The sequence below is a fragment of the Streptosporangium becharense genome (assembly GCF_014204985.1).
Classification (GTDB): Bacteria; Actinomycetota; Actinomycetes; order Streptosporangiales; family Streptosporangiaceae; genus Streptosporangium; species Streptosporangium becharense.
The window spans coordinates 4,985,273-5,215,958 of the sequence record NZ_JACHMP010000001.1 but is presented as its reverse complement, the minus strand read 5'-3'; the positions used below and the strand labels follow the sequence as shown (position 1 = coordinate 5,215,958).

Here is a 230,686-nt window from a genome sequence, read left to right as displayed (position 1 = left end):
TTCAACGACCCCGTGCTGCTCGGCGCCTACCCCGACCTGTCGGCGTACGGGGTCGGCGTCGACTGCGTCCGCGACGGGGACATGGAACTGATCGGCGCCCGCCTCGACGGCCTCGGGATCAACTACTACAACCCCACCCGCATCGCCGCACCCAGCGGGGACGGTCTTCCCTTCGAGGACGCCGGTATCACCGGCTACCCCACCACCGCCTTCGGCTGGCCCGTCGTACCGGACGGCCTGCGCGAGCTCCTCGTGGGCCTCAAGGAGCGTTACGGCGACACCCTGCCACCGGTCTACGTCACCGAGAACGGCTGTTCCCAGCCCGACGAGCCCGGCGCCGACGGGACGGTCGACGACCAGGCCAGGATCGCCTTCCTCGACGGCCACATCGAAGCCGTCGAGCGGGCACGGGCCGAGGGCGTGGACGTGCGGGGCTACTACGTCTGGTCCCTGCTGGACAACTTCGAGTGGGCCGAGGGCTACAGCCAGCGCTTCGGCCTCGTGCACGTCGACTTCACCACCGGGAAGCGCACCCCGAAGGAGTCGTACCACTGGCTGCGCCGGCGCATCTCGGGGAACTGACCCGGCGGCTGAGGTCTCAGCCGTTGAAGGTGTCCGGGTGAGGCCCGGTACGGGTACCCGTGTCGAGGGCGGCGACAGCCTTGAGGTCGTCCTCGGTGAGGGAGAAGTCGAAGACGTCGAGGTTCTCCCTGATCCGGGACGGGGTGGCCGACTTGGGGATCACGACGTTCCCCAGATCGAGGTGCCAGCGCAGCACGACCTGCGCCGGGGTCTTGCCGTACCGCTCGGCGAGGGAGACGAGCACCGGGTCGTCGAGCACGTCTCCCTTGGCCAGCGGGCTCCACGCCTCGGTGACGATGCCGTGCCGGGCGTGGAACTCCCGCAGCTCGGCCTGCTGGAGGTTGGGGTGGAGCTCGATCTGGTTGACCGCCGGGACGACGCCGCCCTCCTCGATGAGGCGCGTCAGGTGGGCGGGCTGGAAGTTCGACACGCCGATGGCGCGGACGCGGCCGTCGGCGAGGAGCTTCTCCAGCGCCTTCCAGGTGTCGGCGTACAGATCCCTGCCCGGCGCGGGCCAGTGGATGAGGTAGAGGTCGAGCCGCTCCAGGCCCAGCTTCTCCATGCTCTCGTCGAACGCGGCGAGGGTGGAGTCGTATCCCTGGTCGCTGTTCCACACCTTGGTGGTGACGAACACCTCCTCACGCGGCAGACCTGAGGCGGCCAGCGCCTGGCCCACCTCCCGCTCGTTGCCGTAGATCTTGGCGGTGTCGATGCTGCGGTATCCGGCCTCCAGCGCGGTGGTCACCACCTGGACGGTCTCCTCCGGCGGCACCTGGAACACGCCGAAGCCGAGCTGCGGGATGGACACCCCGTTGTTCAAAGTCGTCATCTGTGGTCATCTCCTGGGACGGCCGCCGACAGCGCGTACGCCACCGGCGACCCATTAAATACCGGCGTATGCCTTATTTATGGACGTCCGTTATTTGAGCATGTGGTGGGGAAGCGCCAAGGACGGCACGCTCCACCGGAGGTCCGCAGGACCACGGCGCCGGTGCTCCCCGGTCGTCTCCCTGCCCGCTTCCCCCGGCCGTACTCCGGAAGACGGACGTCGGCTTCGACGTGGAAAACTCGTTGCGCCGCGACGAGACGGTCCGTACCGTCCGGTTTCATGAGTGCTTTCTTCGCAGCGACGACCTTCGGCTATGTGATCCGTCCCCGCAGCCGCCAGGCTCTGGCCGCCTAGGGACGCATCACCCTCCTCCACCCCGATGCGTCGCCGACGCGGGCGCCCAGGGCCTCCGAGACCTCTTTCACCTCGGACCCGAAAGGGCGACGGCTGTGGCGCATTCCTTCGCGCACGAAAACCATTCGCACACCCGCGAACCGGCCGCGAACCGGAACGGTCGCGGTGACCGCGACCCGGACTGTGCACGGGACCGGGACCGGGCCCCTGACCACGATCGGGGCCGGGGCCGGGCCCGCGACCGGGCCCGCGACCACGGTCAGGACCGAGACCGGGACCGGGCCCGTAACCGGGGTCAGGACCGCGACCGGGCCCGGCGGACTCTCTCGCAGAACTTCCTCACCGATCCACAGGTCGCCCACCGGGTGGCCGCGGCGGCGGGGACACACGAGCTGGTCCTGGAACCGGGTGCGGGAGAGGGCATCCTCACCCGTGCCCTCGCCGAGCTCGGCACCCGGGTGGTGGCCTACGAGATCGATCCGCGGTACGCGGGCAGGCTGGCCGCGCGCACACGCGGCGACGACCGGATCAAGGTGATCACGGGCGACTTCCTGGCCGCGCGAGTTCCGCGTGAACCGTTCGCGGTCGCCGGGAACATCCCGTACTCGGTCACCTCCGGGATCGTCGGCTGGTGCCTGCGTGCCCGGGGGCTCACCTCGGCGACGCTGGTCACCCAGCTGGAGTACGCGCGCAAGCGCTCCGGTGACTTCGGCCGCTGGAGCAGGCTGACCGTGCTGAGCTGGCCCGGTTATTCGTGGGAGCTGGCCGGTCGTGTCGGCCGGGAGAGCTTCCGGCCGGTACCGTCGGTCGACTCGGCGATCCTGCGGATCGTGTCACGGCCCGCCCCGCTGCTGCCCGGCAGGCGGCTCGCGGCCTGGCGCGAATTCGTCGAGTACGGCTTCCTCGGCCTCGGCGGCTCGTTGCACGCCTCGCTGCGCCTGCGCTACCCGGCCCGCCGGGTCGACGCCGCGTTCGCCGCGACCGGGCTGGACCGCGACACGGTGGTGGCGTTCGTCCACCCCGACCGGTGGCTCACGCTCTTCGAGCGGCTCCACTGAGGCGATGTCCGGGGCCCCGGTGACCGGTGTCCGGTGTCCGGGGCCCTGGGAGCGTCAGGCCCACTCGGCCGCCGGGGCTCCGGCGACCGGTCGGCGTCCCGGCGACCGGTCGGCGTCCCGGACACCGCCCTCAGGTCAGCCGGTCGGACCACAGGCACCGCCCTCAGGTCAGCCGGTCGGACCACAGGCACCGCCCTCAGGTCAGCCGGTCGGACCACAGGCACCGCCCTTGGGTCAGCCGGTCGGACCACAGGCACCGCCCTTGGGTCAGCCGGTCGGACCACAGGCACCGCCCTCAGGTCAGCCGGTCATGAGCCGAGGCACCGCCCGCGGATCAGTTCGCGAGGTCCTCGTCCCTGACGCTCTTGACCCGGCAGTGCGAGAGCGTGTCCCGCTTCGGCTGGTAGACGCAGATCTTGAGGTCGATCTTCTTGACCTGGCCCCTGGTCTCGAACAGGAAACCCTTGTACCCGGAGGAGGCGCAGGACCAGCGGACCGGCGACCAGGACGGCCCGCCCTTCTGGTAGTGGAACCTGGCACGGACCCAGGCGCAGTGACCGGGGTGACGGTCGCGGTCGTAGATCCTGCCGTACGCGGTGAAGTCACTCTCGTTGAAACCGGTGACCCACAGATGCGCCTTGGCATACCCGGAATGCCCGGAACCGGTCCTGACGGTGCCCAGGTCATAGTCACTCCGAGCCGCCGGGCTCGCCGCACTCGCCGGGCTCGCCGCACTCGCCGGGCTCGCCGCACTTGCGGCGTTCGCCGTAACCGCCGCGGCGGGCAGCGTCAGTACGAGTGCCGTGGTCAGCAACGCTCCTTGGGCGGTCCTGCGCATCGTCTGTCCCCTTCGCCGATCCGGTGAGTCACTGCCAGTAAAGAAGAGACCGCTTGGAAGCTTCTTGTGAACCGCTGCCGTGACCCGTCCCCCGCACCCGTGACCCGGTACGTCTGGTCACGCTTCTATCGACGCTTCGGGGGCCGGAGCATGCACCAAGTGCGCGGGCCGCCGTCCGGAAGCTCCACCTCGGCCGTCACCTCGAAGCCGTGCCGAGCGTAGAAGTCCACGTTCCGCCGGTCGGAGGTCTCCAGGTACGCCGGGTGACCGCCACGGTCGGCCTCCTCCAGCCCCGGCCGCAGCACGGCGGAGCCCAGCCCGAGCCCCTGCCGTTCCCGGCGCACGCCGATGGAGGCGAGGACCCGGCACGGCTCGGCCGGGCGGTGACCGGCGAGGATCTCCTCGGCGGACATGGCCGCCGAGATGCGGTCGCCGTACAGTTCGGCCAGTTCCGGGGCGGTGAACACCTCGGGCGGCACCACCGTGTCCGGTCGCGTCCAGATCGCCACGGCCGAGACGTCGTCGGTCACCCAGACCTCACCGTAGGGCAGGCCGACCCTCTCGGTGAAGAACGTCTGCAGGGCACGGAGCCGCCCCAAGTGATCGTCTTCGGCGACCGTCCACCGGGTCCAGGCGTAGTCGGCGAAGGCGTCGGTTAGCGTGTCGGCGATCGCGGGCAGGTCGGCGACGACAGCCGAACGGACAGATGGTGCAAGATCTGACATAAGTCGTGACGTTACTGAGCACCCAGTGGCACTACAAACCATTTCCGAGGGTTGTGGCGTCCCCCGAACCCCGAAGCGATCGGCCTGGACGCCGAACCCCGAAGCGGTCGGCCCCCGGACGCCGAACCCCGGAGCGGCCCAGGGCTCGCCGACGAACTCCGGACCGGCTGCGCGACGGCTGTGGTGAGGCGGCTCCCATCGACGACAGGACCCACGACCCGGCGCCCCAGTGATCTGCAAGCCGGTCCGCAGCGCGGGCGTCTAACCTTGCCGTCGCCTCCCGCGTCCGAAGCGGCACGACGAGGCCGAAGCCGATCACGCGACGACGAGGGGAAAGACCTCCATGGGATCCGGAGACGGCCAGAGGGTCGCCGAGGCGCGCATCGACAGGTGCCTGCGGGACGGATCGACCACGCTCGACCTGTCCTCGCTCGACCTGAGGGAGGTACCCGCCTCGCTCGGCGATCTCACCCACCTGCTCAGGCTCGACCTGCGGGAAAACTGCCTGAGCGACGTCCCCGGCTCGTTGCGGGGCCTCACCGCCCTCACCGAACTCGACCTGAGCGAGAACTTCCTGGAGACCGTGTCCGACACCCTGGGAGACCTCGTCAGCCTCAGCGTGCTCGACCTGAGTGAGAACGGTCTGCGCGAGGTGCCCGGCTCGCTGGGGAACCTCACCGGCCTCACCGACCTCGACCTGAGCCAGAACTACCTCAGCGCCGTGCCCGCCCCGCTGAGGAACCTCACCGCTCTCACCAGACTCAACCTGTCCTTGCTCGGCGCGCAGGCACCCGACTTCTTCCCCGTGCTCGAACTGACGACGTTGCCCGAATGGCTGGGCGACCTCACCGGCCTCACCGAACTGAACCTGTGGTTCAACCGGCTGACGCACCTCCCCGAGACACTGGGGAACCTCACCGGCCTCAAGAAGCTCGTCCTGTCTCAGAACCGGCTGACCGCCCTGCCCGAATCGTTCGGCGACCTCACCGCGCTCACCGAACTCCACCTGGGCGGCAACCGGCTGACCGCTCTGCCCGAATCGTTCGGTGACCTCACCGCGCTCACCGAACTCGACCTGTGCTTCAACCAGCTCACCACCCTTCCCGAGACGCTGGGGAACCTCACCGCGCTCACGAGACTCAGCCTGAACGGAAACCAGCTCGCCGCCCTGCCCGACTCCTTCGGCAATCTCACCGCACTCACCGAACTCGGTCTGGGTGAAAACCGACTGACCGTCCTGCCTGACTCACTCGGCAACCTCACCGGCCTCACCACGTTCACCGCGTACGAGAACCGGCTCACCACCGTCCCGGAATGGCTGGGGAATCTCACCGGTCTCACGCTGCTGAATCTGGACCGCAACCAGCTGACCACCCTGCCCGGAACGCTGGGCGACCTCACCGGCCTCACCATGCTCTGCCTGGCACGGAACCGGCTGACCGCCCTGCCTGAGACACTGGGCGGCCTCACCGCGCTCACCGAGCTCGACCTGTCGGGGAACCGGCTCGCCACGCTGCCGGAAACGCTGGGCGACCTCACCGCGCTCACCGAACTCAGCCTGGAGGACAACCGGCTGACCACCCTGCCCGAAGCGCTCGGGGATCTTCCCGCCCTCACCTGGATCGGCCTGCGCGGCAACCCGTTGACCGTCCTGCCCGAACGGCTGAGGAGGTTCAACCCGCCCACCGAGCCCGACTCCGACGGCCACTGACCGGCCGTTCCGGCTCTCCGCTTACCGGGTGCGCCGCCCGACGTCCCGCTTACCGCCTGCCGGAGGCGGTCAGGCCGGGTCGCGGGGCGAGGGGCCGGTGAGGCGGCGCTCGCCGCGGGTGGTGACCACGTACACCTGCCAGTTGTAGTAGGCGTAGTAGCTGTCGATCTCCCGCTTGATCCGGCGCGCGTGCAGCAGCACCGCGTCGACGTACGCCCATGAGTGGTTGTAGGCGTACAGCGCACGCCGGTAGTCGCGCGGCGCCCCCGACGCACGCAGGTAGTTGGCCGCGGCGAGCAGGGCGTCCCGGGTGTCGTGGACGTCACCGCCCATCCCGTACGCCGCCCACGTGCCCGGCATGAACTGCATGGGCCCCTTGGCACCGGTGTGGCTGGGTGAGCGCACACGGCCGAACTTGGTCTCGACGAACATCACCGCCGCCAGCACCTCCCACTCGACGCCGAAGCGGCGCTCGGCGTGCCGGAAGTGGCGCAGCAGAGCGTCGGCGGGCTCGGGCTCCTCGACGCGGAACTTCGCCGGCTTGCTGACGGGGTGAACCAGGGACAGCAGCTTCCGGATGGCCGTCACGTCGTCCTTCGCCGGCCCGGCCAGCGCCTTCGGCAGCCTGGTGTAGACGCGGGAGGCTGTCTGCGGGTTCCGGGCGAGATAGCGGTAGATGCGCTGCTGGTGCAGGGCCAGCAGCACCACCGGCTCCGGGGGCTGCCCGGTGGCGGCGTCCCCGTCGCCCGTCCAGTCTCCGATGGCGCTTCGCAGCCGCTCGGCGGTGTCGCTCAGGGAGCGGGCCAGTCCGGCGGGATCCTTGGGGATCACCGCGTTGGGGGCGGGCAGGGCCGGGGGCCGGGGAGCGGGTTCGAGCGTGGGCGGCGTCATCGGCGGTGTCGCCGACCCTGCCGGAGCGGGCTGGGCCGAAGTGGACTGGGCCGGAGCCGGCCGGGTCGGTGTCTGACCGGTGGCGGCCGTGGAGGCGACGCCCTGCGAGCCGGCGCACCCGGAGAGCGCGACGGTCAGGCCGACGAGCGACGCGACCAGCGACCCTCCGCGCGACCGGCCGGTGCGCGCGACCGGCGACCCGCCATCCGGGGCGTCCACCGGCACAACCGGCTCCCGCGCGGCCGACTCCCGCCCAACCGACTCCGGCGCGGTCGATTCCGGCGCGGCCGGCTCCCGCACAGCCCGTTCCCGCGCGGCCGGCTTCCGCCCAACCGACTCCGGCGCGGCCGACTCCCGCACAACCGACTCCAGCGCGGCCGGCTTCCGTGCGGCCGTCATCCACCTGCTCGGCTGGTGGCCGCGACCTGCCCGTACGTCCTCTGCGTGCCGATCCCTCATCCGCCCCAACGTACCCGAGCGGTGACCACCCGGGCCGTTTTCCCGAGGCGACGCGGCGAGAGATCGGCTCGCGGTACCGGGGCGAAACCCGACCGACCGGTCACCAGGCCAGCGGCAGGCGCTCCACCCCCTGAACGGGGGCGTTGGTCCGGAACGGGATCTCCTCCAGCGGAACCGCGGTACGCAGACCGGGGAAGCGCCGCAGCAGCGCCGGGAAGGCGATGCGCATCTCCAGGCGGGCCAGTTGCTGGCCCAGGCACTGGTGCGGGCCGAAGCCGAAGCCCACGTGTGGGCTGGGCCTGCGGGTGACGTCGAACCGGCCGGGATCCGCGGTCAGCGCCTCGTCACGGTTGGCCGAGGGCAGAGCGCAGACCACCACCTCGCCGGCCTTGACCTCCTGCCCGCCCACGACCGTGTCCACCACGGCCCGCCGGGGCAGGGAGGCGTGCGCCACGGTCAGGTAGCGCATCAACTCCTCCACCGCGGAGCCGGCCACCTCGGGGTCGTCGCGCACCAGGGCGGCCTGCTCGGGGTGCTGCAGGAGCAACAGGGCGCCCAGCCCCAGCATGCTGGCCGATGTCTCGTGCCCTCCCACGAGCATCGTGGCGCCGATCCCGCCCAGTTCCTCGTCGGACAGCTCGTCCCCGTGCTCGCGCACCAGCCTGCCCAGCACGTTGTCCCCGGGAGCGGTGCGGTTCCGCCGGACCAACCCGGTGATGTAGCCGTGCATCTCGATCTGGGCGGCGAGCTGTTCCTGGAGGGGGAGAGAATAATCGATCAACGTGTTGGTCTGGCGCTGGAAGTCGGCGCGGTCGTCGTAGGGCACGCCGAGCAGTTCGCAGATCACCAGCGAGGGAACCGGAAGCGCGAACGACTGGATGAGATCGGTGGGTGGTCCGCTGCGCTCCATGTCGTCGAGGCAGCCCTCGATGATCTCCTCGATGCGGGGCCGCATCTCCTGGACGCGCTTGAGGGTGAAGTCGCCGCTGAGGAAGCGCCGCAGCCGGGTGTGCTCCGGCGGGTCGTAGAAGTTCGGGTTGCCCACGAGGTAGTCCGGCCGTGCGACATCCGGGTTCAGGATGTTGCTGAAACGGTCGCTGTCCCCCATCACCTCCCGGACGTCGGCGTACCGGGTGACCAGCCAGACCGGCATCTCACCCGCCAACAGCAGCGGCATGTCGACGCGGACGACGGGCTCCTCCGCACGCAGCCGGGCGAACTCCGCGGCGGGGCCGAACGGGCACTTCCCGTCACCCCTTCGCAGCGGCAGCGGGACGGGCGGTGTCTCGGTCATGGAAACCTCCAGGTGGGCACAGCGCGAATCAAACGAGACCGCATGCTTTTCCGACCCCACCCTTCGGCTCGGCGGATCCCGAAAAGCCGTTCACCTGTTGGTCGAATTCTTCTCGACCATGGTTTACGAAGGCCTTTCCGAACTGATTGACCCGAGCGTCCGGGGAGGAACAGGGAAATCATGACAACGACCCTTGAAAGTCACTTGGACTCGCTTGTAGTCACTCGTTTTCTCTCACCCGGTCCGGCGCGTCGTCCGGCAGAGGAACACATCGGCGACCGACGGGTTCGCCGGACCCGGCACGCGACGTGCCCAAGACGGGTACGTGGCACACCCAGGGCGGGTACGCGCCATGCCCGGGGCGGGTACGCGCCATGCCCGGGGCGGGTACGCGGCGCACCTGGGGTGGGTACGGCGTACCGGGTGCCGTGCGCGACGCGCGGGTGTGCTCGGGGACGACGCGTGGAGCGTCAGATACGACGTACCGGACGTCGGGTATGTCGTACCCGACGTCCGGTACGTCGTACCCGACGTCCGGTATGACGCGCGGGACGCCCCAGACCCCCGTTCACTCCGCCGTCTCCTCCAGATGGATCGCGGCGACCGGGCACATCACGACGGCCTCGAGCACGACGTCACGCCGCTCGTCCGAGGGTGTCCCGTCGAGCACCACCACGACACCGTCCTCGCCCCGCTGGTCGAACACCCCTGGCGCGGCCACGACGCACTGGCCGCCGCCGACGCATCTGGCCTCGTCGGCGACGATCCTCAGAGCCACGAGGTCCTTCTCTCACGTGTCGGGGTTGATCAGATCTTCGTGCACCGCGGCCGATCTTCCCGTACGCGACCGATCAGTCTTCCCGTACGCGAACGATCAGGTCTTCCCCTACCGGGACGGCCGGTTCGCGTCGGTCACCAGGCCAGCGGCAGGCGCTCCACCCCGTGGACGGGGAGGTTACGGCGGAACGGGATCTCCTCCAGCGGCACCGCCGACCGCAGGCCGGGGAAGCGCCGCAGCAACGCCGGGAAGGCGATGCGCATCTCCAGGCGGGCCAGTTGCTGGCCCAGGCACTGGTGCGGGCCGAAGCCGAAGCCCACCTGCGGCGTGGGCCTGCGGGTGACGTCGAACCGGTCGGGGTCCGGGGTCAGCGCCTCGTCGCGGTTGGCCGACTGCAGAGCACAGACCAGGACCTCACCGGCCTTGACCGCCTGCCCGCCCACGACCGTGTCCACCACGGCCCGCCGGGGCAGGGAGGCGCTGGCGACGCTGAGGTAGCGCATCAGCTCCTCCACGGCGGAGCCGGCCACCTCGGGGTCGTCGCGCACCAGGGCGGCCTGCTCGGGGTGCTGCAGGAGCAGCAGGGTGCCCAGCGCGAGCATGTGGGTCGAGGTCTCGTGCCCTCCCACGAGCAGGGTGGCGCCGATCCCGCCCAGCTCCTGGTCGGACAGCTCGTCACCGTGCTCGCGCACCACCCTGCCCAGCACGTTGTCCCCGGGAGCGGTGCGGTTCCGTGCGGCCAGCTCCATGATGTAGCCGTGCATCTCCGCCTGGGCGGCGAGCTGTTCCTGGAGGGGCCGGGAGTAGTCGAGCAGGGTGGCGGTGCGGCGCTGGAAGTCGGCGCGGTCGTCGTAGGGCACGCCGAGCAGCTCGCAGATCACCAGCGAGGGAACCGGAAGCGCGAACGACTGGACGAGGTCGGCCGGCGGCCCGCTGCGCTCCATGTCGTCGAGGCAGCCCTCGATGATCTCCTCGATGCGGGGCCGCATCTCCTGGACGCGCTTGAGGGTGAACTCACCACCGAGGAAGCGCCGCAGCCGGGTGTGCTCCGGCGGGTCGTAGAAGTTCGGGTTGCCGACGACGTAGTCCGGAAGGGCGACATCCGGGTTCAGGATGTTGCTGAAACGGTCGCTGTCCCCCATCACCTCCCGGACGTCGGCGTACCGGGTGACCAGCCAGACCGGCATCTCACCCGCCAGCGGCAACGGCGCGTCGACCCGGACGACGGGCTCCTCCGCACGCAGCCGGGCGAACTCCGCGGCGGGGCCGAACGGGCACTTCCCGTCACCTCTCCGGATCGACAGCGGAACGAGCTGCGTCTCACTCACAGGAATCTCCAAACGGATGTGGACCACCGGGCAGAACCGCGCGCCTTCCGCCCCGCCCCTCGGCTCTGGGGCACGCCGCTCAAGCCGTCTTCCGGCAGCCGCGATCTCCCAGGCCGGAGCGCGGAACGCTTCACGGGACCGTTCCGTCCGACCGGCGGGAAGGCACGAGACACATCATGACGACGGCTCTTCGGATTTACTTGTGGTCACTGTGGCCGCTTGTGAACGCGCGCTCCTCGGCTGCTCAGCCATGAGCGGCACGGGCAGCACCGAGGCCGCCGACGAGATCACCGCAGGTCGGAGAGCCGACCGCTCAGAACATCGAGATCTGATCTGTCATGGCGGCCGACCCGCGGTGGTTGTCCGGCAGTTCTGCCGCCTCGCGCTCACGACGTTCACCGGTTCTCGGCGTTCTACACCTCCTCTCGTGCTCGGGTGCCCTGGCCTCATGGCTCCGGGTGATCTTCGAAGTCACCCGGAGCCTCCCGGAGCCGCTGTCGGCATCCGCGTCAGCAGGATCACTTGACGGGACCCGTGCGGGAGAGGCTCGCGCCTGTCGCCGACGCGCCGCTTGTCGCTCACGCTGAACGTGGCGACGTTCCGGCCCCCGCGAGATTCCCGGGCTATTCGTGAACCGTGACCCTGTGGGCGATCCCCGCTGAGCTGAGCACGCCGTTGCCGGGCCACCTGACGAGGTATGTGTACTGGCCGCTCTCGGTGGGTTCGTCGACGAAGGTGAACGACCCGTCACCGGCGGCGGACACCATCGGAAGCACGGTTTCATCGGTGCCACTCCCAGTGGAGACAGTGCGCACCACCGCGAGAACGGCATTCGGCGGGGGAGCATGGCCGGCGATGCTCAGTGCACCACTGAACTGGAGTTGTCCGCCGACGGTCCCCGACGCAGGCCCGGACAGGGTGAGCGACGACTTGCGCCTGTTCACGATGACGGTCGCCGAGGCAGCGCTCCATCGAGAGTCCGGTCCGCCGTCCCAGACCACCCTGTATACGAATGTCTCGCCCACGGGTGGGGTGTCGGTGACAGTGAACGTACCGTCCGCCGCGGTTGTCACGCCGGCGAGCGTCGTCAGGCGGGGGTTGGTGCCGTGCAGAAGCCTGCGGGTCACCGTAAGCGGCTGCGCACCCGGAGCCGACCCGTTGGCCGGCACGAGTTTGCCGGTCATGGTGAACGGTTCGAGGACAGTCGTCGAGGTCGGAGCCGTCAGGGTCATCGTGGACGGCGGAAGGGTGACGCCGTGCAGTCGCCACAGATGGAACCGCCCGGTGGAGAACTGCTTCAGCACGCCGAAAACGTCGGTACCCGAGAGGACGAGGCTCCCTGGAACCAGGTCACCGGCCAGGCTGTTGTTCGTGTAGGTCTTCGCCGCCGTAGCCGTCTCGTACAACACGACACTCGTCCCTCCGCCCCGCCCGCCCGCGATGTGGACACCGTCCGAGCTGATCGCGACAGCGCGGGAAAAGTCGTCTGCCGTGTTCACACCGTAAGAACGGACCCTGGTCAGGCTCGTGGTGTCCCAGCCGTCGTACTGAGAACCGCCGAACACCGGGATGGCCATCGAGCCGTCCGGCGTGATGGCGAGGTCGTCCAGGAAGCTGTGGTTGTGCGTATGACCGTCGATTTCGCCACGCGGGACGGCGGGGGTGACGCTCACGTCATACACCATCAGGTCGGCCGAACTGATATCCGTTTCACCGATCACCAGTGTGCCTCCAGCGGCGGCGACCAACGGGGCGCTGTGCGTGCTGGCGCTGCCCGCGACCGGTTCCGGCGTCGGTGCCGTCGCCGACAGGTCGAGGCTGAGGACACCGCCGTTCAGCATGAAGCGGCAGCCGTATCCGACCCACAGTCGGTCACCGGACAACGACAGGTTGGATGGGCACGGATACGCGGCCACGTCGATCCGCCGGACGATGGTGAGGGCGGCGGTGTCGATCTCCGCCACCTCGTTCGAACCGCTCAGCGCCGCGTACAGGCGGGTGCCGTTCGGCGTCACAGCAAGGCCCACCGCGCCGGACACGCCGGTGATGGCGCCTTTGGGAGTGCCCTGGGCATCCGCGACGACGATCCGGTCGTCCGCGGCGACGAAGACCTTGCCACCACCTACGGCCACATCACCGGCACTCGTGACGCCCTCGAGGTACGTCGTGGAGTCGGCAGCCGAGGCCACGGGCGCCAGAGTGACGAGAAGGCCGGCCGCCATGACCAGCGTGCTACCGAGTGCAACCAGCCGGCGCGCCAACCGGGCGACCGGGGGCCCGGCGGCGCAAAGGCGTTCGGAGGGTGATGGGCACATACGTACTCCGCTTGAGAGGGGGACGAGAGAGAGTCAAAAGCCCCCTGATCAAGCCAGAGAAAAGCATATCCAGTCAAGATCGACGATCGGTGACCGAAAAGAACGCCGAGCCGGCGTCCCGCACACCAAAAGCGCCTTCCACCTGGGAGAACGATGCACAGACGGAGAGTCGCCAAAAATTTCTACATATCACCATCGGTTATCTCCGCAGCTGACACAGGCACACTCGACACCGAAACGTTACAGAATTGCCGACGCGATTATGGGCCGCCGCGGCCATGGGGGCGAATCAAAGGAACGGCTGCGGTATTCACGCTCGACAATATTGGTCATGCCCCGGGCATCACCGTCCTTGCGATCCCGCAAGACGGGATCCTGCACGGGGTCCGTAAGTCGGCCTGCCTTTCCGAAGCAGAGATACTGCGACGAACGGGGCCGGATGAAAGCAGTTTTCCATCGAAGGCGCTCCCGTCCGATCACGGTCATGGGAAAGTCGTTCTGATCGACTCACACCTCCGCGTCGTTCCTCGGGGCCGTGAGGGTCCGGCCTGCGGAAATCGCGTCCCGCAGGTTTTCCGCCAGAGTGATTCCGAGCGCATCCACGTTTTCGGTGAGGTTCCGGAGACCCTGGGCATCGTCGGTTCGGGCCAGAAGGTCACGATACCTGTCGTTGCTTTTCAACAGCTCATGAGCCTGAAGCGCCGCACCGGCCTTCTGAACACGGCGGGCGTACTCCTCATGTTCGAGAACCTGATCGGTGACCGCCGCCGTCGAACGACTCAGGGCTTCCTGTTGGGGAGCGAGGACCACTGCCAGTTCGGGTGTCATCACCTCGCTCATCGCCTCGACCTGTTCCGCCCGCAGTGCCTCCTGAGCACGAAGAAGACGGGCGATGTCCCAGAGTCTTTCCGGAAGGACGACATCGTTGACCATGTAGTCGAGCAACCCCAGACGGTTCACCCTGGACGCGGACACACTTTTGATCGCCTGCCGCGCACGACGGACCAGATCCGAGGTGTCGTCGTCCAGATCCGCCGGAAGTACGTAGCAGTCTCCGTAGCGAGATCGCAGTTGTTCGGCGAGGCCGGGACGCCCGGCGTTGACGAAGAAACCGCCGGCGACAATCGCCAGGAAGGACGCAGACGCCGAAAAGGGCGAGTTGAGCTTGATGGCCATGCCGGCCATGAACAATCCGGCCACTCCCGTAACGGCTCCACCGACGGTGTAGAAACGTCTTCTCCGCGCGGAGGGCTCGGAGGAGGCGTACAGAAGGAAGGGCATGACGACGATTTTCCGCCGATATGGTTCCGGAACAGCCGGGTCTACGATCGGTTCATCGAGCCGATCATTCATGTACGGCTCACTCCTCGGCGGGCGGCAGACATGTCGAGCCCGACATAGGATCAACCGGCACAAAGGGCGACTGCAGATCGCCTCCTGTCTCACACCATCCGAACGGCCACCGCGCCGAGCCCGGCCACGACGCCGCGCCACAGGTTCGGAGATCTTCGGTGAGCCTCGCGACGATGGGACACCCACCTCGGCGATAGTTGCGCGTCGCCCTTCGCCCCGTATCGTCCCCACCAGTGATCCCGGCTGTGTGAGGAAGGATCGGCGTGACCGACGATGTGGTGCGACGCGTTTTCCAGTCAGTCGATTCGTTCGACCCCGGCGAGTTCGTGCGGTTGCTGGCCGAGGACGCCACGCTGGTGTTCGGCAATGCCGAGCCCATGGCGGGACGTGAGGCCATCGCCGCCGGGTTGCGGGCGTTCTTCTCCACCATCGCCGGCCTGCGGCACCGGATCGTCAGGAGCTGGCAGGTGGACGCCGACATCATCGCCGAGACCGAGGTGACCTACCGGCGGCTCGACGGCAGGGACGCCGGCGTCGTAGCCGTATCGATCTGGCGCACCCGCGACGACGGCCTGATCACGGACTACCGCATATTCGTCGACCTCGCCCCCGTCTACACGGTCCAGGGCTCCAGCGAGGGCGTCTGACCCGGACCCCTTTGAGGGGTCATCCCGCGCCTGCCGAGATCGGCCACCATGTCGCTCGGAGGTGAGCGGGCCGGCCCGCAGAGCCGTCAAAGCCCAGGATCGAAAGCCCGCCATCATCTGATCCGTAGCCAGTTCGAGATCGTCCACGGGCGTCCACAGATGTCAGAAAGACCCGCTCACAGACGCCTCACGCTTGATCGCTTTCTATGGATGTCCACTCGCGCAGGGACGGTGTCAGCACTTCCGTTAGCACGATCACGTGCAGTGCAACGGCTCTGTCGTACCTGATCGCTACTCTTCCGCGCATGGCAGCCCCCGAGGTCATCCCCATCAGCTACGAACCCGACTACCACACCGACACCATCGGCCACTGGGAGGGCGGACAGTTCCTCGGCTCCGTCGTCGCCGCCTTCCCGGAGGGTTACACGCACACCGACGACTGGCGGGCACACAAACGCTGGTACGCCGTCCTGCACACCTTCGACGCCGCCGGTCACCACTCCGGCTCCCGCATCGAGCGCACCGGGGCCGACGACAACTACCGGGCTGCCGTCGACGCGGCGCAGGAGCGGCTGAAGCAGTGGCTCAACGCACTTCCCGGCCCCCGCTACGGCGACATCGCCATCCGGCCCTTCCGCCACGAGGTCGACGGTGTGCTGTTCGGCCTCGTCATCGAGGCCTTCGAGGGCGACGAACACGCCGAACTCTGCCCGGACGACCTCGGCTTCTACGAACCCTGGGACGGCTCCTACGACACCTGACCGCCTGATCCGCGGAGTCTTGCCGTAGTCGGCGGTTGCCGGGGACCGGTGGCGTGTGATCGTGCAAGCAGCGTCGCCGAACATCGCTCGCTTGACGCTTCCGAGACCGTACGGTCACGCATAAGATCGGCCGGGACGCCATGATCAGGAGGGCTCCGGTTGACGAGCACGAGGGTACGTCCTCATGTCGCCCGCGTCCTGGAGCGCACCCGCGCCGTGCTGCTCCCCTTCGACGGCACGCTCTGCGACCTCTTCGCCGGCGTGGACACCGCCGCGATCGCCGAGAGGATCCGGGCCCGGTTCTTCGCCCGGGGACACCGGATGTCGCTCCTGACCTCCATCGTGACCGACCCGCTGGAGATGCTGGCGTATGCCTACCACGTCAGCTGGGCCTACGGCACCGAAGCCGAGGAAATCGTCCGGGACGCGGAGATCGCAGCGGCCAGGACAGCCGTACCCACACCGGGGGCACACGAGGTGCTGTTGGCCTGCCAGGCCGGTGGCAGAGCTGTCGCCGTGGTGGGAGACACCTGCTCCGCCGCCATGGCGGCCCACCTCGACACGCATGATCTGCGGCACCTGGCAGGGCCGGTCATCGGACGCGAACAGCGGTGGCCTTCCTCAAAGGAGCCGGCCGGTGTGGCCCTCGTCCGGCAGGCGGTGAAGGCGCTGGGCACGAAACCGTCCGACTGCGCGCTGGTCAGCCTGTCCCCTCAGGGCATGTTCGTGGCGGCGGACGCCGGCACCCGGGCGATCGGCGTGGTCAGCCAGCACACCAAGCGCAAGCACCTCGCCGCCATCGGCGACTCGGTCGTCGTCTCCTCCCTACCCCAGTTGGCCGGAGCACTCACGGCCGTTCCTCCCGCAGAGACCTTCGGCGCACCGACCAAGCGGGCCCCGCAATAGTGCTCCTCGCGGGTCCTGGCGCATCGTTCATCACCGGCCAGCCCCTCCACGTCGCCGGCGACCGGCTCCCGCACCGCACCGGCCCGGAGTTCGCCGACCCGGCACGTGGCGACTACCTCGTCGAGGAGGTGCCGCTCACACCCGCGGGTATCACCCGGATCGATCTCAAACCCGAGCCGGTCGCCCAGCTACTGATCAAGCACGCCTCACACCTGTTCCAGCTTCCTGATCTGAGGCAGACGCAGCGATCGGCCTGATGCCGGCAACCACAGGAGCGGCCCCAGCCTCCGGCGAGGACCGCGTGAGGCAGGCCGTCGAGGAGGCGTGGGCGACGGGCCGATGTGCCCCGGATGTGCCCCGGGAACCGCTCGTGACGGGATCACCGCAGGTCAGCGACCTACCGGCTCAGAACATCGAGATGTGCACGTGGTCGATGTGGTTGGCGGTGTTGCCGCCCCGGTCGGACATCAGCCGCCAGCCGGCGCCGGTGCGCACGTCGTAGTACTTCTGCTGCCAGATGATGTACATGACGCCGAGGCGGTTGCTGTTGTCGATGGCCCACTGGGCGAGGCGGTTGCCGCGCTCCAGGGCTTCGGCGGTGGGGACGCGGCCACCGGTGCTCATCATGAAGTCGCAGGCCCGGCCGCTGCCGTGGTCGCCGGGGTCGCCGGGACGCAGGCAGCCGTAACCGTAGGGCATGGGGAAGTTCTGCAGCACCAGGTTGCGCATGGTGACGGTGCGGGGGGTCAGGCCGCCGCTGCCGCTGGGGGTCTGGAAGCCGTACTTGGCCAGGAGTTTCTCGATGCGGACGCGCTGGCGCTTGAGGTCGGCGATGTCCTGCTTGAGCTTGACGATCTTGGCGTCGGCGGTCTCCTCGGCGGTCTTGGCCCGTTTGACGAGGTCCTTGATCCGGTCGAGCTGGACGGCGCGCTGGCTGGCCAGGTAGGACATGGTGGCGGCCTGGCTGAGGGCGATGGCGCCGTCGCCCTGGAAGCCGAGCAGGCCGCCGTTGTCGAGCGGGCCGCTCATGTAGGAGGTCTGGGCGAAGCGGACGATCTCCTTCTCCGCCTCGGTCAGGGCCCGCTTGAGGCCCTTGGCGTTGGTCGTGGCCTTGCTGGCCTGGACCCGGGTCTCCTCCAGGCTCTGCACCTGGCCGCGGTATCTCTCGTTGAGCTTCTTGGCCTCGAGGGTCAGCTTCTTCAGCTCGGCCTCGGGGTCGGGTCTGGCGGCGACCAGGGGGGCGGCACCGGCGACGGCCGGGGACAGGAGCAGCCCGGCGACCACGGCGAGCAGCATCGCCGAGCGGGCCGGTCTCACGCTTCGCTCACCTCCAGAGCCCCCTCGTGGACGGAGCGAAACTATAGGAGACGATCTTGGGGTCCGCCACCGGAACGAAGGAACTCACATCCCGTTGACGAACTGTCTGGCCATTTGGAGCTGTTTATCCGCATAACGGAGGTTGTGTCACATCAGCAACTCCGGCCAATCCTTGCACAAGCCATTACCCGAACACCTCCCGGACCGGCTCCCGCGGGCCTTGTCATCACAGGCAGAACATGATTCGGTTCCAATCGGCGGGAAGGGTTGTGGCCCCCTCCCCCGCGCACGACACTTGTCCAAGCAAGCATTCGTTCAAACTGTGACTCTGGCCCGCCCAGCAGGAGGCAACACATCATGCGCCAGCACGACACGCTCTTCATCGGGGGCGACTGGGTGGCCCCCGCGGGTACCGGCACCATCGACGTCGTCTCCCCCCACACCGAGGAGATCGTCGGCCGGGTCCCCGACGGCACGGCCGCCGACATGGACCGGGCGGTGGCAGCCGCCCGCCAGGCGTTCGACCACGGGCCGTGGCCCCGGATGACGATGGCGGAGCGCGCCGCGGTCGTCGGCAGGCTGGCTGAGATCTACGCGAGCCGCCAGGAGGAGATGGCCGAGCTCATCACGCTGGAGATGGGCTGCCCGATCACCTTCTCCCAGATGGCGCAGGCCCCCCAGCCGCTGGGCATGCTCCAGTACTACGCCGGGCTCGGCGCGACGTTCCCCGTCGAGGAGGAGCGGCCGGGCACCTTCGGGCCGGTGATCGTCCGCCGCGAGCCGGTCGGCGTGGTCGCCGCGGTGGTGCCGTGGAACGTCCCGCAGTTCGTCATCATGATCAAGCTGGCCCCCGCCCTCGTCGCGGGCTGCACGCTGGTGGTCAAGCCCGCCCCCGAGACCCCGCTCGACGCGTACCTGCTGGCCGAGATGGTCAAGGAGGCGGGCATCCCGGACGGCGTCGTCAACATCGTCGCCGCCGGACGCGAGGCGGGCGAGCACCTGGTCTCCCACCCGGACGTGGACAAGGTCGCCTTCACCGGCTCCACCGCCGCCGGACGCCGCATCGCGGCGATCTGCGGCGAGCAGCTCAAGCGTTGCACCCTGGAACTCGGCGGCAAGTCCGCCGCGATCATCCTGGACGACTGCGACCTGTCCTCCGCGATGGGATTCCTGTCGATCGCCTCGCTGATGAACAACGGCCAGGCGTGCATCGCCCAGACCCGCATCCTGGCCTCCCGCAACCGCTACGACGAGGTCGTGGACGCGGTCGCGGGGATGGTCCGCGGCATGCCGGTCGGCGACCCGTCCGACCCCGCCACGGGCATCGGCCCGCTGGTCGCCAGGCGGCAGCAGGAGCGGGTGGAGGGCTATATCAGGATCGGCATCGACGAGGGTGCCAAGCCCGTCGTCGGCGGCCTGGAGCGTCCCCACGACCGCGGCTGGTACGTCGCCCCGACCGTCTTCGCCGGGGCGACCAACGAGATGCGCATCGCCCGGGAGGAGATCTTCGGCCCGGTGCTGACGGTGATCCCGTACGAGGACGAGGAGGACGCGGTCCGGATCGCCAACGACAGCGACTACGGCCTGGCCGGAACGGTGTGGACCGCCGACACCGAGCGCGGCCTGGAGGTGGCCCGCCGGGTGCGCACCGGCACCTACGGCGTCAACCTCTTCATGGTCGAGAACAGCTCGCCCTTCGGCGGCTACAAGAGCAGCGGCATCGGCCGGGAACTGGGCCCCGAGGGGCTGGCGGCCTACCTGGAGTACAAGTCGATCGCCCGCCTGGGCTGAGAGCCACCCCGCGAGCCACCCCGCCACGCCCGCCCGACCGCGGACCGGCGCCACGCCCGCCCCGGAACCGGACCGGCGCCGCACCCGGGCCGAGCCGGATTCCGGTCCGCCCCGGAACCGGACCGGCGCCGCCCCCGGCTCCGAGCCGGATTCCGGCCCGGAGCCGGGCCGCACCCGCCCCGGCTCCGGGCCGGGCGGCCCAGCGCGCCCCCGCGACGCTGGGTACCGCCCGGCCACCTGAGTATGTCCCACGTGAACCAGCGTGCGGTGGTTCACGCCCTATGGACTTCTCCCGACGGATTCGACCCGTCATATGGAGGTAGACGAGCGTTATCCGTGATTGGTTCGGGAAACGACGGCAAGAGTTTGCCGGGCGATCTCGAACTCCTCATCCGTGCGGATCACCGCGACCTTGACGGCCGATCCGTCGGCGGAGACGAGCCGTTCGTTGCGCGCGTTGCGGCCCGGGTCGAGGCGGATGCCGAGGGTCTCCAGCCCGGCCAGCGCCCGCTCCCTGACCGGCGCGGAGTTCTCCCCGACTCCCCCGGTGAAGGCGATGACGTCGACCTTGCCGAGGACCGCGTAGTAGGCGCCGACGTACTTGCGGAGCCGGTGGCAGTAGACCGACAGGGCCAGCTCGGCGTCCGGGTCTCCGGCGTCCGCCCGCGCCGTCACGGCGCGCATGTCGTTGTCGCCGCACAGGCCCAGCATGCCGCTGCGGCGGTTGAGCAGCGCGTCGATCTCGTCCGTGGACATCCCGCCCGCACGGCCGAGGTGGAAGATCACCGCCGGGTCGAGATCGCCGCTGCGGGTGCCCATGACGAGCCCCTCCAGCGGGGTCATGCCCATGGAGGTCTCGACGCACCGACCGGCGGAGACCGCGGAGGCGCTGGCGCCGTTGCCGAGGTGCAGGACGATCACATTGGCCTCCGGCCCGCCCGCGAGCCGGGCCGCCTCGCGCGAGACGTAGGCGTGGGAGGTGCCGTGGAAGCCGTAGCGCCGCACGCCCAGCCGCGCGGCCACCTCGCGGTCGATCGCGTACGTGGCCGCGGCCTCCGGGATGGTGGCGTGGAAGGCGGTGTCGAAGACGGCGACCTGCGGCAGGCCGGGACGGAGCCGCCGGACGACCTCGATGCCCGCCAGGTTCGCCGGGTTGTGCAGGGGGGCGAGCGGGATGAGCTCCTCGATCCGCCCGACCACCTCGTCCGTGATCAGCGTGGGCCGGGTGAAGGTCGTGCCGCCGTGCACCACCCGGTGCCCGATCGCGGTCAGCTCCGGCGAGTCGAGGCCGAGGCCCGCCTCGTCGAGCCGGGCGGCCACGACCTCCAGCGCCGCCTTGTGGTCGGGCACCGGGGAGCCGGGCTCACCGATCCGCTCGACCAGGCCGGACGCCGACCGCCGCACGGTCTCCGCGGCGAACTGCTCATCACCCGACAGAAGCTGATATTTCACGGAAGAGGAGCCGGAGTTCAGCACCAGGACGCGGTTCACCCGTCTCCCCCCGCCGGTCTCGCCCTCCGGCCGCCGCGCCTGCGCGCTCCACTCGTTCACGGGGCGACCTCCTGGGCCTGGATGGCGGTGATGGCGACGGTGCTGACGATGTCGGTGACCAGCGCGCCGCGCGACAGGTCGTTGACCGGGCGGCGCAGCCCCTGCAGCACCGGCCCGACCGCGACGGCCCCGGCCGAGCGCTGCACGGCCTTGTAGGTGTTGTTGCCGGTGTTGAGATCCGGGAAGATCAGCACCGTGGCGCGGCCGGCGACCTGCGAGCCGGGCAGCTTGGCGGCGGCGACCCGGGGGTCGACCGCGGCGTCGTACTGGATCGGCCCCTCCACCAGCAGGTCCGGCGCCCGCTCGGCGACCAGGGCGGTGGCCGCGCGGACCTTGTCGACGTCGGCGCCGCTGCCGGACTCGCCGGTGGAGTAGGAGAGCATCGCGACGCGCGGCTCGACCCCGAACCGCTTCGCGGTGCGGGCCGAGGAGATCGCGATGTCGGCGAGCTGCTCGGCGTCCGGGACCGGGTTGACCGCGCAGTCGCCGTAGACGAGCACCCGGTCGGACAGGCACATGAAGAACACCGACGAGACGATCGAGGTGTCCGGGACCGTCTTGATGATCTGGAAGGCGGGCAGGATCGTGGCGGCCGTGGTGTGGGCGGCCCCGGAGACCATGCCGTGCACGAGCCCGCGGTGGAGCATCATCGTGCCGAAGAAGTTGACGTCGGTGACGACGTCCATGGCCCGCTCCATCGTCATGCCCTTGTGTGCCCGCAGCCCGGCGTACTCCTGGGCGAAGGACTCCCGCAGCGGCGAGACGAGCGGGTCGACGACGGTCACCTCCCCCAGGTCCAGTCCGAGGTCGCCGATCCGCCGCCGGATGACCTCCTCGCGGCCCAGCAGGGTGAGGTCGACGATGCCGCGGCGCAGCAGGACGTCGGCGGCGCGCAGGATGCGGTCCTCCTCACCCTCCGGCAGGACGATGTGCCGCAGGGACGCCCGTGCCCGCTCCAGGAGGGTGTGCTCGAACATCATCGGGGTGACCCGCTCGGAGCGGGCCAGCTCGATGCGGTCGGCCAGGCCCTCGGTGTCGACGTGGGTCTCGAAGTGCCCCAGGGCCGTCTCGATCTTGCGGGGGTTGTCGGGGGTGAGCCGTCCCTCCAGCCCCGCGAGGGTCGTGGCCACGGTGAAGCTGTCCGCCTCGGCCGTCAGCACCGGGACGCCCGGGGCCAGCCGGGCCGTGAGCGCCCGCACCGCGTCGGGGGGCTCCTCCCCCACCGTCATCACCACCCCCGACGGCCGGGCCGTCCCGGCGGCCTCGGCGGCGAGCGAGACCAGCAGCAGGTCCGACCGGTCACCCGGGGTGATCACCAGTGCCCCGTCCACCAGGTGCTCCAGGAACACCGGGAGCGTCGCCCCGCCGAAGACGAACCCGAGCACGTCGCGGCGGAGGCCGTCCTCGTCGCCCTGGAGCAGCTCGGCGTCCACGGCCTGCATCACCTGGCCGACGGTCGGCGCCGACAGCGAGGGGTTCTCCGGGATCGCGTAGCAGGGCACCGGCAGGTCGCACTCGATGGCCACCTCCCCCGGCACCCGGTTGGCGATCACCGCGAGCACCGTGCAGCCCAGGTCGGAGAAGACCTGGTAGCCGGTCCGCATCTCGGTGACGATCTCCTCGGCGCTGTCGCCGTGCGCACCCACCACCACGATCACCGGGGCGCCGAACTCGGCGGCGAGGCGGGCGTTGAACGCCAGCTCACGCGGCAGGTCGTCGGTGTCGAAGGAACTGCCCAGCACCAGCAGCGCGTCGCACTCGCGCTCCAGGGTGTGGAAGCGGGCGACCAGCCGGGAGATCAGCTCCTCGGCGCCCAGCTCGGCGTAGATCTCCGCGGCGTCCTCGGCGCTGACCCCGGTGGCCGAGGCGGCGGGGCGGTATCTGGCCTTGAGGAGTTCGAGCGTGCGGTCCTCCCCGGCGCCGGTGATCGGCCGGAACACGCCCGTCCGGTCCACCCGCCGGGTGAGCAGTTCCATCAGCCCCAGCTCGACTATCTGCCTGCCATCACCGCGCCCGAGACCGGCCACGTAGATGCTCCGCATGCGCAACTGCCCTTCCCGCCCCCGACGCGCCGCCGCCGTGCCGATCACCTCGTCGTGATCGCCGTCGTCGCGTCCCTGTCGTCAACAGTCCCTGTCGTCAACAGGAGTAAACACCTTCGGGGTGTCAGGCGTGGGAGCGGATCCACCGTCCGATGCGGCGGATCAGCTCCGGTGTCGCCGCCGACTCCGCGTGGCCGTACCCGGGCTCGACCCACAGCTCCTTCGGCTCGGCCGCGGCGCCGTGGATCTGGTACGCGTGGTCGAGCGGGAAGAACGTGTCCGCGTCGCCGTGCACGACCAGCAGCGGCGTCGGCGAGATCCGAGCGGCGGCCTCGTACGGCGCCATCGGCACCGGGTCCCACGCGTCCTTCCCGATGCGCGTCCGCTTCGCCAGGCGGGCGGCCAGCCGCCCGACCGGCCGCTCGATCGCCCAGTGCACCCGGCGCATCGGCCGGGTCCCCCGGTAGTACCAGCGGGCGGGGGCGCTCACCGCCGCCACCGCGTCCACCCCGCCCAGCAGCCCGGCGTGCCGCAGGGCCACCGCCCCGCCCATCGAGAAGCCGACGACCGCCACCCTGGGATAGCCGACCGACCGCGCGTGCCGCACCGCGGCGTCCAGATCGAGGATCTCCAGGTCACCGACGGTCGACTCGCCCCCGGAACGGCCGTGGCCGCGGAAGTCGAAGGAGACCACCCCGCCGAATCCGCCGAGCACGTGGGTGATCCGGCGGGTGGGACGCTCCCTGAGCGAGCCGGTGAACCCGTGGGCCAGGACGATCCCGAGGTCCGCCGCCCCGCGCGGCGGAGTGTGCGCGGCGTCGATCCGCACCCCGTCGCCGGTGTTGAGCATGACGGGGAACGACGGCGCGAAAGGCGTGCGACCGGGCTGAGGCATGCCCCAGAGCTTAGGGACCGCCACGGTTCTACTGCGCGCATCAACTAAAATGGGGGGGCCGCACGTCCGCGGCCAGCCTCCACGATCACAGAGTGAGACTCCATCATGCCTCTGAACAGCCGCGATGACCTGCGGAACATCGCGATCATCGCGCACGTCGACCACGGCAAGACCACTCTCGTGGATGCCATGCTCTGGCAGTCCGGCGCCTTCCGCGCCAACCAGGACGTCGACGACCGTGTCATGGACTCCAACGACCTCGAGCGCGAGAAGGGCATCACCATTCTCGCGAAGAACACCGCGGTCAAGCACGGCGGCATGACGCTCAACATCATCGACACCCCCGGCCACGCCGACTTCGGCGGCGAGGTCGAGCGCGGCCTGTCGATGGTCGACGGCGTCGTGCTGCTGGTCGACGCCTCCGAGGGCCCGCTCCCGCAGACCCGGTTCGTGCTGCGCAAGGCGTTCGCCGCCAAGATGCCGGTCATCCTGTGCATCAACAAGGTCGACCGCCCCGACGCCCGGATCAAGGAGGTCGTGGACGAGGTCTACGAGCTCTTCATGGATCTCGACGCCACCGAGGAGCAGATCGACTTCCCGATCGTCTACGCCTCGGCCAAGGCCGGTCGCGCCTCGCTGAACCGCCCCGACGACGGCGGGATGCCCGACTCCGACGACCTGGAGCCGCTCTTCCAGGTCATCAAGGAGACGATCCCGGCCCCGACCTACGACCCGTCGGCCCCGCTCCAGGCGCACGTCACCAACCTCGACGCCTCCTCCTACCTGGGCCGGATCGCGCTGTGCCGCGTCCACCAGGGCACGATCTCCAAGGGCCAGCAGGTCGCCTGGTGCCGCACCGACGGCAGCATCCAGAAGGTGAAGATCACCGAGCTGCTGATGACCGAGGCGCTGGAGCGCAAGCCCGCCGAGTCGGCCGGCCCCGGCGACATCATCGCGATCGCCGGAATCCCCGACATCATGATCGGTGAGACGCTGGCCGACCCCGACGACCCGCGTCCGCTGCCGCTGATCACCGTCGACGAGCCCGCCATCTCGATGGTCATCGGTACCAACACCTCGCCGCTGGTCGGCAAGGTCAAGGGTGCCAAGGTCACCGCCCGCATGGTCAAGGACCGCCTCGACAAGGAGCTCATCGGCAACGTGTCGCTGCGCGTCCTGCCGACCGAGCGTCCCGACGCCTGGGAGGTGCAGGGCCGCGGCGAGCTCGCGCTGGCCATCCTGGTCGAGCAGATGCGCCGGGAGGGCTACGAGCTGACCGTCGGCAAGCCGCAGGTCGTCACCAAGACGATCGACGGAAAGCTGCACGAGCCGGTCGAGCGGCTGACCGTCGACTGCCCGGAGGAGTATCTCGGGGCGGTCACCCAGCTCCTGGCCGTCCGCAAGGGCCGCATGGAGCACATGACCAACCACGGCACCGGCTGGATCCGGATGGAGTTCGTGGTCCCGGCCCGCGGCCTGATCGGCTTCCGTACCGAGTTCCTGACCGAGACCCGCGGCACCGGCCTGGTGCACCACGTGTTCGAGTCGTACGAGCCCTGGTTCGGCGAGCTGCGCACCCGCAACAACGGCTCCCTGGTCGCCGACCGCTCCGGCCCGGTGACCGCCTTCGCCATGCTCAACCTGCAGGAGCGCGGCGTGCTGTTCGTCTCGCCGGGCACCGAGGTGTACGAAGGCATGATCGTCGGTGAGAACTCCCGCTCCGACGACATGGACGTGAACATCACCAAGGAGAAGAAGCTCACCAACATGCGCTCCTCCACCGCGGACGAGACCGAGAAGGTCATCCCGCCGCGGCTGCTCTCCCTGGAGCAGGCGCTGGAGTTCATCCGCGAGGACGAGTGCGTGGAGATCACGCCCGAGACGGTGCGCATCCGCAAGGTCGTCCTCGACGCCGCGACCCGGGGCCGCAGCGCGGCCCGCGCCAAGCGCGGCAGCTGACACCCGTCCGGCCCGGTCCTCACCACGGACCGGGCCGATCCGCCCGCCGTCGCGGGCGGCCTCCGACGGCAGGGCGCCGGTTCCGCTCACGGAACCGGCGCCTTTCGCGTCGAACCGCCTTCGTTCCCTCCCGGCGCCGGTCCGCACGACTTCTTCCTCTCCCCCGGCACCGGTCCGCACGACCTCCTCACCCGGTGCGGTCCCACGGTCACCCCGGGTGCCCGCCCCGCACGACGCCTCCGCATACTCGGAAGGGAGGGGGACCGCACGGGTTTCCCGGCACCGCGGAAGGGCGCCACGAGGCTACGGGGGATTCTCATGATGCTTCGCACAACCCGTCTGGGGCTGGTCGTCGCGCTGGGCGTGCTCGGTACGGGGCTGGCCGGCGGCCCGGTCGTCGCCGCCGAACCGGCTCCGGGCCGTCCCGGACCGGCGAGCCCGACCGGGACACCGCAGCCGCCCGGGACACCGGGCACCACCGGGACACCCGGGCCGGCGAGCCCGACCGGATCACCCGGGCAGCCGGGGACGACGGCGAGCCCGACCGGATCACCGTCCCCGACCGGCGCTCCCGGGGCGTCGGGGCGCCGGGCCCGCGCGGAGATCAAGGACGCGGACGGCCGGGACGTCGGCAGGCTGCGGGTGCGGGACCTGCCCGGGGAGGGGGACAGGACGCGGGTCACGGTCGTCGTCAGGGGTCTTCCCCCCGGCTACCACGGCTTCCACATCCACGCCAAGGGAGTCTGCGACCCCCGGTCGACCGACCCGAAGACCGGTAGCCCCTTCTTCAGCGCGGGCGACCACTTCAGCCTCCGTCCGGGCGACCATCCCGACCACTCCGGGGACCTGCCCGACCTCCTGGTCAACGAGAACGGGGTCGGGCGGCTCGTCGCCGTGACCGACCGGTTCACGGTGGAACAGCTCCTCGACGGTGACGGCAGCGCCGTCGTGATCCACGCCCTGCCGGACAACCAGGCCAACGTCCCCGAGCGCTACCGCGGCGACGGCCCCGACGAGACCACCCGGCGGACCGGCGACTCCGGCGGCCGCATCGCCTGTGGTGTGATCACCGTGCGCTGACCCGGCCCGGAGCCCCGCTACCGGAGCCCGCCCGCTCCGTCGCCGGCGTCCTCGGCGGGCGGGGACGGCGGGAGCGCCGCGCCGAGCTGCCGCCGGCTGCGGACGCCCAGCTTGCCGTAGGCCCGGCCCAGCAGGTTGGTCACCGTCCGCACCGACACGCCGAGGTGCGCCGCGATGGCGGGGCTGCTGAGCCCCGCCGCCGCCAGCTCGCACACCTCCCGCTCCCGGCTGGTCAGCGGCGAGGAGGCCCGGGAGGAGGGCGAGGACGGCGCCGCGTGCGGGAGCCAGGGCGGGCGGAAGCCGTCACACTCTCCGGCGAGGTCGTCGAGACGCCGCCGCGCCGTACGGCCGCCGCCCGGCGCCGCGGCCGCGCTCTCCAGGGCCAGTCCCGGGTAGCCGAGCTCGGCGAACCGGTCGGCGACCCCGCGCAGCGCCGTGCCGTCCCGTGCGGCCAGCGCCTCGGCGTGGTCGGCGAAGAGCTCGAACAGCGGGCTGTCGCAGGCTCCCGCGGCCTCCCGCAGACGGGCGGCGGCCCTGGGCGACGGGCGGAGCCGGACGTGATAGTAGGCGCACTCGACCCCGGTGGTGAGCCGCGACTCGTGCAGGTAACGGTCGGCCAGCCGGTCGGCGAGGTCCGCGGCGTGAGCCGGCCTGCCGGAGTGGGCGAGCAGCCGGATCCGGCTGAACTCCAGCCGGTCGCGCAACCCGAGATCGCCGGGGATCAATGCGCGGAGCTGGTCCAGTTCCCGGTACGCCTCCTCCGCCTGCCCGAGGGTGGCCAGACACACGGCGTACTCACAGCCGATGAAGACCCGCATCGGGAACGGCGTGTGCTCGTCGACCAGTGCCCACGCCTCGCGCAGCGGCGCGAGCGCCCGCTTCGGCCGGCCCGCCCACATCAGGCAGTGGCCCCGCACGTGCCCGACCATGGCGACCTCGGACGGCTCCGCGCGGCGCACCGAATCCTCGTAGTAGGTCTCGACGAGGGCGAGCGCCGCACGGATCCTGCCCGCCAGCACGAGCGCGTGCACGTGGCAGGCGGCGGTCGAGCCCCGCATGGCGGGCCAGCGCGTCGGCAACTCCAGCAGGCCCCGGTCGAACGCCTCGGCGGCCTGGGCGGGCCTGCCGCGGAAGGTGAGCTGGTAGGCCCGAAGCGCCGTGGCGGCATCGGCGACCAGGGGGTTCAGCGGTTCGGGAGAGGGCCAGGGTCCGGTCCCGGCACCCCGGGCGTCCGGCGGGGCGGTCCTGGTGAAGAGCGCCAGGCCCAGCTCGGCCACGCCCAGGTCGGCGGAGCGCTCCGTACCCGAGGAGCGTGCCCGCGCCACCGCCTCGTGCGCGTCGGCGAGCCGGCTGAGCCCCCAGAACAGGTTCAGCGAACGCAATGCGATCATCTCGGCGCTGTCTCCGCCGTGCCCGGCGAGCACGCGTTCGCCGTCCGCCGCCCGCCCCTGAGCGATCAGCGCCTGACCGCGCAGGAGCTCGCCCGGCAGGCCGGGGACGTGCTGGGCGAGGTTCTCGGCGAGCCCGGGATCACCGGAGGCGAGCGCGCGCCGCCCCGCGGCCACCGCCTGCGACGGCGGCACGTCGAAACCGGCCTCCAGCCGCCACAGCACCGCCGCCGGATCGTCCGCGCCGGGAACGCCCGTCTCCGCGGCGGCGGCCACCAGCTCCCGGTGCCTCAGCCGGCGGCGCAGGGGACCGATCCCGGCGAGCAGGGCCTGCCGGTGGAACGGGTGGGACATGGTGACCTCATCCGTTCCCCCGCCGGAGACGCGGGCGACGACGGCCCGCCGCCACAGCTCGGCGGCGGTCTCCGCCCCGGCCAGGTGCTCGAACGTCGACACCGGCAGTGAGCCCGTCAGCGCGACGTACTCCAGCGTCTTCGACTCCGGCTCGCCGAACGTGGCGAGGTCGGCGGCGACCAGCTCGTGCAGACTGGGGTGCCCACCGGGTGAACCGCGCCAGGACCAGACCCCGCGTCCCCGCGAAAGCTCCCCGGTGTCGAGCCCGAGGCCGACGACACGCCGCAGCAGCAGCGGGTTGCCGCGGGTGATCCGCCACAGCACGTCGGCGGTGAGCCCGTCGACCGGCCCGCCCAGGACGTGGGTGAGCAGCCCGAGGACCGTCGCGCGCGGCAGGTTCACCAGCGGCAGCACGGTCAACGGCCCCCGGCCGCACACCAGGGCCAGGGCTCCGTCGGGGCGAGCGCCGCTGCGCGCGGTGAGCAGCAGCCTGGCACCCATGGTCCTGACCAGGTCGCCCACGGCGGTCGCCGACGAGGCGTCGAGCTGGTCGGCGTCATCGATGCCGATGAGGACCCGCCCCGCCGCAGCGCCGTAGGGGCCCCCGCCCGGGGCGTCCTGCCCGCCGACGACGTGCAGACCGGCGATCCCCACCCCGGGGATCTCCCGGGTGGCCTCGGTCGCGGCTCCGCGGACGATCAGGGCCCCCGCCTCGGCGCACCGGTCGAGGACGAGATCCGCGAGGCTGGTCTTGCCCACGCCGGGCTCGCCGGTGAGGAGCACTCCCGACCCTCCGGGCGACGCCAGGGCCGACAGGATCGCGTCCGTCTCCTTCTCCCGGCCGGTCACGGGCCACTCCGCGACGTCTCCCCCGCCGACGACGACCCCGGTGTCCTCGATCATGATTTCCGGTCGGTCGAGCGCGCGCCTGTCGCCGCCCGCCCGGTTCCCCCGCGGCTCGGTCCTCCCGCGCCGGTCCATGCCCTTTTCCATAGCTCGGTCATCGTCCCGTACCCACCGTTTCCGGCGCTTGCGAGTTGATTATTTATGTTCGTCGCCGTTTTCGGAGGGCAGAGCGAGGGCCAGGTGAACTTCCGGAGGCGAAGAAAGGGGCCGTGTGCTCCTGTACGGCGACGCGCAGGGGGCGGGCTCTCCGGCGCGAGACGGTGACACGCACGGAACAGGGTCTCCGGCGCGGGACGGCGACACACAACCGGCGCGGGACGGCGACGCACAAGAAGAGGGACCTCCCGCGCGGGACGGTGACGAACCGTGGATCGTGCGTCCCACCTGGCCGTTCGTCGGGCGGACGGCCGAGGTCGAGGCCGCCGTGGCCGGGATCGGGCGGTACGGCGAACCGGGCGTGCTGCTCGTCGGCGAGGCGGGCGTCGGCAAGTCGCGGATGCTGGAGTCGGCCGCGCTCCGCTGCCGCGACGAGGGCATGCACGTGGTGGTGACCGCCGGGGCCGAGGCGTCGAACGGGCTGCCGTTCGCGGCGATGGCGGCCCTGCTGCCCGAGCGGGGGCACCGGGACGACCCGGCGAACGTCTTCGCCGCCGCGGCCGGCACGCTGCGGGAGGCCGCCGGCGACCGTACCTGCGTCCTGGTCGTCGACGACGTGCACCACCTCGACGACGCGTCCGCCGCCCTGGTCCAGCATCTGGCCGCCACCACGGGGGCTCGCGTCCTCGCCGCGGCCCGGACCGGGTCCACCGGCGCGCCGGCCGTCGTGGCGCTGCTGCGCCGGCCGTTCGTGCGGGTGTCGGCGGTGGAGGGGCTGAACCGCGCGACGGTCGGCGCTCTGCTCGTCTCGGTGCTGGGTGGGCCGGTCGACGGTCTGACCGTCGACCGGCTGTGGCGCGTCACCCGGGGCAACCCGCTGTTCCTGCGGCATCTCGTGGAGGCGTGCCGGGCCTCCGGGACCCTGCGCCGGGCCGGCGACGTGTGGCGGTGGAAGGGGCAGATACCGGTCCAGCACCGGCTGAGCGACCTGGTGGCGAGCCTCCTGGGCGGGCTCACCGCTGAGGAGGCCCACGCGCTGTCGTACGTGGCGCACGCCGAACCGGTTCCGCTCGACGTGATCGAAACGCTCGTCGACGCGTCCGTGCTGGTGGAGCTCGAACAACGCTCGCTGATCACGGTCGAGCGGGTCCACCGTGACCTCGTGGTCCGGATGGGACACCCGCTGTACGGGGAGTCCGTCCGGGCCCGGTCCGGCGCGGAACGTCGCCGGGACGTCCACCGGGCGCTCGCCCGCGCGGTGACGCACGGCGACACGGCGGATCACGCGCGGCTGCGCGCGGTGACGTGGCGGCTGGCCGCGGGCGACCCGGTGCCCGGCGACCAGGTGGTGGGTGCCGCCCGCGACGCCCTGACGCGCTGCGACGCCCCGCTGGCCGAGCGGCTGGCCCGCCACGCCGGCACCGCCGCGGGCGCCGGCGTGCTGGCACGGGCCCTGGTGGCCCAGGACAAGGCCGGTGAGGCGGAGGAGTTGCTGAGCCGGTGCGCGGCCGGGGACGGGACGGAGCCGCCGGACGAGCTCGCCCGGCTCGCGGCGCTGCGTGCCCTCAACCTGTGCTGGAACCTGCGGCGCCCGGCCGAGGCCGCGGAGGTCGTCCGGAGCGCCCGCGTCTCGGGTCCTCCCGGCGGTGGGGCCGCCGCCGAGCTGGCCGTGGCCGAGCTGGCGCTGGCCGCCTTCGGCGACGGGTCGGCGGACCTCTCCTCCGCCGACCTGTCCTGCCTGTCCGCCGGGGTACGGGACGACGTGATCGCGAGCGTCTGCGACCCGCTCCGCGCCTACCTGGACGTCTACCTCGGCCGGCCCGCGCGGGTGGCCGACGCCTACGCGGCGGGACGGCTGGGCGGCCCGCGGGTGTGGAGCGCGATGGGGGCCGCCGCGGCGGCCTGTCACGTGGAGGCCCTCGCGCTGACGGGCCGGCTCGACGAGGCGTTCGCCGTGGCCCGCTCCGGCTACCGGACGGCCGTCGAACGGGAGGCGTCGGCCGAGGCGTCGCTGCTCGCCTTCGGGGTGGGCGTCTGCGAGATGTGGGCGGGGCGTCCGGGCCGGGCACTGCCCCGCCTGCAGGAGGCCCGCGCGCTCCTCGACGACCACGCCCCCTTCCCGATCCAGGTCTACGTCTTCAGCGAGCACGCGGTCTGCCTGGCCGCCGTGGGCCGGTTCGCGGAGAGCCGCCGGGTGCTGGAGGAGATCGGCCGCCGGCTGCCCGCCGCGTCGAACCTGCGCGGGCACCTGACCCTGGCGGAGGTCCGCGTCGACGCCCAGATCGAGGGGAGGCGGGTGAAGGCCGCCGAGGCCGGCGCCTCGCTGGGCGAGCACTACCGGTCCACGGGGTGGTACACCAAGGCGGTGGAGGCGTTCTACCACTCGGTGCGGCTGCGTCCCTCCCGTGTCGTCGCGGAGGCCCTGCACGAGGTGGCCGGCCGGTGCGACAGCGAACTGTTCGCCCTGTTCGACCGGCACGCCCAGGCCGTCGTCGGCGGGGACGTCGACGGCCTGCTCACCGTGGCGGACGCCCTGGAGGCACGGGGATACCACTCCCTGGCCTGGGAGGCCGTGTCGTCGGCGGCCGGTGTCGCCGACGGGCGGGGGGACGACCGGCTGGCGGCCCGGCTGCGGATACGGGTCCGTGACCTGGCACCGCTGTGCGAGGGGTACCGGCCGCCGTGGACGGCGAACACCGGCCCGCAGGCGGCGCTGAGCGAGCGTGAGCGCGAGACGTGCGAGCTCGCGGCCGGCGGCCTGACCAACGACGCCATCGCCGAACGCCTGTGCCTGTCCAGGCGGACCGTCGCGAACCATCTGCAGCGGGCGTACGGCAAGCTCGGTGTCCGCAGCCGGGACGACCTGCCCCGGGCGCTGGGGCTGGAGCGGCCGGTACCGCCGGTGGGCCTGGCCTGGCTCGCGGGGAACCCGCCCCCGGAACGCGACCGGCGGACCTGGGCGGCCGGCGTCCGTCCCCCGCTCGGCGCGTACCCGGTGTTGAGCGGGCCGCCGGCCGGTCTGTGAGCCGCCTGCCCAGGGGGACGCGGGAGACTCGGACCGTCGGCCGCCGGGGCACGTCCGGCGAGCCGCGTCAGCCCAGGGGTGCGGGAGACTCGGCGTCGGGCACCAGCAGGCTCGGCCGGCCTCCGCCGTCGGCCGGGACGGCCCAGACGTCGGCGTGCCGCGTGTCCCGGGCCACGCCGTACATCACCGTGCGGTCGTCGAGCCAGGCCGGCTGGTCGTCGATGCCGCGTGTCTCGGCCAGCGGCGTCTCGGCCATGGTCGCCAGGTCCAGCACGGCCGGTCGCCACGTCCCGTCGGGGCGGGGTTTCTTGTACGCCAGCCGGGTGCCGTCCGGTGACAGCGAGGGGCACTCGACGCCCTCCCGGAGCGTCCGCACCCGCCGCGCCGCGAAGTCGCCCTCCACGAGGTACTCCCGGCCGCGGGTCGACATGGTCGCGTAGAAGCGGTTGTCGTCGGCGGCGAACGTGACCCCCCAGAAGTTCACGTCGGTCGCCTCGTACGGGCGGCCGTCGAGGGTGACGGCGAAGGTCTCCAGGGTGCCCGCCACGTCCCCGGTGCGGGTGTCGAGGATGCCCGCGCGGGTGGAGAAGGCGCCGGCGGCGGCGTAGGAGTCGCCCTGGACGAACACGGTCCACGCCACCATCCGCCCGCTCGCCGACACCCTGGCCCGGCTGGGCACCCCGGCGAACGGGCTGGACCAGGTCTGCCGCAGGCTCCGGTCGAACAGCACGGTCTCGTACGAGCCCGGCGCGTCGGCCTGCTCACGCAGGCAGATTCCGGTGCCGCCCGCCGCGTAGGCGCGAACGCAGGACAGTGGCAGGACCTCCCGGCCGCGTGGACCCGCGATGACGAGCCTGCCGTACTCCGCGCCGTCGGCGGTGCTGCGCGCCAGCACACCGGACCAGAGCGGCGAGCGGGCGGACGGGGAGGCGGGCGGGGCCGCGGACAGCGTCGCCGCCGACCGCGCGTCCCCGGACAGCCGCGCGAACCCGACCGCCACCCCCGCCAGCACGACGGCGGCCACGACCGCGATCACCACCCTGCCCCTCATCGCAGCCACCGCCCGCACAGCGGGAGCGCCAGCGCCGCCCCGGCGGCGGCGGCCCAGCAGGCCGCGGCCGGCCCCCACACCTGCCAGGCGGCACCGAAGGCCAGTGACGAGACCAGGTAGGCCAGCGCCTGCCCGGTCTGCACGACCGCCATCCCGCTGGTCCGCCACCGTTCGGGCACGACCGGCCCGGTACACGCCATCAGCACTCCGTCCGTCGCGGCGTAGAACGCCCCGTAGAGCAGCAGGATCAGCGGGATGGAGCCGCCGCCCGTCGCCAGCAGCACGTACACGCCCAGCAGCGCCGCGCACCCCGCCGCCACCGTCGTGCCGCGGCCGATCCGGTCGGCGAGCCAGCCCAGCGGCGTCGCCAGCAGCAGGTAGGCCAGGTTCGTGCCCACCGCCAGCAGGGGGAACCACATGATCGACAGGTCCTCTCGGCGCTGCAGGAGCAGGTAGACGAACCCGTCGCCGATCGTGACCAGGCCGAGCAGGACGGCGGCCAGCCACACCCGCCGGAACTCCGCGGTAGCGAGCAGCCGCCACGGCGGGCTCCACGCCCGCGGCTCCACCCGCACGGCCGGTTCGCGCCGGTCCCGCACGAACAGCACCAGCAGCAGCACCCCGAGCGCCGCGGCGCAGAAACTCGCCACGAAAACCGCCGGGAACGCCTGACCCGAGCCCGCCAGCGCCAGCACCCCGAGCGCGGCGAGCGGCCCGAGGAAGGCACCCACCCCGTCCATCGTGCGGTGCACCCCGAAGGCCCGCCCCAGCATGGGCTCCGGAACCGACATGGTGATCAGCGCGTCACGCGGCGGGGTACGCAGCCCCTTGCCGACCCGGTCCGCCGCGAGGGCACCACCGATCCCGGCGACGGACGGGCCCGCGGCGAGCAGACCGAGCTTGGCCAGGGCCGACAGCCCGTACCCGAAGCCCGCGACCGCCTTGCGCAGGCGCCATCTGTCGGCCGCGTACCCGCCTCCCAGCCGGAACAGCGCGGTCATCCCGGCGTGAAGCCCGTCGATCATGCCGTACTGGACCGTGGTGAGGTGCAGCCCCAGCACCAGATAGGCGGGCAGGATCGCGGTGACCATCTCGGCGGACACGTCGGTCACCAGGCTGACCAGGCCCAGGGCGAGCACGTTGCCCGAGAGCAGACGGCGGACCGGGCCGTCCGTCCGCGCCACCGGCGCGAGCCTGGCGGTCGACAGGTACACGGGGATTCCTTTTCAGTCGTTCAGTTGCACGCGACCGGAGCGCCGCTGTCGAGGACCGCGCCGTCGTCCTGCACGAACTGCCAGGAGTAGCTGTTCGCGGCCAGGGTCAGCTTGAGGACGCCGTGCTTCTGCAGGAACTTCTCGCTGTTGGCCCGCATCGTGCCGGCGGGCTTCGTCGACGCCCCTCCGGTGCCGACGACGAACTCCCGGATCCCGGACGAGGATTTCTGGGCGTCCGGGTTCTGCTTGGCGAACCGCTCGTAGTGGTGGTCGTGGCCGCCGAGCACGAGATCCGCGCGCGCGTCGTACAACGCGTCCCAGAACGGCCTCATGTTGGGGAAGTTGCCGTGCGCGGAGCCGGAGCTGAACATCGGCCGGTGCCAGAAGGCCAGCACACACGGCTTGGTGTTGCGGCTCAGGTCGTCCTTGAGCCAGGTGACCTGCGTGCTGCCCGCGCTGCGGCTCGTCTCGGAGTTGAGCGAGATGATGTGCCAGTCGCCCAGGTCGAAGCTGTACCAGCTCTTCGCCGGGGAGCCGGCCGCCGAGCCGAAGTATTCGAAGTAGCCCGCCGCGCCGTCGCCGAGCCCGTACTCGTGGTTGCCCGGCGTCGGTTTCGTCTTCGCCTTGAACCGGCCCCAGGTCGGGTCGTAGTGCTTGCTGTACTCCTCGTAGGTGCCGTTCTCGTACTGGTTGTCGCCCAGGGCCAGCACGACGGCGGGGTCGATGGCGAGGACCCGGTCGGAGGTGCGCCGGTGCGCGCACTTCTCCCCCTCGCAGGTGGTGGCGATGTCGCCGGCCGCCACGACGACGTGTTCACCGCCCTGGCTCGCGTCGGGCCCGAGCGCGGCGGTCTCGCTGATGCTCGCCCAGGAGCCCTCCTGGCTCTGCCAGAAGGAGATCCGCACGTAACGGGCGGTCACCGGGGCGGCGTACGGGTAACTCTCGAACCCCGCGGTGCTCCCGGAGCTGCGGCCGGCCCAGACCTTGGTGTAGGTCGTGTCGTCCGGCGAGGTGTAGATGTTGAAGTCGTTCCACCGTTTGTCGCCGCGGTGCCAGGCGATCTTCAGACCGCACATGGTGCGCGCCTGTCCCAGATCGAGGATCAGGTGCGCGCCGAGCCCCTCCCCGGACCACCGGGTGGTCGGGTCGCCGTCGGCCGCCTGCTGCGGCGGGTTGACGTCCTCCCAGGTGCTCGCGGTCACCCCGGAGAGCGGCTGGGCGGTGGTGCACCCGGGGATGGACGGGACGACCGTCGAGGGGACGTCGCCGGCCCGCAGGCCCGTCCCCTGACCGGTCGCGTGAGCGGCGCCCCGGACGGCGCGATCGTCGGCCTGCGCGGCGCCTCCGGCACCGAGCGTCGCCAGCAGCATGAAGGCGCAGAGCGCCGCCCACACCGGTTTCGTTCGTGGCATACGTGATCTCCCTGTCGGCAGTGCGAGGTCCGGAGGGCCGGGTGCGGTATCCGGAAGGGCCGGCGCGTCCTCCGGAGAGTCGGGTGCGAGGTCCAGAAGGTCCGGCGCGTCGTCCGGCACGTGGGTGACGCGCCGGACGACCAGGTGACGCAGGGTCAGCGGCCGCCGAAGACGGCGGCCTCGGCGATGCTGGCCCAGCCGTTGCCCGCGGAGCTGTTCCACCAGGCGATGCGGACGTACCGGGCCTGGCGCTGCGGGAAGCGGTACGGTTCCGCGTTCGGGGTCGTGCCCGAGCTGCGGCCCTCCGCCGCCTTGGTGTAGGTCACGCCGTCCGGTGAGGTGTAGACGGTGTAGTCGTTCCACCGCCGGTCGCCCTGGTGCCAGGCGACGTCCACCCGGCACACCGGACGCGGTGCTCCCAGGTCGAGCACGAGGTACGCGCCGTACCCGCTGCCCGACCAGCGCGTCGCCAGGTCACCGTCCACCGCGTTCGACGGCGGGTTGATCTCCTCCCACGTGCTGGCGGTCACCCCGGCGGGGGTGAACCTCGTCGCGCAGGGATCGGTCTGGCCGGTGGGGTCGATCTCCCGGACGCTGAGCCTGGCCACGTCGACCTCGGTGGCGCCGTCCCAGCGGAACGCGGCCTTCGGACCACCCCAGATGATCCTCTCGTCGCGGGTACCGCCGCAGGGGTTGGCCGTGTCGACGGACCACCCGCCGGTGTCGTCCCGGCTCGTGACCCGGACCCAGGTGCCGTCGCCGGACCGGTCGAGGTAGGTCTCCACCCGCACACCGCCGGGGATGTCGTAGATGACGACCTTGAAGCCGACCATCCTGCCTTTGACGGACGCGCCACCTCCGACGTAGGCGCCCTTCGCGTAGCCGTAGCCGCCCCTGTGGTAGACCTCCTTCTCGATCTTCACGGCGCCGTCGGAGTAGCGGAGGTCGCCCTTGTAGGCGGTTCCCCAGCACGCCTGGGGGGTCTGGCCCGTGCCGGTGTGCCGGCCGCCGCGGGCGTACCAGGTGAAGGCGTCCCCATCATCCCCGGCGACATAGCGGACATATCCACTTATCTCCACGTTCCGCCAGTCGTTCCGGTCGTGCATGTAGCCCTTGTCACGCAGCTCGGGTTGACGCCAGAGCAGGGACTTCTCGTGCTCGTCCTCGTCGTAGGTGGTCGTGGAGACGCCGAGCCGGGTCTTGACGTCCTTCACCGTGAAGGTGCCGTCCCCGTTGGGCGTCAGCTCCGTCCCGTCCAGGCGGGGGTCGGCCGAGGGGTCGGCCGGCAGGTGCCAGACCTGCCCGCCGGCCCTGGTGGGGTAGATCATGGCCACACCGTCGACCGGGTCGGTCCCGGCCGTCGGCACAGCTTCCTGAACGGCCTGCGGGGCCCGGGCCGTCGCCGGTGCCCGGACCCCGGCCTGCGACTGGGCCGGAGCCGAGGCCGGGGCCGGGGGATCGGGGATGAAGCCGGTGACCGACATGACGCCGGTCACGGCCAGTGCGGTCGCCAGGGGGGTGGCGCCGGGTCGTCGCATCGAAGGTCACCTCTTCGCAAACGGCTGCTCGGTCAGGGGCGTCGACGGCTCAGGAGCCGAGCACGGCCGCCTCGGTGATGCTCGCCCAGTCGTTCTGCGGGTTCTGCCAGAAGGCGATCTTGACGTATCGGGCGTCGCGCGGGCCGTCCTTGAACAGCTCCTGCTCGGGTGCGGTCGTCCCGCCCGAGCTGCGGCCCTCCCAGGCCTTGGTGTAGGTCACGTTGTCCGGTGAGGTGTAGACGGTGTAGTCGTTCCACCGCTTGTCACCGAGGTGCCAGGCCACCTTCGTACCGCAGAGGCGGTGCGTCGATCCCAGGTCCAGGATCAGCGCGGCGCCGAAGCCCTGACCCGACCAACGGGTGGCCAGGTCGCCGTCGACGGCCCGCGCCGGCGGGTTGACGTCCTCGTGGGTGGTCGCGGAGGCGCCCTTCACCGGAAGGGTCGCCGCGCAGGCCGGGCCACCCGACCGGGCGGGGTCCACGTCGGCGCGGGTGGCCCGCTGGTCGCCCAGCCGCAGCGCGTCGTAGAACATCACCCGCTGATCGGTGTCGGAGGGCTTGTCAGCTCTGTTCCAGTCCCACTTGTAGATGCCGAACTTGAAGTACGGCGAGCGCGGCCCTCCATCGTGCGTACGGCCCGTCCGGTTCAGGACCTCCTGCCCGTTCCGCCACACCCGGAGCAGACCCTCACCATCGGTGCGCCACTTGACGTGGAAGACCCAGTCGGTCCACGTGCCGGTGGCGTACTGGCCGAGGTCGATGATCTCCCTCCGGAAGTCGATCTTCCATTTGCCCTCGTCGGTGAGGAGCGCCAGCGGCGGCGAGCCGCCGGGGCAGCCCGAGTCGCACTGGTGCCACTGGCTCACGATCTCGGAGGAGACGTCGTGTTTCCAGCTTGAGGGCAGGTTGATGCTGAAGCCGTACCACCGCTCGGCGTTGACCGGCTGCTCGTCGCGCTGGGTGATCTCGGCGCGCTTGCTGCCGGAGTGGATCGGGTCGGTGCGGTTGAGCTGGAACCGCGCCGCGTGGGACCCGTCCCGTACCGGGCTGGTGACCACGGAGGCGCCGTGGGAGGCCACCCAGTGCTTGTTCAAGCCCGTCGGCGCCTTCTCCGGCATGGTGCGGTCGCCCGCGTTCTCCCAGTCGAGGGTCCTGAGGACACCCGCCGGATCGGCGTTCGCCGACTGGGCGGGCAGCGCCGAAGCCCCCAGCGCCATCGCCAGCGTCGCCACGGTCAGCGCCGCGGTTCTCTTCCAGATCACTGTCATCAGCTCCAAGTGGCGCACCCGGCCCCGCCGCTCCGGCGCGGGCCGCGTACAGGCCGGTGTTCGTTGCCGACAGCGTCCTGGAACTGACAATGACCGTCATGAGTAAGTGATACTCATTCATACCTTCTCCGCCCCGCCCCGGGCCGGTTCCGCAGCGGGCGGCATTTCAGCACGTCACGGCGTGGTGACGGAGGGAGACGGCACCGCCTGAGGTAAGAACCTGTGCGGGCCGCCTCTCGTCACGGGAGAGGCGCCCCGATTCGCACTCGGGGGGATCTCTCATGCTTGGCAAGACCTGTCTCGTCCTGGCCGTCGTGTCCGGCACGGTCATGACCGGAACCGGAACCGCCGCGACGGCCGAGGTGGCTCAGACGACCGGGGTCACCGGAGCAACCGGGGTCGCCGCGGTCACCGGGGTCGCCGGAGGTGCCGGGGTCGCCGGAGCGGCCGGCGCGGCGGGGGTGGCCCGCTGGCCCTGGCCGGCGGCCGACGCCGTCATCAGGAACGCGGCCGGCCGGGAGGTCGGCGTGCTGCGCGTGGAGCACCAGCTGTACAACAGGTCGCGGGTCACGGTCAGGGTGAAGGGCCTGCGGCCGGGCTACCACGGCTTCCACATCCACGCCAAGGGAGTCTGCGACCCCGCATCGGTCGACCCGGTCACCGGCAGCCCCTTCTTCAGCGCGGGCCCGCACTTCACCCTTCGCTCCGCCGTGCACGGCGACCACTCGGGTGACCTGCCCAACCTGCTCGTCGCCGCGGACGGCACCGGCGAGGCCGTCGTCGTGACCGACCGGTTCCGGGTCGGGCAGCTCTTCGACCGCGACGGCAGCTCCGTCGTGATCCACGCCCTGCCGGACAACCACGCCAACATCCCCGACCGCTACACCCACCAGCCCGACTCCACCGGCACCAGGGGCCCGGACGCCGAGACCCGCAAGGCAGGCGACTCCGGCGGACGCGTCGCCTGCGGGGTGATCATCAGGCGCCAGGAGTCCGGGCCCGTTCCCCGGCCCGGCCGGTGAAACTCCCCGGCGAGGTGTAAGTGTCCCAGCGCCTAAGTGGACATCCGGCGATCCGTGCCAAAGGTATGGGTTGGCGATGACAAGCCGGGATAAGTCTCTCCAAGAAGAACAAACGATTCACAAGGGCGATGGGCCATCCTGACGACGATCAGTCGATTCAGTGTTACGGACCGCAAAAAGCCCAAAGGGATGGATATCGCTCATACAGCGCACCTGCGCCGGTGCTGTGCGGGAGCGGAGACGCCCCACTGCACCGCAGTGAGGCCGAGTCGTCGCCCCACATCGCAGCTCTGAGAAAGACGCGAACGCCCAAACGGAGATCTGTCGGACCTCGTGAAGGGCGTGCTCCCACCCCTCGTCACACCGGATCGGCCAGCCATGGCACCCCCTTCTTCCAACGGGGCATGCCGCATCCTCCCTGTTTCCCACGCCGCCCTCCGTGCGCGGCCTCAGTTTCGGAGATTTCCCCTTGTCCTGGTTATTCAGTCGCGCCTCCGCGCGGCGGATAGCGATTCCCGCACTCGTCGCGGTGCTCGGCTCTCTCGCCCTGCCCGCGTCCGCGATCGCCGCACCCACACCACCCCCGTCCCCATCCCCGTCCCCCAAGATCGCGGAGGAACCCGACGGGCTCAAGCTCACCCACCTCGGCGCCCTCAACACCTCCGACGGCCATCTCGGAAAGATCAACAGCAAAGGCCAGGTCGCCGGCTACGTCCAGAATCCGGAGACCGGCAAGGCCAACGCCGTGCTGTTCTCCGCCGGGTCCACCGTGAACATCCACGCGGCCCTCGGCAACCCGGACCGGGGAAGCCAGGCCGTGGAGGTCAACGACGACGGCACGGTGATCGGCCGCGTCGCCTCCCAGGGTGGAGTGCCCTATGCCGACACCTTCGTCTACAAGGACGGCAAGACGACCCGACTGGGCCTGCTCTACGGCAGCGGGATCAACAATCGGGGGCAGATCACGGGCTACGAATGGATCCGTGATCCCGACGGTTCCATCCTGAATCTCGCGGCGTTCGCCGGCCAGGACATAGAGGCATACTCGCTGAACGAGTCCGGTGAGGTCGTCGGCATGGCCGACATGGACCCCGAGAAGGACGTCGACAAGTTCCGTGCCTTCCGTACCGAGCCGGGCAAGCCTCTCAACCCCATTAAGGACAGGCTGAACTTCGTCGGCGAGACCATCGCCACCGATGTCAACGACAACGGCCAGGTGGCCGGCGCCGGGACGGACGCGAACGACGTTCACCGTCCCCTCATCTGGGATGAGGGCGGCGATGCCACAGTGATGAAGACTCCGGCCGATCGTGGCGGCACAGTGAACGCGATCAACAACGCCGGTGTCGGCGTCGGGATGATGAAGGCCGCCGACGACGCGCCGCGGGCCGCGCTGTATCAGAACGGCCAGGGAATCGACCTGACCGACCTGGTGCGGGCCGCGGGCTACGACGTGACCCTCAGGCACGCCACGGGTATCAACGACCGCGGCCAGATCGCCGTGGTCGGGCGGTGGGGCAAGCAGACGACGTGGGACCACGCCTTCCTGCTCGACCTGGGCGTCCGGCCCGTCATCGGTTCGCTCACCATCGAGACCCAGAGGTACCCCTCCACGGAGTGGAACCCCGTGCCGGACGGCGCGGGCAGCACGGTCGAGGGCAACAAGGTCCGCGTCGTCGCTCAGGTCACCAACCCCAGCGACTTCCTCATGCAGGCGGAGGTCGGGCTGGTCGACGACATCACCGGCCGAAGCCTCATCAGCGGACGGCAGGTGGTGGAGCTGGAGCCGCACAAGACCGTCACGGTGCGCGAGGAATGGGACACCAACGGGTGGGCCTGGGAGAGGGGCCCCAAACCGCAGTCGGACCGTACGGTGAGCGCGAAGCTCTACCACGGCGGCAGGCTCGTGGACAGCGCGATCGAGCCCATCGTCGTTCTGCCGAAGCCGGTGGTGGCGGTGCACGGCTGGCGCAGCGACGCGGAGGACTCCTGGGGCACCTACAACGAGATGATGAAGAGGCTGGGCCATCCGCAGGGCCACGTGTGGGCGGTCGGTGACGACCAGGCGGAGGGCCGGATGGACACCGGCGAACCATGGAACCCGCTCGATGAGACCTACAGCATCCGGCAGAACGCCGACGAGCTGGCGATCTACGTTGAAGACGTGCGCAAGAAGACGGGCGCCTTCCACGTCAACATGGTGGCCCATTCGATGGGCGGCCTGATCGCTCGGCAGTACATCCAGACGCAGATGCCGATGACGACCGGCGTCAGGCCGGCGGTGAGTCGCCTGATCGGGCTGGGCATACCGAACGGGGGCAGCCCGTGCGCGGACAGGATCGTGGAAGAGGCGATCACGAAAGAGCTCACTCCCTGGTACCCGTCGGTCATCGAGCTCACCACGGATTACCTGGACGGTGACGACGAGCAGCCGAGGTCGGGGTTCAACGACAGGATCACGAACCTGAAGCACGTGCTGGCCTCCAACCTCGTCGGCACCGATCTGCCGGTTATCTGCACCTCGGAAAAGTACCCGCTCCCGTCCTTGGGCGACGGTGTCGTTCCGTGGTGGAGCGCGCTGAACCTCCTTCTCACTCCCGGGTGGGACGACCACCATCCGCTCCCGTATGCGTGGCACTCGTCCATGACGTCCTCGGAGAACGTCTTCAAGGAGTACGTCCTGCCGCGGCTGGCGTATTCCGTGCCCTTCTCCAACGGGACGAACGGGGAGCTGACCGCGACGGGCGAGAAGGGCACGGCGCCGACCGGCGCGGCCGCTCCCACCGATGAGGGGGCGGAGCAGAACGTTTCGTTGTCGACGTTCGACGGGCCGACGGCGACGGTGGAGCCGGGGCAGACGGCAAAGGTGCCGCTGCAGGTGCCGCAGGGGCTGGCGTTCGGTGTCACCGGTGTGCTGCTGCCCGAGACGGTGGGGTTGGCGCTGCGGGATCCGTCGGGGAAGGTGACCACCTCCTACGCGGCGGGCAGTGACGCGGCCAAGCAGCTGTTCCAGGGGTTGAGCGTCACCGGTCAGCAGGCGGGTGCGTGGACGCTGGAGATCACCAACACGGCCGCGCAGGCGGTGAAGGCCGATCTGGCCGCGTGGGTCACCGGCAACCCGGTGAAGGTGGCGGCCAAGGCCGAGGTGGCACAGGACGGCCGGGTGACGGTGACGGCCACGGTCACCGACGACGGTCAGCCGGTCACCGGGGTGCCGGTGAAGGCGTGGCTGGTCGGGATCGAGTCCAAGCCGGACCGCGTCGCCATGACGCTGAACGATGACGGCAACAGCGGGGACGGCGCCGCCGGCGACGGTGTCTACGGCGCGCGCACCGAGGCGCTGCCTGGTGACCGGTACTACGTCGTGGTCAAGACGGAGACGGCCAAGGGGCTGCGGACCGACCGCGAGCTCGTGGCCAAGCCGGACACCCGTGAGTTCGAGCTGACGCTGTCGGCCGGGCCGGGCGGGTCGGTGTCGGCGTCGCCGGCGCAGGAGAAGTACCGGGCCGGGACCGAGGTGACGCTGACCGCGACCCCCGAGGCCGGACGCATCCTGATCGGATGGGTGATCGACGGCCAGGAGCGGGGTCCGGGTGCGCTGACCGTCGTCATGGACGGCCCGCACACGGTGCAGGCCAGGTTCGGCTCCTACACGGTGACCGAGCTTGGCGCGTTGCCCGGCTACACCGCCGATCAGACCGAGCCGGTCGCGCTGAACGACCACGGTCAGGTCGCCGCCACGGTGGGAAGGGGCGATGACCGGCGGGCCGTGCGCTGGCAGGACGGTGTGTTCACCGACCTGGGCGGCCTGTCGTGCGAGGGGTCGGGCAAGGCCCGCTGCCCGTCGGGCGCCACGGACATCAACGAGGCCGGCGACGTGGCCGGCTGGGCCGAGAAGTGGCAGAACGACGTGCTGCGCGAGCACGCGGTGGTCTACCGCGGCGGGTCGGTCACGGACCTGCATTCCAGCGACGACGCGTCGACGTCCAGTGCCGCGGTGGGCCTGAACGACACCGGTCAGGTGCTCGGCCGTATCGGCAAGTGGGACGGCAGCGACGGCTACCACTGGATATGGAACGGCAGGGAGTTCCGGCGGCTGCCCGACACCCCGCTATACACCAGCAGCGTCGGGGGCGGCCGGATCAACGACCGGGGGATGGCCGCCGGTGCCTATGTCAAGGAGCAGGACCCTTCCGGTAAAGCCACCGGGTGGGGCCCGGCCGTTCACCACGACGGGGTGACCACGCCGCTGGAGATCCCCAAGTGCACGCGCGAGGGCGGCGTCGCCCATGACGTCAACGCCGGCGGCCTGGCGGTCGGCGAGGCGATGTGCGACACCGACGGGAAGCTCACCACGCATGCCTACACCTGGCAGGACGGCCGGCGCACCGACCTGGGTGAGGGCAGGGCGTACGCCGTCAACGACCACGGCCTGGTGGCCGGTTTCACCGGTCAGCAGAACGACACGCCGGTCGTGTGGCTGCAGGAGCGGCGCTACAACCTGCAGGACCTGCTTCCCCTGCCCGCGTGCGCCGAGGGGGCGGTGCCCTGCATGCGCCTGATCTCGGTGGCGGACGTCAACTCCTCGGGCCAGATCCTGGCGCGCGGTTTCATCAAGGACGGGACCGGCTCACAGGGGGAGCGGGCTTACCTGCTGACCCCGTCCGCCCCGCGGGCGGATCTGGAGGTCACGCACAAGGTCTCCTCGGCCGAGTTCGGCCCGGGCGCGAGCGTCACGTGGACCAGCACCGTGACCAACAAGGGTCCCGACACCGCGACCGGCGTCCAGCTGGACATGGTCGTTCCCGCGTTCTCGGGGGGAGTGTGTGAGACCTCGCGGGGTCTGTGCACCCCGTTCAAGAGCGGCGGCGGGTTCCGCAACACGGTCAAGGTCCTGGAGCCGGGCGGGAGCGCCACCGTCACGGTGACCGCCACCATCCCCGCCGGCGCCGGCGACGGTGTCGAGGTCAAGACCTCGGCGACGGCGCACACCCTGGACGTGACCGACCCCGCCAGAGGCAACAACAGGGCCGAGGCCACCGCCACCGTCCGGCACGCGCTGAACCGCACCGCGATCACCTTCGATCCCGTCCGGGTGGGCACGAGCAGCGCCTACCCGACGGAGGTGAAGCTGACCAACCGGAGCAGCGACCCCATGAAGATCACCGCCATCAAGACCGAGGGCCCCTTCACGCAGACCAACGACTGCCCCGCCGCCGGCGCGACGCTCGAGGCGGGCAAGACGTGCCTGATGTGGGTGAGCTTCGCCCCGACCCAGGTGGGAGCGGCCAGCGGGAAGCTCACCGTCACCACCGGCGGGGACCAGCCGTCGTATGTGACGACCCTGACCGGCCAGGGGAAGGAATCCAACGCCGTCCCGCAGGTCGACACTCCCGCGGGCCCGTTGACGGGCGTGGTGGGACAGCCGTTCACGCTGACCGTGCCGTTCAGCGACGGCGACCCGGCCGACACCCACACCGCCGAGGTCTGGTGGGGGGTGGAATTGGGTGACTTCGAGCCCACCAGCAAGGTCGAGGTGACGCCGAAGGCCGAAGGCGGCGGCGGCACCGTCACCGTGACCGGGACGTTCAGGGCCCCCTCCGAGGGGGTCGCCGCGGTGATGGTCACCGACAGCAAGGGCGACACCGGCTACAGCGACGGCATCCGCTACGTCATCGCGGCCGCCCCGGCCGCCAACACCGCCCCGGTGGCGGCCGCGGGCACCGACGTGGAGCTGACGGTGAACGAGAAGCTCCAGCGGGTGGTGCCGGTGTCCGACCCCGGCTCCGCGTCCTGGACGGCGAGCGTGGACTACGGCGACGGCACCGGCCCGGTGGCGGTCACTGCCCAGGGTGCGCAGATCACTCTGGAGCACCGGTGGGCGAGCGCGGGCAGGTATCCGGTCGTGGTGACGGTACGCGACAACGGCGGCCTGCAGACCTCGGTGGTCTTCACCGCCACCGTCGTCACCGGGCAGACGCCGAACCAGGCGCCCGAGGTGACGCTGTCGGGACCCGGGAAGGTCACCGAGGGCACCGCCTGGAAGGCGTCCGGGTCGCTGAGCGACCCCGGGTCGAAGGCGTGGACGGCGACCGTCGATTACGGCGACGGCACCGGCCCCCGGGTGCTGCCCGTGGACGGCACGCGGCTGAAGCTGGAGCACGTGTTCACCGACGACGGTGAGCGCACGGTCACGGTGACGGTCACCGACGACAGGGGCGCCACCGGCACCGCTCGGCTGAAGGTCAAGGCCGCCGGTGCCGCCCCCGAGGTGAAGCTGGAGGAGCCGGCCGCCGACACCGTCGCCGCGGTGGGCGTCCCGGTCACGCTGAAGGCGTCCTTCACCGATCCGGGCACCGCCGACACCCACACGGGCACCTGGACCGTCGACGGCCACAAGGTCGCCGGTGCCCTGGCCGGGCACGAGGGCAAGGGGAGCACCATCGGCACGCACACCTTCACCAAGCCCGGGCGTTACCCGGTCACGGTGACGGTGACCGACGACGACGGCGCCTCCACCACCACCAAGAAGGCCCACGTGCTCGTCCTGGCCAGGGCCGGGTCGCTGAGCGGTGAGGGCCAGGTGGCGTCACCGGCGGGTTCGTGCCGGCTGAGCGCGGCCTGCGAGGCGGCGGGCAAGGCGGCCTTCGCCGTCACCGCCGGCTACCCGTCGCAGGGCGGCGCGCCCACCGGTGAGCTGCGCTACGACGCCCCCGGGTTCACGCTGCGGCACACCGCCTACACGGTGCTCGCCGCGGCGGACGGCACGGCGGTGCTGCGCGGCACCGGCCGGGTCAACGACACCACCGAGGTCACCTTCGAGATCACGGCGTCGGATCCGCACACCGACCGGTTCCGGTTGAGGGCGTGGGGCAAGGACGGCGGGCTGGTCTACGACAACCAGCGCACCGGCCCGGCACCGTCCGTGACCGGCACCGTCCGCGTCAGCGGCCGTAACTAGAAAGTTCGCGGGCTCCCGTCCGGCCGGACGGGAGCCCGCGGACTTCCGGCCCGCCGGGAGCCGATTCGGCTCCCGGCGGGCCGTTGCCGTCTGCCCGCGACACGGCGACACGCCTTTACCCGCGGCCCCGATGCCGATCGGACAGCTGCCCTCACGGTCGGGTTCCTGGTCACGACGGCGGCGAGGGTCCTCACGCCATCGCGCACGAAAAGTCGCGCCGGCTCACGGTTGCGGCCTCCTTGGTGCGACTTTTCGTGCGGATGCTCGTCACCCGCCTGCCGCCCCGGAGCCGTCGTGGTCGACCCCGGGGATTTACGCACGCGGTTCGCTCACCACCCGGGCCACGCGGCTTGTACCCTCCCGGCGCGATCGCCGAAAGAGCCCCTGCCGCTTCAAGCCCATTTCGTCGCACGGCAGAAGGTCGCCGTTCCCGCGTCGAGACGTGAGAGGTCAGGCATTCACCCCGTTGCTCAGCAGGCTGTGAAAGAGACCTTGGACGAGCCCGCCAGCGTCCCCCACTGGCCTGACTGACCGCACCCGGACCAGCTCTGCCCGACAAGCTGCTGCCCGTCGTAGTAGCTGATGACGGTGAGGTTGGCGCCACCCGGCGGAGGAAGGGGAATGGCGTGGGCGGGAGCCGAGCCGAAGGCCAGCACACCGGTGGTCAGCGCCGCCGCGGCAATTACCCGCTTGATTCTCATGAAGATTTCTCCGATCAGCTGGTTTTCAGGCAGAGCGAACGCCGAGGCTATTTGCGTGAACCTGGCGTCACGATGTCCGCCTTCGGTGAACGCTGCCGGCAGCAGTCGGTGTTTGCTATGCATCGACAAGTTTATGGAACCGGCTTGTAGGTCACTTGGAAGGAAATGTGGGCCGCTGCAACGCACCTTGACCGAGTCTTGAAGCTCGTCGGGCGGCAGTCGCCTGCCCACGGACCCGCGCAGCCTCATAACAGGAGGCGGTGGTACATCTGGGTGCGCCATTCGACCAGCAGGACGGTGGCGTCGTCATCGAGGTGGTCCTGCTGGTGCTCCAGGAGGGTCTGGATCAGGCGGCGCAGCGTCTCGGGGGGCGGCACGCCGTCGGCCTCGCGGCGGACGACGAAGTCGACGAAGCGCTCCAGGCCGAACTCCTGCCCGGCGGGGTTCTTGGCCTCGATGATGCCGTCGGTGTAGAACAGCAACCGGTCGCCGGGTTCCAGCTGGTAGTGGGACGGCTCGGTGAACGCGCCCATCCCGAACCCCATCGGCGGGTCGGCGGGCGCCTCCAGCATGGCCACCAGTCGTCCGCCGCGCAGCACCAGCGGCGGGTGATGCCCCCGGTTGACCCAGCTCAGCAGGCCGGTCCGGGTGTCGAGATCGGCCAGGACGCCGGTGGCGAAGCGGTCGCCGCCGAACTGCTCGGCGATCGCCGCGTCGATCACCTCGCTCCTGGCCAGCAGGCCGGCACCCTGGCGGCGGCTGTTGCGGCAGGCGCCCATCGCGATGGTGGCGGTCAGCCCGGCGGCGGTGTCGTGTCCCATGGCGTCGAAGATCGACAGATGCAGGGTGTCACCGGCCACCGCGTAGTCGAAGGCGTCTCCACCGACCAGGTAGGCCGGTTCCAGCGCGGCGCTGACCATCACCCGCTCGGTGGCGAAGGTGCGCATGGGCAGCAGCGTCCACAGCACCTCGGCGGACAGCTGCATCGGCTGGGTGCGCACCAGCCGGGCGTAGGTGTCGCTGGCGGCGCGTTTGCTGGTGATCAGCAGCGCGGTCAGCGAGGCCAGCTGGGCGGCCCGCCACCGGATGACCTCGTCACCGCCGGACACGTTCACCCCGAGCGCGCCGACGCGTTCGGTGCCGTCCAGCAGCGGCATCCACAACCGCCGCGGATCCTGCTCGGTGAGAAGCCGCGTGGAGGTGTCCTCGGGGTGGTGGGAAGGGTCCGCGAGCCGGGTCTGGATGATCTCCATGGAGCGGAAGGCCCTTCCGGCCAGGGTGGTGTCGATGCGGATGCGCTTCAGCGGCTCGCCGTCGGCGTCGTACTGGCCGGGCAGCGGCACCAGGAACTGGTGTTGCAGGTCGGCCACGTACAACGTCGGCTGGGAGAAGCCGATCAGGCCGGCGTATCCGGCGACCAGGCCCGGCAGGTCCTCCACGGTGGCCAGGTGATGGGCGGCGACCAGCCCGCCCAGTGTCTGCTCGCCGTCACCGTGCATCGGCCCGTCCAGCGTCTGCTCGCCGTCGTCGCGCAACGGCCCGTCCCCCGTCGTCTCCACCACCGGTGCGCCTGGAAACCGGCGAGGACCATCGCGCCGCGCCGCGCCGCGCGGGTCCGGTGCGAGGGGCGGAGACGGTGCGCCGACGGGCCGGGCGGTCGACGGCCGCCCCGGGGGGCGTCGTCGTGACCGCGCAGGCACCATGCGTCTGAGGGGAAGGTTCGAGGTCGGGCATGTGGTCGCCTTTCGTCCTCCCACTCTCCCGCCACCCGAGGCGCGGATAGTCATCTTCTATGGGCATATGTCTGCTTCAGGGATGAAAAGTAGTTAGTTCTTGACGTCCGGGGGCTGCCGACGGGGCCCCGACCGGCCCGCCCCGGGCCGACCGGGACCGACCGGGACGCGTCAGACCGGCCCGGACAGGCCGGCCGGGACAGACCGGACCAGTCAGGACGGGGGGGACGCCGGGCTGGGGAGCCCGATTCCGCTCCGGAACGGGTTATCCGGTCATCAGGGGGAACGGGACCCGTTGTCGGTGTCCGGGCAGCAGGGAAGAACAGATGGGGGCCACCGTCCGGCACGACGTGGGAGAGATCCCACCCGGCCGGGGCCCGCGGTGGGACGGCCCCCCGCGTGGGACACCGGCCGGGAACCCGACCGCGAGGACAAGGAAAACGTCATGGACACTTCCAGCACCAAGCCGCTGGCCGTGGTGACCGGTGCCTCCAGCGGCATCGGCTACGAGCTGGCCCGCCAGTTCGCCGAGCACGGCTTCGACCTCGTCATCGCCGCCGAGGACAAGGACCTCATCCCGGCCGCCCGTTCACTGGAGGACCTCGGTGCGACGGTCTCCAGCGTGCGCGTCGACCTCGCCCACCGCGACGGGGTCGAGGAGTTCCACACCCGCATCATGGCGTCCGGCCGCCCGGTGAACGCGGTCGCGATCAACGCGGGTGTCGGCGTCGGCGGTGACTTCGCCCGCGACACCGACCTGGACGACGAGCTGAGGCTCATCAAGCTGAACGTCGTCTCCTCGGTGCACCTGGCCAAGCTCGTGCTGCCGGACATGGTCCGGCGCGGCCGGGGCCGTCTGCTGTTCACCTCCTCCGTCGCCGGCACCATGCCGGGACCGTTCCACGCGGTGTACGCCGCGTCCAAGGCGTTCCTGTACTCCTTCTCCGAGGCGATCAGGGAGGAGCTCAAGGACACCGGGGTAACCGTCACCGCCCTGCTGCCCGGTCCCACCGACACCGACTTCTTCCGGCGCGCCGACATGGAGGACACCAAGGTGGGCTCCGGCCGGAAGGACGATCCCGCCGAGGTCGCCCGCCAGGGCTTCGAGGCGCTGATGTCCGGGGACGACCACGTCGTGGCCGGGTCGAAGAAGAACGTGCTGCAGAGCGTCGCCGGCAAGATCATGCCGGAGACCGCCAAGGCGCGGGCGATGCGGAGCATGGCCGAGCCCGGCGGCGCGGAGCCTGGCGACGGGGAGTCCGGCGGGGAGTCCGATCGGGAGTGACGGACCCGCCGGTGAGTGACGGAACCGTCGGCGGGCAGCCCTTGGTCCGGCGGCAGGCGGACGGGCCGGGTGAACGGCCGGACGCTAGTCCGACGGCAGGTGGACGGTCAGCCACTCGACGAGCGGGGTGAGGTCGCGCCAGACCGTGCGGACACGGTCGAGGACCTCGGGGGTGTGCACCCACGGCTCGGGCTCGAAGCGACATCCGGCGTGCAGGGAACGGTGCCGAAGCAGGTCGAGGCGGGGGTGATCCTCCGGGACACCCCTGGGGCGGGTCTTGAGGCGGTCGCCCTCGACGGTGTAACCGGCCGCGCGGACCTCGGCCACGATCTTCTCCAGCGGGACGCCGCTGATCTCCTCGTCGACCGCCGCGCGGTAGCGGGCCAGCCGGTCGCCCTGCGCGGCGTACAGGCCCGCGCCGACGTGGATCCCGGCGGCGTCGAGTTGCACGTAGTAGCCGACGGCCTCGGCGGTGGCGGCGTAGGCGCCCTGGTGGGTCTTGTAGGGGGACTTGTCCCTGGCGAAGCGCACGTCGCGGTGCGGCCGGAACAGGTGCACCGGCCCGAACTCGCCGGCCAGTTCCTCCCCCAGCGCGGCCATGGGGTCCTTCACGGCACGGTCGTAGACGTCACGGTGGCGTGCCCAGTAGGTCTTGGAGTTGTCGGCCTCAAGACCCTCGTAGAAGAGGAACGCCTCGTCGGGGAAACCGCTGAAGCTCATGGCCCCATCGTGCCACCGGTTTCGGGCGTCCGCCGTCTCCGCGCCACCTGCCGGCCGCGTCGTAGTACCTTCGTCCCGGCCGGAGCCGTCCGCCCCCGTACATCTCCGACAGCGTCACGAACGTGTAGCCCCTGGTGGTGAGCCGTCTCAGCAGCCGGGGCACGGCCCAGACGGTGGAGGGGTGGATGTCGTGCAGCAGGACGACGGCGCCGGGCCGGATGCCGGTGGCGCGCCGGACCACGGCCGAGGCCCGGCGGTCACGCCAGTCGAGCGTGTCGACGTTCCACAGGACCTGCGCGAGCCCCTGGCGCCGGCTCTCGGCGGCGACCCGGTGGCCGGTGGCGCCGTAGGGCGGGCGGACGAGGGCCATCCTGACCCCGGTCGCGTGCTCGACGGCGAGCTGGGTGCGCCGGAGCTGCCGGCGGATCCCGGGTTTGGGCAAGTCGGAGAGGATCGGGTGGTCCCACGAGTGGTTTCCCAGCTCGTGGCCGTCGGCCACCATCCGGCGCACGGTGCCGGTGCCGTCCCCGGCCACTCGCCGGCCCAGCACGAAGAAGGTCGCCCTGGCCCGGTGCCTGGCGAGCACGTCGAGCAGGGGACGGGTGTAGGGTCCGGGGCCGTCGTCGAAGGTCAACGCCACGCACTTGACCCTGCGGCAGTCCGTCCGGCGGACCGGAGGCGGGACGGGCAGGGGGCCGCCCGGCCGGGACGACCATCCGGCGCCGGCCTCCCCGGGGCCCGCACCCGGATGACGGCGATCCGTGCCCGTGGAGCGGTCCGCCTTCGACGGACGGTCCCCCTGCGCAGGGCGGTCCGCCGGGGAGAGCGGGGCGGCGCATCCGGCGGCCACCAGCAGTGACACCACCACAACGATCCACAACCGCATGCCCACCCCCGGCCGGCGGTGCGAGGACGGCGGGCAGCGCCCCCGTCGCGCACCCGCAAGATCATGGCCGGTCCTCTGCCAAGGATGGGACATCGGCCACCGGTTCCGGGCAACCGACACGCCACCCGGACGGCGCGTCCCACACGGCTGCCGGCGGACCGGGGCAGGGGGCCGGGAGGGGACCGCCGGCGGTTGGAGCCGGGAAGCGGGAGGCGCCCGTCAGCGGTCGGAGCCGGGAAGCGACTGTTCCGGCGGGCCGGAAACGTGCCCGCCGCCCGCGACGGCCGCGGATCACGGCAGGCAGGAGCCGGACCGGCCGGGTGGGATCAGGCGACCTGCGACTGCCTGGGCACGGACAGGCCGGACTCGCCGCGGGCGTAACCGGCCTCCTCGCGGGCGTAGTCGGCGAGCATGGTGCGCAGCTGGCGCCGGCCGCGGTGCAGGCGGGACATGACGGTGCCGATGGGGGTGCCCATCCGCTCGGCGATCTCCTTGTATGCGAAGCCCTCCACGTCCGCCAGGTAGACGGCCACGCGGAAGTCCTCGGGGAGGGCACGCAGGGCGTTCATCACCGCGCTGTCGGGCAGCTGCTCCAGGGCCTCGGTCTCGGCGGACTTCAGGCCGCTGGACGTGTGGGACTCGGCGGCGGCGAGCTGCCAGTCCTCGATCTCCTCGGTGGCCGAGAGCTTCGGCGAGCGCTGCTTCTTGCGGTAGTCGTTGATGAAGTTGTTGGTCAGGATGCGGTGGAGCCACGCCTTGAGGTTCGTGCCCTCGCGGAACTGGTGGTAGGAGGTGAACGCCTTGGTCACGGTCTCCTGGACCAGGTCCTCGGCGTCGGCGGAGTTACGGGTCAGACGCATCGCGGACGCGTAGAGCTGACTCGTCACCGGCACGACGTCGCGCTCGAACCAGTCTTGACGCTGCTCATCCGTCATCGTGATCATTTGATCCCCCTCGTGCTCATCCCCCCACTGCCACCCGTTACGGGCGCAATGCACCCTTCCCGGCGGCGTACCACATGATCGCAGTCACCCCGTAAGGGTGTCGTTAAGACCTCTAGCTGCTCAGGGGATTCTTCGATGGCTGTGTCATGGGCGGTTGCGACACGCTCCACAGCCGAACAAGTCTCGATATCGTAACACTGTTTGACTGGATTGCCATGACTTGTGGCTATAATCACATAGCCCCTGGTAGTACTAGCTTTAGGGGCATGAACCATGTGGACAGGCATGACCCCGAGACCCGCCGCTGGGTGACCGAAGCCATCCGGCGCGTCGAGGCCGACGCTCACAGAAGCTGCGACACGCATCTCCATGTCTTCCCGCTTCCCACCCGTTGGGGGCTAAACCTTTACCTGAAAGACGAGTCGGTCCACCCCACCGGTTCACTCAAGCACCGCCTGGCCCGCTCGCTCTTCCTGTACGGCCTCGCCGGCGGCTGGATCGGCCCCTCCACCACGGTCGTGGAGGCCTCCAGCGGCTCGACCGCGGTGAGCGAGGCGTACTTCGCCCGGCTGATCGGCCTGCCCTTCATCGCGGTGATGCCCGCCTCGACCTCGCCCGAGAAGATCTCGCTGATCGAGTTCTACGGCGGCAAGTGCCACCTCGTGGACGACCCGGGAGCGATCTACGAGGAGTCCCGGCGGCTCGCCGCGGAGACCGGCGGCCACTTCATGGACCAGTTCACCTACGCCGAGCGGGCCACCGACTGGCGGGGCAACAACAACATCGCCGAGAGCATCTTCACCCAAATGCAGCTGGAACCCCACCCCGAGCCCTCCTGGATCGTGGTCGGCGCGGGCACCGGCGGCACCTCCTCCACCATCGGCCGATACATCCGCTACCGCCGCCACCTCACCCGGCTGGCCGTGGTCGACCCGGAGGGTTCGGCCTTCTACCCCTCCTGGTGCTCCGGCGACGACACCGTCACCGCCCCGGGCTCCCGCATCGAGGGCATCGGCCGGCCACGGGTCGAACCGTCCTTCATGCCCGCCGTGATCGACCGCATGATCCAGGTGCCCGACGCCCGCTCCATCGCGGCCATGCGCTGGGTCCGCGAGGTCACCGGCCGCGACGTGGGCGGCTCCACCGGCACCAACGTGGCGGCGGCCGTGGACATCCTGCGGGAGATGCGCGCCGCGGGTGAGCGCGGCAGCGTCGTCACGCTGATCTGCGACGGCGGCGAACGCTACCGGGGCAGCTACGACGACGACGCCTGGCTGGCCGAGCGCGGCCTGGACATCACCCCCCATCTGGACGACCTGCGGGCCTTCCTGTCCGAGGGATGAGCAGGAAGCGTGCCCCGGCCGCGCGTTCCACGGCGGCCCGGCTGTAGAACAGCGGGAAGTACTCCCCCCGCTGCCAGCGCGGCGCCAGGTCGCGGTAGTGCGGGCTGCGCGGGTCACCCGACTGGCCTGGCGCGTTGACGGCGATCGACCGGTCCCAGTCGCCGACGTCGAGCACCATCTTGAAGGTGGGACCCGACAGCGGGACGTAACCACCGGGCAGGTAGTTGGACGCCTCCACGGTGTGCCAGGAACCGCCCCGTGGGAAGGGGCCGACGTCCTGGCCGGTCGGGTGGGCGAACGTGACCTGCTGGACGTCCCCCCACCGCCAGCCGGCGGGGTCCGGGCCGAGCCGGGCGCTCAGCTCGTCGTAGGCGGCGGCGAGCGAGGTGCGGACGATCCGGTCCCGCACGGCCGCTCCCCCGGCGCCGAACCACCGCTGCGGGTCCTCCATCGCCGAGAGCAGCAGCAGCGGGTCGTGGACGAGGATCTGCCGGGCCACCTCCCCGGGCAGCACCTCACGGGCGAAGGCCGGTTGCAGGTGGCCGGTGAACCACGTCTCGAACAGGGCCGCCCTCGGTGAGTCCGCCGCGGTGACCCCGTCGTATGTGCGGAGCAGGTCGAGTGCCCGCGCCGCGGACGGCTCGGTGGCCTCGATCCCGGCGAGCAGCCGCACCAGCCGCCGGGCCGGGATGGAGACCTTGTCGCTCTGCAGCGCCGCCGAGTCGGCGGGCGAGGTCCGGGGCCGGGAGGTGAGCGCCTCGACGATGCGCTCGTGCCGGTACGGCGACGCCCAGGAGTCGAAGCCGACCTTCAGCGGGTGGTCCTCGGGCATGTTGAACTCGTTGGCGGAGGCGACGATCCCACTCGCGGGGTTGTACGAACGGGGCAGCCCGGCCCCGTCGTGGAAGCCGTCCCACTCGTAGCGGCCGTCACCCGGCACCGGAAGCAGCCCGTCGTAGCCGGTCCGCCGGGGCATCATGCCACCGGGGACCCAGCCGATGCCGCCCCGGACGTCGGCGTAGATCTGGTTCTCCGGCGGGCCGCCCCAGGTGCGCATCGCCGCGGTGAACTCGCCCCAGGTGCGCGCGCGCATGTATTTCATGCTGCCGAAGTACGGGGTCGTGCCCGGCTCCAGCCAGGTCGTGCGGAGCGCGTAGGCGAGGTTCCGCTCCCGATCGACCTTGATCACCGGACCGTGCCGGGTGAACGACAGCTCGACGGGCCGCGACGGCCCGCCGGCCACCGGCACGTCCTCGGTGACGGTGCGGAAACGCTCCCAGCCCCGGCCGTACCGGTAGCGTCCGGGGTCACCGGGGTCGAGCCGGTAGACGTAGAGGTCCTCCTGGTCGACGCCGAAGATGGTCAGCCCGAACGCCACCGTGCCGTTGTGCCCGATGGAGATCCCGGGCAGCGCGGGCTCCCCCGCCCCGATGACGTCGAGGCCGGGTGCCGAAAGGTGGGTGACGTACCGCAGCGAGGGGGCCTTCATCACCCGGTGCGGGTCGCCGGCCAGGATCGGGCGTCCCGTGGTCGTGCGCGACGGGGCGACGGCCCAGGCGTTGCTGCCCTCGGTGAGGGCGGGACCGGGCGGGTCGGCCGTGACCTGGATCCGGCCGTCGCGGAAGGCGACGCTCTGGGTGCCGAGGTGGTAGGTCCTCAGCACGTCCGGCGGCAGCGCGCACGGGTCGAGCCCGTCGGGCACCGTGGTCCGCCACTCGGGCTGGAGCCTGCGCATGAGCGGGTCCATGCCGATGCCGCCCGCGCAGACGGCACGGGCCCGGTCGACCTCCGAGGTGAGGTTCACCGCCAGGCTGTGACTGCGGATCCGCACCACGTCCTCGGGGGCCCAGCGCGCGGGGGCGTACCCCAGCTCGCGGAACTCCGGTGGTGTCGCCCGCGGGTCGCGCGCCAGCCAGTCGACGTAGGCGTTGATCCCCTCGGCGAACCGTGTCGCGGCCTCCTTCGCGCCGGGCCCGTAGCTCTCCCACTCCCGTTCCATGTCGCCGCGGTAGAGGAAGAGCCTGGCCGCCCGGTCCTGTTCCAGGTAGGCGGGGCCGAGCACCTCGGACAGGAGCCCGAGGCCGCGGCGGCGTCCCAGGTCGATCTGGAACAGCCGGTCCCGGGCGGCGTTGAACCCCTGCGCCAGGTACAGGTCGGCGGTGCTCTCGGCGTAGATGTGCGGCACGCCCCACCGGTCCACCACCATCCGGACCGGCTTGCGGAGGCCCGCCACCGGCAGGACCGCGGTCTGCGGTGCCCCGGCGCGCGGCGCCTCCCCCGGCTCCGGCGACCCGGTACGCGGCGCCGCCCCCGCGCTCACCGGTCCTGCCGTGTCCGCAATCGCCTGCGGTAGCAGGACGGCGCCCACCGCGCCGCAGACGACCAGCAGTGTGGCCGCCCTCCTCCGTCGCCGCATGTCACTCCTTCCGCCGGATGCCCTCACCGCGACTGTGACGCGGCGATCGGCGTCCGTCAGCCCTTGCCCACCCCCCTGGTGACCCCTTCCGGTTCTCCCGCGGCGGACGGTGTTGACGAAAGTCAACGGCTGCCGGCGACGATCGGTGATCGTTCCCACTCCCCGGTGGGTCTACGGTCGGAGATGACAGACAAGGAACCGATCGATGACCGAAGAGTGGATGAAGAGTGAACGAAGCGCTGAACATCGATGACGTCCCCGACGTGAGCGCCGAGTGGTACCGCGACGTCACGGAGTTCGCCCATGACACGCCGTCCTGGTCACATGGGCTGGCGGAGCTCGGCACGGAGGCCGTCATCGTGCTGTTCGCGGCCCTGCTGGTGTGGGCGTGGTGGCGGGCCAGGGGGCAGAGCGGGCGGGCGATGGCGGCGGCGGTCGTCGGGCCCGTGGCCGTGGTGGCCGTCTACCTCTTCAGCGAGACGCTCAAGAACATCGTCCAGGAGGAGCGGCCCTGCCGCGCGGTGCCGGGTGTCACCGCCCTCGCCCCGTGCCCCGAGTACGGGGACTGGTCCTTCCCCAGCAACCACTCCGTGCTCGCCGCGGGGGCGGCGGCCGTACTCGCCCTGGCCTGGCGCAGGGCCATGATCCCGCTGGTCGTGCTGGCCGCGCTGGCCGCCTTCTCCCGGGTCTACCTCGGCGTCCACTACCCGCACGACGTCGCGGCGGGTTTCCTGCTGGGCGTGGTCGTGACACCGGTGCTGGTGCTGCTGCTGGCACCCCCGCTCGCGCCACTGGTGGACCGCCTGCGCGGCCAGTCCCTGGGACGCGCGCTGCTGGGCGGCGCCGGAACGGTCAACCCCGACGCGGGCTGGGATCGGGACCCGCGAGCCCGGCCTCATGGGCGCTGACCGCCGCCTGCACCCGGTCGCGTACGTCCAGGCGGCCCAGGATCGTGCTGACGTAGGTCTTGACGCCGCCCTCGGCCGGGTGGGGACGCCGGGCGATCTCCGCGTTGGAGAGCCCGGCGCCCACCCGGTGACCGGGTCCCGGCGGGTCAGGCCGCCTTGGCCGGGTCGACCTCGAAGATCTTGGCCACGTCGTCCAGGATGGCGTGGGCACCCTGGAGGCCGACGGCGCTGATCCAGGTGGTGTCGGAGACCTCGTGCTTGGTGCCCTTGAGCTTGCCCCACAGCGGGTTGGCCTCGAACTTCTCCTTGACCGGGGCCACCGCCGGGTCCAGGTAGGCGGTGACGAAGATGTGGTCGGCGTCGAGCTGCGCGATGTTCTCCTGGCTGATCGGCACCATGATCGTGTCAGTGACGGTCGGCTGGTCCTTGGGACGCGGGAAACCGGCGTCCTTCAGCACCAGGCCGACGTAGGAGTTCTCCACGTACAGGCGGACGGTCGGCTCGCCGGCGAACCGGACGACGGAGATCGTGGGCAGCTCGCCGTCCTTGGCCTTGATGGACTCGCCGATCTTGGCGGCGCGTTCCTGGTAGGCGGTGATCCGCTGCTCGGCCAGGTCCTCCTTGCCCAGGGCCTTGCCCATGAGCCTGAGGTTCTCCTTCCACAGGCCGCCGGTGGTCTCGCTGAACACCGTCGGCGCGATCTGGGACAGCTTGTCGTACAGGGCCTCGTGACGGACCTTGGCCGAGACGATCAGGTCGGGCTTGAGCGCGACGATCCGCTCCAGGCTGGGCTGCTCCAGCGTGCCGACCGAGGTGGCCTGCTTGGCCTGGTCGAGGACCGGCGCCAGGTAGTCGGGGAGCTTCTCCTCGATCGCCCGGTAGGTGGTGTAGCCGACGACCTCGGTGTCCAGCGTCAGCACCGCGTCGACGAAGCTCTGGTCGAGGGCCACGACCCGCTTGGGCTGGGCGGGGATCTCGGTCTCCCCCATGGCGTGCTTGACCGTGCGGGGGTAGGCGGTGCCGGCCGCCCCCGGAGCCGCGGACGCGCCGGTCGATCCGGCGGGTTCCGCGGTGGTTCCCGAGGTGCTCGACCCGCAGGCCGCGAGCCCGACGGACAGCACGGCTCCCACCGCGCCCAGGGTGAGGGAACGCCACGCTCTCATCTGATGAAACTCCTCGGTAAAGATAAGGACGACCTTATTTAGGTTATCCATACCTAAGCTGGCATACTCGTACCGGATCAGGCAAATATCGGGAGGTCGGGTGCTCAACACGGCGGCCATGGCACGGCCCGCCCCCTCCGGGGCCGTCCGGGCGGTCCACCGCCGGCGGCTGCTCGTCCTCGGCGGCCTCTGCGCGGCGCTGGCCGTCGCGACCGTGCTGAGTATCACGGTGGGTGCGAAGCCCGTCCCGCTCGGCGACGTCTGGCACGCCCTCACCGGGCCGACCGGCACCGAGAACGACATCGTCGTCCGCTCGCTGCGCCTGCCCCGGACCGCCATCGGCGTGCTGGCCGGGGTGGCGCTCGGCGTCGCCGGTGCCCTCATGCAGGGCCACACCCGCAACCCGCTCGCCGACCCGGGCCTGCTCGGTGTCACCCACGGCGCGGCGTTCGCGATGGTCTTCAGCGTCATGGTGCTCGGTGTGGGCAGCCTGTACGGCTACATCTGGTTCGGTCTGGCCGGTGCCCTGGTCGCCAGCGTGGGCGTGTTCGCCCTCGGCATGGCCGGCGGTGGCGGCGGGCCCACCCCGGTGACGCTGGCCCTGGCCGGCACCGCCGTCAGCTCCCTGCTGTACGCGCTCACCTCGGCGCTGGTCCTCATGAACGAGCAGGCCATGGACGTCTTCCGGTTCTGGCAGGCGGGGTCGATCGCGGCCCGGGGCGGGGACGTCGCCTGGCAGGTGCTCCCCTTCATCGCCGTGGGCCTGGTCCTGGCGCTGGTCAACGCACCCGGCCTGAACACGCTCTCGCTGGGCGAGGACGTCGCCCGTGCCCTCGGCCAGAACATCACGCTGACCCGGACCGTGGGCGTCACCGCGATCACGCTGCTCAGCGGCGCCTCGGTGGCGGCCTGCGGCGCGCTGGCCTTCCTCGGCCTGATCGTCCCGCACCTGACCCGTCCGCTGTCGGGCCCCGACCACCGCTGGCTGCTGCCGTACTCGGGCCTGGCCGGCGCCGTCGCGCTGCTGCTGGCCGACGTGATCGGCCGGGTCGTCGCCCGTCCCGGCGAACTGGAGGTCGGTGTCGTGCTCGCCCTCGTCGGCGCGCCGTTCTTCGTCGCGCTGGTCCGGCGCAGGAAGCCGGTGCGGCTGTGAGCCCCGTGGGCGGCGCCGGTACGGTGCCGGAGACCGGCGCGCGGGAGACCGGTGCGACAGCGCGGCCCGACGGCCTCCCGCTGCGGGCCGGACCGGTCTCGTGGCTGCTCCGGCTGCGCTCCGCCGTGGTCGCCGCGGTCCTGCTGGCCGGCACGGTGCTGCTGATGGCGCTCACCATGCGCCTGGGCGACATCCCGATGAGCGTGGCGCAGGTCTTCGGGGCGGTCGTCGGCGACGGCCCGGACCACTTCGTCGTCATGGAGTTGCGGCTCCCCCGGGCGCTGACCGGCGCCCTGGTCGGCGCGGCGCTCGCCCTGTCCGGCGCGATCACCCAGGCCGTCGCCCGCAACCCGCTGGCCAGCCCGGACATCCTCGGTGTCACCACCGGGGCCAGCGTGACCGTGGTCGCGGTCATCGTCGCGGCCGGGAGCACTTGGGGTGGGGCCAGCGGCGCTCTCGCGCAGGTGGGCGTCCCCGTCGCCGCCCTGGGCGGCGGCCTGGCCGGCGCGCTGGCGGTGTACCTGCTGTCCTGGCGCCGCGGCCTGGACGGCTACCGGCTGGTCCTGGTCGGCATCGGGGTCTCGGCCGTGTGCACCAACGTCAAGTACTGGCTGCTGACCATCGGCGACGTCAACGACTCCAGCCGGGCCATGGTCTGGATCAGCGGCTCGCTGAACGGCCGCGGCTGGGAGCACGTCGTCCCGGTGGGGCTGGCGCTCGCCCTGCTCATCCCGCTCACTCTGCTCGGCACCCGCTCGCTCGGCGCGCTGCGTTTCAGCGACGAGACCGTGACCGGCCTGGGGGTGCGGATGAACCTCGCCCGCGGCCTGATGCTCCTGGCCGCCGTCCTGCTCGCCGCGACCGCGACGGCCTCGGCGGGGCCGATCACGTTCGTCGCGCTCGCCGCACCGCAGATCGCACTGCGCCTGGCGGGGACGGCGCAGCCGCCGCTGCTCGTCTCGGCGCTCGTGGGCGCCGCCCTGACCACCGCCGCCGACCTCGTCGCCCGGACCGCGTTCAACCCCGTCGAACTGCCCGTCGGCGTGGTCACCGCCGTCCTCGGCGCCCCCTATCTGATCTACCTCCTCATCCGTGTACGCAGGAAGGCACGTTCGTGAGACTGCAAGCCGTTGACGTCAGACTCGGGTACGGCGACCGCCTCATCGTCGACGGCCTCGACCTCGGGATCGAGGCCGGCACGGTGACCACGATCATCGGTCCGAACGGGTGCGGCAAGTCCACCCTGCTCCGGGCCCTGGGACGGCTGCTCAAGCCGTCGGGCGGCGAGGTGCTGCTGGACGGCAAACGCATCGACAGGATGCCCACCAAGGAGGTGGCCAAGGTCTTGGGCGTGCTGCCGCAGGCACCGACGGCGCCGGAGGGGCTGACCGTGGCCGACCTGGTCGCCAGGGGACGGCACCCGCACCAGACCTGGTACCGGCAGTGGTCGTCCGACGACGAGTCGGCGGTCGGCGAGGCCCTCTCGATGACCGGTCTGCTCGACCTGGGCGATCGCCCCCTGGACGAGTTGTCCGGCGGGCAGCGCCAGCGGGCGTGGATCTCCATGGCCCTGGCTCAGGGCACCGACCTGCTGCTGCTCGACGAGCCGACGACCTTCCTCGACCTGGCCCACCAGATCGAGGTGCTGGAGCTGGTCCGCCGGCTCCACGGCGAGCTGGGCCGCACCGTGGTGATGGTCCTGCACGACCTGAACCTCGCCGCCCGCTACACCGACCGTCTGGTGGCGATGCGCGCGGGAAGGGTGGTGGCCGCGGGGCCCCCGTCCGAGGTCCTCACCGAGGCCCTGCTGGCGGAGGTCTTCGAGCTGGACGCCAAGGTCATCGAGGACCCGGTGGCGGGCACCCCGCTGGTCGTCCCCATCGGCACCCGGGGGCACGCCCCGCACTGACCCGCCCGTCCCGGCCCGGCCCGCACGCCCCGGCTCACACTGACCCGCACGCCCCGGCCAGGCCCGCCCCGCACGCCTCGCGCTGACCCCGGCCCCGCCTGCGCCGCGCGTCCTGCGCCGGCCCCGGCCCGCGCCGCCCGATTCGGCGGGCGGCGCGGGGACGAGATGGGCCGACGGGCCGACGCAGGGCCGCTCAGTCTCCGAGGAGCGCGTCGACGAAGACCTCGGGGTCGAACGGGGCCAGGTCGTCCGGGCCCTCACCGAGGCCGACGAGCTTGACCGGGACGCCCAGCTCCCGCTGGACCGAGATGATGATGCCACCCTTGGCGGTGCCGTCGAGCTTGGTCAGCGCGATACCGGTGATGTTGACGACCTCGGCGAACACCTGGGCCTGGCGCATGCCGTTCTGGCCCGTGGTGGCGTCGAGCACGAGCAGGACCTCGTCGACCGTGGCCCGCTTCTCGACGACGCGCTTGACCTTGCCGAGCTCATCCATCAGGCCGGTCTTGGTGTGCAGCCGCCCCGCGGTGTCGATGATCACCACGTCGGCCTTCTCCTCCGTGCCCTCGGCGACGGCGTCGAAGGCGACCGAGGCGGGGTCGCCGCCCTCGGGGCCCCGCACGACCTGCGCTCCGACCCGGTCTCCCCACGTCTGGAGCTGGTCGGCGGCGGCGGCGCGGAAGGTGTCGGCCGCGCCGAGCACCACCTTGTTCCCGTCGCCGATGAGGACGCGGGCCAGCTTGCCGGTGGTGGTGGTCTTGCCGGTGCCGTTGACACCGACCACGAGGACCACCGCCGGACGCTCGCCGTGCGGCTTGACGTGCAGGGTCCGGTCCATGTCGGCGCCGATCTGGGTGAGCAGTTCCTCCTTGAGGAGCGCGCGCGCCTCCTCGGGGGTCCGGCTGCCCAGCACCTTGACCCGGGTGCGCAGTTCCTCGACCATCGCCCTGGTCGGCCCGACGCCCACGTCGGCGGTGATCAGGGTCTCCTCGATCTCGTCCCAGGTCTCGTCGTCGAGACGGTCACGGGAGAGCAGCTCCAGGAGCCCCCGGCCGAGGGTGCTCTGCGACCGGGCCAGCCGGGCACGCAGCCGCACCATCCGGCCCGCGGACGGCGGCGGAACCTCGACCTCCGGGACGACCACCGCCGGTTCGACCGGCCGGGCCGGAGGCGGGACGGTGGTCGTCGCCTCGTCGTCCCGGACCGCGCCCCGGGACGGCGTCTGCCCCTGCTCGGGGAGCGTCGGCGTCTTGGGCGGCGCCACCGGCGGCGGCGCGCTCTTGCCACCCCCCCTGAACAGCAGGAACATGCCGCCCACCGTCAGCAGGGCGATGGCGGCGATGATCACGATTATGCCGAGATAGGCTTCCACAAGACCACAGTTTTCCAGACGGCCCGGGATGCTCCGACACCCTGGGGTCAGACCGCCTCGTGTTCGCGCAGTCGCTGGCTGATCACCTGGCTCACGCCGTCGCCCCGCATCGACACCCCGTAGAGGGCGTCGGCGATCTCCATCGTGCGCTTCTGGTGGGTGATGACGATGAGCTGCGAGGTCTCCCGCAGTTCCTCGAAGAGGGTCAGCAGGCGCTGGGTGTTGGTGTCGTCGAGCGCGGCCTCGACCTCGTCCATCACGTAGAACGGCGACGGCCGCGCCTTGAAGATGGCGACCAGGAACGCCACGGCGGTCAGCGACCGCTCGCCACCGGACAGCAGCGACAGCCGCTTGACCTTCTTGCCGGGTGGCCGGGCCTCGACCTCGACGCCGGTGGTGAGCATGTCCTCCGGATCGGTGAGCAGCAGCCTGCCCTCACCGCCGGGGAAGACCCGCGAGAAGATCGTCTCGAACTCGCGGGCCACGTCCTGGAAGGCGGCGCCGAAGACCTGCTCGACCCGATCGTCGACCTCCTTGACCACCAGCAGCAGGTCGCGGCGGGTCTTCTTGAGGTCCTCCAGCTGCGAGGTGAGGAACGCGTGCCGCTCCTCCAGCGCCGCGAACTCCTCCAGCGCGAGCGGGTTGACCTTGCCGAGCTGCGCCATCTGGCGGTCGGCCGCCCTGGCCCGTTTCAGCTGCTCCTCGCGGTCGTAGGGCACCGGCTCGCCGTCGCCCACGAGGACCGGCTGGTCCGGGCCGTACTCGGCGACGAGGGTCGCCGGCTCGACGCCGTACTCCTCGACCGCGCGCGCCTCCAGTTGCTCCAGGCGCAGCCGCTGCTCGGTACGGGCCACCTCACTGCCGTGTGCCCGGTTGACCAGCTTGTCCAGCTCGCCGGAGAGCTCACGGACGCGGAGCCGGACGGCCCTGAGCGAGGCGTCGATCTGCCCGCGTGCCCGCTCGGCCTCGTCGCGTTCCCCGGCCGCGGCGGACAGCGAGGTCTCCAGCACGCGCAGCGCCCGTTCGGCGCCCCGGACGACGGCCTGCGCGGTACGGGCCTGCCGACGCCGGCGCTCCCGCAGCTCGGCGGCCCTGGCCCGCTCCTCGCGCTCCCGCTCGGCCGCGCGCAGCAGTTCCTCGACCCTGCCCGCGATGCCCTTGACCCGCTCCTCGGCCGTCCGCACCGCCAGCCGCGCCTCCATCTCGGTCTGCCGGGCCACCGCGCAGATCTCGGCGAGCTCGTCCCGGATCTCGGTGGTGGGCTCGCCGTCCGGCTCCTCGGCGCCGACGGCGGCGGCCAGCCGCTCCTCCAGCTCGGCCAGCCCAGCCGCCTCGCGGTCACGCGCCTCCTGCGCGGCCCGCACGCCCCCGGCCAGACGCTCGCACTCGCCACGGGCGGCCTCGGCGGCGGCGCCGAGCTGTGCCAGGCGCCTGGCCGCCGCGGCGGTCCGCTGGTCCGCGTCGCGCTGCCTGGCCCTGACCTGGTCCAGCGCCGCCTGTGCCGCGTTGACCCCGGCCTGGGCGGTCTGCACACCCGTCTGCGCCTCGGCCACCCGGGCCTGGGCGGCCTCGACGGCGAACTGAGCCTCCCCCTCGGCCTCGGCGGCCTCCTCCAGTGCCACGGCGGTGCCCTCGGCGGCGACCCGGGCGGCGGCGAGGTCGGCGGACGCCTCGTCCAGCGCGGCCCGCACCTGAAGGGCGGAGGTGCCGCCGGCCGAGCCGCCCTGCGCGGCGTGGGTGCCGAGCAGGTCACCGTCGCGGGTGACGGCCCGCAGCCCGGGGTACTGCTCGACGGCCTTGCGCGCGGTGCCCAGGTCGTCGACGACCAGCACCCCGGCCAGCAGGTGGGCGAGGGTGGACCGCAGCTCGGCGGGGACGGTGACCAGGTCGGCCGCCCACTCGGCGCCGGCCACGGGCACCGGGCCGGTCTCGGGGCCGTCCCCGCCCGTGGCGATGACCATGCCGGCCCGGCCTCCGCCGGTGCTCCTGAGGAACTCGACGGCGTCGGCCGCGCTCCGCAGCGACTCGACGGCCACGGCCTCGGCCGCGGCGCCGAGCACCGCGGCGACGGCCACCTCGGCGCCGGGCCGCACCGAGAGCATGGTCGCCACCGGGCCGATCACCCCGGCCAGGTCGGCGGCGAGTAGGGCCGCGCCACCATCAGCACCCCTGGCCAGGCTCAGCTCCAGCGCCTCGTACCTGGCCTCCAGCGCCGCCACCTGGCGCTGCGCCTCCTGGTCGGCCCCGCGCGCGGCGGACAGGGCGGCCCGCGCCGCGCCGAGCGCGGCGTTCGGGCCGGAGACGGCCGCCTTGGCCTCCTCGACCCGGGCCCTGGCGTCGTCGACGGCCTGCCGGGCCTGCTCCACCGTCTCCAGGGCGATCTCCAGCTCCTCGGCGAGGGCGGGGTCGGCGGCGGGCTCGGCCAGTTCCTGGCTGTCGTGCTCGGCCTGGGCGGTCGCGGCGCGCTGCCCGGCCTCCTCCAGTGAGCGCCGCAGCCGCCCGATCTCCTCCTCGGCGGCCGTCACCCGGCTGCGTACGGCACCGACCTGGCCCCGGAGCCTGGCCAGCCCTTCGCGCCGGTCGGCCACGGCCCTGGCCTCGGCGGCCAGCCGCCGCTCCTCGGCGGCGAGTGCGGCCTCGGTCTCGGCGCGTCCGGCCACCGCGGCGGCGAGCGTCTCCTGTTCCCGGGCCAGCAGCTCGGCCAGGACCCGTTCCTGCTCGCGGACCTCCTCCGCCTCCCGCTCGAACTCCTCCGGGTCACGACCGCGGCGTTCCACCGCGGTGTCGGTGGCGTGCCGGTGCCGCTCGGCGGCGAGCCCGGCCAGGCCGCGCAGCCGCTCACGCAGCGACGACAGGCGGAAGAAGGTCTCCTGGGCGGCGGCCAGGCGGGGCTGGGCCTCGGCCTCGGCGGCCTCCAGCTCGGCCTCCGCCACCTGGCTCTGCTCCAGCTCGGCCTCCACCGCGGCGCGACGGGTGAGGACGGCCGCCTCGTCGGCCATCTCGCGCTCCAGGGTGGTGCGCAGGGTCAGCACGTCGTCGGCGAGCAGCCGGAGCCGGGCGTCGCGCAGGTCGGCCTGGATGACGGCGGCCCTGCGGGCGATCTCCGCCTGGCGGCCCAGCGGCTTGAGCTGGCGGCGCAGCTCGGTGGTGAGGTCCTGGACCCGGTTCATGTTGGCCTGCATGGCGTCGAGCTTCCGCAGCGCCTTCTCCTTGCGCTTGCGGTGCTTCAGGACGCCCGCGGCCTCCTCGATGAACGCCCGGCGCTCCTCGGGGCCGGCGTGCAGCACCTGGTCGAGCTGACCCTGCCCGACGATGACGTGCATCTCCCGGCCGATGCCGGAGTCGGACAGCAGCTCCTGGATGTCGAGCAGGCGGCAGGTGTCGCCGTTGATGGCGTACTCGCTCTGACCGGCCCGGAACATCAGACGGCTGATCGTGACCTCGGTGTAGTCGATCGGGAGCATGCCGTCGGAGTTGTCGATGGTCAAGGTGACCTCGGCCCGGCCCAGCGGGGCCCGCGAGGACGTCCCGGCGAAGATGACGTCCTCCATCTTGCCGCCGCGCAGCGACTTGGCGCTGTGCTCGCCCATCACCCACGCCAGGGCGTCGACCACGTTGGACTTGCCCGAACCGTTGGGGCCGACGACCGCGGTGATGCCCGGTTCGAAGCGGAGTGTGGTGGCCGAGGCGAAAGACTTGAACCCGCGCAGGGTGAGGGTCTTGAGATACAACGGAAAACCCCCATCCCCCGGTGTCCGCGCGCCGCGATCCCGGCGCCGCCGAACGTGGCGCGCCTGGTCAACCGGCGGCTCTGTTCACCGGGGAAGACTACCGTCCTTCACCGGTGCCCGCCGGTACACGGCCGGGATGCCCTCCGTGGATGCGGAACACGCTGAGAACACGGTGGGAACGGGGTTCGCGGACGCGGAACGCGACCGGAAAGGGGGGACGGCAGGAGGCGTCAGGAACGCGACCGGAAAAGGGGAACGGCAGGGGGGCGAGGAACGCGACGCGGGCGGATGCTCACCCGGCAGCAGGCCTTCCTCGCACGTCATGTGCGACAACGTCCGATATGACAAGGGACGCCCCGATGAGGCGTCCCTGGACAGTTGTTGCAGCCCCGGCCTCTAGGTGAGGGCCGGCTCGCGATCCTGCAGACCGAACGCCTCGTCGCGGACACTCGCCGCGAGCTCGTCGTTCTGGGCCTGGAGCCGGATGAGCTCCCCCTCCAGATCACGGATGCGCTGCTGGAGGCGACGCATTTCCGAGACCATCCGAGGGTCGGGACCGCCGACGTGGCCGAGTAGAGCCTTCGCCATGGTAAAGGGTCCTCCACGCTGAGTGACCAGACTGGTTCGCGCACTTCTTGCCGCGGGAGGGGTGCGCGTGGTTCTTATCAAGAGTCGCACCGGTGAAGGAGACGGTCAAGCTGAACGCTCCAGGTGGATGCACCAGTGGGCACTCTCGACGTCTAAATATACCTTATTTTGGGTGGTTTGTGGAAGTGGTCAGCGCTCCACAAAACCATGCACACTACCTTTGGCGTCGCTCCAGCGTTCGACGACGCCGTCCACCCTGCCGGGCGTGTCCCCACCCCGCAGGAGGGCCAGCAGCCGGGTGCACGACGCCCGCGGGCCCTCCGCGACGACCTCGACCCGTCCGTCGGTGGTGTTGCGGGCCCAGCCCACCAGACCGAGCTCCAGCGCCCGCGCTCGTGTCCACCAGCGGAAGCCCACCCCCTGCACCCGCCCCCGGACCCAGGCCGTCAGCCGCACATCCGTCGCATCCGTCACCTCTGCCTCGTCCGTCACGAGCTCGTCCTCCTCGGGCGGGGCTGGCAGCGGGGACAACTGTAGGAGGAACGGTTCATGAACGACTCCCGGACGATCGGGGTGCCGCAGCGCGGGCACGGCTCGTCACGCCTGCCGTACACCGCCAGGGAGCGGTCGAAGTAACCGCTCTCACCGTTGACGTTCACATACAGGCTGTCGAAGGACGTGCCGCCCTCGGCCAGCGCGGCGGACATCACCTCGCGGGCCCCGCCCAGCAGCCCGGCGATCTGCGGCCCGGTCAACGCCCCGGTGGGCCGGGAGCCGTGCAGCCCGGCCCGCCACAGCGCCTCGTCGGCGTAGATGTTGCCGACCCCACTGACCAGCGACTGGTCCAGCAGCGCCCGTTTGACCTCCGTCCGCCTCGCGCGCAGGCGGCGGGCGAAGGCTCCTTCGTCGAAGTGCTCCTCGAACGGGTCGGCCGCGATGTGCGCGATCGGCTCGGGCACCGCCCGGCCCGCCGCGTGGACCATGGACGTCACCAGCACGTGGCCGAACGTCCGCTGGTCGACGAAGCGCAGCTCGGGGCCGCCGTCGGTGAAGGCGATCCGCACGCGCAGATGTTTCTCGGGTGCCGTCCCGGGCTCCACCACCAGCAGCTGGCCGCTCATCCCGAGGTGGGCCAGGATCGCGTCGGAGCCGTCCAGCGGCAGCCAGAGATATTTGCCCCTGCGCTCGGCCGTGCCGATCGCGCGGCCCTTCAGCCTGGCGGTGAACTCCTCGGCCCCGGGGACGTGCCGCCGGATCGCCCGGGGGTGGAGCACCTCGGCGCGGGCGACGACCCGGCCGGAGACCCAGCGCTCCAGGCCGCGCCGTACGACCTCGACCTCGGGCAGCTCGGGCATGCACCCCTCCCCGTGAGCGTCGGCTTCTAGGGTGCCAGCTCGGCCTCGCGCCGTTCGCGGTCTTGGCGGATCCGGTTCCAGGCCGCCTCCGCGGCCTGCTGCTCGGCTTCCTTCTTCGAGCGGCCGGAACCCGCGCCGTACTGCTCCCCGCCGACGCGGACCGCCGCGGTGAAGGACTTGGCGTGGTCGGGGCCGCTCTCCGCGACGTGGTACTCGGGCACGCCGAGCGACTCGGACGCGGTGAGCTCCTGGAGCGAGGTCTTCCAGTCGAGCCCGGCCCCCAGCGAGGCCGACCGCGTGATGAGCCCGTCGAAGAGCAGGTGGACCACCCGGAACGCCTCGTCCAGGCCCTTGTCGACGTAGACGGCGCCGATGAGCGCCTCAAGGGTGTCGGCCAGGATCGAGGACTTGTCACGCCCGCCGGTGCCCTCCTCGCCCCTGCCGAGCCGCAGGAAGCGGCCCAGGCCCAGCGTGCGGGCCACGTCGGCCAGGGCCCGCATGTTGACCACCGCCGCCCTGAGCTTGGCCAGCTGCCCCTCGGGCAGGTCGGGGTGGTTGCGGTAGAGGGTGTCGGTGACGACGAGCCCCAGCACCGAGTCGCCGAGGAACTCCAGGCGCTCGTTGGTGGGCAGCCCGCCGTTCTCGTACGCGTAGGAACGATGGGTCAGCGCCCGCTCCAGGATGGCGGAGTCGATCCGCACCGACAGGAGGCGCTCAAGCTCACTCTGGACTGCCTCGACGGCGATCGGCTTCATGCTCGTGGCCACGGCTTCTCCTCGCACGCTCTCTCATGGAATGCGCGATGGCGAAGGTGGGGTATGACAAATGCCCGAAGACGTGGTGGGCGCCGGGAGGGTACGCGTTCTACCGCGAACCCCGGCGTCCACCACAGCCGCGGGCGGACCGCCATCGCATAGGGGGGTGAAGACGGTGACGCCGGCCGGAGCCGGGCAGGGGCCCGGCCGGCATCCGTCGGTCAGAGTGCGATCAGGCGGAGGGCTCGATCACCTGACGGCGGTTGTAGGTGCCGCAGGTCGGGCACGCCACGTGCGGACGCTTCGGCGAGCGGCACTGGGGGCAGCTCACGAGCGAAACCGCGGCGGCCTTCCACTGCGACCTGCGGGAGCGAGTGTTGCTCCGCGACATCTTGCGCTTGGGGACAGCCACGTCAGCTCTCCTGATCGTTGTTATGTTCCGGAACCAGATCTTGCAGCTTGGCCCAGCGAGGATCGACCGCCTCGTGCGTGTGGCCAGGCTCGGCGTCGGCCAGCCTGATCCCGCATTCCACGCAGAGCCCGGAGCAGTCTTCACTGCAGACCGGGCTCAACGGCAGTGTGAGCACCACCGCGTCGCGGAAGACGGGTTCGAGGTCGAGGAGTTCACCGTCGAGAAGCGAGTCACCCTCGGCAGCATCCTCTGCCGAGTAGAAGAACAGCTCCTGGAAGTCGACCTCGCTGTGCGAGGTGACCGGTTCCAGGCAGCGTGCGCACTCCCCCCGCAGCGGGGAGCGCGCAGTGCCCGTGACGAGCACACCCTCCATGACAGCCTCAAGCCGGATGTCCAGCTCGACTTCGGCGTCCTTGGGGACGCCGATCATGTCGACGCCGATGTCCGCCGGTGCCGGAAGAGCGAGATGCATCTGCCGCATGGACCCCGGTCGCCGCCCCAGATCATGGGTGGAGATCACCCACGGGGCTCGAGGGTTCAGGCTGGGCTGGTTCATTCCGCTCTCATTAGGCATGGCGCGTCACCGCCGTCGTGCAAGGCCGAAATAAGAGAATACCAGGGACTAACCCCTGAGCCGTTCGACGAGGAGCTCCTGCACGAGATCCGGGACCAGCCCGGCTACGTTGCCACCATACTTGACGATCTCCTTGATGCGGCTGGACGACAGGAACGAGACCTCGGGGCCGGTCGCCATGAACAGGGTCTCCACCCCCGACATCCGGTAGTTGAGCTGGGCCATCTGGAGTTCGTAGTCGAAGTCGCTGACGGCGCGCAGGCCCTTGACGATCGCGGGGATCTCCTGCTGCCTGCAGTAGTCGACCAGCAGGCCGTGGAACTTGTCGACGCGGACGTTGCCGTACTCCTTGGTCACCGTCTGGAGCATCTGGATGCGCTCCTCGACCGTGAACAGGCTCTTCTTCTCGATGTTGATCAGTACGGCCACGACGACCTCGTCATACTGCCGGGAGGCCCGGCCGATGATGTCGAGATGACCGTTGGTGACGGGATCGAACGACCCCGGGCAGACAACACGACGCAAGGCGAACCCCCTGCTCTATGGATTCCCGGCGGCGCGACCGTACCAAACGGACGCTTCGCCGTAACGACGGACCCTCTCCTCTTCGTATCCGGCCGGCCAGACCAGGTCCTCACCCCTGCTCTCGCGCTCCACCACGACCAGTGCGTCCTGCGCCAGCCAGCCGTGGTCGCGCAGCCGCTCCAGCACGGCCTCCACCTCCTTGCCCGCCAGCACGTACGGCGGGTCGGCGAAGACCAGGTCGTACGGCTCGGCGGCCCCCCGGGCGAGCAGCCGCTCCACCCGGTCGGCCGCGAGCTCGGCACCGGGCAGGTCCAGTGCGGCGATGTTCTGCCTGATCGTCCGGATCGCCTTGGGATCCGACTCGACGAGCAGGGCGTGCGCCGCCCCCCGGGAGAGTGCCTCCAGCCCGAGCGCACCCGAGCCCGCGTACAGGTCGAGCACCCTGGCACCCTCCAGCGGGCCGATCAGCGACCCCACCGTGGAGAACATCCCCTCTCTGGCCCGGTCGCTCGTGGGACGGGTGCCCCGCCCCGGCGGGACGGCCAGCCGCCGCCCCCCTGCGCTTCCCGCGATGACTCGGCTCACCCGGCCATCCTCTCAGTGCCGGGGACGGGCACGGCGTCCCGCGGTTGCCTCCGCGGGCGGGGACCGGAGACGGCGGACGAGCCGGCGCGCAGCGCCACGTGTCGCGACGGATCACATAACCCCAGGTCAAAAGGGTCCTGGCAGGTGATCTAGGTCAAGAGTGGGCAAGGAGCGGCGAGGAAAGCGCAAGGGTCGTTCCGCCGGATGCCGACGCCTTGCATGATGAGTCCTGCGGCCTTCAAGACCCAGGGGGAGGCCGACCGGCGTGATCGTGAGCCCTTCCGCACGCCGGTGCTCTCGGCACCTGACCCGAGAGTGGGCCCAAGCGGGGACGGCATTCGGGGGGAGGCCGTCCCCGCAATTGGGCTTTCCGGACGACCGGCTCTCACGCCCTCTCCGGCCCGCCTTCCCGACGACCGGCTCTCACGCCTTCTCCAGATACTCCGCGCGCTCGTCGGCGAGAAGCCTGTCGATCTCCATGCGCAGGACGGGGTGGGCGGACAGGTCGGGGTCGGCCTCGAGCATGGCCTCGGCGTCGAGCCGGGCGGCCTGGATGACCTCCTCGTCACGCAGGAGCCTGAGCATCTTCAGCGACGACCTGCGACCCGACTGGGCCACCCCCAGCACGTCGCCCTCCCTGCGCTGCTCCAGGTCCACCCGGGAGAGCTCGAAGCCGTCCAGCGTCGCCGCCACCGCGTCGAGCCTGGCCCTGGCGGGCGTGCCGCCCGGGGAGTCGGTCACCAGCAGGCACAGGCCGGGCAGCCCGCCCCGGCCGACCCGGCCGCGGAGCTGGTGGAGCTGGGAGACGCCGAACCGGTCGGCGTCCATGATGACCATGACCGAGGAGTTGGGGACGTCGACGCCGACCTCGATGACCGTGGTGGCCACCAGGACGTCGACCTCCCCGCGCGCGAAGGCCCTCATCACCGCGTCCTTCTCCTCGGGCGGGAGCTTGCCGTGGAGCACCGCCGTGCGCAGCCCCCGCAGCGGGCCCTGCGCCAGGGTCTCGGCGACGTCGAGGACGGCCAGCGGCGGCCTGCGCTCGTCGTCGGCCTTCGCCAGGTCGCCCTCGTCGCCCTCCAGGTCACCGATGCGCGGGCAGACGACGTAGGACTGCCGGCCGAGCTCGACCTCCTCCCGTACGCGGCTCCAGGCCCGGTCGAGGAAGTGCGGTTTCTCCGCCGCGGGGACCACGTGCGTGGTGATCGGGGCACGCCCGGCGGGAAGCTGGGAGAGCGTGGAGACCGTCAGGTCGCCGAAGACCGTCATGGCGACCGTGCGGGGGATGGGGGTGGCGGTCATGACGAGCACGTGCGGCCGGCCGCCCCCGGCCTTCTCGCGGAGCGCGTCGCGCTGCTCGACGCCGAAGCGGTGCTGCTCGTCCACCACGACCATGCCCAGGTCGGCGAACTGCACGCGCTCCTGCAGGACCGCGTGGGTGCCGACGACGATGCCCGCCGTGCCCGAGGCGGCGTCGAGCATCGCCGAGCGGCGGGCCGCCGCACCCAGCGAGCCGGTGAGCAGGGCGACCGAGGTGCCGCCGAACATGCCGCCGGTGGCCAGGTCGCCGAGCATGGCCGAGATCGACCGGTGGTGCTGCTGGGCGAGCACCTCGGTGGGCGCCAGCAGCACCGCCTGCCCCCCGGCGTCGACCACCTGGAGCATGGCGCGCAGCGCCACGACGGTCTTGCCCGCGCCGACCTCGCCCTGGAGGAGCCGGTGCATGGGGTGGGCGAGAGCCAGGTCGGCCGCGATCTCCTCCCCCACCGCGCGCTGTCCTTCGGTGAGCTCGAACGGCAGCCGGGCGTCGAAGTCGGCCAGCAGCCCGTCGCCGCGCGCCGGGCGAGGGGTGGCGGGCCAGGAGGAGGCGGCCATCCGGCGTTGCAGCAGGACCGCCTGGAGCAGGAACGCCTCGTCGAACCTGAGGCGCTTGCGGGCCCTGGTCACGTCGGCGTGGTCGCGCGGCCGGTGGATCGCCTGGAGCGCCTCGGCCAGGCCCGGCAACCCACGCCGGACGCGGAGCTCGGCGGGCAGCGGGTCGTCCAGCTCGCCCATCGTGTCGAGGACGACGCCCAGTGCCCTTCGGATGGCCCAGGGGGTCACGTCCTTGCCCGCCGGGTAGATCGGCACGAGCGCGGCGGCGAACTCCTCAGCCCCGGTCTCGCTCTCCTCGATCATCTCGAACTCGGGGTGGGAGAGCTGCCACTTGCGCTTCTCGCCCTGGCCGAACGCGCTGACCTTGCCGGCGAACATGCCCCGGCGGCCCGGCCGCAGCCGGGTCTCGGCGATGTGGGACGCCTTCCCGAAGAACGACAGGTAGATCTTGCTGCGGCGGGCGTCGGCGACCTCGACCTCCAGCCAGGTGCCGCTCTTGTTGCGCATCGGCCTGCGCATGACCCTGGTGACCTCGCCCACCACCGTGACGTGCTCGTCGACCTGAAGGTCGTCGAGATCGGTCAGCTCGCCCCGCTCGGCGTAGCGCCGCGGGTAGTGCCGCAGCAGGTCACCGACGGTGCGCAGGTCGAGAACGCTCTCCAACAGCTTGGCGGTCTTGGGATCCAGCGCCTTCGCCAGCGGCTCGTCGAAGCTCGTCACGGCACGTTTCTACCGTGCCCGGACGACAGAATTCACCCCGGCCGGGCACGGTGCGCCGCTCGTACGCCGGGCCTGCGCGTCAGCCGGGGCCGGACCGATGTGCGGGGCGAGGCCGGGCCGGCGCGTCAGTCGACGCCGATGAGGAGCGGGTAACCACCCTGCCCGCCCGCGTACACGACCACCTCGATGTCCGGGCGGGTCCCGGCGAGATGGTCGCGTACGGCCCCGGCCAGGCCGGCGGGGGCGTCGGCGCCCTCCAGAACGGTGACCAGCTCGCTGCTGGACGACACCATGCGGTCCACGACCTCCAGCGTGGTGGCGGTGAGGTCCGCGCCGATCAGGGCGGCGTCCCCGTCGACCACGCCGAGGACGTCACCGGGCCGGGTCAGGCCCGCGCTCGTCATGACCTCCCGGTCGGCCACCCAGACGTGCCCGTGGCGGGTGTGCGCGGCCGCCTCGGTCATGGCCACCACGTCGTCGTCGAAGCGGCGCAGCGGGTCGTGCACCGCCAGCGCCGACAGGCCCTGCACCGAGGCCCTGGTCGGCAGGACGCTGACCATCCGCCCCTCCTCCCGGGCGATCTCCGCGGCGGCCGCCGCGACCTCGCGCGTCCCGCTGTCGTTGGGCAGGACCACGACCTCGTCGCCCGCCTCGCGGATCGCGGCGAGCACCTCCGCCTGCGATGGGCTGGAACCGGGCTCCCGGCGGACCACCACGGCCCCCGACTCCTCGAAGACCGCGGCCAGGGCGGGCCCGGCCGCCACGGCGACCACGCCGCGTCCCCGGGCGGCGGGGTGGGTCCGGCCCGAGCCGACCAGGTAGGTCACCTTGATCCGGTGGGGCCGCCCCGCCCGCATGGCGGCCTCGATCGCCGCGCCGGCGTCGTCGACGTGCACATGCACGTTCCACAGGCCGTCGCCGCCCACGACCACGAGCGAGTCGCCGAGCGCGTCGAGCTCCTCGCGCAGCACGGCGACCGCCGCCGCGTCGGCGTCCAGGAGATACATCACCTCGTAACCCGGTTCCTGCGCCGCCTCCGGGGCGACGCGGCGGGCCGGGGCGGGGATGTCCACCCGTCCGGTGTAGGCGTCGGTGACGACGGCCGCGAGGGTCTCCAGGACTATCACCAGGCCGGCGGCCCCCGCGTCCACGACCCCGTTGCGGGCCAGCACGTCGAGCTGCCCCGGGGTCCGGCGGAGCGCGGCGTGCGCCTCGTCCGCCGCCCGCCGGGCGACCGCGGCGAGATCGCCGGGCAGGTCGCGCACCGCGGCGGCCACGGCGGTCAGGACGCTCAGGATCGTGCCCTCCACCGGCCTGGCGACCGCGTCCCGCGCCAGCTCCGCGGCCCTGACCAGGCCCCGTGCCAGATCCGCGCCGCCGCCCGCGGCCTCACCCAGCACCTCGGCGAGGCCGCGCAGGGCCTGGCTGGCGATCACACCGGAGTTGCCGTGGGCACCCAGCAGCGCTCCCCGGGCCAGGGCCCGCCAGGTGTCGGCCGCGGTGGCGTCACCCGGCAGCCCGTCCAGCGCGTCCGCGGCGGAGAGCATGGTCAGGTGCAGGTTGGTGCCGGTGTCGCCGTCGGGCACCGGGAAGACGTTGAGCGCGTCGATCTCCTCACGGGTCTTCCCCAGCGTCTCCGCGGCCAGATGCGACCATCTCCGGACCGCGGCCGGGTCGAGAACCTGCAGCATGCCGCCTCCTGCTCACGGTCGTGCGTCCGGCGCGCTCCCGGCCCGGCTCCGGGGCCCGCCGGACCCGGTCCGCGCCGTCGGGACACCGCTCCCGGCGTGACCCGCCACCCCGCCACCCGGGATGCGCTACGGTTGCATCCGGAGATTATCCCCGTTCGACCGGTCACAGCGGCTCGCGTTCGCGTGCACGGCTGGACATCGGATATCCTCGTCTGGCCAGCCGGTTGCCCCGGCATGCCCGATGACCGCCCGCCTGAGCGGCGGATCGAGCCTATCGACTGATCTAAGGAGCGAACCGTGGCTTCCGTCTGCGACGTTTGCGCTAAGAAGCCGACTTTCGGCAACAACGTCTCCCACTCGCACCGCCGCACCCGCCGCCGCTGGAACCCGAACATCCAGCACGTGCGCGCAGTGGTGAACGGCACGCCGAAGCGGCTGAACGTGTGCACCTCCTGCATCAAGGCGGGCAAGGTCACCCGCTAGTCACACTTCCGCGAAAGCCCGCCGCGCCTCACGGGGCACGGCGGGCTTTCGCGCGTCCCGGGGCCTTTCCACCCACCCCGGGACGCCCGTCGCGCAGCCCGGAGAGCCGGACCGGCCACAGGCATCAGGGCCGGCCCCCGGGGCGGGGTCAGCGCGGCCGCAGGCGCCAGGCGTGGTCCACCGGGCCGATGCCCGCCCCGAGCGGGAAGCCTCCGGCGATCGCGCCGGTGACGTACGCCTTCGCCTTCTCCACCGCCGCGGGGACCTCCTCACCGAGGGCCAGGTGGGAGGCGACGGCCGAAGCCAGGGTGCAGCCGGTGCCGTGGGTGTGCCGGTTGTCGTGACGCTCGGCGGTGAAGCGGAACTCCCGTGTGCCGTCGGTCAGCAGGTCGACCGGGTCGCCGGGCAGGTGGCCGCCCTTGATCAACGCCCATGCGGGGCCGAGCTCCAGAACCGCGTCGGCCGCCCGGCGGAGGTCGGCCTCCTGCTCGACCTTCACCCCGGTCAGCTGCAGCACCTCCCACAGGTTGGGGGTGACCACCGTGGCCGTGGGCAGCAGACGCGACTTCACCGTCTCCACGGCCTCAGGCGCGAGGAGTGAGTCACCGTGCTTGGAGACTCCCACCGGGTCGACCACGATGGGTGTGTCCAGCCCGGCCAGCACCTCCGCGACCGTCTCGACCAGCACCGGCGAGGCGAGCATGCCGGTCTTGACCGCCTGGACGCCGATGTCGCCGAGCACCGAGTCGAGCTGGGCCCGCACCGCCTCCGCGGGCAGTTCCCAGTAACCCTGCACGCCCAGCGAGTTCTGGGCGGTCACCGCGGCGATCACACTCATGCCGTGCACACCGAGGGCCATCATCGTCTTCAGGTCGGCCTGGATGCCCGCGCCGCCTCCGGAGTCGGATCCGGCGACGGTCAGTACGCGAGGGGGAGTCGAATCGGTCATGCTCCCATCCAACCAGGTCCGCCCGGAGCACAGGATTCCACCGGAAAGACCATGACAAGGCGGGCATGCCGCCGCCCAGGGCATGACGCCCGCGAAACCGCCGCCGATCCGCTGGCCGGGACCGCGGAGACCGGCGTCCGCAGCCCAGGGCCGTGGAGACCGCGACCCGGTCAGGCGACGGAGCACTCCCCCTGCACGCTGCGGCAGGTCGAGGGGACCTCCGCCGCACCCCGCGCGGTGAAACTGACGACGAGTTCCTCGCCCGCCTTCAGACCCTGCGGCGACTCGATCGTCAGCAGGCCCCCGTCCTGGCTCCAGCCGGCGCCGCGCACCGAGGTGACCTCACCGCTGACCGGGACGCTCAGCGCCAGGTCGGTGAAGGTCTCCTCCACGGCGACGACGAGCTTGACGGTGTAGACCTGCTGTTTCGCCTGCACCAGGTCGGCGCCGACGGTGATGGGGGCACCGGCCGCCGGAGGCGCCGAGGTCTGACCGGGTGCGGGCGCCGGTGCCGGGGCCGGCACGCTCTCCGCGGGGAGGGGGACCTGCGACGGCTCCTCACCCCGGTGGCCGCCGACGAGAGTCTGGGACGGGGAGTTCGTCGGCGAGGGCTCCTCTGCGGGGGGAGGATCGTCGTCGGTGCGGGGAGCGCGGGTGTCCTCCCGCGTGGGGGTCGGCCGCGGCGTGGGAGCGGTCCCACCTCGCCGGCGGGTGGACGTGGGGGCCGGGTCCGGAGTGGTCCGGCCTGCGGTGTCGGCCGGTTCCGTCGTACCGTCCGTCTCCTCCGGCAGGGGCTCCTCAGGCTCCTCGGGCCCCCCGGGCTCATCGTCCGGCAACGGTTCGTCGACGAGCTCGTCGACGTCGATCTGCGGCTCCGGCTGGTTGGACGCCTCCGCGACGCACCCGGCGGCCGGGCAGTCGGCCGCGCTCTCGGAGCCGGTCAGCGTCTGGACGCCGAAGACGGTGCCGCCGAGCACCACGGCGACCGCCGCGACGGCGAGCACCGCCGCCCTGGCCCGCCCGCCCGGCTTGCGCTCCTCCTGTGGCCGGGTCGTCTCGGACGGCTCGCTCTCCGACGACCATCCCGACCCCAGGAAGCCCGGCCGGGTCTGGGTGACGGCCGACTCCTCGGGACGGAGCCGGCGCCCGATCGGCTCGTCGCGGGGAACCGGCTGCGGCGTGGGCTCCGGCCCGCGCCTCCTCCGACTCGGGGAATCTTGCTCCCCTTTTCCACCGTGGCGGCCCATATCGCCCCTTTCTGGGAGGGAATCTCGACCGCCCATCTTCATATCATTTCGATATACGTTTGTCGCAATTTTCACAGATGTAGCAAGAAGTGGTAAACGTCACTCCCGGAAGTGATCCCAGCCGGCGCGATCAAGAGACACCCCCCTGACCTGCACACCGTCACCCTCCGTCACCATTCCGACCACACTCCAGCCCGGCGGAAGACGGACATCCTCGGGGAAGGTCGCGACGAGCGCGTGATCATCGCCGCCGGTGAGCACCCACTCCAGCGGGTCGACGCCGAGCAGACGGCCGGCGTCCCGCATCACGTAATGGATCATGAAAAGCTCCGGGTCGAGCATCATGCCCACCCCGGACGCCTCGGCCACGTGCCCGAGATCCTGGAGCAGGCCGTCGCTGACGTCGAGCATGGCGGTCGCGCCGAGCACGGCGGCCTCGGGTCCGCGGGCGTAGGGCGGACGTGGGCGCCGATGGGCTTCGAGCAGTTCCGGCGGCCCGTTCAGCCCCTCACGGAACAGCGCGAGCCCCGCCGCGGCGTACCCGAGGCGACCGGCGACGGCGACCACGTCCCCGGGCCGCGCTCCCGAGCGGGTGACCGGTGCCCGCCCGCCCAGGTCACCGAGGGCGGTGACGCCGATGACGACGATGTCACAGCGGGTGATGTCACCACCGGCCACGCCAGCCCCGACCAGCTCGCACTCGTCGCGGAAGCCGTCGGTCAATCGGTCCAGCCAGTCGGTGGCGGCGTCGGCGGGCAGGCCCAGCCCGACCACGATGCCGGTGGGCTCGGCCCCCATGGCCACGATGTCCGAGAGATTCTGCGCCGCCGCCTTGCGGCCGATGTCATAGCCACTGGACCAGTCGCGGCGGAAATGCCTACCCTCAAGTAACAAGTCTGTCGTCACGACGACCCGCCCATCGGGAGCACTCACCACCGCGGCGTCGTCCCCGGGGCCGAGCAACACGGCCCTACCTTGTGGCAAGCGTCCGGCAATACGTGCAATAACCCCGAATTCGCCGAGATCTCCGACTGTGATGGCACACCTCCCGTTCATCACAGGGTACGGTGGCCCTTCGGCACTGATCCAATCGCCCGGGAGGACGTGATGGTGCAGGCCTACATCCTTATCCAGACCGAGGTCGGCAAGGCCGCGAACGTGGCTCGGGAGATCTCCGGGATCTCCGGCGTCACACAGGCCGAGGACGTCACCGGCCCGTACGACGTGATCGTGCGGGCACAGGCTCGCAACGTCGACGAGCTGGGCAAGCTCGTCGTGGCCCAGATTCAGGCGGTCGAAGGGATCACACGTACTCTTACGTGTCCCATCGTCCATATCTGATCGTCGGGAATGCGAGATGCCACTCCGGTTCGCCCGCTGGACGGGATGCGCCTGTGCTCTGCTGATCGTGGCCGGGTGCGGCGGTGCCGTCCGGGTGGAGCCGCCCGTTCCCGAGGGAGCCGCCGCGGCGGCGTGCGAGACCCTGGGTGAACGGCTCCCGCAGCGGCTCGACGGCGCGGACCGGGGGGAGTCCACCCCGGCTTCGCCGTACGTCGCGGTGTGGGGCGAGGCGGAGATCGCGCTGCGTTGCGGGGTAGCGCGACCGGCGACGATGTCGGCCACCGACCAGGTGCCCGAGATCAACGGGGTGGCGTGGTACCCCGACCCGGCCCGGCCGACGCTGTTCACGTCGGTCGGGCGGGAGGCCTACGTCGAGGTGACGATCTCCCGGAAACACGTCCCGCAGAACGTGCTCCTCGACCTCGCGGCGCCGATCAAGGCGGCTCTAGCGCAGACCGGGTGAGCGGCCGAGCGCGAGCTGGATCAACCGGTCGACGAGCTCGGCGTAGGTCAGCCCGGTGGCGGCCCACAGCTGCGGCGCGACCGACAGCGCAGTGAAACCGGGCATGGTGTTGATCTCGTTGAGGATCAGCCGGCCGTCGGGGGTGTAGAAGAAGTCGACCCGGGCCAGCCCCTCGCAGCCCAGCGCCTCGAAGGCGCGCACGGCCATGGCCCGCAGCTCCTCGGCCGTCTGCCCGGGGATGTCCGCGGGAGCCCTCAGGGACATGCCGCCCTCGACGTATTTGGCCTCGAAGTCGAAGAACTCGTGCTCGCCGTGGACCAGCACCTCGCCCGGCACGCTGGCCCGCGGCGCCTCGTCACCCGGCGACTCCAGCACCGCGCACTCGATCTCGCGGCCCGTGATCGCGGCCTCGACCAGGACCTTGGGGTCGTGCTCGCGGGCGAACTCGATGGCCCGCTCCAGCTCGTCCATGGTGGTGGCCTTGGAGATGCCCTGGCTGGACCCGGCGCGGGCGGGCTTGACGAACACCGGCCAGCCGAGCTCCTGGACCTCCTTGAGCACCCGGTCGCGTTCGGTCCGCCAGTCGCGGTCGCGGATCACCACGTACCGGCCGACGGGCAGGCCGGAGGCGGCGAGCACCATCTTCATGTACGCCTTGTCCATGCCGACCGCGCTGGCCAGCACTCCGGAGCCGACGTAACGGACACCGGCCATCTCCAGGAGCCCCTGGATCGTCCCGTCCTCGGCGAAGGGGCCGTGCATGACGGGGAAGACGACGTCGACCTGGCCGAGGTCGGCGGGGATGCTGCCGGCCTCGTAGGTCACCAGCGGGCCGCCGCCGGACAGCAGCGCGAGCTCCGTGCCCCCGGCGTCGACGGACGGGAACTCGCCGTCCTCGACCGCGTAGCGCTGGTCTCCGGAGGCGAGCACCCACCGCCCGTCCGGGGCGATCCCGATGGGGACCACCTCGTATCGAGAACGATCGATGACCTCCAGCACGCTGCCCGCCCCCAGGATGGAGACGGCGTGCTCGGAATTGCGGCCGCCGAAGACGACGGCGACCTTCGGCCGGGGTCCGTGCTGCTCACTCATGATGACCGAATCTACCCCCTGTTAGGGGGAAATCCGCCTGTTGGACGCGCCTATCCCTCCGATCACGGTCGAGGGCGGTCGCGCCGGCCGGGCGACGTCACCGCCACCCGCCGTCACCCGCCGGCACCGCCATCTACCGCCACCCGCCGGGCCCCGCCCCTCGCGGACCCCGCCCTCCGGACGGGCGTCCCGCGGCCGGGCACCCTCCGGGGATGACCGGGATCACGGGGATGACCGGGATCACGGAGATGACGGGGATGACGTCAGAGGCCGTACCGTTCCGGCTTGGGGGTGCGGGACATCAGCAGCACCGCGGCCTCGCTGGGGGGCATCGCGTCGTGGACGACCGCCACCACCACCTCGGTGATCGGCATCTCCACGTCGTGCTTCCTGGCCAGTTCCAGGACCGACTCGCAGGACTTCACGCCCTCGGCGGTCTGTTTGGTGGCGGCGATCACCTCGGCCAGGGTCATCCCCCGCCCGAGGTTCTCCCCGAAGGTGCGGTTCCTGGACAGCGGGGAGGTGCAGGTCGCCACCAGGTCGCCCATGCCCGCCAGACCGGCGAAGGTGTGCGGGTCGGCGCCGAGCGCCGCACCCAGCCGGGAGATCTCGGCCAGCCCGCGTGTCATCAGCATCGCTCCGACGTTGTCGCCCATGCCCATCCCGGCCGCGACGCCGACCGCCAGCGCGATCACGTTCTTGACGGCCCCACCGAGCTCCACGCCCACGACGTCGGGGTTGGTGTAGGGACGGAACCACGGCGGCAGGTGGCAGGCCGCCTGGAGGCGTTCCATGGCCCGCTCGTCGGTGCAGGCGACCACGGTCGCGGCGGGCTGACCGCGGACGATCTCACCGACCAGGTTGGGCCCCGACACCACCGCGACCCGCTCCTGGGGCACCTCCGCGACCTCGCAGATGACCTCGCTCATCCGCTTGGTGGTGCCGAGCTCGATGCCCTTCATGAGGCTGACCAGCAGCGCGTCGGGCGGCAGGTGGGGCTTCCAGCGGGTCAGGTTCTCGCGCAGCGTCTGGGAGGGCACGGCGAGAACCACGAAGTCGGCCCCGTCCAGGGCCTCGGCCGGGTCGGTCGTCGCGCGCAGGGTCTCGGGCAGCACGGCGCCGGGCAGGTAGTCGGGGTTCTCGTGACGGCGGTCGATCGCCTCGACGACCTCCGCCCGCCGGCCCCACAGGGTCGTCCGGGTGCCCGTCCCGGCCAGGATCATGCCGAACGTCGTGCCCCACGAGCCCGTGCCGAATACAGCCGCCTTGGTCATTTCATCACCGTACGCCGAAGTCACTTGTCGGAAGGCCGCTTGAAGGGGGTCTCCGGCGGCTTCTCGCCCCGGAGCTCGGCGAGCTGGGCGGTGATCGCCGCCATGATGTCGGCGGTCGCCTCGCGCAGCACGTCGGCGCGGAGCGGCCGGCCCTCGTACCGGGACAGGTCGACCGGCGGCCCGGCCAGCACGCGGAAGGTCTTGCGGGGCAGCGGCCTGGGCCGCCTGCTCCCGTAGGGCAGGATCTCCTGCGCACCCCAGTGCGCCACCGGGATCACCGGCGCGCCGGTCTCCAGGGCGAGCCGGGCCGCGCCGGTCTTGCCCTCCATCGGCCAGAGCTCCGGGTCGCGGGTGCAGGTGCCCTCCGGGTAGAACATCACGCACGCCCCGGCGGCGAGCCCGCGCCGCGCCGCCTCCAGCGAGCGCGCCGCGTTGTCGCTCCCCCGGTACACCGGGATGGCCCGCAGCGCGCGCACCATGTGGCCGATCACCGGCACCGAGAAGAGGCCCGACTTGGCGAGGATCACCGGCCAGCGCCCGTTGTTGTAGAGGAAGTGCGCGATCAGGAGGGGGTCCAGCCACGACAGGTGGTTGGTCACCATGATGATCCCGCCCGTCCTGGGCAGGAGGTCGCCGCGGCGCCAGTCCTTCTTCACCAGGAGCCAGGAGATCGGCTTGACGATCGTGACGGCGAAGGCGACCCAGAATCGCGATGGCCACCCGGGGCGTCTCATGGGCTCCTCCGTATGAGCGGTATGCGCCTTAAGTCTCCCCGGTGGTTCCCGGGGATGTCGAGGCGGGATGCTTAAGGCTATGCCTGATCCGGACAGTTCAGCCTGGAGCCTCGTCGTTCCGGTCAAGACCCTGGTCGCCGCCAAGACCCGGCTGTCGGCGGCGGCCGGTCCGCACCGCGCGGCGCTGGCCGTGGCCATCGCCTGCGACACCGTGGAGGCGGCGCTGAGCTGCGCGCCCGTCGTACGGGTAGTCGTGGTGACGGGCGACCCGGAGGCGGCCGGAGCGCTCGCCGAGGTCGGCGCGCACGTGGTCGGCGACCCGGAGGCGGGGCTGAACGCGGCCCTGCGGCACGGCGCCGCGGAGGCGGTGCGGCTGGCGCCCGGCGCTCACGTCGGCGCGCTCCAGGCCGATCTGCCGGCGTTGCGACCCGCCGAGCTCGCCCTGGTGCTCACGGCGGCGGCGGAGTTCGACCAGATGTTCCTGCCCGACGCCGCCGAGGTCGGCACGACCTTCTACGGGGTACGGCCCGGTGTCCCGTTCACCCCGGGCTTCGGCGGCCGGTCGCGCGAGCGCCACCTGCGGCGCGGCGCCAAGGAGCTCTGCCTGGCCGGGATCGACTCGGTCCGCCGCGACGTGGACACCCCGGACGACCTCCGCCTCGCCCTGGCCCTCGGCGTCGGGCCCCGTACGCTCAGCGCGGTGCGGAGGATCCGCGAGCAGGACGCCGGGGGCTGAGTACGAACGGGCCCCCGTGGCGGGCACGGCGCGGGCCCGGTGGTGACGTCCGGAACACCCGGGTGCGCACGGAGACGGACACGGCGGTGACATCCGGGCCACCCGGGTGCGCACGGATGCGGACCCGGCTCGGGCGGCACCCGGCTCCCGTTCGGGGCTACGCTGGGCGTGTGCAGGCGACGGTGCGGCTCTTCGACCCGGCGACCCGGTCGGGGTCGGTCTTCCTGGACGACGGGACCGAGGTCCCGTTCGGCGCGGCGGCGTTCGACGCGGGGCCGCTGCGGCTGCTCAGATCCGGTCAGCGGGTCAACATCGTCGTGGCCGGCGGCGAGATCACCTACGTCACCCTGTCGACCTTCCCGGTGCCCGGCTGACGCCGGGGAACGTCCGGAGAACACCGGCCCGGAACCCTGCCGCGGGAACGCCCGGGAAGCACCGACCCGGAACCTCCGCCGTGGGGAAGGCCCGGGAGGCCGCGGCACGGGAGACGTCCGACCCGGGAAACGCCGGGCGCCCGGCTCCCAGAGGGAAAGGCCGGGCGCCCCGCGCGAGGTCCTACTTCTTCTTGCCGACCTTCTTGCCGCCGGTGTTGACGAGCTCCTTGAAGTCGGAGCCGGGCCGGAACTTCGGTGCCCAGCTCTCTGCGACGTCGATCTCGGCACCCGTCGAGGGGTTGCGGGCCGTGCGGGCCGGCTTGTGCACCATCTCGAAGGCGCCGAACCCCGTGATGGAGACCTTGTCCCCGTTGGCGACGGCTGTCTGGATGGCGTCGAGCACCGCGTTCACGGCCTCGGTGGCCGTCTTCCTATCGCCCACCCGATCCGCGATGGCGTCGACGAGTTCCTTCTTGTTCATAAGGTTGCTCCCCCTGCTTACCGATGTCCGGGAGTGGGTCACGAGGCAGAAAACCCGTCTCACCCGATGTGGTTACGGCGAGGGGTCTCATCACGGACGCCGCATCCTCGATCGCGGTGCGAAACCCCTTGCCCGCTTGAAATTAGGGGACGGAGCCGTGTGACTCAATCACCTTCCGCAATGTTTCCAGCACTTGACGTGTCTGAAACCACGGCATCTACGTCGAGAAAGAACAAATCAAGACGCCCGGCGGCGTGATCAAGGTCGTGTTTGGCGGCGTCGCAGATGGCGACGAGGCGCCTGGCGAAGCGTTTCCGCTCCTCAGCGGGGATGGGCAGCACGCGGACGCGGCGGTGCGCCTCGCGCAGCCGCCACGCCAGCTCGTCCTCTGAACGGGTCAGACGGTCGTCGGCAGCCATGACTGCCGACCATTCTCGTATGCCGCGATGTCATCGGCGTTGCGCAGGGTCAGCCCGATGTCGTCCAGGCCCTCCATCAGCCGCCAGCGGGTGTAGTCGTCGATCTCGAACGCGACCGCCCGGCCGCCCCAGCGGACCTCGCGGTTCTCCAGATCGACGGTGATCTCCAGCGCGGGGTCGGCCTCCACCTCGTCGTGCAGGGAGTCGACGACGTCGCCCGGCAGCACGACCGGGAGCAGGCCCATCTTGGTGGAATTATTACGGAAGATGTCCCCGAAACGGGCCGCGATCACGACCCGGAAGCCGTACTGCTGGAGGGCCCAGACGGCGTGCTCGCGGGAGGAGCCGGTGCCGAAGTCGGGGCCGGCGAGCAGGATCGAGGCGCCCGCGTGGGCGGGGTTGTTCAGCACGAAGCCGGGGTCCTCGCGCCAGGCGGAGAACAGCCCCTTCTCGAAACCGGTCCGGCTGACCTGCTTGAGCCAGACGGCGGGGATGATCTGGTCGGTGTCGACGTTGCTCCGGCGCAGCGGCACGGCCCGGCCGGTGTGGGTGACGAAGGCTTCCATGGTGCGAGCTCCTTACAGGTCGGCGGGCGCGGTCAGTTTGCCGGTGACGGCGGTCGCTGCGGCGACCTGCGGGGACACGAGGTGCGTACGGCCGCCCTTGCCCTGGCGTCCCTCGAAGTTGCGGTTGGAGGTGGAGGCGCTGCGCTCACCGGGGGCGAGGGTGTCGGGGTTCATGCCCAGGCACATCGAGCAGCCCGCCTCGCGCCACTCGGCGCCGGCGGCCTTGAAGACCTCGTCCAGCCCTTCCTGCTCCGCCTGGAGCTTGACCAGCATCGAGCCGGGGACGATCAGCGTGCGGGTGACGACCCGGCGGCCCCGGAGCACCTCGGCCGCGGCCCGCAGATCCTCCAGCCGGCCGTTGGTGCAGGAGCCCACGAAGACCGTGTCGACCTGGACGTCGCGGAGCGGGGTGCCCGCGGTCAGGCCCATGTACTCCAGGGCACGCCTGGCTGCGGCCGGGTCGCCGGTCTCGTCCGGGTCCGGCACGGCGGTGCCCAGCGGAGCACCCTGGCCCGGGTTGGTGCCCCAGGTGACGAACGGGGTCAGCGTGGAGGCGTCGATCTCCACGACGGTGTCGAAGACCGCGTCCTCGTCGGTGACGAGCGACTTCCAGTACTCGACGGCGGCGTCCCAGTCGGCGCCGGACGGCGCGTGCGGGCGGCCCTTGAGGTACTCGAAGGTGGTCTCGTCCGGAGCGATCATGCCCGCGCGGGCACCCGCCTCGATGGACATGTTGCAGACGGTCATCCGGCCCTCCATCGAGAGCTTGCGGACGGCCTCGCCCCGGTACTCGATGATGTGGCCCTGACCGCCGCCGGTGCCGATCTTGGCGATGATCGCCAGGATCAGGTCCTTGGCGGTGACCCCGAACGGCAGTTCGCCGGAGACCTCGATGGCCATCGTCTTGGGCCGGTAGGCCGGGAGCGTCTGCGTGGCGAGCACGTGCTCGACCTCGGAGGTGCCGATGCCGAAGGCGATGCCGCCGAAGGCGCCGTGGGTGGAGGTGTGAGAATCGCCACACACGATCGTCATGCCGGGCTGGGTCAGGCCGAACTGCGGGCCGATGATGTGCACCACGCCCTGGCCGGCGTCGCCCATCGGGTGCAGCCGGACGCCGAACTCCGCGCAGTTCTTGCGCAGCGTCTCGACCTGCACGCGCGACACCGGGTCGTTGATGGGGCCGCGCACGGTCGGGACGTTGTGGTCCTCGGTGGCGATCGTGAGGTCGGGCCTGCGGACGGGCCGCCCGGCCATGCGCAGGCCGTCGAACGCCTGCGGGCTGGTGACCTCGTGAATCAGGTGAAGGTCGATGTAGAGCAGATCGGGCTCTCCTTCGGCACGTCGCACGACGTGCTGCTCCCAGACCTTCTCCGCGAGTGTGCGGCCCATGTCGCCTCCTTGCGATCGGCTGTCCCACCACCCACTTGCTTTCTCATATGTCGAGACGGCAGTATCGGTGTATGGACAACTCTAGCGGAGTCGGCGTACTCGACAAGGCCGTTCTGGTGCTCAATGCCCTTGAGGCCGGTCCGGCGTCCCTCGCCCAGCTCGTGCAGGCCACCGGCCTGGCCCGCCCCACGGCCCACCGGCTCGCCGTCGCGCTGGAGCACCACCGCATCGTCTCCCGCGACACCCAGGGGAGGTTCGTGCTGGGTCCGCGCCTGTCCGAGTTGTCCACCGCCGCAGGCGAGGACCGGCTGCTGGCCGTCGCCGGGCCGGTGCTGACCCAGTTGCGCGACCTGACCGGAGAGAGCGCGCAACTCTACCGGCGCCAGGGTGACGAGCGGGTCTGCGTGGCCGCGGCCGAGCGCGCGAGCGGGTTGCGCGACACCGTGCCGGTCGGCTCGGCACTGCCGATGATCGCCGGTTCGGCCGCGCAGATCCTGCTGGCCTGGGAGGAACCCGACCGCCTGCACCGGGGGCTGCGCGGCGCCAAGTTCACCGCGGCCACGCTGGCGAGCGTGCGGCGCAGGGGCTGGGCACACAGCGTCGGCGAGCGCGAGCAGGGTGTGGCCAGCGTCTCGGCGCCCGTCAGGGGCGCCGGAGGCAAGGTCGTGGCGGCGGTGTCGGTCTCCGGTCCGATCGAGCGCCTGACCCGCACCCCCGGCCGGATGCACGCCGCCCCCGTGGTCAGCGCCGCCGAACGGATCACCGAATCGATGCGCCGGGCCAACTGACCCGCCGAAACGGCATCGTCAGGTGGGATATGGGGAGGCGAGCACCCCTGCGGCCCCCTAGGCTGGGCGGGTGACAGATCGCATCGAGGCAGCCGCCGCTGAACTGCGTCCCCTGCTCCAGGATTTCATCCTGTGGGCGCGCGAGAACGCGCCCGAGAGCGACCCCAACCTGGTCGGCTCCGTCGCGCTGTGGCATCGGCTGATCGCCTCCGACGACGTCGGGCGGTGGAGGCGATCCGATCTGCGCACGGTGCTCCTCGACCGCATGCCCCAGGTCGTCGAGGATCCCGACGCGGCGGCCGACGGCATGGTGCCGGCGGTCCGCGCCTACCTGTCCTTCCTGTCGGAGTCCGGCCGTCTGGTCAAGGGGTCGTCGCCGCTCCGTGACCTGCTCGCCGAGCTCGACCGCCTCGAGGACGACTTCGTCGACGCGATGGAGGACCTCGTCGACGACGAGGAGGACGAGGACGACTACGACGAGGAGGCGGTGGAGGGCCTGGGCGACTTCGAGCCGTTCGCCGACCGGCTCGCCGAGCTGCCCACCATCCGGCTGCGGCCCGACTCCGAGCTGGCCGAGGCGGCCCGCAAGACCCTCCTGATCGCCAAGGCCCGCGATCTGGCGGTCTGGGTCGGGACCGAGCGCCGGGTGGGCGAGACGACCCTGCTCACCGACGCCGAGATCGCCGAGGCGCTGGGCGTGCTGGGGATCGCCGCCCCCGAGGACGGCACCCCGGCCGCCGACTCCGTCCCCGCGCTCTGGAACATCTGGAACCTCGCCATCGACCTGGACTTCCTCCAGCCCGAGGGCGAGGACACCGTCAGCGTCGACGCCGACGCCGCCGAGTGGCCCTTCGACGAAGATGACGACGTCCTCGACGCGTGGCTGACGGGCCTGCAGTCGGTCGACTACGGCGACCCCGAGCTGGACGACGAGGACGCCACGATCGCCCTGTCCGGGCTGAGCCGGGCGTTGCTGGTCCGGGTCCTGCTGGCCATGGGTTCCAAACCGCTGGCCGAGCTCCGCACCGAGCTGGCCGAGGCCGCCGCGGAGTACGACGACCTGGCCGCGGAGGCCTGGGCCGCCGCCACCGCCCGCTACGGCGATCCGCTCACCCCGGTGCTCGACTGGCTGACCGGCTACGGCATGGTCGAGGTCGAGCACGACCAGGTGCGCCTGACGCCGCTCGGCATGGAGGGTGTGGTCCACCTGGTCGACGACGCCGACATCGAGCTGGACGCCCGGCCCGCCATCGACGCCATGACGGCCCTGGACCTGCTCTCCTTCAGCTCCGAGCTGCCCGAGGAGGAGGCGGACGCCGAGTTCGCCGCCTGGCTGGAGCTGCGCTCCCCCGAGCAGGCCGCACGGGACCTGCTGGAGGCCGCCGCCGAGGACGACGCGGACGCCCTGGTCCGGGTCCAGGCGGCCAGCATGGTCGGCTCGCTCGGCGAGGTGGCCGTGCCCGCCTGGCGCGCCGCCCTGGACGTCCCCTCGCTGCACCCGTACGCGGCCACCCACCTGGCGCAGCTCGGTGTCGAGGACGCCGAGCCGCCCACCCAGGCCGACACCCACTGGCTGATCCTCGACATGCTGACCATCTCCGCGGGCCTGGGCCGGCCCGAGTTCGTCAGCAGCCTCGACGACATCGGCGCCGCACCCAGCCTGATCGGCCTGCTCGACGTGATCTGGAAGGTCCGCCACCCGCACCTGGAGGAGCTGCTGGAGGCGATCGGCGAGGCCCACCCCGACAAGCAGGTGGGCAAGGCCGCCAAGCGGGCGCTGTTCAAGGCCCGCTCCGGGCGCGGCTAACGCATCGGGAACACCGCGCAGGTCGTGGTGGCGTGGGCGTAGAGCTTGCCGTCCTCCTCCCCCACGACCTGCGCCTGCGCGGTGGCGACGGTCCGGCCGACGTGCAGGGTCCTGCCCTCGCACCGCAGCGGGCCGGTGCCGGCGAAGACCGGCCGGACCATGTTCACGTTGAGCTGAACCGTGGTGTACGCCCTGCCGACCGGCAGCTCGCTCATCACCGCGCATCCGAGGGCCGAGTCGAGCAGGGTGGCCAGGTAGCCGCCGTGCACGCTGCCCAGCGGGTTGTACAGGTGCTCGCCCGTCTCCCCCACGAAGACCGCCAGGCCGCGCTCCACCCGGGTCATCCGGAAGCCGAGCGTGCCGGTGATCGGGGGCGGGGCGATCCGGCCGTCCACCAGCCGTTCCAGGAATTCCAGGCCCGACAGCTCGGCCACCTCCGCGGGAACGGTGGGCGGCACCCACGAGTGGGTCCGCGAGGTCGTCTGCCGGTTCTGCGAGGTCGTCGTCACGGATCTCACCCTCGCGGGGGGACGATCGCGGCTCAAGTCCGGATTCCGTACCTTTGACACCGTGAACGAGTACGGGCAGTTCTGCGCCGTCGCACGGGCGCTGGAGATCCTCGGTGAGCGCTGGACCCTGCTCGTGGTGCGCGAGCTGCTGCTGGGCTCGACCCGGTTCAACGAGATCCACCAGGGGCTGCCCAACATCTCCAAGACCATGCTGTCGGCCCGGCTCCGCACCCTGGAGAGGGCCGGGATCGTCGAGCGGCGGGACCGCGCCTACCTGCTCACCGCGGCGGGCAGGGCCCTGGCCGGGCCGGTGCGGGCCCTGGGTGAGTGGGCGGCGGAGTGGGACCACCGCGAGCTCGCCCTCGACCCGCGGCTGCTCGCCTGGGACCTGCACCGCAGGGTGCACCGCGACCGGCTCCCGGAGAACCGCACGCTGGTGGCGCTGAACTTCCCCGGGGCCCGCTACTTCCTTCACGTGCGCCGCCCGGGGGTGAAGCTGTGCGGGGAGGACTACGGGCGGACCGCCGACCTGCATGTGGAGGCCGACCTGAAGGCGCTCACCGAGTACTGGATCGGTGAGCGCTCCTGGGCCGACGTGACCCGCAGCGGGGAGGTCCGGCTGACCGGCCCCGCCGAACTGCGCCGGGCCTTCCCCACGTGGTTCTCCGGCTACCTCCTGGCCCGCACCCCGCCCGCGTAGGGCGGCCGGAACGTGCGGGTCTTCTGGAACTGGCGGTTCATGCCGCACCTCGCCCGCGTAAGGCGGCCGGGGTGCGGCCGGAATGCGCTCGGGGTGCAGTCGGAATACGGCCGGGATGCGCTCGGTCCCGGCGGGCATCGCGTACGCACTGCCCGTCCAGGACCGCGCACGCACTGCCCGTCCGGCTGGAATCGCCGGACGGTGGCGCACATCCCCCGGAGGGGGAATGCGGCCGCACACACGAAAACCCCCGGAAGCGGATGCTTCCGGGGGTTCGCAAGGTAGCCCCGACCGGATTCGAACCGGCGCTACCGCCTTGAGAGGGCGGCGTCCTAGGCCACTAGACGACGGAGCCTTGCGGTTGACAGCGTGGTAGTCCCGACCGGATTCGAACCGGCGTTACCGCCTTGAGAGGGCGGCGTCCTAGGCCACTAGACGACGGGACCGAGCACACTGTCGTCGGATTCGGGGGGACCGAACCCGCGACGCCTTCAGAAGAAGGCGCAGCTGGGGTACCAGGACTCGAACCTAGAATAACTGAACCAGAATCAGTCGTGTTGCCAATTACACCATACCCCACCGCCCTGGACCCCCTTGCGGGGCTCGCTGGCGACTCCGAAAGAATAGCCCAGGTTGGGGGACAAGACCAAAACGATTACCGGCGGCCTGGTCACCGCGACACCGGAGTGCCGTTCCGGGGCCCGCTGTGTAACGCTGCTGGGGAGATCCGTCCGCCTGTGAGGAGTTTCCGCCTTGGCCGAGAACCCGTTCTTCGCCCCCAGCACGCTGCCCTACAAGCTGCCGCCGTTCGCGGAGATCAGGGAGGAGCACTACCTCCCCGCCTTCGAGCGCGGCATGGCCGACCAGCTGCGCGAGGTTCAGGAGATCGCCGACAACCCGGAGCCGGCGACGTTCGCCAACACGATCGAGGCGCTGGAGCGCTCGGGGCAGATCCTGAAGCGGACCGCGACCGTCTTCATGAGCATCGCCTCCTCCGACGCCACGGACGGCATCCGGGAGATCGAGACCGAGGTCTACCCCAAGCTGACCAAGCACGCCGACGCGATCCACCTCAACCGTCCCCTCTACGCCCGGATCCGCCAGGTCGCCACCGACGACCCCGAGGAGGCGTGGCTGCTGGAGAAGTACCGCGTCGACTTCGTCCGGGCCGGCGCCGACCTGTCCGAGACCGAGCAGGAGCGTCTGCGGGAGCTCAATGAGGAGCTCACCCGGCTCGCCACCGCCTTCGCCCAGAACCTGCTGACCGCCTCCACCTCCTCGGCGCTGGTCGTCGACGACGTCACGCTGCTGGACGGGCTCTCCGAGAGCGCGATCAAGTCGATCGAGAAGGACGGCCGGTACGTCCTGCCGCTGCTCAACTTCACCAACCAGCCCGCGCTGGCCGAGCTGACCGACCGGGAGACCCGCCGCCGGCTGTACGAGCTCTCGGTCGACCGGGCCCCGGAGAACTTCGAGCTGGCCGTGCGGATGGCGACGCTCCGCGCCGAGCGGGCGGCGCTGCTCGGCTACCCCAGCCACGCCGCCTACTCCGTCGCCGACCAGACCGCCAAGACCACCGACGCGGTCGAGGAGATGCTCGGCAAGCTCGCGGGCCCCGCGGTGGCCAACGCCCGTCGCGAGGCCGAGGCGCTGAGCGAGCAGGCCGGGTTCCCCATCGAGCCGTGGGACTGGTCGTTCTACGCGGAGAAGGTGCGCAAGGCCCGCTACGACTTCGACGGCGCCGAACTGCGTCCGTACTTCGAGCTGGACCGGGTGCTGCGGGACGGCGTCTTCCACGCCGCCGGCGAGCTGTACGGGATCACCTTCGCCGAACGCGACGACCTGACCGGCTACCACCCGGACGTGCGGGTCTTCGAGGTCTCCGAGGCCGACGGCTCACCGCTCGGCCTGTTCGTGTTCGACCCCTACGCCCGGCCCACCAAGCGGGGCGGCGCCTGGATGAACAACCTGGTGGACCAGTCCCATCTGTTCGGCGAGCGGCCCGTGGTGATGAACAACCTCAACATCACCAAGCCCGCCGAGGGGCCGACGCTGCTGACCTTCGACGAGGTCGTCACCGCCTTCCACGAGTTCGGCCACGCGCTGCACGGGCTCTTCTCCGACGTGCGCTTCCCTCGGGTCTCCGGCACGGAGGTGCCGCGCGACTTCGTGGAGTACCCCTCGCAGGTCAACGAGATGTGGGCCACCTGGCCGTCGGTCCTCGCCAACTTCGCCAGGCACCACGAGACCGGCGAGCCGGTGCCCGCCGAGCTCCTGGAGAAGATGAGGGCGGCCGAGAAGTTCAACCAGGGCTTCGCCACCGTCGAGTATCTGGCGGCGGCGCTCCTCGACTGGGCCTGGCACAAGCTCGCCGCCGGCGAGGTCGTCGAGGACGCCCGGGCGTTCGAGCAGGCGGCCCTGGAGCGCGCCGGAATCGCCTTCGAGCTGGTCGGCCCCCGTTACCGGACGAACTACTTCGCCCACATCTTCTCCAGCGGCGTGGGCGGCTACAGCGCCGGCTACTACTCCTACATCTGGAGCGAGGTGCTCGACGCCGAGAGCGTGGAGTGGTTCAAGGAGAACGGCGGTCTGCGGCGGGAGAACGGCGACCGTTTCCGGTCCGCGCTGCTGGCGGTCGGCGGCTCCAGGGACGCGATGGACGCCTTCCGCGACTTCCGCGGGCGCGACCCGCGCATCGAGCCGCTCCTGGAGCGCCGCGGCCTGCTGGCCTGATCCTCCCCGCCGCGCGGCCGGCCGGTGAGCCGGGCCGCGCGGCCGGTGGGCGGATCAGACGGGCCGGGCCGCGCGGCCGAGGGGTGGATCAGCCCTGGAGCCTGGCCAGGGCGGCGCGGAGGCGCTCGATGGAGCGCTCGCGGCCGAGCGCCTCGATCGACTCGAACAGCGGCAGCCCCACGGTGCGTCCGGTGACGGCCACCCGCACCGGCGCCTGGGCCTTGCCGAGCTTGAGGCCGTGCTCGGCGCCGACCTCCTCCAGGGCGGTCTTGAGCGACTCGGGATCCATGGCGACCGTCTCCAGACGGGCCAGGTAGCCGGTGAGGATCTCCACCGCGGAGTTCTTCATGGCCTTGTCCCACGACGCCTGGTCGAAGACGGGCTCGTCCAGGAAGAGGAAGTCGACGTTGGCCGTGATCTCCGACAGCACGGCGATGCGGGTCTGGGCCAGCTCGGCGACCCGGGCGAAGACCTCGCGGTCCCATTCGGGGGCGAGCCACGGGTCGCAGCGGGCGACGAACTCGGCGAGGGGCAGCGCCCGGATGTACTCGCCGTTGAAGGCGCGCAGCTTCTTCTCGTCGAAGAAGGCCGGGGAGGGGTTGACGTCCTCCAGCCGGAACAGCGGCACCATCTCCGACCAGGGCATGATCTCCCGGTCGTCGCCCGGCCCCCAGCCGAGCAGCATCAGGTAGTTGACCATCGCCTCGGCCAGGTAGCCCTCGTCCCGGTAGGACTCCAGGGCGACCTTGTCACGGCGCTTGGACAGCTTCTGGCGCTTCTCGTTGACGATGACCGGCACGTGGGCCCAGGTGGGCGGGGCGACGCCGAGCGCCTGCCACAGGAGCTGCTGCTTGGGCGTGTTGGACAGGTGCTCCTCGGCGCGGACCACGTGGGTGATCCGCATCTCGATGTCGTCGACCACGTTGGCCAGCACGAACAGCGGGGAACCGTCGGCGCGGGCGATGACGAAGTCCTCCATCGCGCCGTTGGGGAACTCGACGGTGCCGCGGACCAGGTCCTCGACCACGGTGACGCCCTCGTCGGGGGTGCGGAAGCGGACCGCCCCCTCGGTCAGGCCGCGCTCGCGGCAGAAGCCGTCGTAGCCCTTGTGCTCGGACCCGGTGCGGGCCTTGACGTCGTCACGGGTGCACGTGCAGTAGTACGCCCGGCCGTCGGCGATCAGTTTGGCCGCCGCCTCGCGGTGCTGCACCTCGTAGGACGACTGGAAGTAGGGGCCCTCGAAGGCGGGGTTGTCATCGTTGACGCCGATCCACGCGAGCGCCGAGATGATGCCCTCGGTCCACTCGGGCCGGTTGCGCGCGGCGTCGGTGTCCTCGATGCGGAGCACGAACCTTCCGCCCGACTGTTCGGCCAGAGCCCAGTTGAACAACGCCGAACGGGCGCCGCCGACATGGAACATGCCGGTCGGCGAAGGGGCGAAACGAACCCTAATCACGCGAGACCACCCGGTTGGTGAGAGTGCCGATTCCTTCGATGGAGACGCTGACCTCGTCGCCGACGTCGAGCGGGCCGACCCCCTCGGGTGTCCCGGTGAGGATGACGTCGCCGGGGATCAGGGTCATGACCGCGCTCACGTGGGCGATCAGCGCCGGAATGTCGTACATGAGCTTGGAGGTGCGCGAGTCCTGCCTGACCTCGCCGTTCACCGAGGTGGTGATGCCCGCGTCGGCCGGATCGAACTCGGTCTGGATCCACGGGCCGAGCGGGCAGAAGGTGTCGAACCCCTTGGCCCTGGTGAACTGCACGTCCTTCTTCTGCAGGTCTCTGGCGGTGACGTCGTTGGCGCAGGTGTAACCGAAGACGACCTCGTGGGCCCGTTCGCGGGGCACCTCCCGGCAGAGCCTGCCGATCACCACGGCCAGCTCCCCCTCGAAGTCGACCCGCCGCGACAGGCCGGTCGGGTAGGCGATGGCCTCGCCCGCGCCGATCACCGAGGTCGACGGCTTGAGGAACATCAGCGGCTCGGCGGGGACCTGTCCGCCCATCTCCCGGGCGTGGTCGGCGTAGTTCCTGCCGATGGCGACGACCTTGCTGGGCAGCATGGGGGCGAGCAGCTTGACCTGGGACAGTGAGTAACGTTCGCCGGTCAGCTGGAGCGGCCCGAACGGGTGCCCGGAGATCCCGGCGACGAACTCCTCCCCGGGCCCTCCTTCGACCACGCCGAAGCCGACACCTTCACCTGTGGAGAACCTGGCTATACGCACACGACAAGGCTAGTCGGGGTCGGGCTCCGGCCGGACCGCGCGGGTCTCCCCGTCACCTCGCCCGGCGGGCCGTCCTGGAGGCGGAACGTCTATATCTCCCCATGAAATCCCCAAGAAAAGATATATCCCTATTAGTGGTGATTTGGGGGGTATTACCGCCTGCAACGGAGGCTGGACCGGCCTTCGGGGAGGGGGAGCGACGTGACCGAAGCCAGCACGGCGAGCAGGCCGAAAGGCGAGGAGGCGCCGGTGCCCCGCGCCAGGACGGACGCTCCCGCGACCCAGAGCAGCCTGGTGACCTCCAGGGGGACCACCACCATCGAGAGCGGGGTCGTTGCCAAGATCGTCGGTCTGGCGGCCAGGGAGGTCTCCGGGGTCTTCGACATGGGGGCCGGCACGGCGCGCGCGCTCGGCGCGGTCCGTGGCATGGTCGGCGCCGAACGGAGCATCACGCAGGGGGTCTCGGTCGAGGTGGGCGAGCGGCAGGCCGCCGTCGACCTGGAACTGGTCGTCGAGTACGGCATGGCCATCCCCGACCTGGCCGGCGCGGTACGCCGGAACGTGATCACGGCGATCGAGCGCATGTGCGGGCTCGAGGTCACCGAAGTCAACATCAAGGTCTCCGACGTCCACATGCCCGGCCAGGAGAAGGAGCCGGCGGAGACCTCCTCGGCGGGACCGCGCGTTCAGTGAGCGGGCCGGGCGGTCTCTCGTACGAGCCGGGTGCGCTGGCGCGGATGGTGGCCGAGGCCGTCCGGAACAGCCCCGACGTCGTCGGCCTGTCGGCCGGGCCGTTCGGGACCGTGGCGACCTACCTGCCCGGTGAGAGGGTGCCCGGGGTGGCGCTGCGCGAGGACGAGGTGGAGGTCGCGGTCGTCGTCAGACTCGGCCGTCCGCTGCCGGAGATCGCCGCCGGGGTGCGGGCGGCGGTCGCGCCGCTGGTGGGTGACCGCCCGGTGAACGTCCATATCGGAGGTGTGCGGTGAGGGATTTCCCGCTGTGGTCCGTGGTCGGCACGGTCGCCGGGTTGCTGCTGGGGTTCGCGGGGGCGTTCGGCGGCTTCGTGGCCTTCCTCCTCGTGCTCGTCCTGGGTGCCCTCGGTCTGCTGGTCGGACGCATCGTCGACACCGGCGGGATCGACCTGTCCCGGCTGACGGCGAGACGATGATGTCCACACCGGTCGGGCGTCGCCCCGGGCCCGGGGAGGCGGCCGTTCCCGCCGTCCCGGGAGCGCGGGCCGCACCGGAGGACGCGGAGTCCCCGGCTTCGGCGTCGCCGACGGCTCAGGCCGTGCCCGCCCAGTCGGTACGCGAGATCGTTCCGCCCGAGCGGCGCGGCCGGACGGACATCCCCGGCAGGGTCGTGTCGCGCATCGCGGCCCGCTCCGCCGGGGAGGTGGCACGGGTGCGGGAGGTCGGCGAGCGGGGGCCGCGGACCTTCCACGGGGGCACCCGGGCCACGGTCGACGGGCGGCTGACGACGCTGCGGCTGGACGTGACGGTGGAGTACCCGGCCCCGATCCGCCAGGTGACGCGGGAGGTCCGGCGCCACGTCGCGGAACGCGTCCGTGCTCTGACCGGCCTGGACGTCGGCCACATCGACATCGAGGTCGTCGACGTGGTGCCCTCCCGGGACGCGTCCCGCCCGTGGGACACCGCCCCGATGCCGGTCGTACCGGCCGGGCCGGCCGGACCGCCCGGATCCGCGGGCCTGGGCGGTCCGGCCGGCGCCACCGCCTACCGGGAACCGGGCACGCGCCTGACGGGAGGCGCCACTGCCTACCGGGAGGAGCCGGGATGAGCACCCCGGTTCCCGGCCCGGCCGACCGGATCTTCATGGCGGAACCCACCATGCAGACACCGACCGCACCCGGCGCGGAGCTCACGAGGCCACCGGCACCGCCGATGCCCGGCACGACGGCGGGGAACGCCGCCGCGGACCGGGCGGCGATCCGGGCCTTCAGGCCGCGCCGGGTGGTCCCCTCAGTCGTCACGGCCGCCCTGATGACCGTGATCGGCGCCCTGGTGGCCCTGGAGGTGGTCTCCGCCCTGCTGGACCGCCCGCTCCGGCTGGTCCCGTACGACCGTGTGCTCGCCCGGGCCTCGTCCACGCCCTGGGACTCGCCCTGGGTGACGGCCGGCGCCGGCCTGGTCACGCTGCTGGGCCTGACACTGGTCCTGCTCGCGCTGCTGCCCGGACGGCCCCGGCTCATCCCGGTCAGAACCGGTGACCGGGATCTGGTCATCGGCGTGCACCGCAGGGGGTTCGCCCACACCCTGGCCCACGCGGCCGAGCAGGTTCAGGGCGTCGGCCGTGCCCGCGTGCGGGTGCGCGGCAGGACTGCGCGGGTCGAGGCGGACAGTCTCGTACGGGACACCACCGGCCTGGAGGAGGCCGTACGGCAGGCGGTGACCGCGCGGATCGCCGCCCTCTGCCCGGTGGACGACTACCGCGTCCGCGTGCGCCTGCGGGAGAGGTGACCGCCATGCGGGACAGGACCGCCCGGGGGAACCGGCTGGGGCTGCTGCTCACCGGGCTGCCGTTGCTCGTCCTGGGTGCTCTGGGCGTCGCGCGGAGCCTGGGTGCGCTCCCCCGGGCCTGGGTGCCGGCCGGCGGACCGGTCCTCGACGCCCCGACACGGGCCGCCTTCGCCCGTCAGGGCCCGTGGCCGTGGTGGGTGGTCGCGGCGGTGGCGGTGGCACTGGCACTGCTCGGGCTGCGCTGGCTGCTGGCCCAGACACGGCGCCACCGGCTGGACGGCATGCGCCTGGACGGCGGCCCCGCCGGGATCACCGAGCTCCGCACCCGCGGCGTGACCGACGCGCTGGCCGCCGAGGTGGCCGCGCATCCCTCGGTCCTCGACGCGAGCGCCGCGCTGGTCGGCACGCAGGCGCGTCCGGTCGTGCGGCTGCGCGTACTGGTGACCGAGGACGCGCGGATGGACGCGGTCCGCGAGCAACTGGGCGAGGTGGCGGTCCCGCACGTGCGCCAGGCGCTGGAGACCGAACGGCTCCCGGCCGTCGCCCGGGTGACCTTGGGAGGCGTGCCGCACCCGCGCAGGACCCTCGCCTGACGAGCACGGGTCATAGAGTGATCGGGGAAACCACGGCGTCGAGGAGAAGATGTGCCTTCGGTTGTGAAGATAAACGTCCTGACGGTGTCCGCGGAGATGCGCGAGGAGCTGGAGCGCCGTTTCTCCGGCCGGGCCGGAGTGGTGGAGTCCGCCGACGGGTTCGAGTGGTTCGAGCTGCTCCGTCCGGTCGACGGCACCGACCGGTATCTGGTCTACACGCGCTGGCGCTCCGAGGAGGACTTCACGCGCTGGACCGAGAGCCAGGCGTTCCAGCGGGGTCACGCCCAGGCCGCCGGATCCGGCGCGCCGGACCACGGCCACGGGGCGGCTGAGGGAGGGCAAGCGGGTCAGGGACACGGGCAGGGGCACGGTCACGGGCAGGGGCCCGCGGCCAGCGGGGCCGAGCTGTGGTCGTTCGAGGTCGTCCAGAGCGCCGGGCCCAAGCAGGAGTCCTGACCCCGGTCCCGCGGGACCGCTGACGATCCCGCGGGTCCGTCGGCGGGACCGGCTCAGATGTTGGGACCGTCGGCGGGACCGGCTCAGGTGTTCGGACCGTCGGCGGGACCGGCTCAGGTGTTGGAACCGTCGGCGGGGCCACGGAGCCGGTTCGTGGCCGCGGGGTCGTCAGCGGTCCAGCGCGTTGGCGGCGATGCGCTCGGCCACTCCGCCGCGGACGAAATCTCCGGCGATGCTGTCGGGCTTGCGCGCGGCCTGGTCCCTGATGCACGCGGTGAACTCCGGGGCGATCCCCAGCCGGGGGTAGCGCTCCAGCACCTCGGCGCGGAGCTCGGCCGGCCAGTCCTCCGGCCGCCGCCCGGAGATGTCCAGTCCGGTCGACAGTTCGAGCAGGTGCCCCTCGGGGTCCTGCTCGACGTCCACCTTGTCCCACATGTGGCGGATGACCACCTCGGATGCGCGCATCCGGCGCTCGACCGGCCAGCCGGCTCCGGCGGCGAACACCCACGCGACGTGGCCACCGGCCTCCTCGTACGGCACCGTGTGGCTGTCGAACTCCTTGACCAGGCCGATGTCGTGCATCATCGACGCGACATACAGCAGTTCGGCGTCGAAGGCGATGTCCCGTGCCGCCGCGTACGCCGCCGCCCACAGGTAGGCCCGCACCGAGTGGTTGAGCAGGGCGGGCGAGCAGTAGGCGGTCGCCACCTCCAGGGCGCCGCGGGCGGCCGGGGTGTCGGGGATCACGATGTCGGCGAATCTCATGCCTCCAGCCTGGCCGAACGCGTCGACGGCCACGAGTGGCCGGGAGGACATCGTTCGATAGGATCGCGCCATGAGCTTCACCAGGGTCGCGATCATGCTGTTCGACGGGATCCCGCTGTTCGAGGCGTCGGTGCCGATCGCGGTCTTCGGTGAGCGGCGTCCCGGGATGCCGGAGTTCGACGTCCGGGCGGTGTCCGCCGAGGGCGGCCCGATCCGCACGGACATCGGCGTCACGCTCGCCGCGCCGCACGACCTGGGTGCCGTGGACGACGCCGAGCTGGTCGTCGTGCCGACCTGGCGGCGACCCTCCGACGGCCCCCCTCCCGCGCGGGAGGCGCTGGACGCCCTGCGCCGTGCCCACCGCCGTGGGGCGACCGTGGTCGGCCTCTGCCTGGGCACGTTCGTGGTGGCCGCCGCCGGACTGCTGGACGGACGCGGAGCCACGACCCACTGGCGTTACGCGTCGCTGCTGGCCGAGATGTACCCGGACGTCGACGTCCGGCCCGACGTCCTCTACGTCGACGAGGGCGACGTCCTCACCTCCGCGGGGAGCGCGGGCGGCATCGACCTGTGCCTGCACCTGGTCCGCCGGACGTACGGCCCCAAGCTGGCCGGCGACATCGCCAGGAGCCTGGTGGTGCCGCCGCACCGGGCCGGCGGGCAGGCCCAGTACATCGACCACCCCGTCCCGCCGCCGTCCACGGGCGACCCGCTCGGCGAGACCCTCGACTGGGCCCTGCGGAACCTCGACCGGGAGCTGACCGTCGGCACGCTGTCCGCCCGCGCCATGATGAGCCGCCGCACCTTCGACCGGCGTTTCCGGCAGGCCACCGGGACCACGCCCGCCCAGTGGCTGCTCCACCAGCGGGTGCTGCAGGCGCAGCGGTTGCTGGAGAGCACCCGTGAGCCCGTGGAACGGGTGGCCCGCAGCGTGGGGTTCGCCTCGGCGGTGGCGCTGCGTCCGCACTTCCGCCGCCGGGTCGGGGTCTCCCCCAGCGCCTACCGGGAGACCTTCGGCGCCGCCCCGGACCGCACTCCCGTCTCCCGCACCTGACCGGGGCCCGCACCCGACCGGGTCCCGCACCCCGCACCCGACCGGGTCCCGCACTCCGCACCTGACCGGATCCCGCACCCGGTCGGATCCCGCGCGACCGGGGCTCCACGCCCGCCCCGGGGCCCGGCGGGACGCCGAACCGGTTAGCCGGACGCGCATCCAATTGCTAACGATGTGCCCGAAGAGTCCCCTGTGGCTTGACGGTCTGCTGGGATTCGGACAGCATGATCCGCCCTCTTCGTTCGCCCCGGAAGGAATCGGCGTGCGCCGCCGCACACAAGCACTCGTTGTCTCGTTCGTCCTCCTGATGACCGCCGGCACGACCGCCGGCACGGCGGAGGCCGGGGAGGCGGCGGCGAACCGGGAGGCCAGGCGCACCGCGGAGTGCCAGGGCGACTGGCTGCCCGCCACCCCGACGTCGTCCGACATCATGGACGGCCGGCTCGAATTCCTGGACCTCCCCCCGGTGAAGGTCGGCAAGGACGTCGACTGGCGCACCGACCCCTACCGCAACCGCTCCTGGAGCATGGTCTTCCACTCGTTGCGCTGGATGGGCCGTCTGGTCGCCGACTACGAGACCAACGAGGACAGGACGTACCTGACGCGGGCCGTCGAGATCGCCAAGGACTGGGTGGCCGACAACCCGCGGGGCGGCGCCCGGACCAGCCCCTACGCCTGGCAGGAGCACCCGATCGCGCTGCGCGCGCCCGCGCTGGTCTGCCTGAGCAAGCACGTCAGCGAGCCGTGGCTGACCGCCAGCCTGGCCGAGCACGCCAAGATGCTGGCCGACCCGAAACTGTACGAGAAGGGCCACAACCACGGCATCGACCAGGACATCGCGCTGCTGGGCATCGGCTGCCGCTACGGCCGCGACCAGTGGGCCGACCTCGCGGTCAGGCGGCTCACCGAGACCGTGAAGCTCGACGTCGACTCCCAGGGCGCCCTGCGCGAGCAGGCCCCGCGCTACGCGATCTACGTCCACGACCGGCTGAAGGTCGCCATGGAGAACATCAGGTCCTGCGGCCGGAAGGTGCCCGCGGAGATCTCCAGGCGGTGGGAGTCGATGGAGAACTTCATCGCGCACTCCACCCAGCCCGACGGGTTCATGGTCCCGATCGGCGACGGCGGCGCGGACGTGCGGCCGGTCGGCTACGCCCACCCCAAGCAGAAGGTACGGGTGTTCGGCGGCGGCTACGTCTACGGACGCACCGCCTGGGACAAGCCCGAGTCGGCCTTCTACTCCATCCGCTTCGGCCCCGGCCTGAAGCACCACGGCCACGAGGACCACCTCGGCGTGACCTACCAGGCGCAGGGCCGGGACGTCCTGGTCGACGCGGGGTTCCACTCGTACGAGAAGAGCGCCTACCGCGACTGGACCGTCTCCCCGCAGGCGCACAACATCCCGCAGGTGGTCGGCGCCCGGTTCCGTCCCAAGACGGCCACCGCTCTGAGCAGGTCGTCGATCGGGGCCGACCGGCAGAGCTACCGGCTGACCGACCGCGCCTACGGGGTGCCGAGGACCCGCTCGGTGCTGGTCAACCACGGCCAGGACGTGCTGGCCGTGCTGGACACGGTGCCCAAGGGATCGAAGGTCCGCACCCTCTGGCACTTCTCGCGGGACCTGACCACCGTGTCGAACGGCGGCGGCCGGGTCGTGCTCAAGGACAAGGCGGGCTGGAAGACGACGCTGGTGCAGGTCTCGATGCCCTCGTGCGAGCCGGTCGGCCCGCTGAAGGTGGTCCGCGGCCAGACCGGCCCGTACCAGGGCTGGGTCTCCCCCGCCTACCTGCAGAAGCACCCCGCTCCCGCGGTCGTCTCACCCGCCGTCGGCGGCCCGGTGCTGACCGTGGTGGTGCCCGGCACCGACCGGCCTTCGGTCTCCTGTTCCGGCGGCAAGGTCACCCTGGAGACGTCCGAGGGGCCGGTGAGCTTCCGGGTGTCCGGCGCGAACCTCTCCTGACGGTCTCGACGGCGCCGCACAGTCACGTCACGGACGGCACGGGCGGCACGGGCGGCACCGTCACAGGCGGAACCGCCGCGTCGTCAGCGGCGGGGCGTCACTCCGCCTCGTGGCCGGCGCGCAGCAGGCCGTAGGTGACGGCCTGCTCCAGGGCCTGCCACGACGCCTCGATGATGTTCTCGTCGACGCCGACGGTGGACCACTCGCCGGCCGCGTCGCTGGAGGTGATGAGCACCCTCGTCACCGCGTCAGTGCCGTGCGTGCCCTCCAGGATCCGTACCTTGAAGTCGATCAGCTCGACCTCCGCCAGCTCCGGGTAGAGCCGCTCCAGGCCCAGCCGCACGGCCCGGTCGAGGGCGTTGACCGGGCCGTTTCCCTCGCCGGTGGCGACGATCCGCTTGCCCCTGGCGTGCAGCTTGACGGTGGCCTCGCTGACCAGCTCGCCGCCCCGGGTCCGCTCGATGATGACCCGCCACGACTCGACCTGGAAGTGGCGCCTGCGCTCTCCGGCGACGGTGTCGCGCAGCAGCAGCTCGAAGGAGGCGTCGGCGGCCTCGAAGGTGTAGCCCCTGGACTCCAGTTCCTTGACCCGGTTGACCAGCTCGCGCGAGGTGTCGGCGGGCAGGTCGTAGCCCAGCTCGCGGCCCTTGAGCTCGACCGAGGCGCGGCCCGCCATGTCGGAGACGAGCATGCGCATGTCGTTGCCGACCTCGGCGGGGTCGATGTGCTGGTAGAGGTTGGGGTCGACCTTGATGGCGCTGGCGTGCAGCCCCGCCTTGTGCGCGAAGGCAGAGACGCCCACGTACGGCGCGTGGGAGTTCGGGGTGACGTTGGTGACCTCGGTGATCGCGTGGGCGATCCTGGTCATGTCGGCGAGCGCCGCGCGGGGGACGAGGTCGAAACCCCGCTTGAGCTGGAGGTTGGCCACGACCGTGAACAGGTTGGCGTTCCCGGAGCGCTCACCGTAGCCGTTCGCGCAGCCCTGCACGTGGGTGGCGCCGGCCTTGACCGCCGCCAGGGTGTTGGCCACCGCGCAACCGGTGTCGTCGTGGCAGTGGATGCCGATCCTGGCGGACGTCCCGACGGCGGCCTGGACCACCTCGGCCAGCTCGTCGGGGAGCATCCCGCCGTTGGTGTCGCACAGCGCGATGACCGAGGCACCGGCCTCGGCGGCGGTGCGGACGACCTCCAGCGCGTAGGCTGGGTTGGAGGCGTACCCGTCGAAGAAGTGCTCGGCGTCGAGGAAGACTCGCTGTCCCTCCGCACGAAGGTGAGAGACCGTGTCGCGGATCATCGCGAGGTTCTCCTGGAGACTCGTGCGGAGGGCCAGCTCCACGTGCCGGTCGTGACTCTTGGCGACAAGGGTCACGACCGGCGCGCCGGATTCGCGCAGCGCGGCCACCAACGGGTCGTCGGCCGCCTTCACCCCGGCCCGGCGGGTCGCGCCGAACGCGGCGAGCTGCGCGTGTCTCAGGTCGAGCTCTGTTTGGGCCCGCCTGAAGAATTCGGTGTCCTTGGGGTTCGCGCCGGGCCAGCCACCCTCGATGAAGCCGACGCCCAGGCCGTCCAGGTGACGCGCGATGGCCAGCTTGTCGGCCACCGTGAGGTTGAGCCCCTCCTGCTGGGCACCGTCACGGAGTGTCGTGTCGTACACGTGGAAGCTGTCGTCGGTCATGTCGATCTCCTTTTGCGGGGTGGTGGTCGCCGCGCGCTCTTCGGCTCCGGAAACAAAAAAACCCCTCACGGACGTGAGAGGTCTGCGCGCTGGCGGGGTCCTTTTCAGCCAGCGCGCCTGCCGATAATGAGCAGACCGTAGAACATGATGCCTGGCAGTCTGCCACAGGTGGACGCCATCTGACACATCGATCTCGGGATGCGAGACGAAGGGCGTGTCGACACGCCTGCGGATCCCGCCCCCGGCAGCGCTCCCGCCAGCGAGAATGGCGGTATGAAGGCGACTTATCTCGACCCCACGGTCGGACAGTACATGCTCGCGCACACCACCCTGCCCGACGACGTGCTCGACGCCCTCGCCGTCGAGACCCGCGAGCTGACCGGCGACAGCGCGGGCATGCAGATATCCCCCGACCAGGGGCGCTTCCTCACCATGATCGCCCAGATCCACGGGGCCGCGAACGCGGTGGAGGTGGGCACCTTCACCGGTTACTCCTCCATCTGCCTCGCCCGCGGGCTCGCCCCGGGCGGCAGGCTGACGTGCTTCGACGTGAACGAGGAGTGGACGGCGATCGCCCGGCGCTACTGGGAGAGGGCGGAGGTGACCGACCGCGTCGAACTGCGGATCGGCCCGGCGGCCGAGCGACTGCGGGAGCTGCCCGAGGAGCCGGCCGTGGATCTGGCGTTCATCGACGCCGACAAGGCCAACTACACCGTCTACTACGAGATCCTCATGTCGCGCCTGGCCCCGGGCGGGCTGATCCTCGTCGACAACACCCTGTGGAGCGGCCACGTCGCCGACCCCACCAGGGACGACGACACGGTCAGGCACATGCGGGAGTTCAACGACATGGTCAGCACCGACGGCCGGGTCACCTCGATCATGCTGCCCATCGCCGACGGCCTCACCATGATCCGGAAGCACTGACGGGGACGCCCTCCGGTGGACGCCCGGCCGGCCTCCGCCGGGCCGGGCGTCCACCGCGGGAACCAACGGATCACGCGGGTCCGCACGGGAGATCACGCGGGTCCGCAGGGGGGACCGGTGGCCCCCGTGCGGACCACGGGGATCAGCAGATCTTGTGCACCCAGCCGCGCGAGTCCGGGCGGGAGCCGTACTGGATGCCGACGAGTTCCTCGCGGATCCTGGTGGTGACGGGGCCCTGGGTGCCGTCGCCGATCGTCCAGGCGCGGTCGGCGCCCTTGACCGAGCCGACCGGGGTGACGACCGCCGCGGTGCCGCAGGCGAAGACCTCGGTGAGCGCACCCGACTCGCAGCCCTCCTGCCACTCCTCGATCGACAGACGTCCCTCCTCGGCGGTGAGGCCGAGGTCACCGGCCAGGGCGAGGATCGAGTCGCGGGTGATGCCGGGCAGGAGCGTGCCGGTGAGGGCCGGGGTCAGCAGCCGGTCTCCGTAGACGAAGAACAGGTTCATCCCGCCCATCTCCTCGACGTAGCGGTGCTCGCCGGCGTCCAGCCAGACCACCTGGTCACAGCCCTGCTCGACGGCCTGGCGCTGGGCCACGAACGCGGCGGCATAGTTGCCGCCGCACTTGGCGTACCCGGTGCCGCCGGGTGCGGCGCGGGTGTACTCGGTGGACAGCCAGACCGACACGGGCCTGCCGCCGCCGAAGTAGGACGCCGCCGGGGAGGCGATGACCATGTACTTGTAGGTCCGGGACGGGTAGTTCACCCCGAGCGCCGGCTGCGTGGCGATCATGAAGGGACGCAGGTAGAGGCTGTGACCGGGGGTGGTGGGCACCCATTCGCGGTCGGTCTGGACGAGGACCTCCAGCGACTCGACGAACGTCTCCTCCGGCAGTTCCGGCATGGCCATCCGCAGGGCGGAGCGGTTGAAGCGGGCGGCGTTGGCGTACGGCCGGAAGGTGGCGATGGCACCGCTCTCCTGCCGGTAGGCCTTCATGCCCTCGAAGAGCTCCTGGGCGTAGTGGAAGACCGAGGTCGCCGGGTCGAGGCTGAGCGGCCCGTACGGCATGAGGCGCGCGTCGTGCCAGCCCGTTCCCTCCGTGTAGTCGATCGAGATCATGTGATCGGTGAAGACCTGGCCGAACCCGGGATCCGCCAGTACCTGCTCGCGCTCGGCCGCGGTGCGAGCGTGGTCGGAGAGCTGCACGTCGAAGCTGAGCTTCTGAGCGGTGGTCATGACGGAGATCCTTCTCTCGGTGTCGGGCTGCCCTTGAGTCCATTCTGCGACGGACCGGGTAACGGGAAACTACTGCATCTATGGCGAAAACCGGCAGTACCTGGTGACGGTGACCGGGGGTGAAACGACGACGCGCCCGGCGGCTCCGAGGAGCCGCCGGGCGCGTCAGCAGTGCGGGAGGCGGCTGGTCAGCCGGCTACTCGCGCGGTGATGTCGTCGCCGATCTCGTGGGTGGTCCGGCCGGCCCAGCCGGTCTGCCGCTCGACGAGGTCGTCCGCGACGGCCTGCTCGACCCGGGCGGCCTCCTCGGCCAGGCCCAGGTGGTCCAGGAGCATGGCGACCGACAGGATCGTCGCGGTCGGGTCGGCCTTGCCCTGGCCCGCGATGTCGGGAGCGCTGCCGTGGACCGGCTCGAACATGCTCGGCGCGGTGCGGTCGGGGTTGACGTTGCCGCTGGCCGCCAGGCCGATGCCGCCGGCGATCGCCGCGCCGATGTCGGTCAGGATGTCGCCGAAGAGGTTGTCGGTGACGATCACGTCGAAGCGCTCGGGCTGGGTGACGAAGAACATCGAGGCCGCGTCGACGTGGCAGTAGTCGGTCTGGACGTCGGAGTACTCCAGGCTGACACGGTCGAAGGTGCGGGCCCACAGGTCACCGGCGTAGGTGAGGACGTTGGTCTTGTGGACCAGCGTCAGCTTCCTGCGGGGCCGGGCGAGCGCCTTCTCGAAGGCGTAACGCACGACCCGCTCGACCCCGTACGCGGTGTTGAACGACTCCTGGGTCGCGATCTCGTGCGGCGTGCCGCGGCGCATGGCGCCACCCGCCCCGGCGTACGGCCCCTCGGTGCCCTCGCGGACCACGACCATGTCGATGTCCTCCGGACGGGACCGGCCGAGCGGGGTCTCGACGCCGGGGAAGAGCTTGACCGGACGGAGGTTCACGTAGTGGTCGAGCTCGAAGCGGAGCCTGAGCAGCAGGTCACGCTCCAGGACACCCGGGGGGACGCTGGGGTCGCCGACCGCGCCGAGCAGGATGGCGTCGTAGCCGCGCAGCTCGTCGAGCACGGCGTCCGGTAGGGTTTCGCCGGTCTCGTGGTAGCGCCTGGCACCGAGGTCGTACGTGGTGGTCTCCACCTTCGTGCCGACCGCTTCCAGAACCTTCAAGCCCTCGGTGACGACCTCGACGCCGATCCCGTCACCGGGGATGACCGCCAGGCGAATGTTGCGCGAATCCATGCAGGCACCTTACCGGTCCGTCTCGGCAATCGAACACCCATCTCACTCCTCGGACGATTCATTCATGGATTTCCCGATGGGGATTTTGTCCTGTTTGCGATCTTTTGACCGGTTCGTTAAGGTCCTGGACACTCACATCGACGCCTAATCCGTGCGGGTCGTCCCCCTTGTCGTTCTTCGACCCGCACGGAGCCGGGGACCCACTTTCGGGATCCGCCGGGGTGCCCGGGAACCCGTTCCGCGCCGCGGAACGCGGACCCCCTTCCGGGCGCCCCGACTCCCTCGGGGCGAATCGGCGCCTTCCGCGCCGTAGGGCGGCTTCCACGTCCGAGCCCGACAGCTCACCCGGCCGGCCCTATGGAAGGAACGATCCTGTCCGGCAAGACGTACCACCCCCGTGTCCTGACCATGATCGTCGCCGGCGCCGCGGTGCTCGCGACCCCCACCGCGGCACCGGCGGCCGCCACCACGACCCCGTCCGCGAAGCCCGCGGTTCCTCCCGCCGCCCTCGCGGCTCCATCAGCCCTCGCGGCCTCATCAGTTCTCGCGGCTCCGCCCGCCGCCCCCGCCGTGCTGCCCGCCACTCCCGAGGCCCTGCCCGCCGCCCCCGCCGTGCTGCCCGCCACTCCCGAGGCCCTGCCCGCCGGCCAGGCCGCCGGCCCGGCCGCGGCCCCCGCGCCGCTCCCCGCCTCCGGCCCGGCCACTCTCAGCGGCACGAGACTCGCCTCCGCCAGCGGCCCGAAACTCGCGGCGCTCGCCGCCCGGACCGTCAGACCCGCCTGGCGCAAGGCGATCGACTGGGCCATGGCGCAGCGCGGCACACCCTACGTGTGGGGCGGCACCGGCAAGGGCGGCTTCGACTGCTCCGGCCTGATGCTCCGCGCCTACGGCGCCGCCGGGATCACGCTGCCCCGCGTCGCCGCCGACCAGTACCGGGCCTTCGACAAGAAGATCGCCTGGGACGACCTCAAGCCCGGCGACCTCGTCTTCTTCAGCGGTCTCGGGCATGTGGGCATGATCACGAAACCCGGTCACATGGTGCACGCCCCGCGCACCGGCGACGTGGTCAAGGAGGAGAAGCTGAGCTCCTGGCGCCGCCAGGCCTTCGTCGGGGCCGTGCGTCCGGACCCGGCCGGCGTCAAGCGCGCGGCCCAGCAGGCGAAGGAAGCGAAACGGGCGAAGGAGGACGGCGGCACGGACGAGGCCTCCTCGACCGTGCACCCGGCCGACGCGTGAGAAACCGCCGACCGGTCCGGTGGAGGGGCGTCGCCGCCGTCACCGGGCCGGTCGGCGGGCGTCACCATCGGGCCGGCGGACGGGAAGCCGCCGTTGGGCCGGGCCTGAGCGTCACCGCCGGGCCGGCGGGTGGGAAGTCACCGCCGACCGGCCGGTGGGTGCCGCCGACAGGTCAGCGGACGAAGGCACCGCCGTTGTCGCGGCGGTCGAGGGCGATCTGCAGCGCCTCGGCGGCCTCGTTCTCGGCGTCCTCGGTGCGGTTCCAGGGGTACATCTCGTACATGACGGCTCTCATCTCGACGGCGCGGAAGACGGGGCACTGCACCCCGACCCCGGTCACGGATCGGGAACGGGCCGGCAGGGTGCGGGTCCTGGGTGCGGACCGGCGGCGGGGCCGGCGGGCGCCGCGGGTGAGCGGGGCGCCGGGCTGACCTGTCGGGCCTCGTCTCGGCGGGCGACTGTGGCGAGCACCCACCGGATCTCCTGCCACGTTACCCCGCCATCCGGGTGCCGTCTCACTCGCCGTCCATATTTCTCAGATGATGAGACACGCGCGGCCGGCGTCCCGGGAACGGGACGCCGGCCGCGCGGGTGTGACCAGCCGGTGAGCGGGTGGTGACCGATCAGTCGGTCAGGTCGACCGAACGGCCGCTGTCGGCGCCGATCTCGGCGCCGATCTGGTCGACCACCTCGGCCGGGATGGCGGTGTCGACGGTCAGCGCGATCAGAGCCTTGCCGCCCTTGGTGTCGCGGGCCACCTGCATCGAGGCGATGTTGATGGAGTGGTCGCCGAGGATACGGCCGACCACGCCGACGATTCCGGGACGGTCGGTGTAGGCGAAGAACGACAGGTGGTCGGTCGGCTCGATCTCCATCTGGTAGCCGTTGACCTCGACGATCTTCGTGACCTGCCGCGGCCCGGACAGGGTGCCGGAGACCGAGACCGTGCGGCCGTCGGCGAGCACGCCGCGGACGGTCACGACGTTGCGCCAGTCGGGGCTGTCGGGGCTGGTGACCAGGTCGACCGAGACACCGCGGTCCTTGGCCAGCAGCGGGGCGTTGACGTAGGTGACCGAGTCCTCGACCACGTCGGTGAAGACGCCCTTGAGCGCCGCCAGCTCCAGCACGCGGACGTCCTGGGAGGCGATCTCACCGCGGACCTCGACGTCGAGCTTGGTGGCGACCTCGCCGGCGAGGGCGGTGAACACCCGGCCGAGCTTCTCGGCCAGCGGCAGGCCCGGCTTGACGTCCTCGGCGACGGCGCCGCCCTGGACGTTGACCGCGTCCGGCACGAACTCCCCGGCGAGGGCGAGCTTCACGCTCCGCGCGACCTGCGTGCCCGCCTTCTCCTGGGCCTCGTGCGTGGAGGCGCCCAGGTGCGGGGTGACGACGACCTGGTCGAGCTCGAAGAGCGGGCTGTCGGTCACGGGCTCCTTCGGGAACACGTCGATGCCGGCACCGGCGACCCGCCCCTCCTTGATCGCGGAGTAGAGGGCGCCCTCGTCGATGATGCCGCCGCGGGCGACGTTGATCAGCCGGACGCTCGGCTTGACCGCGTGCAGTTCCTTGTCACCGATGAGGCCGATGGTCTCCTTGGACTTGGGCAGGTGCACGGTGACGAAGTCGGCCTCGCGCAGGGCCTCCTCCAGCGAGACCAGGCGGACGCCCATCTGGGCGGCGCGGGCCGGCTGCAGGTAGGGGTCGTAGGCGATGAGCTCCACGCCGAACGGCTGCAGGCGCTGCGCGACCAGCTGGCCGATCTTGCCGAGGCCGAGGATGGCGACGACCTTGCCGTCGAGCTCCACGCCGGTGTACTTCGAGCGCTTCCACTCGCCGCCCTTGAGCGCGGCGTGCGCCTGCGCGACGTTGCGGGCGGAGGCGAGGATCAGGGCGACGGTGTGCTCGGCGGCGCTGGTGATGTTGGAGGTCGGCGCGTTGACCACCATGACGCCGGCCTTGGTCGCGGCCTCCACGTCGACGTTGTCCAGACCGACGCCGGCGCGGGCGACAACACGCAGCTTGGGTGCGTGGGCGATCGCCTCGGCGTCCACCTGGGTGGCGCTGCGCACGATGAGCGCGTCCGCCTCGGCGAGCGCGGGCAGGAACTGTGCGCGGTCGGCTCCGTCGGCGTGGCGGACGTCGAAGTCCGCACCCAGGACCGCGAGACCGGCCTCGGAGAGTTCCTCAGCGACCAGTACGACAGGCTTGTTCACAGGCTGGATCCTTCTGAGACGGTGAGGGTGCACGGACCTCACGTAGTCTATCGGCGCTTGTGAACGCGTTCACGAGTGTCCCGAGATCCGAGACGGTACCCAGGGCCGCCACGCCTCATACCCGCGAAACTCAAGTTGGTATTGATCCCAAGAAAACTTCGCGATTACCCTGATAAGCCGTGGTCCACTACCTATCGTTCCTCATATGAGCATCGGGAACCCCGCTCTCCGCGACGTGCTCGCTCAGCACGCCGGCCCGCACCGCCTGCTGGCGGCGCTCGCCGAATGGGGGCTCCTGGTCGCCGTGCGACCGGACCGGTCCGTCGTGCTCGGCACGACCCAGGCCGGTGACCGGGTCCTGCTCGGATACACATCCGCGGACACCTACGCGCGGCACCGTGGCAGCCACTCACTGTCGGCCTGCGACGCCGACACCATCCTCGACATCCAGCGCGTCACCGGCGTGCGCGAGATCGTGATCGACGCGGCCGGACCGGCCGCGGCGGCCGTGCCGATCGAGGACCTCCAGCGATATCTCCACGCGACGCGCAGCGGTCCCACGCCCGCGCTGTCGAGCGCCTCCCCCACGGCGTACGCGACCGGGGCGACGGCCAAGGTCTCGCGTCCGGCGGCGGTGCGTCCGCCGTCGGTCCCGACGCCCGCCGCCCCCGCCCAGCCGTGGATCCCGGCGCCGCGACCCCACCTGTCGGGCCCGATGCAGATGGTGGACCCCGGTTACAAGCGGTGCACCCATCCGATCCTGCCCGCGCTGCGGGGGGCGATCGCCCAGGTGCTCGCCGACTACCCGCTCGTCCACCACGTGTGGATCTCCGAGGCCAAGACCTCCTCCGGCGCCCCGGGGATCATGTTGCACGTCAAGGTGAGCATGTCGGCGGCCGAGGACGTGGTCAGGGACATCCACCGCGGGGTGCGCGCACGCCTGCCGCAGCTCGCCGCGAGCGAGGCGCCCATCCTGATGGCCCGCATCGCCGACGCGCGCACCGAGCGGCGCATGATCGAGATGGGCGTGCACGTCGTCTGCGCCGACGTCACCGGCTGACCTCACGGTGCCCCGGGGCGGGGCGGGTCCTCCCCGCCCCGGCGCCGCCGGCCGACCCGCGTCCGTGGACGAGGTCAGGCGATCCGGCGGGTGAGCGTCACCCTCGTCCGGGCGAACGCGCCGGCCAGCAGCGCCGCCAGCGGCGGCAGGCCGATCACGATCACCGTGAGGAAGAGCCAGGGGATCTCGACCGTCGGCGCCTCCGTTCCCGGTGCCGCGCTCTCCGCCGTCAGCCAGGTGAAGTCCCGTGCCCGGGTCGTCATCGGCCAGGCCGCGGCGATTCCCGTCAGGAGGCCCGCCCCGGCGCCGATCGGCACGCCGAGGCCCGCGATGAACCCAGCCTGCCCGGCGACGACCAGCCGCCGCGTGCCCGGCGCGGCCCCGACCGCGGCCATGGTCGCGAGGTCGGGCCGGAGGTCGGCCGCGGCGAGACCGGTCGCGACGAACGTGCCGCCCAGCACCAGGATCGACGCCGCCACCAGGAGCAACCTCAGCTGGAAGACGACGTCCCCCTGGAATCCGAGCTCGACGTACACGTCCGCCCTGTCGTTCACCGCCCGGAGTTCCCGTTCCAGTTTCCGTCCCCTTTCGTAGTCGAGCCGGTGGACGGCGGGGTCGACGTACAGCGTGCGGGACTCGGTTTTCAGCCCGATGCGGTGGAGTGCGGAGGGGGGAAGCACCGCGACGGCGTATCCGGGGTCGGCCGCCCGAGCCACGACCGCGGGGACAGTTAGATCGTCTGGTACCTCCGGTTCCTCCGGTTCCTCCGGTTCCGGGACGGCGATCCCCACCATGGTCAGGCCCAGCCGGTCGCCGCGCACCAGACGCGGGTCGAACACCACGGCCTTGCCCGCGGCGAGAGCCGCCACCGCCGCGGGATCCCGCCGCCCCTGGACGAGAGTGAGCAGCTGCTCGTCCCCGACCGGCAGCCCACCGAGGTGGCGGAATCTTCCGGACGATTGGCTCCCGGCGGGATATCGGGCGCCCAGCTCGACGACGGTTCCCCGGGCGTCCCGGGGTTCGACGGCCTCGATCATCGGCACCCCGGGCAGCTCCCGCTCGACGGCGGCCCTGAGCGCCGCCCACCGGTCGTCGTCGAGGCCGACGCCGCGGATCGTCGTGGTCCCGGCCGGGAGCGCCGCCTGGAAGCTGTCCCGGTTGTGGGCGAAACCACTGCTCGCCGCCACCCCTGCGGCCGTGAAGGCCGCCGTGGCCGTCATGACCGCCGCGACCGCGAAGGCCGTGCGGCCGCGGTTGCGGGAGGCGTCACGGGCGGCCAGCCGGAACGGCAGGGGGAGCCGGCCGGCCGGGCCCGCGGCGGCCCCGACCAGCCACGGGGTCAGCGCGACGAGGCCCAGCTGGGAGAGGAGCGCCGCGGCGAAGACCCAGACCACGTTGAACCTGACGGCGAACACGGCCGCCGCGACCCCCGCGACGACCACGACCAGGCCGGTCAGCGGACCGGCCCGCCTGGCGCGCGCCTCGTCCCTGCGACCGCCGAGCACCGCCGCCGGATTCTGGCGGGCCGCCTGCACGGCGGGCGCCACGGCGGCCACGAGACCGCTGACCGCGCCGAGCAGCGCGACGGCCGCCACCGGCATCCAGGGGATGTCCAGGGGGCCGACCGCCCCCAGCAACCGCCCGGCCTCCAGCAGAGCGGCCAGGGACGCCAGACCGACCCCCGCGACCAGGCCGATCAGCGCCGCTCCGCCGCCGAGGGCGAGACCGTCCGCGAGCACGATCATGCGCAGGTGCCGTGGCGATCCGCCCTGGGCGGCGATCAGCGCGAGCTCGCGGCGGCGGCGGCGGAGCCCGACCGCGAAGGCCGGGCCGGCGAGCAGCACCGTCTCCAACACGATCATGAGCCCGGCGAGCCCGATGCCCACGATCCGGTCGACGTCGTACCGGACGACGGGATCGGGGTAGTCCTCCGGATGTTCCACGACGGCAGGAGCCTGGACGCGCAACCCGGCGCCGTTCAGCTTCCGGACGCCGTCCCGGGTCAGCGGCGCCGGGGTGTCGGCCAGCCAGCCGCTGCCGCTGCCGTTCCGCTTGTCGAACAGCAGGGTGCCGGGGAGTCCCACGGCCTCCGTGATCCCGACCCGGTGCGGGGGCTCGATCACGCCGACGACCCGCATCGGCGTCCTCCTGGGGGTCATCTCCACCGTCCCGCCGAGCCGGAACCCGTGCTCCAGCGCGCCGGCGGTCACCGCGACCTCCCCGGGCGTGGCCGGGAGGCGGCCCCGGAGCAGGCGGTACATCCCCTTGGTCAGCGGGTCGCGCAGGTCCAGCTCGTGGGCGGACACCCGGTCGTAGCCGTCCGCTCCCCTGAACTCGACGCTGCCGTCGTTCGCCGGGATGATCCGGGCCCCCGGTCCGAGGAGACCCATGATCTCCCCGGCGGTGCGCGGCCCTCTTAGCGGGCCCGGATCATTCCAGGAGAGGTTTCCTTCGACGTCCTGCGTCACCGCCCCCGGGCTCCAGGTCGTCCAGACCCGGAGGTCGGCGGCTCCGATCTGCGCGGTCAGCCCCTCCCGCGGGCTGATGTCCACGGTCTCCCGGAGGGTCAGGAGCACGGTGATCACGAGGACGGGCAGGGCGATCATCGTGACGATCAGAGCGGTGCGTCCCCGGGCCCGCAGGGCGGCCCGCCGGGAGATCCGCAGGGCGGCGAGGAACGCCGCCGGCGTGAGACGCGCGCGGCCCGGTTGGGCCCCGGCCCCGGCGCTCATCGGGCGCTCTCCAGGGAGACCGCGGTGGAGTCGGCGATCTCACCGTCGCGCAGGAAGACCACCCGGTCGGCCCAGGCGGCGTAGCGGGGCTCGTGGGTGACGAGGAGGACCGCCGCCCCGGCGTCGCAGCGGGCACGCAGGAGCTGGAGGATCTCGTCACCGGTGGGGGTGTCGAGCGCGCCGGTGGGCTCGTCGGCCAGGATCAGCCGCCGCTCCCGGGCCAGGGCACGGGCGATGGCGACCCGCTGGCGCTGGCCGCCGGAGATCTCGCCGGGGAAGCGGTCGGCGATCTCGCCGACGCCGGCCTCGGTGAGGACCTCCAGCGCCTCGCGGCGGGCCTGCCTCGCCCGGATCCCGTCCAGCTCGCGCGGGAGCATCACGTTCTCGGCGGCGGTGAGGGAGGGGATGAGGTTGAGGTCCTGGAAGACGTAGCCGACGCGGCGGCGGCGGAGCGCGGCGAGCCCCGCGGCCGGCAGGTCCGTCAGGGTGACGCCCTCGACGACCACCGAGCCCGAGGTGGGCCGATCGAGCCCGCCCGCGACGTTGAGCAGGGTGGACTTGCCAGCCCCGGAGGGCCCCATCACCGCGACCAACTGCCCGGGGTCGACGTCCAGGTTCACCTCCCGGAGCGCCGTCACGGCCTGCGGCCCGTCGCCGTGCACGCGGGTGACGCCCGCGAGCCGTAAGACCGGGTCGAAACTCATCGTTGTCTCTCCTGAGTCCGGGGCGAGGCCGTGAGCACGGCCTCGCAGTGATCGAGCCAGCGCTGCTCGGCCTCGGCCTGGAAGATCATCGAGTCGAGCACCAGCCGCTGCGCGGCCCCCTGGACGGCGGTGTGCTTGGCTCGGGTGAGGCGTTGCAGCGTGCTCATGGTGGCGGTGCGCTGGGCCCGGATGATCGGACGCACGTCCGCACCGGCGGCGACGGCCATGGCCAGCTTGATGACCAGCTCATCCCGGGGCCGGTCGGACTGGGCGACGGGGGTGTCGAACCACCGCTCCATCTCGGTCCGGCCGGCCTCGGTGATCGAGTAGACGACCCGGCCCTGGTCGTCCTGTTCACCGGGGCTCACCAGGCCGTCGCGCTCCATGCGGGAGAGGGTCGTGTAGACCTGGCCGATGTTGAGCGGCCAGGTCGCCCCTGTCGACGCCTCGAACTCCGCGCGCAACTGGTAGCCGTAGCGGGGCCCCTGGCTCAACAGAGCGAGCAGGCCTTGCCGAATCGCCATGAATACTGAGTATGCATACTCAGTATGGTCACGGCAAGAGATCCGCATATTCTGGACAGGTTCCGCCGCTGGGGCCGATACTCGGAAGATGAGCTCGACGCATCCCCCGTTCCGCGCCTCCGATGGGGACCGAGATCGCGCGATCAACGAGCTCCGCGACCGTGCCGTCGAGGGGCACCTGTCGCACGACACGTTCCTCGGTCGCGTCGACATGGCGTTGCGCGCACAGAGCCGCGGCGAGCTGGAGAACCTGGTGGTCGACCTGCCGCAGCGCGGCCGGCTGCGACGCCTGGTGACCGAGATGGTCGCCTCGGCCTCCGACTTCACCAAACGGGTCGAGTCGGCCTGGCGACGTCCCCGGCTGCCCAGGCTGGCACTGCCCGGCGACGGCCGGACCCGCTACGTGGTCGGCCGGGGCTCCGCCTGCGACCTGGTCCTCGCCGACCTGACCGTCTCACGGGTGCACGCCGAGCTCCGCCGCGACGAGGAGGGCTGGACCCTCATCGACCTCGGTTCATTGAACGGGACCCGGTTGAACGACTGGCGCCTGGTCGGGCCGGCCAGGGTCCGCCCCGGTGACGTGATCTCCTTCGGCGACTGCGGGTTCATGGTGATCGCCCCTCAGCTGCTCTGAGGCCCCGGCTCTCCCGCACTCCGGAGCCCCGGCTCTCCCTCGTTCCACCCCGGCTCTCCCGCGCTCCGGAGCCCCGGCTCCGCCGTGGCGGCCCCCGCCGCCCGTAACTGCTCGGCCGTCAGGGTGTAGCGCGTGGTGAGCAGGATGCCAACGCCGACCACGACCGCGGGCAGCAGCGTGGCGCCGTACAGAACCGCGGTGACCGCCGAGCTCGACTGGGCGACCGGTGTGGCGGGGTCGGACTCGACGAAGCCGGCCGCGCCGAGGAGCCAGCCGAACACGAGCGCACCCAGCGCGAAGACCACGGTCTCGGCGGCCGTCCACAGGCCGGTGAACACCCCGGCCCGGCGCTTCCCGGTGACCAGCGCGTCGTGGACGATCACGTCGGAGAGCATGGAGAACTGCAGCAACTGGAGCCCCGCGTAGCCGACGCCGACCACCAGCACGCACGCGTGCGCGTACACCGCCCCGAAGGAATCGGAGAAGACCATCCCGACGGTGCCCGCCATGAACAGCGCCGACGACAGGATCATCGCGCCGCGCTTGTCGTAGCGCTTGGACAGCCAGACCCAGGGCGGCATCGTGACCAGCAGCGGGCCGACGAGGCACACGAAGAGCGTGGTGGTGGCCCCGGGCTCGCCCAGCGTGTACGTGGCGTAGTAAGGCGCGCCGGCCAGCATGACCCCGGCCGCGAACATCTGGGCACAGCTCAGGCCGAGCAGCACCATGAACATCCGGTTCGAGCGGGCCGCGGCGAACTGGGCCCGGATCGACGGCTCCGCCTCCGCTCGGGCGATCATCGGGGCGTGGGCCGTGCCGAAGAAGGAAGCGAGCATCGACACCAGCAGCACGGCCCCGACGACGATCCCCATGGTCCGGTAGCCGGAGACCTCGTCGCCGGCGATCGCCGGCGCCCCGGCGCCGGAGAGCAGAATCCCGAGGCCGACGAAGGCCATTTTCCACTGCAGTAACGAGGAGCGCTCGTGGTAGTCGTCGGTCATCTCGGCCGGCATCGCCTTGTAGGGCACCTCGTAGAAGGCGTACGCCGTCGCGGTGAGGAAGTAGCAGACGGTGACGTACAGCGCGGCGGGCAGGCCGGTGAGCGGGGGCCCGGCGAAGGTGAGCGCGAAGGTCACCGGCAGGGTGAGCGCACCCAGGAGCATCCACGGCCGGCGGGCACCGAGGTGGGAGACCGTCCGGTCGGAACGCTGCCCCACCCAGGGGTTGACGACGACGTCCCAGAGCTTGGGCAGGAACACCACGACGCCGGCGATCCAGGCGGGGACCGCCAGCACGTTGGTCATGTAGAACAGCAGCAGCAGGCCGGGGACCGTGGAGAACGTCGCGGTGCAGACCGAGCCGACACCGTAGCCGAGGCGGACCCCGCGCGGCACGGTGACGACGGCGGGGGAAGGCGCCCGGGAGATCATGCCATATTCAACCGCACCAAGTGTCCGCTCGGTAGGCCCAGAGGACGGGAATGCCCGGACCGCCGTCCGCCCGGCCGCGACCGCCCCACTCACTCACCTCGGCGCTCCGGCCGAACCGCCGCACGGCCCGATCGCGTCCCTCCCCGGACCTGGACCTTCCCTCCAGGCCGCCGTCCGCCGGCCGCGACCTTCGTCACACCGGCGCTCCGCCCCGCGCCGCCGTCCGGGGCGGACTCCCGTCCCGGACCGCCGGGAATATCGGCGTTCCCGCCCGGACCGGAGCCCCGTGAGGCGATGATCGCGACGCCTCTCCTGTCACTCTGGTTTACCTGGGACCCAGATTAATGTCTGAAATTTGATGACAAAACGGTTACGTTCCCGACAGAATGCGGAGTCGTCCATCCAGCGTCCACCCCCAACTGGAGGAACCGACATGCGTAAACCGCTGGGGGCACTGCTGTGCCTCGGTGGCCTGACCGCGTTCGGCGCGCCGATCGCCATGACTCAGGTCTCGTTCAGCACGCCGGTCGACACGATCCAGTCCGTGGCGGCCCCGCAGGCCGTACCCCGGGACGTGCCCCTGGAGGTGGCGGCCCCGGGTGCGGCGCCTCAGAACGAAGCCGGCTCGCGGGCGGCGTGCCGCGTGTACGCCGTGAAACCCCGCGTCTCCGCCGGGCGGATCCAGGCGTCCGCCGCCCGGCTGGGCTGCGACGACACCGCCCTGGTCCGCATCCGCCTCCAGCGCGCCGTGCCCGGCGACGACCCGGTCGTCAAGAGCGCGTCCCTGCGCGGCGTCAACGGGCGGGTGACCGTGCGGGCACGGTGCGTCTCCGGCGTCTACTACGCCGTCGTCACCGACTACACCGGCAACACGGCCCGCTCCGCAGCGGTCCGGGTCTCCTGCTCCCCCGCCCCGGCACCCACCCCGGCGCCCGTGCCCACCACCACGACGACGGCCGCCCCCGCGCCGACGGCCACCGCGGCCCCCGCCCCCGGCTCCTCGACCGCGAACGAGGTGGTGCGCCTGACCAACGCCGAGCGGCAGAAGGCCGGGTGCGGCCCGCTCACCCACGACCCGAAGCTGCGCTCGGCGGCGCAGGGTCACTCGGCCGACATGGCGGCCGGCGACTACTTCGACCACACGTCCCGGGACGGCCGGACCATGACCGACCGGATCAAGGCATCCGGTTTCAGCCCGATGCGGGCCTGGGCGGAGAACATCGCGATGGGCCAGCGCACCCCCACCGAGGTGGTGCGGGGCTGGATGAACAGCCCCGGCCACCGGGCCAACATCCTGAACTGCGCCTACACCCACATCGGGGTGGGCGTGGCCGACAGCCCCCGGGGCATCTACTGGACCCAGGACTTCGCCAGGCACTGAGGCCCCGGCGGCCCGTCCCGTCTCCCCGTCGCCCGTGCGAAACCCCGGGCCGCGGGAAGACGGGGGCGGGCCCGCCCCGGTGGGGCGGGCCCGCTGCCGTCACTACTTGAGCCAGCTCATCATCGGGCGGAGCTTGGCGCCGGTCTTCTCGATCGGGTGCTGGGCGAGCTCCTCGCGGTAGGCGGTGAACTTCTTCTGCCCGCTGTCGAACTCCTCCACCAGCTCCCTGGCGAACTCACCGGACTGGATCTCGGCGAGGATGCGCCGCATCTCCTTCTTGGTCTCCTCCGTCACCACGCGCGGGCCACGGGAGTAGCCGCCGTACTCGGCGGTGTCGGAGACCGACCAGTACATCTTGTGGATGCCGCCCTCGTACATGAGGTCGACGATCAGCTTCATCTCGTGCAGGCACTCGAAGTAGGCGACCTCGGGCTGGTAGCCCGCCTCGATCAGGGTCTCGAAACCGGCCTTGATCAGCTCGGACACGCCGCCGCACAGCACGGCCTGCTCGCCGAACAGGTCGGTCTCGGTCTCCTCCTTGAAGGTGGTCTTCAGCGCGCCGGCGCGGGTGCCGCCGATGCCCTTGGCGTACGACAGGGCCAGGGCCAGGGCGTTGCCACTGGCGTCCTTCTCCACCGCGACGAGGCACGGCACGCCGCGACCGGCGGTGTACTGCCGGCGGACGAGGTGACCGGGACCCTTGGGGGCGACCATGGCCACGTCCACGCCCTCCGGGGCCTCGATGAGGCCGTACCGGATGTTGAGGCCGTGACCGAAGAAGAGGGCGTCGCCCTCGACCAGGTTCGGCGCCACGTGCTGGGCGTAGAGGTCACGCTGGACGTGGTCCGGCGCGAGGATCATGGTGAGGTCGGCTTCCTCGACGGCCTCGGAGGGGGTGAGCACGCGCAGGCCGTCCGCCTCGGCCTTCTCCCGGCTCTTGGAACCCTCGGGCAGGCCGACCCGGACGTCCACCCCGGAGTCACGCAGCGAGAGCGCGTGGGCGTGGCCCTGGCTGCCGTACCCCAGGACGGCCACGTGCCGGCCCTGGATGATCGACAGGTCGGCCTGGTCGTCGTAGAAGATCTCAGTCACTTGCTTTAACCTTTCGGGTTTCTCGTACGCCTTACGCGGTCCGGTCCAGGGCCCGGAGAGAACGGTCGGTGATGGAACGGGCGCCGCGGCCGATGGCCACCATGCCCGACTGGACGAGTTCCTTGATGCCGAACGGCTCCAGGACCTTGATGAACGCCTGCAGCTTGTCCGGCGTGCCGGTGACCTCGATGGTCACCGCGTCGGAGGCGACGTCGACACAACGCGCCCGGAACAGGTTGACCAGCTCCAGGACGCTGGAGCGGTTGTCCGCGTCGGCCCGCACCTTGATCAGCGTCAGCTCGCGCTGCACCGACTGCGCGGGGTCGAGCTCCACGATCTTCAGCACGTTGACCAGCTTGTTGAGCTGCTTGGTGACCTGCTCCAGGGGCAGGTCCTCGACGTTGACCACGATGGTCATCCGCGAGATGTCGGCGTGCTCGGTCGGCCCGACCGCCAGCGAGTCGATGTTGAACCCCCGGCGGCTGAAGAGCGACGCGACGCGCGCGAGCACGCCGGGCTTGTTCTCCACCAGCACGGAGAGGGTGTGCCTGCTCATCGCCTAATCCTCGCTGTTCCAGACCGGCGCCATGTCGCGCGCGAACTTGATGTCGTCGTTGCTGGTGCCCGCCGCGACCATCGGCCAGACCATCGCGTCCTGGTGCACCACGAAGTCGACGACGACCGGCACGTCGTTGATCTGCATCGCCTTCTCGATCGTCGCGTCCACGTCCTCCGGACGCTCGCACCGCAGGCCGACGCAGCCGTACGCGTCGGCGAGTTTGACGAAGTCCGGGATCCGGCGGACCGTCTGCAGGTTGGTGTTGGAGTAACGCCCGTCGTAGAAGAGCGTCTGCCACTGCCGGACCATGCCAAGGTTACCGTTGTTGATGACCGCGACCTTGATGGGCACGCCCTCGATGGTGCAGGTGGCGAGCTCCTGGTTGGTCATCTGGAAGCAGCCGTCGCCGTCGATGGCCCACACCGTGGCGTCGGGACGGCCCATCTTGGCGCCCATCGCGGCCGGCAGCGAGAAGCCCATCGTCCCGGCGCCGCCGGAGTTGATGAACGAGCCGGGGTTCTCGTAGCCGATGAACTGCGCGGCCCACATCTGGTGCTGGCCCACGCCCGCGGTGTAGATGGCGTCCGGCCCGACGATCGCGCTCAGCCGCTCGATGACGTACTGCGGGGCCAGCGAACCGTCCTCGAACGAGGTGTAGCCCAGCGGGTAGGTCTGCTTGTAACCGTTGAGCTCACTCAGCCACGCGGTGTAGTCGCCCCTGGTCTCGTCACCGCGCACGGCGGCGATCAGGTCGGTGAGGACCTCCCGGCAGTCGCCGACGATCGGGACGTCGGCGTGCCGGTTCTTGGAGATCTCCGCCGGGTCGATGTCGGCGTGGACGACCTTGGCGTGCGGCGCGAAGGTGGACAGGGCCCCGGTGACCCGGTCGTCGAAGCGGACGCCCAGCCCGATGATCAGATCGGAGCGCTGCAGCGCGCCGACCGCGGAGACCGAGCCGTGCATGCCGGGCATGCCCATGTGCAGCGGGTGGCTGTCGGGGAAGGTGCCGCGCGCCATCAGGGTGGTGACGACCGGGATGCCGGTCAGGTCGGCGAACTCCAGCAGCTGCGCCGACGCGCGCGCCTTGTGGACGCCGCCGCCGACGTAGAGCACCGGCCGCCGCGACTCGGCGATCAGCTTGGCCGCCTCGCGGATCTGCTTGGAGTGCGGGCGGGTCACCGGGCGGTACCCGGGAAGCTGCATGACCGGGGGCCAGGAGAAGGTCGTCGACATCTGGAGCGCGTCCTTGGCGATGTCGACCAGCACCGGCCCCGGCCGGCCGGTCGAGGCGATGTGGAACGCCTCGACGATCGTCCTGGGGATGTCGTGGGCGTCGGTGACCAGGAAGTTGTGCTTGGTGATCGGCATGGTGATGCCGGAGATGTCGGCTTCCTGAAAGGCGTCCGTGCCGATGAACTTGCTGTCCACCTGGCCGGTGATCGCGACGATCGGGACCGAGTCCATGTAGGCGTCGGCGATCGGGGTGACCAGGTTGGTCGCGCCCGGACCACTGGTGGCCATGCACACTCCGACCTTGCCGGTGGCCTGGGCATAGCCCTGGGCCGCGTGGCCGGCGCCCTGCTCGTGCCGTACAAGCACGTGCCGGACCTTGGTCGAGTCGTAGAGAGGATCGTAGGCGGGGAGGATGGCGCCGCCCGGGATCCCGAACACAGTGTCGACCCCGACGTGCTCCAGGGCCCGCACCAGGGCCTGAGCTCCTGTCATCTGCTCGGTCATCGGCTCGTTCCTTGTGGCTGGACATGCTTGATGGCATAAAAAATGCCCCATTCCACCGAAAAAGGTGGAGCTGGGGCGGCGCGCAGGTCGGAGTGCTTCGCTATCGGCCTGCGCGCCGGCGAAGTACTACGAGAATCCCACGGTGATGCTGCATGGCTCCACCATGGCCGACAGAGCATGCCCCCGTCAAATTGATGGGACACGTGTCTCAGGATCCGAGATGTGAAACGGGTCTCCCGCCGGGCCGGGCGGGAGGCCCCGGCCCGACCGGTGGGCGACCCCAGGCTGGTCAGGCCGGCGACCCCGGGCTGATCAGGCGGGCGACCCCAGGCTGGACAGGCTGGTGCGCATCAGCGAGGCGACGCCGGGGGCGGCCATCGGGCGGGCCACCAGGAAGCCCTGGCCGCGGGTGCAGCCCATCTCGCGCAGCAGCTCCAGTTGCTCGGGCCGCTCGATGCCCTCGGCGACCACGATCAGGCCCAGGTCGTGACCGAGCCGTACGATCGTGCGGGTCAGCAGGGTCAGCGTGTCGTCACGTCCGAGCCCGGACACGAACGACGGGTCGATCTTGATCATGTCGACCGGGAGCTGCCGCAGGAACGCCAGCGAGGCGTACCCCGTGCCGAAGTCGTCGATGGCCAGCCGCACACCGAGGGTGCGCAGCTCCGAGAGCCGGGCGACGGTCTCCTCGGCGTCCTCGACCAGCATCTCCTCGATGACCTCGAGGGTCAGCGCGCTGGGCGGCAGCCCGCTGTCGGCGAGCGCCGACTCCACGGTCTCCACGAAACGCGGCGCCATGATCTGCCGGGCCGACAGGTTGAGCGAGAGCCCGATCTCCCAGGAGGAGGCACGCCAGGCGGCCACCTCCCGGCACGCCTCGCGCAGGATCCACTCGCTCAGCGGCACGATGAGGCCGGTGTCCTCGGCCGGGCCGAGGAACTGCTCCGGCGGTACGAACACGCCGCCGCGCCACCAGCGCACCAGCGCCTCGACCGCGGTGACGCGCGAGGTCGCCAGGTCCACCACCGGCTGGTACTCGATCGCGAACTGGTTCTCCAGCAGCGCGCGTTGCAGGTCGGCGGCGAGCTCCAGGCGGCGTACCACGTCGGCGTGCATGTGCGCGGCGAAGACCTCGACCCGGCGCCCGCCGAGCTCCTTGGCCCTGGCCATCGCCACGTCGGCGTTGCGGATCAGGTCGGCCGAGGAGACGTCGTCGTCGGAGAAGGCCACCCCGACGCTCGCGGTCAGCGCGACGTCGCGGTCGGCCACCCGGAACGGCTCGGACGAGACCGTGCGGACCAGCCGTTCGGCCAGGTCGACCGCGGTCTGCGCGTCGACCGCCTCCAGCAGCACCGCGAACTCGTCCCCGCCCCAGCGCGCCAGGGTGTCGTCGGCGCGTACGGCGGCGCGGAGCCTGCGCGCGGCCTGGCCGAGCAGGTAGTCGCCGCTGGCGTGACCGACCGAGTCGTTGACCGCGGTGAAACCGTCCAGGTCCAGGAAGACCACGGCGGCCCCGCTCGCACCGGGCCGGGCCAGCACCTCACGGGTGCGCTCCTCGAAGTAGGCCCGGTTGGGCAGCCCGGTGATGCCGTCGTGGAAGGTCAGGTGGGCGACCTGGTTGCGCAACGCCTCCTGGCCGCTGACGTCGCGGGTGGTGACCAGCAGCAGGCCCTCGCCGCGCAGGTGGCGGGTGGCCACCGACTCGGCGGGCCGCCAGGTGCCGTCGGAGGCCCGGACCCGGCAGGCGACCATGCAGGCGCCCGCCGGATCCGCGGGGTCCTCGTCCGGGCTCATCGCCTCCAGCGCCATCTGGATGCCGGGGACGTCCTCGGGATGGATGTAGTCGAAGATCCTCCCGCCGACCAGGTCGGCCGGACGGTAGCCGTAGGTGATCTCGACACCGTCGCCGATCTCCAGGATCACGCCGTCGCAGTCGCACAGCAGGACCACGTCTCCGGTGCTCTCCGCCAGATCGTGCAGCTGCCGCTCGCCCAGGTGGACCAGCCGGCGCAGCCGGCCGGTCTCCACCAGGGTCACGAACAGGCGCACCACCAGGACGGCGACGATCGAGGCGCACACCACGGCCAGGGCCGGCACGGGCCCCGGCACGGTGCCGCCGATCACGTGCAGCAGCACGACGACGGTGGCCGCGACGACCAGGACCAGCGGGATCGCCGCGATCAGCGGGGACGTGCTCTCGCGGACCGCCGGCTCGTCGTCCGCCGGGTCGTACGCGCCGGTCGCGTGGACGCTCCACGGTGCGGCCGCGAGCACCAGGAAGGCCGCCGGGGCCAGCCACACCCAGGCGAGCGACGGCGTGTCGCCGCTCACCCTGGCCAGCGCGGTGACCGTCTCGGAGGTCGTGATGGCGGACAGCACCGCCAGCGCGGCCAGGCCCACCGGCCAGGCGGACCGGCGGATCGGGATCACCGCGGGCCCCACGACGCAGGTGAGGACGAGACAGAGCAGGGGCGGGGCGAAGGTGACGACGGCGTCACCCGCGGCACCGGCCCCGCGATGAACCTGGCCCAGCAGGAACACCCAGCTGATCACGAGGATCGAGGCGGCGCTCACGTACGAGTCGGTGAGGTCGCGCAGCAACGCCTGCCCCCGGGCCGGACGCACGGCGCTCAGGCCGGTGCCGACGGCGAGCATGGCCGTACCCGCCAGGAGAACCAGGTCGGCGAAGGTCACCACGAAGGGCGTGCCGTCCGCGATCGGCCGCACGCCGACCCCGGCCAGCCAGGTGAGCGAGCCCGCGGCCAGCCAGCGCCAGGCCAGTGCCCTGCGCCGCCCGGACTCCCCGCGGGCGGCGGCGAACAGGGAGACCGCTGCGGCGCCGGCGGCGAACACACCCGCCACCGCCTCGACGACCACGGCGGAGGCGCCGCCGACAAGAGCGGCAACAAGGCCCACGGCGCCGAAACCGGCCACGGCGGTCAGCGCTACCCGGGGGTCACGCCAGCGGATCAATGTCGTCTGCCCATCACTGTCGTTCCGTCTCGCTCTCGCGGCATCCCTCGACTCACCGCGCTCACGTTGCCGTCACGGGCGCGTCGTCCTTCTTCCGTCCTCCGCTCTCGCGCCGGCACATGGCCAGTGTGTGCCGTCGCACGTGTCCGGGGGGTGACAACGCCGCGGTCGTCACCGATCTGATAACCGGACGGGCGACGGTGACCGCGGTTATCGACGCTACGCACCGCAGGTCACGAGGTAGCCACGGTCCGGATTCCTTTGCCGGTCAGTAGGAACCCGTGATCACATTTTTGAGCGGCTCACCCGCCAGGTACCGCAGGAGCTGGGACCGGAGCAGTTTGAGGGTGCGCCGCACCGAGGCCGGGGTGCTGCCCGCCACGTGCGGGGTGATGAACACCCCGGGCGCCGTCCACAGGGGGTGTTCCCGGGGCAGGGGCTCGGGGTCGGTGACGTCGAGCGCGGCGAGGATGCGGCCCCGGCGCAGCTCGGCGACGAGCGCTCCGGTGTCGACCACCGGCCCCCTGGCCGCGTTCACCAGGAGGGCGCCGTCCTTCATCGCCGCCAGGAACGCGGCGTCGACCAGGCCGGTGGTCGAGGGCGTCGAGGGCACCAGCAGCACCACCACGTCCGCCTCCGGCAGCAGTTCGGGCAGCTCCTCCTGGCTGTGCACGCCGTCCCGGGCGGTGCTCGCCACCCGGACGATCTCCACCTCGAACCCGGCGAGCCTGCGTTCCAGGGCCTCGCCGATCGAGCCGTAGCCGACGATCAGCACGGTGGAGTCGGCCAGCACGCCGGTGTGGTGATACGTCCACTCGCCCTCGCGCTGTGCCACGGCGAAGCCGGGGAACTCCCGCAGCGCGGCGATCATCGCACCCACCGCCCATTCCGCGGTGCCCGCGTCGTGTACGCCGCGCGCGTTGCACAGGGTCACACCCTGCGGCATGTACGGCCGGTAGGCGTCGACGCCCGCCGTGACGGTCTGCAGCAGCCGCAGCCGCGGCATCCGCGCGAGCAGTTCGGGGGTCCGCGGCACCGGCATCAACGGGGGGATCCAGACCTCGACCTCCTCGGGACCGTCCGGGACCGGCCCGGTTCCGTCGTAGACGGTGCACTCGACTTCGGGCAGGTCGCACAGGACGTCGGCGGCGGCTTCGGAGGGGACCCAGATCTTCATGGGTGCATTATCCAGCCGCGCCGCTTCCGCGGATCGTCCGCCCGGCGGCCCCCGGCGGTCCTGGCGGTCCCGGCGCCACGCGTCAGTCCTCCGCGTCGCCCTCCGTGTCGCCGGCCGTGTCTCCCTCTGTATCCCCGGCTGTGTCCCCGCCCGTGCCGGCACTCGTGCCCGCGTCCGCATCCGCGTCGTCCGTGCCGGCGCTCGTGCCCGCGTCCGCGCTCGTGTCCGCCTCCGCGACGCACTTCAGGTCGAGCTCGGGACGGTAGACCGTGGTCTTCTTGACCCGCTTGATCTCTTTGCCGTCCTTCTTGAAGACCCGCCAGACGTCGATCGTGAAGCCCTGCTGACCGGTCATCGGGATGCAACCGGGACCGCTGTCGGTCGCCCTCTTGAACGGCGTGATGTTGTAGCGCTCGGAGGAGATCGACTCGATGTCGTAGCGCTTGGTGCTCCAGAAGGCGACGGTGACGCCCCTGTCGGTGTAGGAGGTCTTCACCAGCACGCCGTACGGCGAGTCGTTCTTCCAGCGGAAGTCCGGCTCGGGCCAGGAGACGGTGGACTCGCGGCCGGCCGGGTAGCGGGAGATGTAGAACTCGTGCGCCATGTGCTGGACGTCTTCCAGGCCGCCGAAGAACACCGCGTTGTACATGGTGGTGACGAACTGGGAGATGCCGCCGCCCACCGAGTCGACCAGCCGGCCCCCCTGGATCATGGGGGCGGGGACGAACCCGCGTGCCCTGTCACGCTCGCCGACGACTCCGTTGAGCGAGAACACCTCACCGGGCTTGACCAGGTAGCCGTCGAGGAGCTTGGCGATCGTCCTGATGTTGGTCACCCGCGGCGGGCAGCACTCGTAGGGCGTGGTGAACTCGCTGATCTTCTCCTTGATGCCGAGCTTGCGCGCCTCGGCGTCGGACATGCGGGGCTTGACGATCGTCAGGGTGACCGGGATCGTCCGGTCGCCGCCCTCGGCGACCATCCGGGCGACGTCGTCGGCGAGCTTGGCGTCGTCGATCCCCCTGCCCTTACGGCCGGGGACCAGCTTCGGCCTGCCGTTGACGATCTTGAACGTGGGGTCGCGGGGCGCCCGGGCGGGGTCGACGAGCTGTCTCTCCACCGAGGCCACGGCCCTGCGGGCGTCGAACGACGGCCGCATGCCGCCCGCGCCGTCGGGCTCGAAGGACAGGTGCTCGGCGAGTGTCCGCACCGGCAACTGGACCCGTTTGCCTCCGCTGGTGAGCGTCACCGGGCCGGACAGCGCCTCGTCGGCCCTGGCCGCGGTCTTCTTGACCGTCGCCGCGGTGACCTTGGGCTTGATCACCGTGACCGGGAGCCGGACCTCGCCCTTCGCGGTCAGGAAGGCCGCGGCGATGGTCTCGGCGGCGGCCTGCCGCTCCAGCGCGCGGCCGTCGCGCGGCATGACGCTCACCGGCTTGACGTCCTCGAACGTGACCGAGCCCTCGCGGACCCTCAGGTCGATCTTCCCGGCCAGGTCCTCGACCGTCTCGGTCAGCAGTTCGCGGTCGACGGTGACCTCGGGCTCCAGTTCGGTGGTGCCGGTCAGCGCCCGCCAGACCTCCGCCGGACCGGGGAACCCGCTGGACGCCCGGTCGACGGTGGCGGCCACGTCGAGATCCAGCCCGGCCTCGCCCGGCTCGATCGTGAAACGCTTGCCGGCGGCCACCAGGGGCATCTCCTCGGACGCCCTGACCGCCAGCCGCTCCCTGAGCCGGTCGGCCGCCTCGGTGGCGGACAGGCCGCCGATGTCGACACCGCGCACGCTGGTGCCGGGCAGCACCCGGCCGGACATCAGAAACGCGGGCACCGCGTAGGCGAGTGCGGCGAGCACCACGACGCACGCGACGGCGAGCAGAGGCTTCCTGCCGCGTCCGCGACGCGGGGGCGGCTCCTCCTCACGGGGGCCCTCCGGCCCCGATCCACCGCCGCGGCCGGACGACTCGTCGCGGGTGCGGGGCTCGGGCGGGGCGGCCATCCGCCAGGGCTGCGGCGGCTGGGCGGGGGGCGGCAGGAGACCCGAGGAGCCGGGCGGACCACCGAACCCGGGTGGGCCGGGCGGACCACCGAAACCGGGCGGGCCCCCGGAACCGGAGGAACCGAAGATGTCCGGCGAGACTCCGGGGGGCAGACGCGAGCCGTTCGGCGACCGGGCGGGCCGGGCCCCAGGGGGAAGCCGCGGGTCTCGGGCGCCCGGACGGACGGGACGCGTGGGAAGGGGCACCGCCTCGAAGGGATCCGTCGGCGGGTCCGCAGACGCTCCGGCGTTCCGCACGGCCTCCGTCTCCTGTCCTGCTTCGCAGCCTCCAACTCAGGCAACACTAGACCACGGTCACCGGCCTGGGCCCGAAAAGAAGTAACAAATCAATCCGCGCGGCGCCGGTCACATCAGGACATCCCGCACTGTCCGCGCACCGGGCCGCGGAACGGTTCGGCGGGGAACCGCCGGTCTCCGTCCTTGCGGCCGTGAGACGTCATGCGGGGCGCCCTATGGCCAAACTCCCCGGTAAAAGTAGGCTGAGGTGACAAAGGGACTGGGACGGCGACGAGAACCGCAGTAATTCGCCAGCGATATGCGGATATGACGGCAAGCACGTAGCTGATCTGCATGCCGTCCCGCACGGGCGTGCCTCCTCGACGCTTTCCTCACGTTGTTGGGAGTTGACGACGATGCGTCTTCGGAGGCTGGCCGCGCTCGCGGCACTGTCCCTGGCCGCGCTCACCGCCTGCGGGTCGGGCGAATCGGGCGGATCAGGCATCGGCGCGTTGAGGATCATGGCTCCCGCCTCCCCGGGAGGCGGCTGGGACCAGACGTCCCGCGCCGCGGAGGAGGCGCTGAAGGCGGCCGAGCCGTCGCTCAGGGTCGAGGTCTACAACGTGCCCGGCGCGGGCGGCACCATCGGCCTGGCCCAACTCGCGGGCGAGAAGGGCAACGGCGACCTGCTGATGACCATGGGCCTGGTCATGGTGGGTGCGGTGGAGCAGAACAAGTCGAAGGTGACCCTGGCCGACACCACGCCCATCGCCAAGCTGACCGAGGAGTACGAGATCGTCGTGGTCCCCGCCGGTTCGCCGTACCGGACGCTGGGCGACCTGGTGACGGCGTGGAAGGCCGACCCGGCGAAGATCGCCATCGCGGGCGGTTCCGCCGGGGGCACCGACCACATCGTGGCGGGCCTGATGGCCAAAGCCGCGGGCATCGACCCCAAGCGGGTCAACTACATCGCCCACTCCGGCGGCGGTGAGGCGCTCAACGCCCTGCTGGGCGAGAAGGTGGCGCTGGGCATCTCCGGCGTCGGCGAGTTCGCCGAGCATGTGAAGTCCGGCAAGCTGCGTGCCCTCGCCGTGAGCTCGCCCGCCCGGATCGGCAACGTCGACGCTCCCACCCTCAAGGAGGGCGGCCTGGACGTGGAGCTGGCCAACTGGCGCGGGTTCGTCGCACCCGGCGGCCTGGACGACGCGGCCACCAAGCGGCTGACCGACCTGGTCACCACGATGCACGACTCGCAGGCGTGGAAGGACACCGTGGCCAGGAACGGCTGGACCGACGCCTTCCAGACCGGCCGGCCGTTCGCCGACTTCCTCGCGGCCGAACAGAAGAAAATCAGGGGCGTCATCGCGGAGATGGGTCTCGTCTCCTGATGCCCGTCGACGAGAGGACGACCGGAGCGGAACGTCCGGGCCGCGGGTTCTCGTGGCGGCGGCCGGAGCTGGGGCTCGCGGTGCCGGTGCTGGCGCTCGGCGGGGTCGTGATCGTGGGGACGGCGGACGTGACCGCGCCGGGCTCGGCGCTCGGGCTGGGCCCCCGGTTCTTCCCGCTCATCGTCGGCTCCGCGCTCCTGCTGATCGGGCTATGCTACGTGGTCGACGTGCTCAGAGGCGGTCGCGGCGACCCCGAGCAGACCGAGGACGCCGACACCGGCGCCCGGTCCGACTGGCGGACGGTCGCGCTGGTCAGCGTCATCTTCCTGGCCTTCGCCGGGCTGCTGGACCTGCTCGGCTGGATCGTCGCGGGCGCGCTGCTCTTCTTCGGCCTGTCGGCCACGCTCGGGGCGGCCTCCCGGCTGCGCGCGGCGGCCGTCGGCATCGTGCTGTCCACCGCCACCTACCTGGCCTTCGTCAAGGGGCTGGGCGTGACACTGCCCGCCGGCCTGCTGTCGGGGGTGATCTAGTGGAGTCGTTCCGGCTGCTGGTCGAGGGCTTCACGACGGCGCTCACCCCGGTGAACCTGCTCTACGCGCTGGTGGGCGTCACCCTGGGCACGCTGGTGGGCGTGCTGCCCGGCATCGGTCCGGCCATGACCGTGGCGCTGCTGCTGCCGATCACCTTCAACGTGCCCCCGGCCAGCGCGTTCATCATGTTCGCCGGGATCTACTACGGCGGCATGTACGGCGGGTCGACCACCTCGATCCTGCTGAACACACCCGGTGAGAGCTCCTCGATGATCACCGCACTGGAGGGGAACCGGATGGCCAGGCGTGGGCGGGCCGCCCAGGCGCTGGCGACCGCCGCGATCGGCTCGTTCGTCGCGGGCACGCTCGCCACCGCGCTGCTGGTCGTCGCGGCGCCCCTGGTGGTGGAGTTCGCGATCTCCTTCGGCCCCGAGGACTACTTCGCGCTGGCCGTGCTGGCCTTCACCGCGGTGTCGTCGGTGCTGTCGCGTTCGGTGGTGCGCGGGCTGGCCTCGCTGGGGATCGGCCTGGTCATCGGCTTGATCGGCATCGACCAGCAGACCGGGCAGGCGCGGCTGACCATGGGCGTGCCGCAACTGCTCGACGGCATCGAGGTGGTGATCGTCGCGGTCGGGTTGTTCGCGGTCGGGGAGGTCCTCTACGTCGCCTCCCGGCTGCGGCACGGCGAACCGGACGTGATCCCGGTGGGCCGGGCGTTCCTCGGCCGTGCCGACTGGTCGCGCTCGTGGCGGCCCTGGTTGCGCGGCACCGCGCTCGGCTTCCCCTTCGGCGCGCTGCCCGGGGGCGGCGCGGAGATCCCGACGTTCCTGTCGTACTCGCTGGAGAAGCGGCTGGCCCGCGGGGTCGCCCGGGAGGAGTACGGCAACGGGGCCATCGAGGGCGTCGCCGGCCCCGAGGCCGCCAACAACGCCTCGGCCGCCGGCACGCTCGTCCCGCTCCTCACTCTGGGCCTGCCCACCTCCGCGACGGCGGCGATCCTGCTGGCGGCCTTCCAGCAGTACGGCCTGCAGCCGGGTCCGCAGCTGTTCGACCACAACCCGGCCCTGGTCTGGGGAATGATCGCATCGCTGTTCGTGGGGAACACCATGCTGCTGGTGCTCAACCTGCCACTGGCGCCCGTCTGGGCACGGGTGCTGCACATCCCCCGTCCCTACCTCTACGCGGGGATCCTGCTGTTCGCCGCGCTCGGTGTCTACGCGCTGAACTCCTCGTGGGTGGAACTGGTCATCCTGTACGTGCTGGGGATGCTCGGCTTCGCGATGCGCCGTTTCGGGCTGCCCGTCGCCCCCGCCGTGATCGGGATGATCCTGGGCCCGATGGCCGAGATCCAGCTCCGCCGGGCCCTGGCCATCGGCGCGGGCGACCCGACGGTCCTGGTCAGGAGCCCGATCGCGGCGTCGCTGCTGGCGGTGGCGCTGCTGGTGCTGCTCGTGCCGCCGGCGCGGAGGGCGGCCGCCCGGCCGTGGGGAGCCGGGCGGCCGAGCTAGGACTGGAGGGTGTCGACGGGCGGTCCCTCCGGCCGCAGTCCGTCCTCCCTCGCCAGGTAGGAGCACGCGACCCACCCCGTGGTCCCGGCGGGCAGCCCCGAGGCCGACCTCCCGCCCAGCCGGAACCGGCACCAGCCGCCCGTCGAGGCCGGGTTCAGCACCTGACCGTAGTCGCCGTAGTAGAGCAGGCCGACCACCCCGGAACCTCCGGCGGACGACCGCAGACGGACCCCGTCGGCGACGACCATCGCGTCCACCGTCGCGGCCCGGACGGCGGGGGCACCCCGGTCCGTAGGAGCCGCATGGGCGGGTGCCGCCGCGGCGGTGAGCCCGGTGACGGCCGTCACGACCGCCAGTACGACACCCTGAAGCCTTTTCATCAGGAGATCTCCGATCACGGGGTCAGGTCATACCGGAGTGACAACTGGGACTGCCGTGATCACTGTGCAAGAAATTGCTGAATTCCGTCAATAGCCCGGCAATTCGGAAAATGTTAATTACCAGATAAAAGTCGCGCCGTTCGGCGAAAGAACATTCCGCCCCTCCGGACATCGAACCGATCGCACGACATCCGGAGGTTTCCCGGTAAACCCGACTTCCACCGAGGCGCGGTCACGGGAAACCCGGCCCCCTCCCACGCGATCCACGGCTTCCCCGCGAGGCCGGTCACCATCCCGCCTCCACGCCATCACTTTGTGTAATCATTACCTCACTTTCAGCTACCTGGGCCGCCTGCGCGGCCCATCAGGCACCGGAGGTGCTCATGCGACGTGTCATCACCAAGGTCGGCGTCCTCACAGCGGTCGCGATGCTGGCTTTCACCCAGCCCGCCGACGCCGGGCGGACCGGCACCACCCACCGCGCCACGGCCGAACCGGAGGCGTACTTCGAGTTCGACTACCCGCCGGCCCCCGACCGGGTCGTCTTCAAGCTCACCGACCCCGACAAGATCCGGGAAGCCAGAGACATCCTGAGCGGTGCGCAGAGTGACAGGTCCCACGTCCTGGGGCGGATCGTCAAGCGTCCCGCCCCCTACAACCCCGGCTGGTCCTACCACCTCGACCCGGGCTCGATCTCGTTCTTCGCCTTCGCCATCGAGGTGTGCGACGCCTCACCCCGGTACGTCGAGGACCACCTCGACGAGGCGGGCGGCGCGTTCCTGCCCGGTTCGATCTGGTGCCCCTGGAGGTCGCGCCTGCTGCGTGAGGTCCCCGCCCCGCAGGGCCCCGCGTCGTAGGACCCCGTGACGTTCGGCCGGCCTGTTGCCCGCGTCTCGGGGGGAACAGGCCGGCCGAACCGGATCGGCCGTCCTGCGGGGAGGAGCGCCCGCCGGGCGGCGAGATCCTAGTGATCACACAGTGGGATGCAAAAAATCCCCAAGGGCGGTCGGCCATCCTGGCGGCCGAACCGCCCGGTTCGGCCTTTCTCGGCGAGCCGCCCTCCCCCTTCCCCGAAGAGGGAGGGCGGTTCTCGTCGGTTCCTCCGGCACCGGCGTGAGGCAGACGTGTCGCCCCGGCCGGGGACGCGCCACCGTTCCTCGCCCGAAGGCTTCACCCGAACTTCGAACACGGCCGCTCCCGGGCGGATCCCCGGAGACGACGTCCGGAGAGCGTCCGAGGCCGACGAGAGGACGATGTCCATGGACGCGATCTTCCATACGAATTCCGCGGCACAGGAGTACATCGGAAGAGTCTCCCTGCATGAGGTGATAAACACACTGCGCGCCTCGGCGCTCGAGTTCCTCTCCGTCACCCCGGGCGAGCGCGCGCTGGACGCCGGATGCGGGCTCGGGGAAATGGCACGGAGAATCGCGGCCCTGGTGGGAACCTCCGGCTCGGTGACCGCGGTCGATGTGAATCCCGCGATGATATCCGCGGCCCGGAGAAACCATGTCGCCGTACCCTGCGCCGCCGGCTCCTCCGGGCGGGACTGGCGGACCCCGTGCTGCGGGCGGTGAACCCCGTGCTGACGAACCTGGCCGAGGCGGCGTCCGTGGTCCCGGTCCTCGACCGGCGCATGCCGGACGTCGTCGCGGAGGCCGACCGCACCCCGTGGTTCGAGTCGCTGGAGCAGGCCGACGCACGGGGCGAGTTCATGATGGCCCTGCCGGTCTACCTGGCCTTCGCCAGGAAACCGTAGAAGACGCCGGCGGCCGGCCCCACCCGAGGAGAGAAGGAATTGCACGGCGACCTCGACGACCACGCCGGGAAAGACCACGGCGTACGGAACCAAGGAACCGAGGAAAACGGGATGCCCGGCGAACGAAGCGGATCAGGTGCCGAAAGACCGCCGCTGGAGGACATACGGCTCGACATCCATCCGCCGTCCGGCGGCTGTGAGCCGTTCGGCGCCGAGCCGTGGCAGCGGGAGCTCAGAGCGTTCCGCGGCGAGATGATCTACGACAACGGACGTCTTCCCCGGTTCCGTCTCGCAAGCGGGAAGTTCGACGACACCGACGAACACGACGACCACGCCTACCACATGGTGTGCCGGGCCCCCTCCACAGAAGAGATCATCGCATCGGCACGGCTGGCTCCGGCCGAGCTCCTGGAGCCCAGCCGGGTGATGCAGATGGACGAGGAGGTCGCGACGCGGATTCTGGAGTCCGAGGGGTTCCGCCGATCGGACGTCCTCGAAGGGGCACGATGGATCGTCGATCCCCGGCATCGCGGCCGCCGCATCGGGAAGCTGCTCGTCGTGGCCGCCAACGTGCTGGCCCGGCACCTGCACCGGAAAATGATCTGGGTGGGGGCCATAACCGCCGCCGGGCAGGACGCGACGCTGCGGCGTCTCGGTTTCCACGAGGCGTCGGCGGACGAGTACGTCCTGCCGCTCGTGGGGGACAACGTCAGAGTGCTGTTCTGCCGGCCGGAGCAGGTGCTCCAGCGGGATCCCGCGCTCACCGCGCACATCGCTCCCGCCGTGGCCGACGCGCTCGCCCGGATCCGCCTCCCGGAAGCGGACGCTCCGGCCGTGCCCTCCGTCACCTCCGAGGCACCGGACGACTCCCCCGCGTAGAGCACGGCTCGGCGACCCGCGGACGCGGGTCGCCGAGCCGGACGGCTACTCGGAGACGCCGAGCCGCTCCAGCAGGAGCTCACGGGCGCGGGCGGCGTCGGCCTTGCCGCGGCTGGCCTTCATGACCCCGCCGACGAGGGCTCCGACCGCGGCGATCTTGCCGCTGCGCACCTTGTCCGCCGCGTCGGCGTTGCCCGCCAGGACCTGGTCGATGATCTCCAGCAGCTCGCCCTCGTCGTTGACGATCTGCAGGCCGCGGGCGGCCACCACCTGGTCCGGAGAGCCCTCGCCGTTCAGCACGCCCTCCAGCACCTGGCGGGCCAGCTTGTCGTTGAGCGCTCCGCCGGCGACCATCGCGCACACCCGGGCGATGTCGTCGGGGGTGATCGGCAGCTCGGCCAGCGGGACCCCGGACTCGTTGGCGCGACGGGCCAGCTCGCCCATCCACCACTTGCGGGCGTCCGCGGGCGGGGCACCGGCGGCGACCGTGGCCTCGACCAGGGCGATGGCGTCGGCGTTGTGCATGGCCGCCATGTCGAGGTCGGAGACCCCCCACTCCCGCTGGAGCCGCTTGCGCCGCACGCTCGGCAGCTCCGGCAGAGCGGCCTTGAGCGACGCGACCCAGGCGGGGTCGGGGGCGATCGGCACCAGGTCGGGCTCGGGGAAGTAGCGGTAGTCCTGCGCCTCCTCCTTGGACCTGCCCGAGGTGGTGGTGCCGGTGTTCTCGTGGAAGTGGCGCGTCTCCTGGATGACCTTGCCGCCGTCGGCCAGCACCGCGGCCTGGCGCTCAATCTCACCGCGGACGGCGCGCTCGACGCTGCGCAACGAGTTGACGTTCTTCGTCTCGGTGCGGGTGCCCCACTCAGAGGAACCGCGCGGCATCAGGGAGACGTTCACGTCGAAACGCATGGAGCCCTCCTCCATGCGCACGTCCGAGACGCCGAGGGTGCGCATGAGCTCACGCAGCTCGGTGCCGTAGGCACGGGCGACCTCCGGGGCCAGCCGGTCGGTCCCCGGGATCGGCTTGGTGACGATCTCCACCAGCGGGATGCCCGCGCGGTTGTAGTCGACGATGGAGTAGTCGGCGCCGTGGATGCGACCGGTCGCGCCGCCCACGTGGGTGGACTTGCCGGTGTCCTCCTCCAGGTGGACGCGCTCGATCTCGATCCGGACGGTCGTGCCGTCGACCTCGACGTCGAGGTAGCCGTCGGAGCAGAGCGGCTCGTCGTACTGGCTGATCTGGTAGTTCTTCGGCATGTCCGGATAGAAGTAGTTCTTCCGGGCGAAGCGGCACCACTCGGCGATGGAGCAGTTGAGCGCCAGGCCGATGCGGATGGTCGACTCGATCGCGGCGGCGTTGGCGGTCGGCAGCGCACCGGGCAGGGCCAGGCAGACCGGGCACACCTGGGTGTTCGGCGGAGCGCCGAAGGTGGTCGGGCAGGCGCAGAACATCTTCGACGCCGTACCCAGCTCGACGTGCGTCTCCAGGCCCAGCACCGGTTCGAAGCGCTCCAGCGCCTCGTCGTACGGCATGGTCGTCTCGGTGCCGCTCATCTGTCGCTCACCGCTCCTCGTCGCGCTGTGTCAGCCCTCATAGATAACCAAGTCCCTTCAGTGCGTTCCTCGTCTCGGCCACCCAGTTCGCGTAGGCGGGGACCTGGGCCAGGACGGCGAGGTCGATGTTGCGTCCTATGTACTCGAAGTAGTCGCGGGGCGGCTTGCCCCGCCGCGGGACCGTCGCGGCCAGCACAGCCGCCGGGTCGGTGATCCGCTCGACGTCCCGGGGCCGCGCGGGCAGGACATCGGGATCGCTGCCCGCGAGCCCGGCCCAAACGGCGCGGTCGGCCAGCAGCCACGCCTCGGTGTCTCCCAGCCCGATCACCGGCACCAGGTAGTGCGAGTGGTAGCGGATGCCGTCGGCCCGGCCGCGTTCCCGCTCGTCACGGTGGGTGAAGAGCAGATGGCAGTCGGCCGCGAGGTCCTCCAGCGCCGCGACGATGTGCTCGCGGCGGCAGGAGACGACCTCGGTCGCCTCGACGTCGACCGCGTACGGCGACGTCCAGGTGAGCTCGCGCAGCTGCCGGGAGATCACGATGCCGAGGAAGCCCTCGTCGGCCTCCCCCTCGGCGACCAGTCCGGGCACCAGTGGGCGGGGGGTCATGCCGCCGCACCCAGATACTTGCGGACCTGCCTGGGCGAGACGAACGTGCCCGGCTCGCCGTCCGGCTGGACCGGCTTGGCCACGGTCACCCGCGACACCCGGTCGTGGTCGGGGTCGACGCGGACCGCGGTGTCGAGGAACGTCAGCGCGTCCGGCTCGCTCCGGTACACCTCGGCCACCACCACCGGCGACTGACTGGTGAGGATCACCTGCCGCGCCGGCAGAGCGCCGCCGGGCGGGGTGATCCGCCGCCGGATCCGCCGGAGCAGCTCACCGAGCCGGCCCGGATGCACACCGTTCTCGATCTCCTCCACCAGGAGGGTGCCCGGGTGCTCCGGGTCGTGCAGGGCGGCGAGGAGGCCGAGGATCCGCAGCGTGCCGTCCGACAGCAGCGCCGCGGGCACCGCACCTTGGCCGTCGACGACCAGCTCGAAGGAGCACCTCTCGCGGTCGGCGCGGGGGATGAGCCCCGTCACGTCGGGGATCACCGCGGCGAGATCGACCGTGAGGTCGTCGAACGCCGCCGTCCCGGCCATCCGCGCGAGCACCGCGGCCAGGTTCCCGCCGCCGGCGGTGAGCGGCCCCCGGTCGGCCGAGGAACTCCGGCGGCGCATGGCCGCCGGAGAAGGCGCGTATCGGCGCCACGACCGCACCGCGCCGCGGGCGGTGTTCTGCGGGTCGGGATCCTCGACCACGAGTTCCAGGAGCTCCTCGGGGATCCGCCGGACCACGTGGCTGACGACCGGGCCGCTGGACCGGGGAATCTTGAGCACCATCTCCGCGCCGACGTCGAACCTGATCGGCACCACCGCACCCGCCTCCGGGGCGACCAGCGCCTCCGTCGAGACCGCGAACCCCGGCACCGCGGTGCCGCGGGCGACCCGGTGGAACTGCTCGCCCGGCAGCCCGCGGGCCGCGCCGAACAGCCCGCCGGACCCTTCGATCTCGGCCGCCACGAACTCCACGGCGTCGAAGAGGTTCGACTTGCCGCTCGCGTTGGGACCGACCAGCGCGAGGAATGGCGGCACATCGAGATCGAAGTTCAAGAAGGACTTGAACCCGTCGATCTCGATACGAGTGATCATGCCGCCGTTCTCCCTGTCACCTCTTACCCTTTCACCCCGAAGTTTGGGAAAAGTCCTACAGCTCCGGAGCCCTGGAGAGCAGGTCGCCGCCCCAGCGGTCCTGGAAGGCCCGCTCCACCGCGGCACCGACGCGGTAGCAGCGGTCGTCGCCGAGCACCGGGGCCATGATCTGCAGCCCCACCGGCAGGCCGTCCTCGTCCGCCAGGCCGCACGGCACAGAGATGGCCGCGTTGCCCGCCAGGTTGGTCGGGATGGTGCACAGGTCCGCCAGGTACATCGCCATGGGGTCGTCGGCGCGCTCGCCGATCGGGAACGCCGTGGTCGGCGTGGTCGGCGAGATGAGCACGTCCACCTGCTGGAAGGCCGCGTCGAAGTCGCGCGCGATGAGCGTGCGGACCTTCTGGGCCTGACCGTAGTAGGCGTCGTAGTAGCCGCTGGACAGCGCGTACGTGCCCAGGATGATGCGCCGCTTGACCTCGGGGCCGAAGCCCTGTGCCCGGGTCAGCGCCATGACCTCCTCGGCGCTGCGGGTGCCGTCGTCGCCGACGCGCAGGCCGTACCGCATGGCGTCGAAACGGGCCAGGTTGGACGAGCACTCCGAGGGGGCGATCAGGTAGTACGCCGGAAGCGCGGTGGTGAACGACGGGCAGGAGACCTCGACGACCTTCGCCCCCAGCGACTCCAGCAGCTCCACGCTCTCGTGGAAACGGGCGAGCACGCCCGCCTGGTAGCCGTCGCCGCCGAACTCCCTGACCACGCCGATGCGCAGCCCCGCGACGTCGCCGCTGCGCGCCGCCTCCACGACCTGGGGCACCGGTGCGTCCACCGAGGTGGAGTCGAGCTCGTCGTGGCCGGAGAACGCCTCGTGGAGCAGAGCGGCGTCGAGGACGTTGCGCGCGAACGGGCCCGGGGTGTCCAGCGAACTGGCGAACGCGATCAGTCCGTAACGCGACGAGCCGCCGTAGGTGGGCTTCATGCCCACGATGCCGGTGACCGCGGCGGGCTGGCGGATCGAACCGCCGGTGTCGGTGCCGGTGGACAGCGGCGCCTCGTAGGACGCGACCGCGGCGGACGAGCCGCCGGAGGAGCCGCCGGGGACGCGGGACAGGTCCCAGGGGTTGCGGGAGGGCCCGTAGGCCGAGTTCTCGGTGGAGGAGCCCATCGCGAACTCGTCCAGGTTGGTCTTGCCCAGGATCACCAGGCCGGCCTCGCGCAGGCGGCGCGTCACGGTCGCGTCGTACGGCGGGCGCCAGTCCTGGAGGATCTTCGATCCGGCCGTGGTCGGCATGTCCGTGGTGGTGAAGACGTCCTTGTGCGCGATCGGCACCCCGGCGAGCGGGCCGAGCTCCTCCCCGGCGGCGCGACGGGCGTCGACGGCCCGCGCCTGCTCCAGGGTCACCTCGGGGTCGACGTGCAGGAAGGCGTTGACCTTGGGCTCGACGGCGGCGATCCGGTCGAGGTGGGCCTGGGCGACCTCGACCGCCGAGACCTCACCGCTCGCGATGAGCGCGCCGAGTTCGGCGGCGGACCTGTGGATGAGGCTCATGCTTCCTCCCCGAGGATGCGCGGGACACGGAAGCGGCCGTCCTCGACGGCCGGAGCGCCGGACAGCGCCCCTTCGGGCGTCAGGCCGGGCCGTACCTCGTCGGGACGGTAGACGTTGGTGAGCGGGAGCGCGTGCGAGGACGGCGGGATGTCGTCGGCCGCCACCTCGGCGACGCGGGCGACAGCACCGATGATCACATCGAGCTGAGCGGCGAAGTGGTCGAGTTCCTCGTCGGCCAGCGCCAGCCGGGCCAGCCGGGCGAGGTGTGCGACCTCGTCGCGGGTTATGGCGGACATAAGTCGTTGAACCCGTTTCGTGGAATGGCAATTGGACAGTGTCATCCTATGGCTCGCGACCTGAGGGTCCCGACTCATCGACCCGCCGGGATCATGTGGAGCACACGCCCGTGAGGCGGAGGGAGCACCGGCTTCGAGACCCGCGTCCGCCCTCGCGATACTATCGCCATCGATAGTATCGACGCCGACAGTATCTTCATCGACCGGACTCCGGGGGTCCGCATGGGCGAGTTCATCGGCAGGGAACATGAGCTTGCGACACTCGCCTCGCTGCTCGACCGCGTCCGGGCGGAAGCCTCCTCCGGGCGGCCCGGACGGTGCGTGCTGGTCAGAGGCCGCAGACGGATCGGCAAGTCGGCACTGGCGGAGAAGTTCGTCGGCCGCAGCGGGCTGCCGTCGCTGTTCTACACCTCGGCACGGGCCGACTCCCGCACCGAACTCCACCAATTCATGACGGACGTCGCGGCCTCCGACCTGCCGAACCGAGGCGTGTTCGCGGAGACCGCGCCGGACACCTGGAACGGAGCCCTGCAGCTGCTGGCGGACGCCCTTCCCGGCGACCGCCCCTCCATCGTGGTGATCGACGAGGTTCCCTACCTCATGGACCGGGTCGACGCCTTCGAAGGGCTGCTCCAGCGCGCCTGGGACCGGTTCTTGAGCCGCAAGCCGGTCCTGCTCGTCCTCATCGGATCCGACCTGTCCATGATGGAGGCGCTGAACAGCTACGAGCGCCCCTTCCACCAGCGCGGCACCGAGATGGTCGTCGGACCGCTCAACCCGTACGAGATCCGGCAAATGCTGCGGCTCACGGCCGCTGACGCGTTCGACGCGGCCCTCGTCACCGGGGGACTCCCCCTCGTCTGCGGCGAGTGGCCGCGCGGGGCCTCCCTCTGGGAGTACCTGCGTGGCGCGTTGGCCAATCCGGTGTCGGCCCTCCTGGTGTCCGCGGAACGGTCCCTCGCCGCCGAGTTCCCCGCCACGACCCAGGCGGGCGAGGTGCTGCGGGCGATCGGCAGCGGCGAGCGCACGTTCACCAACATCGCCCGCAGCGCCGGCGGGATCTCGCACAGCACCCTGTCCAGGGCCGCCGACCTGCTGATCTCGAAGGGGATCGTGACCGGTGAGCTGCCGCTGTCCACCCGTCCCTCGAAGGAGCGCAGGTACCGGGTGACCGACCCCTACCTGCGTTTCTGGCTCCGTTTCCTCGGCCCCCACATGCCGGAGGTGGAGCGCCGCCGGGGAGACCTCACCCTGCGGCGGATCGTCTCGCAGTGGAGCAGTTGGCGGGGACAGGCCGTCGAACCCCTGGTACGCGAATCACTGGCCCGGCTGCTTCCGGACGGAAAACTCACCGAGGCGCCTGCGATCGGCTCGTATTGGACCAGGAGCAACGACGTGGAGATCGACATCGTAGGCGCAGATCGAGGGCCGATCGCCCGAAGGCTGTGCTTCCTGGGGTCGATCAAGTGGCTCGACGACGCGGCATTCGACGACCGTGACCTCTCCGCGCTGGCCAGGCACCGGGCCGCGATGACGGACGAGCCGACCCCGCTCATCGCGGTATCGCGCAGCGAGGTCTCCTGCTCCGGGCTCGCCGCCGCGTACGGCCCCGAAGACCTGATCCGGGGCTGGAGCTGGGGAGGCTCCCGCGGAGAGATCACCCGGTCAGGATGAGGACGGCCCGGGGCGGACCCGTACGACGGCCGGTGCCACTCCGGGACGCCGACCTGGGGTACCCCCGGGGCTCCGGCCCGGGGGTGCCGCTCAGGCCGTCTGCGCGTCGAGGACCTCGGCGGGGCGGAGGACCCCGAAGTCGCCCTTGGCCGCGGAACGGTGCTTGCGGAGCCAGGCGGTGGCGTCGGCGGCGGACATCGGCTCGGCGAACAGCCAGCCCTGGCCCAGGTCACACCCCATGGCGGCCAGGTGGGTGGCGACCTCGGCCGACTCGACGCCCTCGGCGACCGAGCGCAGCCCCAGGGAGCGGACCAGGTCGACGATCGAGCGGACGATGCGCTCGTCGTCCTTGGACTCGCCGATCCGGCGGACGAACGAGGCATCGATCTTGACCTCGGCGACCGGCAGGCGTTGCAGGCGGACCAGCGAGGAGTAGCCGGTGCCGAAGTCGTCCAGCGCGAGCGGCACGCCCAGCGAGGCCAGGGCCCGGATGGCGTCGGCGGTGTACGCCTGGTCGGTCATCAGGATGCGCTCGGTCACCTCCAGCTGGATCGCCTTGGGCGGCAGCCGGTAGCGCGCCAGCCCCGCCCGGAGCTGGTCGTACAGCGCCGAGTCGAGCAGGTCACGGGCCGAGACGTTGACGGAGATCTGCTCGTGCAGGCCGGTGTGCCACCACTGGGCCGCCTGCTCCAGGGCGGTGTCGATGACGTACTTGGTGAGGTGACGCATCAGGTACGACTGCTCGGCCATCGGCACGAACTCCGCCGGGGAGATCATCCCCCGCTCCGGGTGGCTCCAGCGCAGCAGCGCCTCCACCCCGCGCACCTGGCCCACGGCCAGGTCGAGTTTGGGCTGGTAGTGCAGCCGCAGTTCGGAGCAGTCGATGGCCTTGCGCAGATCCCCCAGGAGGCTGAGCCGTTCGGGGCTGTTGCGGTCCTTGTCCGCCGCGTACATCTCGACCCCGGTGCGGCCCTCCTTCGCCAGGTACATCGCCACGTCGGAGCGCTGCAGGAGCATCTCGAAGTCGGGTGCGTGGTCGGGGTAGAGCGCGATGCCGAACGAGGCGTCCAGGTCGAAGCTCATCCCCTCCAGGCGGACCGGCTCGGTGATCGCGACGCGCAGGCGGGCGGCCACCTCCCGGGCCGCCGCGGCGTTCCTGACCGAGGGGAGCAGCACGGCGAACTCGTCGCCGCCGAGCCGCGCCACCACGTCACCCGGCCGCACGCTGTGGGTGAGGCGGTGGGCCACCATCTGCAGCAGCCGGTCGCCCACCGGGTGCCCGAGGGTGTCGTTGATCTCCTTGAACCGGTCGAGGTCGAGCAGGAACAGCCCGACCCGCTCACCCTCCCGGGTCTCGGCGAGCGCCTCCTCGGTGCGGACCACGAGCATCTTGCGGTTGGGCAACCCGGTCAGCCCGTCGTGCATCGCCTGGTGGTCGCGGCGGACCGACATGGTGGCGGTGAAGTAGACCGCCAGCAGCGGCGCCACGAACAGCGGCACGAGCGCGGGCGAGTGGTTCATCACCACGACGACCAGCGGAGCCAGGCCGAGCAGCCCCGCGTAGACGAGACTCTGGTGGCCGATCGTGGTCTTGATCACCCGGTGGATCGACCTGCGTTCGTGCAGCGACACCGCGCCGGAGACCAGCAACGCCCGGACCGTGAAGTACGCCAGCCCGGCCAGCCCGATCACCGGCAGATCGGAGCCGGTCGGCACCCAGCCCGCGGAGGCGGGCCGGACACCGGACAGGCCGACGACGACCCCCGCGGCGGCGTTCGCCAGGGTCACCTGCGCGATGTTGAACATCAGGCGGTGCCAGGCCCTGCGGGTGACCGCCGCGTTGACCAGCATGGCGGCCGCCTGAAGCAGGACGGCGACCGGCAGCCCGTAGTGGAGCAGCGCGGCGAAGGTGAACATGGTCGACGGGTACGTGCCGCCGACCGTCGTGGACGACGACAGCAGCACCGGCCGCAACTCGCCCAGCACGATCAGGACGGCGAGTATCCAGAACAGCGGGCTGCGGACGAGCTCGGTGGCCTCGACCGCGCCGATGCGCAGCTGGGACACGACGAGCACCGTGAACCCGATCGTGGTGACGGCGGTGAGATACGCCCACAGGGGCGATCCGACGCGCGGTCCGGTGTCGCGGGTGTCGGTTGGGTCGGCCATGAGTAACAAAACCCCCATTAGTTCACTATGGGAGAGTACGGCCTACGAGCCACTTCGCGAAACCGGTTGCGCACGTTCCGTCACGACTGATTTGCGGCCCGCCATGGCGGGGCGGCGCGCGGAACCGGTCGCGGCTCCTCGGGGCACGGCCCTGACCTCGGCCGCCACCGTGGGCCCCGGCCGATCGCCACTCCTCGGGCTTGACCGTGCCCCCGGGCCCCTCCCCCGGCGGATCGCTACTCTTCAGGCTTGACGGTGACCTCGGCCGCAGCCTCGGGCCCCTCCGCCAACAGCACCCGCAGGCCCTCCTCGTCGAGGATCGGCACCCCGAGCTTGACCGCCTTGTCGAACTTGGACCCGGCGTTCTCTCCCACCACCACGAACGAGGTCTTCTTCGACACCGAGCCGGAGACCTTGCCGCCCCGGCTCGCCAGCGCGGCACCGGCCTCGTCGCGGGTGAACCCCGCCAGGGTGCCGGTCACCACGAAGGTCAGGCCTGCGAGGGTCTGCGGGAGCTGCTCGGCCGGCGGGTCGTCGACCATCCGGACGCCCGCGGCCTCCCACCGGCGGATGATCTCCCGGTGCCAGTCGACCTCGAACCAGTCGCGGATCGCCGCGGCCACCCGCGGGCCGACGCCCTCGACGGCGGCCAGCTCCTCCTCCGAGGCGTTCGCGATCGCGGGGATCGAACGGAACTCGGCGGCGACGGCCTGGGCCGTGGGGGGGCCGACGTGCCGGATGGACAGCGCCACCAGCACCCGCCAGACCGGCTGGCTCTTGGCCTTCTCCAGCTCCTCCAGCATCTTCTCCGCGTTCTTGCTCGGCTCGCCGCTCTGGTTGGCGAAGAAGGTGACGACCCTGGGCTCGCCGGTCTCCGGGTCGGTCTTGGGCAGGCCGGTGTCGAGGTCGCGCACCACCGACCTGATCGGCAGCAGCCGGTCGATCGTCAGGTCGAACAGGTCGGCCTCGGTGCGGACCGGAGGCTCCTGCGGCGGCAGCGGCTGGGTCAGCGCGGTGGCCGCCACGTATCCCAGGCCCTCGACGTCGAACGCCCTTCGCCCCGCCGCGAAGTAGATGCGCTCACGGAGCTGGGCCGGGCACGCCCTGGTGTTGGGGCAGCGCAGGTCGGCGTCGCCCTCCTTCTCGTAGGCCAGCTCGGTGTCGCACTCGGGGCAGCGGGTGGGCATCACGAACGGCCGCTCGGTGCCGTCGCGCAGGTCGGCCACCGGCCCGACGATCTCGGGGATGACGTCACCCGCCTTGCGCAGCACCACGGTGTCGCCGATCAGCACGCCCTTGCGGGCGACCTCGGAGGCGTTGTGCAGCGTGGCGCGCTCGACCGTCGACCCGGCCACCACGATGGGCTCCATGACGCCGTACGGCGTCACGCGGCCGGTGCGGCCGACCCCCACCTGGATGTCGAGGAGCTTGGTGTTGACCTCCTCCGGGGGGTATTTGTAGGCGATCGCCCAGCGCGGCGCGCGGCTGGTGGAGCCCAGGTTGCGCTGGAGCTCGATGCGGTCGACCTTGACCACGACCCCGTCGATCTCGTAGGGGGGGTCGTGGCGGTGCTCGCGGTAGAACTCGATGAAGGCGTTGATGCCGTCGAGGTCGTCGACGACGCGGTACAGGTCGCTGACGGGCAGGCCCAGCCCCCTGAGCCGGTCGTAGATCTCCGACTGGGCACGGGGCTCGGCGCTGCCCTCCCACCTGCCGACCCCGTGGACGATCATGCGCAGCGGGCGCTGCGCGGTGATCCGCGGGTCCTTCTGCCGGAGCGAGCCGGCGGCCGAGTTGCGCGGGTTGGCGAACGGCGCCTTGCCCGCCCCGACCAGCTGCTCGTTGAGCTTCCTGAACTCCTCGACCGGGATGTAGACCTCGCCGCGGACCTCCACCAGATCGGGCACGTCGTCACCGGTCAGGCGGTGCGGCACGTTGGCGATCGTGCGCACGTTGGCCGTCACGTCGTCGCCGACCCGGCCGTCGCCGCGGGTCGCGCCCCGCACCAGCCGGCCCTTCTCGTAGACCAGCGAGACGGCCAGGCCGTCGATCTTCAGCTCGCACAGGTAAGGGGCGGGGTCGCGCTCGGCCAGCCGCTCGGCCCGCGCCTGCCAGGAGGCCAGGTCGTCGGTGTCGAAGGCGTTGTCGAGGCTCTCCATGCGCTGCAGGTGCGCCACCGGGGCGAACTCGCTGGAGATCGGCGCGCCGACCTTCTGGGTGGGCGAGTCGGGCGTGCGGAGGGTCGGGTTCGCCTCCTCCAGCTCGCGCAGCTCACGCATCCACGCGTCGTACTGCGCGTCGCTCGCGGTGGGCGAGTCGAGCACGTAGTAGCGCCAGTTGGCCTCGTCGACCAGCTCGGTCAGCTCCGCGTGCCGCTCCAGCGCCACCACCGGCACACCCTCGACCTCAGCGCTCATCGCCTGGCTCTCCCCCTTTTTCCCTCGAAGAACAGGGCAACGTTATCGCCGGTCACCGACAATGTTGCCCGGCCTCATCCGGAGACGGGAGAGCCCCCGCGACGTCACTCGCCGGGATCCTCCCGCAGCACGCGGGCGGCCTTGCCGCAGGCGGCCAGGGCCGCCCTGGCGTAGGCGGGCGAGGCCCCGGCCAGGCCGCACGCGGGGGTGAGGACCACCTGCGCCGCCAGGGTGGCGGCGCGGAGACCGAGGCGGCGCCAGAGCTCGACGGCGGGAGCGGCGATCACGCCGACGTCGGGCAGCCGGGCGTCCACGCCGGGCACGACCCCCATCAGCAGCGCCGTGCCGGCCTCGACGGCCTCGCCGATCGTGTCCTCGTCCCGCCGCCGCAGCAGGGAGGCGTCCAGCGAGATCCCCGCGGCGCCCGCCCTGCGCAGGACGCCGAAGGGGACGCCCGGAGCGCAGCAGTGCACCACCGGGAACACGCCCCCGGGGAACACCGCCCCCAGCCGTTCGGCGGCGAGCTGGGCGTCGACGGCGGACAGCCGGCCGAACCCGGAGGCGGTGGGCACCGTGCCGGCGAGCACCCCGGGCAGGCCGGGCTCGTCGACCTGGAGCACGATCTCCGAGACGCCCGGCAGCCTGCGGCGCACCTCGGTGACGTGCGCGGCGACCCCCTCGGCCAGCGACTCCACCAGGTCGCGCACCGCCCCCGGGTCGGCGAGGGTCTTGTCGCCGTGCCTGAGCTCGATCATCCCGGCGAGCGTCCACGGCCCGCACACCTGCACCTTGAAGGGGCCCTCGTAACCCTGGGCGGCCTCCTCCAGCGCGTCGAGATCCCGCCTGAGGTGGTCGCGGGCGCGCTTGAGGTCACGCCCCGGCCGGTCGGTGAACCGCCACCCGGACGGCTGGACCTCCACGGGCAGGTCCAGCAGGAGCGACGCGGTGCGTCCGGCCATGTCGGCGCCGACGCCGCGGGCCGGCAGCTCCGGCAGGTACGGCAGCCGGGGCGACTCCCCCAGGACGACCCTGATCGCCTCCGCGTGGTCTTCTCCCGGGTGCGACCCGACGCCGGTCGAGGTCGCCTCACCCCATGGGTACCTGCCGCTCATGCCTGCTCCTGGTTCCGCGTGTCGGGACGCGGGCGGTCGCCGTCGCGCCGACGGCCCGCCCCCGCCCCCATGTCCGGAGGACAGCTTAGGACCACCCGGCCCCGTCCCGGGCCCCGGCGAGCCCTCCGGTTCCCGGTGCCCGTCCCCCGGCACGGGAACCCGTCACGGGACGGGGAACGCACCGGCCGCATTCCGGAGCGCCACCCGTCCCCGGCCGCCGCGGCGACGGGAAATAGCCTGGGACGGTGAAACTCACGAAATTCGGACACGCCTGTGTACGCCTGGAGAAGGGCGACTCCGTCCTGGTGATCGACCCCGGCTCCTTCAGCGAGGAGTCCGCGCTGGACGGGGCCCGGGCCGTTCTCATCACCCACGAGCACTTCGACCACGTGGAGGCCGACCGGCTGCGCCGCGCGGCCGAGGCCGACCCGGCGCTGGAGATCTGGACCAACGAGAGCGTCGCGGCCACCCTGCCGGACGTCCCGGCCACGATTCGGGTGGTGCGCGACGGCGACTCCTTCGAGACCGCCGGCTTCGCGGTACGGACCGTCGGCGAGTGGCACGCCCCGAACCACCCGGACATGCCGATCGTGAGCAACGTCGGCTTCCTGGTGGACGAGGAGGTCTTCTACCCGGGTGACGCGCTCACCCCGCCGGGGGTCGAGGTGCCCACGCTCCTGGTGCCGACCAACGCGCCGTGGCTGAAGGCGTACGAGATGATCGAGTATCTCCGCGAGATCCGCCCCGCCCGTGCGTTCTCCACCCACGACGGGCTGCTCAACGACATCGGGCTCGGCCTGGTCGACAGGTGGCTGGAGATGGAGGCCGGCAAGCAGAAGGCGGAGATGCGCCGCCTCGCGCCCGGCGAGTCGGTGACCCTCCCCTGAGCCCCTCTGCGGCCCCGGGGCACCGGCCCCGGGCTCCCGGCCCGGAGAACCCGGTGCCACGGACCCCGTGCGCCGCGGCCCGGGAACGGGGTCAGGCGGCCTTGGTGATCGTGGCGGAGCCGATCACGGTGTCGCCGAGGTACAGCACGGCCGCCTGACCGGGGGCGACCCCCGTCGCGGGGGTGCCCAGCTCGATGTGGAGCTCGTCGCCGGAGACCTGCGCGTGGCAGTCGTACACCTCTCCGTGGGCACGCAGCTGCACCGTGCACGCCAGCGGCCCGCGCGGCTCGCCCACCGGGCCGTTCCACACCGGCCGGGTCGCGACGATGGTGTCGACCTGCAAGGACGTGCGCGGGCCGACGGTGACCGTGTTGGAGACCGGCTCGATGGACAGCACGTAACGCGGGCGGCCGTCGGCGGCGGGACGGTCGATCCGCAGGCCCTTGCGCTGGCCGACGGTGAAGCCGTAGGCACCCTCGTGGGCGCCGACGACCTCGCCCGACTCGTCGACGATCGGGCCGGGGGTCGCACCGAGGCGGTCGGCCAGGAAGCCGCGGGTGTCGCCGTCGGCGATGAAACAGATGTCGTGGCTGTCGGGCTTGTCGGCGACCATCAGCCCGCGCCGGGCGGCCTCCTCGCGGACCTGCGCCTTGGTGGAGTCGCCCAGCGGGAACATGGCGTGCCCGAGCTGCTGCCTGGTGAGCACGCCGAGGACGTAGGACTGGTCCTTGCCCTCGTCGGGACTGCGGCGGAGCACGCCGTCGACGAGGCGCGCGTGGTGCCCGGTGACGACCGCGTCGAAGCCGAGGGCGAGGGCCCGGTCGAGCACCGCCTCGAACTTGATCTTCTCGTTGCAGCGCAGGCACGGGTTGGGGGTGCGTCCGGCGGCGTACTCGTTGACGAAGTCCTCGACGACGTCGTGGTGGAACCGCTCGGCCATGTCCCAGACGTAGAAGGGGATGCCGATGACGTCGGCGGCCCTGCGGGCGTCACGCGAGTCTTCGAGCGTGCAGCACCCGCGGGCGCCGGTCCGGTAGGACTGGGGGTTGGCGGAGAGGGCCAGGTGGACGCCGGTGACGTCGTGACCCGCCTCGGCGGCACGGGCCGCCGCCACGGCGGAGTCGACGCCGCCGGACATGGCGGCAAGCACACGAAGACTCATAACACCTCTGAGCGTACCCGCGTTCGCGGGCGCCTCGTCGGGCTGCGAGAATCCGGGGCCATGCGACTGTTCGGGCGCAAGAGCGAATCTCCCGCCGACCCCGCCCCCGCGATCGAACGTTTCTGGGCGTGGTGGGCCGAGGCGCGGCCGGAGCTGGACGCCGCGGTGACCGCCGGCGAGACCGGGCGGCAGGCCGAGCTGATCGGCCCCGCGGTGACGGCGGTCCACCCCTCGCTGGTGTGGGAGATCACCCCGGGGCTGCGGGCCGACCACGCCCTCGTGGTCACCTGCGCGGGTGATCCGGAGCTGCGCGCCGTCGCGCACCGCTGGGCCGCCGCCGCGCCGCCCGCCGACCGGCTCTGGGAGTTCCACCCGTCGCGGCGGGCCGATCCGCGGGCCACGACGCTGACGGTCGACGTGGACGGCTACGGGTTCACGCTCGGCGAGCTCACGCTGGGGTTGCGCGTCCCGCGCGGCAACCCGCGCGTGGACGTGGTCGCCTACCACCCGATCTTCACTCTCCTTCCGGAGGAGACCCGTGTCGAGGCCGCGCTGCTCGCCCTCGACCGGCTGCTCGGCGAGGACGAGGTGGCCCGCTGGGTGGGCGACGTCTCGGCCGTCGCGATCGAGCCGATGGACGCCGTGCCCGCCGTGCACCTGCCCGGGGTGGTCGCCGACCTCGCCTCCGGCTACGGGGACGACCAGTGGGCGCTGCTGGAGGGTGAGACCGCGGGTGGCGCCCGCCTGGTCGCCGCCGCCCGTCACCCGTTGCGTCCGGTGGACTACCCGGTGTTCGACCAGCACATCGCCATCACCCTCCCGTACGCGCACCACGACGCCGAGGGCCTGCCCACCGGCCCCTCGCTGGAGGCGTTGCGCGACTTCGAGGAGCGGCTGGCCGGGCGGATCGGCGGCCCGGACGGCGGCGGCGTCCTCGCCGCGCACCTGAGCGCCGAGGGCCGGCGGGTGCTGCACGTCTACGCCGACCCGGAGGGCAGGGCGGCCGTCCACGCCGAGAAGCTCGTCGCGGGCTGGAAGGAGGGGCGGCCCCGGGTCGACGTGGCCGCCGACCCCGGCTGGGCCGCCGTCGCCCCCTTCCTGTCCTGAGAGACGCCGCGTCCCTCCTGAACGCCGCCGCGCCTTCCGGGGCCTGAGGGCCGTGTCCGGGCCGTGTCTTCCACGGCCAGGACGCCGCCGTGTCTTCCAGGACCTGAGGACCATGACTTCCGCGGCCCGGACGCCGCCGCTTCCCTGTGCTGAACGCCGCGCCTCCCGGCGCGGCGGTATTCGGCGGGATTCGACGGGATTCGGCGGTATTCGACGGTGGGGTCAGGTGAGCCCGGCGCGGCGGGCCCGCTCCACGACATGGCCGATGACGTCGGCGAGCCGGTCGACGTCCTCCTCGGTGGAGGTGTGGCCGAGGGTGAAGCGCAGCGAGCCGCGTGCCCGGACCGCGTCGGCGCCCATGGCGAGCAGGACGTGGGAGGGTTGGGCCACCCCCGCGGAGCAGGCCGAACCGGTCGAGCACTCCACGCCCTTGGCGTCCAGGAGCATGAGCAGGGCGTCGCCCTCGCAGCCGGGGAAGGAGAAGTGCGCGTTGCCCGGCAGCCGGTCGGCCGGATCACCGTTGAGGATCACGTCGGGCACCGCCTGGCGGACCCTGCGGATCAGGTCGTCGCGGAGCCCGGTCAGCCGGGCCGCGGTCTCGGCCTGCCGGGCCACCGCGGCCTGCACCGCCACGGCGAAGCCGGCGACGGCGGGGGCGTCGAGGGTGCCGGAGCGCACGTCGCGCTCCTGGCCGCCGCCGTGCAGCACCGGCACCGGGTCGACGCCCCGGGCCAGCAGGAGCGCGCCGACCCCCATCGGGCCGCCGATCTTGTGGCCGGAGATCGTCAGCGCGTCGACCCCCGAGTCGGCGAAGGTGACGGGGAGCTGGCCGACGGCCTGGACCGCGTCGCTGTGGAACGGGATGCCGTGCTCGCGGGCGATGGCCGCCAGCTCCCGGACCGGCTGAACGGTGCCGACCTCGTTGTTGGCCCACATGACGCTGACCAGCGCGACGCCGTCCGGATCGCGTTCGACGGCCTCGCGGAGGGTCCGCGGGTGCACCCGCCCCAGTTCGTCGACCGGGAGCAGCTCGACGACGGCCTCCTGGTGGTCGGCCAGCCAGTGCGCCGGGTCGAGAGCGGCGTGGTGCTCGACCGCGCTGGTCAGGATACGGGTGGCGCCTCGGGCACGGCGGGCCCAGTACAGGCCCTTGACGGCGAGGTTGTCGGCCTCGGTGCCGCCGGAGGTGAAGACCACCTCGCTCGGCCGGGCACCGAGCGCGGTGGCGATGGTCTCGCGCGCCTCCTCCACCACCTGGCGGGTACGGCGGCCGGCCGCGTGCAGCGAGGACGCGTTGCCGACCCGGCCGAGTTGAGCTGTCATCGCCTCGATGGCCTCGGGAAGCATCGGCGTGGTCGCCGCGTGATCGAGATAGGCGGACTTCACGGCCGCACTCCCCTCCCCAGCTCTTTTTTCGGCCTCTTTAGGGTATCCGCGCCTTGGGGGCGCCTCACCCCCGGTTGACGACTGTACCGTCCGGACGGTACAGTAATCGGCATGAGACGCGAGGAGTTGCTGGACGCAGCAGAGGACCTGCTGTGCGACCAGGGCTCCGCGGCGCTCACCCTGACGGCCGTCGCCGAACGTGCGGGATGCAGCAAGGGCGGCCTCCTCTACCACTTCAACACCAAGGAAGCCCTCATCAAGGGCATGGTCGAGCGGCTGATCGAGGAGTTCGACGAGCTCATCGAGGCCCAGGGCCAGGAGACCTACACCAAGAACTATCTCGCGGCCACCTTCGCCGCCGTGCAGAGCGGCCGGCTGCGTCGCTGGGCGGTGGTCACCGGAGCCTCCGGCAACACCTACCTGTTGGCGCCGCTGCGTGAGGCGATGGCCCGTTGGCATCGCGAGGGGCTCGACCGTGAGCCCGACCCGGGGGCGGCGCAGATCGTGCGCCTGGCCTGCGAAGGACTGTGGGACGTGGCGACCCACGACCCCGGCCTCTACGACGACGAGCGCTACGCCAAACTGAAAACGCGTCTGCTCGCCCTGCTGCCCGGTTAGCGACCCCCTCGACGGGCGGTCCCTCCGGCCCGGACGGCGGCCGACCGCAACCACACGCCCGATCTCCCGGGCGCCCTCATCTCACACGTTTGGTGGTCGCTTCCGCATGCGCGAAAGCGACCGCATTCAGTGTGCCCTCTCGGTAATCACCGAAAACATTCATTGAAGGGATGGAGTAATGACCCGCGACCTGAGGACGGCTCGAACCGGAGCGGTTCTCACCTTCGTGCTCGCCGGATTGATGTGCGGATCGATGACCGTACGTGTTCCAGCACTCTCCGACAAGCTCGGCCTGTCCGAGGCTTCGATCGGCCTCACCCTCCTCGTGTGGGGGCTGGGGGCGCTCGTCGCCATGCAGTCGATGCGCGTGGTGATGACGCGCTTCGGCAGCCGGAGCATCCTGCGGGTCGCCGCCCCCCTGACGGCCGTCACGCTGGCCCTGCTGGCCGCGGCGCCGACGTTCCCGCTGTTGCTGGTGGCCAGCACCCTGTTCGGCATGGCGTTCGGCTCGGTGGACGTCGCGATGAACGCCCAGGGCTCGGCCGTCGAGCGTGCCTACGGCCGCCCGCTGATGAGCGGCATGCACGCCGGCTGGTGCGTGGGTGCGATCGCCGCCGGCCTGCTGGGCACCGCCGCGATCGCGGCCGGACTGCCGGTCACGGTCCACCTGACCCTGATCGCCCTGGTCTCGCTCCCCGTGGTGGTCCTCCTCAGCCGCACCTACCTGCCCGACCCGGCGGCGCCCGCGAGCCACGACGGCCGCGCGACGGCCACGGCGCGCCGGATGCCGCCGGTGGTCTACCTGCTCGGCGTGATCGCCTTCTGCGCGTTCATGGTCGAGGGCACGGTGGCCGACTGGAACGGCCTGTACCTGCGTGACGTGCTCGGCGCCTCGGAGGCGGTGGCCGCCCTCGGCTACCCGATCTTCGAGGTGGGCATGCTCGCCGGCCGTCTCGCCGGTGACCGTGTCCGGGCCCGTTTCGGCGCCCGCGGCATGATCGCCGCCTCGGGGCTGGCCACCGCCGTCACCTTCGGCGTGGTCATCACGGCTCCGACGACCACGGTGGCCCTGTCGGCCATGCTGTTCGTGGGCGTCGCCGTCTCGACGGTCTCCCCGACGGCCCTCTCCCTGGCCGGCGGCGCGACCGCAAACCCGGGTCCGGCCGTCGCCCAGACCGGCGCGATGGGCTACGCGGGCCTGCTGCTCGGACCGGTGGTCATCGGTTTCCTCGCCGACCTGGCCACGCTGCGGGCCGGGCTCGCCATCGCCGTCGTGCTCAGCGTCGCGGTCGCGGTGATCGCCCGGTTCCTGCCCCGCGCCCGTACGGTCACCACCCCGGCCAGGGCGGCGGAGCCCGAGCTGTCGATGGCCGCCTGACCGGCAGCCCCGGCGGGGTTCCGGTCGGGGTTCGGGAAACCGGCCCCGGTGAAGCCAGAAACCTGGGTGAAGCCAGAAAAAGGACGGCGCCGCACATGTCGTGCGGCGCCGTCCTTGCGTCACGGCCCGGGGCGGGTCACTTACGCTTCTTGATCTCGTCGATGAGCTGCGGGACGACAGTGTGCAGGTCGCCCACGACCCCGAAGTCGACGAAGTCGAAGATCGGCGCGTCGTCCCTCTTGTCGATGGCGACGATCGTCTTGGCGGTCTGCATGCCGGCCCGGTGCTGGATGGCGCCCGAGATTCCCGCCGCGAGGTAGAGCTGCGGCGAGACGGTCTTGCCGGTCTGGCCGACCTGGAACTCGTGGGGGTACCAGCCGGCGTCGGTGACGGCGCGGGAGGCACCGACCGCCGCGCCGAGGGTGTCGGCCAGTTCCTCGATGACCGCGAACTTCTCGGGCGAGCCCACGCCCCGGCCGCCGGAGACCACGATCGCGGCCTCGGTGAGCTCCGGACGGGCGCCCTTCTCCTCCTTGACCCGCTCGACGATCCGGGCGCTCCTGGCCGCGTCGGAGAGGGTGACGGAGACCTGCTCCTCCGTACCCGCACCCGCGGCGGCCTCGACCGGCGTGGAGTTCGGGCGGACCGCGATGATCGGGGTGCCCTTGGTCACGCGCGAGCGGACGTTCACCCCGCCGCCGAAGATGGACTGCTCGGCGACCAGGCCGTCCTGGATGCCCACGGCGTCGGTGAGCACACCGGAGTCGGTCTTGATGGCGAGGCGGCCCGCGACCTCCTTGGCCTCGGCGGTGGCGGCGACGAGCACCGCGGCCGGGGACTTCTCCGCGACCAGCTGGGCCAGCAGCTCGGCCTTGGGGGCGACGAGGTGGTCGGCGATCTCGGCGGAGTCGGCGACGTAGATCTTCTCCGCGCCGTGCTCGGTGAGCCTGGCCTTGGCCTCGGGCGAGTAGCCGGCGCCCGCCCAGACGGCCGACGGCGTGCCGAGCTTCCTGGCCAGCGTCAGCAGCTCCAGCGTGACCTTCTTGACCTGGCCCTCGACGTGTTCCACCAGAACGAGAATCTCAGACATGTCAGTTAACCCCCGTTCTCAGACGAACTTCTTCGACGCGAGGAATTCGGCGATCTTCACGCCGCCGTCGCCCTCGTCCCTGACGATCGTGCCGGCCGCGCGCGGCGGGGCGACGTCGAAGTCGACGACCTCGCTCCAGGAGGCGGCCAGGCCGATCTGGGCGGGGTCGATGTCGGCGTCGGCGATGCCGAGCTTCTCCACCGGCTTCTTCTTCGCGGCCATGATGTCCTTGAACTTCGGGTACCGCGGCTTCTCGCTCGCGTCGGCCTTCTCGACCACGGAGACGACGGCGGGCAGCGTGGCCTCGACCCTGTCGTAGCCGTAGTCGGTGACCCGCTCGATGCCGATGGTCCCCTTGTCGGTGACCTGGATCTTCTTGGCGAAGGTGAGCTGGGGGACGCCGAGCCGCTCGGCCAGCATGGCGGCCAGGACGCCGGTGCGGGCGTCGGTCGACTCCGACCCCAGCACGACCAGGTCGAACCCGATCTTCTTGAGCACCTGCGCCAGGGCGTAGGAGGTGCCCAGGGCGTCCGAGCCGTGCAGGGCGTCGTCGACCAGGTGGACGGCCTTGTCGGCGCCCATGGCCAGGGCCTTGCGGATCGTGTCGCTCGCCTTGTCGGGGCCCATGGTGAGGACGGTCACCTCACCGCCGTGGGCCTCCTTCAGCCTGAGCGCGTCCTCGACCGCGTACTCGCACAGTTCGTTGATGACGCCGTCGGCGTCACGGTTGATCGTCTTGTCATCGGACCTCAGCTTGCGCTCGGTCTCCGTGTCGGGGACCTGCTTCACGCAGACGACAATGTTCATGGCCGGTGGCCGACCTCCCGTGTTCGCGTACGCCGCCGCGTCGTTGCGGCCGGCGCCGGATGCTCGGTACGCGCACGCGGGGCACGTGCACGTGCTGCCAAGACTGCCAGGTGCCCGAGGGCCGTGTGACAGCGGGTGGCCCGGTCGGTACACACCCGGCCCGGCCTCCCGGGATTCATGTTACCCACGGGTAGCTTAGGAGCAAACCATCGGCTGGAGTGGCCTGTACCGACGGCCGGGGGTGCCTGCGGGGCTCCCCTTCCCACCATACCGAACTATATTCCGGACCGGGGGGCCGGGTTCCGCTCACCGGGACGTGCCCCGCGGGCTCAGCTGCCCACCAGGATCGCCACGATGACGAACAGGACGGTCCCCAGCGCGAGCGCCAGGGTGAGCGTGCTGAAGAACGTCCCGAGGACGGCCCACAGCGCCACGGTCCCCGCCGCGGCGGAGAGATCGATGATCATTCGACGCCGGTCGCGGCGGGCGAACAGGGCGACGCCGCCGTCGACGAGCATCGCCGACCCGTACGCGGTCAGCAGCAGCAGCGACAGCTCGGGCAGCGGGTTCCTGGCCGTGGCGGCCATCAGGGAGACCAGCAGGCCGGTGCCGACGACCCAGCGGCGGTGCAGGACCGCCCGGCGGTGCTCGAACGCCTCCTGCGAGGAGGGCTTCCCCCGGGGCGGACGCCGCCCGGGCCGCCACTGCTGGGTGGTGAGACCGTGCACACCACCGCCGTCGGCGGGCGGGATGGGCTCGCCGACCGGCGTGGCCGGCACGGGCGGGTACGACCCCGCGGGTTCCCGCACGGGCGAATACGACCCCGCGGGTTCCCGCACGGCCGGGCCCGGCCCGCGGGCGCCTGCGGGGTCGTGGACGGCGGCCGGGCCGGGCGGGTGCGATCCGGCGGGCTCCCCGGCTGCGGCCGGACCGGACGCCCACGACTCCACGGATGCCCGGCCGGCCTCCGGTAAGGCGACGCGGAGGACCGGGCCGGCCCGCCCGTACCCCGGCCGGGCGTCCGGCGTGGCCCCGTCCGGCGTGATCCCGTCCGGCGTAATCCCGTCCAGTCGCGCCAGTAGCGCGGCGGCGTCCGGCCTCTCAGCGGGATCCCGCAGCAGGCACTCCCGCAGCAGCGGTTCGAGCCCCTCGGGCACGCCGTCGAGGTCGGGGGCGTGGTGGACCACGCGGTAACCGACCGCCGAAGCCGGACCCGTGCCGTACGGGTGCCGGCCGGTGGCCGCGAAGGCCACCGTGGCCCCGAAGGAGAAGACATCGGACGCCGGGCCGGAGCCGGTGTCCTCCAGCACCTCGGGCGCCAGGTAACCGGGGGTGCCGAGGACCGCGCCGGACGCGGTGACCGAGGGCGAGTCGAGCGCGCAGGCGATGCCGAAGTCGATGACGACCGGCTCACCGTCGGTCAGGATCACATTGGCGGGCTTGAGGTCGCGGTGGACCACCCCGGCGGCGTGGATCGCGACCAGGGCCTCGGCCAGGCCGCGCGCCACGCGCACCAGGCCGCCTCCCGGGAGCGGCCCGCCGGCGGCGACCACGGTGCTCAGCGCGCGGCCCTGGACGTAACGGGTGACCAGGTAGGGCCGCTCCCCGGCCAACGAGGCGTCCAGGACCTCGGCGACATGCCGGCCCCGCACCCGCCGCATGGTCTCCACCTCGCGGGCCAGCCGGGTCAGCGCGGTCTCGTCGGCCGCGACGTGCGGATGCAGGATCTTGACCGCCACCGTGCGGCCCTCGGGGTCGAGTCCGAGGTGGACCTCGCCGAAGCCTCCCGCTCCGAGCCTCGACAGCAGGCGGTACGGCCCGAGACGTTCACCGTCCGGCGCAACCATGCGACTCCTTCCGGCCTGTCCTCCCCATCGTGCCCCAGCCAGGACGATCTCGCACGGCACGGGACGTGAAAACGCCTGCCGGTGGCCGTCGCCGGCGATCTCGACGGGGCCGGGCACCCGGATGTCCGTGGTCGGGCCTCCGCCGGCGAGGACGTCACTTCCAGAACGTGAGGAACCCGAGCCCGAGGCTGGTCACCAGGTCGTCGACGAGGCCGCCGATGAGGTCGGTCGCCCCCATCACGCCCTCGTTCGCCGACTTGCGCCACTGATCCTTCAGTCCTTCCACGACCTCGGACGGGGGCCGCCACGGGTCGAAGGAGGGGACCATGCCCAGCGCGGCCATCACCGCGAAGAACGCGATCGTGCCCAGGACGATCGTGGTGACCATGCCCGCTCCCGGGCTGCGGATCACCGCGCTCAGCGAGCGGGAGACCGCCTTGCGCGGCTTGCCGCCGCCGGGCAGCACGAACAGGCCGGCCACGAACGCCCCGGCCGCGTAGGCGGCGGCCGGATCGGTCTTCATGCCGCCGATGTAGACCAGGGCACCCCAGACGCACATGCCGAACATCGCGGCCAGCGGGGCGGTGATCGCCGTCGCGATCGCCGCCCTGGCCAGTGCCCACGGGGTGCCGAGCACCACCAGCAGGGGGTCGCCGGCGCTGTTGCCGCGGATGGAACGCCGCTCGGCCAGGTCACCGAAGAGGTGCTCGCCCACCCGCAGGCAGAGCGCCGCGACCAGCGCGAACGCGCTCACCATCACCGGCAGCACGCAGGCCAGCGCCACCAGGATCGTCAGCAGCAGCAACCCGGCCAGCGGCTGGCCCGCGCGGTAACGCTCCTGCGGCGGGGTCCGCGGCGCGGGCGGGGTACGATCCGCGGTCGACGGCGCCGGGGGCGGGGTGTAGGGCCGGACCCGGCTCTGCGGCGGCGGGTACGGCGCGGCCGAGCCGACCGGCGGCGGGGCCGGGTATCCGGCGACCCGCTGGTCGGGGTAGGGCGGCGGAGCCACCCTGGCCTGCGCCGAGAGCGGCGCCGGGACGTAGGGCGGCGGCTGCGACGCAACCTTGGGCGGGGCGGCGGAACCGGACGAGGCGGCCCGGCCGGACCGCTGGTCGGCCTTGCGGTCCGCCTTTCGGTCGGCCTTGCGCTCCTGCTTGCGGTCGGGTCTGGCCTCGGGCCGTTCCGGCCTGGCGTACTCGACGGGCGGGAGCAGGTCGGAGAAGGAGTCGTCCAGCGGCAGCGCCCGGGTGCCGTTCGGCGGCGGGGGCGAGCCCTGAACCCGGGTGCCGTTCGGCGGGGACGATGCCTGCGCGTCCAGGATCTTGGTGCCGTCGGCGTTGAGGACCCTCGTCCCGCCGTCGGTGGGGCCGGGCTGCGGCGTCTCGTGGAAGGCCGTCACCGCCGGGTCGAGGGCACGGGCCATCCGGTGCAGCTCCACCGCGGTCGGCCGGGCCGCCGGATCGACGGCGAGGGCACGCCTGAGCCAGCCCTGCAGCCACTCGGGGGCCCGGTCGATGTTGGCCCGGCCCTCCATGATGTTGAAGCAGACGACCTCGAAGCTCCCCGTGCCGAACGGCGGCTTGCCGGTCGCGCCGAAGAAGACCGTCGAGGCCAGCGCGTGCACGTCGGCCGCCTGGGTGATCTCGGAGTCGCGGATGATCTCCGGGGCGAGATAGCCGGGCGTGCCGACGAACATGCCGGTCTGGGTCAGCCGGGTCGCGTTGACCAGGTGCGCGATGCCGAAGTCGATGACCAGCGGATCACCGTTGACGATCATCACGTTGGACGGTTTGAAGTCGCGGTGGATGACGTCGGCGGCGTGGATCGCCACCAGCGCCGCGCACATGCCCCGCGCCAGCCGGATCACCTGGTCCGCCGGGAGCGGGCCGTCCTCCAGGACGATCTCCTCCAGCGTGCGGCCCGGGGCGAACCTGGTCACGATGTAGGGCTGCTTGCTCGTGAGCTCGGCGTCGACCACCTCGGCGACGTGCGGGCTGCGCACGCGCCGCATGGTCTCCACCTCGCGGGTGAGCCGGTCGCGCGCCTTGAGGTCGGCGGCCACGTGCGGGTGCAGGACCTTGACGGCCACCTCGCGGCCCTCTTCGTCGAGCCCCAGGTGGACGACGCCCATGCCGCCCTCACCGATCTTCCTGATCAGCCGGTACGGGCCCAGCCGTTCAGGAGCCTGCGTGTCCCCCGTCATCCCGTGGCCTTCCTTCGTAGGTCACTCAGCTCGTGCACCACCGTTCCGACCTTGGCCGGTGTCCATACGGCCTGCCTGGCGTCCTTCCCAACGGTGCCGGCCGCCAGGAAGAGCGACAACACGGCCACCACTCCCAGGACCGCGGCGAAGATCATGGCCGCGACGCGGGACGGCAGCAGTGATGCCAGCGTACGTCGCATCTGATGGCGTGGGCCCACGGCGCCGGGCCCGGCGCAGATGGTCCAGATCGCCACCGCCGTGCCCCAGCTCAGCGCGTTGGTCTCGGGCATGGCGGGGACCAGCACGGTCAGCAGCAGCGTGATCGGCAGCCCGAGGATCAGAGCGTACGGCACGAGGGCGATCGTGATGCCGATCGACTTCACCAGCGCGGCCGGCTGACCGAGCACGCGGAAGACGTCCGCCGCCGCCGCGCCGGCCGGACGGCGGGCGTTGAGGATCGGCTGGGCGATGTCGGCCGCGCGCAGCAGGACCGCGACCGGGATGGCCACCACGGCGACGAGCACCGGTGCGGCGACGGCCACGATCGTCATGATGACCAGCATCAGCACGCTCGCCAGCCAGTACGCCCTGGAACGCTGCAGGGCGTGCCCCGGCCGCTGCCCCGGGTGGATCGGCGAGGAGCCGGACGACTGCGACGGAGCCTGCGGGTACTGCGGCGCCTGCGGGTACTGCGCCGGTTGCCGCTGGTGCGAGGGGGAGTGCGGATATGGGTAGGGCGGCGGAGGCGACGGGGGCACCTGCTGCCCGAACGCGGCCGGCCGCTGCGGGGAGGGCGGGGAGAGCGGCCCGGAAGGGGAACCGGTCTGCCCGCGGTGGGGTTGCGGAGGCTGCCCGGTCTGGTTGCGGGCGTATTCCTGCAGGTCCTGCGGACGGACCCGCTGGGTGGGGATGTCGCCGTCGGCGACCGGCTCCGGGTCGGCGGCCCGCGGCCCGGATTGGGCGTGGGACGCCTGGCCGGACGCGCCGGAACCGGACACGGCCTGACCCGGCACGGCGTGCCCCGGTGTGGCGTGTCCCGGTGCGGCCCGGCCCGGCGTGAACCGGCCCGGCAGGGGCTGACCGGGCACGGGCTGACCGGGGGCGGCGCGGGTCGGGACGTCGTCGGAGCCGAGGAGGCCGGTGGGCATCTCGTGCGCGGCCCGCTGCGTCGCGGCGAGCCTGCGCAGTTCCTCGGGCGTCACCCGCCGGGTGGCGGCCGGGTCGGGCTCCTCGGGCGTCACGCGGCGGGTCGCGGCCGGGTCGGGCTCCTCGCCGAGCAGCGAGACGTACCTCTGCTGCTCCTGCGGCTTCTGTTGCTCCTGTGACGGCGCCGGAGGCGGGAAGACCGGCCGCGCGGACGCCGGCCGGGAGGCCACCGGGGTGGGCACGTCACCGGGATCACCCGTCCCGCCCCCTCGCGATCCGGGGACGTGCGAACCGGGGATGCCGGGGGCCGCCCGGACGGCGGGACCGTGACCGGCGGGACCATGACCGGTGCGGGGGTCCGGGGTCTGCTCGTCGAAATGGGGGACCGTGCTGATCTCGTCGGGCACCCGGGGCCGGGTGGCGGGCAGCAGCAGGGCGGTCTGGGCGGCCAGCTCGGCGGCCTTGGGCCGCCGGGCCGGGTCGCGCTGGAGCGCGGCCCGCAGGATCGGCTGGAGCGGCTGCGGAACGGCGTCGACGTTGGCCTTGCCCGCGGTGATGTTGTAGAAGATCATCTCCAGCGTGCCCTTGCCGAAGGGCGGCTGGCCGGTGGCGGCGAAGACCAGGGTGCCCGCCCAGGCGTGCACGTCGACCTCGGGCCCGGCCTCCTGACCCTCGATGATCTCGGGTGCCAGGTAACCGGGGGTGCCGATGAACATGCCCGTCTGGGTCAGCCGGGTGGCGTCGACGGCCTGCGCGATGCCGAAGTCGATGAGGACGGGCTGGCCGTCGAGGATGAGGACGTTGCCGGGCTTGAGGTCGCGGTGGATGACCCCGACGGAGTGCACGGCGGCCAGCGCCGAGGCCACCCCGTGCGCGACCCGCAGCAGGGCGGGCAGCTCCATCGGCCCATCCTGCTTGACCAGCTCGTCGAGCGGCCGGCCCGGAACGTACCGGGTCACGATGTAGGGGCGACGGCCGGTCACGTCGGCGTCGAGGACCTCGGCGATGTGCTCGCTGCGCACCCGCCGCATCGTCTCGACCTCGCGCGAAAGACGGCGACGGGCGACGTCGTCGCCTGCCACCTCGGCGCGGAGAACCTTGACCGCCACCTGCCGGCCCTGCGGGTCGACGGCGAGGTGAACCACGCCCATACCCCCCTCGCCGAGCCGCCGGAGCAGTCGGTAAGGGCCCAATCGGTCGTCCTGATTCATGGCATGAAGCACCATATCGGCTTAAACACCGCCCGCGAGATGAACCGTCAGGCCATATTTCCTGACTGAACAACGTTCAGTGAACCCCGACGGTTTCCCGATTACCCTTCCACTTAATCTCATTTACGCTTCAGTTCGCCAGACGAAGCACTTGCGCCGTCTTCAGCCCGGCCAGCAGGGAGCCCGGCACGGCCAGCTTGGAGCGGCGGACGCCGCTGCCGATCACGACCCCGGGATGGGCCGCCACCGCCTCGTCCACGAGCACCGGCCACTCCTCGGGCAGTCCGAGCGGGGTGATCCCGCCGTACTCCATGCCGGTCAGCCCGACCGCGTCGTCCTGCGGCGCGAACGAGATCTTCCGGGCGCCCAGGTGCCGCCGGACGATCCCGTTGACGTCCGCCCTCATGGTGGCGAGCACCAGGCACGCGGCGTAGCCGACCTCGCCGGCCCGCTTGGCGGCCACGATCACGCAGTTGGCCGACTCGCCCATGGCCACCCCGTAGCGCTCGCAGAAGGCCGCCGTGTCGGCCAGCCCCGGGTCGATCTCGGCCACCTCGACCCCGTCGAGCCCGGCGACGGCCCGCGCCACGGGAGCGGCCAGCAGGTCCGGCCGCCCGCCCGCCTCCACCCAGTCCAACGTTCCGATCGCCATCGCCGCCCGTCTCCTTCCGCTCTCCCGTCCCATGACTCTACGACCGCGACGCTCAGGAGGTCGTCTGCAGGACCCTGCGGTGAAGCTCGGTGACCGCCTTCCTGGCGGACTCCATGGCGCCGGCCTGCCAGGCGACCAGGTGGGTGAGCCAGTCACCGGCGAAGTAGACCCGGCCGGCGGACTGCTGCAGGAGGGTGAAACCGCCGTCGTGGGAGGGCCAGGTCACCCAGCCGCCCTCGATGTGCGGCTGACGCTGCCAGGCGATCGACACACTGGACCGCAGCTCCGTGCGGTACTTCTCTCCGTGGATCTTCTTCCCCTGGGTGAGCGCCCGGTTGCGGCGGTCGGCGTGGGACAGCCCGCCGTACAGCTCGGCCTCCTTCCCGGTGTTGTAGTAGCCGACCACCAGGCCGGTACGGGAGTGGTAGCCGTGCGAGGGGTACCAGATGTGGGTGATGTCGAGGTCCGTCTCGGTGACGCCACCGTAGATGCGGTCGTCGATCTCCCACCAGCGCCTGCGGTACTCCAGGCCGATCTTGCCCGCCGCCGCCGGGACGGGCGTGCGGAGCGCGGCGGTGACCTGGGCACCCAGGTTGTGCGGGAGTCGCGCGAGCAGGTGGGGCGGGAGGGTGGCGATGCAGTAGTCGGCCCGCAGCGTGCCGCCCTGGTGGGTCACCTCGACCCCGTCGGGCAGGTTCTTGATCCCGGTGACCCGGGTGCCCGTCCTGATCCGGTCGCGTCCGACCGCGTCGGCGAGCGCGCCGGCGATGGCGTCCATGCCGCCCACCGGCTGGAACATGGGCATGGCCTGGTCGTAACCGAAGTCCATGGTGAGCGCCCGGCCGGTGCCCGCGGCGAGCACCTCGCGCAGCGAGGGCGGCGTGCCCAGGGGGACGCCCTCGCCGACCCCGGGGTAGGTCTCGAAGCCGCGGCGTCCGGAACCCCGGTAGGACAGGTCGGGGCCGAGATCGCCGAAACGCCGCAGGAACTCCGCCAGCCGCTCCCGGTCCTCCGCGGTGAGGCGGCGGTCCAGCGCGCGGGTGTCGCTCGCCTTGGCCAGCAGCTCCGCGACGTAGCCGTACAGGTCGGCGCGGGCGGTGCGTGCCCGGACCGGGGCGGTCATCCCGCGCGTGTAGACGTACGCCGAGGCGTTGTTGTTGACGAACGTCTCGATCGGGACGCCCAGCTCCCGGCAGTAGTCCATAGTGATCATCCACTGCGCGATCCGCCCGGCGCCGGCGTTGAAGTAGACGCCCTCCTCGAACCCCGCCGTCTGCGTCTCACCGTTCAGCTCGTCGAGACGGTCTCCGGCGCGGAGCGTGATGGTCCTGCCCCCCACCCGGCCGGACGCCTCCAGCACGGTGCAGTCGTACCCGGCCTTTCCCAGCTCGTAGGCACAGGTCAGCCCGGCGATGCTACCGCCGAGGACGACGACCTTGGCCGCGCCGCGGCCGGTGAGGGAGAAGTCGGAGCGCTGCGGCGGGACGAAGTCACGTTTCTGCGACTCGGGTGCCAGGCCCAGCGCACCCATGGCCGCGAACATGGCTCCGGCGCCGCCGGCCGCACCCACGCCGACCAGCAGCGCCCTGCGGGTGAGCGTCCCGCCACCCCCTCCCCCGCGTTCGGCGGGTCGGGGCTCGGTGCGGGAGGGGCCGCTGTCATCGCTCATCGGGGCCGTCACAGGTGGTCGGGGGAGGTCGTCGCGGGCCCCGGAGATCGTCAGAGGCACCGGACGCAGGTTATCGCCAGGGGTCCGCGGGCCATGATGTCCCCCGGTGCGTCTGCGGCGGTGCCCCCGCCTGTCTTCCCCGCCTCTGCCCGGTGTCCTGCGGCGTGTCCGCTACGGTGTCCCCGTCTCCCCGATCCCCCAGGTCTCGACGCGGCGGGCCTCGTCCTCACTCATCAGGCCGACCTCCGCCTCGACGAAGTCCCGGATCGGCCCGCGCCACCGCTCGGGGATCTCCCCGAGCGCGGGCGGGTAGCAGCGGTCCAGCCAGGCGGTGGACTCCTCGGTCGCCTTCAGGAACCCGGCCGCCGCGCCGAAGACGGTGTCCTCGATGCCGGGCACCCTGGCGCAGCCGTACTCGATCATCTCCTGCCCGCCGTACGGCGGCGGCTGCCGCCACTTGCGGGCGACCGGGCGGTCGGGGGTGATCGTGGTACGCAGCGGACGGCGCTCGACGGCCGCCTGGATCAGCTCCTTGTACAGGCACTTGCCGCAGGTCCCGCAGGCGCCGTCCACCCCGCGCAGGCACCAGCGGACCTGCTCGCGCAGCTCGGAGCCGAGCGCGAGCCGCATGGTGACGGCCTCGCTCATCCCGCCCACCGGCAGCACGAGATCCAGGCCGGCCGCGGCGAACGCCCGGCCCCAGGCGCCGTGCGGGGCCCACATCGGATTGTCGGGGGTGTAGCGCAACAGGTAGCGGTCCCCGCCCAGCCAGCGCGAGCCCAGCTCGTAGCCGAAGGCCAGGCCGCCCAGGTCGAGTTCGTCGGCCATCAGCAGGGCTCCGGCGGCGACCGCGTGGTGCTCCGGGTAGCCAGGCCGCGGCTCGGCGAGCGTGAACTCCAGGTCGGAGCGGACGATCGTCAGCTCGCGGCCGGTCTCCTCGGCCAGTGCCGCCAGCACGTCCGAGCGGTAGTGGGTCCAGCGGTTGGGCACGCGCGGGTGGGAGACCCGCTGGAAGTGCACGAACGGCGCGTCGGGCAGCATCGCGGCCACCGCGACCGAGTCGGCGCCGCCGCTGTAGGAGATCGCCAGCCTGGACCCGGACCGTGCACCGGCGCCGACGGGGCCCGCCTCCACCCGCCAGCCCTCGGCGAGCGCCGCGGCGAACCCGGACGAGACCGGCCGGTCGAAGGTGATCCGGCTCCGGGTCCACGGCGCGACCACCGTCCACGCGGCGAGGGCCGTCAGGTCGGGGTGGATGTCGCGCGGGACGCCCGGCAGTTCGATCCGGCAGGAGTTGGTGGCCAGCTTCAGCGGTTGCCCGTCGGAGCAGAGACCGGTGATGTCGTCCTCGGGGTCGAGCCGGAAGGACAGGTGCCAGACTCCCGCGTCGGCGCTCCAGGAGACCCTCATCGGGAACCTCTCGGCGAGCCCGCCCCGGATCGTTCCACGGTGCCGCCGAGCCCGCCCGGCCCGGGTCGCCCGGAGTCCTCCGCCTCGAACCGGGCGGTGCCGGTCCGCGCGGCACGGTCGACCGCCTGCCAGAGCAGCACCTCGTTCTGGAGCACCTGGTCCAGTGCGACCGCGGTCTCCCGGGCCAGCCGGTGGGCCTCGTCCCAGCGCGCCGTCCGCTCGGGGGTGACACCGCCCCGGTCCCCGGCTCCGGACGCTGAGGCGGCCGCCCGGGTCCGCAGCTCGCCGACCTCGGCGCGCAGCGCGGCGACCTCCCGGGACAGTGCCCGCACCTCCCGGGAGAGGGTCCGCACCTCCCAGACCGCGTCCTTGAGGTCCTGCCGGTGGTCGGCCCGGGAGATGTACCGGGAGTCGAACCACCTCAGGACAGCCCGGCGCAGCGAGGCCGGCACCAGCGCACGATTCAACAGCCGCACCATAATCCGGCACCATACCGGCAGTCGCCCATCAATCTTGACCTTCCGTATTAACCGACCTCCTCGGCCAGAAGGGCAACGGCCGGTGAACCTCGCGTTAACCGGTCACCCCGGACGAAACGTCACCGGCCGGTGAACCCGGCGTCGGCCGGTGAACCCGGCGTCGGCCGGTGAACCCGGCGTCGGCCGACCGCTCCGGACGGGGGTCAACGGCCGGTGAACTCGGCCTTGGAACGGTCGGCGAACGCCCGCATGCCGGCCCTTGCGTCGTCGGTGGCGAACAGTCCCGCGAACTGCAGCCGCTCGATCTCCAGGCCGGTGCCGAGATCCGTCTCCAGACCGTGGTCGATCGCCTTCTTGGCGGCGCGCAGCGCCAGGGCCGGGCCGCCGGCGAACCGGGCGGCGTAGGCGAGGGCCTCGGGGTACACGTCGTCGTCCGGCACGACCCGGTCGACGAGGCCGATCCGCAGGGCCTCGTCCGCGGAGACGTGGCGGCCGGTGAAGATGAGGTCCTTCGCCCTGGACGGGCCGATCAGCCGGGGCAGCCGCTGGGTGCCCCCGGCTCCGGGGATGATGCCGAGCAGGATCTCCGGCTGACCGAGCTTGGCCGACTCGCCGGCGATCCGGATGTCGGCGCACAGGGCGAGCTCGCAGCCGCCGCCGAGCGCGTACCCGGTCACCGCGGCGATGACGGGCTTGCCGATCCCGGCGACGGCGGTGAAGCAGTCTTGCAGGACCTCGGAGTGGGCGGCCATCTCGGCGTACGGCATGTCGGCCATCTCCTTGACGTCCGCGCCGGCCGCGAAGACCCGCCCGCCGTAGACGACCACGGCGCGCACGTCCGGGTCGGCGTCCACCTGCCGGGCACACTCGGCGATCTCCAGCTGGACCTGCCGGTTGAGCGCGTTCATCTTCGGCCGGTCGAGCCTGATCGTCGCGACCCCGTCGGCCGCCTCCACCCGTACGAACTCACCCATCGCAGTCCTTCCGCCGATTCCACCGCGCGGCACGCCACCGCGCGGGCGGCGCGCCGCCGATCACGCGCCGGGATCCAACATAGGCGGTGGCCCGGTGCGGCCCCCGGGCAGGCCATGCTTTCCGGGCTTTCCGGGCTTTCCAGGCTTTCCGGGGTTTCTGTGCTTTGCGCCGTGTTTTCCACCGCCCTTTCCCTGGCCGCGTCCCGAACGCCCGGTCTAGAATTTCCGGCTGAATTCTCGCTGAATTCAGCCGCCCTGCCTGGAAATCCGGGCGACCGTTACGCACGACAACGTCCCGACATCTCACCGGCGTCCCGTCCCCTGTCCACGACCGGCGGCGCCCCTTCCTCCCCCGTCTCGCGCTTCTCCCTGGTGGCGCGCAGGTAGGGGTGGATCGACACGCACTCATCGAGGTCGTCCGTGGAGAAGCGCCGCCGGAGGCACTCCTGCACGTCCGTGCCGTACCTTCTCCCGATCCGGCCGGCCTTCTCGACAAGGGAGACGTCCAACGACGCACCCGATATCGGTAATCCGGTCATTCCGGATGGGATCGGCATGTGCGGTCGTCTCCGCGACGCCGCCGGCCATCTCCGACCGGCCGGCGGTGGTCCGCGTCAAGGGAACCGCCGGCCGTTCGCCACCGGTTCACCCCGGCGTGATGGTGCAGGATTCCGTCATCCGCACGCTTCATCCACCGAAGGGTTGCATAAGACAACATATCCGTCTTGAGAAAAGACGTCGCGATACCCGCGCTGCCGCAGCAGTCCGACGTCCTCCGCCTGGTCCTCGACCGAGTCGAAGTGCGGCTGCCGGGCCCTCAGGTCGGCCAGGATCCACGGGGCCCGCTCGGGTCGCGCGGCGGTCTTCGCAGCCCAGGCCACGACCCTGGTCCGCGCCGATATGCCCGGCCCCAGCGCGTTGGCCGCCTCCACCAGGACGCCGTCCGGCACCCGGCGCATGGCCTCCACGGCCGCCGCGTGCCGGGGGCCGGCCCCGTACCAGCTCGGCGTGAACAGGTTGCCGAGCGCGAAGAACGGCATGATCACCGCTGCCGTGACCGCCACGGCCGGTGCCCAGGACGGGACGGACCAGTGGAACCGCCGTCCTTCCGTCATCCGCCGCAGCCGCGCCGCACCGTCCACTGCGGCGCAGAACAGGGCCATGACGACGGCGGCGTTGTAGTGGTAACGGGTTCCCCACCAGCCGGCGGCACCCGGATCCGTGGCGAGCATGCGCTCGGCCAGCAGGGCCGCCGGCGCCATCGCGTACGGCGACAGCAGCGGCAGGAAGAACAGGGGGGCGAAGAGCAACAGGACCGTCCACACCTTCGTGTCCGGCGTGGAGAGGACACCCAGGACCTCATGGGGGTGGGTCACGATGCGCGCCACCGCCTCGCCGAGGTCCTCCCCCCACCCGCTGTAGTACCAGTAACGGCCGGGGGTTCCACCGAAGGCAGGAATGATCACATAGCCGGCCAGCCAGAGGAACCCGGCCCCTCCGAGGATCATCAGGGCTCCCGTGCGGCGCCACTCCCGGACGAGGAGAAGACCGGCCCCGAGCCCCACGACGAAGAGCGACAGGTCTTCCTTGACCAGCAGCAGGACCACCGCCGCCGCCAGGGCATGCCATCGGCGTCCCGCCTGCATCCTCTCGAACAGGACGGCGGTGATCAGTGGCACGAAGGCGTACTCGTGGAAGTGGAAGTCCACTGTCTCGGCGACGGGCCAGGACAGGAGATAGGCGACACCCAGCAGATATGCCGCCCTCGTTCCGAGGGCACGCCGCGTGTAGACCCAGAAAGGGAGCACCGCCAGAGCCAGCACGCCGGCCTGCGCCACGACCAGCGTTTCCGGGCCGTCGTGAATCCAGTACAGCGGGGCCAGGAGAGCGAGGATCGGCGAGAAGTGATCCCCCAGCAAGGGGAACGCCGATCCGAGCTGCTGCCAGTTCCCCTTGACGAACGAGGTGGGCAGGCCGAAATTCGCATACCCCCGAACCCCCTGGTCGAAGATGACCAGGTCGTAGACCCCGGTCCGGAGAGTGTGGAACTCGACCAGACCTAATATCACGTAGGCCACGAATGCCGTCGAGCATATTAGTCCAATGGCACACCGATGACGAAGCACCATAAGGGACGAGATTGAAGTCATGCGGCGGAGCATGCCACGACCTCTTACTTGTCCCTAACGCCCACTATAATCAGAAATTTAGTATAAAATTCCTACCGCGACGACCGACAACCCGAAAAAGAGCGGCACCGTTACACCCTGCTATCCGGACACCGTTCGCGAAAATAAAGAAAGCTGGATGCATAGCGATAAATCTCCCGGCGTACCCGGCCCGCCGGAATCAGCGCGACGCATCGGGGTCGGCGGAGCCCGCACCGCTCGGGCGGCAGACCGCGACCCGCCCCGGATCGGCGACGGCCACCGGACCGGCGGCGCTCTCCCTGCGGGTGAGGCGGTCCTCCGGTGAAGAACAACCCGTGAGGCGGGAGCAGCACGCCCCTCAGCGGGTGGCTTCCTCCTCGGCGAAGAACAGCACCGGTCCCTCGACCGCGATCCCCACCCGGTCACCCGGCCGGTACGGCACGTCGCCCCGGGTGCGAGCCCTGATCACCGTCTCCGAGTCCAGCACGACCGTGACCGCCGCGTCGTGCCCGAAGAACTCCACCCGCCGGACCAGCCCGGCCGTGCCCTCCCCCGGTTCGCGGAGCACGAACTGCTCCGGCCGGAGTGCCACCCTTCCCCGCCCGGAGACGCCGTTGGCCCGCTGCGGCAGGCTGCCCAGCTCGCACGAGGCGACGCCGTGCTCGGAGGTGGCCGCCAGCACCACCGCCTCCCCCACGAACGTGGCCACGCCCAGGTCGAACGGCTCGGCGTAGACCGAGGCGGGGGCGTCCTCCTGGACGATCCGGCCCTCACGCATGACGGCGACGACGTCGGCCATGGACAGCGCCTCCTCCTGGTCGTGCGTGACCAGGACGGCGGTGGCCCCCGCCCGCTTCAGCACCGCCCGCACCTCGTCGCGGACGCTCACCCGCAGCGACCGGTCGAGAGCGCTGAACGGCTCGTCCAGCAGCACCACGCCGGGGCGGGGGGCGAGCGCGCGGGCCAGCGCCACCCGCTGCTGCTGCCCGCCGGAGATCTGGTGCGGCATGCGGTGACCCATGCCTTCCAGACCGACCAGCTCCAGGCACTCCTCGACGCGTTCCGCCGAACCGCGCGGCAGCCCGAAGCCGACGTTGCGCGCCACCGACAGGTGCGGGAAGAGCGCCGCCTCCTGCGGCACGATCCCGACCTTCCGCCGCTCCGGCGGCAGGGCGGCCACCTCGCGGTCGCCGATCCGCACCGAACCGGTGTCGAGGCTCTCGAACCCGGCGACGATCCGCAGCAGCGTCGTCTTGCCGCAGCCGGACGGGCCCAGCACCGCGGCCAGGTCGCCCTCCTCCACGGTCAGCGACGCGCCACGCAGCACCCGGGTGGCGCCGAACGCCTTGGTCACGTCCGTGACGACCAGTCTCATCGGGTCTCCTCCAGGGAGCGGCGGCCCAGGAGGAACCCGGGGACCGCCGCCAGAAGCATCAGCAGGGCGGCGTAGGGTGCGGCGGCGGCGTAGGCGCCGGAGCCGGTCTCCGTCCACAGGCGGGTGGCGAGGGTCTCCACACCGGTGGGGCGGAGCAGCAGGGTCGCCGGGAGTTCCTTCATCGCGGTCAGGAACACCAGCGCGGCCCCGGCCAGCACCCCGGGCAGGGCCAGCGGGAGGGTCACCGTACGCACCGCCTGGAGCGGGGTGCGGCCCAGCGACCGGGCGACCTCCTCCAGCACCGGCGGCGACTGGAGCACCGAGGCCCGCACCGCGCCGACGGCGGCGGGCATGAACAGCACCGCATAGGCGATCACCAGCAGCGGCCACCGCTGGTAGATCGCCGGGACGTAGCGTACAGCGAAGAACACCAGCGACAGCGCCATGACGATGCCGGGCAGCGAGTGCCCGACGTAGGTGGACTGCTCCAGGAAGGTCGCGGTCCGGCCTCGGTGGCGCGCCGCGATGATCCCGACCGGGACGGCCAGCGCCGTGGTGAGCAGCGCGCCCGCCGCCGCGACCCCCAGCGTGGCTCCCACCGCCGCCGACAGGTCCGCCGGATCCAGCCGGGCCGACGAGCCGCCCAGCAGCCAGTAGCAGATGCTCGCCAGCGGGAAGCCCACGGCCAGCCCGGTCAGCGCGGCGGAGGCGGCCAGCGCGAGCGCCTTCGGCCCGGGGGCGAGCCGGATCGTCGGGGGCCTGCGCGCCGCTCCGCCCCGCATGGCGTACGCGGCCCGGCCGCGGGTGCGGAACTCGGCCGCGACGATCACGAGCGTGATCAGCACCAGCAGCAGGCCGAGCACCGCAGCCGGGGTCCGGTTGAAGCCCGCCCGGTAGGAGGTGTAGATCTGCGTGGTGAAGACGTCGAAACGCATGATCGCCACCGCGCCGAACTCGGCGAGCACGTACATCGCCACCAGCAGCCCGCCCGCCGCCGCGGCGGGCCGCAGCTGCCGCAGCACGACCGCGTAGCGGCTGCGGCCCAGCGACAGGGCGACCTCCTCGGTGGCCGGGTCCATCCGGCTGAGCGCCGCGGCCACCGGCAGGTAGACGTAGGGATAGCTGCACAGGGTGAGCACCAGCACCGACCCGGCGAACCCCTCCAGGTCGAAGGAGGCCACCCAGGTGTAGGCGGCGACGTAGGACGGCACCGCGAGCGGCAGCGCGGCGAGGATGCCGAACACGCGGCGGCCCGGAAGGTCGCTCCTGACCACCAGCCAGGCCAGCGAGACGCCCACGATCACGCACAGCGCGGTCACCACGGCCGCCAGGCCCAGGCTGCGCACGGCCAGCTCCAGGGTCCTGGCCCGCAGGAGGGTCCTGGCCACGGCGGCCGAGCCGCCCTCGACCGAGCGGACCGCCAGGTAGGCGACGGGGAGCAGCGCCAGCGCCGCCGTCACCCCGGCGGGCCAGAGCAGCCCCGCGGGAATCCGGCGAGACGGCATCTAGACCAGGCCCACGTCTTGCAGGAGGGTGATGGTCTGCTCCAGCGAGTCGAGCTTGGACAGGTCCACCTCCGGCCCCTTCAGCGAGTCGAGCGGCGGCAGGCCGGGGGCGGTCGCCACCCCGGCGATCAGCGGATACTCCTTGGTGGTCTCGGCGAAATACTTCTGCGCGTCGGGACCGAGCAGGTAGTCCGTCGCCTTGCGGGCCGCCTCGGCGTGCTTGGAGTTCTTCAGCGTGGCCACACCCGCGACGTTGACCAGGGCACCCGGGTCACCGCCCGGCAGGTAGGCCAGCTTGGAGGGCACTCCTCCGGCGCCCTTCTCGGCCACCTTCTCATACCAGTAGTAGTGGTTGATCAGGCCGAGCTGGAGCTTCCCCGCGTCGACGGCGTTGAGGATCTCGACGTTGTTCGGGTAGGTCTGGGTGCCGTTGGCCTTCATCGCCTCCAGCCACTGCCTGGCCTTGTCCTCGCCGGAGACCACGCGCATCGCGGTGACGAAGGACTGGAACGAGGCGTTGGTCGGCGCCCAGCCGACCTTGCCCCGCCACTTCGGGTCGGTCAGCTCGAAGACGCTCTTGGGCGGCGCGGTGACCGTGCGGGGGTCGTAGACGACCACCCGGGACCGGCCGGAGACGCCCACCCAGGTGCCGTCCACGCCACGGTACTCGGCCGGTACCCGGCCCAGCAGGTCCTGCGGGACCGGCGCGAGCATCTGCTTGGCGCTCAGCGCGCCGAGCGCCCCGGCGTCCTGGGAGAAGAAGAGGTCGGCCCGGGTGTCGGCGCCCTCCTCCAGGATCTGCGCGGCCAGCTCGGCGCTGTCGCCGTAGCGGACCTGGACGTCCAGGCCGGTGGCGGTCTTCAGCTTGTCGAGCAGCGGGCCGACGAGGTTCTCGTTGCGTCCGGAGTAGATCACCAGGGAGTCGTCACCGAAGTCCTCGGCCCCGTCTCCCCCGCCGCCGCAGGCGGACGCGAGCAGCGCCAAGGGGAGAAGGGCGGCGGCTACCAGCCTGTGCAACGACATGGGCTTACTTCTTTCTGCTTGCTACTGCTGTTTCCGCTGTGTGCGTGCGCGGCCGGGGCCCGCGCACGCGCTCCTTCGGGGCCCCGCACCCGGCGGGGTCCCGAAGGGGCGTCCGGTCACTCCGAGGAACTGGAGCTGGAGGAACCGCCGCCGTCGTCGTCGTTCTCACCGCCGCAGGCGGCCACGCCGAAGGTCAGCGCGCCGGCCATCGCCAGCATCGCCGCCACGGCGCGGATCGGGGTCTTCTTCATCGGATCTTCCTTTCAGCAGGTACGGCATGCCGTACGCGACCAGGAGGACGGATACGAGCACCCAGGTCAGGTGGAGCGGCCAGAAACCGCTCCAGCCGAGCCGGTAGTCGGGGAGGACGGGACGCAGGAGCCGGTAGAGCGGCGAGCCGACCTGTTCGAAACCGCTCACCCAGGTGATCCGCCGGGCGTACCCGTCGGCCAGCAGCCACGCGTAGTCGACAGCTCCGGCCAGGCCCAGCGTGAGCCCGGCCCAGCGCAGGCGGCCCGGCCGGGACGCCAGCAGGACGAGGACGAGCAGCAGGGCGAGCGGCAGCACCACCACGAGCTGACGGCCCGGCCACCAGTGACCGTTCATGGTCAGCGCGACGAACGTCGCGGTCAGCCACCCGGCGGCGAGCGGGAGCAGCAGCGCCGCGAAGGACGCGCGCGACGGCAGCGCGTAGGGCGGACCCGGCGGCACCGTGCCGGACGGACGGGGCGAGACCGCTGAGGACGGGCGGGACGAGGCCGCCGTGGCCGAATCCGGCCGTGTCACGCGGGACGAATCCGGCCGTGTCACCCGAGCCGGGTCCGGTGGCACCGCGCCGCGCCGGTGCCGGAGCGCGCCGCGCGGACGTAGGCACCACAGCGCGAGGCCCACCGCGGGCAGGAGCAACAGCCAGGCGGGCTGCCAGGCCGCCAGGCCGTAGCCCCGGTCGACCATCAGCCCGACGAGACGCGAGGCCCGTCCGACGTAGTTGGGGTCGAACCCCATCACGCCGAACTCCCCGGATTCCTGGAAGTGGTCGCCGCTGGCGTAGACCGTCCAGCCACCCCAGACGAGGCGGTGCACCACCAGGTAGACGACTCCCATGGCGGCGAACCAGGCGGCGAGCGCCACCACCGGCCGCCGGTCGGCCCTCCCCCGGCCGATCCGCCACAGCCGCCACAGGGCGAGGCCGGCGATCGCCGCGGCCACCGGCGCGTACTTCACCGACAGCCACGGCAACGCGATGATCACCACTCCGAAGGCGGCGACGCCCCGGCCGCGCGGGTGGTCTCCGGGTGCGAAGGCGGGACCGGTCAGCAGGGCCACGGCGGCGAGGGCCGCCAGGGCGGCGGGCAGCTCGGGGTAGACCTGCTGGCCGTAGACGGCGAGGGGTGCCGAGACGGCGGCGAGCGTCACCCCGGCCGCGGCGAGCCGGAGCGGGACCGCGAACCGGCGGACCGCCGTCCACAGGGCCAGCGCGGCGAGAGCCCCCGCCATGACCGCCATGGTCGCCTTGGCCGCGATCCAGCCGCCGAGCCCCATCGGGAGCGCGAGCAGGATCGGCAGCAGCGGGTCGTGCGGGCTGATCTGGGTGCCGTCGGCGAGCACCTCGGTCTGGACCGGCAGCGGCTCGGTACCGGCCCACGGCGTCCAGCGCCGCTGGTCGAGCTCGTCGGTGATGTCGAGGTCGAGGTCCTCGAAGAGCGACAGGGCGGTCAGCAGGTACTGCGGCTCGTCGACCGCCACGTGACCGCCGAAGCGGGAGCGCACTCCGGCGCCGAGGAGCGCGGCCACCGTGCCGGCCACCGCGACCAGCGCCGCCGCCCACACCGTCGCCGGCACCTTCCCCCGTGCCGGCGCCGACACCATCGCCGATACCGTCGCCCGCGCCGGGGCCCGGGTCGTGGCCCGCTCCGCCGGCGTCGCGGGCGGGGCCGTCTCCGGGGCCGGGGGGCGCCCGCTCATGTCGCCTTCGCCAGGAGAGACGGCGCGAACGGCTCGCGAACGGCGCCGCGACGCCGGGACCGGCCGGCCGCGGTGGCCCGTGCGGCCTCGCCCGCGCGGGGGCCGGGAAGCGCGGACGCGGCGGCCTGACGCCGGACGAGGTCGAGGAGGTCGGTCTCGGGTGCCCAGCCGATCAGGGAACGCAGGCGGGAGGTGTCGGCCAGGGAGGCGCCGGGCTCGGCGGGAGGCGCGGGCTCGACCGCGAAGGAGACTTCGGCGCCGAGCGTCTCCGCCACGGCGGCGGCCAGCGCGCGCAGGGTGTGGCCTCGCCCGGTGCCGATGTTCACCGTGCCACGCGCGCCACGGGCTGCCAGGTCGGCCAGCGCGCGGGCGACCTGGCGGACGTCGGTGACGTCGCGGGTGCGGTCGAGCGAGCCGAGCACCCGCAGCGGACGGCCCTCGCGGGCGGCGGCCAGCCACTGCGACAGGGCCATGTCGGGCCGCTGGCCCTCACCGGCCACGGTGAACGGCCGGACCACGGTGGTCGTGCCGCCACGGGCGATCCGCTCGGCGCACAGCCGTTCCAGCAGGACCTTGCTCTCGGCGTAGCCGCCCGCGGGCCGGAGCGGATCGGACTCGCGGCTCGGCCGGCCGCCGTGCGCGCCGCCGTACACCGAGCTGGAGGAGGCGACGAGCAGCGGCACGGACGGCGGCACGGCGGCCAGCACCCGGGCTCCGGCCAGGACGTTGTCGCGGTGACGGCGCCGGGCGACACCGGGGCGGCGGTCGCGCACACCGGGGCAGCCGGCCAGGTGGTAGACCACGTCGGCGCCGCTCAGGGCGGCGTGCACACGTTCGTCGCCGTCGAGGAGGTCGGCGGTGAGGACGGTCAGCCCCGGCGCGGCGGGCTGGGGAATCCGGTCGATGCCCACGACCCGCTCACCGGCCTCGATGAGGGCACGGGTCAGCATCCGGCCGATGAACCCGGCGGACCCGGTCACGATGGATGACACCCGCTGCCCTCTCCGTAACATCACTAAAGGTAGCCTAACCTCACTTGTTGAGAGCATAAAGCGTCGTGTGAGGACCCTCATGGTCGACCCCGTACCCATTGGTACGTCGCCTGGCCTCGCCACGTCCGGTTCCGGCGGGCGGTCGCCGCTGAAGCCGGCGCGGCGGGTCGCCGGGGTGCTGGTCCTCGTCGTCGCCCTCGGCTACCTCGCCCACGCGGTCTCCGGCCCCGACCTGGCGTCGGCCTCGCGGGCACTGCTGCGCGACCCGCTCGGGGTGTCGGCCGCCCTGGTGTTGTACGGGTGTGCCTTCGCCCTGCGGGCCTGGTCGTGGCGGCGGGTGCTGCCCGGTCTGTCCCTCGGCCAGTCGTGGGCCGCCCTGCACGTCTCCCTGCTGGGCAACCATGTGCTGCCGTTCCGGCTGGGCGAGGCGCTGCGGGTGACCTCGGTCCTGCGCAGGACCGGTCTGCCGGCCGCCCCGGTGATCGCCTCGACCGTCGCCCTCCGGTCGGCCGACCTGGTCGCGGTGGTCCTGCTCGCCGCGGCCGGCGCTCCCGCCCTGGTCACGGCCCTCGCCGGCCCCTGGCTGTGGCCGGTGCTCGGCGGCCTCGTCCTGGTCATGGTCGCCGCGGGGGCCTGGCTGCTGCGCACCCGCTCCCACCCTCCGCGTCCCGGCGCGGCGGACACCGGCGCGGCGGTGCCCGGCGTGGCGGTGCCCGGCGTGGCGCGGGAGGCGGCGCTCCCGGTGGGGGCGTCTCCGCAGAAGGCGGCCCCGGTGAGGGCGTCCCCGGAGAAGGCGCTCCCGGTGAGGACGCTCGCGGCGGTGTTCCTCGCGGCGGTCGCGGCCTGGGCACTGGAGTCCGCGGTCGTCTACGAGGTCGCCCGGCTGGCCGGGGTGACGCTGTCCCCGGCCGAGGCGGTCGCGGTGACGGCCGTGACCATCGCCGCCCAGACGGTGGCCGTCACCCCAGGCGGGTTCGGCTCCTACGAGGCCGCGGCCACCGCCGCGTTGTCCGCCCTCGGTGCCGCACCCGGCCCGGCGTTCGCCGTCGCCCTGCTCACCCACACCCTCAAAACGGTCTACTCGCTCCTTGTCGGAGGTGCCGCTCTCATGACCCCGTCCCCCGGTTACTTCGGCCGGCTGAGGCTCGACCGGGTGCTGCCCGGCCGGCCGGAGCCGCTGCCGATCGCCCCGGACGCGCCGGTGGTGGCGTTCGTCCCGGTGTTCAACGAGGAGGAGACCGTCGCCGAGGTCGTGCGCCGCCTGCCCGCCACGGTCGCCGGACGCCGCCTGGTCACGATCGTGGTGGACGACGGCTCCACCGACGCCTCGGCCGCGCGGGCTGCCGAGGCGGGGGCCAGGGTGGTCTCCCAGGTACGCAACCTGGGGCTCGGCGCCGCGCTGCGGCGGGGGCTGGCGGAGGCGGTCACGCTCGCCCCCGCCGCCGTGGTCTACCTGGACGCCGACCTGGAGTACTTCCCCGAGGACATCGAGCGGGTCGCGGCGCCGGTGCTCGACGGCACGGCCGACTACGTGGTCGGCTCCCGGTTCTCCGGGACCATCGAGCGGATGCTCCCGCACCGGCGGCTGGGCAACCGCCTGCTCACCGCGTGGGTCCGCTGGATGACCAGGCACGACGTGACCGACGGGCAGAGCGGCTACCGCGCCTTCTCCCCCTCGGCGGCCCGCGCCGCCGAGGTCGTCCACGACTACAACTACGCCCAGGTCGTCACCCTGGACCTGCTGGCCAAGGGCTACGTCTACCGGGAGGTCCCGATCCGCTACGCCTTCCGCTCCACCGGCCGGTCCTTCATCAGGCTCGGCCGCTACCTCCGCAAGGTCGTCCCGGCCGTCCACCGCGAGCTCAACTCCCCCTGAACACGGGACCGCCGGGTGGACCCGCCTACCCTCCGGGGACGAACACCACGTCCACCCAGTAGTTGCTGGCCTGGTAGCTCCGCGACGGGAAGCCGTTCGTCGTGCCGTACCGGTACACGCCGTTACCACCCGACACGCCGTCCGCCGGGGCGACGAGCGGGCTGTTGACGTAGTCCGCGGTGAAGTACGGCCTGTTGAGGGCGTAGAAGCCCGAGGTCGTGTGGTACGAGACGACGTAGGTCGTGCCGGCGGTGATCGCGACGGGGGTCGCCAGGTTGACCCGCTGCCACCCGGACGCCGTCTCGCCGGTGAACGTCGCGGTGGCGAGCAGCTGGCCGCCGCTCGTCCACAGGCTGCCGGTGTGGGTGCCGGTGTTCTGCGGGCCCTTGTAGAACTTGATGCCGGTGACGGTCCCGTTCACCGACGCCCGGAACTTCACGCCGAGCGTGACGGCCGACGGGTCGTCCGCCGACGGGGTGGCGGGGACCGTCGTGTCGCTCCACAGGCTCCTCGGCGTGGGGGTGACCGTGGGCGTGGGGGTGGGGGTGATCGTCGGGGTGGGCGTGGGGGTGATCGTCGGCGTCGGGGTCGGGGTGGAGCCGGAGGGCGTGAAGACGACGTCGACCCAGTAGTTGCTCGCCTGGTACGTCCGGTCGGGGAAGACGGTGCCCGTGGCGTACCGGTACACGCCGTTGCCGCCGTCCGTCCCGCTGGCCAGGGCGGTGAGGGGTCCGCTCGTGAAGGCGCCCGTGAAGTACGACAGGTTCCGCGCGTACCTTCCGACGGGTGCGAAGTACGAGGCCACGTACGTGGTGCCGGCGGCGACCTGGACCGGGGTCGCGAAGTTCACCTGCTGCCAGCCGCCCGTCGTCTCGCCGGTGAACGTCGCCCGCGCCAGCAGTTGCCCGCCGGAGGTCCACAGGTTGCCGATGTGGGTGCCGGTGTTGCCCGAGCCCTTGTAGAACCTGACCCCGGAGACGGTTCCCGCCGTGGAGGCGCGGAATTTCACCCCCACCTCCACCGCGGCGTTGTCGTCGGTCGAGGCCACGCCGGGCACCGTGGAGGCCGACCAGATGGTGCACGGGCAGTCGCCGGTCACGGTGACGGTCCGCGTGGTCGGGGTCGCCTGGACGTTGCCGCTATCGTCGACCGCCCGGACCATGATCGTCTTGGTGCCGCTGTCCTGCGGCGTCCATCCGTACTGCCAGCTGGTGCGTCCCGTGGCCTGGCGCCACCGGACGCCGCCGTCGACCGACACCTCGACGGCTCCCACCACCCCGCCCCCGGTGTCGGCGGCCGTCCCCTGGATGATGACGCCGCTCCCCGGCGGCAGGGACGCGCCCGCGGCCGGGCTGGTGATCGTCGACGTCGGAGGGGTGGTGTCCGTCGACGCCGTCGCCGGGACCAGGCCCGGCTGGAGGCTGGCCGGCTGGGCTTTCATGTCGGCCAGCAGGTTGACCGTCGCCTGCCGCATCCTGACGTCCGCGGTGGGACCGGCCAGGTCGTGGGTGGCGTCCAGCCCCCACGACCACTGGACGGTGCCGGCGCCGAAGACGAGCGCGCCGCTCGCGACCTTGTAGAGGGTCAGGCTGTGCGTGGCGACCCCCGCCCCGTAGGTGTTGCCGTAGTCGAGCAGGTACTTCGACGACTGGGCCACGGTCGTCCGGGAGAGCCGTACCGTCCCGGGTGGCGCGAAGTCGTCGTCGGGCGCCTCGTCCCACTCGAAGCCGAGCGTCCCCGCCGGGAACGTCGCGGTCTGCCCCGGCTGGAGGCTCGCCACCGAGGTGTTGCGCCAGAACCGCAGCGGCGCGAACTCCGCCGGGACGGTCAGCGCGTCGCTGACGGTGCCGTTGACCATGAAGAGGGTGCCCGTCACCCGGTTCTCCGGCCGCCCCCCGTCCGACGGCGGCGAGAAGCGCGGGTCGCGCCAGGTGCCGGTCCACTCCGGGCTGGGGTCGATCTTGGCGTTGGCGTGCGTCTCCTTGTAGCAGACGAGGGTCCGGTACGGGGTGGCGGTGCCGTCGATGCTGGGCTGCCACCTGGTCTTCCAGAAGATCTCGTTGCCGGAGAAGAAGGCCACGTTGACGCCGCCGTCCCGGGCGGACTCCACGTTGTTCCGCATCTCGTTCGACCAGTACTCGTCGTGGCCGACCGACAGGAACGCCCGGTGCTCCCGCAGTTCCTGGCCGCGTGAGGCGGTGTCGACGCCGGTGGAGTAGCTCACGTCGTACCCGTTGGCCTCCAGCCACCGGACCATGGGGTACTCGGCGCTGAAGAAGAAGCTCTCCGGGGCGTCGCTGTCGTTGGTGCCGCGGGTGCGGATCGGCCGGTTGTAGCTGACCTTGTAGGCACGGTTCGCGGGTGCGCCGAAGTACAGGCTGTTGCCCCCGTATCGGTTGTAGGCCTGCCAGGTGGTGTCGGAGGTCTGCATCAACAGGTCCGACCCCCGGGTGTCGTCCCGGACCACGAAGATGATGTGGCTGGCCCCGGTCCTGCCGTCCTCCCGGACGAGCTTGGCGATGTAGACCCCGGAGACCGCGTCGGCCGGCACCGGCCAGGAGGCCGACACCGCCCAGGTCCCGCAGTCGATCAACCCGGTCGACGTCTCCTCCGCGCAGTTGGGCTGTGTCTGCGGCAGGGAGGCGGACGGCTGCACCGTCGCCACCTGGCGCGCACCCATCCCGCCGTAGTAGCCGATGCGATAGATGTCCAGGCGGTAGTCGGTGGCCATGGTCTCCACCTTGAACCGGACGGTCTCCCCCCGGTTGACGCTCATCTGCGTCGCGTAGCCCTGGATGTTGGAGCTACCCGCTCCCACCACGTCCCACTCGCTGGCCGGGTTGCCGGGTTTGCTGTTCTCCACGCAGATGACGGAGGTCACCGGGCAGGCGGCCGCGGCCCGCCGACCGGCGGCACGGACGCCGGCACGGGAACCGGAGCCGGTTCCCGTGCGGATCTCGCGTGCCTGCCGGCGCGCTCCCGCGGCGGCGAGGGCGGCGAAGTCCGGCGCGCTCCGGGCCGGAGCCGCCGGAGCCGCCAGCGCCGCCGGGGCCACCGGGGCCGCGCCGGGCCGGACGGCCTGCGGCACCGGCCGGCCGTCGGCGTCGATCCCCAGGCCCGTGCCGTTCCCGATCCCGCACACCGCACCGGCGGTGGCCGCGAGGACCAGCCCGATCCGCAACAGCCGGTGCCTTCGCCGGGTCTTCCCGTCACGCTCCGACACGTGCACCCCCGATCGCCTTCCCTGCGCGGCGGGGCCGGACAAGGGGTGGCGGAAACGCAGTGATCAATCGATTCAGGGAGGCATGCTACGGGCCCTGACCAGGCATTTCAGGAACGATCAGTGATATGAGAGGCTCCGCGTGAAATGGGCGTGTCGCCACTGATCGCGGGAAAACAGGGGGTCGGCTTCCCGGGGCTTCAGTCTTCGACGACGTGCCGGGCGAAGCGGGTCCGGGCGGCCCGCCAGGCGGGTGCGTCCCAGCCGCCGGGGGTGAGGGAGCCGACCGCGTCGTAGCCCATGGCCATGGCGTGGTGGGTGTTGTCATGGGCGAACAGGCCCAGGCGGCCGAAGGTGGTCACGCCGGGGACCGTGCCCGCCCAGGCGTCCAGCCCGGCCAGGTGGGCGGCGTAACCGGTCTCGTAGACGGGGTAGACGTGCGGCACCCGGCGCACCACGATCTCCGCCAGGTCGATCGGGGGCAGACCGGAACGGGCGAGGGTGTCGTGGACGATTCCGGAGAAGTCGTCGGTCGTCCAGATCTCGTCGCCCACCGCGCAGGGGATCTCGAAGCAGAGCACCGTGCGGTCGGCCGGGTCGGCGGCGCTGACGCGGTAGTTCGCCGGTTCGGAGATACGCGTGACCGGGGTGCCGGGGCCGGGCAGGTAGTGGGCGTCGAACGGCGTCCACCTGCCGCCCCCGTGCACCGCGTAGACCAGCACCATCGCCCGGAAGCGCAGCCGGGCGGCGGCCTCGACGACCTCCGGCGGCGGTCCCGGCTCCACCAGCCGGGCCAGCGCGGGCATCGGGATCGTGGAGAACACCCGTCCGGCCGTGAACTCCTCCTCCGCGGCGTGCAGCACGACGCCCCCGGTGGCGGGGGTGATCCGGGTGCAGGCCGTGCCGAGGCGGATGTCGGCGCCCGCGGCGGCGGCCGCGTCGGCGAGCGCCTCGACGATCTGCCCGAACCCGCGCCGGGGGTAGTGGAAGACCCGGCCCTGGCCGTCGGGCCGGCCGCGCAGGACCCGTCGGGCGATCTTCCAGGGGCTGTCCGCGGTGACGCGCTTGCGCGCCTGGTCGCCGTCGATCTCCTCACCCGGCAGCCCCCACAGCTTCACCGCGTACGGGGCGTAGAGGGCCTCGTACAGGGTGGGGCCGAGGCTCGCCCGGAGCGTCCCGGCGTAGGCGGCGCCGGCGGCGGGAGCCCGCCGCAGCGGGGCGGTGAGCGCGTCGCGGGCGACCCCGGCCAGCAGCTCCGGAGGCAGCCGCCGGGCCAGCTCGCCGACTTTCAACGGGAAGCCCACGAACCGGTCCGCGATCCGCAGCCGCCCGTTGCGGGGCCGCTGCTGGAGGTCTCCGCCGAGCAGAGCGCGCAGGTCGGCCAGCAGGTGCGGCGGGGTCGCGGGGTGCAACCGGTGGCTGCCGTGATCGACCCTGACCCCGGCCACCTCGAAGCTCGCCGACAGCCCGCCCACGTGACCGGCCCGTTCCAGCACGGTCACCGACAGCCCGCGCCGCGCCGCCCGCCAGGCGGCGGCCAGGCCGGACGGCCCGGCACCCATCACGACGAGATCCGCGCTCTTCCCCATAGCGGGCCCACGATACCGACCTCCTGACATGGGAGACGCCCGCGGGCACCCACCCGGCCGGTGCCGGACGGGCGCCCGCGGGCGTCCTCGGTGTCAGCGCGGGAGCCGGGCTCCACCTCGGTGTGAGTGCAGGCGAACGCCTCCCGGACAGAGCCGACAGATCCCGTTGAAGACACCGTGGTCAGTCAGAGCAAGAGCCAAGCTCTATCGGGAGGCGTTCACCTACATCCTCACTGTCAGCGCAGGATGCCGTTGGTCATGCCCGCGGGCTCCTCGGGCACCGCGATCAGGCCCAGCTCGGCCGGCGACGCCACCAGGGGATGGTCGGGCACGACGCGGACGGTGTAGCCGAACGGGCCGGTGCGGTCGAGCGGGACGGTGCCGGAGAAGACCGCCCGGCCGCCGTCGTCGACGGAGTCGACGGTCAGGTCGGCGTAGCCTGGGGCGACCAGTTCGTCGTGGAGCCCGACCCGGCCGTAGGCCGCCTGGACCCGTACGTCGCCGGGTTCCAGGTCGCCGAGGGCGATGGTGGCCTTCAGCCCCAGGGACGCGCCGACCTCCGGGGTGTCTCCCAGCCCGGACGCCTCCACGTGCTCGACCCGGACGCCCGGCCATGCCTGACCGACCCGGAGCTTCCAGGCGGCGAACCCCTTGGCGGGTTCGTAACCGTCGTCCAGCAGGGCACGGGCGGACCGGGCGGCCGGGGCGTAGAGGTCGACCACGTAGTCGCGGAGCATCCGCCCGGCGAGCACCTTGGGGCCGAGCGAGGCCAGGGTGTGGCGGACCATCTCCAGCCAGCGCCGGGGCAGGCCGTCGGTGCGGTCGTAGAACCGGTCGGCGACCTCGTGCTCGATCAGGTCGTAGAGCGCGGCGGCCTCCACCTCGTCACGGCGCTCGGGGTCGGCCACCCCGTCCGCGGTGGGGATGGCCCAGCCGTTGGTGCCGTCGTACCACTCGTCCCACCAGCCGTCGCGGATGGACAGGTTGAGTCCGCCGTTGAGCGCCGCCTTCATGCCGGAGGTGCCGCACGCCTCCAGCGGACGGAGCGGGTTGTTCATCCACACGTCGCAGCCCTGCACCATCAGCCGGCCCAGCGCCATGTCGTAGTCGGGCAGGAAGACGATGCGGTGCCGGACGTCCTCGGAGTCGGCGAACGTCACGATCTGCTGGATGAGTTTCTTGCCGCCCTCGTCGGCCGGGTGGGCCTTGCCCGCGATCACGATCTGCACCGGCTTGTCGGGGTCGAGCAGCAACGCCCGGAGCCGGTCGGGGTCGGACAGCATCAGGGTGAGCCGCTTGTAGGAGGGGACCCGGCGGGCGAACCCGATGGTCAGCACCTCCGGGTCGAGCGCGTCGTCGATCCAGTTCAGCTCGGGCGGGGAGGCCCCGCGGTCGACCCACGACCGGCGGAGCCGCGCGCGCGCCGCCTCGACCAGCCTGGTGCGCAACCGCCCGCGGATCCCCCAGATGTCGGCGTCGGGGATCTTGGTGACGCCCTCCCAGCCCCGGCCACGCTCGACCAGGGTGGGCAGCTCACGCCCGGCCAGCTCCATGATCTCGCGGCCGACCCAGGTGGGGGCGTGTACGCCGTTGGTGATGGAGCCGATCGGGACCTCGGCGGCGTCGAAGCCCGGCCACAGTCCCTGGAACATCTCGCGGCTGACGGCGCCGTGCAGCTCGGAGACGCCGTTGACCCGCTGGGCCAGGCGCATGCCCATCGCGGCCATGTTGAACTTGCCGGGCTCCTCCTCGGCGCCGAGGGCCAGGATGCGGTCGACGGGGACCGTGGGCCAGGCGTTGTCGCCGCCGAACTGGCGCGCGATCATCTCCGCGGGGAAGCGGTCGATCCCGGCGGGCACCGGGGTGTGGGTGGTGAAGACCGTGCCGGCCCGGACCGCCTCCAGCGCCTCGTCGAAGGAGAGCCTGGCCTCGGTGAGCTCGCGGATGCGCTCCAGACCGAGGAAACCGGCGTGGCCCTCGTTGGTGTGGAACACCTCGGGCTCGGCGTGGCCGGTGACCCGGCAGTACGCGCGGATGGCGCGCACGCCGCCGACGCCGAGCAGCAGCTCCTGCAACAGCCGGTGGTCGGTGCCGCCGCCGTAGAGGCGGTCGGTGACGTCGCGGGCGGCGGCGTCGTTCTCGGCCACGTCGGAGTCGAGCAGCAGCAGCGGGACCCGGCCCACCTGCAGCACCCACACCTGGGCGTGGAGCATGCGCTGCTCCGGCAGGCTGAGCCTGACGTGGATCGGGGTGCCGTCCTCCTCCCGCAGGAGGGTCAGCGGCAGGCCGCCCGGGTCGAGGGAGGGGTAGTGCTCCAGCTGCCAGCCCTCGGGGGAGAGCGACTGGGTGAAGTAGCCGTGCCGGTAGAGCAGGCCGACGGCCAGGATCGGCACCCCGAGGTCGCTGGCCGCCTTCAGGTGGTCGCCGGCGAGGATGCCCAGCCCGCCGGAGTACTGCGGCAGGGCGGAGGCGATTCCGTACTCGGGCGAGAAGTAGGCGACGGCCCGCGGGGCGTCCGGGATGCTCTGGTACCAGCGGGGGGCGGTCATGTATTCGCGGAGGTCGTCGGCCGCGTCGGCGAGGCGCCGCAGGAAACGGCGGTCGGCGGCGAGCTCGCGCAGCCGGTCGGCCTCCACGGCGCCGAGCAGGGTGACGGGGTCGTGGCCGACGCGTTCCCAGATGGCCGGATCGACCTCTGCGAACAGGTCCAGTGTCTCCGGATGCCACGACCAGCGCAGGTTGAGGACGAGCTCGCCGAGGGCGGCCAGCTCCGGGGGCAGGACGGTGCGGACGGTGAACCTACGGATTGCTCTCACGAGGCCAGACCCTAGTTACTCAGCGCCACGAGGGCGACCCTAACACTCACGGGTCTCCACCTCACCGCTATCTATCGCCCCCAAACACACCAAAGCCGGATGATCGATTGTGCGGGCAACTCGCCGAAGAGTAAGAGGTTCCGCACTCTTCCACCGGTACGCATGAAGATGGACTATTGGGGCAACGGACCTACAGGTCAGAACGCGCCGTCCCGGGAAGCGGCCACCCGTCGGGACGGGGTGTCGCCCTGCCCCGAGGCCGACCACGGGGATGCTTGAAAAAATGAAGATCTTCCTTTGCCGACTTCTTCCGGCGGTACCGGCGTGCCGTCGCTACCTTGAGACGCGATGATCGGACGAATCCCTATCCTGGACATCCACCCGACGGTCGAGTGCGGGCGTTACCCCGCCAAGGCCGCCGCAGGTGAAACCTTCGAGATCTCCGCGACCGTGTTCCGGGAAGGACACGACGCGGTCGCCGCCGGCGTGGTCCTCACCGGCCCGGACGGCGTGCGCGGACCTCTGCTGCCCATGACCGAGCGCTCCCCCGGCACCGACCGGTGGAGCGTGGAGGTGACGCTGCCCGCCGAGGGCGAGTGGACCTTCCGCGTCGAGGCGTGGGGCGACCCCCTGGCCACCTGGCTGCACGACGCGGGCATCAAGATTCCGCGCGGCATGGACGCCGACCTGATGTGCGAGGAGGGTGCCCGGCTGTTCGAGCGCGCGGCCAGGGCGGTGCGGCCCGCCGACTGCCGGCCCGGAGCGGGCCCCTTGACCGGCACCACGGTCGGCACTGCGACCGGAACCGGGGCAGGCACCGGGACGGCCGGTCCGGCGGTGGGCGGCAAGGCCGCCGGGAAGTCCGCCGGCGGCGCGGCCACGCGGGGCAAGGCCGTGCCGGCGCAGGCGTGCGGGCACCGCGCCGCGCTGCTGGAGGTGGCGGCCAGGCTGCGCGACCCGGAGGTCGACCCGCGTGCCCGGTTCGCGGTGGCGCAGCTCCCGGAGACGGTGGCGCTGCTGCGGGCCCACCCGCTGCGGGACCTGCTGACGCGCTCGGCCCGGCGCTCGATCCTGGTCCACCGGCGCCGTGCGCTGTTCGGGTCGTGGTACGAGTTCTTCCCGCGTTCCGAGGGTGCGATCATCGAGCGCGACAGCGTTCCCAAGTCCGGAAATTTCCAGACTGCCGCGAAGCGCCTGCCGGCCATCGCGAAGATGGGCTTCGACGTCGTCTACCTGCCGCCGATCCACCCGATCGGGCACAGCTTCCGCAAGGGCCGCAACAACACTCTGACGCCCGACCCGCACGACCCCGGCTCGCCTTGGGCGATCGGCTCGGAGCAGGGCGGTCACGACGCCATCCACCCCGACCTGGGCACCTTCGAGGACTTCGACGTCTTCGTGGCCAAGGCCCGCGAGCTGGGCATGGAGATCGCCCTCGACCTGGCCCTGCAGTGCGCACCCGACCACCCGTGGGTCAAGGAGCACCCGGAGTGGTTCAACATCCGCGCCGACGGCTCGATCGCGTACGCGGAGAACCCGCCGAAGAAGTACCAGGACATCTATCCGCTCAACTTCGACAAGGACCCGGAGGGGATCTACCAGGAGGTCAAGCGGGTCGTGCGGCACTGGATGGACCACGGCGTGCGGATCTTCCGGGTGGACAACCCGCACACCAAGCCGGTGGCCTTCTGGGAGCGGCTGCTGGCCGACATCAACGCCACCGACCCGGACGTGCTGTTCCTGGCCGAGGCGTTCACCCGGCCGGCGATGATGCGGACGCTGGGCAAGGTCGGCTTCCACCAGTCGTACACCTACTTCACCTGGCGTAACTCCCGCACCGAGGTCGAGGAGTATCTGACCGAGCTCTCCCACGAGACCTCGCACTTCATGCGGCCCAACCTGTTCGTCAACACTCCCGACATCCTTCATGAATACCTACAGCACGGGGGAGTCCCGGCATTCCGTATCAGAGCGGTTCTCGCCGCCCTTTCGATGCCGACCTGGGGTGTGTACTCCGGGTATGAGCTTGCGGAGAATGTACCGGTTCGACCGGGGAGTGAAGAATACCTAGATAGTGAGAAATATCAATACAAACCGCGTGATTGGGTAACTGCCGAGCGAGAAGGCCGCAGTCTCGCCCCCTTCATCACCCAACTCAATTTGTTCCGAAGAGCACACCCGGCGCTCCAGGAACTGCGTAATCTACGGTTCCACAGCGTCGACCATCCGGACATTGTCTGCTTCTCCAAGCGGCTGCCCGGCGCCTACGACACGGCCACACGACGGCACGGCCTGGGCGACGTGGTTCTCGCTGTCGTGAATCTGGATCCGCACAACACGCACGAGGCGACGGTGTCGCTGGACATGCCGGCCCTCGGTCTCGACTGGAACGCCGAGTTCGTCGTGGAGGACGAGCTGTCGGGCGAGTCGTACCGCTGGCGGCAGGCCAACTACGTGCGTCTCGATCCCCACATCCACCCAGCGCACGTCTTCAGTCTGCGTGCCGCGGCGGCGAACCAGCGGTGAGCCGGCCGGGTACGCCATACCGGCAGAACAGCGGGGAGTCCACTGGTGAGTCAGCTAAACGAGCCCATCCCTAACACCTTCGACGAGGAAAAGCCGCGCGATCCGTACTGGTTCAAGCACGCCGTCTTCTACGAGGTCCTCATCCGGGGTTTCGCCGACTCCAACGGCGACGGCACCGGTGACATCCGCGGTCTCATCCAGAAACTCGACTACCTCCAGTGGCTCGGTGTCGACTGTCTCTGGCTGCTGCCCCTGTACGAGTCGCCGCTCCGCGACGGCGGCTACGACATCGCCGACTTCATGAAGATCCTCCCCGAGTTCGGAGATCTCGGGGATTTCGTGAAATTGGTGGATGAAGCGCACAAGCGTGGCATGCGGGTCATCGCCGACCTGGTGATGAACCACACCAGTGACCAGCACCCGTGGTTCCAGGCGTCCCGGCACGACCCGGAGGGCCCGTTCGGCGACTTCTACGTGTGGAACGACAACGACGAGCTCTACAAGGACGCCCGGATCATCTTCATCGACACCGAGACGTCCAACTGGACCTACGACCCCGTCCGGGGGCAGTACTACTGGCACCGCTTCTTCTCCCACCAGCCGGATCTCAACTATGACAATCCGGATGTGCAGGACGCGATGCTGGAGGTGCTGCGGTTCTGGCTGGACCTGGGCATCGACGGGTTCCGGATGGACGCCATCCCCTACCTGTTCGAGCAGGACGGCACCAACTGCGAGAACCTGCCCAAGACCCACGCCTACCTCAAGCGGGTCAGGGCCGAGGTCGACCGGCTCTTCCCCGACCGCGTGCTGCTGGCCGAGGCCAACCAGTGGCCGGCCGACGTGGTCGAGTACTTCGGCGACCCCGCCACCGGGGGCGACGAGTGCCACATGGCGTTCCACTTCCCGCTGATGCCGCGCATCTTCATGGCCGTGCGCCGGGAGTCCCGCTACCCGATATCCGAGATCATGGCCCAGACGCCCAAGATCCCGGAGAACTGCCAGTGGGGCATCTTCCTGCGTAACCACGACGAGCTCACGCTTGAGATGGTGACCGACGACGAGCGCGACTACATGTACTCGGAGTACGCCAAGGACCCCCGGATGCGCGCCAACGTCGGCATCCGGCGGCGGCTGGCTCCGCTGCTGGAGAACGACCGCAACCAGATTGAGCTGTTCACGGCGTTGCTGCTCTCTCTTCCGGGTTCTCCCGTGCTGTACTACGGCGATGAGATCGGCATGGGGGACAACATCTGGCTGGGCGACCGCGACGGCGTGCGCACGCCCATGCAGTGGAGCCCCGACCGCAACGCGGGTTTCTCCGACTGCGACCCCGGGCGTCTCTACCTGCCGATCATCATGGACCCGATCTACGGCTACCAGGCCCTCAACGTGGAGGCCCAGCAGAAGAGCGCCGGGTCGCTGCTGCACTGGACCAAGCGCATGATCGAGATCCGCAAGCGCCACCCGGTCTTCGGCCTCGGAGACTACATCGAGCTCAACTCCTCCAACCCGAGCGTCCTCGCCTTCGTGCGCGAGCTCGGCGACGACCGGATGCTCTGCGTCAACAACCTCTCCCGGTTCCCCCAGCCGGTGGAGCTCGACCTGCGCCGGTTCGAGGGATCGGTTCCGGTGGAGACGATGGGCGGTGTTCCTTTCCCACCAGTTGGCGAGCTTCCGTATCTTTTGACGCTTCCTGGGCATGGGTTCTACTGGTTCACCCTGCCGCCCGCGTCCCAGGAGGCGTAAAGCCGTGTTGACGGAGTTCCTTACCGGCTGGATCAGGCACCAACGATGGTTCGCCGGTAAGGGGCGTCCGATAGACGAGCTCACGATCGACTCCGACGTCGAGCTCGCACCCGGCCTGCGCCACCTGATCATCTCGGTGCGTCAGGCCGGGGCACGCGACCGCTACCAGCTCCTGCTGGGCAGCGACGCCGACGAGTCCGCCCGCTTCAAACCGGCCCACATCGGCGACGGCTACTACGACGCCGCCTACGACGCCTGCCTCACCGGCACCCTGCTGGAGGCGATGGCCGCCGACCGCGACCTCGGCCCGCTCCGCTTCCGTCACCTGGACGGGGTGGAGATCGACACTTCCCTGCGGAGCCTGGTGCTCGGCGCCGAACAGTCCAACACCTCGCTCGTGTACGGCGACACCTACATCTGCAAGCTGTTCCGCCGGCTCATCCCGGGGATCAACCCGGAGCTGGAGATCGTCACGGCCCTGGCCCTGCGGGGCACGCACCACATCGCGCAGCCGTACGGCTGGATCGAGACCGACCTCGACGGTGAGCCCACCACCCTGGCGATGACCCAGGAGTTCCTGTCGAACGCCAGCGACGGCTGGGCCCTGGCGCTGGCCAGCGTCCGCGACCTGTACGCCTCCTTCGAACCCTCCGCCTCCGAGGCGGGCGGCGACTTCAGCGGCGAGTCCTTCCGCCTGGGCAAGGCCACCGCCCAGGTCCACCACGAGCTGGCCGCCGCCTTCCCGACGGAGGTCGTCGAGTCGCAGGAGGTCAAGCGGATGACGGAGGAGTTCCGCCGCCGCCTGGCCAACGCGGTCGCCGAGGTGCCCGAGCTGGGCGAGTACGCCCACGTCGCCGAGGAGGCGTACCAGCGGGTCGCCGACGTGGCCCGGGAGATCCACGTGCAGCGCGTGCACGGCGACTACCACCTCGGCCAGGTGATGCGGACCCCCACCGACTGGGTGATCCTCGACTTCGAGGGCGAGCCGGGCCAGCCCATCGCCGAGCGGCGGGCGCTCGCCTCCCCGCTGCGCGACGTGGCCGGGATGCTCCGCTCCTTCGACTACGCCGCCCGCCACCTGCTGGCCGACCACTCCGACGCCGAGGATCTGCGTCCCCGCGCGGTGGAGTGGGCCGAGCTCAACCGCTCGTCCTTCCTGGCCGGCTACTCCGCCGGCGGCGGCCACCTGCGCGCCGAGGACGCGGTCCTGCTGCGCGCGCTGGAGCTGGACAAGGCCGCCTACGAGGTCGTCTACGAGTCGCGCAACCGCCCGGCCTGGCTGCCCATCCCGATGGCCGCCTTCCAACTGGACCGGTAGCGGCCCGGCACCGCCGGAGCGGGGGCGAAGGCCCCCGCGCGAGCCGCGTATCGACCGGGTCCGACCCGACCAAGAGGTTTAAAGAGACCGGCAAGGTCGCTCCGCCACACTGAGGTCTCGCAGCCAGTCCACTCTCCCCAGTCCTCCGCAAGAGAGGCCGTCGATCGCGCGGGCCGGTCGTACGGAACGATCCCCGCCCGCAACCGTGGAACGGCTGACGACCCCACTCCCATGCGGACCCGTACCCGCGCCTGGGGAGAACTCAGCCCCAGGACCGGGTCCCATCGGCACACCCGTGCCCATACGGCACAGCCTCAGTCTCGGAGATCCCCCTTGGCCTGGTTATTCAGCCGCGCCTTCACGCGGCGGATCGCGCTTCCCGTGCTCGCCGCGGTGGCCGGTTCCCTCATCACACCCCTGCCCGCGGACGCCGCGCCTTCCCCGGCACCGCCGCGGGACGAGAAGGCGGCACGCACCGCACCGGAGACCGAGCTCATCGACCTGGGCTCCCTCAACACCTCGCAGGGCTACCTCGGAAAGATCAACAACAGGGGTCAGGTCGTCGGAAGCGTCATGGACGGCGCGACCCACCACGCCGCCCTGTTCTCCCGCGAATCGTTCACCGACATCGCCGAGGCGTTCGGAGAACCCCTCGGAAGCATCGCGCTGGACGTGAACGACGACGGCACCGTGGTCGGCAACTACACCAACAACAACTACTCCTACCTTTTCAAGGACGGCAAACTCCAGCGCATCACCCCGAACGACGCGATGGCCATCAACAAGCACGGAGAGGTGGCGGGCTACTACTGGCTCCGCGACCCCGACGGAGCCGTGACGAAGATCACCGCGTTCAAGGGCCAGTACATGGAGGCCGCCTCCCTGAACGATCACGGATCGGTCGTCGGCACCGCCGACATGGACCCCGATCCGGAGAAACAGGTGTTCCGTGCCTTTCGCACCAAGCCCGGCGAGCCCCTGAACATCGAAGAGGACCGCCTGGAGTACAGCGGCGGCACCGCGGCCGTCGACGTCAACAACCGGGGTCTGGTCGCGGGCTACGCGACGGATGAGGGCGGCGGGTACGTCCCTGTCATCTGGGACGAGAACGGCGTGCCGCGGATGCTCGCGACCAGGACCGGCGGCATGCTGAACGCCATCAACGAGGCGGGCGTCGCCGTGGGATGGAGCCGCGACGCCAGCGGTAAGCCCTACGCCACCATGTTCGTCGACGGCGTCGAAATCGACCTGAACACGCTGCGTCCGCCGGGCTCGACGGTCACCCTGACGAAGGCCACCGGCATCAACGACCGCAACCAGATCGCCGTCGTCGGCCGGCAGGAGGGGTCGATCACGGATCACGCCTTCCTGCTCGACCTGAGCGGCGGCGGGCCCGTCATCACAGAGCTCACCCTGGAGACGCAGAAGTATCCTTCCGAGAACTGGGTGCCGGTGGGCGATGACGGGGTGATCGAAGGCAACCGGGTCCGTGTGACCGTGTCGGTGAACAACCCGAACCCGTACTCCAGGACCTGGGACCTTCAGCTGTTCGACAAGGTCTCCGGCAGGCGCCTGTCCTACGAGAAGTCCGACATGGTGGTCCCGGGGCAGGAGACCGTCACGAAACGCGTGATCTGGGACACCGACGGTTTCGCCTGGCACGAGGGCCAGGGCCGTTCGGAACGCGCCGTGGTCGTGAAGCTCGCCGTCGGCGACGTCGAGGACGCCACCCGCGAGCAGCCCGTCGTCGTCCGGCCGAAGCCTCTGATCATGGTGCACGGCCTCGCGAGCAACGCGGAGGCGTGGGGCGATTACGGGCCCTACCTGGAGGCTGTGCACCCGCTCCTGGAGGGGTACGCGGTCGGTGACGGGAAGGTCACCGGCGCGATGGACACCGGCGTGAAACTCCTGCCCTTCCTGAGAACCAAGAACTTCGTCGAGAACACCGCCGAGCTGGAGAAGTACGTCAAGAACGTGCGCACCCTCACCGGCGCGTGGCACGTCAACATCCTGGCCAAGGGCATGGGCGGCCTGTTCACCCGTTCCCTCATCCAGGGACGCCTGGAGAAGACACCGAGCCACAAGCCGATGGTGAGCAGACTGCTTCAGGCGGGCACCCCCAACCGGGGGACTCCGCTGGCGGACATGGCCGTGATCGCGGCGACGGCGAATCCCGCCCTCCTGGCCTGGTACCCGTCCATCGAGTACAACACCACGTACTTCGCCGGCAGCTTCAACAGGAACGTCACGGACCTGAGAGGTACGAGGATCTCCAGCCTGGTGGGTGTGGGCAGGTCCGTGCCCTCCCCCGATCTGAGCCATCCCACCCTTGTGGACGGAGACGGCTTCGTTCCGGCGAACAGCGCACGGCACAACTACAAGGACGTCCCCACCACGAAGGCGCATCACGACGAGATACTCATGTCACCGGTGGAGTTCCGCGACTACCTGCTGCCGCGGCTCGCGTCGGACGGCACCTCCGGCGGCGGGGTCTCCCCCCTGGCGGAGGACGCCACCGTGAAGCCCGACACGGACGGCGCGAAGTCCGGCAAGGACGGCGCGAAGTCCGGCGCGGTCACCGCAGCCGCCGGCACCGATGCCGGGGACGGCGAGAACGGCGGAACCGGTGCGGTGTCGGTGTTCGCCACGCCGTCGGCGACGGTGGAGGCGGGCACGACGGCGAGCGTGCCGTTGCAGGTCCCGGCGGCGGCCGTGTTCGGTCTCGTCGGGACACTGCCGGAGACGGTGGGCGTGCTGCTGCGCGACCCGTCCGGCAAGGTGGCCGCCTCCTACACGGCCGGAGACAAGACCGCCAAGCAGACCATCCAGGGGTTGAGCGTCGCCACCCCGCAGGCCGGGGCGTGGAAGGTGGAGATCACCAACACCGGAACGCAGCCGGTCACCGCCGACCTGAGCGCCTGGTTGGCCGGCAACCCGGTCAAGGCGACGGCCACGGCCGAGCAGACCGGTGACGACGGCCGGGTGAAGGTGACCGCGACGGTGACCGACGACGGTGCACCGGTCACCGGGGCAACGGTGAAGGCCACCCTGACCCTGGTGACCAAGGACGCCACCCAGCATGAGCTGACGCTGACCGAGGACGGCGACACCGGTGTCTACACCGCGACGACCGGTGAGGCGCCGGCCGACGGCCTCCACAGCGTGGTGGTCCGGGCCGAGACGGCCAAGGGCCTGCGGACCGCTCAGACCGTCGTGGAGGTCGCCAAGCCGGACCTGCGGGAGTTCACGCTGACCCTGTCGGCACAGCCCGGCGGGTCGGTGTCGGCCTCCCCGGCGCAGGAGAGATACCGTTCCGGCACCAAGGTGACGCTCACCCCCAAGGCCGAGGCCGGACGCGTCCCGCAGGGCTGGGTCGTGGACGGGCAGGAGCGGCCCGGCGGAGGCCCGCTGGAGCTGGTGATGGACGGCGAACACACCGTGGTGGCCCGGTTCGGGTCCTACACGGTGACCGAGCTCGGGGCGCCGCCCGGCGGAGACGCGGCCAAGACCCGGGCGACGGCGATCAACGACCGCGGGCAGGTCGCGGCCACGGCACAGCTGCCCGGCGGCAGGACCCGGGCGGCGCGCTGGGAGAACGGGAAGCTGACCGACCTGGGCACCCTGCCGTGCGCCGACACCTCCTCCCACCCGTGTGCGGCGGTGGCTAGCGGCATCACCGAGACCGGGCGGGTGTCGGGCTGGTCCAGTGTGACCCGCGAGGGCACGCCGGAGAAACACGCCGCGCTGTTCGGCGACGGCACGGTGACCGACCTGCATCCGGCCTCAGGTGCGGCGGGCGTGGACAGCTGGGCGCTGGACGTCAACGACAACGGCCAGACCTTCGGCATGCTGGGCGGCAAGTACGTGCTGTGGGACCAGGGGCCGCCGGTGCAGCTGCCCGCCGAGCCGGCCTTCCACGGTGAGATCGGCACCTACAAACCCGAGTGCTGCAGCCCGCTGGCCTCCCGGATCAACGCCCGCGGTGTGGTGGGCGGCGCGTACGTGACCGAGCGGGGCGTGGACGGCGTCCCCATGTCGTGGGCGCCGGCTACCCACGACGGCGGGACGACCACCAAACTGGCCATGCCCGGCACGCTGCCGCTGCCGGCCGAGCCCGGCGGCGGTGAGCCCGGCACCTGCGTGCCCAACGTCGGGCGGGTGCACGACGTCGCCACCGGCGGGATGCCGGCCGGTGAGGTGCTCTGCGGCCTCCGCAGCGACCCGCACGCGGTCGTCTGGGACGACGGCACACCCACCGTGCTGGGCGTGGGCCGGGCGAGCGCGGTCAACGACCACGGCCTGGTGGCCGGCCACGCCCAGGGATCGTCGCGGTTCGCGGCCTGGAAGCCGGCGCTATGGCTGGCGGGGGTGAAGTACGAGCTGGCCGACCTGCTGCCCCGGCCGATGTGCCCGGAGAAGAAGGAGGACACCACCGAGCCGTGCATGCACCTGACGACGTTGTATGACGTCAACGCGTCCGGGCAGATCGTGGCGCAGGGCTTCGTCCGCGACCGGTCGGCCACGCAGCCCGGGTTCGATCAGCGGGACCGGTCGTTCGTGCTGACCCCGACCACGGCGCGGGCCGACCTGAAGGTCACCCACACCGTGTCGGCCACCGAGCCCGGCCCGGGCTCGACGGTGACCTGGACCGCCACGGTGACCAACACCGGCCCGGACACCGCCACCGACGTGCGCCTGGACGTGCTCATCCCCCAGACCGTCACCGGCGCCGCCTGTGACACCTGGCGGGGCGTCTGCACCGCGGTCAAGGACGGGTTCCGCAACACCACCGCGAAGCTGCCCTCCGGATCGTCGGCCACCGTCGAGATCACCGCGACGTTGCCGGCGGGTCTGGCCGACGGCACCGTGCTGAAGAGCACCGCGAGCACGGCGAGCATCGCGGTGGCCGACCCCGAACCCGGCGACAACACCGCCGAGGTGACCGCCACGGTCCGCCACGCCCTGGACAAGACCGGCGTCAACTGGCCGGACACGGTCCAGGTCGGCGCCAGCAGCTACCCGGTGGAGGTGACGCTGACCAACCGGGGCAACGCTCCGATGCCGATCACGGTCATCGCCACCGAGGGCCCGTTCGGGCAGACCAACGGCTGCCCGCCGGAGCTGGCCGTGGGCAAGGCGTGCACCACACAGGTGACCTTCACCCCGACCCAGGTCGGACCGGCGACCGGCAAGCTGACCTTCACCACCGGGGACGGCACCGCGCCGGCGTACACCGTGGCCCTGACCGGGACCGGAGTCGCGGCCAATGCCAAACCGGTCATCACCCTGCCCGCCGAACCGCTGCGCGGGCAGGTGGGCCGGCCGTTCACGCTGAAGGTCGACTTCACCGACGCCGACACCACCGACACCCACGAAGCCTGGGTGGTCTGGGACGGCGGCATGGAAGACGCATCGGTCATTCAGCGGCCCGGCGGCGGCACCGTCACCGTGACCAAGACCTTCACCGCCCCGGTCCCGGAGGGCCGAGTGATCGTGATGGTGACCGACAGCAAACAGGGCAGCGTCATGCAGCCCATCCCCTATGTCATCACCGAGACCGCGCCCGACACCGCCCCGGTGGTGACCGCCGGCCCGGACGTGGAACTGACCACCGGGGAGAAGCTCCAGCGCACCGTGACCTTCACCGACCCCGGCTCCACGTCCTGGACCGCGACCGTCGACTACGGCGACGGCACCGGGCCGAAACCGGTCACGGTCAGCGGGCAGAACGTCGCCCTGGAACACACCTGGGCCACGGCCGGGAAGTATCCGGTCACGGTGACCGTCCGCGACGACGGCGGCCTGCAGACCAGCGCGGTCTTCTTCGCCACCGTCACCACCGCCCCCACCCCCAACCAGGCCCCCCAGGTCAAGGTCAACGCACGGGAGACCATCGCCGAAGGCACGGTGTGGATCGGTGCGGGCACCTTCTCCGACCCCGACTCCACCTCCTGGACCGCCACCGCCGACTACGGCGACGGCACCGGGACGCATCCGGTGCCGCTGGTGGGCCGCCAGCCGAAGATGGAGCACGCCTTCGCCGACGACGGTGAATACACCGTCACCCTGGCGGTGACCGACGACAAGGGCGCCACCGGCACGGTGCAGGTGAAGGTGAAGGTGACCAACGCGGCGCCGAAGGTGTCGCTCACCGGTTCTCCGGCGGACGTGGTGGTGCCGGTCGGCACCGCGGTCACCCTGGGGGCCACCTTCACCGACCCGGGCACCGCCGACACCCACACCGCGACCTGGTCGGTGGCCGGGCAGACCCTGCCCGGCGTGGTCACCGGCACCGGCGGCAAGGGCACGGTGACCGGCGTGCACACCTTCGCCACCCCCGGCCAGTACGAGGTGGCGGTCACGGTGACCGACGACGACGGCGCCGCCACCACCTCCGACACCCTGGCCGACGGCCGCAAGGTGCGGGTGCTGGTCTACAACCCGCACGGCGCGGTCGTCGGCGCGGGCACGCTGGCCGTCCCCGCCGGGGCGTGCACCCTGAATGCGGCCTGCGCCGGGCCGGGCATGGCCCTCTTCACCCTGAAGGCCCACCACCTCCCCGGCGCTCGACCGGCCGCGACCGGCGAGCACGGCGGCAGGAACGGCGACGAGGACGGCGAGAACGGCGGCGAGGGCGGCAGGGACGCCACGGCGGACAGGACCGCCGCGGGCGGCACGGCCGGTGCCCCCGTCGGGTGGCTGCACTACCGGGCCCCCGGGTTCGAGCTGCGCGAGACCGCCTACACGCTGCTGACCGTGGTGGACGGCACGGCGACCCTGCGCGGCACCGGGAAGGTCACCGGCGCCGGCGCGGTCACCTTCGAGGTCACGGCGACCGACGCCGCCCGGCCGGGCACGCGCACCGACCGGCTCCGGCTCAAGGTGTGGGACGGCAAGGGCGAGCTGGTCTACGACAGCCGGCGCACCGGACCGGCCACACCCGTGATCGGCGTCATCCGCGTCACCGGCTGACCTCCGGCAGGCCCCGGCGGGCCCGCGGGTCCCGGCCCTCCAGGCCGGGCCCCGCGGGCCCGCCCCCCATCCCAAGAGCTCGTCGGTGACGACACCGGCGAGACCACGACCATCGGGATGAAAAACCCACACCTACGGTGGGAACTGCTCCCGACCGGCCCGTCCCTGGTCCGCACCGGTCGGGAGCAGTCGGTCAGGAGCAGTCGGTCGGGAGCAGTTCACGGTCGAGGGCGGGGGAACAGGGCCTGGAGGTGGGGGAACACAGCAGGGCAGGTGACCGCCCGTGGTCACGGGGAGCCGGTCTCCTCGTCCAGGGAGATCCGGAGACCGCTGGCGTAGGCGCCGTCACCACTCCCGGCCTCGCTCTTCGCCGCCTCCGGGACGGAGCCGTCACCACCGAACACCTCGATCGCCCGGAAGTCGAAACCGTCCTGCGGGAAGCGCTCCCAGGTGAAGCGGACGTGCTGCCCCGGCGTGAGAGACCGGTGACCCGCCACGTCAACGATCATGGAGAAGTGGACGAAGACGTCGCCGGGGACGTCGGCGGACCTGAGGGAACCCCATCCCTCGTCGTCGCTCCACGACACCACGACCCCGCTGGTCGTCTCACCGTTCGTCATCGCTCCCCCAAAGCCGTCCCCGGCGGCATCCGGAGGCTGCGGGCACCGTGATGCCCTCACCTGCCCTCATCGTGTCTCCGTACGAGATCATTGAGCTCCAAGCCGGCCGCAAGCAGCCGCCTCTACCCTCGACGGTATGTGGCTGCCGTTCCTGATCCTTGAAATCGCACCGGTTCTGATCATGTACTGGGGGATCAAGGCCTGGCTGCGCACTCAGCGGAACATAGAGGCGTCACGGGGGACGCACGGGTCGCTGGTCTCCCTGAAGAGCTCCCCGAAAAGGACCCATGCCGTGTTGGAGTTCACCACCTCGACCGGCGAAAAGGTGGAGACCCGCTCGGCGCACGTCATGCGCAGGCGCACCGATCCCGGCTCGGCGGTGAAGGTGCGCTACCTGCCGGGGAGCCCCACGACAGCGTGGATCGAGGGCGAAGCGGAGGCGGAGTCGAGGTTCCAACTCCTGTTCTCGCTCATCCTCCCCGTCATGTGGACGGTGATCATGGCCTGGTACGCCTTCTTCGAGTAGCCAGGCCAGGCAGGCACCAGAGGGAGCCGGCGCGGCGGCTCCTCCGTCGCCGTCGCCGCCGCGCTGTCAGAAGTCGAACTCGCCCTTCTTCACCCCGTCGACGAACGCCGCCCACACGCCGGCGCTCACCACGAACGGCGCCTTCTCCGGAGCCTCGGTGTCACGCAGACCCACCCGACCACCGGAAAGCGGGGCGACCTCCAGGCAGTCGCCGCCGTTGGGACCGCTCTTGGCGGCCTTGCGCCAGGCCGCGTTCTTCAACTCATCGCTCAGGTCCACAGCTTCTCCGCCTCTCTGATCAACGCGATGGACGTGTGCCGAGGAAACGCTTCAGGTCGCGGGACACCCCGGCTCTGCCCGGACGCAGAAACGGTGGGACGCGCCGCATCGGGCGGATGGAGAAGCTCTACCATCTGACCGGAGCTTCTCCACCCCCTGAGCCCGCCTCCCGGGTAGGGATCAGAAGTCGAACTCGCCCTTCTTCACCCCGTCGACGAACGCCGCCCACACGCTGGCGCTCACCACGAACGGTGCCTTCTCCGGAGCCTCGGTGTCACGCAGACCCACCCGACCACCGGACAACGGAGCGACCTCCAGGCAGTCGCCTTGGTTCGATGCGCTTCTGGTGGCCTTACGCCAGGCTGCGGCCTTCAGTTCGTCACTCAGGTCCATGACTTCTCTGCCTCTCTGATCAACTCAACCGAGACATGCTGAGGGTGCGCGTCAGCACGGATGGTGTCGTATCTAGTGCAGATGGCCTCGACATCCTCTGACCGACTTGTCACCTGTCCGCAATTAGCAGATTCGATATATACCGTATCTCCGCCCCCCGGAAGCTGCGCGATAGTAAATCCTCCCGAGGTTCCCGTGGTTGCTCCGAGCACCAGAGGGACGATCTGAATGCCGACCCGCGGGGATTCCAGCGTCTCTATAAGGTGTTTGAGCTGGCGACGCATGATCTCCTTGCCACCGATCGGGCGATGCAGGACACCTTCGTCCAACACCACCCGAAGCATCGGTGGCGCATTACGGGCTAAGATCTTCTGTCGCTCCATACGAGCAGAAACAGCTCTTTCAACCTGTTCATCGGATATACCGGGCTCCCCTCGAATCACTACCCGCGCATACTCCTCAGTTTGGAGAAGGCCCGGCACTACGAGCGGCTGCCAGGTGTGCAAGGTGTGCGCCTCCTGCTCGATGTCGAGCCAGCCACGGAACCAACGGGGACTCGCCGCCCGGGTCACCTGTGCCCACAGATGAACTAACTCCCCGCCCGCCTGCAAGGCATCGTCACAGCGTTGCGCGAAGTTGTGACTGGGTGTGCGCTCCCCCCGCTCGATGAAGCCGATCAGGCTCTGACTGAACTGAATGATCTCCGCGAGGCGGTCTTGTGACAGGCCAGCCATTTTTCGATACTTACGTACTTCAGCGCCGAAAACAGTCAGAGGCTTCATAGTTCTGTCCGATCCGGGAGACATGGACATTTCAGCTCCTTCTTTCCGGGACGCCACCCCAGCAGCACAGAAGAGCACAGCATAAATACAAACTGTCTCATCGATGTGCAGAGTCTTTGGGTGCACAACGTAGCCGGGAAAGGGCACCCTGTGAAGGGTCAAGGTAAACAAGATGGCCCTTGGCTGAACGCCCCTCACGCATGCAGAGGGAAGTCCTCTGGAACCATCAAGGAGTCGAATAGATATGTCCGGATAACAACCCTCAAATCGCTAACCAAAGGGCCCGTAAAGCACAGTTTCGACGGGCACTCCCCGCCTCCGCCGATACGGATCTGTCGCCCCTCGGTAAGCCCGGCACACCGGGGCCAAAGTCATCCTCCCGGGACGCCGGCCTGCACCGCCACCCGCTCCTGGAACACCTATCCGGAGCCATCCACCCGGAAGAACCCCGCGCCGAAACCCCACCCGGAGCCGTCTCCGTCCCGTGAACGAAAGCGGGGCTCGTCACGGCACCGCACGCCGTGACAAGCCCCTTGACCGGACACTGGAGGTCCGACCCGATGCACCACCGTAGTGGAAATCCCAGGTCGATGAGGGTGCGTTGGCACGCTAACCGGCCACCGATGCCGCTCGGCTGCCGCTGGTGCGGCCACCCGCCGTACGCGCACGAGGCCGCGAGCCTCCCGCACCGGGCCCACCACGACTGGGAACAGCCCACTCCCAAGCAGGTTCACGCCCGGATGACCGCGCGGCGGCGTCTCGGGCTGTGCAACCGGCCGCCGGTCCCCACACCGGTGCGTCCGCTCCTGCCGCCGGCCTCCCCGGCCGTTCCACCCGCCTTCCCCGTCCTCCCTGTCCTCCCCGGACGGCACCGGCGGCAGGAGCACTCCTCGCCGACGTCCGCCGTGCCGCATCGGCGCGGCGGACCACCGGGCAGCCGGTCCGTCCCGCCCGGTGGACACGAACCGCACCACGGACTCGCGCACGGGCACAAGCCGCACCACGACCCCGTACACGAACCGCATCACGGCCCCGCGCACGGTCACGGGCCGCGCCACGGACACGGAGCCCGCCGTGAAGGCGAGCCGCACCGGGCCGGGGTGACGGCGTGACCGGCCACGGCACCGAGGAACGGCCGGGCGGACAGCCCGGCGGGCGGCACCGGCGGGGCGTTCCCGCGACGTGGGTCCGCCCCCGGCGGTGGGACGCCGCCGAACGGGCAGCCGCCGAGCAGCTCGACCGGCTCGAACCCGGGTGGATCGTCTGGTACGGCCTGGGAACACGACGTTTCCACGCCGTCGCCGCCTGGCCCGCGTCCGAGCCCCTGATCCTCCAGGCCCGCGCCGCCGACGAACTGCGCGCTCTGATGCGCGAGACCGAACGCACCGTACCCCCGCTCCCAGGAGTCCCGATGCCCGAAACCCCGGACCGGCCCGCCGACCCGCGCGTCCCCCGCCGAAACCGGCCCTCCGGCCCGCCCGCCTCCCCGGCACCGCCGCACGACCCATACGACCCGCACGCCCCGCGCGTCGTCTGCTGGGACCTGCCGCACGACCTGTCGATCGTCGGCAAGACCCGCGGTCTGGTGCACGAGACCCTCACCGCCTGGTCGCTGCGGCACCTCGCGGACGACGTGGTCCTGGTCGTCGGAGAACTGCTGGCCAATGCCATCACCCACGGCGGCCCCCCGGTCGGCCTCCGGCTGCGGGCCAGCATGAGCGGTCCCGGCACGAGCGATCCCAGCACGGGTAATCTCAGCGCGAGCGATCCCGGCACGGGCATGGACGAGCTGAGCGTCGAGGTCACCGACCACGGCCCCGGGCGGCCCCGCCGTCTCGACCTGGACCTCGAAGCCGTCCACGGCCGGGGCATGACCATCGTTGAGGCCCTCGCCCACGCCTGCGGCGTCACCCCGCTCCCCCACGGCCCTGGAAAAACCGTCTGGGCCCGCTGGTGGCTGCCTTCTCACGGGGTCTGACCGTCGCCGTCCAAGCACCGAGGATCCCCCCCGGCCCCGCACCACGAACTGCTCGGCGAACAGCTCACGGTGACCTACCGGAGCCGCGACGGCCCGTACGCCATCGCTGTCACCGGATCGCAGGCCCGGGGATCGACCGCGCCAGGGCGTCGAGGATCACGCCGAGCCCGAACTCGAACTCGTCGCCGAAGTCGTAGCCGGGCCGGAGGATGTGCTCGGTCGCCATCTCGACGAGATGGGGGTACTCGTCGGCGGAGAAGTTCTGCATTATCGGCCGGGTGACGCCGGCGGCGCCGTCCGGACCGTGAAAGGGCAGGGCGGCCTCCTGCAACGCGAAGCCGTACACGTAGCTGTCGATCAGGGCGTAGGCGTGGGCGGTCATCTCCACCGAGAAACCCGCCCGACGCAGGACGCCGACGACCGCGTCGTGATGCCGCAGCGTGGCGGGACCGGGGGCGGCCCGCGACTCCAGGAGCCCGAGTGCCCAGGGGTGACGCCGCAGCACGCGGCGGGCCGAGGCCGCGCACCGGCGCATCTCCGACCGCCAGTCGCCGTCGGCCGAGGGCAGGTCGATCTCGCCGAAGACGAGGTCGACGATGCCGTTGAGGATCTCCTCCTTGCCGGCGACGTAGTGGTAGACCGACATCGGCTTGACGCCGAGTTCCCCGGCGAGCGAGCGGATCGTCAACGACCCGACCCCTCCCGCGTCGGCGACCGCGACCGCGGCGCGCAACACCCGTTCCCGGTTGAGCGGAGCGCGCTCCTGAGAACCGCCGCTGACCGTCTTCGACACTTCATCTCCCGGACGATAGCCATTTCGTACTTTGTACGATACCTTCCCGTACTAAGTACGAAGAGGGGTTCGTCATGGCGGAAGGACACCGGCCGTGTCCCGCCACCCCTCGTGCGGGAAGAGGAGCCATGTCAGGAAGAACCATCGGACGGACCGTGGGTGCCCTGTTGCTGCTGGCGTTCGTCGCCTACGGCGGGGGCAACGCCCTGGTCGAGTCCGGCCCGGGCACCGCGGGTGCCCTGTCCGGCGTGCTCGACCACCAGCTGCGGATATCGGCGGGAGCGCTGCTGATGCTGGTCAACTCCGTCGCGGTGGCCGGCATCGGAGTGCTGGTGCTCCCCGTGCTGAAGCCGCGCCACGAGATCTCCGCCTACGCGTACCTGGTCGGCAGGGCGGTCGAGGCCGTGATGCTGGCCGTGGGGGTCGTCCTGCTGCTGCTCGTGGTGCCGCTCGCCCGGGAGCAGGCCGACGGCGGCGCCCCGGCCGCCGTCCTGGAGGCGCTGGGGCAGGTGGCGAAGGAGGGCAACCGCTACAGCTACCAGATCGCCATGATCGCGCTGGGGATCAGCGGCGTGCTGTTCTGCCGCGTCCTGTTGCGCGACCGGCTGGTGCCCGCGTTCATGGCGCTGTGGGGACTGGCCGGCTACGCCGTCTTCCTGATCGGGGCGATCGCCGAGGTCCTCGGCTACGGCATCGGCGTGGCCCTGTCGGTTCCGGGCGGGCTGTTCGAGGTCGCGCTGGGGGTGCTGCTCATCGTGAGGGGGTTTCCCGCGGGGCCGGGCCTCGACCGTGACGGATCTGCCGGTGACGTGTCACCGGCGCTACGATGAGCGGCCCCTGATCACTCAGGGGGTGGTCGCGTGGACGAGGAAGGCTCGCGGTGTCGCTACGCCATTCATGGACGACGGACGACGAACCACTGTGCCTGCCCCCTCCGGGGCCGGGGGATTGGGATCCGGCCCTGCCCATCGAGGAGCTCAACCTCACGGTCCGGTCGTACAACCTCCTCAAACGCGCGGGCATCGACACCTGCGGCGAGCTGACCGCCCGCAGTGAACGGGACCTGCTGGCGATCGAGGGCATCGACTCCGGGAGGGTCGAGGACATCAAGCGGAAACTCGCCGAGCCCGACGTGTGCATGTCCCTGCGGGACGCTCCGCCGGACGGCGTCCGGGAGCACGTCGCCTTCATCGAGCACGGCTCCTCACCGTCCGCCCGTGTGACGACCTCCCCCGCCGACGGCCATCCGTCGGCCACCGCCGGTTGGGACGACTCGGCGCGGCTGTGGGACACGGTCACCGGCCGGCCCGTCGGCGTCTTCCTCCCCGGCCGGGCCCTGTCGGTGGCCTTCCACCCCGAGGGCCGCCTGCTGGCCGCCGCCGGAGACGACCGCACGGTGCGGCTGTGGGACACCGCCACCGGCCTGCCCGTCGGAGCCCCGCTCACCGGCCACACCGACACCGTCTGGTCGGTGGCCTTCCACCCCGAGGGCCGCCTGCTGGCCACCGCGAGCTCGGACGACTCGGCCCAGCTGTGGGACACCGCCACCGGCCTGCCCGCCGGAAGGCCGCTCGCCGGCCACATCAGGTCCGTCTACACGACGGTCTTCCATCCCGAGGGCCATCTGCTGGCCACCGCCGGCTGGGACTACGGGATACGGCTGTGGGAGGTCGCCACCAGCAGACTCATCGCGCTGTTCACCGGCCACACCGGCGCCGTCTGGTCTGCGGCCTTCCATCCGGACGGACACCTGCTGGCCACCGCCGACGGGGACTGGGACTACGGGATACGGCTGTGGGACGTCCCGGCGCCGCGTTCGTGATGCACCTGCGGCAGGGCGTCCGCATTGACGATATAACGCATCGGGTGTATTCACCGTGATCATGAAGAGCGAACCGCGTACCTACGTCGTCACAGGCGCCGCCTCCGGCATCGGTGCCGCCACCGCCGATCTCCTCGCCGCGGGGGGCGACCGGGTGATCCGCTGTGACCTGCGCGACGCCGACGTGCTCGCCGACCTGGGCACGCGGGAAGGCCGCGAGCGGCTGGCCGAAGGCGTCGCCGCCGCCTCCGGCGGCACCGTGCACGGGCTGGTGGCCGTGGCCGGGGTCGGTGACCTGAGCCCGGCCCCCGTACGGGTGAACTTCTTCGGCACCCTAGCCACTCTCGACGCGGTGCGGCCGCTCCTGGCCCGCTCCGACCGGCCCCGGGCCGTCGTCGTCTCCTCGCTGAGCGCCGTCGTCGCGGCAGACGAGAGCCTGGCCGCCGCCTGCCTGTCGCTGGACGAGGAGGCCGCGGCCGAGGCGGCGGCCAAGGTCGTCGCGGCCGGGTACGGCCACACCGTCTACCCGTCGAGCAAGCTGGCGCTCAACCGGTGGCTGCGTAGCGCCGCCGTCAGCCCCGACTGGGCGGGGGCCGGCATCCCGCTCAACGCCGTCGCCCCGGGCGTCGTGGACACCGAGACCGCCAGGAAGTTCGTCTTCGGCGACCCCGCCGCCCGGGAACTGGTGGAGACCATGATGCCGCAGCCGCTGGGCTTCCCCGGCCCCGTGGAGGCCGTCGCCTCGCTGCTCGCCTGGACGGTGAGTCCCGGCAACGCGTTCATGACCGGCCAGATCCTCTACGCCGACGGCGGCGCCGAGGCCCTGCTGCGACCCTAGGGTCCGGACTCCGCCGCTTCCCGGCCGCGGGAGCATCGGCGCCGGAACCGGCGCCGATGCTCAGCAGGAGGCTGCGTCGACGAGCGCCTGGAGCAGGCGCTGGGGGTCCTCGGCCAACCGGTTGCACACGTAGAGCCACCACTCAGTGCCGAAGACGACGTACTCGCGGGTGGGGTGGCCCCGCTCGGCCATCGCGGCGAGGCGGTCGGGACCGAGACCGAGCAGGGTCTCGAACTCCCACGGCGCGTCGTCGCGTCCCTCCCCGCCGAGGTGCTCGTCGATGCGGCGGATCAGCCCCCAGTCGTGGGTGGCGAACGAGCACAGGTGCCCCGCGTCGATCAGCACCTCGGCGTAGCGCAGGTACGCCGCGGGCAGCGCCGCGTCCTCCCGCGCGTAGGCGACGGTCTCCGGCTCCAGGAAGGCGCCCTTGACCAGGCGGATCCGGCCCGGCAGGACGAGGAGCGCCTGCAGGTCCTCCTCGGTGCGGTGCAGCCGCGCCTGGACCGTGACCCCGACGTGGTCGAAGCGCTCGCACAGTCTGCGGTGCGTCGTCAGGATCGCGTCGGTGCGGTCGGAACCCTCCGCGGAGATCATCATTTCCCGCCCGGCGCCGGCGGTGGCCTGGGCGATCCGGACGGCGTTCTCCAGCGCGAGGTCCTCGTCGATCGCAAGACCGATGTGCGACAGGTCGAGGGAGAGCGAGCACCCCGGCGGGAGCCGGTGGGCGGCGTCGACGAACACGTCCGTCTCCGTCATGGCCAGCCGCGGGTCGCGGCAGCTCTCCCCCATGTATTCGGCGTTCGCCCGGTGTCCGGCAGCGATGATCTCCGCCACCCGCTCCAGTGCGTCGGTGAGGTTTTCGCCGGCCACGAAGCGCCGGGCCACCCGCCGGGCGATGGGGCCGAGCACCGGGTCCGCGGGCACCCGCCACTTGAGGTCCTCGTCGAGCGCGAGCCTACGCAGGACCTGGGCCGCCTGCGTGGACACGTCCTCGGTACCGGTGAAGGAATTGCTCGTCATGGTGTGCCTAGCTGTCGAAGGTGAAGCGATCAGGGGCCGGCCGTGCCGGCCCGCCGGGAAACCGGTGATCCGGTAAGAGGCCATCGGCCTACGGCGCCAGCCTTTCAGACGCCCATCTGCCGTGAAAGTGGCAGAAATGCCTATTAAGCTGAAATTCCTGCCAGTACCTCGCGCCACGCCCGTCCCCGTGCAAGGAGAAGCCCCATGCTGCGCAACGTCGCCGTCCTCGCCCTCGACGGCGGGCACGCGTTCGAGCTCGGCGTGTTCTGCGAGATCTTCGGGATCGACCGCGGCGACGACGGCCTGCCCGTCTACGACTTCGCGGTCGTCTCCCCCACGGGAGAGACGAGCGTGCCCACCAGGCACGGCTTCCACGTCCAGACCCCGCACGGGCTGGAGCGGCTGGAGGCCGCGGACCTCATCGGCGTCCCGGCGGCGGACCCGGACAAGCGGTACCCGGAGGAACTGTTCGCCGCACTCCGGGCCGCGGCGGAGCGTGGCGCCCGGGTGCTCAGCATCTGTTCCGGCGCCTTCCTGCTCGGCGAGGCCGGCCTGCTGGACGGGCGCCGCTGCACCACGCACTGGCGCTACGGCACGGAACTCGCCCGCCGCTACCCGCGGGCCCAGGTGGAACTGGACGTCCTCTACGTCGACGAGGACCCGGTCATCACCGGCGCCGGGACCGCCGCCGGAATCGACACCTGCCTGCACCTGGTGCGCAAGGAACAGGGAAGCACCGTCGCCAACGACATCGCCCGGCGCATGGTGGCGCCCCCGTACCGGGACGGGGGCCAGACCCAGTACATCAAGCGACCCGAGCGGGAGCCGGGTGCCGGCCCCCTCGCGTCGCTGCTGACCTGGTTGCAGGCCAACCTGCACGAGGAGCTGTCCGTGGAGGGCATGGCCCGGCAGGCCCACATGTCACCACGTACCTTCGCCCGCCGCTTCCAGCGGGAGGTCGGCACCACCCCGCTCCAGTGGCTCACCGACCAGCGCGTCCAGCTGGCCCAGCGGCATCTCGAGAACACCGACGAACCGGTCGCCGTCATCGCCGAACGGTCCGGGTTCGGTTCGGTCGCCACGCTGCGCCACCACTTCACCCGGCGCCTGGGCACCACGCCGCACACCTACCGGCGCACCTTCCGCGGCCGGCACGCGGGCTCGGGCCAGGGCCGCATGTTCCGGTGACGGCGCCGCGGCCACCCCGTACCACCCGGTGCCGGCCCGATCCAGAGCCCGGGTGAGGGCCCGAAGGCCCGGCGGTCACGCGGCGACCGGGACCCAGGCGCGCAGGCGGGTCCCCCCGCCGGGCTCGGAGGAGACGTCGAGGCCGCCGCCGAGGGCGGTCAGCCGGTCGGCCAGCGGCCCCAGGCCACGGCGGGCGGTCACCGCCGGGTCGAAACCCCTGCCGTCGTCCGACACCTCGGCCCGCAGCCGCCCGGTCCCCTCGGCCAGCCGCACCTCGATCCGGGAGGCCCCGGCGTGCTTGAGCGCGTTGGCGACGGCCTCGCTGACCGTGAAGTACACCGCTCCCTCGATCTCGTCACGGAAGCGCCGCGCGCGGAGCCCGGGATCGACGGCCACGGTCGTGGCCACCGGGAGCCGCGAGCAGCGCTCCTCGATCGCCTCGGCCAGCCCGCCCTGACTGAGCACGGAGGGGTGGATACCCGCCGCGAGCTCCCGCAGGTCGGTGAGGGTCTGCCGGGCCTGCTCGCGCAGCAGCGCCAGGCTGTCGGGCCCGCCGCCGGTGGCGCGGGCCAGCTCCAGGCCCGCGATCAGCGCGACGAGCTGCTGCTGGACGCCGTCGTGGATGTTGCGTTCGATCCGGCGCCGCTCGGCCTCCTGCGCGTTGACCAGCCGCCCGGCCAGGGCCGCGCTCTGGATCGCCAGCCCGATCGGCACCGCGAACGAGCTGAGCAGCCTGCGGTCCTCGGCGGTGAGCCGCCCGGCGGTGCGGGGGCCGCACACGATGCTCCCCGGCCCGGCCGGGACGGTGAGCACGGCCTCCCCCTCCTCCTTGCCGGCCACCACCCGGGTGCCGTCCGTGAGCTCGACCGCCGCCCACCGGATCTCCAGGCTCGCGCGCACCGCCTCGGCGAGACGGCCCAGCTGCTCCACCGGCTCGGCCTCCTCCAGCGCCGGGCCGAGCTCGGTCAGCAGCTCGTCCACGGTCGGACGCAGGTCGAAGACGAGGAAGAACCGCGAACCCCGGATCCCCACCCGGAGGTCGAGGAGGTTGTGCCGGAACACCGCCGCCGCGATCACCGCGGGCAGCGCGGCCATCTGGGTGACCAGGATGACCAGCGTCACCGTCCCCTGCGCGGGAACCTCGAAGAACGTCAGCGTCACGAACCCGCTCAGCGTGACCACCGAGCCGGCGATCATCCAGCGCAGCAGGCGACGCTCGGCGGGGGTGCCGCGTCGCCAGCGCAGAACGAGGGAGACCAGCACGGCCAGCGCGACCAGGAAGGTCGTCGTCTGACCGAGCCCGCCGGCGGCCGCGGCCAGCAGACCGGCCGTGCCGTCGAACCCCAGGGGGTTGCCGCGCTGGAAGACCGGCAGGTAGACCTGGTCGGGCGACAGCAGGATGCCCAGCCACCAGACGGCGATCCCCGCGGCGGCGACCCGCGCACCGGTGCGCCAGCGCCGCGAGGGCAGCCGGCCGTCGGGGAAGAGCAGCGGGACGAAGACCCAGCTCAGCCCGTAGAAAACGTGGAACAGCGAGGCCAGCAGGGCCGCGACGACCGCCGGCGGGCCCTGGACCGCGGCCGACAGCAGGGCACCCGCGCCGAGGCCGCCCATCCCCAGGCAGAGGGCGGTGACCAGCAGCAGCCAGCCGTAGGGGTTGTCCGGGCGCCGGGCGGCGATGAGCCAGCCGACCGCGGGCAGCGCCAGGCACATCCCGATGAACAGCCACTGGGTGAAGGGCACGGGCAGGCCGGTCTCCAGCAGCGAGCCCGTGACGATCCCGGCCGCGGCCACGCCGGCGATCGATGCGGCCAGTACGCCGGCCCTGGCCGTTGAGGTCATGAACGGCAGGGTGACCTGCTCCGCCTCCCGCTGTCCATGAGGTTGTCCGCACACCGGGTGCAGTTTGCCGCACCCCGTGGAACGGAGGACGGCCGGGTGGTCCGGCACGGAGCCGGCGCCTAGTTTCGGATCAAGGCCGCCGGACGGGTGGCCGGTCGCCAGGACCGCCGGAACGCCACCCAGCCGGGTGAGAGCGCCGGGCCGGGCGACCGGAGCCACCGGACGGCCGGTCGATTCAGTGAGGTCGCCGCAGGGCGGCCGGTCCCCCGGATTCTCCGGATCCCCTTTCCCGAAGGAGAACATCATGCGGTTGCCGTTCCGGTCGAAGCGTCTGCTCGCCCTCGCCCTGGCGGCGGCGGCCGTCCCCGCGATGGCGCTGCCCGCGGCGGCCCTCACCGCCCCGGCCACGGCCTCCGCCGGGGCCTCCACCGGGGTCTCCACCGGGGTCTCCGCCACGGGGGCGGAGGTCTCGGCCGCGCCGGAGATCCCGGACAGCCCCGCCGGGCGGCAGCTGCGCTGGTTCCTGGAGGCCCTGTCGCGAGCCCCGATCGCGGAGAGCGAGCTGCGCGAGCACTTCAACGCCGCCTACCTCGCGTCGGTGACGCCCCAGGGGTTCAACGACTTCCTGAAGCAGGCGGCCGGGTTCCGTCTGGCGACGTTCACCAAGGTGACGCCCACCGCGCTGGCCGGCACCGGAAAGCTCGCCGGGGAGACCTTCACCTTCCGGATCGGCGTGGACAAGAAGGGGAAGATCGAGCTGCTCCTGGTCGCACCCCCCGAGCCGAAGATCCCGGCCGCGCCGAAGAGCTGGAAGGAGCTCGACGCCCGGCTGCGCAGGGTGGCACCCAACGTGGGCTTCCTGGCCGCCGAGATCGACGCGGACGGCCGGTGCAGGGTGGCGCACGCGGTCGCGCCGGACAAGGTCCAGCCGCTGGGCTCGATCTTCAAGGTCTACGTGCTGGGTGCCGTGGCCGAGAAGATCCGCGCCGGTGAGCTGAGCTGGGACACCGAGCTCACGATCAAGCCGGAGTGGCGGAGCGCGGGTGAGGGCGGGCTGAACAACCAGCCCGACGACAGCACCACCACGGTCCGCGAGGCGGCCCGGCTGATGATCTCCATCAGCGACAACACCGCCACCGACCTGCTGATCCACACCGTCGGCCGCGAGGCCGTGGAGACCACGATGCGCCGCTGGTCCAAGCACGCGAACCTGAACATCCCCTTCCTCACCACCAAGGAGCTGTTCCTGCTCAAGGGCGTGAACCACCCCCAGCAGGCCCGGACCTACGCGGGCCTCGACGTCGCCGGCAAGCGTGTGTACCTGGAGGAGACCGTCGCCAAGCAGGAGCTGAAGGACATCAAGCCCTGGGACAGGCCCCGCGAGATCGGCACGGTGGAGTGGTTCGGCTCGCCGCGCGACGTCTGCCGCGCCTACGCCGGGCTGGCCGAGCTGAACGGCAAGCAGGTCGCCGACGCCATGTCGGTCAACGACCTGGGCCTCGGCCTGAACCGCAGGAAGTGGCCGACGGTGTGGGCCAAGGGCGGCTCCGAGCTCGGCGTCCTGGACATGTCGTTCTTCGCCCGCTCCGCCAAGGGGAAGACGTACCTGGTCACCGTGCTGACGAACGACCCCGCCAAGCCGCTCGACGAGTCGAAGGTCGCCCCCGAGCTGATCTCGCTGAGCCGGGGCGGGTTCAAGCTGGCCGCCGGGAAGTAGGGCGTCCCTCTCCGGGAGGCGCGTCCCGCATCGGGACGCGCCTCCCGCATCGGCGGAAGCGCCTTCCCCTGACCGATTCGAGCCCATTCAGGCCGATTCGGGCCGCCCCGGGCCGCCTCGGGAAACGGGTACACCTGCCCGCCGGGAATAGTTGAAACATAAACTGAGTTCTCCCGGGCGAACATCGAAGGAAGGAACCCAAGATGCCAGCCGTGACCGTGGAGAACCCGTTGACCCTGCCCCGGCTCCCCCGGCCGCTGACCGCGACCCGGGAACGCCAGGTGCTGGCCGTCACCACCGCCCCCAGCGGATTCGAGGGAGAGGGCTTCCCGGTCCGCAAGGCACTGGCGACGATCAAGCCCGAGTACCTCGACCCGTTCATCATGATGGATCAGATGGGCGAGGTGGAGTACGCACCGGGCGAGCCAAAGGGCACCCCCTGGCACCCGCACCGGGGCTTCGAGACCGTCACCTACATGATCGACGGCGTGATCGACCACGCCGACTCCCACGGCGGCGGAGGCACGATCTCCGACGGCGACACGCAATGGATGACGGCCGGCGGTGGAATCCTCCACAAGGAGGCCCCTCCGGAGTGGCTGGTGCAGAAGGGCGGCCTGTTCCACGGGATCCAGCTCTGGGTCAACCTGCCGAGCAGCGAGAAGATGGTCGCGCCGAAGTACCAGGACATCGGCAGGAGCAACGTCGTCCTGCTCAGCAGCGACGACGGCGGGGCACTGGTCCGGCTGATCGCCGGCGAGGTCGGCGACTTCACCGGTCCCGGCTCCACCAGGACGCCGATCACCCTGCTGCACGCCTCCCTCAGCCCCGGCGCCCGGCTCACCCTCCCCTGGCGCAAGGATTTCAACGCGCTCGCGTACGTCCTGTCCGGGCGGGGCAGCGCCGGCACCGACCGGCAGCCGATCGAGTCGGGCCAGCTGGCCGTCTTCGACGGTTTCGGAACGCTGCCCGGCCTGGGCACCGACGGCGAGGCCATCACCGTCTCCGCCGCCGGGACGCAGGAGAGCCGCAGCCCCAACCTGGAGGTCATCGTGCTCGGCGGACGCCCGATCGGCGAACCGGTCGCGCACTACGGGCCGTTCGTGATGAACACCCACGCGGAGCTCGTCCAGGCGTTCGAGGACTACCAGGCGGGCCGCCTCGGCACCGTCCCCGCCGGACCCGCCTGAGCGGACCCGCCCGTCCGCCAATGATCCACAAGCGGTGCAAATGATCCGCAAGTGCGGGCCGATAGCCTACGGACATGAAGAAACGATCTTCTATTCTCGTCGCCCTCGCCGCATCCTCCGTGCTGGCCGTCCCCGCCGCGGCATCGGCCGCGGCGGGGGTGCCGGTGAAGGCGCCGACGGGTGGGACCTCCTCGGGCCCGTCCGCGGCGGGGGCCGCGACCCTGTCCTTCCGCGGGATGAACCTGAAGCTCCCCGCAGGCTGGCGGGTGCACCGCAGCGGGGACGGGGCCGTGGTGACGACCGGGAGCTGCCGGCGGCCGGAGCCCTTCGCCGCGAACTGCCGGAGCTTCTGGGTCTTCGGCCCCAAGGAGTTCGTCCGGGTCCCGGTCGGGGGCGGCCACATCACCTACACGGGCAAGTACCAGTTCCACCCCTTCAGCGGCGTGGTGCCCTGCCCCTTCAACGCCGGCACCAGCTGGTACACCACCGGCAAGGCCACCTCCAAGGGCCTGCGTCCGGCCGGCCCCGGGCACAAGGCGAAGTACGTCGCCTGGGCCAACCGGTGCATGACGAACGACGGCAAGAAGCAGACGGCGAGCTTCACCCAGCGGGAGTGGTTCCTGCCGTCGTCGAAGATCCTGGTGGTGGACGTCTGGAAGACTCCCGGGCTGGAGAACGTGCTCGGGAACGCCACCTGGAGCTGACCGCGGACCATCGATCGCCGGCCGCGCGCCGCAGGCCCGCCCCTCTCCCCGGGCACCCGCGAACTCAGGTGCCCGGGAGCACGCCCAGCCGGCGCAGCAGTTCCCGGCCGACCGGGATCCGCCGCCCGGCGTCGCGGTCGGCGCGGACGTCCAGGGTGAGCGCGAAGGCGTAGACGTGGCCGTCGCGCTCGACCCAGCCGACCCACCAGCCGATACCCGGTCGCGCGACGGTGCTCCAGCCGGTCTTGGCGTACAGGGTGTGATCACCCTTGCGCTCGGCCTTCAGGATCTCGCGCACCCGCTGCTGGTTGCGGACGGCGGCCGGGAGCTCCCGCCGGGCCAGCCGGGCCAGGAACCGCGTCTGCTCGACGGGGGAGATCTTCAGCGGCCCGTCCAGCCAGAATCGGTCCACCGCGGTGCCGATCCGGCGGTTCCCGTAGCCCAGCCGGTTCACCCACGTCTTCTCCCGTCGCAGGCCGATCCGCCTCGCGACGGTCTGGAACGCGGCGACGTTGGAGACCCGCACCGCGTCGCGCAGGCTCATGTCGCGTTCCCACTCCCTGTTGCGCTGCGGAGTCCCGTCATACGGGATCGGTTCGTCGACGTTCTTGACGGCACCGGTCTCCAGGGCGACCAGGGAGTGCGGGATCTTGAACGTGGAGGCGGGGACCCGCCGCCGCGCCGCCCGGTCGGCGTCGACGACCGTCGTCCGCCCCGCGTCCACGTCGAGGAGCGCGAACGCACCCTTCACGCCCGCGTCGCGGAACACGGACCGCAGGTCGTCGCGGACCACCGTGTGCGCGGCCGGAGCCGTCCGGGACGGCTGCGGCTGCGGCTGTGCGGGACTGCCTGCCTGCCGGTCGGCGGGAGGCGCACCCGGCGCGGGGGACGTCCGGCCCGGACCGTCGCACGCGGACGCCGCCACCACCGAGATCGCGGCCAGGGCCGCGGCGAGCGTCCTGCGCGGCCGCGTCCGGAGGAGCGGACCGGAGCCGGTCGGCGTCCCGGACGCCGGCGTCGAGCCGTGCCGCAGCATTCGCAGTCCCCCGATCCCGTGGCGAGTACTCGATTGTCACACGCCAAGATCGTGCCTGGACCTCGCCGCCGGACACCGGCCTCCTCCGCCGACACCCCGCACCCGCCGAGCTCTCCGCCTCCCGCGACGACGGCGTACGCCGGAGGCGGAGCTCCGGCTCACCGGCCCGGAAGGAGGGGAGAAGCCGCTAGCAGTGGCTGCTCTGCTTCCACACCTTCAGCAGCTTCGCGGGCACCTTGGAGAGGCAGCCACCGGTGTCGCCGACGTGCTTCCAAGTGCCGTTGCCCACCTTGCGCCAGATGTGCGGCCCGCCCTGGTAGCTGACGGGGTCGCCCTTGATGCCGATGTCACCGATGGCCCAGTAGACGTCCCTGGCCGGGGTCGACCCGGTGATCTTTCCGTAGTGGACGTCCTTCGGCCCGTCGACCTTGGCGCGGGGGAAGGGGTCGGTGCTGCTCGGGTTGCGCCAGTAGGCGTCGGCGAGGGCCTTGCGGACCTGGGCGGTGAGCTTGAGGTTCACGGCCTGGCCCGGGGCGGCGGACACCGCGACGGCTCCGGCGGTGACGCCTGCGGTGTCCGCGGCGAGGGCGGGACCCGCACCTCCGGCGACGACGGACAGGGCGACGAAAGCGGTGAGAAGTGATCTACGCATGCCCGGTCTGATGCTCCGGGACCGGGAAAGGTTCACAAGTTTCTCGATCTCGGGAGAGTTCTTCGGTGGACGGGACAAGCCCCCCGCCGGGGCGTGCCGCGCGGCTCCGCCCCGGAAACCCGGCAACACGCACCAAGAGCGCAATACGCCTTTCGCCTGCCCCGACACGAGCCGCTGGTTACCCTTCGCAATGGAAAGTCAACATTGAGTAAAGAGGGCTCTCATGGGGCGAAGACTGGTCATGCTGGCGCTCGCGGGGGCAGGGGCGGCGGCCGTCGCCGGAGCGGTGCTGTTCCTGCCCGGCGAGCAGGGGTCGCAGGCCGCAGGGGTGATCCCGCGGACACCCGCGCCGGAGGATCCGCTGACGGGGCAGGAGGTGTCCCGGGCCGCCGCGATCGCGTCGGCCGGCTCCCGCACGCACATGGCGGCCGGACGCGTCGAACTGCTCTACGTCGAGCGCGACGACGACAAGGACACCCCGGCGCGCCGACGCGCCGACGCCTACCTGTACGACTACGGCTCCGACCGGCTCATCGTGCGGACCGTCGACCTGGGGCGGGGCAGGGTCGTACGGGAGACCGTGACGCGCGGGGTCCAGCCCCCGCCGTCGAAGGAGGAGGAGGCGACCGCCGCCGAGTTGCTGCTGACCCACCGCGAGTACGGCAAGGGCGTGCGCGAGGCGTTCGCCAGGGCGGGGGGCCGCCGCCTCACTTCCGCGGCCGACCTGGGGTTACGCGGCCTGATCTTCACACCGTCCGGCGAAGACGGCCCGGCCCGGCGGTGTGACACCCACCGGTGTCTGCGGCTGTTCGTCCGGCTGCCCGACGGCACCTGGCTCGACACCAGCCGGATCGTCGTCGACCTGTCCGCCAAGAAGATCCACACCTTGGAGTGGTGACCCGTGTCCCCCCACCGCACCCCCCTGACCTCCCTCGCTCCCGCCGTCCTCTGCTGCGCCGTGCTCACCGGCGGCCTCACCCCGGCCGTCCACGCCCCGGCCCACGCCGCCCGGGCGTCAGCCGTCCACGCCCCGGCCGCGCGGATCCCGGCACCGGCCGCCGGGCAGGCCCCCGCACGGGCCGCGGCACAGGCCCCGGCGGCGCCGTGCAGCGCGCCGTACCTGATCGACAAGATCCTGCCGAACGGGGCACGCTGGCAGCTCTGCTGGGAGATGCGCACCGTCGAGGGCCTGACCCTCAGCAAGGTCGTCTACACCCCGCGGGGCGGCCGGCCCGCCGCGGTGCTGCGCAGCACCGCGCTGGCCCAGATCCACGTGCCGTACGACAGGGGTGAGCCCCGCTACCACGACATCGGGGCGCTGGGCCACGCCGCCATCCCGTTGCGGGCCGCCGACTGCCCGCTCGGCGAGCGCCGCGAGCAGTTCGTCTGCGTGACGACCCGGGCGCGCGGCCACGCCTACCTCAAGTCGGACCCCGAGCTGGGGAACACCTCGGCGCAGGGAAGCGACCTGGTGGTCTTCGCCGCCTTCCAGGTGGGCTGGTACACCTACCTCGCCGAGTGGGCCTTCTCCGACGACGGCGCGATCACGCCGCGCGTCGGGGCGACCGGGTCGCTGGCCGGGTTCACCACCACCCCCGAACACGGCTGGCCGATCGGGGTGGGCAACACGGATTTCGAGGCGAGCCACACCCACAACGTCTTCTGGCGCCTCGACTTCGACGTGGCGGGCCGGGCCGACGACGTCGTCGAGCAGTACGACTTCACCGGGTCGGGCACGGCGAAGCGCAAGATCAAGCGGACCGTCTTCACTCAGGAGGCCAAAGCCGTCAGCGGGCCGATGCGCTGGTGGCGGGTGGTCGACCGGAAGGTTCGCAACGCCGACCGGCACCGCGTCTCCTGGGAGATCAACAACTCCGACAGTGCCCAGTACCGCGGCCCCGCCGACGAGGCGTTCACCCGCGCCGACGTCTACGTCACCGACTACCGCTCCTGCGAGCGGCTGGCCAGCGCCAACCCGTCCCCGCGGTGCGCTCGCTCCGTCGACCGCTACGTCAACGGCGAACGGCTCACCGACCCCGTCCTCTGGGTCAACGTCGGGTTCCACCACGTCGCCCGTGACGAGGACGCCGACCCCATGCCGACCCATTGGCAGGGGTTCCGCATCACCCCCCGCGACGTCACGGCGAAGAACCCGCGCTGACCTCCGGCGAACACCGGCACCCCGTCGGGACGGGAGAACCTCCGCAACGCATAGAGCGCAACAATCAGGACATTCTTCTTCCACATATCTGCACGTTTTCCCAACACGCATGGTGATAGCGGACAAGGGCATGGGTTGTAGCGCCTGAGTAGGGCAGGGTAGGGGATATCGATCTACGGGAGAGACCAATGAACGCGCACCTGGACCTCGACCGCCTGGCCGGCGGCGCGCACCACGACCCGCACTCGATCCTCGGAGCGCACCCAGGGCCGGAAGGCGTGACCGTCAGAGCGTTGCGGCCGCTGGCGGAGAAGGTCCAGGCGGTGGTCGACGGCGTGCCGCACGACATGAAGCACCTCGCCCACGGGGTGTTCGCGGTGACGCTCCCCGGGCTCGACAAGATCCCCGACTACCGGCTGCGCGTCACCTATCCAGGCGCCGAGCCGTACGAGACCGGTGACCCCTACCGGCACTGGCCCACCCTGGGCGAGGTCGACCTGCACCTCATCGGCGAGGGGCGGCACGAGCGGCTCTGGGAGGTCCTCGGCGCGCGGGTCATGCGTCACGAGGACGAGGACGGCACCGCGTTCGCCGTGTGGGCACCGAACGCCCGCGGCATCCGGATCATCGGAGACTTCAACCACTGGGACGGCACGGCCCACCCCATGCGCTCGCTCGGCGGATCGGGGGTGTGGGAGCTCTTCGTCCCCGGAGTCGGCGAGGGCGACCGCTACAAGTTCAGCATCCTGGGCGCCGACGGGGTCTGGCGGGCCAAGGCCGACCCGATGGCCCGGCGCACCGAACTGCCGCCCGCCACCGCCTCCGTGGTCGACCGGCCACAGCACGTCTGGCAGGACGAGGAGTGGATGAACCGGCGCGCGCAGGCCGACGCGCTGCGGGAGCCGATGAGCGTCTACGAGGTGCACCTCGGCTCCTGGCGGCCCGGCCTGTCGTACCGGGAGCTGGCCACCGAGCTGGTCGAGTACGTGACCGACATGGGGTTCACGCACGTGGAGCTCATGCCGGTGGCCGAGCACCCGTTCGGCGGCTCCTGGGGCTACCAGGTGACCTCCTACTACGCACCCACGTCCCGCTTCGGCACCCCGGACGACTTCCGGTACCTCGTCGACAGCCTGCACCGGGCGGGCATCGGGGTGCTGGTCGACTGGGTGCCCGCGCACTTCCCGATGGACGACTGGGCGCTGGCCAGGTTCGACGGCACGCCGCTGTACGAGCACGCCGACCCGGCCCGCGGCGAGCACCCCGACTGGGGCACCTACGTCTTCGACTTCGGGCGTAGGGAGGTGCGCAACTTCCTGGTGGCCAACGCGCTGTTCTGGCTGCGCGAGTTCCACATCGACGGGCTGCGCGTCGACGCGGTCGCCTCGATGCTCTATCTCGACTACTCGCGGCGCGAGGGCGAGTGGACCCCCAACCAGTACGGGGGCCGGGAGAACCTCGACGCGGTGGAGTTCCTCAAGGAGATGAACGCGGTCACCTACCGCGAGGCGCCGGGCATCATCACCGTCGCGGAGGAGTCGACCGCCTGGCCGGGCGTCTCCCGGCCGGCGCACCTGGGCGGGCTCGGCTTCGGGTTCAAGTGGAACATGGGCTGGATGCACGACACCCTCGCCTACCTGAAGCACGAGCCGGTCTTCCGGCAGTACCACCACCACCAGCTGACCTTCTCCCTCATGTACGCGTACTCGGAGAACTTCGTGCTGCCGCTGTCGCACGACGAGGTGGTGCACGGCAAGGGGTCGCTGCTCGGCAAGATGCCCGGCGACGAGTGGCAGCGCTTCGCCAACCTCCGCGCGCTGTTCGCCTTCATGTGGGCCCACCCCGGCAAGCAGCTGCTGTTCATGGGCGGGGAGTTCGGCCAGGGCTCGGAGTGGTCGGAGGAGCGCGGGCTCGACTGGTGGGTGCTCGACTTCGACCTGCACAAGGGCGTCCAGCGGATGGTGCGCGACCTCAACCGGATCTACCGGGAGACCCCGGCGCTGTGGAGCGTGGACGCCTCCCCCGAGGGTTTCCGCTGGATCGACGCCGACGACGCGCAGGGCAACGTGTTCTCCTTCCTCCGTTACGCGGAGGACGGTTCGGCCGTCGCCTGCGTGGTCAACTTCTCCGGTGCCCCGCACGAGGGTTACCGCCTCGGCCTGCCGTACGCGGGTCAGTGGGAGGAGGCGATGAACACCGACGCCTACGACTACGCCGGCAGCGGCGTGGGCAACCTCGGCGCCGTGGACGCCGTCGAGGAGCCCCACCACGGCCTGCCGTACTCCGCCACCCTGCGCGTCCCGCCGTTGGGTGCTCTCTGGCTCCGGCACGCCGGTGCGCCGGAGGCCGCCGTGGACGAGCGGGCGGTGGAGATCATCGAAGCCGCGGAGAAGCAGATCATCGCCGAGGAACTGGCCCACGGGCGGGCCGGGGAGGAACCGGGCGTGACGGAGGCGGGTGTGACGGGGCCCGGCAGGACGGAGCTCGGGGTTCCGAGGCCGGGAGAGCACCCGGAAGACCCCCGGGAGGCCGAGCCGGCCTGAAAGCCTGCCGGCTGAGGGATTCAGTGCCGGCGGCCCGCCCCGGACACCCGGTTCACCGACCGCGGGATCCCCGGTACGGAGCGGTCTCGCAAGCCCTGACCGCTCCGTTCACCTCCACACGGCCTTGCTGAGAATCCCCGCCAGACCGGGCGTCCTCCACTCGTCCACGACGATCACCTTCTCCACGGACAGGTGCCAGATGCGCTGCGTGTAGGTGAGCGAGGTCGCCTTGCCGGTCACCGTCATACATCTCAGCGGCCACTCGGTGAAGCGCGCCTTGTGACCGGTGCCGAACGGGGCGCCGCCCGTCCTGGCCGGCCTGGCGGGCGGCAGGTCGATGGCGTACCGCTTGTCGAGCGGGCAGTAACCGATGTCGCTGCTGGGGTGGTAGGGCTCGCTCGGCCGGTACGGGCCGCCCTCGTAGGCGGTCTTGATGTCCGAGGGCCCGCCGATGGAGAAGCCGGCGCACCGCCAGGCGTTCTTGGGGCAGAAGCCGGTGTTGACGTACAGGTTGCCGACCCGGTCCTTGTCGACCTTCCAGGTGGCCGGGACCTGGATGCTGAATCCCCGGAACGACACCGTCTTGGTGGCGGTCTCCGTGGGGGCTCCGGTCAGGACGAGCGCGGCGCTGAGCGCAAGGTTAACGATCATGAAACTGATCCTAGAGGGTCATGATCCTGCCTCGGAGTCTGTCCGCCCACTGGTGGGAACGTTCCAGCAGCGCGGATTCCGGTCTCCCCGGCGGGTGACTCACCGGGAGACCGGCACCGCCGCCGACAGGGCTCGCCACCCCGGGTGGCCCTCCGGCAGACCGGCACCGCCGTCGACGGGGGTTCGCCACCGCGCTTTCGGCGGCCTCGAGTAATATTTGCCCCACTCGGCCCTCCGTGTGCGTCACGCCGCGGGGGGTCGAGCATTTTCTGCGAAGATCCTCCGAATTCACGACGAGGTCTTCACCGAGACCATATGGCTACCTAGACTCCGAATCGCCCGTTTTGATCTCCCCGGAGGACGTGTGCGACTTCGAGCCCTCGCGGCCATGGTGATCGCTTTCACCATGGCTCCCGCCGTACCGGCCCTGGCCGAGGAGCCACCCGTTCTCCCCGCCGTCACCGCGAGCCCGAGCCCGGCGCCGGCTCCTCCCGCCACCGCGGATCCGGGCCCGACCACCGCCCCGGCGGAGAACGCGGGGAACCCCGGGCGACCGGCCCCCGCCCCGGCACAGGGGCAGGAGCAACCGGTGCCCGCGGACGGCGCGCCACCACCCGCGCAGAACCCGCCGCCGGACGACGCGAGCGCGTCCGCGCAGGACCCGCCCGCCGATGGGGCGGCACCGCCCGCCGACGGGGCGAGCCCACCCGCGCAGGACCCGCCCGCGGACGGCGCCACCCCGCCGCCGGCGCCGAAGCTCGAGACCGGGCTCGCCGCCGACGACGACGGGGCCCGGGTCATCGTCGAGCTGGCCAACCCCGTGGAGGCGGCGCCGGTGGCCGGGGAGGCGGAGCGGCTGCCCGACGCGCAGCTCGTCGCCGCCCCGCCGCAGACCTCGTTCATCGTCGTCGAGGCCACCGGCGAGTCCCTGGCCAAGCTGGCCGAGGACCCCCGGGTGCGCTCCATCCGGCGCGACCGGACCTTCTCCCCCGCCTCGCTGGCCTCCGGCCTGCAGGTGGTCGGCGCCGACAAGGCGCACGCCGCCGGGATCAGCGGACGGGGCAGGACGATCGCGATCATCGACACCGGGATCGACGGCGACCACCCCGACTTCGGCGGCAAGGTCGTGGACGAGGCGTGTTTCTCCGCGACGGACTCCGGCGCGCAGTCGCTGTGCCCCGAGGGGAAGACGACGGGCCCCGGCTCCGCCGACGCCGAGACCCCCGCCTGCGTCCACAACGGGGTCAACCTGTGTGATCACGGCACGCACGTGGCGGGCATCGCCCATGCCGTCGCACCCGAGGCGGAGATCGTGGCGATCCAGGTCTTCAGCCGCGTCAACGACTGCGCGGACGAAGGGGGCGTGTGCCTGACGGCCTACGAGTCCTCCCTCCTCCAGGCCCTCGACCACGTCGCGAAGCTCAAGGACAGCCGGCCGGGTCTCGTCGCGGTGAACCTCAGCCTCGGCGGCGGCCTCTTCGAGGGGGCATGCGACGCCGAGCCGGGGCTGGAGGAGCTGAAGGCGCGGATCGAGGCTCTGCGCGCCAAGGGCGTGGCCGCCGTCGCCGCCGCCGGGAACGAGGGTGTGGCCGCCGCCGGGGCGCCCGGCTGCCTCTCCGGTTCGGTGACCGTGGCCGCGACGGGCGACGACGACGCCGTCCCCTCCTGGTCCAACCACGGCTCCGCGCTCGACCTGTTCGCCCCCGGGCTTGAGATCGACTCCGCGGCGCCGGGCGGCGGTCACCAGGTCTACAGCGGCACCTCGATGGCGGCCCCGCACGTCGCCGGTGCCCTGGCGCTGATGGCGGAGAAGTTCCCCGAGTCTCCGGACGCGCTGGTCGACAAGCTCAAGGCTGCGGGCCGCCCGATCACCTACGCCGGCGTGACGACCCCGCGCCTGGACCTGAACGCGGCGATGCTGGGCGCCGACCCGTCGCCGGGAGTCACCCACAACCCGGCCCCGGGCGACGGATCCACCCCGGACGACCCGGCCGACGACCCCGCAGAGGATCCTTCGGACGACCCCGCCGACGACCCGAGCCCAGAGCCGAGCACGGGCCCCTCCCCGTCCGCCACGCCGACCGACCCGGAGCCCACGCCGGTCCCGCTGCCCACGGTCACCGTCACCGTGACCGTGACCGCGAGCCCGCCGCCGGCGGCGGCACCACCGGCGGCGGTGTGCACGCGCGGCACGTCGCCGAAGACACTCACCGCGGCCCAGTGGGCGGCGGAGGTCGCCCGGGACAAGGGCACGCTTCCGGACGCGACGCTCAGCTGCTACCTGGGCATGGTGGGCAAGGCGAGCAAGGTCTTCCCCGAGCTCACTCGCGCCTCCACCCTCGGCACCGCCTACCGGGTGCTCAAGCCGGCCAAGAAGACCGCGCGGGCCAAGCTGGACAGCGAACTGCTGGCCGCCTGGCTGAACTGGGCCCACGGCGGGGTCAACTTCACCGCGAAGGTCGGCAAGGACGCCACGCTCAAGCAGGTCCTCACCCGGGCGGAGCAGAAGCGTCTGAAGGGCACGACTTCCGCTACGTATACCTCTCTCCTGAAAAAGAAGGTGAACGCCAAACGCGCGGCATGAACCCGGAATGTGTCGCTTAGGGTGAGGGGCATGGACGCGACCAAGGTGATCATCGACACCGTCGACCGGTTCCGGCAGCGGCGCACCGCTCCACTGGTCCTTGAACTCGACCTCACCGAGGGCCTCACCGAAGGTCCCCCGGCGGACCCGCTGGGTGCCATCATGGCGATGCGCAAGACGAGCCTGAGCGACGTGCTGTCCGGGCTCAAGCGCGCCCGCAAGGACGACCGCGTCAAGGCGCTCATCGTCAAGATCGGCACCCAGCCGCTGGGACTGGCGGTCGTCCAGGAGTTGCGCCAGGCCGTGAGCCTGTTCCGGGCCGCGGGCAAGACGACGGTCGCGTTCGCCGAGACCTTCGGCGAGTTCGGCGCCGGCACCGTCCCCTACTACCTGGCGACCGCGTTCGAGCGGGTCTACCTGCAGCCGTCGGGTGACGTCGGGCTGACCGGCGTGGCCATGGAGCAGCGTTTCCTGCGCGGCGCGCTCGGCAAACTCGGCGTGGAGTACCAGCTCGGCCAGCGGCACGAGTACAAGACCGCGGCCAACACCTTCACCCAGGACCACATGACCGAGGCGCACCGCGAGTCGATGAGCCGCATCACCGAGTCGGTCACCGAGCAGGTCGTCGCGGGCATCGCGGAGGGACGCGGCATCGACCCGGCCAAGGTCCGCGAACTCATCGACCGGGGGCCGTTCATCGGTGCCGAGGCCCTCGAAGCCGGGCTCGTCGACCGGATGGCCTACCGCGACGAGGTGTACGACGAGCTCAAGCGGTCCGTGGGCGACGACGCCAGGCTGCTGTACGTCGGCCGTTACGCCAAGGAGTCGATCGCCAGGAAGCTGCCGCACCCGGGTGGGCAGACCGTCGCGCTGGTCCGCGGCAGCGGTGCGATCCGGCTCGGCCGCAGCGGACGCAGCCCGCTGGGCGGTGGCGGTGCGATGGGCTCCGACACGATCTGCGCGGCGCTGCGCGCGGCCCGCCACGACGACAACGTCAAGGCCGTCGTCTTCCGGGTCGACAGCCCCGGCGGCTCGTACGTGGCCTCCGACGCCATCTGGCGCGAGGTCGTGCTGACCCGCAAGGCGGGCAAGCCCATCGTGATCTCGATGGGTGACCTGGCCGCCTCCGGCGGCTACATGGTCTCCATGGCCGCCGACCTGATCGTGGCCCAGCCGGGCACGCTCACCGGATCCATCGGCGTGTTCGGCGGCAAGGCGGTCATCGGCGGACTGCTGGAGAAGATGGGCGTGTCCTCGGAGACCGTCGGAGAGGGCGCCAACGCCGGGATGTTCTCCTCCACCCAGGCCTTCTCGGAGGCCCAGTGGGCACGGGTCAACGCCTGGCTCGACCGGGTCTACGACGACTTCGTGAACAAGGTCGCCGAGGGACGCGGCCTGTCCCGCGAGCGCGCTCACGAACTGGCCAGAGGGCGGGTCTGGACCGGCGCCGACGCCTGCGACAGCGGCCTGGTCGACGAGCTGGGCGGCCTGGAGGACGCCCTGGCCCTGGCACGTAAGAAGGCGGGCCTGGCCGCCGACGCCCCGGTGCGGGTCTACCCGAAGCTGAACCCGCTGGAGCGCCTGCGTCCCGCGGAGTCCAGCGAGGACAAGGCCGCCGCCCTGGCCCAGGTCCGGCTGGAGGCGTGGGGCCCCGTCGCCCACCTCGCCGCCGAACTCGGCCTGCCGTCGTACGGGCCGCTCATGCTGCCGGGCCAGTGGATGATCCGCTGAGCCGGAGGGTGGAAGGCCGGATCGATCTCCGGCTCAGCCGGTGACGAGAAACATGGGCAGGGGCGCCGCTGACGGCGCCCCTGCCGGTTGTGCCGCCCAGTGGCGGCTCCTGATGCGTCTCCCGCCGGTGGAGAGCAGATCGACCTGACCTCGGACGAGGCCGGCCCCGGACGGGACACGGCAGAACTCGATCTACGTTCCTCCGTGCCGGACCGCGTGCCGTGACACGGGTGGTCCTTCGGGACGGCCCCGGGAGGCCACGTCGATCACGCCCGTCAGGCCTCGGTGACGCGCTGGTTGAGAGTCGAGCTGCAGGTGACCATGCAGATGGCCCGCCTGGTCTCCCGCTCGGCCGGCAGCATGTCCAGGGTGGCGATGTCGAGTTCCATCGTGTTTCCTCTCTTGGTCGTGGCAAGACCGTCCTCGATGACGGCCAGCCGGTTGTCGGCCGCGACGGGCGGCGGGGCGCTGGGCCCTCCGCCCGTCGCGGTCAGTTCCTGGTCACCGGGTGGTCGTGGTCCTGCCAGTGGCCGACCAGGTCGGCGTAGAGGACCGACCGGGTGACCAGGTCGTCGTGGGTGCCGGTGAGGGCGGTGGCGCCGTCCATGAGCAGGACGCGGTGAGCTCTACGGGCGGAGCTGATGCGGTGGGCGATCACGATGAGGGTGCCCTCGCGGGTGGCGAAGGCGGTCTCGGCGCGGGCCTCGGCGGCCGGGTCGAGATGGCAGGTGGCCTCGTCCAGGATCACGACGCGGGCGGGTGAGGCGTGCACCCGGGCCAGGGCGAGCAGTTGCCGTTCGCCGGCCGACAGGGCGGCGGGGTCGTCGATCGTCGCGTCGAGCCCGCCGAGCCGGTTGACTAGGGCGGCGGCGCCGACCGCGTCGGCGGCGGCGCGCAACCGCGCGTCGAGGGCGGTGGCCACCGTGGCGCCGTCGGCCGTCGTACCATCGGCGGTCCCTGCGGTCCCTGCGGTCCCTGCGGTCCCTGTGGCGCCTGTGGTCCCTGTGGTGTCTGCGACGGTCTCCGGGCAGAGGTAGGCGAGGTTCTCCCGGACCGTTCCGGCGAAGATGTACGCCTCCTGCGGCACCAGCGCGACCTTCGACCGCAGCTCGCGCTCGGGGATCGCCTCCAGCGGGACGCCGCCGAGCCGCACCTCGCCCGCGATGGGACGCCGCAGGCCGGTCAGCAGCAACGACAGGGTGGACTTGCCGATGCCGCTGGGGCCGACCACGGCCACGTGTTCGCCTTCGGGGATGGTGAGGGTCAGCTCGTGCACGACCGGGGCGGCCTGGGGGGCGTAGGCGAAGCTCAGCCGGTCGGCGCGCAGCTCGTGACCGTCCCCGGCCGTGATCGGGCGGGGCACGGCGGTCACCGGAGAAGAGACGGAGGCGGATGCGGTGGGGAGGGCGATGGTCTCGGCCAGGCGGCGCAGGGTGACCGCGAGTTCCACCCCCCAGGTGCCGACACCGCTGGTGAGCGCACCCAGCGCCGGGGTCAGCCCGGTCACCAGATACGTCATCGCCCCCACGATCTCCCCGGCGCTCAGATGACCGCCACCGGTCAGCGACGGAGCTGCCAGCAACAACACCACCATCGGCAGATGCCCACCGATCGCCACCACCAGCCGTCGCCCCGTCCCGGCCCACGCCACCGCCCGGGTCGCCGCCGCCTGCGCCGCCACTGCGACCCGCATCGTGGTGAACGCCTGCTCATCCGCACCGCACGCCGCCACATCCCGCAACCCGGCCAGAACCGGACTAGCCCGCACGGTCAACGTCTCATCGGCCAGCACCAAAACGCGCTCCCGCGCGACGAGATGCCGCAACAACCAGGCGAACATCCCCAACGCCACCAGCACCGGCACTGCCACGATCACCGCGGCCGGCGGCGACAACACCAGCAACCCGGCCAGCGCCGCCACCAGCGAGACGCCCAGCTGACGGCTGCTGCGCAACAGCGCGACCACCAGGTTGCGCACCAGGCTCACCTGCGTGGTCAACCGGGTCACCGCAGCCGCATCCGGGGCCGCGGTGTCGTCGGCGGCGCGGGTCACCGTCGTGGTCACCACCGCACGGACCAGGTCGTCCCGCAACGGCTCAACCACTGCGGCCAGATACGGGAACATCACCCGGGTGGCAACGGCCTTCACCAGCAACGCGAATCCGAGGCCCCCGA

At 71.6% G+C, this 230,686-nt stretch carries 180 protein-coding genes, 3 tRNA genes and 2 pseudogenes (2 of these 185 cut by a window edge); 73 read left to right on the top strand and 112 right to left on the bottom strand.

Annotated features, from left to right (window positions below; translation table 11 throughout):
* A protein-coding gene (locus F4562_RS22905) for a GH1 family beta-glucosidase (protein WP_246473517.1) crosses the window boundary here: on the top strand, positions 1 to 582 show its final stretch. It extends 735 nt beyond the left edge of the window; 582 of the gene's 1,317 nt are visible here — the last part of the coding sequence; its start codon lies beyond the left edge, outside the window; its stop codon occupies positions 580 to 582.
* 16 nt (positions 583 to 598) lie between these two features.
* On the opposite strand, the gene F4562_RS22900 is transcribed toward F4562_RS22905, so the two are convergent.
* The gene (locus F4562_RS22900) at positions 599 to 1,411 is read right to left on the bottom strand and encodes an aldo/keto reductase (RefSeq protein WP_184541220.1); all 813 of its coding nucleotides are present in this window, start codon (positions 1,409 to 1,411) and stop codon (positions 599 to 601) included.
* Between the two features lie 671 nt (positions 1,412 to 2,082).
* Between F4562_RS22900 and erm the strand changes: the two are divergent.
* Positions 2,083 to 2,823 (top strand): annotated as a pseudogene (gene erm, locus F4562_RS35945) (ErmE/ErmH/ErmO/ErmR family 23S rRNA (adenine(2058)-N(6))-methyltransferase); the annotation flags it as partial.
* A gap of 334 nt (positions 2,824 to 3,157) precedes the next feature.
* Here erm and F4562_RS22890 read toward each other — a convergent pair.
* Positions 3,158 to 3,661 (bottom strand): hypothetical protein, encoded by a 504-nt coding sequence (locus F4562_RS22890; protein ID WP_184541222.1) that lies wholly within the window; start codon positions 3,659 to 3,661, stop codon positions 3,158 to 3,160.
* A gap of 125 nt (positions 3,662 to 3,786) precedes the next feature.
* A complete protein-coding gene (locus F4562_RS22885) occupies positions 3,787 to 4,386 on the bottom strand; it encodes a GNAT family N-acetyltransferase (RefSeq protein WP_184541223.1) in 600 nt (199 codons plus the stop codon).
* 343 nt (positions 4,387 to 4,729) lie between these two features.
* Between F4562_RS22885 and F4562_RS22880 the strand changes: the two genes are divergently transcribed.
* Positions 4,730 to 6,097, top strand: a complete 1,368-nt coding sequence (locus tag F4562_RS22880) for a leucine-rich repeat domain-containing protein (protein WP_184541224.1) — start codon at positions 4,730 to 4,732, stop codon at positions 6,095 to 6,097.
* 69 nt (positions 6,098 to 6,166) lie between these two features.
* Here the strand turns inward: F4562_RS22880 and F4562_RS35940 are convergent, their stop codons facing one another.
* The 6 genes from F4562_RS35940 to F4562_RS22850 form a co-directional block, all read right to left on the bottom strand.
* A complete protein-coding gene (locus F4562_RS35940; RefSeq protein ID WP_184541225.1) occupies positions 6,167 to 7,207 on the bottom strand; it encodes a lytic transglycosylase domain-containing protein in 1,041 nt (346 codons plus the stop codon).
* A 340-nt stretch (positions 7,208 to 7,547) separates the two neighbouring features.
* Positions 7,548 to 8,741, bottom strand: coding sequence for a cytochrome P450 (locus F4562_RS22870; RefSeq protein ID WP_184541226.1), 1,194 nt, complete (start codon positions 8,739 to 8,741; stop codon positions 7,548 to 7,550).
* Positions 8,742 to 9,309: 568 nt separating this feature from the next.
* The gene (locus F4562_RS22865; RefSeq protein ID WP_311733969.1) at positions 9,310 to 9,519 is read right to left on the bottom strand and encodes a ferredoxin; all 210 of its coding nucleotides are present in this window, start codon (positions 9,517 to 9,519) and stop codon (positions 9,310 to 9,312) included.
* Between the two features lie 134 nt (positions 9,520 to 9,653).
* Positions 9,654 to 10,847 carry a cytochrome P450 gene (locus F4562_RS22860; protein WP_184541227.1) on the bottom strand — a complete coding sequence of 398 codons (1,194 nt, stop codon included), beginning with the start codon at positions 10,845 to 10,847 and terminating at the stop codon, positions 9,654 to 9,656.
* Positions 10,848 to 11,470: 623 nt separating this feature from the next.
* Positions 11,471 to 13,069 (bottom strand): YncE family protein, encoded by a 1,599-nt coding sequence (locus tag F4562_RS22855; protein WP_184541228.1) that lies wholly within the window; start codon positions 13,067 to 13,069, stop codon positions 11,471 to 11,473.
* A 600-nt stretch (positions 13,070 to 13,669) separates the two neighbouring features.
* The gene (locus tag F4562_RS22850) at positions 13,670 to 14,515 is read right to left on the bottom strand and encodes a hypothetical protein (protein WP_184541229.1); all 846 of its coding nucleotides are present in this window, start codon (positions 14,513 to 14,515) and stop codon (positions 13,670 to 13,672) included.
* 263 nt (positions 14,516 to 14,778) lie between these two features.
* Between F4562_RS22850 and F4562_RS22845 the strand changes: the two genes are divergently transcribed.
* The 4 genes from F4562_RS22845 (at position 14,779) to F4562_RS22830 (ending at position 17,086) form a co-directional block, all read left to right on the top strand.
* Positions 14,779 to 15,162 carry a nuclear transport factor 2 family protein gene (locus tag F4562_RS22845; protein ID WP_184541230.1) on the top strand — a complete coding sequence of 128 codons (384 nt, stop codon included), beginning with the start codon at positions 14,779 to 14,781 and terminating at the stop codon, positions 15,160 to 15,162.
* Between the two features lie 305 nt (positions 15,163 to 15,467).
* Positions 15,468 to 15,923: a hypothetical protein gene (locus F4562_RS22840; protein ID WP_184541231.1), complete on the top strand. Its 456-nt coding sequence runs from the start codon at positions 15,468 to 15,470 to the stop codon at positions 15,921 to 15,923.
* A 159-nt stretch (positions 15,924 to 16,082) separates the two neighbouring features.
* Entirely contained in the window at positions 16,083 to 16,829 is a 747-nt protein-coding gene (locus F4562_RS22835) for an HAD family hydrolase (protein ID WP_184541232.1), read from the top strand.
* Positions 16,829 to 17,086: an NUDIX hydrolase gene (locus F4562_RS22830; protein WP_184541233.1), complete on the top strand. Its 258-nt coding sequence runs from the start codon at positions 16,829 to 16,831 to the stop codon at positions 17,084 to 17,086. Before F4562_RS22835 ends, F4562_RS22830 begins: the two co-directional genes overlap by 1 nt.
* Before the next feature lie 148 nt (positions 17,087 to 17,234).
* On the opposite strand, the gene F4562_RS22825 is transcribed toward F4562_RS22830, so the two are convergent.
* Positions 17,235 to 18,146 carry a coiled-coil domain-containing protein gene (locus tag F4562_RS22825; protein ID WP_184541234.1) on the bottom strand — a complete coding sequence of 304 codons (912 nt, stop codon included), beginning with the start codon at positions 18,144 to 18,146 and terminating at the stop codon, positions 17,235 to 17,237.
* Between the two features lie 357 nt (positions 18,147 to 18,503).
* Between F4562_RS22825 and F4562_RS22820 the strand changes: the two genes are divergently transcribed.
* Positions 18,504 to 19,937 (top strand): aldehyde dehydrogenase, encoded by a 1,434-nt coding sequence (locus F4562_RS22820; protein ID WP_184541235.1) that lies wholly within the window; start codon positions 18,504 to 18,506, stop codon positions 19,935 to 19,937.
* A gap of 330 nt (positions 19,938 to 20,267) precedes the next feature.
* Here F4562_RS22820 and F4562_RS22815 read toward each other — a convergent pair whose 3' ends face one another.
* The 3 genes from F4562_RS22815 to F4562_RS22805 form a co-directional block, all read right to left on the bottom strand.
* Positions 20,268 to 21,488, bottom strand: a complete 1,221-nt coding sequence (locus tag F4562_RS22815; protein WP_311733970.1) for an acetate/propionate family kinase — start codon at positions 21,486 to 21,488, stop codon at positions 20,268 to 20,270.
* Positions 21,485 to 23,530, bottom strand: a complete 2,046-nt coding sequence (gene pta, locus F4562_RS22810) for a phosphate acetyltransferase (RefSeq protein ID WP_184541236.1) — start codon at positions 23,528 to 23,530, stop codon at positions 21,485 to 21,487. The genes F4562_RS22815 and pta overlap by 4 nt, the downstream gene beginning before the upstream one ends.
* Before the next feature lie 124 nt (positions 23,531 to 23,654).
* Positions 23,655 to 24,425, bottom strand: a complete 771-nt coding sequence (locus tag F4562_RS22805; RefSeq protein ID WP_246473516.1) for an alpha/beta hydrolase — start codon at positions 24,423 to 24,425, stop codon at positions 23,655 to 23,657.
* Positions 24,426 to 24,530: 105 nt separating this feature from the next.
* On the opposite strand from F4562_RS22805, the gene typA reads away from it, so the two are divergent.
* On the top strand, positions 24,531 to 26,384 hold the full coding sequence (typA, locus tag F4562_RS22800) for a translational GTPase TypA (RefSeq protein ID WP_184541237.1): 1,854 nt from the start codon (positions 24,531 to 24,533) through the stop codon (positions 26,382 to 26,384).
* A 318-nt stretch (positions 26,385 to 26,702) separates the two neighbouring features.
* Positions 26,703 to 27,464, top strand: a complete 762-nt coding sequence (locus F4562_RS22795; protein WP_184541238.1) for a superoxide dismutase family protein — start codon at positions 26,703 to 26,705, stop codon at positions 27,462 to 27,464.
* A 17-nt stretch (positions 27,465 to 27,481) separates the two neighbouring features.
* Here the strand turns inward: F4562_RS22795 and F4562_RS22790 are convergent, their stop codons facing one another.
* Complete coding sequence (locus F4562_RS22790; RefSeq protein ID WP_184541239.1) at positions 27,482 to 30,187, bottom strand: helix-turn-helix transcriptional regulator; 2,706 nt, start codon at positions 30,185 to 30,187, stop codon at positions 27,482 to 27,484.
* Positions 30,188 to 30,485: 298 nt separating this feature from the next.
* Here F4562_RS22790 and F4562_RS22785 point away from each other — a divergent pair, with 298 nt between their 5' ends.
* The gene (locus F4562_RS22785; protein ID WP_184541240.1) at positions 30,486 to 33,233 is read left to right on the top strand and encodes an AAA family ATPase; all 2,748 of its coding nucleotides are present in this window, start codon (positions 30,486 to 30,488) and stop codon (positions 33,231 to 33,233) included.
* Between the two features lie 67 nt (positions 33,234 to 33,300).
* Here F4562_RS22785 and F4562_RS22780 read toward each other — a convergent pair whose 3' ends face one another.
* From F4562_RS22780 to F4562_RS22760, 5 genes are all read right to left on the bottom strand, one after another.
* Positions 33,301 to 34,284, bottom strand: a complete 984-nt coding sequence (locus tag F4562_RS22780) for a TolB family protein (protein ID WP_184541241.1) — start codon at positions 34,282 to 34,284, stop codon at positions 33,301 to 33,303.
* The gene (locus tag F4562_RS22775) at positions 34,281 to 35,498 is read right to left on the bottom strand and encodes an MFS transporter (protein ID WP_184541242.1); all 1,218 of its coding nucleotides are present in this window, start codon (positions 35,496 to 35,498) and stop codon (positions 34,281 to 34,283) included. Before F4562_RS22775 ends, F4562_RS22780 begins: the two co-directional genes overlap by 4 nt.
* 20 nt (positions 35,499 to 35,518) lie before the next feature.
* Positions 35,519 to 36,910, bottom strand: a complete 1,392-nt coding sequence (locus F4562_RS22770) for a discoidin domain-containing protein (protein ID WP_184541243.1) — start codon at positions 36,908 to 36,910, stop codon at positions 35,519 to 35,521.
* Positions 36,911 to 37,065: 155 nt separating this feature from the next.
* Positions 37,066 to 38,448: a discoidin domain-containing protein gene (locus tag F4562_RS22765; protein WP_184541244.1), complete on the bottom strand. Its 1,383-nt coding sequence runs from the start codon at positions 38,446 to 38,448 to the stop codon at positions 37,066 to 37,068.
* A gap of 49 nt (positions 38,449 to 38,497) precedes the next feature.
* Positions 38,498 to 39,709, bottom strand: a complete 1,212-nt coding sequence (locus tag F4562_RS22760) for a heparin lyase I family protein (protein WP_184854792.1) — start codon at positions 39,707 to 39,709, stop codon at positions 38,498 to 38,500.
* A 287-nt stretch (positions 39,710 to 39,996) separates the two neighbouring features.
* Between F4562_RS22760 and F4562_RS22755 the strand changes: the two genes are divergently transcribed.
* Together F4562_RS22755 and F4562_RS22750 are read left to right on the top strand one after the other, a co-directional pair.
* Complete coding sequence (locus F4562_RS22755) at positions 39,997 to 40,737, top strand: superoxide dismutase family protein (protein ID WP_184541246.1); 741 nt, start codon at positions 39,997 to 39,999, stop codon at positions 40,735 to 40,737.
* Between the two features lie 469 nt (positions 40,738 to 41,206).
* Positions 41,207 to 47,698 carry a PKD domain-containing protein gene (locus F4562_RS22750; RefSeq protein ID WP_184854791.1) on the top strand — a complete coding sequence of 2,164 codons (6,492 nt, stop codon included), beginning with the start codon at positions 41,207 to 41,209 and terminating at the stop codon, positions 47,696 to 47,698.
* A gap of 470 nt (positions 47,699 to 48,168) precedes the next feature.
* On the opposite strand, the gene F4562_RS22745 is transcribed toward F4562_RS22750, so the two are convergent.
* Together F4562_RS22745 and F4562_RS22740 are read right to left on the bottom strand one after the other, a co-directional pair.
* Positions 48,169 to 48,399 (bottom strand): hypothetical protein, encoded by a 231-nt coding sequence (locus tag F4562_RS22745; protein WP_184545622.1) that lies wholly within the window; start codon positions 48,397 to 48,399, stop codon positions 48,169 to 48,171.
* A gap of 245 nt (positions 48,400 to 48,644) precedes the next feature.
* Positions 48,645 to 49,961, bottom strand: coding sequence for a PP2C family protein-serine/threonine phosphatase (locus F4562_RS22740; protein ID WP_311734190.1), 1,317 nt, complete (start codon positions 49,959 to 49,961; stop codon positions 48,645 to 48,647).
* 616 nt (positions 49,962 to 50,577) lie between these two features.
* On the opposite strand from F4562_RS22740, the gene F4562_RS22735 reads away from it, so the two are divergent.
* A complete protein-coding gene (locus F4562_RS22735) occupies positions 50,578 to 51,417 on the top strand; it encodes an SDR family NAD(P)-dependent oxidoreductase (protein ID WP_184545624.1) in 840 nt (279 codons plus the stop codon).
* Positions 51,418 to 51,501: 84 nt separating this feature from the next.
* Here the strand turns inward: F4562_RS22735 and F4562_RS22730 are convergent, their stop codons facing one another.
* From F4562_RS22730 to F4562_RS22720, 3 genes are all read right to left on the bottom strand, one after another.
* Positions 51,502 to 52,137, bottom strand: coding sequence for a DUF2461 domain-containing protein (locus F4562_RS22730; protein WP_184545626.1), 636 nt, complete (start codon positions 52,135 to 52,137; stop codon positions 51,502 to 51,504).
* Positions 52,085 to 53,023, bottom strand: coding sequence for a polysaccharide deacetylase family protein (locus tag F4562_RS22725; RefSeq protein ID WP_184545628.1), 939 nt, complete (start codon positions 53,021 to 53,023; stop codon positions 52,085 to 52,087). Before F4562_RS22725 ends, F4562_RS22730 begins: the two co-directional genes overlap by 53 nt.
* 326 nt (positions 53,024 to 53,349) lie before the next feature.
* Complete coding sequence (locus tag F4562_RS22720; RefSeq protein WP_184545630.1) at positions 53,350 to 53,967, bottom strand: sigma-70 family RNA polymerase sigma factor; 618 nt, start codon at positions 53,965 to 53,967, stop codon at positions 53,350 to 53,352.
* Positions 53,968 to 54,233: 266 nt separating this feature from the next.
* Between F4562_RS22720 and F4562_RS22715 the strand changes: the two genes are divergently transcribed.
* Positions 54,234 to 55,310 (top strand): PLP-dependent cysteine synthase family protein, encoded by a 1,077-nt coding sequence (locus F4562_RS22715; RefSeq protein ID WP_184545632.1) that lies wholly within the window; start codon positions 54,234 to 54,236, stop codon positions 55,308 to 55,310.
* Here the strand turns inward: F4562_RS22715 and F4562_RS22710 are convergent.
* Positions 55,264 to 57,726, bottom strand: a complete 2,463-nt coding sequence (locus F4562_RS22710; RefSeq protein ID WP_184545634.1) for a penicillin acylase family protein — start codon at positions 57,724 to 57,726, stop codon at positions 55,264 to 55,266. The genes F4562_RS22715 and F4562_RS22710 overlap by 47 nt on opposite strands.
* Positions 57,727 to 57,953: 227 nt before the next feature.
* Between F4562_RS22710 and F4562_RS22705 the strand changes: the two genes are divergently transcribed.
* Positions 57,954 to 58,634 (top strand): phosphatase PAP2 family protein, encoded by a 681-nt coding sequence (locus F4562_RS22705; RefSeq protein WP_311734191.1) that lies wholly within the window; start codon positions 57,954 to 57,956, stop codon positions 58,632 to 58,634.
* Here the strand turns inward: F4562_RS22705 and F4562_RS22700 are convergent.
* Both F4562_RS22700 and F4562_RS22695 read right to left on the bottom strand, forming a co-directional pair.
* Positions 58,579 to 58,758: pseudogene (locus F4562_RS22700) on the bottom strand (response regulator transcription factor); the annotation flags it as partial. The gene F4562_RS22705 and the pseudogene F4562_RS22700 sit on opposite strands and share 56 nt — an antisense overlap.
* A 22-nt stretch (positions 58,759 to 58,780) precedes the next feature.
* A complete protein-coding gene (locus tag F4562_RS22695) occupies positions 58,781 to 59,797 on the bottom strand; it encodes an ABC transporter substrate-binding protein (RefSeq protein WP_184545636.1) in 1,017 nt (338 codons plus the stop codon).
* Between the two features lie 118 nt (positions 59,798 to 59,915).
* Here F4562_RS22695 and F4562_RS22690 point away from each other — a divergent pair, with 118 nt between their 5' ends.
* From F4562_RS22690 to F4562_RS22680, 3 genes are read left to right on the top strand one after another with little or no spacing between them, the layout of a single operon-like run.
* On the top strand, positions 59,916 to 60,950 hold the full coding sequence (locus tag F4562_RS22690) for a FecCD family ABC transporter permease (RefSeq protein WP_184546000.1): 1,035 nt from the start codon (positions 59,916 to 59,918) through the stop codon (positions 60,948 to 60,950).
* A complete protein-coding gene (locus F4562_RS22685; RefSeq protein WP_311734193.1) occupies positions 60,947 to 62,068 on the top strand; it encodes a FecCD family ABC transporter permease in 1,122 nt (373 codons plus the stop codon). The genes F4562_RS22690 and F4562_RS22685 overlap by 4 nt, the downstream gene beginning before the upstream one ends.
* Positions 62,065 to 62,859 (top strand): ABC transporter ATP-binding protein, encoded by a 795-nt coding sequence (locus F4562_RS22680; RefSeq protein WP_184545638.1) that lies wholly within the window; start codon positions 62,065 to 62,067, stop codon positions 62,857 to 62,859. Before F4562_RS22685 ends, F4562_RS22680 begins: the two co-directional genes overlap by 4 nt.
* A 193-nt stretch (positions 62,860 to 63,052) precedes the next feature.
* On the opposite strand, the gene ftsY is transcribed toward F4562_RS22680, so the two are convergent.
* The 12 genes from ftsY to F4562_RS22620 form a co-directional block, all read right to left on the bottom strand.
* Positions 63,053 to 64,231 (bottom strand): signal recognition particle-docking protein FtsY, encoded by a 1,179-nt coding sequence (ftsY, locus tag F4562_RS22675; RefSeq protein WP_184545640.1) that lies wholly within the window; start codon positions 64,229 to 64,231, stop codon positions 63,053 to 63,055.
* A 47-nt stretch (positions 64,232 to 64,278) separates the two neighbouring features.
* A complete protein-coding gene (smc, locus tag F4562_RS22670) occupies positions 64,279 to 67,962 on the bottom strand; it encodes a chromosome segregation protein SMC (protein WP_184545642.1) in 3,684 nt (1,227 codons plus the stop codon).
* Positions 67,963 to 68,358: 396 nt separating this feature from the next.
* Positions 68,359 to 68,550 carry a hypothetical protein gene (locus F4562_RS22665; protein WP_184545644.1) on the bottom strand — a complete coding sequence of 64 codons (192 nt, stop codon included), beginning with the start codon at positions 68,548 to 68,550 and terminating at the stop codon, positions 68,359 to 68,361.
* A gap of 189 nt (positions 68,551 to 68,739) precedes the next feature.
* Positions 68,740 to 69,006: an acylphosphatase gene (locus F4562_RS22660; RefSeq protein ID WP_311734205.1), complete on the bottom strand. Its 267-nt coding sequence runs from the start codon at positions 69,004 to 69,006 to the stop codon at positions 68,740 to 68,742.
* Positions 69,007 to 69,038: 32 nt separating this feature from the next.
* Positions 69,039 to 69,905, bottom strand: coding sequence for a bifunctional DNA-formamidopyrimidine glycosylase/DNA-(apurinic or apyrimidinic site) lyase (gene mutM / locus F4562_RS22655; protein WP_184545648.1), 867 nt, complete (start codon positions 69,903 to 69,905; stop codon positions 69,039 to 69,041).
* A 26-nt stretch (positions 69,906 to 69,931) separates the two neighbouring features.
* Complete coding sequence (gene rnc, locus F4562_RS22650) at positions 69,932 to 70,660, bottom strand: ribonuclease III (RefSeq protein WP_184546004.1); 729 nt, start codon at positions 70,658 to 70,660, stop codon at positions 69,932 to 69,934.
* A gap of 232 nt (positions 70,661 to 70,892) precedes the next feature.
* On the bottom strand, positions 70,893 to 71,072 hold the full coding sequence (gene rpmF, locus F4562_RS22645; protein WP_012894381.1) for a 50S ribosomal protein L32: 180 nt from the start codon (positions 71,070 to 71,072) through the stop codon (positions 70,893 to 70,895).
* 1 nt (position 71,073) lies between these two features.
* On the bottom strand, positions 71,074 to 71,628 hold the full coding sequence (locus tag F4562_RS22640; protein ID WP_184545650.1) for a YceD family protein: 555 nt from the start codon (positions 71,626 to 71,628) through the stop codon (positions 71,074 to 71,076).
* Between the two features lie 66 nt (positions 71,629 to 71,694).
* Positions 71,695 to 72,171: a pantetheine-phosphate adenylyltransferase gene (gene coaD / locus F4562_RS22635; protein ID WP_184545652.1), complete on the bottom strand. Its 477-nt coding sequence runs from the start codon at positions 72,169 to 72,171 to the stop codon at positions 71,695 to 71,697.
* A 15-nt stretch (positions 72,172 to 72,186) separates the two neighbouring features.
* Positions 72,187 to 72,756: a 16S rRNA (guanine(966)-N(2))-methyltransferase RsmD gene (gene rsmD, locus F4562_RS22630; protein ID WP_184545654.1), complete on the bottom strand. Its 570-nt coding sequence runs from the start codon at positions 72,754 to 72,756 to the stop codon at positions 72,187 to 72,189.
* Positions 72,757 to 73,179: 423 nt separating this feature from the next.
* The gene (gene recG / locus F4562_RS22625; RefSeq protein ID WP_184545656.1) at positions 73,180 to 75,351 is read right to left on the bottom strand and encodes an ATP-dependent DNA helicase RecG; all 2,172 of its coding nucleotides are present in this window, start codon (positions 75,349 to 75,351) and stop codon (positions 73,180 to 73,182) included.
* A gap of 125 nt (positions 75,352 to 75,476) precedes the next feature.
* Positions 75,477 to 77,042, bottom strand: coding sequence for a fatty acid kinase ATP-binding subunit FakA (locus F4562_RS22620; protein WP_184545658.1), 1,566 nt, complete (start codon positions 77,040 to 77,042; stop codon positions 75,477 to 75,479).
* Positions 77,043 to 77,339: 297 nt separating this feature from the next.
* Here F4562_RS22620 and rpmB point away from each other — a divergent pair, with 297 nt between their 5' ends.
* Positions 77,340 to 77,525, top strand: a complete 186-nt coding sequence (rpmB, locus tag F4562_RS22615) for a 50S ribosomal protein L28 (RefSeq protein ID WP_184545660.1) — start codon at positions 77,340 to 77,342, stop codon at positions 77,523 to 77,525.
* 148 nt (positions 77,526 to 77,673) lie between these two features.
* Here the strand turns inward: rpmB and thiD are convergent, their stop codons facing one another.
* From thiD to F4562_RS22600, 3 genes are all read right to left on the bottom strand, one after another.
* Positions 77,674 to 78,474, bottom strand: coding sequence for a bifunctional hydroxymethylpyrimidine kinase/phosphomethylpyrimidine kinase (thiD, locus tag F4562_RS22610; protein ID WP_184545662.1), 801 nt, complete (start codon positions 78,472 to 78,474; stop codon positions 77,674 to 77,676).
* A 170-nt stretch (positions 78,475 to 78,644) separates the two neighbouring features.
* Entirely contained in the window at positions 78,645 to 79,721 is a 1,077-nt protein-coding gene (locus tag F4562_RS22605) for a hypothetical protein (RefSeq protein ID WP_184545663.1), read from the bottom strand.
* 99 nt (positions 79,722 to 79,820) lie between these two features.
* On the bottom strand, positions 79,821 to 80,777 hold the full coding sequence (locus F4562_RS22600) for a thiamine-phosphate kinase (RefSeq protein WP_184545665.1): 957 nt from the start codon (positions 80,775 to 80,777) through the stop codon (positions 79,821 to 79,823).
* 51 nt (positions 80,778 to 80,828) lie between these two features.
* On the opposite strand from F4562_RS22600, the gene F4562_RS22595 reads away from it, so the two are divergent.
* Both F4562_RS22595 and F4562_RS22590 read left to right on the top strand, forming a co-directional pair.
* The gene (locus F4562_RS22595) at positions 80,829 to 81,062 is read left to right on the top strand and encodes an Lrp/AsnC family transcriptional regulator (RefSeq protein ID WP_184545667.1); all 234 of its coding nucleotides are present in this window, start codon (positions 80,829 to 80,831) and stop codon (positions 81,060 to 81,062) included.
* Between the two features lie 16 nt (positions 81,063 to 81,078).
* Positions 81,079 to 81,525: a DUF3515 family protein gene (locus F4562_RS22590; protein ID WP_184545669.1), complete on the top strand. Its 447-nt coding sequence runs from the start codon at positions 81,079 to 81,081 to the stop codon at positions 81,523 to 81,525.
* On the opposite strand, the gene F4562_RS22585 is transcribed toward F4562_RS22590, so the two are convergent.
* The 3 genes from F4562_RS22585 to F4562_RS22575 all read right to left on the bottom strand — a co-directional run bounded on the left by F4562_RS22585 (position 81,508) and on the right by F4562_RS22575 (position 84,625).
* Positions 81,508 to 82,617, bottom strand: coding sequence for a D-alanine--D-alanine ligase family protein (locus F4562_RS22585; protein WP_184545671.1), 1,110 nt, complete (start codon positions 82,615 to 82,617; stop codon positions 81,508 to 81,510). The genes F4562_RS22590 and F4562_RS22585 overlap by 18 nt on opposite strands.
* 263 nt (positions 82,618 to 82,880) lie before the next feature.
* Positions 82,881 to 83,891, bottom strand: coding sequence for an NAD(P)H-dependent glycerol-3-phosphate dehydrogenase (locus F4562_RS22580; protein ID WP_184545673.1), 1,011 nt, complete (start codon positions 83,889 to 83,891; stop codon positions 82,881 to 82,883).
* Positions 83,892 to 83,911: 20 nt separating this feature from the next.
* Complete coding sequence (locus F4562_RS22575; protein ID WP_184545675.1) at positions 83,912 to 84,625, bottom strand: lysophospholipid acyltransferase family protein; 714 nt, start codon at positions 84,623 to 84,625, stop codon at positions 83,912 to 83,914.
* Between the two features lie 67 nt (positions 84,626 to 84,692).
* Between F4562_RS22575 and cofC the strand changes: the two genes are divergently transcribed.
* Together cofC and F4562_RS22565 are read left to right on the top strand one after the other, a co-directional pair.
* Complete coding sequence (cofC, locus tag F4562_RS22570; protein WP_184545677.1) at positions 84,693 to 85,361, top strand: 2-phospho-L-lactate guanylyltransferase; 669 nt, start codon at positions 84,693 to 84,695, stop codon at positions 85,359 to 85,361.
* Between the two features lie 170 nt (positions 85,362 to 85,531).
* Positions 85,532 to 85,735, top strand: a complete 204-nt coding sequence (locus tag F4562_RS22565) for a hypothetical protein (protein ID WP_184545679.1) — start codon at positions 85,532 to 85,534, stop codon at positions 85,733 to 85,735.
* A 181-nt stretch (positions 85,736 to 85,916) separates the two neighbouring features.
* Here F4562_RS22565 and F4562_RS22560 read toward each other — a convergent pair whose 3' ends face one another.
* The 4 genes from F4562_RS22560 to leuC all read right to left on the bottom strand — a co-directional run bounded on the left by F4562_RS22560 (position 85,917) and on the right by leuC (position 88,590).
* Entirely contained in the window at positions 85,917 to 86,216 is a 300-nt protein-coding gene (locus F4562_RS22560; RefSeq protein WP_184545681.1) for an HU family DNA-binding protein, read from the bottom strand.
* A gap of 164 nt (positions 86,217 to 86,380) precedes the next feature.
* Positions 86,381 to 86,635: an SCO5555 family protein gene (locus F4562_RS22555; protein ID WP_184545683.1), complete on the bottom strand. Its 255-nt coding sequence runs from the start codon at positions 86,633 to 86,635 to the stop codon at positions 86,381 to 86,383.
* On the bottom strand, positions 86,614 to 87,201 hold the full coding sequence (gene leuD, locus F4562_RS22550) for a 3-isopropylmalate dehydratase small subunit (RefSeq protein ID WP_184545685.1): 588 nt from the start codon (positions 87,199 to 87,201) through the stop codon (positions 86,614 to 86,616). The genes F4562_RS22555 and leuD overlap by 22 nt, the downstream gene beginning before the upstream one ends.
* A gap of 12 nt (positions 87,202 to 87,213) precedes the next feature.
* Positions 87,214 to 88,590, bottom strand: a complete 1,377-nt coding sequence (gene leuC, locus F4562_RS22545) for a 3-isopropylmalate dehydratase large subunit (protein ID WP_184545687.1) — start codon at positions 88,588 to 88,590, stop codon at positions 87,214 to 87,216.
* A 71-nt stretch (positions 88,591 to 88,661) separates the two neighbouring features.
* Between leuC and F4562_RS22540 the strand changes: the two genes are divergently transcribed.
* Complete coding sequence (locus F4562_RS22540) at positions 88,662 to 89,378, top strand: IclR family transcriptional regulator (RefSeq protein ID WP_184545689.1); 717 nt, start codon at positions 88,662 to 88,664, stop codon at positions 89,376 to 89,378.
* A 70-nt stretch (positions 89,379 to 89,448) separates the two neighbouring features.
* Positions 89,449 to 91,185 (top strand): hypothetical protein, encoded by a 1,737-nt coding sequence (locus tag F4562_RS22535; RefSeq protein ID WP_184545691.1) that lies wholly within the window; start codon positions 89,449 to 89,451, stop codon positions 91,183 to 91,185.
* On the opposite strand, the gene F4562_RS35935 is transcribed toward F4562_RS22535, so the two are convergent.
* Complete coding sequence (locus F4562_RS35935) at positions 91,182 to 91,694, bottom strand: PaaI family thioesterase (RefSeq protein WP_184545692.1); 513 nt, start codon at positions 91,692 to 91,694, stop codon at positions 91,182 to 91,184. The two genes, F4562_RS22535 and F4562_RS35935, sit on opposite strands and share 4 nt — an antisense overlap.
* Positions 91,695 to 91,755: 61 nt before the next feature.
* Here F4562_RS35935 and F4562_RS35930 point away from each other — a divergent pair, with 61 nt between their 5' ends.
* Positions 91,756 to 92,394 (top strand): winged helix-turn-helix transcriptional regulator, encoded by a 639-nt coding sequence (locus F4562_RS35930; protein ID WP_184545694.1) that lies wholly within the window; start codon positions 91,756 to 91,758, stop codon positions 92,392 to 92,394.
* 282 nt (positions 92,395 to 92,676) lie between these two features.
* Here F4562_RS35930 and F4562_RS22520 read toward each other — a convergent pair.
* From F4562_RS22520 to F4562_RS22510, 3 genes are all read right to left on the bottom strand, one after another.
* A tRNA-Glu gene (locus F4562_RS22520) sits at positions 92,677 to 92,749 on the bottom strand.
* Positions 92,750 to 92,764: 15 nt separating this feature from the next.
* Positions 92,765 to 92,840: transfer RNA gene (locus tag F4562_RS22515), tRNA-Glu, on the bottom strand.
* Positions 92,841 to 92,901: 61 nt separating this feature from the next.
* A tRNA-Gln gene (locus F4562_RS22510) sits at positions 92,902 to 92,973 on the bottom strand.
* Between the two features lie 174 nt (positions 92,974 to 93,147).
* Between F4562_RS22510 and F4562_RS22505 the strand changes: the two genes are divergently transcribed.
* On the top strand, positions 93,148 to 95,127 hold the full coding sequence (locus F4562_RS22505; protein WP_184545697.1) for a M3 family metallopeptidase: 1,980 nt from the start codon (positions 93,148 to 93,150) through the stop codon (positions 95,125 to 95,127).
* 88 nt (positions 95,128 to 95,215) lie between these two features.
* On the opposite strand, the gene gltX is transcribed toward F4562_RS22505, so the two are convergent.
* Together gltX and F4562_RS22495 are read right to left on the bottom strand one after the other, a co-directional pair.
* On the bottom strand, positions 95,216 to 96,547 hold the full coding sequence (gltX, locus tag F4562_RS22500; protein ID WP_221207651.1) for a glutamate--tRNA ligase: 1,332 nt from the start codon (positions 96,545 to 96,547) through the stop codon (positions 95,216 to 95,218).
* 28 nt (positions 96,548 to 96,575) lie between these two features.
* Complete coding sequence (locus F4562_RS22495; RefSeq protein ID WP_184545701.1) at positions 96,576 to 97,352, bottom strand: fumarylacetoacetate hydrolase family protein; 777 nt, start codon at positions 97,350 to 97,352, stop codon at positions 96,576 to 96,578.
* Positions 97,353 to 97,553: 201 nt separating this feature from the next.
* Between F4562_RS22495 and F4562_RS22490 the strand changes: the two genes are divergently transcribed.
* The 7 genes from F4562_RS22490 (at position 97,554) to F4562_RS22460 (ending at position 100,881) form a co-directional block, all read left to right on the top strand.
* Positions 97,554 to 98,045 (top strand): Asp23/Gls24 family envelope stress response protein, encoded by a 492-nt coding sequence (locus tag F4562_RS22490; RefSeq protein ID WP_184545703.1) that lies wholly within the window; start codon positions 97,554 to 97,556, stop codon positions 98,043 to 98,045.
* Positions 98,042 to 98,338, top strand: coding sequence for a hypothetical protein (locus tag F4562_RS22485; protein WP_375782490.1), 297 nt, complete (start codon positions 98,042 to 98,044; stop codon positions 98,336 to 98,338). Before F4562_RS22490 ends, F4562_RS22485 begins: the two co-directional genes overlap by 4 nt.
* Positions 98,335 to 98,520, top strand: coding sequence for a hypothetical protein (locus F4562_RS22480; protein ID WP_184545704.1), 186 nt, complete (start codon positions 98,335 to 98,337; stop codon positions 98,518 to 98,520). Before F4562_RS22485 ends, F4562_RS22480 begins: the two co-directional genes overlap by 4 nt.
* A 122-nt stretch (positions 98,521 to 98,642) precedes the next feature.
* On the top strand, positions 98,643 to 99,152 hold the full coding sequence (locus F4562_RS22475) for an Asp23/Gls24 family envelope stress response protein (protein ID WP_184545706.1): 510 nt from the start codon (positions 98,643 to 98,645) through the stop codon (positions 99,150 to 99,152).
* Positions 99,149 to 99,832 (top strand): DUF6286 domain-containing protein, encoded by a 684-nt coding sequence (locus F4562_RS22470; RefSeq protein WP_184545708.1) that lies wholly within the window; start codon positions 99,149 to 99,151, stop codon positions 99,830 to 99,832. Before F4562_RS22475 ends, F4562_RS22470 begins: the two co-directional genes overlap by 4 nt.
* A gap of 5 nt (positions 99,833 to 99,837) precedes the next feature.
* Positions 99,838 to 100,425, top strand: a complete 588-nt coding sequence (locus F4562_RS22465; RefSeq protein WP_184545710.1) for an alkaline shock response membrane anchor protein AmaP — start codon at positions 99,838 to 99,840, stop codon at positions 100,423 to 100,425.
* Between the two features lie 51 nt (positions 100,426 to 100,476).
* Positions 100,477 to 100,881, top strand: coding sequence for an antibiotic biosynthesis monooxygenase family protein (locus F4562_RS22460; RefSeq protein WP_311734194.1), 405 nt, complete (start codon positions 100,477 to 100,479; stop codon positions 100,879 to 100,881).
* A gap of 168 nt (positions 100,882 to 101,049) precedes the next feature.
* Here the strand turns inward: F4562_RS22460 and F4562_RS22455 are convergent, their stop codons facing one another.
* Entirely contained in the window at positions 101,050 to 101,646 is a 597-nt protein-coding gene (locus tag F4562_RS22455; RefSeq protein WP_184545712.1) for an HD domain-containing protein, read from the bottom strand.
* A gap of 70 nt (positions 101,647 to 101,716) precedes the next feature.
* Between F4562_RS22455 and F4562_RS22450 the strand changes: the two genes are divergently transcribed.
* Both F4562_RS22450 and F4562_RS22445 read left to right on the top strand, forming a co-directional pair.
* The gene (locus F4562_RS22450; protein ID WP_184545714.1) at positions 101,717 to 102,700 is read left to right on the top strand and encodes a GlxA family transcriptional regulator; all 984 of its coding nucleotides are present in this window, start codon (positions 101,717 to 101,719) and stop codon (positions 102,698 to 102,700) included.
* 262 nt (positions 102,701 to 102,962) lie between these two features.
* The gene (locus F4562_RS22445; protein WP_311734195.1) at positions 102,963 to 104,660 is read left to right on the top strand and encodes a heparinase II/III family protein; all 1,698 of its coding nucleotides are present in this window, start codon (positions 102,963 to 102,965) and stop codon (positions 104,658 to 104,660) included.
* A gap of 97 nt (positions 104,661 to 104,757) precedes the next feature.
* Here F4562_RS22445 and cimA read toward each other — a convergent pair whose 3' ends face one another.
* On the bottom strand, positions 104,758 to 106,335 hold the full coding sequence (gene cimA / locus F4562_RS22440) for a citramalate synthase (RefSeq protein ID WP_184545716.1): 1,578 nt from the start codon (positions 106,333 to 106,335) through the stop codon (positions 104,758 to 104,760).
* A 273-nt stretch (positions 106,336 to 106,608) separates the two neighbouring features.
* Between cimA and F4562_RS22435 the strand changes: the two genes are divergently transcribed.
* Positions 106,609 to 107,262 (top strand): O-methyltransferase, encoded by a 654-nt coding sequence (locus tag F4562_RS22435; protein ID WP_184545718.1) that lies wholly within the window; start codon positions 106,609 to 106,611, stop codon positions 107,260 to 107,262.
* A gap of 142 nt (positions 107,263 to 107,404) precedes the next feature.
* Here F4562_RS22435 and F4562_RS22430 read toward each other — a convergent pair whose 3' ends face one another.
* Positions 107,405 to 108,499, bottom strand: a complete 1,095-nt coding sequence (locus tag F4562_RS22430; protein WP_184545720.1) for a branched-chain amino acid aminotransferase — start codon at positions 108,497 to 108,499, stop codon at positions 107,405 to 107,407.
* 188 nt (positions 108,500 to 108,687) lie between these two features.
* Positions 108,688 to 109,734: a 3-isopropylmalate dehydrogenase gene (locus F4562_RS22425; protein WP_184545722.1), complete on the bottom strand. Its 1,047-nt coding sequence runs from the start codon at positions 109,732 to 109,734 to the stop codon at positions 108,688 to 108,690.
* 357 nt (positions 109,735 to 110,091) lie between these two features.
* Between F4562_RS22425 and F4562_RS22420 the strand changes: the two genes are divergently transcribed.
* A complete protein-coding gene (locus tag F4562_RS22420) occupies positions 110,092 to 110,970 on the top strand; it encodes a C40 family peptidase (protein ID WP_184545724.1) in 879 nt (292 codons plus the stop codon).
* A 623-nt stretch (positions 110,971 to 111,593) separates the two neighbouring features.
* Here the strand turns inward: F4562_RS22420 and serA are convergent.
* Entirely contained in the window at positions 111,594 to 113,183 is a 1,590-nt protein-coding gene (gene serA, locus F4562_RS22415; RefSeq protein ID WP_184545726.1) for a phosphoglycerate dehydrogenase, read from the bottom strand.
* Between the two features lie 205 nt (positions 113,184 to 113,388).
* Between serA and F4562_RS22410 the strand changes: the two genes are divergently transcribed.
* Complete coding sequence (locus F4562_RS22410) at positions 113,389 to 114,243, top strand: hypothetical protein (protein WP_184545728.1); 855 nt, start codon at positions 113,389 to 113,391, stop codon at positions 114,241 to 114,243.
* A 74-nt stretch (positions 114,244 to 114,317) separates the two neighbouring features.
* Here F4562_RS22410 and F4562_RS22405 read toward each other — a convergent pair whose 3' ends face one another.
* From F4562_RS22405 to F4562_RS22395, 3 genes are read right to left on the bottom strand one after another with little or no spacing between them, the layout of a single operon-like run.
* Positions 114,318 to 116,975, bottom strand: coding sequence for an FtsX-like permease family protein (locus tag F4562_RS22405; RefSeq protein ID WP_184545730.1), 2,658 nt, complete (start codon positions 116,973 to 116,975; stop codon positions 114,318 to 114,320).
* Entirely contained in the window at positions 116,972 to 117,679 is a 708-nt protein-coding gene (locus F4562_RS22400; RefSeq protein WP_184545732.1) for an ABC transporter ATP-binding protein, read from the bottom strand. The genes F4562_RS22405 and F4562_RS22400 overlap by 4 nt, the downstream gene beginning before the upstream one ends.
* Positions 117,676 to 118,203, bottom strand: coding sequence for a PadR family transcriptional regulator (locus F4562_RS22395; RefSeq protein WP_184545734.1), 528 nt, complete (start codon positions 118,201 to 118,203; stop codon positions 117,676 to 117,678). The genes F4562_RS22400 and F4562_RS22395 overlap by 4 nt, the downstream gene beginning before the upstream one ends.
* Positions 118,204 to 118,291: 88 nt before the next feature.
* Here F4562_RS22395 and F4562_RS22390 point away from each other — a divergent pair, with 88 nt between their 5' ends.
* Complete coding sequence (locus F4562_RS22390; RefSeq protein ID WP_184545736.1) at positions 118,292 to 118,837, top strand: FHA domain-containing protein; 546 nt, start codon at positions 118,292 to 118,294, stop codon at positions 118,835 to 118,837.
* Here F4562_RS22390 and F4562_RS22385 read toward each other — a convergent pair.
* A complete protein-coding gene (locus F4562_RS22385; RefSeq protein WP_184545738.1) occupies positions 118,825 to 120,267 on the bottom strand; it encodes an MFS transporter in 1,443 nt (480 codons plus the stop codon). The two genes, F4562_RS22390 and F4562_RS22385, sit on opposite strands and share 13 nt — an antisense overlap.
* Positions 120,268 to 120,700: 433 nt before the next feature.
* On the opposite strand from F4562_RS22385, the gene F4562_RS22380 reads away from it, so the two are divergent.
* Entirely contained in the window at positions 120,701 to 121,648 is a 948-nt protein-coding gene (locus F4562_RS22380; protein ID WP_184545740.1) for a CAP domain-containing protein, read from the top strand.
* Between the two features lie 102 nt (positions 121,649 to 121,750).
* Here F4562_RS22380 and ilvC read toward each other — a convergent pair whose 3' ends face one another.
* From ilvC to F4562_RS22350, 6 genes are all read right to left on the bottom strand, one after another.
* Positions 121,751 to 122,740 (bottom strand): ketol-acid reductoisomerase, encoded by a 990-nt coding sequence (gene ilvC / locus F4562_RS22375; RefSeq protein WP_512700824.1) that lies wholly within the window; start codon positions 122,738 to 122,740, stop codon positions 121,751 to 121,753.
* A 31-nt stretch (positions 122,741 to 122,771) separates the two neighbouring features.
* A complete protein-coding gene (ilvN, locus tag F4562_RS22370; protein WP_184545749.1) occupies positions 122,772 to 123,296 on the bottom strand; it encodes an acetolactate synthase small subunit in 525 nt (174 codons plus the stop codon).
* Positions 123,297 to 123,299: 3 nt separating this feature from the next.
* Complete coding sequence (locus F4562_RS22365) at positions 123,300 to 125,087, bottom strand: acetolactate synthase large subunit (protein ID WP_184545750.1); 1,788 nt, start codon at positions 125,085 to 125,087, stop codon at positions 123,300 to 123,302.
* A gap of 261 nt (positions 125,088 to 125,348) precedes the next feature.
* On the bottom strand, positions 125,349 to 128,006 hold the full coding sequence (locus F4562_RS22360; protein WP_376770956.1) for a putative bifunctional diguanylate cyclase/phosphodiesterase: 2,658 nt from the start codon (positions 128,004 to 128,006) through the stop codon (positions 125,349 to 125,351).
* A gap of 271 nt (positions 128,007 to 128,277) precedes the next feature.
* Positions 128,278 to 129,186 carry a 2-hydroxyacid dehydrogenase gene (locus tag F4562_RS22355; protein WP_184545752.1) on the bottom strand — a complete coding sequence of 303 codons (909 nt, stop codon included), beginning with the start codon at positions 129,184 to 129,186 and terminating at the stop codon, positions 128,278 to 128,280.
* A gap of 82 nt (positions 129,187 to 129,268) precedes the next feature.
* Complete coding sequence (locus F4562_RS22350) at positions 129,269 to 131,179, bottom strand: VanW family protein (RefSeq protein WP_184545754.1); 1,911 nt, start codon at positions 131,177 to 131,179, stop codon at positions 129,269 to 129,271.
* Positions 131,180 to 131,871: 692 nt separating this feature from the next.
* On the opposite strand from F4562_RS22350, the gene F4562_RS22345 reads away from it, so the two are divergent.
* The 3 genes from F4562_RS22345 to F4562_RS22335 are packed head-to-tail and all read left to right on the top strand — an operon-like array spanning position 131,872 to position 134,881.
* Entirely contained in the window at positions 131,872 to 132,843 is a 972-nt protein-coding gene (locus tag F4562_RS22345) for a tripartite tricarboxylate transporter substrate binding protein (protein WP_184545756.1), read from the top strand.
* Positions 132,843 to 133,373, top strand: a complete 531-nt coding sequence (locus F4562_RS22340) for a tripartite tricarboxylate transporter TctB family protein (protein WP_184545758.1) — start codon at positions 132,843 to 132,845, stop codon at positions 133,371 to 133,373. The genes F4562_RS22345 and F4562_RS22340 overlap by 1 nt, the downstream gene beginning before the upstream one ends.
* Positions 133,373 to 134,881, top strand: coding sequence for a tripartite tricarboxylate transporter permease (locus F4562_RS22335; RefSeq protein ID WP_184545760.1), 1,509 nt, complete (start codon positions 133,373 to 133,375; stop codon positions 134,879 to 134,881). Before F4562_RS22340 ends, F4562_RS22335 begins: the two co-directional genes overlap by 1 nt.
* Here F4562_RS22335 and F4562_RS22330 read toward each other — a convergent pair.
* Positions 134,878 to 135,261, bottom strand: coding sequence for an SH3 domain-containing protein (locus F4562_RS22330; RefSeq protein WP_184545762.1), 384 nt, complete (start codon positions 135,259 to 135,261; stop codon positions 134,878 to 134,880). The two genes, F4562_RS22335 and F4562_RS22330, sit on opposite strands and share 4 nt — an antisense overlap.
* Before the next feature lie 383 nt (positions 135,262 to 135,644).
* Here F4562_RS22330 and F4562_RS22325 point away from each other — a divergent pair, with 383 nt between their 5' ends.
* From F4562_RS22325 to F4562_RS22310, 4 genes are all read left to right on the top strand, one after another.
* Complete coding sequence (locus tag F4562_RS22325; RefSeq protein ID WP_184545764.1) at positions 135,645 to 136,118, top strand: BP74-related protein; 474 nt, start codon at positions 135,645 to 135,647, stop codon at positions 136,116 to 136,118.
* A gap of 126 nt (positions 136,119 to 136,244) precedes the next feature.
* Positions 136,245 to 136,838 (top strand): methyltransferase domain-containing protein, encoded by a 594-nt coding sequence (locus F4562_RS35925; RefSeq protein WP_221207633.1) that lies wholly within the window; start codon positions 136,245 to 136,247, stop codon positions 136,836 to 136,838.
* The gene (locus F4562_RS22315) at positions 136,835 to 137,020 is read left to right on the top strand and encodes a hypothetical protein (protein ID WP_184545768.1); all 186 of its coding nucleotides are present in this window, start codon (positions 136,835 to 136,837) and stop codon (positions 137,018 to 137,020) included. The genes F4562_RS35925 and F4562_RS22315 overlap by 4 nt, the downstream gene beginning before the upstream one ends.
* Before the next feature lie 111 nt (positions 137,021 to 137,131).
* The gene (locus F4562_RS22310; RefSeq protein ID WP_184545770.1) at positions 137,132 to 137,899 is read left to right on the top strand and encodes a GNAT family N-acetyltransferase; all 768 of its coding nucleotides are present in this window, start codon (positions 137,132 to 137,134) and stop codon (positions 137,897 to 137,899) included.
* A 45-nt stretch (positions 137,900 to 137,944) separates the two neighbouring features.
* Here F4562_RS22310 and gatB read toward each other — a convergent pair whose 3' ends face one another.
* The 5 genes from gatB to gatC are packed head-to-tail and all read right to left on the bottom strand — an operon-like array spanning position 137,945 to position 142,987.
* A complete protein-coding gene (gene gatB / locus F4562_RS22305; RefSeq protein WP_184545772.1) occupies positions 137,945 to 139,453 on the bottom strand; it encodes an Asp-tRNA(Asn)/Glu-tRNA(Gln) amidotransferase subunit GatB in 1,509 nt (502 codons plus the stop codon).
* Between the two features lie 37 nt (positions 139,454 to 139,490).
* The gene (locus tag F4562_RS22300) at positions 139,491 to 140,060 is read right to left on the bottom strand and encodes a hypothetical protein (RefSeq protein ID WP_184545774.1); all 570 of its coding nucleotides are present in this window, start codon (positions 140,058 to 140,060) and stop codon (positions 139,491 to 139,493) included.
* A complete protein-coding gene (locus F4562_RS22295) occupies positions 140,057 to 141,145 on the bottom strand; it encodes an AAA family ATPase (RefSeq protein WP_184545776.1) in 1,089 nt (362 codons plus the stop codon). The genes F4562_RS22300 and F4562_RS22295 overlap by 4 nt, the downstream gene beginning before the upstream one ends.
* A gap of 55 nt (positions 141,146 to 141,200) precedes the next feature.
* Positions 141,201 to 142,691 carry an Asp-tRNA(Asn)/Glu-tRNA(Gln) amidotransferase subunit GatA gene (gene gatA / locus F4562_RS22290; protein WP_184545778.1) on the bottom strand — a complete coding sequence of 497 codons (1,491 nt, stop codon included), beginning with the start codon at positions 142,689 to 142,691 and terminating at the stop codon, positions 141,201 to 141,203.
* A complete protein-coding gene (gene gatC, locus F4562_RS22285; protein WP_184545780.1) occupies positions 142,688 to 142,987 on the bottom strand; it encodes an Asp-tRNA(Asn)/Glu-tRNA(Gln) amidotransferase subunit GatC in 300 nt (99 codons plus the stop codon). Before gatC ends, gatA begins: the two co-directional genes overlap by 4 nt.
* Positions 142,988 to 143,209: 222 nt before the next feature.
* Here gatC and F4562_RS22280 point away from each other — a divergent pair, with 222 nt between their 5' ends.
* Complete coding sequence (locus F4562_RS22280) at positions 143,210 to 144,661, top strand: ATP-binding protein (RefSeq protein ID WP_184545782.1); 1,452 nt, start codon at positions 143,210 to 143,212, stop codon at positions 144,659 to 144,661.
* 90 nt (positions 144,662 to 144,751) lie between these two features.
* Here F4562_RS22280 and F4562_RS22275 read toward each other — a convergent pair whose 3' ends face one another.
* The 3 genes from F4562_RS22275 to F4562_RS22265 form a co-directional block, all read right to left on the bottom strand.
* On the bottom strand, positions 144,752 to 146,830 hold the full coding sequence (locus tag F4562_RS22275; RefSeq protein WP_184546016.1) for a putative bifunctional diguanylate cyclase/phosphodiesterase: 2,079 nt from the start codon (positions 146,828 to 146,830) through the stop codon (positions 144,752 to 144,754).
* A 236-nt stretch (positions 146,831 to 147,066) separates the two neighbouring features.
* Positions 147,067 to 149,247, bottom strand: coding sequence for an NAD-dependent DNA ligase LigA (ligA, locus tag F4562_RS22270; protein WP_184545784.1), 2,181 nt, complete (start codon positions 149,245 to 149,247; stop codon positions 147,067 to 147,069).
* Positions 149,248 to 149,351: 104 nt separating this feature from the next.
* Positions 149,352 to 150,359, bottom strand: a complete 1,008-nt coding sequence (locus tag F4562_RS22265) for a methionine synthase (RefSeq protein WP_184545786.1) — start codon at positions 150,357 to 150,359, stop codon at positions 149,352 to 149,354.
* A gap of 245 nt (positions 150,360 to 150,604) precedes the next feature.
* Here F4562_RS22265 and F4562_RS22260 point away from each other — a divergent pair, with 245 nt between their 5' ends.
* A complete protein-coding gene (locus F4562_RS22260; RefSeq protein ID WP_184545788.1) occupies positions 150,605 to 151,246 on the top strand; it encodes an MBL fold metallo-hydrolase in 642 nt (213 codons plus the stop codon).
* 91 nt (positions 151,247 to 151,337) lie between these two features.
* Here F4562_RS22260 and mnmA read toward each other — a convergent pair whose 3' ends face one another.
* Positions 151,338 to 152,408: a tRNA 2-thiouridine(34) synthase MnmA gene (mnmA, locus tag F4562_RS22255; RefSeq protein ID WP_184545790.1), complete on the bottom strand. Its 1,071-nt coding sequence runs from the start codon at positions 152,406 to 152,408 to the stop codon at positions 151,338 to 151,340.
* Between the two features lie 60 nt (positions 152,409 to 152,468).
* Here mnmA and F4562_RS22250 point away from each other — a divergent pair, with 60 nt between their 5' ends.
* The gene (locus F4562_RS22250; protein ID WP_184545793.1) at positions 152,469 to 153,515 is read left to right on the top strand and encodes a DUF695 domain-containing protein; all 1,047 of its coding nucleotides are present in this window, start codon (positions 152,469 to 152,471) and stop codon (positions 153,513 to 153,515) included.
* A 222-nt stretch (positions 153,516 to 153,737) separates the two neighbouring features.
* Here F4562_RS22250 and F4562_RS22245 read toward each other — a convergent pair whose 3' ends face one another.
* The gene (locus F4562_RS22245) at positions 153,738 to 154,901 is read right to left on the bottom strand and encodes a cysteine desulfurase family protein (RefSeq protein ID WP_184545795.1); all 1,164 of its coding nucleotides are present in this window, start codon (positions 154,899 to 154,901) and stop codon (positions 153,738 to 153,740) included.
* Positions 154,902 to 155,012: 111 nt separating this feature from the next.
* Here F4562_RS22245 and F4562_RS22240 point away from each other — a divergent pair, with 111 nt between their 5' ends.
* Together F4562_RS22240 and F4562_RS22235 are read left to right on the top strand one after the other, a co-directional pair.
* Entirely contained in the window at positions 155,013 to 155,519 is a 507-nt protein-coding gene (locus tag F4562_RS22240; protein WP_184545797.1) for a TetR/AcrR family transcriptional regulator, read from the top strand.
* 178 nt (positions 155,520 to 155,697) lie between these two features.
* Positions 155,698 to 156,897, top strand: a complete 1,200-nt coding sequence (locus F4562_RS22235) for an MFS transporter (protein ID WP_184545799.1) — start codon at positions 155,698 to 155,700, stop codon at positions 156,895 to 156,897.
* Between the two features lie 136 nt (positions 156,898 to 157,033).
* Here F4562_RS22235 and F4562_RS22230 read toward each other — a convergent pair whose 3' ends face one another.
* From F4562_RS22230 to F4562_RS22150, 17 genes are all read right to left on the bottom strand, one after another.
* Complete coding sequence (locus tag F4562_RS22230; RefSeq protein ID WP_184545802.1) at positions 157,034 to 157,987, bottom strand: electron transfer flavoprotein subunit alpha/FixB family protein; 954 nt, start codon at positions 157,985 to 157,987, stop codon at positions 157,034 to 157,036.
* A gap of 18 nt (positions 157,988 to 158,005) precedes the next feature.
* Positions 158,006 to 158,794: an electron transfer flavoprotein subunit beta/FixA family protein gene (locus F4562_RS22225; protein ID WP_184545804.1), complete on the bottom strand. Its 789-nt coding sequence runs from the start codon at positions 158,792 to 158,794 to the stop codon at positions 158,006 to 158,008.
* A 329-nt stretch (positions 158,795 to 159,123) separates the two neighbouring features.
* Positions 159,124 to 160,641 (bottom strand): serine/threonine-protein kinase, encoded by a 1,518-nt coding sequence (locus F4562_RS35145; protein WP_246473509.1) that lies wholly within the window; start codon positions 160,639 to 160,641, stop codon positions 159,124 to 159,126.
* Positions 160,642 to 160,795: 154 nt separating this feature from the next.
* Positions 160,796 to 162,844, bottom strand: a complete 2,049-nt coding sequence (locus tag F4562_RS22215; RefSeq protein WP_184545806.1) for a serine/threonine-protein kinase — start codon at positions 162,842 to 162,844, stop codon at positions 160,796 to 160,798.
* Positions 162,841 to 165,201 carry a serine/threonine-protein kinase gene (locus tag F4562_RS22210; protein ID WP_260316081.1) on the bottom strand — a complete coding sequence of 787 codons (2,361 nt, stop codon included), beginning with the start codon at positions 165,199 to 165,201 and terminating at the stop codon, positions 162,841 to 162,843. The genes F4562_RS22215 and F4562_RS22210 overlap by 4 nt, the downstream gene beginning before the upstream one ends.
* A gap of 130 nt (positions 165,202 to 165,331) precedes the next feature.
* Positions 165,332 to 165,853: a YbaK/EbsC family protein gene (locus tag F4562_RS22205; RefSeq protein WP_184545811.1), complete on the bottom strand. Its 522-nt coding sequence runs from the start codon at positions 165,851 to 165,853 to the stop codon at positions 165,332 to 165,334.
* A gap of 52 nt (positions 165,854 to 165,905) precedes the next feature.
* Positions 165,906 to 167,582 (bottom strand): flavin monoamine oxidase family protein, encoded by a 1,677-nt coding sequence (locus F4562_RS22200; RefSeq protein WP_311734197.1) that lies wholly within the window; start codon positions 167,580 to 167,582, stop codon positions 165,906 to 165,908.
* 111 nt (positions 167,583 to 167,693) lie between these two features.
* Entirely contained in the window at positions 167,694 to 168,932 is a 1,239-nt protein-coding gene (locus tag F4562_RS22195; protein WP_184545813.1) for a DUF6395 domain-containing protein, read from the bottom strand.
* Positions 168,929 to 169,399, bottom strand: coding sequence for a hypothetical protein (locus F4562_RS22190; protein ID WP_184545815.1), 471 nt, complete (start codon positions 169,397 to 169,399; stop codon positions 168,929 to 168,931). The genes F4562_RS22195 and F4562_RS22190 overlap by 4 nt, the downstream gene beginning before the upstream one ends.
* A 215-nt stretch (positions 169,400 to 169,614) precedes the next feature.
* Positions 169,615 to 170,385 carry an enoyl-CoA hydratase/isomerase family protein gene (locus F4562_RS22185; protein WP_184545817.1) on the bottom strand — a complete coding sequence of 257 codons (771 nt, stop codon included), beginning with the start codon at positions 170,383 to 170,385 and terminating at the stop codon, positions 169,615 to 169,617.
* Between the two features lie 278 nt (positions 170,386 to 170,663).
* Positions 170,664 to 170,894, bottom strand: coding sequence for a hypothetical protein (locus F4562_RS22180; protein WP_184545819.1), 231 nt, complete (start codon positions 170,892 to 170,894; stop codon positions 170,664 to 170,666).
* Positions 170,895 to 171,059: 165 nt separating this feature from the next.
* Complete coding sequence (locus tag F4562_RS22175) at positions 171,060 to 172,463, bottom strand: DUF2079 domain-containing protein (RefSeq protein WP_184545821.1); 1,404 nt, start codon at positions 172,461 to 172,463, stop codon at positions 171,060 to 171,062.
* Positions 172,464 to 172,893: 430 nt separating this feature from the next.
* Positions 172,894 to 173,910 carry an ABC transporter ATP-binding protein gene (locus F4562_RS22170; protein WP_184545823.1) on the bottom strand — a complete coding sequence of 339 codons (1,017 nt, stop codon included), beginning with the start codon at positions 173,908 to 173,910 and terminating at the stop codon, positions 172,894 to 172,896.
* Positions 173,907 to 175,415 (bottom strand): ABC transporter permease, encoded by a 1,509-nt coding sequence (locus tag F4562_RS22165; RefSeq protein WP_184545824.1) that lies wholly within the window; start codon positions 175,413 to 175,415, stop codon positions 173,907 to 173,909. The genes F4562_RS22170 and F4562_RS22165 overlap by 4 nt, the downstream gene beginning before the upstream one ends.
* A complete protein-coding gene (locus F4562_RS22160; protein WP_184545826.1) occupies positions 175,416 to 176,438 on the bottom strand; it encodes an iron ABC transporter substrate-binding protein in 1,023 nt (340 codons plus the stop codon).
* A gap of 165 nt (positions 176,439 to 176,603) precedes the next feature.
* The gene (locus F4562_RS22155; protein ID WP_184854790.1) at positions 176,604 to 178,403 is read right to left on the bottom strand and encodes a hypothetical protein; all 1,800 of its coding nucleotides are present in this window, start codon (positions 178,401 to 178,403) and stop codon (positions 176,604 to 176,606) included.
* Entirely contained in the window at positions 178,400 to 179,395 is a 996-nt protein-coding gene (locus F4562_RS22150) for an NAD-dependent epimerase/dehydratase family protein (protein WP_184545830.1), read from the bottom strand. Before F4562_RS22150 ends, F4562_RS22155 begins: the two co-directional genes overlap by 4 nt.
* A gap of 67 nt (positions 179,396 to 179,462) precedes the next feature.
* On the opposite strand from F4562_RS22150, the gene F4562_RS22145 reads away from it, so the two are divergent.
* Positions 179,463 to 181,271 carry a lysylphosphatidylglycerol synthase domain-containing protein gene (locus tag F4562_RS22145; RefSeq protein ID WP_184545832.1) on the top strand — a complete coding sequence of 603 codons (1,809 nt, stop codon included), beginning with the start codon at positions 179,463 to 179,465 and terminating at the stop codon, positions 181,269 to 181,271.
* A gap of 25 nt (positions 181,272 to 181,296) precedes the next feature.
* On the opposite strand, the gene F4562_RS36425 is transcribed toward F4562_RS22145, so the two are convergent.
* The 3 genes from F4562_RS36425 to glgP all read right to left on the bottom strand — a co-directional run bounded on the left by F4562_RS36425 (position 181,297) and on the right by glgP (position 188,896).
* Positions 181,297 to 184,494 carry a DUF4082 domain-containing protein gene (locus tag F4562_RS36425; RefSeq protein ID WP_221207634.1) on the bottom strand — a complete coding sequence of 1,066 codons (3,198 nt, stop codon included), beginning with the start codon at positions 184,492 to 184,494 and terminating at the stop codon, positions 181,297 to 181,299.
* A gap of 197 nt (positions 184,495 to 184,691) precedes the next feature.
* Entirely contained in the window at positions 184,692 to 186,080 is a 1,389-nt protein-coding gene (locus tag F4562_RS22135; protein WP_184545834.1) for an FAD-dependent oxidoreductase, read from the bottom strand.
* Between the two features lie 236 nt (positions 186,081 to 186,316).
* Positions 186,317 to 188,896 carry an alpha-glucan family phosphorylase gene (gene glgP, locus F4562_RS22130; RefSeq protein WP_184545835.1) on the bottom strand — a complete coding sequence of 860 codons (2,580 nt, stop codon included), beginning with the start codon at positions 188,894 to 188,896 and terminating at the stop codon, positions 186,317 to 186,319.
* Between the two features lie 348 nt (positions 188,897 to 189,244).
* On the opposite strand from glgP, the gene F4562_RS22125 reads away from it, so the two are divergent.
* The 4 genes from F4562_RS22125 to F4562_RS35920 all read left to right on the top strand — a co-directional run bounded on the left by F4562_RS22125 (position 189,245) and on the right by F4562_RS35920 (position 201,461).
* Positions 189,245 to 191,422, top strand: coding sequence for an alpha-1,4-glucan--maltose-1-phosphate maltosyltransferase (locus F4562_RS22125; RefSeq protein WP_184545838.1), 2,178 nt, complete (start codon positions 189,245 to 189,247; stop codon positions 191,420 to 191,422).
* A 45-nt stretch (positions 191,423 to 191,467) separates the two neighbouring features.
* Positions 191,468 to 193,171 carry a maltose alpha-D-glucosyltransferase gene (gene treS / locus F4562_RS22120; RefSeq protein ID WP_184545839.1) on the top strand — a complete coding sequence of 568 codons (1,704 nt, stop codon included), beginning with the start codon at positions 191,468 to 191,470 and terminating at the stop codon, positions 193,169 to 193,171.
* 4 nt (positions 193,172 to 193,175) lie between these two features.
* The gene (locus tag F4562_RS22115; RefSeq protein WP_184545841.1) at positions 193,176 to 194,489 is read left to right on the top strand and encodes a maltokinase N-terminal cap-like domain-containing protein; all 1,314 of its coding nucleotides are present in this window, start codon (positions 193,176 to 193,178) and stop codon (positions 194,487 to 194,489) included.
* Positions 194,490 to 194,822: 333 nt separating this feature from the next.
* Positions 194,823 to 201,461 (top strand): PKD domain-containing protein, encoded by a 6,639-nt coding sequence (locus F4562_RS35920; protein WP_184545843.1) that lies wholly within the window; start codon positions 194,823 to 194,825, stop codon positions 201,459 to 201,461.
* 287 nt (positions 201,462 to 201,748) lie between these two features.
* Here F4562_RS35920 and F4562_RS22105 read toward each other — a convergent pair whose 3' ends face one another.
* Positions 201,749 to 202,081: a cold-shock protein gene (locus F4562_RS22105; protein ID WP_184545845.1), complete on the bottom strand. Its 333-nt coding sequence runs from the start codon at positions 202,079 to 202,081 to the stop codon at positions 201,749 to 201,751.
* Between the two features lie 136 nt (positions 202,082 to 202,217).
* Here F4562_RS22105 and F4562_RS22100 point away from each other — a divergent pair, with 136 nt between their 5' ends.
* The gene (locus F4562_RS22100) at positions 202,218 to 202,607 is read left to right on the top strand and encodes a DUF3592 domain-containing protein (RefSeq protein ID WP_184545847.1); all 390 of its coding nucleotides are present in this window, start codon (positions 202,218 to 202,220) and stop codon (positions 202,605 to 202,607) included.
* A 66-nt stretch (positions 202,608 to 202,673) separates the two neighbouring features.
* Here F4562_RS22100 and F4562_RS22095 read toward each other — a convergent pair whose 3' ends face one another.
* The 3 genes from F4562_RS22095 to F4562_RS22085 all read right to left on the bottom strand — a co-directional run bounded on the left by F4562_RS22095 (position 202,674) and on the right by F4562_RS22085 (position 204,091).
* On the bottom strand, positions 202,674 to 202,886 hold the full coding sequence (locus tag F4562_RS22095; RefSeq protein ID WP_184545848.1) for a DUF397 domain-containing protein: 213 nt from the start codon (positions 202,884 to 202,886) through the stop codon (positions 202,674 to 202,676).
* A 180-nt stretch (positions 202,887 to 203,066) separates the two neighbouring features.
* A complete protein-coding gene (locus F4562_RS22090) occupies positions 203,067 to 203,279 on the bottom strand; it encodes a DUF397 domain-containing protein (RefSeq protein WP_184545850.1) in 213 nt (70 codons plus the stop codon).
* On the bottom strand, positions 203,270 to 204,091 hold the full coding sequence (locus tag F4562_RS22085; protein WP_184545852.1) for a helix-turn-helix domain-containing protein: 822 nt from the start codon (positions 204,089 to 204,091) through the stop codon (positions 203,270 to 203,272). The genes F4562_RS22090 and F4562_RS22085 overlap by 10 nt, the downstream gene beginning before the upstream one ends.
* A gap of 1,078 nt (positions 204,092 to 205,169) precedes the next feature.
* Between F4562_RS22085 and F4562_RS22080 the strand changes: the two genes are divergently transcribed.
* Positions 205,170 to 206,039 (top strand): ATP-binding protein, encoded by an 870-nt coding sequence (locus F4562_RS22080; RefSeq protein WP_184545854.1) that lies wholly within the window; start codon positions 205,170 to 205,172, stop codon positions 206,037 to 206,039.
* A 109-nt stretch (positions 206,040 to 206,148) separates the two neighbouring features.
* Here the strand turns inward: F4562_RS22080 and F4562_RS22075 are convergent, their stop codons facing one another.
* Entirely contained in the window at positions 206,149 to 206,832 is a 684-nt protein-coding gene (locus F4562_RS22075; RefSeq protein ID WP_311734198.1) for a TetR/AcrR family transcriptional regulator, read from the bottom strand.
* A gap of 128 nt (positions 206,833 to 206,960) precedes the next feature.
* Here F4562_RS22075 and F4562_RS22070 point away from each other — a divergent pair, with 128 nt between their 5' ends.
* From F4562_RS22070 to F4562_RS22060, 3 genes are all read left to right on the top strand, one after another.
* On the top strand, positions 206,961 to 207,662 hold the full coding sequence (locus tag F4562_RS22070) for a DUF4386 domain-containing protein (protein ID WP_184545856.1): 702 nt from the start codon (positions 206,961 to 206,963) through the stop codon (positions 207,660 to 207,662).
* 50 nt (positions 207,663 to 207,712) lie between these two features.
* The gene (locus tag F4562_RS22065) at positions 207,713 to 208,654 is read left to right on the top strand and encodes a DNA-directed RNA polymerase subunit alpha C-terminal domain-containing protein (protein ID WP_184545858.1); all 942 of its coding nucleotides are present in this window, start codon (positions 207,713 to 207,715) and stop codon (positions 208,652 to 208,654) included.
* Positions 208,655 to 208,715: 61 nt separating this feature from the next.
* Positions 208,716 to 209,492, top strand: coding sequence for an SDR family oxidoreductase (locus F4562_RS22060; protein WP_184545860.1), 777 nt, complete (start codon positions 208,716 to 208,718; stop codon positions 209,490 to 209,492).
* A gap of 60 nt (positions 209,493 to 209,552) precedes the next feature.
* On the opposite strand, the gene F4562_RS22055 is transcribed toward F4562_RS22060, so the two are convergent.
* The gene (locus F4562_RS22055) at positions 209,553 to 210,512 is read right to left on the bottom strand and encodes a proline dehydrogenase family protein (RefSeq protein WP_184545862.1); all 960 of its coding nucleotides are present in this window, start codon (positions 210,510 to 210,512) and stop codon (positions 209,553 to 209,555) included.
* A 204-nt stretch (positions 210,513 to 210,716) separates the two neighbouring features.
* On the opposite strand from F4562_RS22055, the gene F4562_RS22050 reads away from it, so the two are divergent.
* Positions 210,717 to 211,700, top strand: a complete 984-nt coding sequence (locus F4562_RS22050) for a GlxA family transcriptional regulator (RefSeq protein ID WP_184545864.1) — start codon at positions 210,717 to 210,719, stop codon at positions 211,698 to 211,700.
* Between the two features lie 75 nt (positions 211,701 to 211,775).
* Here F4562_RS22050 and F4562_RS22045 read toward each other — a convergent pair whose 3' ends face one another.
* Positions 211,776 to 213,542, bottom strand: coding sequence for a sensor histidine kinase (locus F4562_RS22045; protein ID WP_184545866.1), 1,767 nt, complete (start codon positions 213,540 to 213,542; stop codon positions 211,776 to 211,778).
* A 304-nt stretch (positions 213,543 to 213,846) separates the two neighbouring features.
* On the opposite strand from F4562_RS22045, the gene F4562_RS22040 reads away from it, so the two are divergent.
* The 3 genes from F4562_RS22040 (at position 213,847) to F4562_RS22030 (ending at position 217,153) form a co-directional block, all read left to right on the top strand.
* Positions 213,847 to 215,259 (top strand): serine hydrolase, encoded by a 1,413-nt coding sequence (locus tag F4562_RS22040; protein WP_184545868.1) that lies wholly within the window; start codon positions 213,847 to 213,849, stop codon positions 215,257 to 215,259.
* A gap of 203 nt (positions 215,260 to 215,462) precedes the next feature.
* Positions 215,463 to 216,449 (top strand): pirin family protein, encoded by a 987-nt coding sequence (locus tag F4562_RS22035; RefSeq protein ID WP_184545870.1) that lies wholly within the window; start codon positions 215,463 to 215,465, stop codon positions 216,447 to 216,449.
* A 74-nt stretch (positions 216,450 to 216,523) separates the two neighbouring features.
* Positions 216,524 to 217,153, top strand: a complete 630-nt coding sequence (locus F4562_RS22030; RefSeq protein ID WP_184545871.1) for a hypothetical protein — start codon at positions 216,524 to 216,526, stop codon at positions 217,151 to 217,153.
* Between the two features lie 64 nt (positions 217,154 to 217,217).
* Here F4562_RS22030 and blaOXA read toward each other — a convergent pair whose 3' ends face one another.
* Both blaOXA and F4562_RS22020 read right to left on the bottom strand, forming a co-directional pair.
* On the bottom strand, positions 217,218 to 218,189 hold the full coding sequence (gene blaOXA, locus F4562_RS22025) for a class D beta-lactamase (protein WP_184545874.1): 972 nt from the start codon (positions 218,187 to 218,189) through the stop codon (positions 217,218 to 217,220).
* Between the two features lie 187 nt (positions 218,190 to 218,376).
* The gene (locus F4562_RS22020; RefSeq protein ID WP_184545876.1) at positions 218,377 to 218,841 is read right to left on the bottom strand and encodes a hypothetical protein; all 465 of its coding nucleotides are present in this window, start codon (positions 218,839 to 218,841) and stop codon (positions 218,377 to 218,379) included.
* A 223-nt stretch (positions 218,842 to 219,064) separates the two neighbouring features.
* On the opposite strand from F4562_RS22020, the gene F4562_RS22015 reads away from it, so the two are divergent.
* The 3 genes from F4562_RS22015 to glgB all read left to right on the top strand — a co-directional run bounded on the left by F4562_RS22015 (position 219,065) and on the right by glgB (position 223,545).
* Complete coding sequence (locus F4562_RS22015; RefSeq protein ID WP_184545878.1) at positions 219,065 to 219,739, top strand: hypothetical protein; 675 nt, start codon at positions 219,065 to 219,067, stop codon at positions 219,737 to 219,739.
* A gap of 3 nt (positions 219,740 to 219,742) precedes the next feature.
* Positions 219,743 to 221,002 (top strand): copper amine oxidase, encoded by a 1,260-nt coding sequence (locus F4562_RS22010; RefSeq protein WP_311734199.1) that lies wholly within the window; start codon positions 219,743 to 219,745, stop codon positions 221,000 to 221,002.
* Between the two features lie 188 nt (positions 221,003 to 221,190).
* Positions 221,191 to 223,545 (top strand): 1,4-alpha-glucan branching protein GlgB, encoded by a 2,355-nt coding sequence (glgB, locus tag F4562_RS22005; protein WP_246473507.1) that lies wholly within the window; start codon positions 221,191 to 221,193, stop codon positions 223,543 to 223,545.
* 108 nt (positions 223,546 to 223,653) lie between these two features.
* Here the strand turns inward: glgB and F4562_RS22000 are convergent, their stop codons facing one another.
* On the bottom strand, positions 223,654 to 224,196 hold the full coding sequence (locus tag F4562_RS22000; protein ID WP_184545880.1) for a hypothetical protein: 543 nt from the start codon (positions 224,194 to 224,196) through the stop codon (positions 223,654 to 223,656).
* Between the two features lie 364 nt (positions 224,197 to 224,560).
* Between F4562_RS22000 and F4562_RS21995 the strand changes: the two genes are divergently transcribed.
* Together F4562_RS21995 and sppA are read left to right on the top strand one after the other, a co-directional pair.
* Positions 224,561 to 226,780, top strand: coding sequence for a S8 family serine peptidase (locus F4562_RS21995; RefSeq protein WP_184545882.1), 2,220 nt, complete (start codon positions 224,561 to 224,563; stop codon positions 226,778 to 226,780).
* Between the two features lie 30 nt (positions 226,781 to 226,810).
* Positions 226,811 to 228,511: a signal peptide peptidase SppA gene (gene sppA / locus F4562_RS21990; RefSeq protein WP_184545884.1), complete on the top strand. Its 1,701-nt coding sequence runs from the start codon at positions 226,811 to 226,813 to the stop codon at positions 228,509 to 228,511.
* A 490-nt stretch (positions 228,512 to 229,001) separates the two neighbouring features.
* Here the strand turns inward: sppA and F4562_RS21985 are convergent, their stop codons facing one another.
* Positions 229,002 to 230,686, bottom strand: partial view of an ATP-binding cassette domain-containing protein gene (locus tag F4562_RS21985; protein WP_311734200.1) — the 3' portion only. The gene runs 271 nt beyond the window's last position; the window shows 1,685 of its 1,956 coding nt (coding positions 272–1,956); its start codon lies beyond the right edge, outside the window — the gene reads right to left on this strand; its stop codon occupies positions 229,002 to 229,004.

Bases quoted from the DNA above. Each gene is read 5' to 3' on its own strand.
- gltX (WP_221207651.1), bottom strand. From the start codon at position 96,547: ATGTTCCATGTCGGCGGCGCCCGTTCGGCGTTGTTCAACTGGGCTCTG.
- typA (WP_184541237.1), top strand. From the start codon at position 24,531: ATGCCTCTGAACAGCCGCGATGACCTGCGGAACATCGCGATCATCGCG.
- F4562_RS22205 (WP_184545811.1), bottom strand. From the start codon at position 165,853: ATGGCGATCGGAACGTTGGACTGGGTGGAGGCGGGCGGGCGGCCGGAC.
- sppA (WP_184545884.1), top strand. From the start codon at position 226,811: ATGGACGCGACCAAGGTGATCATCGACACCGTCGACCGGTTCCGGCAG.
- F4562_RS22900 (WP_184541220.1), bottom strand. From the start codon at position 1,411: ATGACGACTTTGAACAACGGGGTGTCCATCCCGCAGCTCGGCTTCGGC.
- F4562_RS22665 (WP_184545644.1), bottom strand. From the start codon at position 68,550: ATGGCGAAGGCTCTACTCGGCCACGTCGGCGGTCCCGACCCTCGGATG.
- F4562_RS22310 (WP_184545770.1), top strand. From the start codon at position 137,132: ATGCCCGGCGAACGAAGCGGATCAGGTGCCGAAAGACCGCCGCTGGAG.
- cimA (WP_184545716.1), bottom strand. From the start codon at position 106,335: ATGACCGACGACAGCTTCCACGTGTACGACACGACACTCCGTGACGGT.
- F4562_RS22435 (WP_184545718.1), top strand. From the start codon at position 106,609: ATGAAGGCGACTTATCTCGACCCCACGGTCGGACAGTACATGCTCGCG.
- F4562_RS22755 (WP_184541246.1), top strand. From the start codon at position 39,997: ATGCTTGGCAAGACCTGTCTCGTCCTGGCCGTCGTGTCCGGCACGGTC.
- F4562_RS22840 (WP_184541231.1), top strand. From the start codon at position 15,468: ATGGCAGCCCCCGAGGTCATCCCCATCAGCTACGAACCCGACTACCAC.
- F4562_RS22600 (WP_184545665.1), bottom strand. From the start codon at position 80,777: ATGAACGGGAGGTGTGCCATCACAGTCGGAGATCTCGGCGAATTCGGG.
- blaOXA (WP_184545874.1), bottom strand. From the start codon at position 218,189: ATGCTGCGGCACGGCTCGACGCCGGCGTCCGGGACGCCGACCGGCTCC.
- F4562_RS22455 (WP_184545712.1), bottom strand. From the start codon at position 101,646: ATGAGATTCGCCGACATCGTGATCCCCGACACCCCGGCCGCCCGCGGC.
- F4562_RS22820 (WP_184541235.1), top strand. From the start codon at position 18,504: ATGCGCCAGCACGACACGCTCTTCATCGGGGGCGACTGGGTGGCCCCC.
- F4562_RS22020 (WP_184545876.1), bottom strand. From the start codon at position 218,841: ATGCGTAGATCACTTCTCACCGCTTTCGTCGCCCTGTCCGTCGTCGCC.
- F4562_RS22155 (WP_184854790.1), bottom strand. From the start codon at position 178,403: ATGAGCGGGCGCCCCCCGGCCCCGGAGACGGCCCCGCCCGCGACGCCG.
- F4562_RS22030 (WP_184545871.1), top strand. From the start codon at position 216,524: ATGAAGAAACGATCTTCTATTCTCGTCGCCCTCGCCGCATCCTCCGTG.
- F4562_RS22735 (WP_184545624.1), top strand. From the start codon at position 50,578: ATGGACACTTCCAGCACCAAGCCGCTGGCCGTGGTGACCGGTGCCTCC.
- F4562_RS22560 (WP_184545681.1), bottom strand. From the start codon at position 86,216: ATGAACAAGAAGGAACTCGTCGACGCCATCGCGGATCGGGTGGGCGAT.
- F4562_RS22210 (WP_260316081.1), bottom strand. From the start codon at position 165,201: ATGAATCAGGACGACCGATTGGGCCCTTACCGACTGCTCCGGCGGCTC.
- F4562_RS22240 (WP_184545797.1), top strand. From the start codon at position 155,013: ATGAGACGCGAGGAGTTGCTGGACGCAGCAGAGGACCTGCTGTGCGAC.
- F4562_RS22540 (WP_184545689.1), top strand. From the start codon at position 88,662: ATGGACAACTCTAGCGGAGTCGGCGTACTCGACAAGGCCGTTCTGGTG.
- F4562_RS22280 (WP_184545782.1), top strand. From the start codon at position 143,210: ATGGGCGAGTTCATCGGCAGGGAACATGAGCTTGCGACACTCGCCTCG.
- gatB (WP_184545772.1), bottom strand. From the start codon at position 139,453: ATGAGCGGCACCGAGACGACCATGCCGTACGACGAGGCGCTGGAGCGC.
- mutM (WP_184545648.1), bottom strand. From the start codon at position 69,905: ATGCCCGAGCTGCCCGAGGTCGAGGTCGTACGGCGCGGCCTGGAGCGC.
- leuC (WP_184545687.1), bottom strand. From the start codon at position 88,590: ATGGGCCGCACACTCGCGGAGAAGGTCTGGGAGCAGCACGTCGTGCGA.
- F4562_RS22395 (WP_184545734.1), bottom strand. From the start codon at position 118,203: ATGGCGATTCGGCAAGGCCTGCTCGCTCTGTTGAGCCAGGGGCCCCGC.
- F4562_RS22000 (WP_184545880.1), bottom strand. From the start codon at position 224,196: ATGATCGTTAACCTTGCGCTCAGCGCCGCGCTCGTCCTGACCGGAGCC.
- gatC (WP_184545780.1), bottom strand. From the start codon at position 142,987: ATGTCCGCCATAACCCGCGACGAGGTCGCACACCTCGCCCGGCTGGCC.
- F4562_RS22780 (WP_184541241.1), bottom strand. From the start codon at position 34,284: ATGAGGGGCAGGGTGGTGATCGCGGTCGTGGCCGCCGTCGTGCTGGCG.
- F4562_RS22055 (WP_184545862.1), bottom strand. From the start codon at position 210,512: ATGACGAGCAATTCCTTCACCGGTACCGAGGACGTGTCCACGCAGGCG.
- F4562_RS22125 (WP_184545838.1), top strand. From the start codon at position 189,245: ATGATCGGACGAATCCCTATCCTGGACATCCACCCGACGGTCGAGTGC.
- F4562_RS22235 (WP_184545799.1), top strand. From the start codon at position 155,698: ATGACCCGCGACCTGAGGACGGCTCGAACCGGAGCGGTTCTCACCTTC.
- F4562_RS22165 (WP_184545824.1), bottom strand. From the start codon at position 175,415: ATGCCGTCTCGCCGGATTCCCGCGGGGCTGCTCTGGCCCGCCGGGGTG.
- F4562_RS22195 (WP_184545813.1), bottom strand. From the start codon at position 168,932: ATGAGGGTCTCCTGGAGCGCCGACGCGGGAGTCTGGCACCTGTCCTTC.
- F4562_RS22605 (WP_184545663.1), bottom strand. From the start codon at position 79,721: ATGGGCCGCCACGGTGGAAAAGGGGAGCAAGATTCCCCGAGTCGGAGG.
- F4562_RS22275 (WP_184546016.1), bottom strand. From the start codon at position 146,830: ATGGCCGACCCAACCGACACCCGCGACACCGGACCGCGCGTCGGATCG.
- F4562_RS22465 (WP_184545710.1), top strand. From the start codon at position 99,838: ATGCGGGACAGGACCGCCCGGGGGAACCGGCTGGGGCTGCTGCTCACC.
- F4562_RS22790 (WP_184541239.1), bottom strand. From the start codon at position 30,187: ATGGACCGGCGCGGGAGGACCGAGCCGCGGGGGAACCGGGCGGGCGGC.
- F4562_RS22085 (WP_184545852.1), bottom strand. From the start codon at position 204,091: ATGTCCATGTCTCCCGGATCGGACAGAACTATGAAGCCTCTGACTGTT.
- F4562_RS22060 (WP_184545860.1), top strand. From the start codon at position 208,716: ATGAAGAGCGAACCGCGTACCTACGTCGTCACAGGCGCCGCCTCCGGC.
- F4562_RS22355 (WP_184545752.1), bottom strand. From the start codon at position 129,186: ATGAAGATCTGGGTCCCCTCCGAAGCCGCCGCCGACGTCCTGTGCGAC.
- F4562_RS22575 (WP_184545675.1), bottom strand. From the start codon at position 84,625: ATGAGACGCCCCGGGTGGCCATCGCGATTCTGGGTCGCCTTCGCCGTC.
- F4562_RS22300 (WP_184545774.1), bottom strand. From the start codon at position 140,060: ATGACCCCCCGCCCACTGGTGCCCGGACTGGTCGCCGAGGGGGAGGCC.
- F4562_RS22890 (WP_184541222.1), bottom strand. From the start codon at position 3,661: ATGCGCAGGACCGCCCAAGGAGCGTTGCTGACCACGGCACTCGTACTG.
- F4562_RS22365 (WP_184545750.1), bottom strand. From the start codon at position 125,087: ATGGGGCATTTTTTATGCCATCAAGCATGTCCAGCCACAAGGAACGAG.
- rnc (WP_184546004.1), bottom strand. From the start codon at position 70,660: ATGAAGCCGATCGCCGTCGAGGCAGTCCAGAGTGAGCTTGAGCGCCTC.
- F4562_RS22090 (WP_184545850.1), bottom strand. From the start codon at position 203,279: ATGGACCTGAGTGACGAACTGAAGGCCGCAGCCTGGCGTAAGGCCACC.
- F4562_RS22850 (WP_184541229.1), bottom strand. From the start codon at position 14,515: ATGAATGATCGGCTCGATGAACCGATCGTAGACCCGGCTGTTCCGGAA.
- F4562_RS35925 (WP_221207633.1), top strand. From the start codon at position 136,245: ATGCAAAAAATCCCCAAGGGCGGTCGGCCATCCTGGCGGCCGAACCGC.
- F4562_RS22230 (WP_184545802.1), bottom strand. From the start codon at position 157,987: ATGTCTGAGATTCTCGTTCTGGTGGAACACGTCGAGGGCCAGGTCAAG.
- F4562_RS22765 (WP_184541244.1), bottom strand. From the start codon at position 38,448: ATGCGACGACCCGGCGCCACCCCCCTGGCGACCGCACTGGCCGTGACC.
- F4562_RS22715 (WP_184545632.1), top strand. From the start codon at position 54,234: ATGAACCATGTGGACAGGCATGACCCCGAGACCCGCCGCTGGGTGACC.
- ilvN (WP_184545749.1), bottom strand. From the start codon at position 123,296: ATGAGCAGGCACACCCTCTCCGTGCTGGTGGAGAACAAGCCCGGCGTG.
- F4562_RS22170 (WP_184545823.1), bottom strand. From the start codon at position 173,910: ATGAGACTGGTCGTCACGGACGTGACCAAGGCGTTCGGCGCCACCCGG.
- F4562_RS35145 (WP_246473509.1), bottom strand. From the start codon at position 160,641: ATGGTTGCGCCGGACGGTGAACGTCTCGGGCCGTACCGCCTGCTGTCG.
- F4562_RS22045 (WP_184545866.1), bottom strand. From the start codon at position 213,542: ATGACCTCAACGGCCAGGGCCGGCGTACTGGCCGCATCGATCGCCGGC.
- F4562_RS22450 (WP_184545714.1), top strand. From the start codon at position 101,717: ATGAGCTTCACCAGGGTCGCGATCATGCTGTTCGACGGGATCCCGCTG.
- F4562_RS22040 (WP_184545868.1), top strand. From the start codon at position 213,847: ATGCGGTTGCCGTTCCGGTCGAAGCGTCTGCTCGCCCTCGCCCTGGCG.
- F4562_RS22330 (WP_184545762.1), bottom strand. From the start codon at position 135,261: ATGAAAAGGCTTCAGGGTGTCGTACTGGCGGTCGTGACGGCCGTCACC.
- F4562_RS22585 (WP_184545671.1), bottom strand. From the start codon at position 82,617: ATGAGTGAGCAGCACGGACCCCGGCCGAAGGTCGCCGTCGTCTTCGGC.
- thiD (WP_184545662.1), bottom strand. From the start codon at position 78,474: ATGACCGATTCGACTCCCCCTCGCGTACTGACCGTCGCCGGATCCGAC.
- F4562_RS22160 (WP_184545826.1), bottom strand. From the start codon at position 176,438: ATGTCGTTGCACAGGCTGGTAGCCGCCGCCCTTCTCCCCTTGGCGCTG.
- F4562_RS22405 (WP_184545730.1), bottom strand. From the start codon at position 116,975: ATGAGCGCCGGGGCCGGGGCCCAACCGGGCCGCGCGCGTCTCACGCCG.
- F4562_RS22265 (WP_184545786.1), bottom strand. From the start codon at position 150,359: ATGAGCGGCAGGTACCCATGGGGTGAGGCGACCTCGACCGGCGTCGGG.
- F4562_RS22250 (WP_184545793.1), top strand. From the start codon at position 152,469: ATGCGACTGTTCGGGCGCAAGAGCGAATCTCCCGCCGACCCCGCCCCC.
- F4562_RS22855 (WP_184541228.1), bottom strand. From the start codon at position 13,069: ATGGCGGCCGGCCTTCTCGTCACTCTGGCGCCCGTGGCCTCGGCTGCC.
- F4562_RS22425 (WP_184545722.1), bottom strand. From the start codon at position 109,734: ATGGATTCGCGCAACATTCGCCTGGCGGTCATCCCCGGTGACGGGATC.
- F4562_RS22870 (WP_184541226.1), bottom strand. From the start codon at position 8,741: ATGACCGAGACACCGCCCGTCCCGCTGCCGCTGCGAAGGGGTGACGGG.
- F4562_RS22725 (WP_184545628.1), bottom strand. From the start codon at position 53,023: ATGCGGTTGTGGATCGTTGTGGTGGTGTCACTGCTGGTGGCCGCCGGA.
- F4562_RS22555 (WP_184545683.1), bottom strand. From the start codon at position 86,635: ATGGCTGCCGACGACCGTCTGACCCGTTCAGAGGACGAGCTGGCGTGG.
- F4562_RS22710 (WP_184545634.1), bottom strand. From the start codon at position 57,726: ATGCGGCGACGGAGGAGGGCGGCCACACTGCTGGTCGTCTGCGGCGCG.
- F4562_RS22770 (WP_184541243.1), bottom strand. From the start codon at position 36,910: ATGCCACGAACGAAACCGGTGTGGGCGGCGCTCTGCGCCTTCATGCTG.
- F4562_RS22595 (WP_184545667.1), top strand. From the start codon at position 80,829: ATGGTGCAGGCCTACATCCTTATCCAGACCGAGGTCGGCAAGGCCGCG.
- cofC (WP_184545677.1), top strand. From the start codon at position 84,693: ATGCTTAAGGCTATGCCTGATCCGGACAGTTCAGCCTGGAGCCTCGTC.
- pta (WP_184541236.1), bottom strand. From the start codon at position 23,530: ATGCGGAGCATCTACGTGGCCGGTCTCGGGCGCGGTGATGGCAGGCAG.
- F4562_RS22885 (WP_184541223.1), bottom strand. From the start codon at position 4,386: ATGTCAGATCTTGCACCATCTGTCCGTTCGGCTGTCGTCGCCGACCTG.
- F4562_RS22390 (WP_184545736.1), top strand. From the start codon at position 118,292: ATGAGCTCGACGCATCCCCCGTTCCGCGCCTCCGATGGGGACCGAGAT.
- F4562_RS22805 (WP_246473516.1), bottom strand. From the start codon at position 24,425: ATGCCTCAGCCCGGTCGCACGCCTTTCGCGCCGTCGTTCCCCGTCATG.
- F4562_RS22620 (WP_184545658.1), bottom strand. From the start codon at position 77,042: ATGCTGCAGGTTCTCGACCCGGCCGCGGTCCGGAGATGGTCGCATCTG.
- ligA (WP_184545784.1), bottom strand. From the start codon at position 149,247: ATGAGCGCTGAGGTCGAGGGTGTGCCGGTGGTGGCGCTGGAGCGGCAC.
- F4562_RS22410 (WP_184545728.1), top strand. From the start codon at position 113,389: ATGAGCATCGGGAACCCCGCTCTCCGCGACGTGCTCGCTCAGCACGCC.
- F4562_RS22420 (WP_184545724.1), top strand. From the start codon at position 110,092: ATGGAAGGAACGATCCTGTCCGGCAAGACGTACCACCCCCGTGTCCTG.
- F4562_RS22745 (WP_184545622.1), bottom strand. From the start codon at position 48,399: ATGAGAATCAAGCGGGTAATTGCCGCGGCGGCGCTGACCACCGGTGTG.
- leuD (WP_184545685.1), bottom strand. From the start codon at position 87,201: ATGGAAGCCTTCGTCACCCACACCGGCCGGGCCGTGCCGCTGCGCCGG.
- F4562_RS22225 (WP_184545804.1), bottom strand. From the start codon at position 158,794: ATGAACATTGTCGTCTGCGTGAAGCAGGTCCCCGACACGGAGACCGAG.
- F4562_RS22720 (WP_184545630.1), bottom strand. From the start codon at position 53,967: ATGATCACGATGACGGATGAGCAGCGTCAAGACTGGTTCGAGCGCGAC.
- F4562_RS22640 (WP_184545650.1), bottom strand. From the start codon at position 71,628: ATGAACCAGCCCAGCCTGAACCCTCGAGCCCCGTGGGTGATCTCCACC.
- F4562_RS22100 (WP_184545847.1), top strand. From the start codon at position 202,218: ATGTGGCTGCCGTTCCTGATCCTTGAAATCGCACCGGTTCTGATCATG.
- F4562_RS22035 (WP_184545870.1), top strand. From the start codon at position 215,463: ATGCCAGCCGTGACCGTGGAGAACCCGTTGACCCTGCCCCGGCTCCCC.
- F4562_RS22470 (WP_184545708.1), top strand. From the start codon at position 99,149: ATGAGCACCCCGGTTCCCGGCCCGGCCGACCGGATCTTCATGGCGGAA.
- gatA (WP_184545778.1), bottom strand. From the start codon at position 142,691: ATGAGCCTCATCCACAGGTCCGCCGCCGAACTCGGCGCGCTCATCGCG.
- F4562_RS22880 (WP_184541224.1), top strand. From the start codon at position 4,730: ATGGGATCCGGAGACGGCCAGAGGGTCGCCGAGGCGCGCATCGACAGG.
- F4562_RS22590 (WP_184545669.1), top strand. From the start codon at position 81,079: ATGCCACTCCGGTTCGCCCGCTGGACGGGATGCGCCTGTGCTCTGCTG.
- F4562_RS22215 (WP_184545806.1), bottom strand. From the start codon at position 162,844: ATGACGGGGGACACGCAGGCTCCTGAACGGCTGGGCCCGTACCGGCTG.
- F4562_RS22795 (WP_184541238.1), top strand. From the start codon at position 26,703: ATGATGCTTCGCACAACCCGTCTGGGGCTGGTCGTCGCGCTGGGCGTG.
- F4562_RS22400 (WP_184545732.1), bottom strand. From the start codon at position 117,679: ATGAGTTTCGACCCGGTCTTACGGCTCGCGGGCGTCACCCGCGTGCAC.
- F4562_RS22105 (WP_184545845.1), bottom strand. From the start codon at position 202,081: ATGACGAACGGTGAGACGACCAGCGGGGTCGTGGTGTCGTGGAGCGAC.
- F4562_RS22295 (WP_184545776.1), bottom strand. From the start codon at position 141,145: ATGATCACTCGTATCGAGATCGACGGGTTCAAGTCCTTCTTGAACTTC.
- F4562_RS22695 (WP_184545636.1), bottom strand. From the start codon at position 59,797: ATGAGAGCGTGGCGTTCCCTCACCCTGGGCGCGGTGGGAGCCGTGCTG.
- F4562_RS22050 (WP_184545864.1), top strand. From the start codon at position 210,717: ATGCTGCGCAACGTCGCCGTCCTCGCCCTCGACGGCGGGCACGCGTTC.
- glgB (WP_246473507.1), top strand. From the start codon at position 221,191: ATGAACGCGCACCTGGACCTCGACCGCCTGGCCGGCGGCGCGCACCAC.
- F4562_RS22690 (WP_184546000.1), top strand. From the start codon at position 59,916: ATGGCACGGCCCGCCCCCTCCGGGGCCGTCCGGGCGGTCCACCGCCGG.
- F4562_RS22385 (WP_184545738.1), bottom strand. From the start codon at position 120,267: ATGATCTCCCGGGCGCCTTCCCCCGCCGTCGTCACCGTGCCGCGCGGG.
- F4562_RS22345 (WP_184545756.1), top strand. From the start codon at position 131,872: ATGCGTCTTCGGAGGCTGGCCGCGCTCGCGGCACTGTCCCTGGCCGCG.
- F4562_RS22015 (WP_184545878.1), top strand. From the start codon at position 219,065: ATGGGGCGAAGACTGGTCATGCTGGCGCTCGCGGGGGCAGGGGCGGCG.
- F4562_RS22580 (WP_184545673.1), bottom strand. From the start codon at position 83,891: ATGACCAAGGCGGCTGTATTCGGCACGGGCTCGTGGGGCACGACGTTC.
- F4562_RS22730 (WP_184545626.1), bottom strand. From the start codon at position 52,137: ATGAGCTTCAGCGGTTTCCCCGACGAGGCGTTCCTCTTCTACGAGGGT.
- F4562_RS22325 (WP_184545764.1), top strand. From the start codon at position 135,645: ATGCGACGTGTCATCACCAAGGTCGGCGTCCTCACAGCGGTCGCGATG.
- F4562_RS22185 (WP_184545817.1), bottom strand. From the start codon at position 170,385: ATGGGTGAGTTCGTACGGGTGGAGGCGGCCGACGGGGTCGCGACGATC.
- F4562_RS22340 (WP_184545758.1), top strand. From the start codon at position 132,843: ATGCCCGTCGACGAGAGGACGACCGGAGCGGAACGTCCGGGCCGCGGG.
- F4562_RS22350 (WP_184545754.1), bottom strand. From the start codon at position 131,179: ATGGCCGCCCCGCCCGAGCCCCGCACCCGCGACGAGTCGTCCGGCCGC.
- F4562_RS22430 (WP_184545720.1), bottom strand. From the start codon at position 108,499: ATGACCACCGCTCAGAAGCTCAGCTTCGACGTGCAGCTCTCCGACCAC.
- F4562_RS22135 (WP_184545834.1), bottom strand. From the start codon at position 186,080: ATGGGGAAGAGCGCGGATCTCGTCGTGATGGGTGCCGGGCCGTCCGGC.
- mnmA (WP_184545790.1), bottom strand. From the start codon at position 152,408: ATGAGTCTTCGTGTGCTTGCCGCCATGTCCGGCGGCGTCGACTCCGCC.
- F4562_RS22070 (WP_184545856.1), top strand. From the start codon at position 206,961: ATGTCAGGAAGAACCATCGGACGGACCGTGGGTGCCCTGTTGCTGCTG.
- F4562_RS22380 (WP_184545740.1), top strand. From the start codon at position 120,701: ATGCGTAAACCGCTGGGGGCACTGCTGTGCCTCGGTGGCCTGACCGCG.